Origin of the sequence: Enterococcus sp. CR-Ec1 (assembly GCF_002850555.1) — a bacterium.
In the GTDB taxonomy this organism is placed as follows: Bacteria; Bacillota; Bacilli; order Lactobacillales; family Enterococcaceae; genus Enterococcus_D; species Enterococcus_D entomosocium.
This window is the reverse complement of record NZ_CP025223.1, coordinates 2620265-2850950: the sequence shown is the minus strand read 5'-3', so window position 1 is coordinate 2850950 and position 230686 is coordinate 2620265. Positions and strand designations below refer to the sequence as shown.

The 230686-nt window shown below is 42.6% G+C and carries 200 protein-coding genes, 4 tRNA genes, 3 pseudogenes and 2 other annotated features (2 of these 209 cut by a window edge); of the genes and pseudogenes, 169 read left to right on the top strand and 38 right to left on the bottom strand.

The features are described from left to right. Positions 1–1000: the 3' portion of a family 43 glycosylhydrolase gene (locus CXM95_RS13610; protein ID WP_101699254.1), read on the top strand. It extends 761 nt beyond the left edge of the window; 1000 of the gene's 1761 nt are visible here — the last part of the coding sequence; its start codon lies off the left edge, out of view; its stop codon occupies positions 998–1000. Between the two features lie 44 nt (positions 1001–1044). Here the strand turns inward: CXM95_RS13610 and CXM95_RS13605 are convergent, their stop codons facing one another. Then, entirely contained in the window at positions 1045–1875 is an 831-nt protein-coding gene (locus CXM95_RS13605) for a helix-turn-helix transcriptional regulator (RefSeq protein ID WP_016612664.1), read from the bottom strand. A 170-nt stretch (positions 1876–2045) separates the two neighbouring features. On the opposite strand from CXM95_RS13605, the gene CXM95_RS13600 reads away from it, so the two are divergent. The 6 genes from CXM95_RS13600 (at position 2046) to CXM95_RS13575 (ending at position 9871) form a co-directional block, all read left to right on the top strand. Next, complete coding sequence (locus tag CXM95_RS13600) at positions 2046–4460, top strand: glycoside hydrolase family 2 TIM barrel-domain containing protein (RefSeq protein WP_101699253.1); 2415 nt, start codon at positions 2046–2048, stop codon at positions 4458–4460. Beyond that, positions 4457–5944 (top strand): glycoside hydrolase family 30 protein, encoded by a 1488-nt coding sequence (locus CXM95_RS13595; RefSeq protein WP_087665036.1) that lies wholly within the window; start codon positions 4457–4459, stop codon positions 5942–5944. The genes CXM95_RS13600 and CXM95_RS13595 overlap by 4 nt, the downstream gene beginning before the upstream one ends. A gap of 17 nt (positions 5945–5961) precedes the next feature. Continuing rightward, complete coding sequence (locus CXM95_RS13590; protein ID WP_233499057.1) at positions 5962–7248, top strand: ABC transporter substrate-binding protein; 1287 nt, start codon at positions 5962–5964, stop codon at positions 7246–7248. A gap of 71 nt (positions 7249–7319) precedes the next feature. Beyond that, the gene (locus tag CXM95_RS13585) at positions 7320–8237 is read left to right on the top strand and encodes a carbohydrate ABC transporter permease (protein ID WP_223347117.1); all 918 of its coding nucleotides are present in this window, start codon (positions 7320–7322) and stop codon (positions 8235–8237) included. After that, entirely contained in the window at positions 8238–9107 is an 870-nt protein-coding gene (locus CXM95_RS13580) for a carbohydrate ABC transporter permease (RefSeq protein WP_101699252.1), read from the top strand. A 65-nt stretch (positions 9108–9172) separates the two neighbouring features. After that, the gene (locus CXM95_RS13575) at positions 9173–9871 is read left to right on the top strand and encodes a DUF624 domain-containing protein (protein ID WP_016612657.1); all 699 of its coding nucleotides are present in this window, start codon (positions 9173–9175) and stop codon (positions 9869–9871) included. Positions 9872–9974: 103 nt separating this feature from the next. Here CXM95_RS13575 and CXM95_RS13570 read toward each other — a convergent pair whose 3' ends face one another. From CXM95_RS13570 to CXM95_RS13560, 3 genes are read right to left on the bottom strand one after another with little or no spacing between them, the layout of a single operon-like run. Continuing rightward, complete coding sequence (locus CXM95_RS13570; RefSeq protein ID WP_016612656.1) at positions 9975–10811, bottom strand: histidinol-phosphatase HisJ family protein; 837 nt, start codon at positions 10809–10811, stop codon at positions 9975–9977. Positions 10812–10830: 19 nt separating this feature from the next. Next, positions 10831–11472, bottom strand: a complete 642-nt coding sequence (locus CXM95_RS13565; protein WP_005234309.1) for a sugar O-acetyltransferase — start codon at positions 11470–11472, stop codon at positions 10831–10833. A 13-nt stretch (positions 11473–11485) separates the two neighbouring features. Beyond that, complete coding sequence (locus tag CXM95_RS13560; protein WP_008380837.1) at positions 11486–11878, bottom strand: VOC family protein; 393 nt, start codon at positions 11876–11878, stop codon at positions 11486–11488. Positions 11879–12048: 170 nt separating this feature from the next. On the opposite strand from CXM95_RS13560, the gene CXM95_RS13555 reads away from it, so the two are divergent. Beyond that, positions 12049–13029: an ROK family protein gene (locus CXM95_RS13555; RefSeq protein WP_086297807.1), complete on the top strand. Its 981-nt coding sequence runs from the start codon at positions 12049–12051 to the stop codon at positions 13027–13029. Between the two features lie 88 nt (positions 13030–13117). On the opposite strand, the gene rnhC is transcribed toward CXM95_RS13555, so the two are convergent. Further along, on the bottom strand, positions 13118–14044 hold the full coding sequence (gene rnhC / locus CXM95_RS13550; protein WP_086372302.1) for a ribonuclease HIII: 927 nt from the start codon (positions 14042–14044) through the stop codon (positions 13118–13120). Between the two features lie 216 nt (positions 14045–14260). Here rnhC and zapA point away from each other — a divergent pair, with 216 nt between their 5' ends. The 4 genes from zapA (at position 14261) to trxA (ending at position 18132) form a co-directional block, all read left to right on the top strand. After that, the gene (zapA, locus tag CXM95_RS13545) at positions 14261–14701 is read left to right on the top strand and encodes a cell division protein ZapA (protein WP_005228634.1); all 441 of its coding nucleotides are present in this window, start codon (positions 14261–14263) and stop codon (positions 14699–14701) included. A 23-nt stretch (positions 14702–14724) separates the two neighbouring features. Continuing rightward, a complete protein-coding gene (locus tag CXM95_RS13540) occupies positions 14725–15279 on the top strand; it encodes a CvpA family protein (RefSeq protein WP_101699251.1) in 555 nt (184 codons plus the stop codon). A gap of 78 nt (positions 15280–15357) precedes the next feature. Further along, positions 15358–17721: an endonuclease MutS2 gene (locus CXM95_RS13535; protein WP_016612651.1), complete on the top strand. Its 2364-nt coding sequence runs from the start codon at positions 15358–15360 to the stop codon at positions 17719–17721. A gap of 96 nt (positions 17722–17817) precedes the next feature. Then, the gene (gene trxA, locus CXM95_RS13530) at positions 17818–18132 is read left to right on the top strand and encodes a thioredoxin (protein ID WP_005228645.1); all 315 of its coding nucleotides are present in this window, start codon (positions 17818–17820) and stop codon (positions 18130–18132) included. A gap of 100 nt (positions 18133–18232) precedes the next feature. On the opposite strand, the gene CXM95_RS13525 is transcribed toward trxA, so the two are convergent. Further along, positions 18233–19528 carry an ISL3 family transposase gene (locus tag CXM95_RS13525; protein ID WP_086298954.1) on the bottom strand — a complete coding sequence of 432 codons (1296 nt, stop codon included), beginning with the start codon at positions 19526–19528 and terminating at the stop codon, positions 18233–18235. A gap of 304 nt (positions 19529–19832) precedes the next feature. Here CXM95_RS13525 and CXM95_RS13520 point away from each other — a divergent pair, with 304 nt between their 5' ends. From CXM95_RS13520 to CXM95_RS13500, 5 genes are all read left to right on the top strand, one after another. Next, positions 19833–22067, top strand: a complete 2235-nt coding sequence (locus CXM95_RS13520; protein ID WP_101699250.1) for a L,D-transpeptidase — start codon at positions 19833–19835, stop codon at positions 22065–22067. A gap of 123 nt (positions 22068–22190) precedes the next feature. Next, positions 22191–22517 carry a PadR family transcriptional regulator gene (locus CXM95_RS13515; protein WP_005234324.1) on the top strand — a complete coding sequence of 109 codons (327 nt, stop codon included), beginning with the start codon at positions 22191–22193 and terminating at the stop codon, positions 22515–22517. Next, positions 22504–23184 (top strand): DUF2812 domain-containing protein, encoded by a 681-nt coding sequence (locus CXM95_RS13510; protein ID WP_005234326.1) that lies wholly within the window; start codon positions 22504–22506, stop codon positions 23182–23184. Before CXM95_RS13515 ends, CXM95_RS13510 begins: the two co-directional genes overlap by 14 nt. A gap of 17 nt (positions 23185–23201) precedes the next feature. Then, positions 23202–24101, top strand: coding sequence for an ABC transporter ATP-binding protein (locus tag CXM95_RS13505; RefSeq protein WP_005234329.1), 900 nt, complete (start codon positions 23202–23204; stop codon positions 24099–24101). Continuing rightward, complete coding sequence (locus tag CXM95_RS13500; protein WP_008380850.1) at positions 24094–25347, top strand: ABC transporter permease; 1254 nt, start codon at positions 24094–24096, stop codon at positions 25345–25347. The genes CXM95_RS13505 and CXM95_RS13500 overlap by 8 nt, the downstream gene beginning before the upstream one ends. 72 nt (positions 25348–25419) lie before the next feature. Here CXM95_RS13500 and CXM95_RS13495 read toward each other — a convergent pair whose 3' ends face one another. After that, entirely contained in the window at positions 25420–26133 is a 714-nt protein-coding gene (locus tag CXM95_RS13495) for a gamma-glutamyl-gamma-aminobutyrate hydrolase family protein (protein ID WP_008380852.1), read from the bottom strand. Between the two features lie 76 nt (positions 26134–26209). Continuing rightward, a complete protein-coding gene (gene gloA / locus CXM95_RS13490; protein ID WP_005234340.1) occupies positions 26210–26584 on the bottom strand; it encodes a lactoylglutathione lyase in 375 nt (124 codons plus the stop codon). A gap of 147 nt (positions 26585–26731) precedes the next feature. On the opposite strand from gloA, the gene CXM95_RS13485 reads away from it, so the two are divergent. Further along, a complete protein-coding gene (locus tag CXM95_RS13485) occupies positions 26732–27175 on the top strand; it encodes an NUDIX hydrolase (RefSeq protein ID WP_005234342.1) in 444 nt (147 codons plus the stop codon). A 42-nt stretch (positions 27176–27217) separates the two neighbouring features. On the opposite strand, the gene yidA is transcribed toward CXM95_RS13485, so the two are convergent. From yidA to CXM95_RS13470, 3 genes are read right to left on the bottom strand one after another with little or no spacing between them, the layout of a single operon-like run. Beyond that, positions 27218–28036 (bottom strand): sugar-phosphatase, encoded by an 819-nt coding sequence (yidA, locus tag CXM95_RS13480; RefSeq protein WP_005234343.1) that lies wholly within the window; start codon positions 28034–28036, stop codon positions 27218–27220. Between the two features lie 9 nt (positions 28037–28045). Then, positions 28046–29416 carry an HD domain-containing protein gene (locus CXM95_RS13475; protein ID WP_008380856.1) on the bottom strand — a complete coding sequence of 457 codons (1371 nt, stop codon included), beginning with the start codon at positions 29414–29416 and terminating at the stop codon, positions 28046–28048. Continuing rightward, the gene (locus tag CXM95_RS13470; RefSeq protein ID WP_034878392.1) at positions 29400–30221 is read right to left on the bottom strand and encodes a lipoate--protein ligase family protein; all 822 of its coding nucleotides are present in this window, start codon (positions 30219–30221) and stop codon (positions 29400–29402) included. The genes CXM95_RS13475 and CXM95_RS13470 overlap by 17 nt, the downstream gene beginning before the upstream one ends. Positions 30222–30442: 221 nt before the next feature. On the opposite strand from CXM95_RS13470, the gene CXM95_RS13465 reads away from it, so the two are divergent. Then, positions 30443–30880, top strand: coding sequence for a DUF1934 domain-containing protein (locus tag CXM95_RS13465; protein ID WP_005234346.1), 438 nt, complete (start codon positions 30443–30445; stop codon positions 30878–30880). Positions 30881–30964: 84 nt separating this feature from the next. After that, entirely contained in the window at positions 30965–31573 is a 609-nt protein-coding gene (gene rpoE, locus CXM95_RS13460; protein WP_086297788.1) for a DNA-directed RNA polymerase subunit delta, read from the top strand. 164 nt (positions 31574–31737) lie between these two features. Here rpoE and CXM95_RS13455 read toward each other — a convergent pair. Beyond that, a tRNA-Arg gene (locus CXM95_RS13455) sits at positions 31738–31809 on the bottom strand. Positions 31810–31860: 51 nt separating this feature from the next. Here CXM95_RS13455 and rpoN point away from each other — a divergent pair. The 8 genes from rpoN (at position 31861) to CXM95_RS13415 (ending at position 52632) form a co-directional block, all read left to right on the top strand. After that, positions 31861–33180, top strand: coding sequence for an RNA polymerase factor sigma-54 (gene rpoN, locus CXM95_RS13450; RefSeq protein ID WP_176257008.1), 1320 nt, complete (start codon positions 31861–31863; stop codon positions 33178–33180). Positions 33181–33425: 245 nt separating this feature from the next. Next, positions 33426–34463 carry a sugar-binding transcriptional regulator gene (locus CXM95_RS13445; RefSeq protein ID WP_005228675.1) on the top strand — a complete coding sequence of 346 codons (1038 nt, stop codon included), beginning with the start codon at positions 33426–33428 and terminating at the stop codon, positions 34461–34463. 40 nt (positions 34464–34503) lie between these two features. Next, positions 34504–35505, top strand: a complete 1002-nt coding sequence (gene gap, locus CXM95_RS13440) for a type I glyceraldehyde-3-phosphate dehydrogenase (RefSeq protein WP_008380858.1) — start codon at positions 34504–34506, stop codon at positions 35503–35505. A gap of 99 nt (positions 35506–35604) precedes the next feature. Continuing rightward, positions 35605–36795 (top strand): phosphoglycerate kinase, encoded by a 1191-nt coding sequence (locus CXM95_RS13435; RefSeq protein WP_005234355.1) that lies wholly within the window; start codon positions 35605–35607, stop codon positions 36793–36795. A 63-nt stretch (positions 36796–36858) separates the two neighbouring features. Further along, complete coding sequence (gene tpiA / locus CXM95_RS13430) at positions 36859–37614, top strand: triose-phosphate isomerase (protein ID WP_101699249.1); 756 nt, start codon at positions 36859–36861, stop codon at positions 37612–37614. Positions 37615–37726: 112 nt separating this feature from the next. Next, positions 37727–39028 carry a surface-displayed alpha-enolase gene (gene eno, locus CXM95_RS13425; RefSeq protein WP_005234360.1) on the top strand — a complete coding sequence of 434 codons (1302 nt, stop codon included), beginning with the start codon at positions 37727–37729 and terminating at the stop codon, positions 39026–39028. Positions 39029–39258: 230 nt separating this feature from the next. Further along, entirely contained in the window at positions 39259–40371 is a 1113-nt protein-coding gene (gene glf, locus CXM95_RS13420) for a UDP-galactopyranose mutase (protein WP_101699248.1), read from the top strand. Positions 40372–40530: 159 nt separating this feature from the next. Next, positions 40531–52632 (top strand): KxYKxGKxW signal peptide domain-containing protein, encoded by a 12102-nt coding sequence (locus CXM95_RS13415; RefSeq protein ID WP_158297431.1) that lies wholly within the window; start codon positions 40531–40533, stop codon positions 52630–52632. Between the two features lie 135 nt (positions 52633–52767). Here the strand turns inward: CXM95_RS13415 and secA2 are convergent, their stop codons facing one another. Further along, positions 52768–55137, bottom strand: a complete 2370-nt coding sequence (secA2, locus tag CXM95_RS13405; RefSeq protein WP_086297782.1) for an accessory Sec system translocase SecA2 — start codon at positions 55135–55137, stop codon at positions 52768–52770. 46 nt (positions 55138–55183) lie between these two features. Further along, positions 55184–55579: a hypothetical protein gene (locus tag CXM95_RS13400; RefSeq protein WP_223347115.1), complete on the bottom strand. Its 396-nt coding sequence runs from the start codon at positions 55577–55579 to the stop codon at positions 55184–55186. A gap of 323 nt (positions 55580–55902) precedes the next feature. Between CXM95_RS13400 and CXM95_RS13395 the strand changes: the two genes are divergently transcribed. The 55 genes from CXM95_RS13395 (at position 55903) to CXM95_RS13125 (ending at position 111445) form a co-directional block, all read left to right on the top strand. Further along, complete coding sequence (locus CXM95_RS13395) at positions 55903–57120, top strand: preprotein translocase subunit SecY (protein ID WP_034872023.1); 1218 nt, start codon at positions 55903–55905, stop codon at positions 57118–57120. Between the two features lie 21 nt (positions 57121–57141). Then, positions 57142–58743 carry an accessory Sec system protein Asp1 gene (gene asp1, locus CXM95_RS13390; RefSeq protein WP_233499056.1) on the top strand — a complete coding sequence of 534 codons (1602 nt, stop codon included), beginning with the start codon at positions 57142–57144 and terminating at the stop codon, positions 58741–58743. After that, positions 58733–60316, top strand: a complete 1584-nt coding sequence (gene asp2 / locus CXM95_RS13385; protein WP_061053140.1) for an accessory Sec system protein Asp2 — start codon at positions 58733–58735, stop codon at positions 60314–60316. The genes asp1 and asp2 overlap by 11 nt, the downstream gene beginning before the upstream one ends. 15 nt (positions 60317–60331) lie before the next feature. Then, positions 60332–61237, top strand: coding sequence for an accessory Sec system protein Asp3 (asp3, locus tag CXM95_RS13380; protein ID WP_233499055.1), 906 nt, complete (start codon positions 60332–60334; stop codon positions 61235–61237). A 16-nt stretch (positions 61238–61253) separates the two neighbouring features. Then, entirely contained in the window at positions 61254–62693 is a 1440-nt protein-coding gene (locus CXM95_RS13375; protein ID WP_016612576.1) for a glycosyltransferase, read from the top strand. After that, entirely contained in the window at positions 62683–63531 is an 849-nt protein-coding gene (locus CXM95_RS13370; protein WP_086297770.1) for a hypothetical protein, read from the top strand. The genes CXM95_RS13375 and CXM95_RS13370 overlap by 11 nt, the downstream gene beginning before the upstream one ends. A 7-nt stretch (positions 63532–63538) precedes the next feature. Next, positions 63539–64096 (top strand): hypothetical protein, encoded by a 558-nt coding sequence (locus CXM95_RS13365; protein ID WP_061053136.1) that lies wholly within the window; start codon positions 63539–63541, stop codon positions 64094–64096. Between the two features lie 49 nt (positions 64097–64145). Further along, positions 64146–64337: a hypothetical protein gene (locus tag CXM95_RS13360; protein WP_077452924.1), complete on the top strand. Its 192-nt coding sequence runs from the start codon at positions 64146–64148 to the stop codon at positions 64335–64337. 45 nt (positions 64338–64382) lie between these two features. Beyond that, positions 64383–65369 carry a helix-turn-helix domain-containing protein gene (locus CXM95_RS13355; protein WP_086297767.1) on the top strand — a complete coding sequence of 329 codons (987 nt, stop codon included), beginning with the start codon at positions 64383–64385 and terminating at the stop codon, positions 65367–65369. Further along, positions 65366–66382 (top strand): sugar transferase, encoded by a 1017-nt coding sequence (locus CXM95_RS13350; protein ID WP_086297765.1) that lies wholly within the window; start codon positions 65366–65368, stop codon positions 66380–66382. Before CXM95_RS13355 ends, CXM95_RS13350 begins: the two co-directional genes overlap by 4 nt. Further along, the gene (locus CXM95_RS13345) at positions 66379–66762 is read left to right on the top strand and encodes a hypothetical protein (protein WP_086297762.1); all 384 of its coding nucleotides are present in this window, start codon (positions 66379–66381) and stop codon (positions 66760–66762) included. The genes CXM95_RS13350 and CXM95_RS13345 overlap by 4 nt, the downstream gene beginning before the upstream one ends. Before the next feature lie 71 nt (positions 66763–66833). Then, positions 66834–68171 (top strand): hypothetical protein, encoded by a 1338-nt coding sequence (locus CXM95_RS13340; RefSeq protein ID WP_225869307.1) that lies wholly within the window; start codon positions 66834–66836, stop codon positions 68169–68171. Between the two features lie 662 nt (positions 68172–68833). After that, positions 68834–72718, top strand: coding sequence for a Cna B-type domain-containing protein (locus CXM95_RS13335; protein ID WP_101699245.1), 3885 nt, complete (start codon positions 68834–68836; stop codon positions 72716–72718). A 144-nt stretch (positions 72719–72862) separates the two neighbouring features. Further along, positions 72863–73819 carry an alpha/beta hydrolase gene (locus CXM95_RS13330; protein ID WP_005234368.1) on the top strand — a complete coding sequence of 319 codons (957 nt, stop codon included), beginning with the start codon at positions 72863–72865 and terminating at the stop codon, positions 73817–73819. A gap of 17 nt (positions 73820–73836) precedes the next feature. Beyond that, entirely contained in the window at positions 73837–74109 is a 273-nt protein-coding gene (locus CXM95_RS13325) for a GNAT family N-acetyltransferase (RefSeq protein WP_005234370.1), read from the top strand. Positions 74110–74265: 156 nt separating this feature from the next. Next, positions 74266–74502 (top strand): preprotein translocase subunit SecG, encoded by a 237-nt coding sequence (gene secG / locus CXM95_RS13320; protein WP_005228700.1) that lies wholly within the window; start codon positions 74266–74268, stop codon positions 74500–74502. Positions 74503–74625: 123 nt separating this feature from the next. Beyond that, a complete protein-coding gene (locus CXM95_RS13315) occupies positions 74626–75378 on the top strand; it encodes an alpha/beta hydrolase (RefSeq protein ID WP_005234371.1) in 753 nt (250 codons plus the stop codon). Between the two features lie 3 nt (positions 75379–75381). Next, positions 75382–77742: a ribonuclease R gene (rnr, locus tag CXM95_RS13310; RefSeq protein ID WP_016619751.1), complete on the top strand. Its 2361-nt coding sequence runs from the start codon at positions 75382–75384 to the stop codon at positions 77740–77742. 15 nt (positions 77743–77757) lie between these two features. Continuing rightward, complete coding sequence (smpB, locus tag CXM95_RS13305) at positions 77758–78216, top strand: SsrA-binding protein SmpB (RefSeq protein WP_008380870.1); 459 nt, start codon at positions 77758–77760, stop codon at positions 78214–78216. A gap of 293 nt (positions 78217–78509) precedes the next feature. Beyond that, positions 78510–79229 carry a F0F1 ATP synthase subunit A gene (gene atpB, locus CXM95_RS13300; RefSeq protein ID WP_008380872.1) on the top strand — a complete coding sequence of 240 codons (720 nt, stop codon included), beginning with the start codon at positions 78510–78512 and terminating at the stop codon, positions 79227–79229. 32 nt (positions 79230–79261) lie between these two features. Next, positions 79262–79474, top strand: a complete 213-nt coding sequence (atpE, locus tag CXM95_RS13295) for an ATP synthase F0 subunit C (RefSeq protein WP_005228705.1) — start codon at positions 79262–79264, stop codon at positions 79472–79474. An 88-nt stretch (positions 79475–79562) separates the two neighbouring features. After that, positions 79563–80087, top strand: a complete 525-nt coding sequence (gene atpF, locus CXM95_RS13290) for a F0F1 ATP synthase subunit B (protein WP_016612589.1) — start codon at positions 79563–79565, stop codon at positions 80085–80087. After that, positions 80074–80616, top strand: coding sequence for a F0F1 ATP synthase subunit delta (locus CXM95_RS13285; protein ID WP_016619750.1), 543 nt, complete (start codon positions 80074–80076; stop codon positions 80614–80616). Before atpF ends, CXM95_RS13285 begins: the two co-directional genes overlap by 14 nt. A gap of 23 nt (positions 80617–80639) precedes the next feature. Continuing rightward, positions 80640–82196 (top strand): F0F1 ATP synthase subunit alpha, encoded by a 1557-nt coding sequence (gene atpA / locus CXM95_RS13280; RefSeq protein WP_086297759.1) that lies wholly within the window; start codon positions 80640–80642, stop codon positions 82194–82196. Between the two features lie 16 nt (positions 82197–82212). Beyond that, a complete protein-coding gene (locus CXM95_RS13275) occupies positions 82213–83115 on the top strand; it encodes a F0F1 ATP synthase subunit gamma (protein ID WP_005228710.1) in 903 nt (300 codons plus the stop codon). A gap of 26 nt (positions 83116–83141) precedes the next feature. Next, positions 83142–84548 carry a F0F1 ATP synthase subunit beta gene (atpD, locus tag CXM95_RS13270; protein ID WP_005234377.1) on the top strand — a complete coding sequence of 469 codons (1407 nt, stop codon included), beginning with the start codon at positions 83142–83144 and terminating at the stop codon, positions 84546–84548. Positions 84549–84579: 31 nt separating this feature from the next. After that, positions 84580–85002, top strand: a complete 423-nt coding sequence (locus tag CXM95_RS13265; protein WP_005228716.1) for a F0F1 ATP synthase subunit epsilon — start codon at positions 84580–84582, stop codon at positions 85000–85002. 158 nt (positions 85003–85160) lie between these two features. Continuing rightward, a complete protein-coding gene (locus CXM95_RS13260; protein WP_086297756.1) occupies positions 85161–85394 on the top strand; it encodes a DUF1146 family protein in 234 nt (77 codons plus the stop codon). 90 nt (positions 85395–85484) lie between these two features. After that, positions 85485–86777, top strand: a complete 1293-nt coding sequence (gene murA, locus CXM95_RS13255; protein WP_008380882.1) for a UDP-N-acetylglucosamine 1-carboxyvinyltransferase — start codon at positions 85485–85487, stop codon at positions 86775–86777. A 20-nt stretch (positions 86778–86797) separates the two neighbouring features. After that, positions 86798–86974, top strand: a complete 177-nt coding sequence (locus CXM95_RS13250) for a DNA-directed RNA polymerase subunit beta (protein WP_005228723.1) — start codon at positions 86798–86800, stop codon at positions 86972–86974. A gap of 92 nt (positions 86975–87066) precedes the next feature. Continuing rightward, the gene (yidD, locus tag CXM95_RS13245) at positions 87067–87342 is read left to right on the top strand and encodes a membrane protein insertion efficiency factor YidD (protein WP_008380886.1); all 276 of its coding nucleotides are present in this window, start codon (positions 87067–87069) and stop codon (positions 87340–87342) included. Positions 87343–87381: 39 nt separating this feature from the next. After that, positions 87382–87840 carry a GNAT family N-acetyltransferase gene (locus tag CXM95_RS13240; protein WP_008380888.1) on the top strand — a complete coding sequence of 153 codons (459 nt, stop codon included), beginning with the start codon at positions 87382–87384 and terminating at the stop codon, positions 87838–87840. Between the two features lie 126 nt (positions 87841–87966). Continuing rightward, the gene (locus CXM95_RS13235) at positions 87967–88848 is read left to right on the top strand and encodes an ROK family protein (protein WP_005234383.1); all 882 of its coding nucleotides are present in this window, start codon (positions 87967–87969) and stop codon (positions 88846–88848) included. 283 nt (positions 88849–89131) lie between these two features. Further along, complete coding sequence (locus tag CXM95_RS13230) at positions 89132–90319, top strand: ABC transporter substrate-binding protein (RefSeq protein ID WP_008380891.1); 1188 nt, start codon at positions 89132–89134, stop codon at positions 90317–90319. Positions 90320–90427: 108 nt separating this feature from the next. Continuing rightward, on the top strand, positions 90428–91306 hold the full coding sequence (locus tag CXM95_RS13225) for a branched-chain amino acid ABC transporter permease (RefSeq protein WP_008380893.1): 879 nt from the start codon (positions 90428–90430) through the stop codon (positions 91304–91306). A gap of 9 nt (positions 91307–91315) precedes the next feature. Then, positions 91316–92293 (top strand): branched-chain amino acid ABC transporter permease, encoded by a 978-nt coding sequence (locus CXM95_RS13220; protein ID WP_005228744.1) that lies wholly within the window; start codon positions 91316–91318, stop codon positions 92291–92293. After that, positions 92274–93050, top strand: a complete 777-nt coding sequence (locus tag CXM95_RS13215; RefSeq protein WP_008380898.1) for an ABC transporter ATP-binding protein — start codon at positions 92274–92276, stop codon at positions 93048–93050. Before CXM95_RS13220 ends, CXM95_RS13215 begins: the two co-directional genes overlap by 20 nt. Further along, positions 93050–93751: an ABC transporter ATP-binding protein gene (locus tag CXM95_RS13210; RefSeq protein WP_086297753.1), complete on the top strand. Its 702-nt coding sequence runs from the start codon at positions 93050–93052 to the stop codon at positions 93749–93751. Before CXM95_RS13215 ends, CXM95_RS13210 begins: the two co-directional genes overlap by 1 nt. 3 nt (positions 93752–93754) lie before the next feature. Beyond that, positions 93755–94402 carry a CBS and ACT domain-containing protein gene (locus tag CXM95_RS13205; RefSeq protein WP_086297750.1) on the top strand — a complete coding sequence of 216 codons (648 nt, stop codon included), beginning with the start codon at positions 93755–93757 and terminating at the stop codon, positions 94400–94402. A gap of 122 nt (positions 94403–94524) precedes the next feature. Then, positions 94525–94758 carry a DUF2969 domain-containing protein gene (locus CXM95_RS13200; protein ID WP_005228752.1) on the top strand — a complete coding sequence of 78 codons (234 nt, stop codon included), beginning with the start codon at positions 94525–94527 and terminating at the stop codon, positions 94756–94758. Positions 94759–94843: 85 nt separating this feature from the next. Further along, a tRNA-Tyr gene (locus CXM95_RS13195) sits at positions 94844–94927 on the top strand. Between the two features lie 4 nt (positions 94928–94931). Then, positions 94932–95003: transfer RNA gene (locus tag CXM95_RS13190), tRNA-Gln, on the top strand. A 104-nt stretch (positions 95004–95107) separates the two neighbouring features. After that, positions 95108–95290: a hypothetical protein gene (locus CXM95_RS13185; protein WP_086297747.1), complete on the top strand. Its 183-nt coding sequence runs from the start codon at positions 95108–95110 to the stop codon at positions 95288–95290. 110 nt (positions 95291–95400) lie between these two features. After that, positions 95401–96108, top strand: a complete 708-nt coding sequence (locus CXM95_RS13180) for an EAL domain-containing protein (RefSeq protein WP_086297744.1) — start codon at positions 95401–95403, stop codon at positions 96106–96108. Positions 96109–96112: 4 nt separating this feature from the next. Continuing rightward, positions 96113–97222: a GGDEF domain-containing protein gene (locus tag CXM95_RS13175; RefSeq protein WP_086297741.1), complete on the top strand. Its 1110-nt coding sequence runs from the start codon at positions 96113–96115 to the stop codon at positions 97220–97222. Between the two features lie 332 nt (positions 97223–97554). Next, on the top strand, positions 97555–98607 hold the full coding sequence (locus CXM95_RS13170) for a GGDEF domain-containing protein (RefSeq protein WP_086297738.1): 1053 nt from the start codon (positions 97555–97557) through the stop codon (positions 98605–98607). Positions 98608–98667: 60 nt separating this feature from the next. Then, positions 98668–99708, top strand: a complete 1041-nt coding sequence (locus tag CXM95_RS13165) for a bifunctional glycosyltransferase family 2/GtrA family protein (protein WP_086297735.1) — start codon at positions 98668–98670, stop codon at positions 99706–99708. Continuing rightward, positions 99705–101969 carry a glycosyltransferase family 2 protein gene (locus CXM95_RS13160; RefSeq protein WP_086297732.1) on the top strand — a complete coding sequence of 755 codons (2265 nt, stop codon included), beginning with the start codon at positions 99705–99707 and terminating at the stop codon, positions 101967–101969. Before CXM95_RS13165 ends, CXM95_RS13160 begins: the two co-directional genes overlap by 4 nt. Continuing rightward, positions 101944–103773, top strand: coding sequence for a lantibiotic ABC transporter permease (locus CXM95_RS13155; RefSeq protein WP_086316460.1), 1830 nt, complete (start codon positions 101944–101946; stop codon positions 103771–103773). The genes CXM95_RS13160 and CXM95_RS13155 overlap by 26 nt, the downstream gene beginning before the upstream one ends. Before the next feature lie 303 nt (positions 103774–104076). Beyond that, entirely contained in the window at positions 104077–105981 is a 1905-nt protein-coding gene (locus CXM95_RS13150; protein WP_086297727.1) for a BglG family transcription antiterminator, read from the top strand. Between the two features lies 1 nt (position 105982). Further along, positions 105983–106432 (top strand): PTS sugar transporter subunit IIA, encoded by a 450-nt coding sequence (locus tag CXM95_RS13145; RefSeq protein WP_086297724.1) that lies wholly within the window; start codon positions 105983–105985, stop codon positions 106430–106432. 23 nt (positions 106433–106455) lie between these two features. Further along, positions 106456–106773: a PTS fructose transporter subunit IIB gene (locus CXM95_RS13140; protein WP_008380922.1), complete on the top strand. Its 318-nt coding sequence runs from the start codon at positions 106456–106458 to the stop codon at positions 106771–106773. Then, positions 106763–107899, top strand: coding sequence for a PTS fructose transporter subunit IIC (locus CXM95_RS13135; protein WP_086297720.1), 1137 nt, complete (start codon positions 106763–106765; stop codon positions 107897–107899). Before CXM95_RS13140 ends, CXM95_RS13135 begins: the two co-directional genes overlap by 11 nt. 2 nt (positions 107900–107901) lie before the next feature. Continuing rightward, on the top strand, positions 107902–110487 hold the full coding sequence (locus tag CXM95_RS13130) for a glycoside hydrolase family 38 C-terminal domain-containing protein (protein ID WP_101699244.1): 2586 nt from the start codon (positions 107902–107904) through the stop codon (positions 110485–110487). Positions 110488–110590: 103 nt separating this feature from the next. Then, on the top strand, positions 110591–111445 hold the full coding sequence (locus CXM95_RS13125; RefSeq protein WP_086297714.1) for a GRP family sugar transporter: 855 nt from the start codon (positions 110591–110593) through the stop codon (positions 111443–111445). A gap of 107 nt (positions 111446–111552) precedes the next feature. Here CXM95_RS13125 and CXM95_RS13120 read toward each other — a convergent pair whose 3' ends face one another. Next, complete coding sequence (locus CXM95_RS13120) at positions 111553–112434, bottom strand: AraC family transcriptional regulator (protein WP_034872044.1); 882 nt, start codon at positions 112432–112434, stop codon at positions 111553–111555. A 151-nt stretch (positions 112435–112585) separates the two neighbouring features. Here CXM95_RS13120 and rhaB point away from each other — a divergent pair, with 151 nt between their 5' ends. The 11 genes from rhaB (at position 112586) to tkt (ending at position 124535) form a co-directional block, all read left to right on the top strand. Beyond that, positions 112586–114070: a rhamnulokinase gene (gene rhaB / locus CXM95_RS13115; RefSeq protein WP_101699243.1), complete on the top strand. Its 1485-nt coding sequence runs from the start codon at positions 112586–112588 to the stop codon at positions 114068–114070. Then, a complete protein-coding gene (rhaA, locus tag CXM95_RS13110) occupies positions 114045–115298 on the top strand; it encodes an L-rhamnose isomerase (RefSeq protein ID WP_016619735.1) in 1254 nt (417 codons plus the stop codon). Before rhaB ends, rhaA begins: the two co-directional genes overlap by 26 nt. Before the next feature lie 7 nt (positions 115299–115305). Continuing rightward, positions 115306–116130: a rhamnulose-1-phosphate aldolase gene (rhaD, locus tag CXM95_RS13105; RefSeq protein WP_016619734.1), complete on the top strand. Its 825-nt coding sequence runs from the start codon at positions 115306–115308 to the stop codon at positions 116128–116130. 84 nt (positions 116131–116214) lie between these two features. Beyond that, positions 116215–117366 carry a lactaldehyde reductase gene (gene fucO, locus CXM95_RS13100; protein WP_034878410.1) on the top strand — a complete coding sequence of 384 codons (1152 nt, stop codon included), beginning with the start codon at positions 116215–116217 and terminating at the stop codon, positions 117364–117366. A 345-nt stretch (positions 117367–117711) separates the two neighbouring features. Then, positions 117712–119190, top strand: coding sequence for a BglG family transcription antiterminator (locus CXM95_RS13090; RefSeq protein ID WP_101699242.1), 1479 nt, complete (start codon positions 117712–117714; stop codon positions 119188–119190). Next, on the top strand, positions 119183–119620 hold the full coding sequence (locus tag CXM95_RS13085) for a PTS sugar transporter subunit IIA (protein WP_086297702.1): 438 nt from the start codon (positions 119183–119185) through the stop codon (positions 119618–119620). Before CXM95_RS13090 ends, CXM95_RS13085 begins: the two co-directional genes overlap by 8 nt. Before the next feature lie 58 nt (positions 119621–119678). After that, positions 119679–120131 (top strand): PTS sugar transporter subunit IIA, encoded by a 453-nt coding sequence (locus CXM95_RS13080; protein WP_016612612.1) that lies wholly within the window; start codon positions 119679–119681, stop codon positions 120129–120131. A gap of 24 nt (positions 120132–120155) precedes the next feature. Then, positions 120156–120476 carry a PTS fructose transporter subunit IIB gene (locus CXM95_RS13075; RefSeq protein WP_008380953.1) on the top strand — a complete coding sequence of 107 codons (321 nt, stop codon included), beginning with the start codon at positions 120156–120158 and terminating at the stop codon, positions 120474–120476. 24 nt (positions 120477–120500) lie between these two features. Continuing rightward, positions 120501–121601, top strand: coding sequence for a PTS fructose transporter subunit IIC (locus CXM95_RS13070; protein ID WP_005234436.1), 1101 nt, complete (start codon positions 120501–120503; stop codon positions 121599–121601). Positions 121602–121672: 71 nt separating this feature from the next. Continuing rightward, entirely contained in the window at positions 121673–122365 is a 693-nt protein-coding gene (gene alsE, locus CXM95_RS13065; RefSeq protein ID WP_008380955.1) for a D-allulose 6-phosphate 3-epimerase, read from the top strand. Positions 122366–122531: 166 nt separating this feature from the next. Continuing rightward, the gene (gene tkt, locus CXM95_RS13060; RefSeq protein ID WP_101699241.1) at positions 122532–124535 is read left to right on the top strand and encodes a transketolase; all 2004 of its coding nucleotides are present in this window, start codon (positions 122532–122534) and stop codon (positions 124533–124535) included. Between the two features lie 85 nt (positions 124536–124620). Here the strand turns inward: tkt and CXM95_RS13055 are convergent, their stop codons facing one another. Continuing rightward, complete coding sequence (locus CXM95_RS13055) at positions 124621–125493, bottom strand: alpha/beta hydrolase (RefSeq protein ID WP_101699240.1); 873 nt, start codon at positions 125491–125493, stop codon at positions 124621–124623. Positions 125494–125662: 169 nt separating this feature from the next. On the opposite strand from CXM95_RS13055, the gene allC reads away from it, so the two are divergent. The 7 genes from allC to arcC (CXM95_RS13020) are packed head-to-tail and all read left to right on the top strand — an operon-like array spanning position 125663 to position 133630. Then, positions 125663–126892: an allantoate deiminase gene (gene allC / locus CXM95_RS13050; protein ID WP_016621464.1), complete on the top strand. Its 1230-nt coding sequence runs from the start codon at positions 125663–125665 to the stop codon at positions 126890–126892. Between the two features lie 15 nt (positions 126893–126907). Beyond that, positions 126908–127693: a (S)-ureidoglycine aminohydrolase gene (allE, locus tag CXM95_RS13045; RefSeq protein WP_077452872.1), complete on the top strand. Its 786-nt coding sequence runs from the start codon at positions 126908–126910 to the stop codon at positions 127691–127693. A 13-nt stretch (positions 127694–127706) separates the two neighbouring features. Further along, a complete protein-coding gene (gene allD, locus CXM95_RS13040) occupies positions 127707–128783 on the top strand; it encodes an ureidoglycolate dehydrogenase (protein ID WP_101699239.1) in 1077 nt (358 codons plus the stop codon). 8 nt (positions 128784–128791) lie between these two features. Next, positions 128792–130546 (top strand): acyl-CoA synthetase FdrA, encoded by a 1755-nt coding sequence (gene fdrA / locus CXM95_RS13035; protein WP_086297683.1) that lies wholly within the window; start codon positions 128792–128794, stop codon positions 130544–130546. 12 nt (positions 130547–130558) lie between these two features. Next, positions 130559–131821, top strand: coding sequence for a DUF1116 domain-containing protein (locus CXM95_RS13030; RefSeq protein ID WP_005234461.1), 1263 nt, complete (start codon positions 130559–130561; stop codon positions 131819–131821). A 37-nt stretch (positions 131822–131858) separates the two neighbouring features. Continuing rightward, entirely contained in the window at positions 131859–132722 is an 864-nt protein-coding gene (locus CXM95_RS13025) for a DUF2877 domain-containing protein (protein WP_086297680.1), read from the top strand. Further along, the gene (gene arcC, locus CXM95_RS13020; RefSeq protein WP_005234464.1) at positions 132695–133630 is read left to right on the top strand and encodes a carbamate kinase; all 936 of its coding nucleotides are present in this window, start codon (positions 132695–132697) and stop codon (positions 133628–133630) included. The genes CXM95_RS13025 and arcC (CXM95_RS13020) overlap by 28 nt, the downstream gene beginning before the upstream one ends. Before the next feature lie 30 nt (positions 133631–133660). On the opposite strand, the gene CXM95_RS13015 is transcribed toward arcC (CXM95_RS13020), so the two are convergent. Further along, positions 133661–135292, bottom strand: coding sequence for a PucR family transcriptional regulator (locus CXM95_RS13015; protein WP_016613699.1), 1632 nt, complete (start codon positions 135290–135292; stop codon positions 133661–133663). A gap of 130 nt (positions 135293–135422) precedes the next feature. Here CXM95_RS13015 and CXM95_RS13010 point away from each other — a divergent pair, with 130 nt between their 5' ends. From CXM95_RS13010 to abc-f, 4 genes are all read left to right on the top strand, one after another. Further along, positions 135423–136637 (top strand): pyridoxal-phosphate-dependent aminotransferase family protein, encoded by a 1215-nt coding sequence (locus CXM95_RS13010; protein WP_101699238.1) that lies wholly within the window; start codon positions 135423–135425, stop codon positions 136635–136637. A gap of 151 nt (positions 136638–136788) precedes the next feature. Next, positions 136789–138039, top strand: a complete 1251-nt coding sequence (locus CXM95_RS13005) for an MFS transporter (protein WP_016613697.1) — start codon at positions 136789–136791, stop codon at positions 138037–138039. Between the two features lie 18 nt (positions 138040–138057). After that, on the top strand, positions 138058–139326 hold the full coding sequence (locus CXM95_RS13000) for a dicarboxylate/amino acid:cation symporter (RefSeq protein ID WP_008379218.1): 1269 nt from the start codon (positions 138058–138060) through the stop codon (positions 139324–139326). A gap of 359 nt (positions 139327–139685) precedes the next feature. Next, a complete protein-coding gene (abc-f, locus tag CXM95_RS12995; protein WP_101699237.1) occupies positions 139686–141155 on the top strand; it encodes a ribosomal protection-like ABC-F family protein in 1470 nt (489 codons plus the stop codon). Positions 141156–141311: 156 nt separating this feature from the next. On the opposite strand, the gene CXM95_RS12990 is transcribed toward abc-f, so the two are convergent. From CXM95_RS12990 to CXM95_RS12980, 3 genes are all read right to left on the bottom strand, one after another. Further along, a complete protein-coding gene (locus tag CXM95_RS12990) occupies positions 141312–142457 on the bottom strand; it encodes a cation:proton antiporter (RefSeq protein ID WP_005234488.1) in 1146 nt (381 codons plus the stop codon). A 204-nt stretch (positions 142458–142661) separates the two neighbouring features. Continuing rightward, the gene (locus CXM95_RS12985) at positions 142662–143459 is read right to left on the bottom strand and encodes an alpha/beta hydrolase (RefSeq protein WP_016613692.1); all 798 of its coding nucleotides are present in this window, start codon (positions 143457–143459) and stop codon (positions 142662–142664) included. Continuing rightward, on the bottom strand, positions 143456–145033 hold the full coding sequence (locus tag CXM95_RS12980; protein ID WP_016613691.1) for a PucR family transcriptional regulator: 1578 nt from the start codon (positions 145031–145033) through the stop codon (positions 143456–143458). Before CXM95_RS12980 ends, CXM95_RS12985 begins: the two co-directional genes overlap by 4 nt. Positions 145034–145149: 116 nt before the next feature. On the opposite strand from CXM95_RS12980, the gene fdrA (CXM95_RS12975) reads away from it, so the two are divergent. The 11 genes from fdrA (CXM95_RS12975) (at position 145150) to CXM95_RS12920 (ending at position 160842) form a co-directional block, all read left to right on the top strand. Further along, positions 145150–148158: a DUF1116 domain-containing protein gene (fdrA, locus tag CXM95_RS12975; protein WP_016621459.1), complete on the top strand. Its 3009-nt coding sequence runs from the start codon at positions 145150–145152 to the stop codon at positions 148156–148158. Continuing rightward, positions 148148–148969, top strand: a complete 822-nt coding sequence (locus CXM95_RS12970) for a DUF2877 domain-containing protein (protein ID WP_086297672.1) — start codon at positions 148148–148150, stop codon at positions 148967–148969. Before fdrA (CXM95_RS12975) ends, CXM95_RS12970 begins: the two co-directional genes overlap by 11 nt. 15 nt (positions 148970–148984) lie before the next feature. After that, a complete protein-coding gene (locus tag CXM95_RS12965; protein WP_008379204.1) occupies positions 148985–150235 on the top strand; it encodes an MFS transporter in 1251 nt (416 codons plus the stop codon). Then, positions 150232–151164 carry a carbamate kinase gene (arcC, locus tag CXM95_RS12960; protein WP_008379201.1) on the top strand — a complete coding sequence of 311 codons (933 nt, stop codon included), beginning with the start codon at positions 150232–150234 and terminating at the stop codon, positions 151162–151164. Before CXM95_RS12965 ends, arcC (CXM95_RS12960) begins: the two co-directional genes overlap by 4 nt. A 13-nt stretch (positions 151165–151177) precedes the next feature. Continuing rightward, on the top strand, positions 151178–152395 hold the full coding sequence (locus CXM95_RS12955) for a dicarboxylate/amino acid:cation symporter (RefSeq protein WP_087665002.1): 1218 nt from the start codon (positions 151178–151180) through the stop codon (positions 152393–152395). Positions 152396–152443: 48 nt separating this feature from the next. Beyond that, on the top strand, positions 152444–153505 hold the full coding sequence (allD, locus tag CXM95_RS12950) for an ureidoglycolate dehydrogenase (RefSeq protein ID WP_101699236.1): 1062 nt from the start codon (positions 152444–152446) through the stop codon (positions 153503–153505). 228 nt (positions 153506–153733) lie between these two features. Further along, complete coding sequence (locus tag CXM95_RS12945; RefSeq protein ID WP_101699235.1) at positions 153734–154216, top strand: single-stranded DNA-binding protein; 483 nt, start codon at positions 153734–153736, stop codon at positions 154214–154216. Between the two features lie 293 nt (positions 154217–154509). Next, positions 154510–155220, top strand: coding sequence for a gamma-glutamyl-gamma-aminobutyrate hydrolase family protein (locus tag CXM95_RS12935; protein WP_008379192.1), 711 nt, complete (start codon positions 154510–154512; stop codon positions 155218–155220). 28 nt (positions 155221–155248) lie between these two features. Continuing rightward, entirely contained in the window at positions 155249–156892 is a 1644-nt protein-coding gene (locus tag CXM95_RS12930) for a peptide ABC transporter substrate-binding protein (protein ID WP_101699234.1), read from the top strand. Positions 156893–157355: 463 nt separating this feature from the next. Further along, entirely contained in the window at positions 157356–159110 is a 1755-nt protein-coding gene (locus tag CXM95_RS12925) for an ABC transporter ATP-binding protein (protein WP_005234510.1), read from the top strand. After that, complete coding sequence (locus CXM95_RS12920) at positions 159094–160842, top strand: ABC transporter ATP-binding protein (RefSeq protein ID WP_016621448.1); 1749 nt, start codon at positions 159094–159096, stop codon at positions 160840–160842. The genes CXM95_RS12925 and CXM95_RS12920 overlap by 17 nt, the downstream gene beginning before the upstream one ends. 137 nt (positions 160843–160979) lie before the next feature. On the opposite strand, the gene CXM95_RS12915 is transcribed toward CXM95_RS12920, so the two are convergent. Both CXM95_RS12915 and CXM95_RS12910 read right to left on the bottom strand, forming a co-directional pair. Then, positions 160980–161891, bottom strand: coding sequence for a LysR family transcriptional regulator (locus CXM95_RS12915; protein WP_008379185.1), 912 nt, complete (start codon positions 161889–161891; stop codon positions 160980–160982). A gap of 138 nt (positions 161892–162029) precedes the next feature. Next, on the bottom strand, positions 162030–162869 hold the full coding sequence (locus CXM95_RS12910) for a MetQ/NlpA family ABC transporter substrate-binding protein (protein WP_086297658.1): 840 nt from the start codon (positions 162867–162869) through the stop codon (positions 162030–162032). Between the two features lie 49 nt (positions 162870–162918). Then, positions 162919–163150, bottom strand: a binding site (T-box leader). Positions 163151–163351: 201 nt separating this feature from the next. On the opposite strand from CXM95_RS12910, the gene CXM95_RS12905 reads away from it, so the two are divergent. Then, positions 163352–163957 (top strand): short chain dehydrogenase, encoded by a 606-nt coding sequence (locus tag CXM95_RS12905; protein WP_008379180.1) that lies wholly within the window; start codon positions 163352–163354, stop codon positions 163955–163957. 82 nt (positions 163958–164039) lie between these two features. Here CXM95_RS12905 and CXM95_RS12900 read toward each other — a convergent pair whose 3' ends face one another. Together CXM95_RS12900 and CXM95_RS18870 are read right to left on the bottom strand one after the other, a co-directional pair. Beyond that, entirely contained in the window at positions 164040–164624 is a 585-nt protein-coding gene (locus CXM95_RS12900; protein ID WP_005234526.1) for an SOS response-associated peptidase, read from the bottom strand. A 219-nt stretch (positions 164625–164843) separates the two neighbouring features. Further along, positions 164844–164990 (bottom strand): hypothetical protein, encoded by a 147-nt coding sequence (locus CXM95_RS18870; RefSeq protein WP_005234527.1) that lies wholly within the window; start codon positions 164988–164990, stop codon positions 164844–164846. Between the two features lie 721 nt (positions 164991–165711). On the opposite strand from CXM95_RS18870, the gene CXM95_RS12895 reads away from it, so the two are divergent. Genes CXM95_RS12895 through CXM95_RS12885 form a run of 3 tightly spaced genes read left to right on the top strand, consistent with a single transcriptional unit; the run spans position 165712 to position 169889 of the window. Beyond that, positions 165712–166569, top strand: a complete 858-nt coding sequence (locus CXM95_RS12895) for a PRD domain-containing protein (RefSeq protein ID WP_034872360.1) — start codon at positions 165712–165714, stop codon at positions 166567–166569. Beyond that, positions 166559–168430 carry a beta-glucoside-specific PTS transporter subunit IIABC gene (locus CXM95_RS12890; protein ID WP_101699233.1) on the top strand — a complete coding sequence of 624 codons (1872 nt, stop codon included), beginning with the start codon at positions 166559–166561 and terminating at the stop codon, positions 168428–168430. The genes CXM95_RS12895 and CXM95_RS12890 overlap by 11 nt, the downstream gene beginning before the upstream one ends. 28 nt (positions 168431–168458) lie before the next feature. Continuing rightward, the gene (locus CXM95_RS12885; protein ID WP_086297652.1) at positions 168459–169889 is read left to right on the top strand and encodes a glycoside hydrolase family 1 protein; all 1431 of its coding nucleotides are present in this window, start codon (positions 168459–168461) and stop codon (positions 169887–169889) included. 117 nt (positions 169890–170006) lie between these two features. Here CXM95_RS12885 and CXM95_RS12880 read toward each other — a convergent pair whose 3' ends face one another. Together CXM95_RS12880 and CXM95_RS12875 are read right to left on the bottom strand one after the other, a co-directional pair. Continuing rightward, positions 170007–171611 (bottom strand): amidohydrolase, encoded by a 1605-nt coding sequence (locus tag CXM95_RS12880; protein WP_086297649.1) that lies wholly within the window; start codon positions 171609–171611, stop codon positions 170007–170009. Next, complete coding sequence (locus tag CXM95_RS12875; protein WP_086297646.1) at positions 171612–172691, bottom strand: ABC transporter substrate-binding protein; 1080 nt, start codon at positions 172689–172691, stop codon at positions 171612–171614. 267 nt (positions 172692–172958) lie between these two features. Between CXM95_RS12875 and CXM95_RS12870 the strand changes: the two genes are divergently transcribed. From CXM95_RS12870 to CXM95_RS12855, 4 genes are all read left to right on the top strand, one after another. Next, positions 172959–173927, top strand: coding sequence for an NADP-dependent oxidoreductase (locus CXM95_RS12870; protein ID WP_042890454.1), 969 nt, complete (start codon positions 172959–172961; stop codon positions 173925–173927). Between the two features lie 14 nt (positions 173928–173941). Next, on the top strand, positions 173942–174304 hold the full coding sequence (locus tag CXM95_RS12865; RefSeq protein WP_016621441.1) for a TIGR02328 family protein: 363 nt from the start codon (positions 173942–173944) through the stop codon (positions 174302–174304). A gap of 154 nt (positions 174305–174458) precedes the next feature. Continuing rightward, entirely contained in the window at positions 174459–175520 is a 1062-nt protein-coding gene (locus CXM95_RS12860; protein WP_015509212.1) for an LLM class flavin-dependent oxidoreductase, read from the top strand. Next, entirely contained in the window at positions 175513–176229 is a 717-nt protein-coding gene (locus tag CXM95_RS12855) for an NADPH-dependent F420 reductase (RefSeq protein WP_042890453.1), read from the top strand. The genes CXM95_RS12860 and CXM95_RS12855 overlap by 8 nt, the downstream gene beginning before the upstream one ends. Before the next feature lie 235 nt (positions 176230–176464). Here CXM95_RS12855 and CXM95_RS12850 read toward each other — a convergent pair whose 3' ends face one another. After that, positions 176465–176917, bottom strand: coding sequence for a DIP1984 family protein (locus CXM95_RS12850; protein WP_005234539.1), 453 nt, complete (start codon positions 176915–176917; stop codon positions 176465–176467). Positions 176918–177479: 562 nt separating this feature from the next. Between CXM95_RS12850 and CXM95_RS12845 the strand changes: the two genes are divergently transcribed. Continuing rightward, positions 177480–179132 (top strand): peptide ABC transporter substrate-binding protein, encoded by a 1653-nt coding sequence (locus tag CXM95_RS12845; RefSeq protein ID WP_101699232.1) that lies wholly within the window; start codon positions 177480–177482, stop codon positions 179130–179132. A gap of 93 nt (positions 179133–179225) precedes the next feature. Here CXM95_RS12845 and CXM95_RS12840 read toward each other — a convergent pair. After that, positions 179226–179307 (bottom strand) — tRNA-Leu (locus CXM95_RS12840). A gap of 631 nt (positions 179308–179938) precedes the next feature. Further along, positions 179939–180178 (top strand) — a binding site (T-box leader). 92 nt (positions 180179–180270) lie between these two features. Between CXM95_RS12840 and CXM95_RS12835 the strand changes: the two genes are divergently transcribed. The 6 genes from CXM95_RS12835 (at position 180271) to CXM95_RS12810 (ending at position 186368) form a co-directional block, all read left to right on the top strand. Further along, a complete protein-coding gene (locus tag CXM95_RS12835; RefSeq protein WP_042890452.1) occupies positions 180271–181119 on the top strand; it encodes an SAM hydrolase/SAM-dependent halogenase family protein in 849 nt (282 codons plus the stop codon). After that, entirely contained in the window at positions 181116–181670 is a 555-nt protein-coding gene (locus CXM95_RS12830) for an ECF-type riboflavin transporter substrate-binding protein (protein ID WP_101699231.1), read from the top strand. The genes CXM95_RS12835 and CXM95_RS12830 overlap by 4 nt, the downstream gene beginning before the upstream one ends. Before the next feature lie 26 nt (positions 181671–181696). Next, the gene (locus tag CXM95_RS12825) at positions 181697–183406 is read left to right on the top strand and encodes an ABC transporter ATP-binding protein (protein WP_086297640.1); all 1710 of its coding nucleotides are present in this window, start codon (positions 181697–181699) and stop codon (positions 183404–183406) included. Next, complete coding sequence (locus CXM95_RS12820; RefSeq protein ID WP_005234547.1) at positions 183396–184226, top strand: energy-coupling factor transporter transmembrane component T family protein; 831 nt, start codon at positions 183396–183398, stop codon at positions 184224–184226. The genes CXM95_RS12825 and CXM95_RS12820 overlap by 11 nt, the downstream gene beginning before the upstream one ends. Before the next feature lie 445 nt (positions 184227–184671). Further along, on the top strand, positions 184672–185556 hold the full coding sequence (locus tag CXM95_RS12815; RefSeq protein WP_016613660.1) for an ABC transporter ATP-binding protein: 885 nt from the start codon (positions 184672–184674) through the stop codon (positions 185554–185556). Next, a complete protein-coding gene (locus CXM95_RS12810; RefSeq protein WP_086297638.1) occupies positions 185553–186368 on the top strand; it encodes an ABC transporter permease subunit in 816 nt (271 codons plus the stop codon). Before CXM95_RS12815 ends, CXM95_RS12810 begins: the two co-directional genes overlap by 4 nt. 284 nt (positions 186369–186652) lie before the next feature. Here CXM95_RS12810 and ypfJ read toward each other — a convergent pair whose 3' ends face one another. Beyond that, positions 186653–187543, bottom strand: a complete 891-nt coding sequence (gene ypfJ, locus CXM95_RS12805; RefSeq protein WP_086297635.1) for a KPN_02809 family neutral zinc metallopeptidase — start codon at positions 187541–187543, stop codon at positions 186653–186655. A 201-nt stretch (positions 187544–187744) separates the two neighbouring features. Here ypfJ and CXM95_RS12800 point away from each other — a divergent pair, with 201 nt between their 5' ends. Genes CXM95_RS12800 through CXM95_RS12780 form a run of 5 tightly spaced genes read left to right on the top strand, consistent with a single transcriptional unit; the run spans position 187745 to position 192095 of the window. Next, the gene (locus CXM95_RS12800; protein ID WP_086297632.1) at positions 187745–189385 is read left to right on the top strand and encodes a BglG family transcription antiterminator; all 1641 of its coding nucleotides are present in this window, start codon (positions 187745–187747) and stop codon (positions 189383–189385) included. Further along, positions 189382–189810: a PTS sugar transporter subunit IIA gene (locus tag CXM95_RS12795; RefSeq protein WP_005234553.1), complete on the top strand. Its 429-nt coding sequence runs from the start codon at positions 189382–189384 to the stop codon at positions 189808–189810. The genes CXM95_RS12800 and CXM95_RS12795 overlap by 4 nt, the downstream gene beginning before the upstream one ends. Positions 189811–189822: 12 nt before the next feature. Beyond that, complete coding sequence (locus tag CXM95_RS12790) at positions 189823–190104, top strand: PTS sugar transporter subunit IIB (RefSeq protein WP_005225413.1); 282 nt, start codon at positions 189823–189825, stop codon at positions 190102–190104. Between the two features lie 2 nt (positions 190105–190106). Continuing rightward, positions 190107–191357 carry a PTS ascorbate transporter subunit IIC gene (locus tag CXM95_RS12785; protein WP_005234555.1) on the top strand — a complete coding sequence of 417 codons (1251 nt, stop codon included), beginning with the start codon at positions 190107–190109 and terminating at the stop codon, positions 191355–191357. Then, on the top strand, positions 191358–192095 hold the full coding sequence (locus CXM95_RS12780; RefSeq protein ID WP_005234557.1) for an SIS domain-containing protein: 738 nt from the start codon (positions 191358–191360) through the stop codon (positions 192093–192095). Between the two features lie 149 nt (positions 192096–192244). On the opposite strand, the gene CXM95_RS12775 is transcribed toward CXM95_RS12780, so the two are convergent. Then, positions 192245–194386, bottom strand: a complete 2142-nt coding sequence (locus CXM95_RS12775; RefSeq protein ID WP_008379142.1) for a helix-turn-helix transcriptional regulator — start codon at positions 194384–194386, stop codon at positions 192245–192247. Positions 194387–194606: 220 nt separating this feature from the next. Between CXM95_RS12775 and CXM95_RS12770 the strand changes: the two genes are divergently transcribed. The 4 genes from CXM95_RS12770 to CXM95_RS12755 all read left to right on the top strand — a co-directional run bounded on the left by CXM95_RS12770 (position 194607) and on the right by CXM95_RS12755 (position 200882). Then, positions 194607–195977, top strand: coding sequence for an extracellular solute-binding protein (locus CXM95_RS12770; RefSeq protein WP_101699230.1), 1371 nt, complete (start codon positions 194607–194609; stop codon positions 195975–195977). A gap of 85 nt (positions 195978–196062) precedes the next feature. Further along, the gene (locus CXM95_RS12765) at positions 196063–196956 is read left to right on the top strand and encodes a carbohydrate ABC transporter permease (RefSeq protein WP_008379138.1); all 894 of its coding nucleotides are present in this window, start codon (positions 196063–196065) and stop codon (positions 196954–196956) included. A 9-nt stretch (positions 196957–196965) separates the two neighbouring features. Continuing rightward, positions 196966–197796 carry a carbohydrate ABC transporter permease gene (locus CXM95_RS12760; RefSeq protein WP_008379135.1) on the top strand — a complete coding sequence of 277 codons (831 nt, stop codon included), beginning with the start codon at positions 196966–196968 and terminating at the stop codon, positions 197794–197796. Continuing rightward, positions 197793–200882, top strand: coding sequence for an alpha-mannosidase (locus tag CXM95_RS12755; protein ID WP_008379133.1), 3090 nt, complete (start codon positions 197793–197795; stop codon positions 200880–200882). The genes CXM95_RS12760 and CXM95_RS12755 overlap by 4 nt, the downstream gene beginning before the upstream one ends. Positions 200883–200932: 50 nt before the next feature. Here CXM95_RS12755 and CXM95_RS12750 read toward each other — a convergent pair whose 3' ends face one another. Both CXM95_RS12750 and CXM95_RS12745 read right to left on the bottom strand, forming a co-directional pair. Beyond that, complete coding sequence (locus CXM95_RS12750) at positions 200933–201772, bottom strand: aldo/keto reductase (protein WP_008379131.1); 840 nt, start codon at positions 201770–201772, stop codon at positions 200933–200935. A 128-nt stretch (positions 201773–201900) separates the two neighbouring features. Next, a complete protein-coding gene (locus CXM95_RS12745; protein WP_034872349.1) occupies positions 201901–202728 on the bottom strand; it encodes a manganese catalase family protein in 828 nt (275 codons plus the stop codon). A 186-nt stretch (positions 202729–202914) separates the two neighbouring features. Between CXM95_RS12745 and CXM95_RS12740 the strand changes: the two genes are divergently transcribed. Beyond that, on the top strand, positions 202915–203856 hold the full coding sequence (locus tag CXM95_RS12740; RefSeq protein ID WP_016621424.1) for a magnesium transporter CorA family protein: 942 nt from the start codon (positions 202915–202917) through the stop codon (positions 203854–203856). 71 nt (positions 203857–203927) lie between these two features. Here CXM95_RS12740 and CXM95_RS12735 read toward each other — a convergent pair whose 3' ends face one another. Both CXM95_RS12735 and CXM95_RS12730 read right to left on the bottom strand, forming a co-directional pair. Then, positions 203928–204116, bottom strand: coding sequence for a maltose ABC transporter permease (locus tag CXM95_RS12735; RefSeq protein ID WP_086297617.1), 189 nt, complete (start codon positions 204114–204116; stop codon positions 203928–203930). Further along, the gene (locus CXM95_RS12730; protein WP_233499054.1) at positions 204100–204321 is read right to left on the bottom strand and encodes a hypothetical protein; all 222 of its coding nucleotides are present in this window, start codon (positions 204319–204321) and stop codon (positions 204100–204102) included. Before CXM95_RS12730 ends, CXM95_RS12735 begins: the two co-directional genes overlap by 17 nt. Before the next feature lie 454 nt (positions 204322–204775). On the opposite strand from CXM95_RS12730, the gene CXM95_RS12725 reads away from it, so the two are divergent. From CXM95_RS12725 to CXM95_RS12715, 3 genes are all read left to right on the top strand, one after another. Then, complete coding sequence (locus CXM95_RS12725; RefSeq protein ID WP_005225422.1) at positions 204776–205024, top strand: GlsB/YeaQ/YmgE family stress response membrane protein; 249 nt, start codon at positions 204776–204778, stop codon at positions 205022–205024. 182 nt (positions 205025–205206) lie between these two features. Then, positions 205207–205608, top strand: a complete 402-nt coding sequence (locus CXM95_RS12720; RefSeq protein ID WP_005225423.1) for an Ohr family peroxiredoxin — start codon at positions 205207–205209, stop codon at positions 205606–205608. Between the two features lie 77 nt (positions 205609–205685). Continuing rightward, positions 205686–206720 carry a hypothetical protein gene (locus tag CXM95_RS12715; RefSeq protein ID WP_086297614.1) on the top strand — a complete coding sequence of 345 codons (1035 nt, stop codon included), beginning with the start codon at positions 205686–205688 and terminating at the stop codon, positions 206718–206720. 60 nt (positions 206721–206780) lie between these two features. On the opposite strand, the gene CXM95_RS12710 is transcribed toward CXM95_RS12715, so the two are convergent. Next, complete coding sequence (locus CXM95_RS12710) at positions 206781–207125, bottom strand: peptidase (protein WP_005234590.1); 345 nt, start codon at positions 207123–207125, stop codon at positions 206781–206783. A 292-nt stretch (positions 207126–207417) separates the two neighbouring features. Between CXM95_RS12710 and pepA the strand changes: the two genes are divergently transcribed. The 4 genes from pepA (at position 207418) to ytpR (ending at position 210310) form a co-directional block, all read left to right on the top strand. Then, positions 207418–208494 (top strand): glutamyl aminopeptidase, encoded by a 1077-nt coding sequence (pepA, locus tag CXM95_RS12700; protein WP_086299278.1) that lies wholly within the window; start codon positions 207418–207420, stop codon positions 208492–208494. A 134-nt stretch (positions 208495–208628) separates the two neighbouring features. Then, a complete protein-coding gene (locus CXM95_RS12695) occupies positions 208629–208949 on the top strand; it encodes a thioredoxin family protein (RefSeq protein WP_026008043.1) in 321 nt (106 codons plus the stop codon). Between the two features lie 12 nt (positions 208950–208961). Then, positions 208962–209423, top strand: a complete 462-nt coding sequence (locus tag CXM95_RS12690) for a universal stress protein (RefSeq protein WP_005225429.1) — start codon at positions 208962–208964, stop codon at positions 209421–209423. Between the two features lie 272 nt (positions 209424–209695). Further along, on the top strand, positions 209696–210310 hold the full coding sequence (gene ytpR, locus CXM95_RS12685) for a YtpR family tRNA-binding protein (RefSeq protein WP_101699228.1): 615 nt from the start codon (positions 209696–209698) through the stop codon (positions 210308–210310). A gap of 79 nt (positions 210311–210389) precedes the next feature. Here ytpR and CXM95_RS12680 read toward each other — a convergent pair whose 3' ends face one another. Then, the gene (locus CXM95_RS12680; protein WP_086297606.1) at positions 210390–211694 is read right to left on the bottom strand and encodes a S1C family serine protease; all 1305 of its coding nucleotides are present in this window, start codon (positions 211692–211694) and stop codon (positions 210390–210392) included. Positions 211695–212067: 373 nt separating this feature from the next. Here CXM95_RS12680 and rlmH point away from each other — a divergent pair, with 373 nt between their 5' ends. The 7 genes from rlmH (at position 212068) to CXM95_RS12645 (ending at position 215744) form a co-directional block, all read left to right on the top strand. Beyond that, on the top strand, positions 212068–212547 hold the full coding sequence (gene rlmH / locus CXM95_RS12675) for a 23S rRNA (pseudouridine(1915)-N(3))-methyltransferase RlmH (protein ID WP_008379108.1): 480 nt from the start codon (positions 212068–212070) through the stop codon (positions 212545–212547). Between the two features lie 65 nt (positions 212548–212612). Beyond that, on the top strand, positions 212613–213350 hold the full coding sequence (truA, locus tag CXM95_RS12670) for a tRNA pseudouridine(38-40) synthase TruA (RefSeq protein ID WP_005225435.1): 738 nt from the start codon (positions 212613–212615) through the stop codon (positions 213348–213350). Positions 213351–213392: 42 nt separating this feature from the next. After that, the gene (gene map, locus CXM95_RS12665; protein ID WP_086297604.1) at positions 213393–214151 is read left to right on the top strand and encodes a type I methionyl aminopeptidase; all 759 of its coding nucleotides are present in this window, start codon (positions 213393–213395) and stop codon (positions 214149–214151) included. A gap of 87 nt (positions 214152–214238) precedes the next feature. Next, the gene (locus CXM95_RS12660; protein ID WP_074534955.1) at positions 214239–214337 is read left to right on the top strand and encodes a type I toxin-antitoxin system Fst family toxin; all 99 of its coding nucleotides are present in this window, start codon (positions 214239–214241) and stop codon (positions 214335–214337) included. A gap of 345 nt (positions 214338–214682) precedes the next feature. Then, the gene (locus tag CXM95_RS12655; RefSeq protein WP_016621416.1) at positions 214683–214850 is read left to right on the top strand and encodes a PTS glucose transporter subunit IIA; all 168 of its coding nucleotides are present in this window, start codon (positions 214683–214685) and stop codon (positions 214848–214850) included. A gap of 286 nt (positions 214851–215136) precedes the next feature. After that, positions 215137–215400 carry an AbrB/MazE/SpoVT family DNA-binding domain-containing protein gene (locus CXM95_RS12650; RefSeq protein ID WP_086297597.1) on the top strand — a complete coding sequence of 88 codons (264 nt, stop codon included), beginning with the start codon at positions 215137–215139 and terminating at the stop codon, positions 215398–215400. Next, on the top strand, positions 215394–215744 hold the full coding sequence (locus CXM95_RS12645) for a type II toxin-antitoxin system PemK/MazF family toxin (protein WP_086297585.1): 351 nt from the start codon (positions 215394–215396) through the stop codon (positions 215742–215744). Before CXM95_RS12650 ends, CXM95_RS12645 begins: the two co-directional genes overlap by 7 nt. A 15-nt stretch (positions 215745–215759) precedes the next feature. Here CXM95_RS12645 and CXM95_RS19200 read toward each other — a convergent pair. Together CXM95_RS19200 and CXM95_RS12635 are read right to left on the bottom strand one after the other, a co-directional pair. Beyond that, positions 215760–216020: pseudogene (locus CXM95_RS19200) on the bottom strand (hypothetical protein); the annotation flags it as partial. 39 nt (positions 216021–216059) lie between these two features. Further along, entirely contained in the window at positions 216060–216467 is a 408-nt protein-coding gene (locus CXM95_RS12635) for an Lrp/AsnC family transcriptional regulator (protein WP_008379099.1), read from the bottom strand. 120 nt (positions 216468–216587) lie between these two features. Here CXM95_RS12635 and CXM95_RS12630 point away from each other — a divergent pair, with 120 nt between their 5' ends. From CXM95_RS12630 to CXM95_RS12550, 14 genes and pseudogenes are all read left to right on the top strand, one after another. Next, positions 216588–217133, top strand: coding sequence for a cysteine hydrolase family protein (locus CXM95_RS12630; protein ID WP_042890449.1), 546 nt, complete (start codon positions 216588–216590; stop codon positions 217131–217133). A gap of 316 nt (positions 217134–217449) precedes the next feature. Continuing rightward, a complete protein-coding gene (gene msrA, locus CXM95_RS12620) occupies positions 217450–218373 on the top strand; it encodes a peptide-methionine (S)-S-oxide reductase MsrA (RefSeq protein WP_086297582.1) in 924 nt (307 codons plus the stop codon). Positions 218374–218722: 349 nt separating this feature from the next. Next, positions 218723–220084 carry a hypothetical protein gene (locus CXM95_RS12615; protein WP_005225442.1) on the top strand — a complete coding sequence of 454 codons (1362 nt, stop codon included), beginning with the start codon at positions 218723–218725 and terminating at the stop codon, positions 220082–220084. Positions 220085–220100: 16 nt separating this feature from the next. Next, positions 220101–221324, top strand: coding sequence for an amidohydrolase family protein (locus tag CXM95_RS12610; protein WP_086297579.1), 1224 nt, complete (start codon positions 220101–220103; stop codon positions 221322–221324). A gap of 246 nt (positions 221325–221570) precedes the next feature. Continuing rightward, a complete protein-coding gene (locus CXM95_RS12605) occupies positions 221571–221978 on the top strand; it encodes a helix-turn-helix domain-containing protein (protein ID WP_008379091.1) in 408 nt (135 codons plus the stop codon). A gap of 323 nt (positions 221979–222301) precedes the next feature. Continuing rightward, entirely contained in the window at positions 222302–222880 is a 579-nt protein-coding gene (locus tag CXM95_RS12595; protein WP_101699226.1) for an LOG family protein, read from the top strand. A gap of 79 nt (positions 222881–222959) precedes the next feature. Next, positions 222960–223316: pseudogene (locus tag CXM95_RS12590) on the top strand (nucleoside 2-deoxyribosyltransferase); the annotation flags it as partial. 16 nt (positions 223317–223332) lie between these two features. Further along, positions 223333–224055, top strand: coding sequence for a deoxynucleoside kinase (locus CXM95_RS12585; RefSeq protein ID WP_005225447.1), 723 nt, complete (start codon positions 223333–223335; stop codon positions 224053–224055). 65 nt (positions 224056–224120) lie between these two features. Further along, a complete protein-coding gene (locus CXM95_RS12580) occupies positions 224121–224972 on the top strand; it encodes a helix-turn-helix domain-containing protein (RefSeq protein ID WP_142973744.1) in 852 nt (283 codons plus the stop codon). 201 nt (positions 224973–225173) lie between these two features. Continuing rightward, positions 225174–226112: an FAD:protein FMN transferase gene (locus CXM95_RS12575; RefSeq protein ID WP_101699225.1), complete on the top strand. Its 939-nt coding sequence runs from the start codon at positions 225174–225176 to the stop codon at positions 226110–226112. Positions 226113–226136: 24 nt separating this feature from the next. Continuing rightward, the gene (locus CXM95_RS12570; RefSeq protein WP_086297474.1) at positions 226137–226742 is read left to right on the top strand and encodes an NADPH-dependent FMN reductase; all 606 of its coding nucleotides are present in this window, start codon (positions 226137–226139) and stop codon (positions 226740–226742) included. 26 nt (positions 226743–226768) lie between these two features. Beyond that, the gene (locus CXM95_RS12565; RefSeq protein ID WP_042890446.1) at positions 226769–227989 is read left to right on the top strand and encodes an NAD(P)H-dependent oxidoreductase; all 1221 of its coding nucleotides are present in this window, start codon (positions 226769–226771) and stop codon (positions 227987–227989) included. 261 nt (positions 227990–228250) lie between these two features. Further along, positions 228251–229300, top strand: a complete 1050-nt coding sequence (locus CXM95_RS12555) for an FUSC family protein (protein WP_086297470.1) — start codon at positions 228251–228253, stop codon at positions 229298–229300. Between the two features lie 235 nt (positions 229301–229535). Beyond that, positions 229536–230686, top strand: a pseudogene (locus CXM95_RS12550) (BglG family transcription antiterminator) (it continues 918 nt past the right edge of the window).

Here is a 230686-nt window from a genome sequence, read left to right as displayed (position 1 = left end):
TTTCGAACCTGTTTCTGCCTTCGACTTCGGTCAATCTATCAAGCGCCATGGTGGGGTGATCACGATCACAGATGAGGAGTATCAACGACTACTGACCTATTATCAACAAAAAAACCCGGTTTTAGAGGGACTTTATGCTGACCCTGATTTGGTTTCATTTAATGGGAAATTTTACTTATATCCAACATCAGATGGTTTTACGGATTGGTCTGGGACAAGCTTTTCGGTATTTGAATCAGAAGATCTCACTCAGTGGACAAATAAAGGGACGATCCTTGATCTAGCATCCGCTCAGGTGAAGTGGACGATCGGTGGTGCGTGGGCACCCTGTATAGCAGAAAAAGAAGGAACGTTTTATTTTTACTTTACTGGAAAAATGGCGGATGGACGCTCAGGAATCGGTGTCGCTTATGCGGATCATCCAACAGGTCCCTTTATTGCAGATGAGAAACCGCTATTGAGTCCTGATCTTATCGATGACTATGGGTTAAACATGAGTCAAGTCATTGATCCATCTGTTTACGTAGAAGCTGGAAAGTATTATCTATTGTTTGGCAATTCTGCGGGAGGGACTGCTGCCATCGTAGCGTTGGGAGATGACATGCGGACTGTCAAACTTGATACGCTAACAGAATATCAAGGGCTGGAAGATTTTCGAGAAGCCATTACTGTTTTGAAAAAAGATGATTTGTATCACTTTACCTGGTCGGGAGAAGATACCCGCAGTGAAGACTATCATGTGAATTATGGTACCTCATCTTCATTGTATGGACCGATTCAGTATCATTATCCTATCTTACAAAAAAATGTTGAGAAAGGCATTTTAGGAACCGGTCATCACAGCATTTTGGAACATTTTGATCGATATTATATTGCTTATCACAGCTTTGCTGTTCCACTTAGTAAGTATCCAGAAGAAGCCCGCGGATTTCATCGACAGGTTCGCATTTCCCCATTAGATTTTGACAAAACAGGCTATATGAAGCAAGTAGTCGTATAAGAAAAAGGGTGCAGCGATGCATCCTTTTTTGTCTGCAAATTCAGTTAGTTTCTTTTACGAACATTAGAAGGAGCAAGATCATAATGCTTTTTAAATAGTTTACTAAAATAAAAAGGATCATGATAGCCTACTTTTTCTGCGATTTCTTTGACGGTCAAATTGGTATGAAGCAACAGCTCATAGGCATGTTTGAGACGAATCTCGATCAAATATTTAATCGGACTACGACCAGTGATTTTCCGAAAAACTTTTGAAAGTTGGGCAGGACTAATATAAAGCATGTCCGCTAGCATTTCCAAAGTGATGTCTTCTTGATGATGATTCTCCAAATAATAAATCGTATGGTTTACTAGCGTTTGTTTTTGTTTATCTTTTTCAGAAATTACTGACAGGCTATTGTTTGGATCGGAGGGCGTCAAACTTCTTAAAATCAAAGCTAGCATTTCGAGAATGATTCCTTTGCCCATCAAATCGTGATGAATATTATGGCTGTTAAACTCATGGGTCAGCTGCCATGCTTTTTTGAAGAACGCTTCTTGATAAATCCCCAAATTGAGCAGGGGATCTTCATTAGGGAAGGTATTAAAAGGAAGTCCTTCGATCAGAATATTAGAAAGGCCGATATGAAGTTCATGGGATTCCATCCCTGCTGGATGGATTTCGGTATGGGGAAGGCCAGGGTTAAAAAGGAGCGTGTCACCAGTATATAGCCTTGTGCGGGTTTCATTGAATTCGTAATCAACGGTTCCTTCTAATACGATGCTGATCTCAATGAAATCATGATGGTGGTAGCCCCGAAGATTTTTCTTTTTATTCCAAAAGTCAACGACATAAATAATTTCAGGATTAAATATATTCGAATGGATGTGGTACATAGTTCCCTCCTATTACCTACGAAAAAGTAGGCGCTTTTTTTTCTTCATATCATATAATACATGAAAATGAATCGGATAGACTATGTTCTTCATTAAATGTTTTAGTAAAATTAAGTGAAAGAAAGCGATTTCTTTATGTGAGTATTGGTAAAAGGGAGGTTAGGGGTTAAATGGAAAAACGTTTTTTGAATGAATGGCGATTCTCAAAACAAGAAGAAAAAGAAGCATGGAAAAAAGATTTTGATGATTCTATTTGGGAAAAGGTAACGATTCCTCATGATTGGGGTGTCTCTTATCCCTTTGAAAAACATTTTTCAAGCGGAACAGGGTATCTATCCGGAGGAATAGGTTGGTATCGAACCAAACAGCCGCTGCAAGAGTTGGGTGACCTTACGAATAAAGTCGTAAAAATTCATTTTGAAGGTGTTTATAAAAATGCACGGGTTTGGATCAATGGCTATCATATGGGGATTAGACCTTCAGGATATGCTTCATTTTATTATGATTTGACAGAGATTTTAACTTACAATTCGGATGATAGCTTGCTTATTAGTGTCCGTGTCGAGCACACAGATTTGGCAGATTCAAGATGGTATAACGGAAATGGACTCACACGTCCTGTTTCTCTTGAAATTCATGATTCTATTTATATCGACGAATACGGAACGAGTTTTTCAACGCCAAGTGTTACAGAGGGGCAAGCGGAGATCATGATCGAACATCGGCTAGTAAATACCTTAAAACAAGACCGTGTTGTTAGGATCGAACAAGTGCTGGAAAGTTTACAAACGGAAAAAGTGATGAACATAAGTGAGGAAATCCAACTTAACGCAGGGGAACGCCGCACGGTCACATTGAAAGCAAAAATTGAAAAGCCAGAGCTATGGTCACCTGAAGCGCCGAATCTTTATCAGCTACGAACAAAGGTGAGTTTTCAAGATGCGTCCTTAAATAGAATTGAGAGCGTATACAACGAGTATATCGGGATCAGATCCTTTCATTTTGATGCCAATGAGGGCTTTTCTTTAAATGGGCAAAAGCTGAAAATCAAAGGTGTTTGCTTGCACGAAGATGCGGGCTCTTTCGGTACAGCTGTTCCGAGCGAGGTATGGGTACGGCGTTTAATAAAGTTAAAAGAGATGGGGGCAAATGCTATACGAATGGCACACAATCCTCATTCGTTTGCTTTGTATCGTTTGTGCGACACCATGGGATTTTTAGTCTTTGATGAAGCATTTGATGAATGGGAAAATCCTAAAAATAAATGGTGGCAAGGTCATAATGTGTATCCACCCAAGTTAGAAGGAGCAGCAGAACATTTTCCAACTTGGTATGAAAAAGATTTGGAAAATATGATTTTACGCAATCGAAACCATCCATCGATCATTGCTTGGAGCATTGGCAATGAGATTGATTATCCCAATGATCCATATGCTAGTCCATTGTTTGCTGAAATGACAGGGAATAATGACAATAGCAAACCAGAAGCTGAGCGCATCTATAATCCACATCGACCTGATATGAGAAGGTTACGCACGATAGCCGAAAAGCTGGTCCATTTGAGCAAAACACTCGATCCGACTCGACCAGTTACCTTGGCAGCAGCTTTTCCAGAATTATCTACGAAAATTGGCTTGATCGATCACTTGGATGTCGTTGGCTATAACTACAAAGAACATCTATACGAAGAAGATCATCGCAAATTCCCAGATAAACCTTTTATTGGGAGTGAGAACAGTCACGGGTTTAAAGAATGGCAAACGGCAAACACTCTTCCGTATATCGCTGGACAATTTTTATGGACGGGCATTGATTATTTAGGGGAAGCCCATGGCTGGCCTATTCACGGATCTGGGGCAGGCTTATTGACATTGGCTGGTATTGAAAAGCCTAGTTATTACAAGAGAAAGAGCTGGTGGAGTCAAGAACCGACTGTTTATTTGACAACGATTCCTTACGAGAAAAACAAACGAAGAGCAGAATGGGAACCCACCTATCGAAAATGGTCTTACCCAGCTGAGCAAGAAATTGAAGTAAGGTGTTATACAAATGCAAAAGAGATTCGATTGAAGATTGGCGACTTGGAAGTACCCGATGTTCGTTATGATGATACCTTTGGTTATTATGTTGCACGGATCAACTATCAGCCAAAAAACTTGTCGGTCGAAGCAGTATTTGAAGAAACGATTCTGCATGATGAAATAAAACCCGAAGCAGCGCCAACTGCTTTGGCAGCTATGAATTACGAAATTCCTCAAAGATGGCGGGAGAAATTAGCTGCTACCGATTTAACGCTAGATAAGACCCTTCATCAAATCGAATGCCAAGTCTTGGATTATGCTGAAAATCTGATAGCAGCAGAAGTGATGGTCTATCTAGAAGTCGAAAATGGGACATTATTAGGTTTGGAGAATGGTGATCTAGCAGATACTACCGCTTATACAGAGTCATTCCGTAGAACGATGCAAGGAAAGTTGCTTTGCTTTGTAGCAGGAGAGCGCAAGAAAGAGACAGTTGTGACGCTGCGCTCACCTGGACTACCAGATACACGATTGATTCTAGAGAATAGAGAGGGAAGTACATGATAAAAAAGCGGACACTCCTTATTCCTTTGGTCTTATTGAGTATACTGACAGCGTGTGGAACGGTCGAGGAAAATACACAGAAAGAAAAAGAGCCAGAGACAGATGAAGTCATTGATACGGCGATGATCACCTTAAATACGGCAGAAACCTACCAGACAATTGAAAGCTTTGGCGCAAGTGGTGCTTGGTGGAGTCAAGATATTGGTGGCTGGATCGAAGAAGAAACAGCAGAACTTTCGAAGCGAGAATATATCGCAGAATTATTATTTGATCCGCTTGAAGGGATTGGCTTGACGTCTTATCGCTACAACTTAGGCGCCGGAAGTACGTTACAAAATAGTCCTCGCATTGAAGATCCCTGGCGACGAGCAGAAAACTTTGAAGAAGGACCCGAAGTCTATGATTGGTCGAAGGATGAAAATGCACGATGGATGCTGAAAACAGCGGTTGATTATGGAATTGATGATATCTATTTATTCGTCAATAGTCCATTGACGAGGCTAACGAAAAATGGTTCTGCGTATGGTGATCAGCTGGAAGAAAAACGCAGTAATCTAGCTCCTGAGAATTATCAAGCATTTGCCAACTACGTCTATGATGTAACGGAACACTTCTTAAAAGAAGACATTCCCGTCACGCATGTGTCGCCAATCAATGAACCACAATGGGATTGGACTGGTGGTCAGGAGGGAACCTACTACGATCCAGCTGAAGTAGTCGCACTCTTAGAGGTATTTATTGAAGAAAAACAAAAAAGACCAGAGCTGAAACAAATAGCGCTATCGATGCCTGAATTAGGAGAATGGGCAAACACCAGCAAGGAATATTTCGAAGCAATCATCGAAAATGATACATTGATGAATTACTTTGACACGTGGGAAGTCCATTCATATTGGACAACTTACGTCGAGAAAATGAATTTTAAAGAGTGGTTAGAAGAAAAGGAAATCGATGTTACCTTAAAAATGTCTGAGTGGACAGAAATGATCAATGGTCGCGACTACACTATGGATTCTGCCCTAAATTTAGCCAACGAGATACACGATGATTTAACGATCCTTGATGTGGTTGCTTGGCAATATTGGATCGCAGTCAGTAGTTACGATTATCGGGATGGTCTGATCTATGTAAACTTAGGTTCAAAAGAAATTATTCCGACAAAAAGACTTTGGGGAATGGGGAATTTCAGCAAGTTTATTCGACCAGGGTACACGAGAGTTTCCGCAATCAGCGACGACAAAGAGGTGAATGTCGTAAGCTTTTTGGGAAAAAATGAAGCAAACGAAGAAGAACTTATTACAGTGCTTATCAATAACAGTTTTCAGGAAAAAGAGATTGATCTTCAAGGAGTCGGATTTGGTGAAATCATCAGCTATACGACAGATGGTGAATCTGATTTAGAAGAGCAGAGCATCACTTCTCAGGAACTGACAATCCCTCGGCAATCGATCGTTACCTTGAAGAGCGTTACAACGAATGAATAAGAAAAGGGGAAATGGCTATGAACTTTGGGAAAATTGCTAAAACATCTTTATTGGCGTCTTCAGTAGTCTTATTTGTTGCTTGTGGGCAAGAAAACAACAATAATGATTCGGATGGAGAAATCACAACGATCCAGTTTTATACGTGGGGAGGTGAAGGTGACCTTCCCATCTATGAGCCACGCATCAAAGCCTTTGAGGAAGCGAATCCTGACATAAAAGTAGACTTCGTTCAAGTGCCAAGTGATTATGACACCAAACTGCAAACAATGTATGCCGGAAATGAAGCACCTGACGTTGTCCAAGTGGCAGAAAATGGGCAAAACTTTGCTTCTAAGGGATTGTTTATTGATCTTTCAGAATATATTGAGGAATCATCGATTGACGTAGAAAGCAATTGGGGGGAGGCAATAACCCAATATACCTATGATGGCCAACCATTTGGTTTGCCGGATAGAGGGGGCCCGGAAATTCTTTACTACAATAAAGACTTATTTGATGAAGCAGGGATCGAATACCCGACAAATGATTGGACGATTGAAGAATACACAGCTGCTGCCGAAAAATTAACAAAAATAGAAAACGGCGAAACGGTTCAGTATGGTGCTAGTGGAATGGATTGGGTGCCAAACTGGGGAGTATTTATCAAGTCCAATGGTGGTTCCCTTGTGGAAAATAATGAGGTTGTGATCAATTCTCCCGAAAACTTAGAAGTTCTTACTTGGTTTAATAATCTATACCAAGACGGTTATGTTGGCACATATGAATTTTATGAATCTGTTGCGCAGTCTGGTGCGGATTCAATGTTCTCACAAGGTAGAATTGGTATGTTGACGACAGGATTTTGGAATATTGGCAACTTCACACAACTGGATGATTTAAATTTTGATATTGCACCGATGCCTTTCTTCAATGAAAAAGTTACATGGCCTTTCGGAAGTGCCTTAGCGATTTCTAAGCAATCGACCAAACAAGATGCCGCCTTTCGATTCATTGAATATATGACGAGCGAAGAAGCACAAAAAATTCTTGGTGAAAGTTTAGTGGATTCTCCTGCCAATATCAAAGTATTGAACTCTGAAGAATTTACCAATAGACAAGTAAATGGGAAAGATCTTCGCTTGGACGTCGTAGGAATCTCGACAGAACGTGTTGTGATCGATGGTATTTTCGAAGGTCCTTACTATGGAGAACTGACCGGTGAGTTCAGTAATCAAGTAAAAGAAATGCTCCTTGGCCGTTTAACACCAGAAGAAGCGCTTGAGAAAATGCAAGAATCTGGCGAAAAAATCATGGAACAATATTAATTCAGAGAAAGGATAGCTTAGGGAAGAAAAAATTTTCTTCCTTAAGCACCTTAGTTAAGGAGGGTTTCCTATTGGACATTTCAGCGACACAACTTCAACTAAATCAAAAAAAGCGTAAGCGGACTCAGTCCCGCTGGTTTTTTGCCTTTGTTTCACCTTGGATCATTGGGTTTGTTTGTTTTACCATTGGACCAATGATTTTTTCGATCATCATGAGTTTTACTGATTGGGATATGTTTTCGGAATTTAATTTTATCGGATTTGATAACTATCTGCGTCTTTTTAAGGATGATATTTTTTTAAAAGCTTTAGCAAATACTTTTCAATATACCTTGATCAGTGTTCCAATCAATTTGTTACTTTCATTAGGTATGGCTTATTTATTGAGCTTTCATTTGAAAGGGATGCGTGTTTTTCGTACCATCTATTACTTACCTTCCATTGTACCAATCGTTGCGAGCACGATGCTGTTTACCCGTTTGCTTTCTTCCAAAGGACTAGTCAACCAGGCACTAGCCTTATTTGGTATCGACGGACCAGTTTGGCTGTTGAGTAAGGACCATGTGCTTTGGAGCTTCGTATTCCTTTCTCTATGGGGTGTCGGTGGAACAATGATTTTGATGTTGTCTGCTATCAATAGTGTGGGGGAAGAAATGTATGAATCGGCACTTCTTGATGGTGCATCCAGATTCAGGATGTTTATTAGTATAACCATTCCCCAAATTTCGCCGATTTTATTTTTCAACCTGATTACCGGAGTCATTGGCTCCCTTCAAACCTTTACTCAAGTATATATGATGACCGGTGGTGGGCCTGATTATGCCAGCGAAATGATTGTTCCGTACCTTTATCGAAATGCCTTTTCATTTTATCGGATGGGCTATGCTTCGGCAATGGCTTGGGTGTTGTTTATGATCGTGATGGTCTTATCCTTGATCGTGCTGAAGAGCTCAAGCTTATGGGTATTTTATGAAGAGGAGGTGAAGTAAGTGTTAGATAAAAATCTATCCAAAGTATCTAAATTATTGATCTATCTGACCTTGATTTTGTTTGCGGGAATTTTGATCATTCCATTCGTTTATATGATTTCGATTGCACTAGCTTCGCCGGAGTCAAATATCAAAGAACAGTTCACTTTACTGCCGATGGAATTCTATTTGTCCAATTTCACCAATTTGTTTAGAGATTCCTTTTCAGGAGAGCGACCAATCTTGTTGTGGTTTTTCAACACGATGCTGATCGTCGTTCTTAGCATTGTTGGACAAATTATTTCTTCGACACTGGTTGCTTTTGGCTTTGCCCGAATGAAGTATAAACATAAAAATAAATTGTTTCTATTGGTATTAGGAACAATGATGTTACCAGGTCAAATCACCTTGATTCCTGTGTTTTTGATTTTTAGAAACTTAGGTCTTTTTAACACTCTTTGGCCACTGATCATCCCGCAATTCTTTGGCTCTGCCTATAATATCTTTTTTACTCGCCAATTTATTACGGCGATTCCGGGAAACTTATTTGAAGCGGCAGAAATGGATGGTTTAGGACCATTTAGATCCTTTACCAAAATAGTCTTACCTTTGATCAAACCAGCGATGGCTGCCATTGCTATTTTTACCTTTAACTTTGCTTGGAGCGACATCATGGGTCCTTTGATCTATGTATCAGATACGAGCAAAATGACCTTAGCTTTAGGCGCACAATCTATGTCCGCCACCTCCAATCCAGCGGGTACCGTCAATATGTCGATGTTAATGGTAATGTCATTGCTGCTGACACTTCCACAGATCGTTATCTATTTCTTAGGACAAAAATATTTGTTCCAAATCAATTTGGGGATTGGCAATAGCGGGACAAAATAAGTTGAAGAGCTTATGAAAAAAACTGACGATCGCATATAGAAAAATAGAGTTACAAGGAGCGACAGATGGAAAAAAATATTCGACAACCGGAGATCAATCAAAAAGATAGCTACAAACTGTTTCATCATCTATCTTATTTAAATTATATTATCTATACTTTTCTAGGGACGCTGCTGTTTTGGTTGTTCAATTTACCCCTTCTTTTTTTATTGCTAACAATGGAAATCAAACTTAGCACCTTACCATTGTTTCTCCTGTCCTTCTTGCCAGTAGCCCCAGCTTTTACAGCGTTACTCATCTATTTGAAAGAAGCAAAGGAGAAAGATGGTACCCCAAAAGTATTTTTATTGGCCTATCGCAGGAAATTTAAGCATAGTCTTCTAGGGTGGCTTCCTGTTTTAGTCGTTATTGGGTTATGTAGTGCAAATTTATTGTTACTGAGGGTCACGATCCAAATCACTGAATTGAAATGGCTAAATCTGTTTCTGCTGATCGTCGCCTTGACGTTTGCGATCAATTATTTTTTAGTGGTCGCAACGGCACCGTCTCTTTCAATCAAGGAAGCTCTTTTGCTTAATCTCCAATTATTTATTTTGAAATCCAGCCGATATATGTTAAGTTTTATGATCATCATTAGTAGTTGGCTGCTGTTAGCCTTGGTTCCAATTTATCTGGCATTATTTGGCGTAGGGCTGATTGCCATCTTATTATTACTGAACTTTGCGCCAGTCATGGAGTTTGCGCGAAAGCATTCGGTTCGTTGAGCAACAAAAAATCACCTGATCATGGAGCAACCTCGAACAGTTAGACCAAAACTCTAACGAGTCGAGGTAGCTTCAGTATGCGTTTTATCAGGTGATTTTTAGGTTAAGCAAAACGATGAAAAATCGGCTGCATCTGTTCAAACGTACAGAGTTCAGTAAATCCTAATGATCGTAAAAGATCTTGTCCCTCTTTGATTTGAAACCTGAGCTGCTCTGGTTTATGACTGTCGCTGCCGATGGTTAGCACGCTTCCCCCCAAGTCACGATAAAGCTTGAGGATCTCGATCGATGGCGTATACCCATTGATTCCGTAACGGTGGGAAGAGGTATTCAGTTCAATGCCTTTGCCATCTTTGATCACGACTTTCAAGATCTCTGCGATTTGTTCTTTCGTTTGTTCAAAAGCATCCTTCTCTTTATCTAAATAACGACGAATCAAATCCATATGAGCTAAGACGGAATACTCTTTATATGTCGTGACCAGCTGATACATTTCATCATAATAGCGCTCGTAGCATTCCTGTTGGCTGCGTCCTTTTTGAAATTCTCCAGTCCAAAATTCTTGATCGTCTACCTGATGAACGGAAAGTAAAATGAAGTCAAAGGGATGCGAATGATAAAGACGGGTAAATTGTGGGATCGTGTGCATTTGCATCCCAAATTCCAGCCCAGTTTTTAGCTTGATTTGGTCACTGTATGTTTCCTTTAAGCGTGCCAGTTCGGTAAAATACAAGTCGTAGTAGACATTTTTTACGACTTTATTGGCTCCGACGAGGTACGCATCCGTCGCTTGCCAGTCTTCTTTGACCCCATAATCCACATGATCGGTAAAGCAGATTTCTGCTAAGCCTAGGTTAATGGCGTCTTTGACTACATCTTCCATCAAATACCAAGAATCATCGCTGTAATCACTATGAACGTGATAGTCTGTAAAAATCATGGCGTCTCCTTTTGTTTCGTTATTTTTGCTGCTTCTGCCAGTCTGCTCGTTTTTGATAATAAAGCTGGGCGGCCGTTTCCCAATGCTCTTTGTCAGTCGGCTGAATCTCACGGATCAGACGGGCTGGATTGCCGCCGACGATCGTATTCGGCGGCACATCTTTTGTGACGACGGAACCAGCAGCGACGATGGCATGTTTGCCGATCGTGACACCTGGTAAAATCGTACTATTGCCTCCGATCCAAACGTAATCTTCGACGGTGATCGGTAGGCCAAATTCCAAATCTTGACTGCGGATCACAGAATCGATCGGATGGCCGGCTGTATAGAAGCTGACCCGTGGTCCCACCATCACATGATCACCAATCAGAATCTTATTGACATCTAAAAAAATGCAATCCATATTGGCATAAAAGTGATCACCAATCTCAACATGGCGACCATAGTCGACAAAAAGGGGTGGTTGGACAAAGCAATGCTGCCCAAATTTGCCAAAGAGTGCTTTTTCTTTGGCGATGATTCCTTCTCGGTCATCGACTGGTAAAAGGTTGATTTCCTGGGCACGTTTTTTTCCCTCCACTGAGCCATTCTCAGGGAGAATACCGGCAGCTTGATACAGTTGACCAGCCAACATCGCTTGATAATCAAAATCTTCTTTCATTGCAAAATCCTTTCTAAGACGGTAAATCGTCGGTGGTTAATTCAATCAAATTGCCTTCGGGGTCTTGGACAACTGCTTCATAATAGCCATCGCCTGTCGTACGAGGACCATTTAAAAGAGGGTAGCCATCTTCAACAAACCGTTGAGCGTATCGATCAACGTCAGCTTGATCACCTACTGCAATCGCAAGGTGAGTGTAGCCTAAGCTCTCACTGACACGAGGGCTTAAAAATTTCTTGGTCGTTAATTCTAACCGACTTCCAGAATCAAAGGTCAAAAAATAGGACTGAAAGCCTGTTTTCGGATTATGATATTTTTGGTTGCTGACCGCCTGAAAGTAGGTTTCATAAAATGTTCTCATTTTTTCTAAATCATTGACATATAGTGCGATGTGTTCAATTTTCATTATTGACAACTCCTTTAATAAGCAACATGCGTCGTTCTTTCTTCGTTCCTTTTTGAACTTAGTAAACTTTGTTTAATAAGTTGCTTCTATTATACCTTTGTTAACAAAATTAATAAAGGTGTATTCCCAGCTTTTTATCTGTTAAAATAGGAGAGTTGAGGGGGAGAAAAATGAAAGCTTATCAGCCAACGACCATTAAATTACATAATCAGGCAGTATTGCTGGATTTGCTAAAACAGCAGCAAGCGCCTATGACCAAGCGCCAACTGGCAGATGCCTCTCAATTAAGCGTGGTAACGATCAACAAGCTGCTTCCTGAATTGATAGAAAAGCAGTTGCTTTTGACGACGGATCAACCGCAACGAACGGGAGGACGTCAAGCTGCGGCTTACCAGTACAATGCGCAACGGACACTGTTGTTGATCATTCAGTTTATCGAAGAAGACCAGCAGATCGTGATTCGTTTTTCAGTCGTCGATCTCGTCGGGAACATTTTGCATCATGAGCAGTCAGCAGAGGGCCGATTGCCGCAGTTCTTGCAAGTGATTCGTCAGATAAAACAGGAATACCCGAAAATCAGCTTGGCAGTCGTGGGAATTCCTGGTGTGGAAATTGCTGGAAGACTGAAGATCATGGATGCTCCAGCATTTAAGGACATGGCGCTAGGGGAATTGATTGAAAAGGAGATCGCGGTAAAAACGCTTATTGAGAATGACGTGAATGCAGCGGTATTCCATTTCAAAGAAGAGAAAAAAATCGTGGCTGGCATTTATTTTCCGAAAAATTATCCGCCAGGTGCGGGACTGGTCATCGACCAACAGCTCTTTAAAGGAGCCAACCATTTAAGTGGCGAAATCAAGCATTTGCCGCATCTTTACAAAGTTTCTTACCCTTTGGCAACAGAGGCGATCCAAGAGCAAGTGACTGCCACTCTTCAAGCGATCGTGGCAGTCACGGACCCGCATCAAGTCATTTTGTTTTTGCCCTCTGAGTGGCAGGCGCTTGTGCCGCGCTCTTTTTTGGAAAAGCAGCTGGCAGCAGTGTTTCATTATGGCGTCTTACCAAAGTTACACTTTTCAGATCGGTTTTCAGAAAACTATTTGGCTGGGTTGATCACGATGGGAATCGAAGCAGCGGGCTTAGGGCTTTGATTCGCAGCATTCAACTGGTACTGAGGACAAAAACTGCCACTGCTTCCTTTATCAGAAGCAGTGGCAGTTTTTTTGAAAATACGAGAACTCACAGTTTAGCGAGTTTCTGTGCTTTTTCGGTATTCGCAAAATGCAGTTTGGCATATTTGCCCAATAGTGCTATGCCACCTTGCTGCAGTAATTTTGCGGCAACTTGGTCAGCAGCTGCGTGGGCGCCAGAAGGCAAGCGCAAACCGACTTCTTTAGAGGCTGCATCTAATTCATCCAAAAAGACTGTACGACATAAAATAGAGGCTGCCGCTACTGCTAGATGATATTGTTCACCTTTCGTCGCAAAATAGAGCTTTTCGGTAACCGCTGCTTGTTCCGACTTTAAATAAGTGCGATAATTTTTTTCGCTTGTGAACTGATCGATCAAAATGGCATCTGGTGTCTCAGGAGCAATCTTTTGCAAAAGCAAACGAATGGCTTGATTATGCAAAGCAACTTTCATTCGGACCGTGTTGTATTTTGGTTGGATCTCGTTGTATTTGCTGGGTGTAACAGTGAGCAATTGGTAAGGAACCAATTCTTTGATTTTCGGCGCCATCTTACGGATCTCTGGATCTGTCAGCATTTTTGAGTCCTTGACACCTAAGGCTTTCAGCTGTGGCAATTGCTCTTTTTTGGCATAGACGGCACAGACCACCAAAGGACCGAAATAACTGCCGTTGCCGACCTCGTCACTGCCGACGACGCTTTTTTCGCTAAATCCTGCTGGCAACGCAGTGGTTGAAACAGTCGCTTTTTTCTTATCCGGTACAGCACTTGCCGAATCGCCCCATAAGGAAGCTTCTTTTTCGGCAGTCGCTCCTTGAAACATGACTTTTCCAGACGTATAAGCAGTGATCGTTGTTGGCCCTTTTTTGGCGACAAACACTGTATAAGGAACTTTCTTAGCCAGCAGTTCTCGTTGGTAAAATTGCTGCATCTTTTTGATAGTTGAAGTTGGTACTTTGATAACGATCGTACTCATTTGATTCCTCCTGTTTTTTTGTCTTTTCTTAGGTAGACAAAAGGATACTTTAAGATTTTACCATACTTCTTATTCTTTTTTACTAAGACGATCAGCAAACAAACGATTGGCATGGAAATTCATAAGAAAATCACGTATAATAGTTAAGAGTTTGCGACACATGTTCAATAAGTGATAGAATAGAGCAGAATGTAAGCAATGGGAGGAAATATTCCTATGACGGAGCAAAAGAAACGCTATAAAGCAGTTATCGCGAATCAAAGTTACACGATTATTGGACGCGAAAGCAAAGAACACATGGATATGGTGACAAGATTGGTCAATGACCAACTGCTTGAGATCATGCAATTATCGCCACAAACCGATCAAGAACAAGCGTCGATCTTGTTAGCGATCAACGCTGTTTCCGACCAGCTGAAAAAACAAGAACAGCTTTTGGTCCTACAAAAAAAAGTGGACGAGTTGCGGGGACAAGCCATTAAAGCAACGGAGCTTGAGAATCGCATCAAGCGGATCGAAGCAATCGAATCCGAAGCACGGAAAGTTCTCGATGAGACAGGTCGCAGTGATGTGGAGATCCATAATCATGTGGAAGCACAACAGATCTTAAATGAACAAAGGAAACGAAAAATTCAAGAAAAGACAGCCCATGGGTAGTGCGGCGTAGAAAGGATTCCTAAATGATTGGATTATTTGTCTTGGTTTTGTTGTTGGCAGCCTTTTACGGCGGCGCGCGGCGCGGAACCAGTTTACAATTGGTCTCAGTTTTGGGCTATTTGCTCTCTTTTTTCTTTGCAGTTGCGAATTACCAAGAAATTGCGAAAAAAATTGAGCTCTATGTTCCTTATATGTCAGTAACGGCGGATTCAAAGTTAAAATACTACGATATGGAACTGGCTTTAGATTTAGACAAAGCCTATTATGCGGCCATTGCTTTTGTGATGGTACTCTTTGCTGGTTGGCTGATCACCAAACTATTAGTGATTTTTGTAGACAGTTTGCGTTACAAACGCCTACGTTTTTTAGGCGGCTATGACTGGGCAGTTGCGGGTGTTTTGAATGTCATCTTGATGTATATCAATTTGTATATGTTTTTCATGATTCTCTCAATGATCCCGTTTGCCACGATTCAAAATCTGTTTGAAACGAGCGGAACTGCGAATTTCATCGTTGATCGGTCACCGATTCTCTCAGATTACTTCTATCGATTGTGGATCACAGATGTGATTGGGTAAAAAGCAGGCAGATGGTTGCAGAGCCATTCTGCCTTTTTCTTAGGAACAAAAAGTTAAAACAAAGCAGGTGAGAAAAGAATGAATACTAAGATCCTTGATGTTTTAGGATTTGAACAAGTAAAGAGTCAAATCGGTCAGTATATCGTAACAGCCCAAGGAAAAGAAGCCTTAGCAAAGCTTGTGCCATCAAGTGATGCGCAAGTCATTTCCTCTTGGCTAGCAGAAACAGAAGACGCGATCAAGATCCAGCGTTTAAGAGGCGGAATCCCTGTACCAAAAATTGAGAATATTCGTCCCCAAATGAAACGGATCGAAATCGGCGCAGATTTAAACGGCGTTGAATTGGCACAAGTTGCCCGCGTCTTATCAACTACGCAGGAATTGAAACGCTTTTTTGCTGATTTGTCTGAAAGTGAGATTGAATTTTCCCGCTTGTATCACTGGGAAGAACAGTTGGTTTCTTTACCAACCTTGAATCGTCGCTTGAAAGAAGCTATCGATGAGGATGGCCGAGTCACAGACGATGCCTCTCCAGCACTTCGGGGAATTCGTCAATCGATCCGACGAGCAGAACGGACGATCCGTGAGACATTGGATGGCATCGTCCGAGGTGGCAATGCAAAGTATCTAAGTGATACGATCGTAACCATGCGAAATGAGCGTTATGTGATTCCAGTCAAACAAGAATACCGAGGTGTTTTCGGCGGCGTGGTTCACGACCAAAGTTCATCTGGTCAAACCTTGTTTATCGAACCGAAACAAGTAGTGGAACAAAATAACCGCTTGCGTCAGCATCAAATTGCGGAACGGGACGAAATAACTCGTATTTTGGCGGAATTATCAGCAGAGTTAGCTCCGTACCAAAGAGAGATCCTCCATAATGCATATGTGATCGGAATCATGGATTTCATGAATGCCAAGGCTCGTTTTGGGAAAGAGATGAAGGCAATCGTACCAGCGATCAATCAAGATAACCATGTCTTTTTTAAACAAGCACGTCATCCATTGATCGATCAAGAAAAAGTCGTTCCTAACGATATTACGATTGGAAAAGACTATCAAGCTGTTGTCATTACTGGGCCGAATACCGGCGGAAAAACCATCACCTTAAAAACATTAGGGCTATTACAGATCATGGGCCAAGCCGGCTTACCAATCCTGGCAGAAGAAGAAAGCCAAATGGGGATCTTCAATGAGATTTTTGCGGACATTGGTGATGAACAATCCATTGAGCAAAGTCTATCGACCTTTTCTTCACATATGACAACGATCGTTGATGTGTTGAAAAAAGTCGACGAAACAAGTCTGGTGCTTTTTGATGAACTAGGTGCTGGGACCGATCCCCAAGAAGGGGCAGCACTAGCAATTGCGATTTTGGACGAACTTGGGGCTAAGTCGGCTTATGTCATGGCGACGACCCATTATCCAGAATTGAAAGTTTATGGCTATAACCGATCCAATACGATCAACGCCTCTATGGAGTTTGATGTCGATACCTTAAGTCCGACCTATCGCTTGTTGATCGGGGTTCCGGGACGAAGCAATGCGTTTGAGATTTCGAAAAGACTTGGCTTGCCAGAGACGATCATTGATCAAGCCAAAGAGATCATGGACGGAGAAAGCCAAGACCTGAATGAAATGATCGCTGATTTAGAAAATCGAAGAAAAATGACGGAAACCGAGTATCTGGAAGTTCGTCATCATGTAAAAGAAGCAGCCCGCTTGCACCAAGAATTAGAAGCAGCTTACAGTTATTTCTTTGAAGAACGCGAAAAAGAATTGGCAAAAGCCCGTCAAAAAGCCAATCAAATCGTAGAAGAGGCTAAAGAGGAATCTGAAAAAATCATTGCCGATATTCGTAAAATGCAGTTAGCCGGCGGTCAAACGAAGGTCAAAGAACACGAACTGATCGACGCGCGCACCAAGCTATCAGGACTGCAGCAAGAAGAACATCTGCAAAAAAACAAGGTTCTGCAAAAAGCCAAAGCAGCCAAGACGCTGAAAGAAGGAGACGAGGTACTCGTAACTTCTTATGGGCAGCGTGGGGTACTGTTGAAAAAAGCCGGTAAAAATCAGTGGCAAGTCCAAATCGGCATTCTGAAAATGAATTTGCCAGAAACAGATCTCCAACCAGCAGCGCCAGTGAAGGAGCCTACACAGCGTATCGTTAATACGATTCGTTCTGCTGACAGCAGTCCAGTGGTCAATCAGTTGGATTTACGCGGCAAGCGGTACGAAGAAGCCCTAAATGAAGTGGATCAGTATTTGGATGCAGCAATTTTGGCAGGCTATCCGCAGGTGACGATCGTTCACGGTAAAGGAACTGGCGCATTGCGTCAAGGGATCACTGACTACCTAAAAAATCATCGCTCGGTGAAAAGTTTTGAATTTGCGCCAGCAAACCAAGGGGGCAATGGAGCGACCATTGTGAAGTTTAACTAAACGTTAAGAACCCTTACCTTTTGTAAGCAGACGATTTTAAAAAACTTACGATACGTGGTATACTTTTTTTAGTTTTAAAAATGGAGGGGAAGTACGATGGCAAAAGAAATAACCGATAAAACTTTTTCAGAAGAAACCGATAAAGGCTTAGTCCTTATTGATTTTTGGGCAACTTGGTGTGGCCCTTGTCGTATGCAAGCACCGATCTTGGAACAATTAGCGAATGAATATGAGGAAGACGAATTGAAGATCGTGAAAATGGATGTGGATGAAAATCCTGAAACACCTGCTTCATTCGGGATCATGTCTATTCCTACTTTGTTGTTGAAAAAAGACGGGCAAGTCGTTGATAAAGCAATTGGGGTGCATACAAAAGATCAATTGAAAGCTTTAGTTGCGGAACATATGTAATAGAATAAGTGTTTTTGAGGCTCTTTGTCAATAAGGACTGATGAGTTGTGCAAAATCAAATCTGGGTCAGAATGAACCGCATTCTGGCTCAGATTTTTTGTTATCTTACATTGATTAATTGATTGATCAAAAAGATTCTAATTCTCATGTTCTCGAATGATTTAAATCCGTAGGATACTCGTTTCATTGTCTTTATGTGGGTATTCTTCGCTTCTATTTTTCCATTGGAATAAGGATAGATCATTGCGTTGGTGATGCCTTCTTCATAGGTCAGAAGGTTTTGAAGCTTCTCCCGAAAGCCGTCATCTAACGTTTCGGGAAGTTCTGCCAATATGCAGAAAAATAAGTCAGGGTCTTTGTCTCGAAAGGCTTCAACTAATTCATGAAAAAAGGGATACGCCTCCTTCAGGGGCGTAGAAAACTCAAGCAATCGATCAATCATCATTGCTTCAGTAAGAAATGGGTATTTTGGTGCTCGGAAACTTTTCCATGTTTTGTATTCATAATGGTTGATGTTTGCACGATTTTTTAGCAAAAAGCGCCAGTTCTTTTTCAGTTTTTCTGCCTGGCTTTTCTGTCCTACTTTACGAAGTTCATTCATTTCACGGATACGCAACTCATTGAACGCTTGATTCATGTGTTTGACAATATGAAACCGATCAATCACTATTTTCGCATTTGGCAGAACACGTTTGGTGAGCTGGAAGTAGGCAGCGTTCATGTCTGTAACCAAGAATTCTACTTCTTCTGGATTGGTACAACCTAAGAAATAGCTTGTTAATCGAGGTAATTTACGCGTAGGCAAAACATCTATTAATTTTCCTGTTTCGCCATCTGCGCAAATAAAGCTCATTTTATCTTCTATGGAAGCATGCGAACGAAATTCATCAACCATCAATACTCTGGGGAGAATCTTCTTAGATTGCTTTGGTAAATAGCTTTTAAACTCTTTCAATGTACGAATAACGGTGGTCAAAGATACCTGACAGCTTTTCGCAATAAAAGATAAAGATACTTTTTCAGTCAGTAAAGAAGCAATTTTATATCTAACATGATTTGCGATTGAATGTCTGGGTTGGACAAAATAACTTTGAGCAGTCCAATGGGTTCGGCAGTTTTTACAGGTATAGCGCTGTTTTTTTAGGCGCATAACCAAAGGCATATGATTGTATTGTTCAAAACGGACAATCGTTTCCTTCTTCCCATTTTTCACTATAATTGCTTTCCCGTTTCCATCTACCACAGTAGAACCACAACTTCTACAAGCACGAGGAGCAGGCGAGAGAACAGCATCGACGACCAACGTCTTTTTCTTCTGAAGGGTCTCGTAAGAGACCTCTATAATCATCAAATCTTTCTCTATTATTCTCAGCATTTTTTTGATAGAATCATTCATATAGCATATCGTCCTCTCAGTTGTTTATTTTGTGGTGATTTAATCATACTAGAGAACGATATGTTTTTTAATACCTAAAATGAAAATGGGACTGAAGAATCAATTCTGATTCATCAGTCCCATAAATTATAGAGCCGTTTTTGAAGCAATAGCCGAAAGAGGCTATTGCTTTTTTGTTTTTGGGAGGTTTTTTTTAGATATTTCTTTCGGCAGTGGTATACTTAAAGTGGGGAGTGGCACTAAAAAATATCTCGTTTATATAGTAAGAAAGTGATACCAAAATAGGATTAAAGGGGGAATAAAAATGAAAAAGTTGAAACGCGGGTTATTTCAAGGCGTTGCGATTGTTGGGGTACTGGTCGCACCCATCGTAGGAACGATCACACAAGTCTATGCAGCAAATGAAGGAGATTCGACAACAGCTTCTTTCGCTGCGCAAGAGACTACGTCAGAAAGTTTCTCAGAAGAAAGCGCAGCATCATCTCAAGAGGCCAGCACTGAAAGTATAGAGTCAAGTTCGACAACAGAGTCCTCATCAACGTCTACCTCTTCATCAGAAACAACGTCAAGTACTGGCACGGCTACGACTGAGACCAGTCAGACCGAGGCCACCCAAGACTCATCTACTCAATCGACGGAAGAAACTTCGGAAGAACCAGAACTTGGGAACATTGATGTTGAACCAGTTGCAGATAAAAACCAATATGTAAAAATCAAGCCGGTCGTAGCAACGGATCCAGAAACACAAAAAATCCTTTACCGTTTTGAGAAGGATCAATTGATCGAACAAGGAACGATCGATGAATTAGCTGGCAAGGTATACCGTAGTGTCAAACGGTATCAAGATACCGATAAGCAGACCTATCTTGAAATTCGCGACGATCAAAAGGTTATCGGTGTCGTAGCAGAAGCAGCAGTGAAAGTTGCCGGCGGAACCTTCAAAACCGAGAAGAAATATGCAACCATCACAAGTGCGAAAGAACCGCTTTGGCAAGATGTGTTTTTAGATAAAAAAACGAGCACCTCTTCAAGCATTAATGGTCAAACCTTTGAAATCAAAGAAGTATTCACGACGAATAATAACGTAGTCTATTACGCATTGTATTCAAATAAAAATGTTCTCATCGGTTGGATAAAAGCCGCCGGTGTTAAGTTAGCGACAACTCCTGGGGGTGCATGGCAGTCTGAATCAAAATATGCCACGATCATCAGCGGGAATTATACGCTATGGCAAAATTTTAATTGGACAGCGAAGAAAGGAACGACAGCCGCTTTAAATGGCAAAACAGTCAAAGTTACTGGTAAATATCGTCATTTGAATGGGTCGACGTACTATTCCCTTTATACAAATAACAATAAATGGCTAGGCTATATCAATGCCTCGGGTGTTAAGTTAACGACGGATGCACAAGGTGCCTATCAATCCTACGGAAAATATGTGACATTGACCAAGAAAAATTACACGATTTGGGGCAATTTTCGCTGGTCGAGTAAGAAAAATACTACAACGAAATTAGCGGGAAAAACCTATCTTGCAAAAGGAAGATATAACCATGTCAATGGCGGTGTCTACTTGTCCCTTTATGATGCTAACGGAAAATGGATCGGCTACTTAAATGCCGATGCAGCAACGGTTGCCAACAATCAAGGCGGTACTTGGCAAAGTGAAAAACGCACAGTCCGCCTAAAAAGTAAGAATTATACCTTATGGCAAGATTTAGCTTTTGCGAAGAAAAAAGGCAGCAGCGCTGATTATATGAACAAGAATATTCAAGTTACTGGGAAATATCAACATTTCAACGGCTCCACCTACTATTCACTTTATCTCAATAACAAGTGGCTGGGTTACATCAATGCAAGTGGGGTGACTAATGCCCATACGATCACCTCTCAAAGCAACATTAGCCGCTACGTGGTCGTCAAGAATGGGGATGGCAATTTCTTTGAAAAAGCTGATCCAAATAGTACGAAACTTGGGAAAAAGAGTGCCTACAAAGGGTATATGGCACAAGCGACCAAACTAGCAAAAACGAGTGATGGCAACTACCTGTATCTCGTTTCGCCAGCCGGTCGAATCGGTTGGGTCAAGGAAAATCAAACCACAAATGTAAATAGTAACTTTTGGATGTATACTACTGGAGGAAAATATCCTTCATTAAACGTTCAAAACTTAAATATTGAAGTATCCATCAGCAAACAGCGGGTTTATATCAAATCAGGGAATAAAGTGATTTATACGATGCTTTGCTCGACCGGTGCCTTCAATACACCAACACCTTTAGGGAATTTTCGCATCCAAGCAGAAAAAGGCTTAGCTTTTTCAGGAGCCGCCTACTACCGTTCCTTTAAAGACCATGGGGTCTATTTATTCCATACGATCCCAACGAGTATCGCTTGGTCCACCAATGCTTTTAGTTCCGTTGAAGGACGAAAATTAGGCACTCGGGCTTCTCATGGCTGTATTCGATTAGCAGTGCCGGATGCCAAATGGTTTTACTATAACATGCCTTATAATACGCCTGTCAAAATTGCTAATTAATGATCAAAAGTCGTTTCCGTCAACGGAGACGGCTTTTATTTTCCCTAAAAAAAAGATTGACGCTGGCTATATCATTCGATAATATATCATTAAGTGATATAGTTAGTGGGATGGAGGAATCAAATGGATGAGGCATTGACAGATTCAACCTATTTGATTTTATTAGCGCTTTTAAAGCCAAAACATGGGTATGTCATTATGAAACAAATCCATGAGCTAAGCCAAGGAACATTTGAGATTGGCCCCGCGACGATGTATACGATTTTGAAAAAGCTGACGAAAAAGGGGTGGATCGATTTAGAAGAAAGCGTCGATCGAAAAAAAATCTATCAGATTACACCAGAAGGAAGACAGGTTCTGGAGAAAGATATTCAGCGACGCAAACTATTTTATCAAATCGGAGAACAGGTCTTCGAAGCGTTAGGAGGGGAACAAGATGGGCATCAATAAGAAATATCTTCTTTCTCTTGGAGTCGCCTATTATCCGGAAAAGGAAATGGTTCGTTTACAAAAACAAGCGTCAATGGGCTGGCATTTTGTGAAGATGAATCGGTTAGGGTTTTTGAAGTTTATCAAAGGAAAATCGGAAACGACCAAATATGCAGTGGACTTTTTCGAAGGAGATCCTTCTGAGATCGTTGATTACCTAGCGATGTATCAAGCTGGGGGCTGGACCTATATCAGCAATTATAAAGATCGGTATTTTTATTTTAAAGCATCTCCGGATACACCAGCGATTTTCAGCGATCAAGAAAGCTATCAAGAACGAATCGATAATGAGACGCGCTATTTGATGAAAAAATCGATTCTGTTTTCAGTGGTCAGTTTAGCAATTTTAGCAGTGATTTATTTTTCCATTCGTTATTTCAATATTCGTACAAATCCCTTTTGGTCCTTTGGGCTAGGATTGATTACTGGGCTAGTATTTATTCCGATAGGGGTAGGATTGACCACGATTTTGATGAAATTTTTATACAAAAATCGAGCAAGTTATTACAATGAACCAGAGAAACTGGCGAAACGCCAACGGGTGATCCGCGACTCTATCATCTTGATGGTTGCAGGAGCAATCGTTGGTGCCATTATCGGTTTTTTCTTTAGTGACATATTTTATTAGACAGGGAAGGTGAGCATGTGTTAGAAGCAAAACAGCTAGTAAAAACATTTGGGGATTATACAGCAGTCGATCAATTGTCTTTTACCATCAATGATGGTCAGATTATGGGATTAATTGGTCAAAACGGAGCAGGAAAAACGACGACATTCCGATTGATCTTGGATTTTTTGAAAGCCGATCAAGGAGAAGTATTATGGGATGGTCACAAAATTAGTGAAAAAGAATACAATCTTATTGGCTATCTGCCAGAAGAACGCGGCTTGTATCCAAAAGTCACGATTGAAGATCAATTGATCTACTTCGCGCGTTTACGTGGTAAAAAGAAAGAAGACATCGTACCCAAAATCGACTATTGGATGGACAAGTTTAAAGTCAAAGGCAAGAAAACTGATAAAGTCAAATCTTTATCAAAAGGAAATCAGCAAAAAGTTCAGCTAATTTCAACGTTGATCCATGAACCAAAATTAGTGATTCTAGATGAACCGTTTAGTGGCTTAGATCCAGTCAACGCGGAACTGTTGAAAAACGGGATCATTGAACTGAAAAAAAATGGCTCTTGTGTCATCTTCTCCAGTCATAATATGGATAACGTAGAAAAAATCTGTGACCACTTGATTATGCTAAGGGATGGTCAAACTGTCTTAAACGGAAAGGTCCATGAAATTCGTGAATCCTTTGGACGAACGAAAGTTTATTTGGAGTCTAATTTGACGAAAGAACAGCTTTTGGCAGTGGCAGGTGTTGAGGAAGTCATTGCCAGAGAAGACGGCAGCTATGATATTACGATCGCTGATCCTGCAGTAGGAAAAACCTTATTTGATTTAGCGACGGCGGATGGTTATATCCCTATGTTCAATCAACAACCGCCAACGTTAGAAGAAATCTTTAAGCGGAAGGCAGGAAAAACAAATGAATAAGTTTTGGGTAATCGCATTAGATGTTTATAAGAAAAATATCAAATCAATTTCGTTTTTGATTATGATATTGGTTCCATTCATTGCAATGGGCGGATTTTATCTGATTAGTTACTTTGCCGATGGTATGAGCAGTGTGGATAAAATTGTCGTTTATGCGAATGAACCAGCCATTGCGCAGACCTTTGTGGAGCAAAGTAGCGATGATTATGAATTTGAAGTTGTGGAAAGCGAAGAACAAGGACAACAACAGTTGGCTGACAAAGATGCTGATGCCTTGTTAGTTATTACTGCTTCAGGGGATACGCTGCAAGGGGAATTATTAAGCGAGTCCTCGATGGGGCAAGCTTTAGAGCTGACGATCCAACAATTATTGACGGGCTTGCAGTCATCCTTTCGAGCTAGCGAGCTTGGTTTGACTGCTGAGCAAGTGGCAGTTCTTAGTGAAGTTGCACCACTTGACCGGCAAAAAGTTTCCTTCAGTGAAGGTGGCGAAATGACCTATGGAGAAGATAATACCGCGATGCAAGCAGCAGTTAGTACCATCGCAACAATCGTTCTCTTTTTCTTTATCATCACTTACGCACAAATCATTGCGCAAGAAATTGCTTCTGAAAAAGGAACGCGCATTATGGAAGTCATTTTGTCTAGTACGCGAGCACAAACCCATTACTACGCCAAATTAACTGGGGTGATCATGGTTGCAGCGACCCAGCTAGTTGCGTATGTTGCGATTTTTGGCGGGAGTTATTTCTGGATCAAGGACAACTCCATGGTAAAAGACTTATTGGCAAGTTTTTCATCAGATGGCATTTTTGGTCCTTTCCTCGTGTTTGCGATCGTTTTCGTCTTCTTAGGAATCTTGATCTATTCTGTCTTGTCAGCCCTTTGCGGGTCGTTAGTGAACAAAGCAGAAGATACGGCGAAAGCCATTATTCCAGTGACGTATCTTTCGTTGGGCGGGTATATGCTAGGAATCGTACTAGGCGGTATGGATCCGCATAACGTTGTTTTACGAGTAACTTCTTATATCCCATTCTTGTCCTCGTATATTATGCCAGTACGGCTTGCTAATGATACAGTGGGGATTGGCGGAGCGTTGATTTCAGTAGGGATCCTTGCTGTTACCACGATCGTCCTGATGCTGGTTTCTGCAAAAATGTACAAATCAAATGTCTTGATCTATAACGACAATGGCATCTTGGCAACGTTGAAACAATCACTGGTGTTAATGAAAAATGAGAAATAAACAAAACGCCCGATCCTTTTTGTGATCGGGCGTTTTTTATTGGCTAGCATCTAGAAAACAAGGTGCAGGCCTTTAGAATTCCTGCACAAAAAAGTCGAAGATCGATTGCTCAGAAGGCAGCTTGTGAGCGGCTAGCTCAGGATGCCACTGAATGCCTAAGATCGGTGCGCCATAGGCGGTGGATTCAATGGCTTCAACAACACCATCAGGAGCGGTGGCGGTCACATTGAAATCATCTGCAACTGTTTTGACTGCTTGGTGATGAAAAGAATTGACTTGATAGGTTGTGCCTAAAAGAGCAGCCAAACGACTGTCTGCCTTGATTTCCACCCGATGTGTAGGGAATTGAAAGAACGTTGGTAATTGCACGTGTTTGATCGTTGGGTGATCGATCAAAGAGAGATCTTGGTACAAACTCCCACCAAATGCGACATTTAGTAACTGCATGCCGCGGCAGATTCCAAAGATGGGTTTGTTTTGAGCCACTGCTTCTTTGATCAATGCCAATTCAAAGACATCACGATCAGGATGAATGCCTTGAATCAAAGGATGAGGATCTTCGCCATAATGATCAGGGGAGACATCATGACCACCGGCTAACAAGAGTTTATCGATTTTGCTGATGTAAGTCGCAGCATCTTCCACGACACCCATTGGTAATATTAGGGGAATGCCTTGGGCTTGTTGGATATGGGTGACAAAATTTTTGGGTGTATAGGACAACCAATGTTCTGCTTCTTCAATCATTGGCCGTTCATTAGCAGCGATGCCGATAATGGGTTTCATTTGATCAAACCTTTCTATAAGTAAATGGAACGAAAAGAAAAAAGGACACGAGGTCCTTTTTTCGAGCATCTTCGCTTTATTTTTCGCGAATAACTTCGATTTTATAACCATCAGGATCTTTCACAAAATAGTAAGATGGAGAAGTCCCTGGTAGTCCTTTCAAGTCAGTGACGTCAAATCCGGCAGCTTGGTGCTTCTCATGAAGCGCTTCTAGATCATCGGTACTGATGGCGATGTGGCCATAGCCGTCGCCTAACTCATAGCCAGGATGGTCATAGTTATATGTCAACTCTAGCTCGTAGTCATCTCCAGGCAATGTTAAGTAAACCAAAGTAAATTGATGTTCAGGAAAATCACGACGGCGAGATTCTTCAAAACCAAAGGCAGTTTGATAAAAATCTAGAGAAGCCGTTAAGTCTTTGACGCGGACACAAGTGTGAGCCATTTTCATGGGTAAATCATCCTTTCGATCTTGATAGTTGTATGATAACATATTTTATCATTTTATAACGAATAAAAGACAACAGAGCGTTATTTCCAGCTTGTCCAGACTATTGGCATAGGGTAAAATGGAAAGAAAGTGTTGGTGGAGGGAATCATGCCAGAAAAGGAAATTGTGTTCGGGGAAAAAGAAGCGGGGAAACCATACAAATCAAGATATGGCGCGTATGTCGTTCTTCCAAATGAAAAAAATGAAGTGATCTTGGTACAAGCACCCAATGGCGCCTATTTTTTACCAGGCGGTGAAATTGAACCAAATGAGACCAAAGAAGAAGCGATCCAGCGAGAATTAATAGAAGAACTTGGATTTGAAGGGGAGATCGCTGCCTATTTAGGGGAGGCAGTTGAATACTTCTATTCACGCCATCGCGATACATTTTACCATCATCCCGGCTATTTCTATTTAATGACCAAATGGAAAAAAGTCTGTGAACCGACAGAAGAAACCAATCAGTTGTCATGGCATACGCCAGAAGAAGCGATTCAGCGATTAAAACGCGGCAGCCATAAATGGGCAGTTGAACAATGGTTGGCAAAATAAAAAAGGCAGGCTTCCGATAAAAAGGAAACCTGCCTTTTACACTTAGTTATTTGCTAAAACATACTTGTTGATTACTTCTGCCACACCATCTTCTTCGTTTGATGCAGTTAGGACATCTGCGGCATTTTTCACGTTTTCAGTGGCATTGGCCATCGCCACACCGATACCAGCGTATTCCACCATGGTTAAATCATTTTCGTTATCGCCGATCGCCATGACTTCTTCTTGTTTGATGCCTAAGTGCTCCGCCAATTTTTTGACAGCAGCCCCTTTATGGGCTTGTTTATTTAGAACTTCCAAGAAGTAAGGAGCACTTTTGACCACATTGTAATTGTCCGTCAAACTGCTCGGCAATTGTGGGATGATCTGATTAAGTTTTTCGGGATCATCGATCATCATCATTTTGATGATATTCAAGTCAGCAGTCATTTCTTCTGGTGTCCGATATTTCAATGGCATGTTGACTAAGAAGGCTTCATAAATCGTATAAGGACTGATATCGCGGTTAGCGGTATACATGGTATCTTCGGTTTCTACATGAAGATGAACCCCTAATTTTCTCGCAGTCATCTCAACAAAGAGATAGTCATCTTGGGACAAGCCGAATTCAGAGATGATCTCTTGGTTTTTGGTTTTTTGAACCAAAGAGCCATTATAAGTAATAACGAAATCATTGTCCGTAAATAAGTCTAGTTCCTTTAATAAATCTTGGACACCAGTTAAAGGGCGTCCCGTACACAAAACGATGCGTACACCTTGCTTTTCAGCGTCTTTCAATGCCTTGTAAACGGCTGGGGTGATCTTGCGGTCGTTGTTCAACAGGGTACCATCGATATCGATGGCGATCAATTTGATACTCATAAGTTCCTCCTAGTGGCTTGGTTTGATCAAAGCACCATTGCGAATGTGCTTGGCAAACTCTTGATACGTCTCTCCAAATAAATCATAGTGATTTTGGATGTTGGGGTCAATCATTTCTTTTGGAAAATAAAAGCGTTGGTCACCTTGGGTTTGTCCCGCTAAAGCTGCAACTAGCTGACTGGCTTGGGATAATTCCACAAGGGAACCATCTTTTTCCTGTAATTCGATTTGTGTCCGATGTTTGCCTGAAGTCGGCCGATAAAAATCATAAGGCAGATCGAAGCTTGAATTGATGGCAGTATAATAGCGGGGATTGAAGCCGACTTTTTCCACCAGTCCCTGCATTTCTTCAATCATAGGCAACTGCGTCTCATCGTCAAAGCGGGCGGATTTCAACGGTTTACGATTTAAGAACCGCTTGGCCAAATCGCTGAGGATCGGATCATTTTCTTCCGTCCATTGGGTAAAGTAGGTATTCAGAACGCCATCGTCGAGTTTCAAGTATTCATCTAAGGTGAATTCTTGTTTTAAAAATGGGAGAAGCAGCTGCGAATGGCCTTGAAACAATTCTGAATCCACTTGATACAGTTCTGCAGCTCGATCCAGCAAATGGGCTAAGATCACTTCCATCCCTCGAGAACTCGCATGGAAATAAACTTGCACATACATCTGGTAACGACTGACGATGTAGTCCTCCACAGCGTGCATGCCATTCATAGAAAAAGCAATACCGCCTTCGTACGGACGAATCACTCGTAAAATTCGGGTCAGATCAAACGTGCCGTATTCAGTGCCGGTAAAATAAGCATCGCGCAGCAAGTAGTCCATCCGATCAGCATCGATTTGACTAGAAATCATTTGAACGACTTGAGGATTTGGATAAGTTTTAGTGATAACACTTGCGACTTTCTCAGGAAATCCAGCTTCCACTCGGTTCAATATCTGATGAACTTCCGTTTCAGGAGAAGTAATGATCGCCACTGTGATGGCTTCATGGTCTGTATGGAAAATGTGCTCAAAGGTGTGGGAGTATGGTCCGTGGCCCACATCATGAAGCAATGCTGCACACAAGGTCACTAAACGCTCTTTATCATCCCAGCCGTTTGGTCCGACTTTTTCAAGGGAATAATTGCGTTGGAAAATATCGCAAATGCGACGGCTGATTTCATAAACGCCCAAGGAGTGAGAAAAGCGGCTATGTTCTGCTCCGTGAAAGGTAAAGGAAGCAGTTCCCAGCTGTTTGATGCGCCGCAAACGCTGCACTTCTTTGGAATTGATCAAATCTAAAATCACTTGGTGCTGTACATGGACATAGTTATGAACAGGATCACGAAATACTTTTTCTATCGCTAAGGTTTGATATTTATATGGTAGGCTCATCGCTAAACTCCTTTATTGGTTGGTTTCGCTTTTCCATGCCAGCTAAGCGTTGCTGCATTTGTTCGCTAAGGTTATTTTCTGTCCGCCATTGATCCAGTGATTCAAGCGGATATAGGGATTGGTCTGTGATCAAGGAAAGCAGGGCTTTTTGCAAGCGGTCAGTCACCTCGTGTGTGGTAAACTTACGGCCGAGGGCCGCTTCTAAAGTGGTCATGCTCGCAGGATTGACGGCTGGATAGCCATCTGTACCAAAGCGCTCTTTCAAACCTGCTTGGTAAAAACGACGAACGAGAGAGCCGCGGGCTGGTTGGTCGCCGTTGACACTCAGATACATCATGACAGCCACGCCGTCTTTGATTCGTCGTTGTGCTGTACCAGCAATTTTTTTCCCATCAATACTCAGGTCATAGGTGCCTGGGCAATACGAGTCAGCAATTTCATAAGCCAAAATTGTCCGCTCAGGAAAGGCGGTTTGCAGCAATGTCGCCATCATTTCATAGGCTGCATCTGTGGTGGCAGCCAAATGTTTAGGGAAGATGAGGGAGACATTCAAAATACCGGCATCATTAATTACGCCAAGCCCCCCTGAGTTGCGGATGATCGAGGCATAGCCAGCTTCTTTCAAAACCTGCAGACCATCTGTCAAAAAAGGCAGCCGGGTATCTTTCATGCCTAAAATCATCGTATCGGACAACTGCCAAAAATGACAATAAACTTGTTCCTGTTTGCCAGCAACTTCGGTGGCAACATCGGTGAAGGCAAACGGCTCATAAGGATTGTGGATACGTGGTAAGGTTTGATCCATTACATAGATAGTCAAATCGGTTAAACTCCTTTAAAATACCTGTTATCCTTATTATATACGATTCTTGGAAAATTACTTGGAGAAAAGAATGAAAACTTGCTATTGTTTTCTTTTTTTATTTTCAATGAAGAAATAGACTAAGGAGAATCAACTGAAATGATTGACAAACGAATGAAAAAAAGCAAGAATGAAACTGAAATCTTCAAAGGAGGCACACGTACATGCAAGAATTATCAAAAGGAATCCCAATCTCGATTCATTTAACAACCAATGTACGTCAAGCAGGGGAAACAGAGAACTTTCTGTTTGATCTGCAAGGACAAGCAGTCAAGATCGGTGATACCTTATATCTCCGTTACAAAGAGATCCAGCCAGACGGCACCGACATTCCCGTTACGATGAAAATTATGCCAGACGGATTGATTCAATTGATTCGCTCAGGGGAAATGCGCATGCGCTTGAAATTTTCTTATAAGGAACGTTTAGAGACGAGTTATCAAACCCCGTATGGCTTGATGATGTTCCACACCTTCACCAATCACTTGCACGTTAGCTTGAAAGACCGTCCATACTCGGGAAAGATCGATATCGATTATGACTTGTTCATGGCTGCTGACAAAGTCGGCGAATACAAACTGTCTTTAGAATTTACCGCTTAATCAAAGGGAAATTGAAAGAAAAAATTGCAATTTGAGACGTAATTTTGTATGATTAGGAGTAGACTGTGAAAGGACGTGTCCCGTTTGGAAATTAATGTATTTGAAGGTGTAAATAAAAACGAATTGTCGATGATTGAAGTTGCCCATGCGATTTTAGAGCAGCGCGGTGACGTGATGGATTTTTCTGATTTGGTCAACCAAATTCAAAACTATCTTGAAACTTCAGACAGCGAGATTCGTGATTCATTGGCGCAGTTTTATACAGACTTGAATATCGACGGTAGTTTTATTTCTTTAGGCGACAATCGTTGGGGCTTACGTTCGTGGTACGCCATTGATTCGATCGATGAAGAAGTCAACCATGGCATCGAAGACGATGATGAAGATACACCACGTCGTCGCAAACGTAAAAAAGTCAATGCCTTTATCAACGATGATGAAGATGCAATCGATTATAACGATGATGATCCTGAGGATACTGATTTGTCAGATGACGAAGAAGATGATCTCTTTGATGATGATGATGACGAGGATGAAGAAATCTCGGCATACAATTCAGACTTGCAAGAAATCGGCGCCGACAATAGCACCGATGATGAAGAAGAATTACCTGACAGCATTGAGGAAGATCTCACCATTATCGATGACGATGATGAAGATGATTTTGCGGATGAAGAGGAAGAAGAGGAGTAATCCTCTTCTTTTTTTCGCCTTATGGCTGCAAGCAGCTTTTAATCGTTGAAGGACGAGTTCGCCTTCTTACATAGATACAAATAAAAAAGGAACCGCATCAGCGGTCCCTAAGTGCTTTTGAATTATTGATTTGAATCGAGTATACTTGTAACGAAAAGAAAAAACGCGCCTTGAGGGAATCGAACCCCCGTCTCAAGAACCGGAATCTTACGTGATATCCACTACACTAAAGGCGCGAAGCACAAATATTAGTTTAACCAATTTCAGTGAAAAAAACAAGAGGTAGAATGATGAAATTTCAACAGCAATTTTCACAACAACAAAAACAGACGCAAAAGCTTGCTATGACGCAGAAATTACAGCAATCGATCCAAGTGCTGCAATTTTCTGCAGATGAATTATTGTCCTTCATAGATAACCAGGCATTAGAAAATCCGTTGATTGATCTGGGGGAATATGATTCGCCCATCACACCAAGCAAGAGCAGCGGCTCGTCAGAACAAATAATGGATTACTTAAGCCAGATCCCTGATCAGCACACGTCTTTATTCGAACACCTCATTGATCAAGTTCATTTAAATTACCGCGACACCTTTTTGCGGACGATCGTTTTATTTTTAGTCGAGTACATTGATTTAAACGGCTTTTTGACGATTGATTTGGAAGAAGCTGGGAAGCTTGTCGGGGGGACGCCGATCCAAATGCTTGATGCTTTAACCTTGATCCAGCAACTGGATCCGGCAGGAGTCGGTGCTCGTGATCTAAGAGAGTGTTTGATGCTGCAAACGGAAAGAGATGACTATGCGCCGCCAATGGCTTATCTCATTTTAGAAGAATTCTTCACGGAAATGGCAGAGCGCAAGTGGGACAAAATCAGCAAAGCGCTGCAGATTCCATTAACTGAGATTCAAAAGGTCTTTGATTATGTTCAAACATTGACCCCCACACCAGGGGCGGCGTTTGGGTCGACCGATGGGCTTTACATCGTTCCTGACCTGCGAGTGACGGTTGAAAAAGGACAACCGATCGTGAAATCAAACAAACGCGCCTTACCAGAGGTTCGCTTTCAGCAGCAGTACTTTGACCAATTGAAGCAAAGCGGTGATCCAGAAGTCTTAAGTTATTTAGACAATAAAGCCCAAGAGTTCGAGTGGTTAAAGAAGACCTTGCTGCAACGAGGGGATACCATCTATCGTGTCGGGGTGCAGATCGTTGCGCGGCAAAAGGAGTTTTTCACTCAACCAGATCGACCATTAAAGCCATTGGTTTTAAGAGAAGTTGCCGAAGAATTAGGAATTCATGAATCAACGGTCAGCCGGGCAGTCAATGGGAAATACTTGGAGACCTCCTTTGGGGTGTTTGAATTAAAACTATTCTTTGGACAGAAAGTTTCGACGCAAGAAAGCGGTGATGACCTGACGACGGCATCGATCAAACAGCAGCTAAAAGCACTGATCAATGAAGAAAATAAAAACAAACCATTGTCAGACCAAAAGTTGACAGATGCCCTCAAAGCCCAAGGCATCGATATTTCTAGACGAACGGTGGCAAAGTATCGTGAAGCCATGAATATCCCTGGTTCTTCCAAGCGGAAACGATTCGAGTAAAGCAAAACTTACTATTAACGATGAGTAGGGAAGGCAGCAAAGCCTTTCCTTTTTTTATCGATCCTTTCCTCTTTTTCAAATTATGACGATTTTATGAAAAGCAAGATTTTGTGACTGAAATAGTTGCGTATCAAGGCGATAAGTGCTACTATTATTGGTGTAGGAAACAGATTAAATTTTTTTTGCAATCGATGGGTCATTTTAAGTCATTGTAGGACGAAAATTGTCCAACGGGAGGATATAAAATGCTCGATGAATTAAAATTGATTGAGGCAATCACCCCGGATATTCTCGCTGTACTCCAGGAACGTTACCGTATCTTAAGAAATATTTATTGGATGCAGCCCGTTGGCCGCCGGACACTTTCGGAAAGTTTATCAATGACGGAACGCGTGTTGAGGACGGAAACAGATATCCTTAAAAAGCTGAAACTGATCGACTCTTCAAAAAGCGGCATGCAATTGACCGCCTACGGAGAAGAAGTGTACACGAAGATTGGTGCACTGATGGATCAGCTGTTCGGAATGCACCAAATCGAGAAACGATTATCAGAGACCTTTGGCATCGAACGTTGTTTGATTGCGAGCGGCGATGGTGATCGACAACCGAAAGTTATTGCTGAATTTGGCCAGTTGCTGAATGAATCGTTGGATCTCTTATTGCCAGAAGGCAAAAACACCATCGCAGTAATGGGAGGGACGACAATGGCGAAAGTTGCCGAGGAATTGGGTAATTTGGAAACCGCCAAACGTCATAACTTGTTTGTTCCAGCCCGTGGTGGTATCGGAGAATCAGTCAACGTGCAAGCAAACTCTGTCAGCTCGGTGATGGCAATGCAGACAAATGGCGATTATCGCTCCTTGTTTGTACCAGAACAATTAAGCATGAACACCTACGAGTTTCTCTTGAAAGAACCCGCCATCGTTGATGTCTTAAACTTGATAAGTCAAGCAAATTGTGTTATTCATAGTATTGGACGGGCGTTGCATATGGCGGCTCGAAGAAAAATGTCAGAACAAGAAATTCTGATGTTGAAACAAAAAAATGCAGTTGCAGAATCCTTTGGGTATTTCTTTAACGAAGCAGGCGAGGTCGTTTACAAAGTTCCTCGAATCGGACTTCAATTAAAAGATTTACAAAAAGTCCCAATCATTTTTGCGGTCGCTGGCGGACAATCAAAAGCCAAAGCGGTCAATGCATACATGAAAAATGCACCAAAACAAACCTGGCTCATCACCGATGAAGCTTGCGCAAATGAGATTTTAAAAGGGGCAACCCTTTAAAATAAATATTTTTATGATTTTCATAAGGAGGAAATCTTAAATGACAGTTAAAGTAGGTATTAATGGATTTGGACGTATCGGACGCTTAGCATTTCGTCGTATCCAAGAAGTAGAAGGAATCGAAGTTGTGGCTATCAATGACTTAACAGACGCTAAAATGTTAGCTCACTTGTTAAAATATGATACAACACAAGGACGTTTCAACGGTACAGTTGAAGTTCACGAAGGTTCATTCAATGTGAACGGAAACGAAATCAAAGTTTTAGCTAACCGCAACCCTGAAGAATTGCCTTGGGGCGAACTAGGTGTTGAAATCGTGTTAGAATGTACTGGATTCTTCACTTCTAAAGCAGCTGCTGAAAAACATTTAACAGCTGGTGCAAAACGTGTAGTTATCTCAGCTCCTGGTGGAAACGATGTTCCAACAATCGTTTACAACACAAACCATGAAACTTTAACAGGTGAAGAAACAGTTATCTCTGGTGCTTCATGTACAACAAACTGTTTAGCTCCTATGGCGAAAACATTGAACGACAAATTTGGTGTGATTGAAGGATTAATGACTACAATCCATGCTTACACAGGTGACCAAATGACTCTAGACGGACCACACCCTAAAGGTGACTTCCGCCGTGCCCGTGCTGCTGCTGCAAACATCGTGCCTAACTCAACTGGTGCTGCTAAAGCGATCGGCTTAGTAATCCCAGAATTGAACGGCAAATTAGATGGTGCTGCTCAACGTGTTCCTGTTGCAACTGGTTCATTAACTGAATTAGTTACTGTTCTTGACAAAGAAGTAACTGTTGATGAAATCAATGCAGCAATGAAAGAAGCTTCAAACGAATCTTACGGTTACAACACAGACGAAATCGTTTCTTCTGATATCGTTGGTATGACTTACGGTTCATTATTTGATGCAACTCAAACAAAAGTTATGACTGTTGGCGACAAACAATTAGTTAAAACTGTTGCTTGGTACGACAATGAAATGTCATACACTGCACAATTAGTACGTACTTTAGAATACTTCGCTAACCTATAAGAGTTGCGAACGACTTTAATTTAAACCATCGCAAGAGAAAGCGGGGAAGCATCGCGCTTCTCCGCTTTTTTTAACAATTATGCTAGGAGGAATCTGTTCATGGCTAAAATGACAGTTCAAGATATCGATTTAAAAGATAAAAAAGTTCTTGTACGTGTGGACTTCAACGTTCCATTGAAAGATGGAGTGATCGGAGATGATACACGGATCAAAGCAGCATTACCAACAATCAATTATGTGATCGAAAACGGCGGAAAAGCAATTCTTTTCTCACACTTAGGTCGTGTGAAAGAAGAAGCAGATAAAGCTGGAAAATCTTTAGCGCCAGTTGCGAAACGTCTTGGCGAATTGTTAGGCAAAGAAGTAACATTCGTTGATGAAACCCGCGGCGAAAAATTAGAAGCAGCGATCAACAACATGCAAGATGGCGATGTCGTTGTTTTTGAAAACACTCGTTTCGAAGACATCGATGGCAAAAAAGAAAGCAAAAACGATCCTGAACTAGGCAAATACTGGGCTTCTTTAGGCGATGTTTTTGTAAATGATGCCTTTGGTACCGCACACCGCGCACACGCTTCAAACGTAGGGATCGCTTCAACAGGTATCCCAACAGTTGCTGGTTTCTTAATGGAAAAAGAAATCAAATTCATCGGGGAAGCAGTCGAAGAACCAAAACGTCCAATGATCGCGATTCTTGGTGGAGCAAAAGTATCTGATAAAATCGGCGTAATCGAAAACTTGATTCCTAAAGCAGACAAAATCTTGATCGGCGGCGGAATGACGTATACGTTCTACAAAGCAAAAGGCATGGAAATCGGTAATTCTCTTGTGGAAGCAGATAAAGTAGAATTAGCAAAAGAATTGATCGAAAAAGCTGGCGATAAATTAGTATTACCAGTTGATTCAATCACTGCTGCTGAATTTTCAAATGATGTCCCAACAGAAGAACATACTGGTGATGTTCCTGAAGGACAAATGGGCTTAGATATCGGACCTGAAACCATCGCTTTGTTTGCTGAAACATTAAAAGGCGCAAAAACAGTCGTTTGGAACGGACCTATGGGTGTGTTTGAAATGTCTAACTTCGCAAACGGTACGATTGGTGTTTGTGAAGCAATTGCCAACCTTGAAGATGCAACAACGATCATCGGTGGCGGTGACTCTGCAGCTGCAGCAGAACAATTAGGGTTTGCTGACAAATTTACCCACATCTCAACAGGTGGCGGTGCCAGCCTTGAATTGCTAGAAGGAAAAACACTTCCTGGCCTAGCTGCGATCAACGATAAATAATCAATGACAAGCCGTGCAAAGAACTTTCTTTGCACGCTTGATAACGAAAAGGAGTGCCAGAACATGCGCAAACCAATTATTGCCGGAAACTGGAAAATGAACAAAACTGCGAAAGAAGCAAAAGAATTTGCTGAAGCAGTCAAAACAAAAATTCCTAGCAACGAGACAGTTGACTCTGTGATCGGTTCGCCAGCTTTATTCTTAGAAACATTAGTGGATGCTGCTGAAGGAACAGAATTAAAAATTGCTGCTCAAAACAGCTACTGGGAAAATGAAGGTGCCTTTACTGGCGAAACTTCACCAGCAGCTTTAGCAGATCTAGGTGTTGACTATGTCATCATTGGTCATTCAGAACGTCGTGAATACTTCCATGAGACAGATGAAGACATCAACAAAAAAGCCAAAGCAATCTTTGCAAACGGCATGATCCCAATCCTATGCTGTGGTGAATCTTTAGAAACCTATGAAGCTGGCAAAACAGCGGAGTGGATCGAAGGACAAATCACTGCTGGCTTAGACGGTTTAACAGACGGTCAAGTAAGTAATCTTGTGATTGCTTACGAACCAATCTGGGCGATCGGTACTGGTAAATCAGCGGATGCAAACATCGCAGACGAAATTTGTGGCGTTGTCCGCAAAACCGTTGAAAAATTATACGGCAAAGAAGTTTCAGATAGCGTGCGTATCCAATACGGCGGTTCTGTAAAACCTGAAAACATTGCTGAATACATGGCAAAAGAAAATGTTGACGGAGCATTAGTTGGCGGCGCAAGCTTGCAAGCTGATTCATTCCTAGCATTATTAGATGCTGTAAAATAATTTCATTTTCATGAAAATAACATTTGCAGAATCGTGATTTTTTCACTACAATTAAGTTGTTCGCAAGGGGTATTCCCCTTAAGATAAAACAAACTCAAAGGAGAGACAAAACATGTCAATTATTACTGATGTTTACGCACGCGAAGTCTTAGACTCACGTGGTAACCCAACTATCGAAGTAGAAGTCTACACAGAATCAGGTGCTTTCGGCCGCGGAATGGTTCCTTCAGGAGCTTCAACAGGTGAACACGAAGCAGTTGAATTACGTGATGGCGACAAAGCTCGTTATGGCGGTAAAGGTGTAACGAAAGCAGTTGACAATGTAAATAACATCATTGCAGAAGCTATCATCGGCTACGATGTACGTGACCAAATGGCTATCGATAAAGCAATGATCGCTTTAGACGGAACTCCTAACAAAGGCAAATTAGGCGCAAACGCGATTCTTGGTGTTTCTATCGCTGTTGCTCGTGCAGCTGCTGATTACCTAGAAGTACCTTTATACCACTACTTAGGCGGATTCAATACAAAAGTATTGCCAACTCCTATGATGAACATCATCAACGGTGGTTCTCACTCTGACGCACCAATCGCTTTCCAAGAATTCATGATCTTGCCTGTAGGCGCACCTACATTCAAAGAAGGCTTACGTTGGGGTACTGAAGTATTCCACGCTTTGAAATCAATCTTGTCTAAACGTGGTTTAGAAACTTCAGTAGGTGACGAAGGTGGTTTCGCTCCTCGTTTTGAAGGAACTGAAGACGGTGTTGAAACAATCTTAGAAGCAATCAAAGCTGCTGGTTTAGAACCAGGTAAAGATGTATACCTAGGATTTGACTGTGCATCATCAGAATTCTACGAAAACGGTGTTTACGACTACTCTAAATTTGAAGGCGAAAACGGCGTAAAACGTACTGCTGCTGAACAAGTTGACTACTTAGAAGAATTAGTTAACAAATACCCAATCATCACTATCGAAGACGGTATGGATGAAAACGATTGGGATGGTTGGAAACTATTAACTGAACGCTTAGGCGACAAAGTTCAATTAGTAGGGGATGACTTGTTTGTTACAAATACTGAAATCCTTGAAAAAGGAATCAAAAACGGTATCGGTAACTCAATCCTTATCAAAGTTAACCAAATCGGTACATTGACTGAAACATTCAATGCAATCGAAATGGCGAAAGAAGCTGGTTACACTGCAGTAGTTTCTCACCGTTCAGGTGAAACAGAAGATTCAACAATCTCTGATATCGCTGTTGCAACAAACGCTGGCCAAATCAAAACTGGTTCTCTTTCACGTACTGACCGTATTGCAAAATACAACCAATTACTACGTATCGAAGACCAACTTGGTGAAGTTGCTGAATACAAAGGCTTGCAAGCTTTCTACAACTTAAAAAATAAATAATCTTTCGATTATTGCTTTGCTCTGAAAGAGTAGCGGTTGATTTAACAGTCAGCTGCTGCGATTTCAGAGCTTTTTTGTTGCCTCGATTCATTCAGTGCAGACAATGACCAATCATTTAAGATAACAGAAGGTAGTCATTTCTTCTTTATTTTCTTTTTCAAAAAAAAGAAATTATAGTTCTGACTTATCAAAATCCTATAATAAAAGAAAATAGTTTTTAGGAGAAAAAAATGGCTTATGATTATTTGATCGTTGGTACAGGTCTTTTTGGCTCAGTTTTTGCTCATGAAGCAGCGAAACGGGGACATACAGTGAAAATGTTGGAAAAACGGACACATATTGGCGGTAATTGTTATACAGAAAAACAAGCAGGAATCGACGTACATAAATATGGTGCGCATATTTTTCATACATCGAGTAAAAAAATTTGGGACTATATCAATCAGTTTACTGAATTCTATCCCTACATTCATGCTCCTATTGCAAACTATCAAGGCGAGCTATATAATCTTCCTTTTAATATGAACACATTTTACCAACTGTGGGGAACCCAAAATCCTGCTGAAGCTCGTACCAAAATAATGACTCAAATTGAAAAGACAAGAATAAAAAGACCACGAAATTTAGAAGAACAGGCTCTTTCTTTAGTCGGACCAGACATCTATCATAAGCTGATCAAAGGCTACACTGAAAAACAGTGGGGACGAGAATGTGATCTTCTTCCTTCTTTTATTATCAAAAGGCTGCCGATCCGGTATACCTTTAACAACAATTATTTTACGGATATTTTTCAAGGAATACCTAAATTGGGTTATACACAAATGATTCAAAAAATGCTTACACATCCACTGATTGATGTTTCTTTAGAGACTGATTTTTTTGCAGATCGCACACGACATGAAGCCTCTTCTAAGAACATTGTTTATACTGGAATGATTGATCAATATTTCGATTATTGTTATGGCGAGTTGGCCTATCGGTCTTTACATTTTGAAACTGAAGTCTATAACACGGATAATTACCAAGGAACAGCCGTCATGAACTTTACAGACAGTCAAACGCCCTATACGCGAATCATTGAGCATAAACATTTTTGTCCAGTGGTGTCAAAAAGAACAGTTATCACTAAAGAATACCCGAAAGAGTGGAAGAAAGGAGATATTCCTTACTACCCAATTAACGATCAAAGCAATAATGCATTGTATCGCAAGTATGAAAAATTAGCGCAACAGCAAAAAAATTGTTTGTTTGGTGGGCGCCTAGCCAGCTATCGCTATTATGATATGGACGATACGATCGCAGCTGCTTTAAAGCTTGTCCAACAGGAATTTCAAGTGGAGTAACCTCTTCTATTGGAGAGGTTGCTTTTTTTTGTCCCGATTCTGGGACAAAACGTAACTTTTTTACTAGCTATGAAATAATTAGTTATCCTATCTTCTAAATAAATAGGACTTGGGGAAGTTTATAAAACATTTTTACGAAAGGGGAGAAAAATAAACGTAATGAGTAAAAAGAATAATTATCGAAAGTTGTTACGCTCCAATAAAAGTGAACGCTACAAGATGTATAAAAGCGGAAAACATTGGGTCTATGCAACGATCACTTCTTTTACTGGCATTGCTGGATTGAGTATCGCGCCAATCGTGGCACATGCTTCAGAAATCACACCGCCATTAGATGCAAGTAAAGAAGCAAATGCCGAGAATGTCTTGGCAAATAAAACGACGACCAAAATACCGGCTTCATCGACACAAGAAAGTGAAGCTACTTCTCAATCTGAAAGCACACAGCCATCGGATAGTTTTTCTGAATCCGAAAGTATTACCCAGTCACAAAGTGCAACAGAGTCAACTAGTTTAACCGAATCACAGAGTGTGAGTGATTCAGAAATTGAAAACAATGTTACCACTATTGAAGAATCCCAAAGCACTTCTGAATCAATGAGCCTTTCCGAGGAGGAGAGTGTGTCTGAATCAGAGAGTTTGAGTATCTCAGAAAGTACCTCTATTTCAGAAAGTGGTTCGTTGTCGTCAAGTGCATCAGAATCGACTAGTCTATCGATGTCACGATCTACCAGCGTCTCTCATTCAACGTCAGTAAGTCAAAAGAACCCACCAAAACAAACAGTCACCGAAAAAAATAAAGTAGAATCACAAAAAGCACAAGAGCTCTTTGATCAATTAGTGCCTAAGAAAGTACAAGCTTCGGTTGACACTACAACGAATTCATTAGAAATAGTAGTCAAAGATGGCAATTCACCAAGTACATCTTTGATACGGGCAGCGCAGCAATATGCTAGTGCCAATAACTTGATTGCAAGTTTTGCAATCACCACTCAATCAGGGCAGATCATTAAAATCAACGTTTCTGCAGATCCGGATATGGGTCGAGAAGAATTTGAACAGGCAATCAATGATGGAAATAAAACCAATTCACCTTCTGGAGTAACAGTTGATGTGCCAGACCAAGTGAAGAATAAAGATTTATATAAGCAAACCGCTATTGCTAATGGCACTTATGCCGCAGTTACTGACTGGGCTACCTTAAAAGCAGCATATGGAAATTCTTCGATTACCTATATCGAGGTAACCGCCAATATTACAGCAGCTACCAATGTGGCAACTCGTGATTTGGGTTGGCGCGAAACGAGTGTGATTATTGACGGGAATGGTTTTACAGTCAATATGGCAGGAGCAGCGTTTAATGTAGGGGCAAGTTCTACGGTTCGCGGTTCTATTTTTACGATCACAAATATTAACTTGATTCATTGGCAGTCAGGCACCAACTCAGGAGACAGTGGGACAGGTACAGCGGACGCAGTGATTGATTCAAGGTCGGCAACAGGTGGTTATGGATACTGGTACTTCAATATCGATAATGTCACTCTCGAAGGACGAGATGGTGTTAGCGGAACAGATACTGCTTATCAACCACGACGACTACTGGATGCTGAGGATAGTCAAGTGACTTTATCAGGCAAAATCGTTGCCAATGTAAAACAAGAATTGATGCAAATTGGGGAAGTAGCTATCGCTAACGGATCCCATGTAGAGTTGAATCGAACAGCTGGTACCACTGGTTATTCCATGTTTTACTATATGGCCATCCGAGGGAACAATGCGAGTGATACAGGATTCAACCATACCTTTAAAGTAGGTGATGGAGCGACAATTATTGGGAACGAACTTAGTACCTATAATAGTAACAACTATCCCCTTGTCTATTATGGATTTAACTCAATCACTGTTGGAGATGACGTAACCTGGAAGCAAGACGGCTTCCAAATGCTCCTTGATTTTTCTCGTTATTCAGGAAGTCAATCAAATGACCGAACTGCAACTTTTGGACAAAATTTACAAATGACGGCTACGCGTACAGTAGGTTCTAACTCGCTGAATGTCACAAATAGAGCGGTTGTTACATTTAATGCAGGAACGGTACTTGATTTGCAACAATGGAATGCCAATACTGTTGTAAACGTTGATTCTGGCGCAACCATTCGCTTTATTTCACCGCGAGCATTGCACTTAGCACGTTTAACTTCTTCAGGAGCTGTTTCGGCTGGCCGATTGATTACAGGTTCGGGAACATTTGTCATGAATAATTCTCAGATTAGTACATGGCAAGGCAGCAGTAGCCAAACCGCTGCTCCAGAAGGAAACCGTAACTTAAAATTCGTAGAGATGACTATTTCAGGTACGACAACCACCATTAAAGATACGGCTGGAAATGTTACTACATCTAATATTGTAGATACTTCTACCCGTGAATTAGCGACTGTTGCTATTGCACCAGGAACTGTAACTGTAAACTATGTTGATCAGTATGGCAATATTATCAAAACTGTTGATATGCCAATTGATCCAGACGTTAATTACATTGGTGAGTATCTTGATTTGCAAACGTTGGAGTATGCCAATGATCTAATGCCTGATAATTATATGTGGGCGATTGGTACCCAAGTCGCTAGTTCTGCGAAAAATGATGGCCAAAGTGGTGGAGATAGTACGACTGATGCTGATAATGGGGATAGTTATGGACAAGCGACAGTTGCGATCGTTCCGATGGAAAACACCAATTATACCTATAATATTTATGTATACGGTGTTGCTAATAATTCGGTTCAGTACCAATATGTTGACGTTAAGACAGGTCAAGTGATTTCTTCTGAGTACATGAATGCTGGTACCGAAGCTTCAGGAACAGATAGAGTTCCTGCAAACTACGGGAATGTTATTGATTGGACCAATAGTTACTATACTTCGACGAATTTACCTCCTGGTTACTATTATGCAACAGGTGCAGTATTAAATGGTAATGTACAGCCTGGATCTACTACAGTCGGAACTGGAGCGAGTCTAACCACTATTTATGTTGTAGCAGATACACAAACAGTCAACGTAACATTTGTTAATTCAGATGGTCGTCCATTACAAAACCAAACTGGCACAGTTGCCATCAATGGGACGACCGGCCAAGAAATAAGTTATGAGGATTTAATTGCGGATTACCTCACTCAAACCGGTTATTATGCAGATCAAACAGGGACATTTGTTTTTGATAATACTAGCAATAATGGTAGTACGACAGATAGTGATCAACAGTTTATTACGATCACTCTCTATCCGTCTTATCAAGAAGTCGGTGTCGTTGGAAATAATCAACCGGAATCAGATCCTGCTACAGGGGAAGCATTTGAGCAAATCCCGGGAACAGTCACTGTTGGAAAATATGGTACTTCTGGCGTTTCAAACGAAAGTATCACTCTTGGTGTAACAGATGCAGATTTAGAGAGAAATGGATATATTTATACGGTTACAGGACCAGATGGAGTAGTCTACAATACATTAGCGGAAGCTATGGCTGCCAATCAAACTTTTGACACCACCAGTAATGGAGCATCTCAAATGGATTCTTCACCTCAGATGTTCACGGTCAATTATGAACAAGATCCGGTATCTTTGTCTACTTCAGAGTCTGTTTCGGGAAGTGAATCATTATCAGAATCCATTATTACTTCTACTTCAGAATCAGAAAGTGTTTCTCTTTCTCAATCGATTTCAGAAAGTGACTCTTTATCAGAATCGATCTCTGTTAGTGATTCAGAATCAATGTCTACATCAATGAGTGAGTCTGTTTCAGTTTCAGAATCAGAGAGTGACTCATTGTCATCGTCTATTTCAGAAAGTGAATCTGATATGAATGATTCGACATCTGAATCATTATCAACATCAATCTCTACTTCAACTTCTTTAAGTGATTCAGAATCGGTTTCGATCTCATTGAGTGACTCAGAATCAGCGTCTCTTTCAACAAGTGAATCTATTTCAGTGTCGGACTCAGAGAGTGGCTCGTCATCGACCTCTATCTCAGAAAGTGAATCAATGTCTCTTTCAATTTCGCTTAGTGATTCAGAATCTTTATCAGAATCCCTATCTGAAAGTATTTCAACATCGATTTCATTGTCGGATAGTGATTCAATGTCAGAAAGTCTTTCAGCATCAGAATCGTTATCCATATCAGCTAGTGTTTCTGAGTCAGATTCAGAAAGTGATAGTTCTAGCTTTAGTGCCTCTGTTTCTGGATCATTGAGCAACAGTACAAGTGATTCTGAAAGTTTATCTTTATCTGAGTCAGTATCAGTTTCACTCTCGCAATCACTCAGTGAATCCACTTCACTATCATTGTCAGAGAGTGATTCAGTATCAGAAAGTATTTCAGCATCAGAATCATTATCTGTCGCAATTAGTGAATCTGATTCTTCTTCGCTTAGTGAGAGCATTAGTTTCAGCGAATCTATTTCTGATTCATTGAGTGCTAGCATGAGTTTATCAGAAAGTTTATCGGAATCAGACTCGATCTCAAATTCAATTAGTATGTCGATGTCATTGAGCATTAGTGAAAGCAATAGTGAGTCTACTAGCGAATCAGCAAGCTTCAGTGGCAGCACAAGTGTAAGTAACAGTGATTCCACAAGTGTAAGTACGTCAGCTAGTGCTTCAACATCTGTAAGTATTAGCGAGTCAATCAGTACCAGCACATCAGTTAGCGATTCATTATCATTAAGTAACAGTGAGTCAATGAGTTTGAGTACCTCGCTTAGTGATTCATCCTCATTGAGCGCCAGCATTTCGACATCATTAAGTGCAAGTGACTCTGCAAGTTATAGCGGCAGTACGAGCGTAAGTAATAGCGATTCGGCAAGCGAAAGTATATCTGCAAGTAATTCACTTTCAGTAAGTATTAGTGAGTCAACAAGTGAAAGTACGTCAATCAGCGATTCTGCATCATTGAGTACAAGCATTTCGACATCCCTAAGTGCGAGTGATTCTGCAAGTTACAGTGGTAGTACAAGTGTAAGCAACAGTGATTCCACAAGCGCAAGTACGTCAAGTAGTGAATCAACATCTGCAAGCATTAGTGAGTCGACAAGCACCAGCACATCGATCAGCGATTCGTTATCAGTAAGTACAAGTATCAGTAACAGTGATTCGGCAAGTGCAAGTACATCAGTGAGTGAATCAACATCTGTAAGTATTAGTGAATCCACAAGCACAAGCACCTCGATCAGCGATTCATTATCATTGAGTACAAGTGTTTCATCTTCCCTAAGTGCGAGTGAATCAGCAAGCTTTAGCGGTAGCACAAGTGTAAGTAACAGTGATTCGACAAGTGCAAGTACGTCAAGTAGTGAATCAACATCTACAAGTATCAGTGAGTCGACAAGCTTGAGCACCTCGATCAGCGATTCATTATCATTGAGTACAAGTGTTTCATCTTCCTTAAGTGCGAGTGAATCAGCAAGCTTCAGTGGTAGTACAAGTGTAAGCAACAGTGATTCCACAAGCGCAAGTACGTCAAGCAGTGAATCAACATCTGCAAGCATTAGTGAGTCAACAAGCACCAGCACGTCGATCAGCGATTCGTTATCAGTAAGTACAAGTATCAGTAACAGCGAATCAGCAAGCCTGAGCACATCAGTCAGTGATTCATCATCATTGAGCACAAGTATTTCGACATCTCTAAGTGCGAGTGAATCAGCAAGCTTTAGCGGCAGTACAAGTGTAAGTAACAGTGAGTCGACAAGTACAAGTACGTTAAATAGTGAATCAACATCTACAAGTATTAGTGAGTCAACAAGCCTAAGCACATCGATCAGTGATTCATCATCATTGAGTACAAGTGTTTCTTCTTCCCTAAGTGCGAGTGATTCAGCAAGCTTTAGCGGTAGCACAAGTGTAAGTAACAGTGATTCGACAAGTGCAAGTACGTCAAGTAGTGAATCAACATCTACAAGTATTAGTGAGTCGACAAGCACCAGCACATCGATCAGCGATTCATTATCAGTAAGTACAAGCATCAGTAACAGTGAATCAGCAAGCCTGAGCACATCAGTCAGTGATTCATCATCATTGAGCACAAGTATTTCGACATCTCTAAGTGCGAGTGATTCAGCAAGCTTTAGTGGTAGCACAAGCGTAAGCAACAGTGAGTCGACAAGCGCAAGTACGTCAGTGAGCGAATCAACATCTACAAGCGTTAGTGAGTCAACAAGCTTGAGCACATCAATCAGTGATTCATTATCATTGAGTACAAGTGTTTCGACATCCCTAAGTGCGAGTGAATCAGCAAGCTTTAGTGGTAGCACAAGCGTAAGCAACAGTGAGTCGACAAGCGCAAGTACGTCAGTGAGCGAATCAACATCTACAAGCGTTAGTGAGTCAACAAGCTTGAGCACATCAATCAGTGATTCATTATCATTGAGTACAAGTGTTTCGACATCTCTAAGTGCGAGTGAATCAGCAAGCTTTAGTGGTAGCACAAGTGTAAGTAATAGTGAGTCCACAAGTACGAGCACGTCGATTAGCGATTCATTATCAGTAAGTACAAGCATCAGTAACAGCGAATCAGCAAGTACAAGCACATCAGTCAGTGATTCATCATCATTGAGCACAAGTGTTTCGACATCTCTAAGTGCGAGTGAATCAGCAAGCTTTAGTGGAAGCACAAGTGTAAGCAACAGTGATTCCACAAGTACAAGCACGTCGATCAGCGATTCATTGTCTGTAAGTACAAGCATTAGTAACAGTGAATCAGCAAGCCTGAGCACATCAGTCAGTGATTCATCATCATTGAGTACAAGTGTTTCGACATCTCTAAGCGCGAGTGATTCTGCAAGCTTCAGTGGTAGCACAAGTGTAAGCAACAGTGAGTCGACAAGTACAAGCACATCAATCAGTGATTCATCATCATTGAGTACAAGTATTTCAGCATCCCTAAGTGCGAGCGATTCTACAAGCTTTAGTGGAAGCACAAGTGTAAGCAACAGTGAGTCGACAAGTACAAGTACGTCGATCAGTGATTCACTATCATTGAGTACAAGTATTTCAGCATCCCTAAGTGCGAGTGATTCAGCAAGCTTTAGTGGTAGCACAAGTGTAAGTAATAGTGAGTCCACAAGTACAAGCACGTCGATTAGCGATTCATTATCAGTGAGTACAAGCATCAGTAACAGTGAATCAGCAAGTATAAGCACATCAATCAGTGATTCATCATCATTGAGTACAAGTGTTTCGACATCTCTAAGTGCGAGTGATTCAGCAAGCTTCAGTGGTAGTACAAGTGTAAGCAGCAGTGATTCCACAAGTACGAGCACGTCGATCAGCGATTCATCATCATTGAGCACAAGTATTTCGACATCTCTAAGTGCGAGTGATTCTGCAAGCTTCAGTGGCAGCACAAGTGTAAGTAATAGTGAGTCGACAAGCACCAGCACGTCGATTAGCGATTCAATGTCTGTAAGTACAAGTATCAGTAACAGTGAATCAGCAAGTGAAAGTACGTCAATCAGTGATTCATCATCATTGAGCACAAGTATTTCGACATCTCTAAGTGCGAGTGATTCAGCAAGCTTTAGCGGCAGTACAAGTGTAAGTAACAGTGATTCCACAAGCGCAAGTACGTCATCGAGCGAATCAACATCTACAAGCATTAGTGAATCAACAAGCAACAGCACATCGAACAGTGATTCATCATCATTGAGTACAAGTGTTTCGACATCTCTAAGTGCGAGTGATTCAGCAAGCTTTAGTGGTAGCACAAGTGTAAGTAATAGTGAGTCAACAAGTACAAGTACGTCGATCAGTGATTCACTATCATTGAGTACAAGTATTTCAGCATCCCTAAGTGCGAGTGATTCCGCAAGTTACAGTGGCAGCACAAGCGTAAGCAACAGTGAGTCCACAAGCTCAAGTACGTCAGTGAGCGAATCATCATCTACAAGCGTTAGTGAGTCGACAAGCTTGAGCACATCGATCAGTGACTCATCATCACAAAGTGCAAGCATTTCGACATCATTAAGTGCGAGCGATTCTACAAGCTTTAGTGGCAGCACAAGTCTAAGCAACAGTGATTCCACAAGTACGAGCACGTCGATCAGCGATTCATTATCTGTAAGTACAAGCATTAGTAACAGTGAATCAACAAGCCTGAGCACATCAATCAGTGATTCATCATCATTGAGTACAAGTGTTTCGACATCTCTAAGTGCGAGTGATTCTGCAAGCTTTAGTGGCAGCACAAGCGTAAGTAATAGTGAGTCGATAAGTACAAGCACGTCGATCAGCGATTCATTGTCTGTAAGTACAAGCATCAGTAACAGTGAGTCGATAAGTACAAGCACATCAATCAGTGATTCATCATCATTGAGCACAAGCATTTCGACATCTCTAAGTGCGAGTGATTCAGCAAGCTTTAGTGGCAGCACAAGTGTAAGCAACAGTGAGTCCATAAGTACGAGCACGTCGATCAGTGATTCATCATCATTGAGTACAAGTATTTCGGCATCCTTAAGTGCGAGTGATTCAGCAAGCTTTAGCGGAAGCACAAGTGTTAGCAGTAGCGATTCCACAAGTGTAAGTACGTCATTAAGTGATTCATCATCGCTAAGTACAAGTGTAAGCAACAGTGACTCGACAAGTACAAGCACGTCGATCAGCGATTCGTTATCAGTAAGTACAAGTATCAGTAACAGTGAATCAGCAATTACAAGCACATCAATCAGTGATTCATCATCATTGAGTACAAGTATTTCGGCATCCTTAAGTGCGAGTGATTCAGCAAGCTTTAGCGGCAGCACAAGTGTTAGCAGTAGCGATTCCACAAGTGTAAGTACGTCATTAAGTGATTCATCATCGCTAAGTACAAGTGTAAGCAACAGTGACTCGACAAGTGCAAGTACGTCGATCAGCGATTCATCATCGTTAAGTACCAGTGTGAGTGATAGTGATTCGACAAGTACAAGTGCCTCAATTAGCGATTCAATGTCTGTAAGTACAAGCATCAGTAACAGTGAATCAACAAGCTTGAGTACGTCCATCAGTGCCTCTTCGTCATTGAGCACAAGTATCTCAGTATCACAAAGTGCGAGCGATTCTACAAGCTTTAGTGGTAGCACAAGCGTAAGTACTAGTGAATCAACAAGTGCAAGTACGTCGATCAGTGACTCGTTATCTCTAAGCACAAGTACTTCGTTGTCATTAAGTGCGAGCGATTCTACAAGCTTTAGTGGCAGCACAAGTGTAAGCAACAGTGAGTCAACAAGTACGAGTACGTCATTGAGTGACTCATTATCAGTAAGTACAAGTATTAGTAACAGTGAGTCAGCAAGTATTAGTACTTCACTAAGTGATTCATCATCATTGAGTACTAGTGGTTTAATGTCACAAAGTGCAAGCGACTCTGCAAGCTACAGCGGTAGCACAAGTACAAGTAATAGTGAATCAACAAGCATTAGTACGTCTGTGAGCGATTCACGGACTAGTGAAAGTCAAAGCTATAGCAGCAGTACTTCAGCCAGCTTGAGCATGAGTACTAGTGTCAGTACTTCGGTTAGTGACTCTGCTTCAATTAGTACAAGTAGCAGTAATAGTGAATCGAATAGTTTGAGTACGTCAATTAGTGATTCACGTTCAAGTATGAGTGAAAGCTTTAGCAGCAGTACCTCAGCAAGTATTAGTCTAAGTACTAGTGACAGTACTAGCTACAGTAGCAGCACCTCAGCAAGCATAAGTACAAGTACTAGCGATAGTACAAGTATTAGTAATAGTGCTTCTGAAAGTATGAGTGAAAGCTTGAGTATCAGTACATCAATGAGCGACTCATCGTCAATCAGTGCTAGCTTGAGCAATAGCGATAGTCTTTCAGAAAGCAGATCACTAGCAAGTGAAAGTCAAAGCTACAGTAGTAGTACTTCTGCGAGTCTAAGTCTCAGCACAAGTACTAGCAGTTCATTAAGTGATTCATCGTCAACTAGTGCGAGCGACAGCTACAGTTTGAGTAATAGTTTGAGCCAATTGACAAGTGACTCACTTTCCGAAGGTATTAGTTTAAGTAATAGCCTAAGTAATAGTTTCAGTCAAAGTACTTCAGCTAGCACGAGTTTGAGTTCAAGTACAAGTCTAAGTGAACAATTATCTCAATCAGTCAGTGCCAGCGAGTCACGGAGTGATAGCCTAAGCTATAGTAGCAGCACATCAATTAGTACGAGTGAAAGTAGCAGTACTAGCTTGAGCGAATTACTATCTCGTTCAACCAGTGCCAGTGAATCACGGAGCAATAGCTTGAGCCAAAGCACAAGTACTTCGTTGAGTGGCAGCAACAGCTCTAGCTTAAGTTTAAGTGAAATGAACTCTCAATCTAGCAGTGCGAGCGAATCACGGAGTGATAGTGTAAGCAATAGCATGAGCACATCAACCAGTGACAGCTTAAGTTCTAGTACGAGTGTAAGTGATTTACTTTCTAGATCAGAGAGTGCAAGTGAATCTAGAAGTGATAGCCTAAGCTATAGCGGCAGCACGAGCGTAAGTAACAGCTTAAGTTTAAGCGCGAGTCTAAGTGATTTACTATCTAGATCTGAAAGTGCCAGCGAATCACGTAGTTTCAGTACGAGTGATAGTGCAAGCACATCACTCAGCAATAGCGATAGTGCAAGTGATAGCTTAAGCGATCTATATTCAAGATCGAACAGTTCTAGCCTTTCAACCAGTGACAGTACAAGTACAAATGATTCTGTCTCAGCAAGTGCTAGTGAGAGCACCAGCATTTCACAATCTACTAGTACAAGTCTAAGCGAATCGGCATCAATCAGCACATCGCTTAGCGAAAAACAAGAAGTGATTGAATCTCAAAGTGTGAGTGCTTCGACAAGTGATTCACAAAGCTCTAGCACCAGTGAATCAGTTAGCGTCAGCATCAGTACTAGCGAAAGCGAGCGGAATAGTACGGAAGTTACACCTAGCGAATCAACCTCCATTAGCGAAAGCATTAGTACAAGTGAAAGTGTACGAGATTCCGAATCGGTTAGTTCAAGTGACAGTACAAGTTTGAGTCAATCTATGAGTACGAGCGACCAAGCCTCCGCCTCTGAAAGCACAAGCAACAGTTCTAGCATTCGCGATTCTGAGTCTGAAAGCGCAAGTATTTCTACGGAAGAAAGCCGCAGCTTCAGTACAAGTGAGTCGATTTTTGCAAGTGAGAGCACATCAATCAGTCAAAGTGACAGTACAAGTATGAGCGAATCAGCTAGTGAAAGTACCAGCATTAGTGACAGTGAACGTGGTTCAATGTCTGATAGTGCAAGTGTAAGTGATTCGACTTCAACCAGTGACAGTACAAGTGTGAGTGAATCTGTTAGCGAAAGTACCAGCATTAGTGACAGTGAACGTGGTTCAATGTCTGATAGTGCAAGTGTAAGTGATTCGACTTCAGCAAGCGAAAGCCTAAGTGTGAGTGAATCAGCAAGCGAAAGCACCAGCATCAGCGACAGTGAACGTGGTTCAATGTCTGATAGTGCAAGTGTAAGTGATTCGACTTCAGCAAGCGAAAGCCTAAGTGTGAGTGAATCAGCAAGCGAAAGCACTAGCATCAGCGATAGTGAACGTGATTCAATGTCAAATAGTGCAAGTGTAAGTGATTCGACTTCTATCAGTGACAGTACAAGCGTAAGTGAATCTGCAAGCGAAAGCACCAGCATCAGTGATAGTGAACGTGATTCAGTATCACTTAGCGCCGAATCAAGTGATTCAGGGTCAACAAGCGACAGTCTGAGTGCTAGCAACTCGGCTAGTCAGAGTGAAAGCTTTAGTGCCTCTGATCGAGATTCAGTCTCCATGAGCGCTAGTGAATCAATCAGCGATAGTACCAGCGTGAGTGACTCTGCTTCGCTAAGCACAAGTACAAGTGATATCAACTCTGATATCGTCAGTGAATATCACAGTAATAGCTTGTCTGAGAGTCTATCAGAGCTGCAATCACAATCAACTAGCCAAGATCATTCACTTTCGGCAAGTGAGTCTAACAGCGGCTCTACTTCAACACCATCAAGTTCTGATCAGAACAATGGAGTAAATGGAAATACAATAACGCCAATTGGCAACACAGAAGTAGGGAGTCATACGACCGGTGCAACTGGTTCTACTCTTCCTAAGACTGGCGAATCTGATGCAAGTGGTATTCAAATGTCTCTTGCTGGAATTGCCACGCTGTTAGCTGCTATTGCTTTAATGAAAAAGAAAAAAGATGAAGCAAAGCGTGAAACAGAGTAACTCGTTAGTTTTGTTTTGTGAAGAGCTAGGATAAATTTCCTAGCTCTTCTAAAATGATAAAAGTACTTCTATTAAATAAAAAAGCATCACAGTTAGGCAAACTAACTGTGATGCTTTTTTATTGGCTATGGTTGGCTATGGAAATTCAACATCGAATGAACCATCTTCTGTTTTTACCAACTCGGATAATAATAAATTTCTGACTGCTTCTAGATAAATGGCTTCACGCATTTCAGTAAAAGAACGATGTGCTTCTACTTGAAATTCATAGATGGGGCGATGTTGTCCCCAGTTTCGCCCATTGATGACTGTTTTCAATTGTTGCAGGTTGTCTGATTGTTCGATCCAAAGAGTATCTAAGGCTTTTAAAAGAATGATTCGCTTGAAAAATAGCTGTTGGAAACTATCTGGCATAAATTGTTGAATGTGAATCAAACGCTCTGAAATCAGATCCAATAAAAATTTTTTGACCGTTCGCTTATTAAATTTATCTAGTTTCTCGATTTCAAAAACATCAAAATTATAGTCCAAATTATTAAAGATAAAATCAAGGATCGCTTGTTGATTTAGGTTCTCTTTTTTAGTGGTGAATTGATTGATTGTTTCTTCTATGCATTGATTAATGATGTTTTCTAACTCGACAGGGGTACCTTTCATAATGCTGTTTCTCATGCTGTACATTTTGTCTCTTTGAATGGTAATAATTGAGTCAAATTCTAGCGTCGTTTGACGTCCGGCAATTTCTTGATTTTTGCGATTGCTTTGAGACTGATTGATTAGTTTATTGTATTTTTTCTTTTTTAAGGGCGTGAGATCACTGGATAATTCTTCTTGTTCAGTTAATAATTCTCGTTCGTCGGCGGCCCATTTGGGTGCACTTTCAACCACGATTTTGTCTTCCATAGATACATAGAAAATACTGTCACCCGGATCTCCTTGACGTCCAGAGCGGCCCCGAAGCTGATTGTCAATTCGGTCACTGGTCATCCGCTCAGTTCCTACTACTAATAGACCACCATTTTCCCGTGCGTCTTCTTCCAGTTTAATATCTGTACCACGCCCAGCCATTGAAGTAGCCACAGTTACGGCACCTTGTTTACCAGCTTCTGAGATGATCCAGGATTCCTTGGTCGCTGTTGTAGCGTTTAAAAGATTATGAGGGATTCGATGCTTTAAGAGAATCAGGGAGTATAACGTCGACATTGAGACTGATCCTGTCTCAATCAATACGGGGCGTTCTTGCGTCAAAGCATTTCTTACTGCTTCTAAAGAAGCCATGATTTTCGACTGATTGGTCACATAGACCAGATCCTGATGATCTTTTCGGCGAATGGGTTTATTTGTCGGAATTTCGATTACGTCAATATCATACGTTTCTCGAAATTCGTCGGCGTCTGTTTTGGCAGTACCAGTCATTCCGGACAAAATTTTAAATTTTCGGAATAGGTTTTGGTAGGTAATGGAGCCCATGGAGCGGCTCTCTGTAGTAATCTCTACGCCTTCTTTCGCTTCGATTGCTTGATGAAGGCCAGCTTGTAGTTTTGTTCCAATCAGCTTACGTCCATTTGCTTCATCAAGCAAAAGAATCTCGTTGTCCTCCACAACATAGTCTTTGTTTAAGTGTAAGAGATAATTGGCCCGTAAGGCAATGACTAAATGACGGTAAAGACTTTTCCATTTTTCTGAAAGAATAGTTTCAATACCTAAGTAGTCTTCGGCTTTTTTTATGCCTGCTTCTGTAAACCAAGCGTGACGTTTGTTTTCACTTCTCATAAAGTCTTTACCTTCAATCAAGCTTTTCACAAACCAATCAGATAGCGTAAAAAAATTTGACTGAACTTTGGGTGCTCCTGAAATGATCAATGGGGTTTGCGCCATATCAAGTAATATTGCATCGATTTCATCTATCAGTACATAATTGAAGTGGGTGACATATTGTTCGTCTGGAGAAACAGCCAAGTTGTCAAATAAATAGTCAAAGCCCAGTGCGCTATGCGTCGTATAGACGATGTCTGCTGCATAGACCACCTCTTTATCGATTTCTTCTCCTTCATCTTCATGTTCAGGAACACCTGCAGCCACGGATAGTCCTAGAAAACGATAGACTTTTCCCGTTTCTTCAATATCTCGCAAGGCTAAATACGTATTAGAAGTAATCAAGAAATTGCCTTTGCCTCCCAGACCATGTAAATACATCGGCATGGTTGCGGTCAATGTTTTTCCTTCTCCGGTTTTCATTTCAGCAACATTGCCGTAAAAAAGAGCAATTGCGCCAAGAATTTGAACAAAATAAGGCTCCATTCCCAAGACACGACGGTCTGCTTCGACAACGACAGCATAGGCTTGCGGGAGTAAACTCTCCAGTTTTTTGCCCTGTTCGAGTTGTTGTCGAAAATGAATGGTTTGCATTTGCAATTCTTGATCTGATAATTGCCGATAGTTTTCTGCAAGACTTTGAACTTTTCTCGCCAACCGAATATACTTGCGAAACTTTTTATCTTTCATTTTTTTGTTCCTCCTTTCAAAAACTGATATTGCTTGTGGCTTAAGCTTAATCAGCAATGCTTTCTAATTTAGCACGAATCATGACGTCGTCTAGGTCAAAAAGATATTCCCTCATCAAATCATTGGCTTCTAAAAAAAAGACGATCTTTCCCTTCTGAGTAACTAGTTTCATCTTTCTTGATGCAATAAGTGGTTCTTCGTTTTGATCCAGCAGCGCTTCACCAGAACTTGTTACGAAGTGAAGTGAAAACGTATAGGTTTTGGTGCTATCCATATTATAGTAGGGAAATTCACCGTGATAGATGGACTCTTGATCAACTGCTTCCAAAGAGTCATCAGTCCGCAAAACGACAGCTTTTAGGTTTAACTTAGGCGTCGGTTCATTGTCAGGGACCCTAGATTCTGTAGTCGGTGTTTCGTTGACTGTTAAATTTTCTTTCAAAAAAAAGATACCTCCTAAGAGCAAAACGAGAGGTATGATGACTTCAATTAGTTTTTTCATAGTAAAGACCTTCTTTTGGGGGCTATTTCTCAGGAAATTCTCCCTTTTTTTCTTTTCCAATCCTTGTATTTCTCTGATGACCATTTAAAGTGAGTAGTTTTTACTTATTTGAATTTAAAACGATGATACCACAATGACCAACCTCACCTTTTCCTTTTTTTTTTTTATTTCAACAAAAAACAAGTACAAAAGGCAATTTTAAACCTGTTACTATTTTGTTAAACCTTGCAGATTAAAAAAAAGTAAGAAAATTGGAGATGAAAATGAAGAATCAAAAAGAACTCATTCGAAGAATAATCGCGAGCTTTTTCCTTTTGTTCATTGTTGAGATAGGTAAGCATATCCAGGTTCCTTTTTTTATTTCAGAAAAGATACCAGAGGAATCAACTAGTTTGATTCTGAAATTTTTAGCGACATCAACCGGTGGGAATTTTACTGTTCCAACGCTTTTTTCTTTAGGGATGGGCCCGTATATGACTGCCCTGATCATCTGGACAACGATCAGCATGATTGATACAGAAAGTATCGGAAATCTTTCCACCAAACGAATTGGGTATATTCAACGCAGTTTGACTCTTTTATTTGCTATCCTTCAAAGTTGCGCACTGGTTTTAAAATTTCGTTCCTCAATGATTGATCAAAAAGCAATTGGAGGCTCTATTGTCCTGTTGTTTTTAGGAGCAGTTCTTCTTTTGACGGCTGGGGGATTGTTCGTTGCATGGCTAGCTGATATCAACATTGATAAAGGAATTGGAGGTCAAAGTCTGTTTATTGTTCCAGGTTTACTGATGAATATCCCAGCTATGTTAATTTCGGGACAAACAGAATCCGTTCATTTAAGTCAAAACTTTATTATCGGGTTAGTTATGGTGACCTTAGTTTTTATTTATCTCACACTCTTCCTTTACAATGCAGAATACCGTATCAATATTGAACGGACAGGTATCGACAGTCGCTTTAACAATTCGTATATTCCTATTCGACTTTTACCTGCCGGGGCAATGCCTTTCATGTTTGCAGTAACCGTCTTTTCAATGCCACAGCTTTTACTATTGAACGAAAAGTGGGGAGACACAGGCTTTTCAAATTTTATTACGACTTACTTTTCCTTTAATAATGTGCGGGGTATTTTCACTTATGGTCTGATTCTCTATGTTTTAGGTTACGGATTTAGTTTTATAAATGTTCGACCATACGATATAGCCAAAAATCTAAAAGAGACGGGAGATTACATTTTAAATGTTGCTCCTGGCAAACAGACAGAGCGATATATATTGAAGCGTTTATCAACCGTTGCATTACTTGGCAACAGTTATCTTGTGATCGTTTCAATGATTCCCTTGTTGATTGGATTGCAAAATCAAATCATTTCCAACTTAGCTTTTTATTTCGGAAGTATTTTTATGTTGATCATCATTTTAGAAACTATCACAAATGAAATACGGTTCCTCTTTTCCAGACATACTTACCGGATTTTTTAGAGGATGTTAGGAGGCGATTTTTTGAATTATTTTATCCCTGATTGGACGACCAGTAGTGGCAATTTAGAAAGTGATTATATGATGAATATCATTCAGCTTTTCAAGAACAATCGAGAACCGTATCACTTATTGTTATTGGAGCATATACCGTTTTTACGTTATCAGATGCATGCATATGAATTAGAAGTAGCGCAAATGACTTCGCTTTATGATCGCTTGCAAGACATTCAAAAAACCAATGGATTTCCCTTAGATGTCGATGACTTGCCTCTTGCTCTGAATGTTGAGAAGGTCTATACACCTTTTGGAATCACGCTGATTAAGGAAAATCAACCATTTGGTGAAATTCGGTTCAATTCATTTGGTTTTGCAGAACAGATGTCTATAATGACGGAACCTTATCGACAAATCCTCTTTTTCGATGATCGGGGATTTATTTCTGCAAAATCGTTCCAGAATGACAAAGGGGAACAAGTAAAGAAGATTTATTATAACGAATCGGGAATGGAAAAATGTGTGGAATACTTTGGAGAAAATCCACACGTTGAGCTGGTAAATCCTCGGAAAAGTGGACTAAAGAAAAGTCAGTATCGAAGCATGGATGAACTTCTTTTAGAGATGATGAATCAATTTCAACTGAACCTTGAGCCAGAAGATCAAATCCTCTGTTTGACAAATGAGCGGAGTCTACGATTGGTCAAAACGAACGAGGAACGAAAAAGAGTGATCCAGATCGTTTCTGATGCCCACAGACTTTCAACTTGTGCATCAGATGAAAAAGCAGCATTATGGGCTGGCGAAAATAAAATCATTACGGATTCGACTAGTAATCAAACAGCGCTTTTCTCTTTAATGAAACAGTCCGGTGTCAATGACTTATCTCGGATACAACGCATCCCTATTTACACAACTTCTTTTCAGCTGGGCAATAGCAACTCCATTCCCCAGCTGGTTCTTTATTGGAACGCCGGTGAGCTTAACGAAGACGTTCGGAGAATCCATCATCTATTACTGCAAAAAGTTATTCAGAATGATCGTTATGACTTAATTATCGAAACGACGACATTCCAAAGCGAAGTCGTTTTACGAGAAGCACAAAAAGAACTGGTTGATACTCACTTCGGTGTCGATAGTGAATCTGAGGAGTATCAAAAGGTATTAAAGTATTTCGAAGCAAAAAAGGCGAAAAAGTTATTTAAAACGGATGAAGAGGCGATTGAAGAGATCCGAGAAAGCAAAAATTGGCGAAATCTAGTAGAGGCAGTTGATGTCAATTTTAGGATTCACTTTCGCTTGGATTCTCATCTCACCACGATTCGTCAGGATTTCAATGAGACACGATTGTATATTGATTTGTCTGCTGAAGTTGATGTCCAGAAACAAGCACTAGCTGTTAGTGCAGGGATTCCTCAGCTTGTTAGGAAGAAAACCGATTATGTGGATGACCAAAAGAATGGGCAAATCATTGGTCAAATTAGAGAATTAGATGCAGCAATCGCTTTTTACCTGGACGATTTAAATAATTGGAACCAAGCATTGGTGGAAAATATTAGTTATATTGAGCGTTTTAGTGAGGAAAATATTATTAAACAATGGAGGGAGTTGCTAGAGGGTGTCGTCTAAACAGATTCAGGTATTTCATGTTGCAGCTGTTTCTTCTGAGGGGCAAAAGCAGCTTTCTCCTTTGTTTGCCTATCAGTGGCTTCCGTTGGCCTATGATTTCAGAAAAGATGAGCAGGAGCTACAGCTGTTTAAGAAAGACAAATATAATACCAAATACCATCGGGCAATTTTTCTTCTAGAGGAAAATGCCGCGATTCTTGAAAATTTGGAATTTTTAAAACAATTACCAGCCTACCAAATATTTTACGAAGAAAATGGGCAGCTATCTCCAGAAGTTCAAGCGCTATTCACATTAAAAGCAGCGAATCCTTTTGATAAAAAGCAGCTAGAAAATGTTTTTCGTACGATCAATGAGCAATTCTCAGCAAAGCAACAAGGATATAAGCTATCTATGGATCACATGAAATTTAATAAAACTGTCCCGTTGCAGATCGTTAAAGAAGGACATGCAGCCTGTCAGGTAAAGGCACAACTGACATCAGACGATCAGCAAATAACTACTTGGAAAATGACTAACCTGATTCCTAAAAACGAACGCACCTGTTTTTATCCGGAGATCGCAGATGTTCAAGGAGAAGTGACATTAAAAATCAAACTCTTTTTCATTAAAGAAAACACGAATCAAGTCATCCAAGTGATTGAGGTCCTTCACGATCAAATCATAAATGGGGAGCCGGTTTACTTCAAATTAGATCAAAATTCATACATCAATGTTTCATTGTATGCCAAAGGAAATCGAGGGCAATTTACGATCGGGCAGATGCACCTGCGAAGAGCAATGGCAGATGAAAGTGTCATGATTCCAGGAGGTGGTCGGATTCGGGATGAAGAGAATCTGGGGGGAGAAGTGATCTATTACTTTAATCCGGGAGATTTAAAACCTCCATTAGCGGTTTATTTTTCTGGCTATCGTTCAGCGGAAGGATTTGAAGGCCGTGGGATGATGGGAAGTATGGGCTGTCCGTTTCTGCTGATTGGTGACCCTCGTTTAGAAGGTGGGAATTTCTATCTAGGCAGCCAGAAATTCGAACAAGAAATCGTAGCGATCATCTTAGGGAAACTAGCACTGCTAGGTTTTGAAAAGTCAGATCTCATTTTATCCGGATTGTCGATGGGCACGTTTGGCGCGCTATATTTTGCTAGCGATTTAAGCCCAAACAGTGTCATCGTGGGAAAACCGTTGACGAATCTTGGTTCCATTGCTCTAAATGAACGCATCAATCGACCAACTGGATTTCCAACCTCATTGGATATGCTGCTTTACAATATTGGGGTTGTTTCAAAAGAAGCGAGCAGTCAATTGAATGAACGGTTCTGGAGCAAATTCAAAAGTGGCGATTATCGGGAGACAACCTTTGCGATCGCCTATATGAAACAAGACGATTACGACATGGAGGCATTTCCAATGTTGTTTGAATTTTTAAAAAATAATTTCCCCATGACTCGTGTTCTGTATAAAGGCATGATCGGCCGACATAACGATAATAGTCCTGCCATCAATAATTGGTTTTTGAAACAATACAAAAATATTCTCGTGCATACATTTCACCGCGATATCAAGAAAATATTATAGGGAATGAGGGAGTCGATGAATAGTTTATATCGTATCAAGTGGGGGATCGACTTTAATGACAATTATAATTATGGCGCAAAAATAGCTTATATGCCCTCTGGGGATGTCTTGTACTCTTCTCCTTTGATGCCTCCAGGCGTCAGTATTAAATCTTGGTATTCGAAAACAGAATTTCATATTAGTCGGAAATCACCAATGCTACCAATGTTACTGCCTGGATACAAGTACGAGTTAACACTTCATGCTGCATTCGATCGTAAGGAAGCAGTACAGCTATTGGTGGAATTTTTTGATAAGGATGGTTTTCTCCTTGAAAAACTAGTCTTCGAAACAAACCAAGAATGTTTTCTCTTTCCGCAAGGTGCCACTGATTATCAGATTCATATGGTAAACAAAAAGCATCAAGAGATTCATTTTAAGGATTTGGTTTTATCCACTAAGGAGAATCAAGCATTTGAAGTGGTTCCTATAAATGCAACCACTGGAGCAAACCAAGGCTCAAACATAGCAACCAGCGTTGTTGCGGTTACACCGTTGATTGAGAAACATGCTGCATTATCGGTCGTATTTGAAAAACAGAACAGCTATGTCAAAGAATATTCACTTTCAGATTTTGAAGCAGGATTGTTTGTTGAACCGGATACTAAGGCTGCATCATCGTATTTGGAAGTATTGCTTGAACAAATCTATCAGCGAAGCGACAGTCCCGAAAAAATCAACCTTAAAATGGGACAAAATTTTTCTTTGCTGGAGTCTTGTTACCACGAAGATTTTTCTGTATTAGCTTTATTATTTGCAAAGCCAAATGAAGAAGCCGAAGCACCCGAGCTTATGGATCGTCTGCAAAAAAAGATCGCACTTAATCAAAGGGCACTAAAAGTTTTAGAGAATGTAAAAGAAAACAGGAAAAAATCAACCTAATAAAGAGGGGGACATCATGAATTTTTTTGTAAATAAAGCAATGGGGATTGGTAATTCTGGTGTGGAACATGCACAGTTCTATCGTGCTGCTTGTTTTGATAGAAAAAATATTCCCTATAAGTATATTTTTATGGAGCTAGTGAAGAATCTCCATGAAGCCATGGCGGCTTGGAAAATACCAGATGATAAAGTCATCTCCATGTGGGAATATTTTGCACTAGAAGGTGATTATTTAAGGCAAGGGGCTAAAGCAGTTTTTACTGCACAACAAGATCTCTTAGTAGATGCTACGAACACACATAGAATCAAAGAAACCATCACGTCATCAGGATTAAAAATCGTTGAGCATATGGAAAAATCTCCTAGTCCAAAAAAGGAAGGCTTACTGCTAGTTTCGGATTATCGGGTAGAGATTTTTGACTATCGAACGAATCAAAGAAAAATCATGTACAGTTATCGAAATGATTCGCATCGAGGAAGAGTAATGACGAATATTCATTTGTTTGCTTTCAAAGGCAAACATCGTTTCTTTAGAAATGAAGTCTTATTGCAGCGATTTTTCTTTAAACAACTGATAGAAGAATTCCCAGAAACCAAAAGTATCATCATTGATCGGGGGGAGGAAAGCGAGGCTGCTTTATATGATCATTGTCCTCCGGAAATCAAATTGATTGAGATCGTTCATGCCGATCATTTATCTGATCGTGACGTAGCTAGCGCACCTCTTTGGAACAATTACTATGAATTTGCTTTGACGCATTTGGAACAAGTCGCTCATATCGTTGTTGCGACAGAATTGCAAAGGCAAGATTTGTTGATCGATTTCCCAAACGAGTCCAAAAAAATTGTGACGATCCCGGTGGGAGGGATTCGCGATGTGACAGAAGATTCATTTGAATTAGGCAAACAACAGGCAGAAAAGTTTGTGACAGTCTCTCGTTTGGCATCCGAAAAGCACATTGATCTTGTGATGCGGGCAATTGCTGCAGCAAAAAAAGAACATCCAACGATCTCTTTAGACATCTATGGTCAAGGGGGAGAAGAAGGTAAGTTAAAAGCAGTGATCAAGGAGTTGAATGCAGAAGAGTACATTCGGTTAAAAGGGCATTCTCATGCAATCAATGAAGTATATCCTGATTATGATGCATTTATCTCTGGTTCTTTCTCAGAAGGTTTCGGATTGACTTATATTGAAGCTTTAAATGCAGGATTGCCAATTGTAACCTTCAAGGCTCGTTTTGGGGCCATGGAGTTGATCAAAGAAGGAGTCAATGGTTATTTGAAAGATTTTTCTAGAACTGATGAAGCTTATACTATTCAGCAACTAACAGATGGCATTCGTCAGTTGACTGCTTCTGATCTGAACCAACTTAAAGCCAATACCCGCAAGTCTGTACGAATGTTTCAAGACGCGATAATTGCAGAGAAATGGAGTGAGTTGATCGATGCATTATGAATTAGTCACCGTGATCCGACCAAATGACCGAATTTGGATGGCACAAAAATCACGAATCAAAGAAGGAAGTCAAGTGTTGTCCATCTCACCGAGTCCAAATTTTCAAGCGATGCTCCAAAAAGAAGCATTGCAGGGAATAAATATTTTAGATCAAGTGACACAGCGCAGTCACGATCCAGAAGCCTTTCTGTTTTTTAACCAAGTACCAACAGCTTACTCTACAGAAGTTTATATGAACGAGGACCGGACCATTTCCTTGATCACTGATGGAGATGAAGTAGGTAAAGTGAGCTTGTATCCTATGACTAGAAGACATGTCAAAGAAGTTCGCTACTTTTATCCTGATGGCACGACAGATTTCATTGAAGAATATGCCACAGATGGGAAATTATTCTCAACTATTTATTACTGCAATGACCAGGTTCAAGAGATTGCTTTTTTCAATGATCAGCAACAAAGTATTCTGAATTACTATTTTTATCAAGGCACCATCAATTTAGTCACGATTCGTGATACAGAAACATTCAAGGTAACTCAAAAATTTAACACAACACTTGATTTCATTCGTGATCAGTTAGCTTTTCGGTTAACAGAAAATGATACAGTTGGCATTTCATATATGGGGTTAGAATTATTTTCTCTAGCAAAATCCAACTCGACAAATACACTTTATCTGGAAGAATCGCCGCTTGATGGCAAAGGGAATATCAAAGGGAACTTAATGAGTATTTTAGATGACCGCGTTCCTTATATTCATAAGGTAGAAGTCGATCAAAAGAATTATCAGTTGTTGGCAAACAAAAATGTATGCTTGGACAAAGTTGTGTTGAAAGGATGAAGACAAAATGAAAAAAATGAAAACCACTGAATTGTATGAGCAAATTATGTTGTTAATAAAAGAGAACAGCGGGTCCATGCTCACTTTTGAGAAGGAACAAGAGGAAGCAAAGAAACTTTTTGCTCATCAAAACGCATTGATTGATCAGCTGATTCAAATCAATCAAGAAATGAAAGCAATGATGAACAAGTCAGAAAACGATATCGATCTAAATGTGATCCAAACATTAAAAAAACAATTCAATGCATCTTTTGAGCAGCAACAGGAGGAGCAAAATAAATTACAAATGATTTATGAGAAGCTCTTTTCTGCTTATGAGGTTGAAAAGCAAATGCTTCGAACCTATTTTTTGAATGAAACCGAGCAGATCATTGATCGGTTAACCTCAACCGTCGAAAGACAAGATAACGATGTGAATCAATTGAGTCAAGAGCTGATTGATGAGCTTCGGGCAGTGGAAGTAGCAGAGGTAGTGAATGAGATAGCTACAAACGAAAATGAACCAGTAGAAAATGTTTCAGAACTGAGTGAATCACTACAACTGGCAGACGATCAGAACCAGTAGATAAACCAGTTTTCTTCATAGTTGTTTGCCGAAAATAAACTGGGAAGAGGTGATTTCGTTGGCGAATAATCAGCTAGAAAAAACGATTCAAGCGGGATTTCAAGAAGAACGAGAAAACGTAAGAAATCACTCAGAAGAAAAGAAAAAGGGCAAAGCGATCACCATCGTGCTTTCCTTAGTTATGTCGATCGTGATCCTTGGATCGTTGGTTTATTCTTTATTGGAAGCATTACAGAAGTAAGAATAAAAATAGGTCCTGCATTTTAGAAAAAAGGATTTGAAAAATATGGAAACTAGATTACTAAGCGTTTGTCGATTAATTAGCACGATCAACCCAGACTTAAAGATACCTGATACATCAGTCGTTGCTGTCAATATTGATCGCGAGAAATTAGAAGAGATACGCAAATGTAAAGGACTATCTGTGAAATCTTTTGAAAGAAAGATTGGGTTATCTCGCTCACGGTACTATAGATGGGTACAATATGAGATCGATTTGCCCTTCGAATTGGTTGTTGGCATCAAGAAAATGTTGAGCATTTCAGATACCGAATTGCTAGACATGTTTGCAATGTCAACAGATGAACAACTTCATCTATTGAGTGTATTGATTTATAGCTCTTTATCAACGAAAGAGGACATGTTTGTTACCTTTATGAAAGTTAGAAAAGAGTTAGAAAAGTTTCGCCCCTCAACTGAGGATAATACGATATTTAAACTCATGTTGGCCTATTCTGACATCGTATTTGGTTGTATGAACCAGAAAGTCCCAGATGCAAGTTTAGAAATGCTTGAAACATTTTTTCTGGGAACTGATTTTTATACATTATTTGACAGCCTTTTATATTTAGCTACATTACGCATCAAACAGCGCTATGGCTTGCACGCTTCATCTTTAGAAAAACAAATTTTTTTGTTAGAGAGCTGCCTTTTAAAGAAAATAAATTCGACTGATTTTACGGAACTGCGGCCAGTCTTAGTAGGCGCCGTATTAGATTTATCAGAATGTTTGGTAGACATCCAACGCTGTGATGATGCGGTTCAATTACTTCAACATGCAAGTCGTTTAATGGAGGAACATTGGCATATTGATGTCTATAATCAGACAGTTCTAAAATTAGTCAAATATTTGCTGCTTACAAGGAATACTGCACAAGAAGATCCTGCTGTACAACTGTTTTCTAAAAATTTGAAGGGTGCAGAATGGTGCTTACCAAAAGATGAAGTGATGTTTGTGCGGGCAATGATGGAAAAGGAGATGGGACAAGCGTGAATCGGTGGGTGACGACGATCATTGAATCGAATGCAGCAGATTCAGTCAAAAAAGCGAAAGTAGATGTTTTTCACATTGCCAATGGGATGGATTATCAACCTTTATATATTTATCGTTATATCGATGAGAATGAAGATGATTATGCACTTATGTCAAGGATTGATGGCATTACAGCTGGTGTCGCTTATGAAGATATCGTGGTCTATCAATATCCAAGTTATAACGGAGCCCATTTTGACCGAATGTTCTTACAAAGAATGAAACAAAGAGGGATTTACACGAGTTTATTCATCCATGACGCTGAGATGTTACGTGGGAAAGTCGATTTTGATGAATCTGCTCTTTTCAATGAAGCAACAGTATTGATCGTTCATAGCCAAGCTATGCAGACAGCCTTAGTCGAAAGAGGCGTGACACGGAGAATGATCCAAAAACCATTTTTCGACTATCAGCATCAAGATGTTAGTGTCAGTCATGAAAGACCAGAAAAACGAGTTGTCTTTGCAGGAAATTTGGCAAAAACCCGTTTTCTTCAGCAGTGGCCCAATCGCACGGAAATTCTTGTATACGGTGATAAAAACGACAGTCATTTTGGTCCGAATGTTCATTATTGTGGTGTTTTTGAGCAAGAAGAATTGGTTCGTAGGATGGAGAAAAATGGTTTCGGACTTGCGTGGGATGATAAGTTGCCTGATGGTGGTGACTACCAACAATATACGAAGTATAATGCACCACACAAAATCTCGTTGTATCTCTCGTTAGGAATCCCTGTCATTGTATGGAAAGAAGCAGCTATAGCAGAGATGGTACAGAAACTGGAACTTGGCATTACTATCAACGCAATTGAAGACATTGATCATCAATTAAGTGAGTTAACAGATGAAGAGCTGCTGCGGATAAAAAATAATGTTCTTTCATTTAGTCGTTTACTGCAATCAGGAATATTTACTAGAACGGCACTGATGGATTCAGAAGTGAAAATACTCCTAGGCAAAGGAGCAAGTCAAGCATGAAACAATCAATGAGTACAAAGAAGTTATCCGCAATCATTCAAATCAGCGAACTAGACCAGATGTTGACTGATTTGAAACAAACGATCGAACAACGGGACAGTAAAATTGCGCGATTACAACAAATGATTTTAGAAAAACGACAGTCAGCCATTGGTTATCGCGATTTTATTGTCTTAAAGAATAGCCAAGAAGAATTGAGAGAGTTATGCAAAAAAATTGACTTGCAGATGGTCAAAACCAATGAACTTTTACGGCATATACGTAATACAAAAGTAATTTTCAGCGACTTGTTGCTTTTAGAAGCAGAAGTCAACGAACAAATGAGTAAAATTCAGGAACTGTCCAATGCATTCTTTATCCAAGAAGAGGCAGGAAAATAGAGGATGAAATAGCAATAGTGTTATTAGGGAAGCTGTAAGTCATGATAAATAGGGAAGTTAGGGGGATTAGTGTGAACAAAATCATTGCATTAGACATTGATGAATTTCGAGTAGGCGTTGTTGGCTACGGTTATCAAGATGTCAGAAGTTCTGTTTATTCAGAAGTCAAAAAAAATAATCTACAATATCTTTTAGGAAAGAATAATGAACCGATCTACCTAAAAAACAAAGTAGGGAAACGAATACTTCTCGGGGGCAGCGAGAAAGAAATCACTTGGGGGCTCGACAAGTTGTATAGTCGACGATCAGAAGCCTATCAAACATTTGGCAATCCGTTGGCAATCCTGGGAGACCAAAAATTTAAGACATATATCAAAACGATACTCTCTTATTTAGTAGCGAAAAGACCCTCACTTTTTACTGAAATTGCAGAGGATTACTTTAGCTGTTCATTATGCCTTGGCGTAGCAACAGAAAGTTTTGACCGGCTTGCTGACATTGAGAGACAACTGGCAGATGAATTCGAGACAGTTGTTGATGGCACGCACTATCAGATCCGCATCGAGCGAGTAAAGCTGATCCCGAAATCTCTGGGCGCAATTTTTGAAAGCAAACGAAATGATATTCATTTGATGTTAGGCGTGGAAGAAATTCTTGCTGGGTTGACCTATGTGATTGAAATCAATGATCATTCTCTCACTTGTGATAGCTACGAAAATGGGGAACTGATCAAAAGTTCAAAAGTCACAGACGGCTTGTTTGAATTGGCAGGCAACGTGGTACAAGCTTATCAAGAAAATGAGGGGGATCATCCCGCACCTATCTTTGCGCTAGATCATGGCGTCGTTTACGATATGCTTGTCACAGCTAAGAAAAACAATCCATTTGTCGTGACGATCAATGGAGGTCAGACAATAGATTTAACTGAGATCGTTAAAAAAGAGACGACTGCTTTGACAGATCAATTGATTGATTATGTAAACAGTGATCAAGATATTCAATATGCTGATACAATTCTAATCAGAGATATTCCTTCAGAAACGATCAACGAAAACACAGTAAATCAGGCACTCAACAAGATGGGGTTATCTTGTAAAGTGTTTAACAATAAAAATGCTCTTGGCGTGTATCTCTTCGGAGAGTTGTTTTGGAAAAGTCAACTGAATGCTTCGATAGATCACTTTGAGGATAACAGTCCATTTCCAATGAAGCCAGACGGTTTAGAGTCGAAAGTGAATGCAGAACCTTTACCAGTCGAGAAGTCCCTCGAATCTTCAACTAACCAAATTGATTCTGAGCTACCAGAAGCTACCAAGCAAAAGAGTCATCATAGAAGCTTATCAGTAGAAGCAATCTTTGCGGAACAGTCGGAATTGCTTGATTTCTTGATCAGCAACGACAAAGAGTAGTCAATTTGGAGAAGGAAACGTGAATTTCGAGCGGATTGCAATAACCATTCCCTTTTTTTCCATGGTTAGTCTTTTGTACTAGATCAGAACATCGGACTTTGCAATAAAGTCTTGTCGTCAATAAGGATTGATATGTTGTACAAAAAACACACTTGGGACTGAAGAATCAATTATGATTCATCAGTCCCAAAAACGATAAAGACGTTTCTTTGTACAGTAAAAGTTAAGAGAACTTATAAATAAAGGGAAAATAACAGTAAGATTTTAAAGAATCTGCTAAAATTTTTGTAACCGAAAATGAAAATAATATGATTGTTTATGAAAATTTCATTTTCAGTTTACAATTATTTTTTTTTGACAAGTGAAATTTTAGCGAGTAGCCAATCACTCCTGATGTTTAAGAGTTTTTAAGGAAAGAACTTTTATCACAAACAAAAGATTCTTTCTGGATTTTGAGTATTTATCATGAAAAAAATATTCTGTTGTTTTTCAAACAAAAGAAATCCTATTTCATTTTCACAAATTCCCTTGAGAGAAGGACCCATTTTTTGGCTTTTGCTCTCATTTTTCTCACAGAATCAAAATTTGGGTCATTTTGCATTTTCTCTTTTTTCCGATTAGGATAATCACCTGAGTAAAATTTGTTGTTTGGAGGAAGAGAAATGCGTACTTATGTGAAAAAAATAGCTTACCCAATGTTCATGCTGTCCTTACTTATTTTATCCTATTTGGCGCCTTTATTATCAGTCATCACAGCCAATGCGGACACCGAGGAGAATCCCAAAACAATCCTATTTCAAAACGAAAAGGGCATAGCGCAAGTGACATCATTACCAGATCCTACCACAGGGGAGATCACTTGGACGATCCAAGTAGAAAAGAATCAACAAGCAGCAAATCAACTGGCATTCAGCTTGAGTGAAGGGGAACAAAAGGTTCTGCCGAACTCGATTCAAAGCAGCGGCACGCCATTTACATATGATCCGCAAAGACAGCAGCTGATGGAAGAAACCGCTAGCAGTTCTTTTAGCCAAATGACGCTAACGTTTCAAACAAAAAGTCTTCAAACATTGACAATCAAATCCGCCTTTCTTCAAACAGATGAAAAAAATGGACAAGTGAAAGAAGACATCATCAACACAACAGATGTAGCAGTTGTTCTATCTGAAAATGAATCCACAGAAGCAACGAGTACAGAAGCCGTACTTTCTGATACTCAGGATCAAACAGAGGCTTCTGAAAAAAAGGTTGTAACAACAAGCAGCGAGTCACAACAACAAACGGCGTCAAATACTGCATCAAAAACCATAGAATCAACGCTTGATACCCAAGCAAGTGCGCCAGCAGCTTCACAACTTTCAAGTGGGGGCATTTTTAAAAATGATGTTCCTGAAGTTGATGACGCACTTCTAGGAGAAGCGCAATATTTTCATATTTTTGCTAACCATGCGACGCTAAATACACACACGAACGGAAATTTGGCCGTTGGTGAATTAAACGGAAATGTCAATTTTGGGACCAGTATTCAGGATGGTTCTTTGCCAACAGAAATCAATTATATTCAAAAGGTCAATTCCATCGCAAACTCTTCTTTTGTATCAGGAACTGATAGTAGAAAAAACAAAGTTGTTTTTGGCCCATCAGTCACAGTAGATTTAGCAGATCAAAATCAGCAACCTGCCGTTTTTGTAAATGGTCAGAGAATGGATCACTTGAAGACTTCCGAAGTTTTTCAAGATCAATCCGTGAGTGAGCCTTATATAGACTTTGAACAGGCATTTTCAACGTTACAGGCGACGTCAGAAAGACTGGGAGCTTATCCGCAGACACCCGGTGTAACCAAGGATTTCACCGATAATAATCAGCGGGTCATCAATACAGCCGATGCCGAAGATGAGACACAAGTGGTTGTTTTGACCTTGACAGACGAACAAGGAAATCCACTTGATGATGGTGTTTACGAACTTCAAAACAACAAGACGCATAAGGAAGTTGATGAAGAAGTCACAAATGATGATGGGCAGGTGATCGAAGCTGGTCTTCCAGAGGGAGAATATTCCTTTGTGGAAACGGAAGCGCCAGACGGCTATCTGATTGATAAAAAACCCATTTCTTTTTCAGAAGATACAATTGCGAAAGAAGATCAAAAGGTTGTTGTTTCTCTTTCAAAAACGGAATTAGAAAAAGATACGCCGATCACCATTAAAGGGCTAACAAGAGGAAATACGCCTGTAATCATCAATGTGGACACTGAGGGAGCCAGCACCGTTAATGTTAAGTCCCAAATCAAACTAGAATATACGGATGGTACGTCTCGTAATAGCCATGAAACAGAAGAGTTTGATGATGCTGTTATCTTATGGAATTTTGTTGGCCAATCAGAGGGCCAAACGATTTCGATTAATAGTCCATTCCAAGGAACCATCTTGGCTGTTGGTGATACAGTCGATGTCCATCAAAATGTTGACGGCAGTATCATTGCTGATACAGTGCTGGTCAACGCAGAAACCCATCGCTGGGATCTGCAAGCAAATGAAACAATCGTGCCGACTATTAAACTAGCTGCCATGAATCAATTACTTTCTTTTGATACAACGACAATCAGCGGGACCAAAACGTGGGATGATTATGACAACAAATTCAATACCCGTCCGACAAGCATTATGGTTCAATTATTGCAAAACGGTGAAGTATTCCAAACAAAAACGGTTACCCAAAGTAAAGAGGGGGACTGGCATTATGAATTTACTGATCTACCGAAAACTGACGAATCTGGTCAGACTTATGAATACACAATCCAAGAAACACATGTTGAAGGGTATTCTACTAAAGTAAACGGTTATGACCTGGTCAACACGTACCGCAATATTGAAACGACAGACGTAGCTGGAACAAAGACATGGAAAGACTACGATAACAAATTCGAAACAAGACCAGAAAGCATCACTGTCAAGCTGATGCAAAATGATAAAGAAATCGACAAGCAAGTCGTAAAAGCAGATAACCAAGGCGACTGGACTTATCACTTTGAGAATCTGCCTAAGTATGATGAAAAAGGTCAAGCATACACGTACACGATCCAAGAAGAAAAAGTTTCAGGTTACACCACTGAAATCAATGGTTATGACCTAGTCAACACCTATCGCAATACTGAAACGACAGACGTAGCTGGAACAAAGACATGGGATGACTATGGCAACAAGTTCAATACCCGCCCTGAAAACATCACTGTCGACTTAATGCAAAACGGTAAAGAGATTGACAAACAAACCGTAAAAGCTGATAAAGAAAACAACTGGACCTATCACTTCGAGAATCTGCCTAAGTATGATGAAAAAGGTCAAGTGTACACGTACACGATCCAAGAAGAAAAAGTGCCAGGTTACACCACTGAAATCAATGGTTATGATCTAGTCAACACCTACCGCAATACTGAAACGACAGACGTAGCCGGAACAAAGACATGGAATGACTACGATAACAAATTCGAAACAAGACCAGAAAGCATCACTGTCAAGCTGATGCAAAATGATAAAGAAATCGACAAGCAAGTCGTAAAAGCAGATAACCAAGGCGACTGGACTTATCACTTCGAGAATCTGCCAAAGTATGATGAAAAAGGTCAAGCTTACACCTACACGATCCAAGAAGAAAAAGTTTCAGGTTACACCACTGAAATCAATGGTTATGACCTATTCAACACCTATCGCAACACCGAAACAACGGTAGTATCGGGAACGAAGACGTGGAATGACTATGGCAACAAGTTCCACACCCGTCCAGAGAGTATCACTGTGAAGCTGATGCAAAATGATAAAAAAATTGACAAACAAACCGTAAAAGCAGATAACCAAGGGAACTGGACCTATCGCTTTGAAAATTTGCCTAAGTATGATGAAAAAGGTCAAGCATACACGTACACGATCCAAGAAGAAAAAGTGCCAGGTTACACTATTAAAGTCAACGGCTATGACCTGGTCAACACCTATCACAATACCGAAACAACGGTAGTATCGGGAACGAAGACGTGGAATGACTATGGCAACAAGTTCAATACCCGCCCTGAAAGCATCACTGTCGAATTAATGCAAAACGGTAAAGAAATCGACAAGCAAACCGTAAAAGCAGATAAAGAAGGCAACTGGACCTATCGTTTTGAAGATCTGCCAAAATATGATGAGAAAGGTCAAGCGTACACCTATAGCATTCAAGAAGTGGCTGTCAAAGGATACAGGTCAGAAGTCCATGATTATGATTTGATCAATACTTATGTCGAACCAAAAACGCCGAGAACGCCTAAGACACCGAATGATCCTAGCGGTCCCAAAGTACCAACACCTTCTGACAAGTCTGATAAACCGATAAAAATAGCCGGAAACGCCGAGCAAAAGCTGGATGACAAAAAGAACCAGACAGAGTCATCACAGACAGATAATGAAAAACGATTGCCAAAGACAAATGAGGAATCCTCTTATGAACTAAGTGTTCTTGGAAGTATTTTACTCACCATGATCGCCTTCCTATTCTATAAACAGAAACATATTTAACCAAACAAATCTTTGTACTGCTCCTTCGCTAGAAGTCAGTACAAAGATTTTTTCTTAAAAAAGTATAGGACTTATTTAAGACTTGCGACAAAACTTTGGCTGAAAACCGGTGTAAATGGTAAACTAAAATGAAGGGGGGATCCTATGGTTTGGCTATTGCTACTACTGCTAATTTTTATTTTTTTGGTGTACTATGTATATCGCACGTCTGTGATGAAAAAGGGCGTACGCTATTTTGTTTCGGCAATTATTATGCGTAACAATGAATGGTATGAAAAAGAAGGCAGAAAGAAACTGGGGATTCCATACAAAGAGCGGATCGCGAAAAGCAGTTCGGCTTTTTGGTCACAAGGTTCGGAATGTACGGTAACGACCACCGATGATCTGATCCTGAGAGCAGAAGTCTTTGATCAGTGTGCTAAAACGTGGGTGATCTGCTTGCATGGGTATCGCAGTGATGGGCAAGCAGACTGTCAAGATGCGGCCGAGAAATTCTGGGCTGCGGGTTACAATGTTTTAGTTCCTGATTTGCGTGGACATGGCCGTAGTGAAGGCAAAGAGATCGGCTTAGGGTGGCTAGATCGGATGGATCTGCTTTTGTGGATCGATAAGATTTTGGAAAAAGACCCACAAACCCAAATCTTCCTCTATGGTTTAGGGATGGGAGCGGCGACTTTGCTGCTGGCCAGTGGAGAAGTCATGCCGGTGCAAGTTGCGGGTTTGATCTCAGACAGCAGTTATACGTCCGTTTATAGTGCCATTCGGGCAAGTCTACCACAATTTTCTCGGTTACCCGTCAAGCGCTTTTTGCGATTAGCCAATCGTTACAGTAAACACTTAGTCGGCTACCCCTTCCTACAAATCTCAGTGACCCGACAAGTCGGCAGCAACCATTTACCTGTGCTGTTTTTACAAGGAGAAAAGGATACGTTTCTTTCTGAAAAAGAAATCAATACTTTAATGGAAGCAACGGCTGGTCCGAAACAAAAAGTCCTTTTTCCCAATATGGGACATTTACAGGCAGTTAAAGATGCCCCAGAATATTGGCCAACCGTTTTGCAATTTATTGAGAATATCAAACAAAAAACAGACATTGTCTGATAGAAAGGGCGAAAACAATGGAAATAAAAGAAGAAAACAAGCGTTTTGCTTTATATGATGGAGAAACAGAAATTGGTGAGATTACATGGCAAGAAACACCAGATGATGTACTTGAAGTTGATCACACCTTCGTCAACCCTGATTATCGTGGACAGCAATTGGCGCAAAAATTGCTCAAAGCAGTTGTTGAAAAAGCACGACGGGAAGAGAAAAAAATTATGCCTGTCTGCTCCTTTGCGGTCAAAGAGTTCAAAGAAAAACCAGAATATGATGACGTACTCGTTCGCTGATTTGAACGAAAGCGATCTATGAGAAAAAGGCTGTCAGAAAGGACAGTCTTTTTTTTAAACCGTCACGCAACGAGCAATGACAAAAAGGGAGTAGTAATTTCTAGCGGAAAATGCTAAAATAGAAAGGACGACTTTAGCAAGCAAGGAGGAGCTAACGTGTATAATATCTTATTAACTGCTGTAATTGTTATTTCGATTTTAATGGTCATTACGATCATGATGCAGCCTAGCAAGCAAAATAGTGCAGCTAGTGCCTTTACTGGCGGTGCGGATCAATTGTTTGGTAAGCAAAAAGCCCGTGGATTTGAAGCAGTGATGCAGCGCTCAACGGCCATTTTAGGGTTTGTTTGGATGGTCTTGCTCTTTATTTTGGCTTTTCTTTCATCAAACTAATCATTTTGCTAGCGAACCTCTCGTAAAGAGAGGTTTTTTTCTTTTTAAGGGGAAGATTTTGATCGCATTTGTCGAAGTATTCTTCTTAACTATGGTAGAATTGGACGTGAGGTGAAAGGAAACATGAAAACATTTAATCAACCAAAACCGGTTTTTGCTGAACACGGCAAGCGAGCAGTCATTTTGTTCCATGCCTATTCAGGTAGTCCTAACGATGTGCGTATGCTTTGTCGTTCGTTAGAACAAAAAGACTACACGGTTTATACGCCGATGTTTACTGGACATGGTACGCCCAATCCAGATGATATCTTAAATCAAGGGATGGCTGTTTGGCAGCAGGATGCTGCAGATGCAGTTACTTATGTAAGAGAAAAAGGCTATGAAGAAGTTGCCGTTCTTGGACTTTCGATGGGCGGGATTTTAGCGATGGATCGTTTGACACAAGATCCAACATTGATGGGGGGCGGACTGTTTTGTTCGCCATTATTTGAAACCAAGAATGAAGTGCCAGTCAATTTTGAAAAGTATGCTGAAATGGTCATACCCTATGCTGATTTAGACGAGGCGACCCAAAAAGAAATATTGGCAGAAGTCCCTCGTAAGGTCAGAGAGCAACTGCAAGGAATCGAAACAGTCGGACAAACCACAGCTGGGCATTTAGGGAAAATCGAGCGCCCAGTCTTTCTAGCACAAGCAGGAAAGGATCAAATGATCGATCCACAGACGGTTTTCAAAACAGCAGGGGCACTGTCCCATGTTCCCTATACGCTTCAATGGTATCCCGAAAGCGGTCATGTGGTGACCGTTGGACCAGAACGGAAAAAATTAGAGCAGGATGTGTTTGCTTTCTTAGAAACACTTGCTTGGAAAGAGTGAGTTATGACAGAAACGATTAAAACAAAAATCATTCAGTTTCTCGAAGAAAGCCGCAAAAAAAGTTTTTCAATGGAAGAAATTGCTGAAGGTCTAGGACTTCAAAAAAGTACAGACTTTAAGAATCTTGTTCAGACAGTAGCGGCGATGGAACGAGAAGGCAGCGTGATTTTTAACAAAAAAGGCAAAGTGAAATTACCCATGAAACGAGTGTTTGTGGAAGGAACCTTCCGTGCCAACGAGCGGGGCTTCGGCTTTGTCACTTTGGATGAAGAAGAAGACGATATTTATATCCCTAAAGAAGCAACAGGCTATGCCATGGACGGCGATACCGTTGCTGTGGACATCGTGCACGTTGCGGATCCTTTCTCAGATCGTGGTGCAGAGGGGAAAGTCGTTGAGATCAAACAACGGGCCATCAGTCAGTTGGTCGGCGAGTTTACATTATTTGATGAAAAAGAGATCGAAGAGTCGGATCTATATGGCGTTGTTCAGCCTAAAGATAAAAAACTAAGTGAATTAAAGGTGTTTATTGGTGCTCAAGGGATTCGACCTGTAGATGGGAGCATTGTGATCGTTGAAATCAGCCATTACCCAGAAAAAGGTTATTCGAAAAGCTTAGAGGGGTTGATCACGAAAGTTGTAGGACATAAAAACGATCCTGGAATGGATATATTATCGATCGTCGTGGCGAACGGGATTCCAACAAAATTCGAGGAAGAAACCTTAGCAGCGGCAGACGCAGTACCAGATACGATCGATCCTGCCGACTTTCCGGAACGGCGGGATTTACGAGATCAACAGATTGTAACAATCGATGGAGCGGATGCCAAAGATTTGGATGATGCGGTGACCGTAAAAGCATTGCCTGACGGTAGCTTCTATTTGGGCGTGCATATCGCCGATGTTTCTTATTATGTGACCGAAAACAGCGCATTGGATAAAGAAGCGTTTGATCGGGGAACGAGTGTCTATCTTACGGATCGTGTGATTCCGATGATCCCACAGCGTTTATCAAACGGGATCTGTTCGTTGAATCCGAATGTCCCAAGGTTGACTATGAGCTGTGAAATGTGGATCAACCAAGAGGGGATCGTCACGGATTACAATATTTTCCAAAGTATTATTCAAACAAGTGCCCGTATGACCTATCAGGCAGTCAATCAAATTATTGAAGAGAATGATCCGAAAACCACCAAAGAGTATGCGGAACTAGTACCGATGTTTCATGATATGGCCGCCTTGCATCACGTGTTAGAAGCGATGCGCATCAAACGTGGGGCAGTTTCTTTTGAAGACCGAGAAGCAAAAGTCTTGGTCGATGGAGAAGGACACCCGCAAGAAATCGTTCTACGAGCACGGGGCGTCGGCGAACGATTGATCGAATCATTCATGTTGGCAGCCAATGAAACCGTGGCGCGTCATTTCAATCAGAAGCATTTACCATTTATTTACCGGATCCATGAGGAACCAAAAGAAGAGAAAATGCGCCGCTTCTTTGATTTTGCATCTGCTTTAGGGATCGTAGTCAAGCAGACCAATGGCTCGATCTCACCAAAACAATTGCAAAAAGTTGTTGAAGATGTCGCAGATAAGCCAGAGGCAATGGTTGTCAATACGATGCTACTAAGAAGTATGCAACAAGCGAAGTATTCTGAAGAAAACGTCGGTCACTATGGTTTGGCAGCGGAAGATTATACCCACTTCACGTCACCGATCCGTCGTTATCCCGACTTGATCGTGCATCGTTTGATTCGATCTTACAGTGAAGATGTCTCAGAAGCCAACCAAAACAAATGGGCGGAAATCTTGCCGGACATCGCGCTGCACAGCTCCCAAATGGAACGACGAGCAGTCGATGCAGAAAGAGAAGTCGATGCGCTTAAAAAAGCTGAGTATATGGCCGATAAAGTAGGAGAAGAGTTTGACGGTATCATCAGTTCCGTCGTTAAGTTTGGCTTGTTTATTGAATTGCCTAACACGATTGAAGGGTTGATCCATATCAATAATCTGAAGCAAGATTACTTCCATTATTTGGAAAACCATCTGGCACTTGTGGGTGAACGGACAGGCCTGACCTTTAAAATTGGTCAGAAAGTTCGCATCAAAGTCGTAAAGGCTGATCCAGAAACAAGAGAGATCGATTTCGAACTGGTAGCAGCAGAAGAAGTTGAAAAACTGCAAGCACCAAAAGCCAACAAACGTAACAACAATCAAAAAAATGAAGCTAGCCGCCGTGGAAAAAAACAACGAAACCCTGAGAAAAACCAAGGGAAACGCTTTGAGCAATCAGGCAAAGGCAAGCCGAAAAAAGCTGGCAAAGTGAAAAAGAAAAAACCTTTTTACAAAGGAATCAAGAAAAAATAATTGGAGGGATGGCCCGTGCCTAAAGGAGAAGGGAAATTAATCGCCCAAAACAAAAAGGCCCGCCATGATTACACGATCCTCGATACGATCGAAGCGGGGATCGTCTTACAGGGAACCGAGATCAAGGCGATCCGTAACAGTCGGATCAATTTGAAAGACGGCTTTGTACGTATTCGTAACGGTGAGGCATTCTTAGTCAATGTGCATATCAGCCCTTACGAGCAAGGAAACATTTTTAATCATGATCCACTACGGACAAGAAAACTGTTACTGCATAAAAAGCAGATTGCTCGTCTGATTGGCGAAACAAAAAATACCGGCATGACGATCGTTCCGTTAAAGGTGTATATCAAGGATGGTTATGCCAAAGTTTTGATTGGTTTAGCGAAAGGAAAACGCGAATATGACAAGCGGGAATCCTTGAAACGCAAAGATCAAGAAAGACAAATTGACCGAGTTCTTAGAAATTTCTAATTTTCTAAGAACTTCTTTTAGAATCCGATAGAGGTTATTGCTTTGAAAATCACGCTAAATTTGGTAGCATTTAAGGGAAAGCTGTTGATATAACAGGCTTTTTCTTCCACATAGCGACACGGGGATTTTTCATTTAATTTAGGATTTTTGGCATTGTGAGTTTTTTGTCTAATTTTCTTGAAAATGCTTTGAAATTTTCCATTCGTGGTGGTATGATACCGATTGTTATGAGAGGAAACGCATTGTAACACCAGATTTTTTTCTGGAGATGACAGGAAAAGAGGTGAGAAAGATTGGAAGATAAATCGCTTATGTTTCATATCGGTCCTATATGGTTTGATGGAACTGTAGCTATGATGACAATCATTTCTTGTATTATTGTTTTTTTGGTGGTCTTTATTTGTACACGTAATCTGCAAATGAAACCGAAAGGGAAGCAGAACTTCATTGAATGGGTCATTGACTTTGTTCGTGGTATCGTAGCGGACAATCTACCAGGATCTCAAGTGAACAACTTTCATTTGCTCGGTGTAACAATGTTTCTTTTTGTGTTTGTGGCAAATGAGATCGGCTTAGTCACAAAAATTGTGACGACAGATGACATTACCTTGTGGAAAAGTCCGACAGCAGACCCGTTTGTTACATTGACACTTGCACTTATGGTTATTTCCTTGACACATTTCTTTGGGATCAAGTCGTTGGGCTTCAAAAATTACTTGATCAATTCGTACTTGAAACCGGTGGGGTTCTTATTGCCGCTAAAAATCATCGAAGAATTTACGAATGTCATCACGTTAGGCTTACGTTTATATGGGAATATATTCGCGGGAGAAGTGTTATTAGGATTGATTGCCAACATGTTTATTAGTCTTGGTTGGTGGTCATTGCCGATCGTGATGCCGCTAGAAATGATCTGGATTGGCTTCTCGCTCTTTATTGGAGCGATCCAAGCTTATGTATTTGTTACATTGACCATGGTATTTATGAGCCACAAAATCGTGGCAGAACATTAATCGAATCGACATACAATTAGGAGGAAAAAAGAATGAACTTTATTGGAGCAGGATTAGCAATTATCGGAGCAGCAATTGGTGCAGGGTATGGTAACGGACAAGTAATCGCAAAAACGATCGAATCAATGGCACGCCAACCTGAAATGTCAGGTCAACTACGTTCAACAATGTTTATCGGGGTAGCGTTAGTCGAAGCTGTACCGATTCTAGGGGTAGTTATCGCGCTGTTATTAGTCTTCCGATAAGACAAGCACGAAAAGGCAGAAACGAACAATTGCACTCGTTTTTGCTTTTTTCTAATGAAACAATGACTTTCAGAAAGGAAGAATCGTTATGCTAAATCAGTTGGTTATGGCGGAAGTTCAAAATCCAATGCTTGGCAATATTATCGTTGTCAGCGGGTCAATTCTTCTTTTGCTATTCTTATTGAAACATTTTGCATGGGATGCCATCAGCAGCATGATGCAAAAACGGGAAGATAAAATCGCCAATGATTTGGATTCAGCGGAACAATCACGCTTGAATGCAGCAAAATTAGAAAAAGAACGCCAAGAAAAATTGGCACGTTCTCATTCTGAAGCTGCGGAGATCATCAAGAGCGCCAAAGATAGCGGGGAATTGAGTCGACAAAATATTTTGAGCGAGACCAAAGAAGAAGTGGCTCGTTTGAAAGAAAAAGCAAACTCAGATATCACCCTTGAAAAAGAAACTGCGTTAAAAGAAGTGAAAGATGATGTTGCAGAACTTTCGCTTCAAATCGCAGAAAAAATCTTAGGACGCGAATTGACTCCCGAAAATCATGAATCCCTAATCAATCAATATATCGAAGGATTGGGTTCAGTTAATGAAACTCGATAAATTCACAGTGGGAAAACGCTATGGAAAAGCCTTGTTCGAATTGGCGATGGAAGAACAGCGCTTGACAGAAGTTTACCAAGAATTAATGACCTTGCGTCAGATTTATCAGGAGATTCCAACATTCGGTCAGATCGTGACGGATAACCGCTTGGATCTCCATGAAAAAAGACAATTAGTCGATCAATTGCTGAAGGGCTTTGAAGGCTTGGTCAGAAATTTCTTAGAGATCGTTTATGAATATGATCGCATGGATGATCTATTGCTGATCATTGATGAATACGAACGTCGTTACGATGAATATCAAGGTCTTGTTCTCGGAACGATCACAACGGCTGTTGCTTTGTCAGCAGAACAAAAAAGCAAAATCGAAAAGCAAATCGCCGATAAGCTTGGGTACAAGCAGGCACAATTGAAAGAAACGATCGATCCAACGATTTTAGGCGGTGTCATCGTTGAAGCAAATCATCAAGTGATCGACGGTAGTATTAAGAGCCAACTGGATTATCTGCGACAAAAAATCGGCAGATAAACAAGAGATAAGAGGTGAATCGGATGGCCATCAAAGCAGAAGAAATTAGTGCCTTGATCAAAGAGCAAATTAAAAATTATCAGAACGAACTTTCTGTAGAAGAAATCGGTACTGTCACATATGTTGGGGACGGGATCGCCCGCGCCCACGGTTTAGAAAATGCCATGAGTGGAGAACTGCTTGAGTTTTCAAACGGTTCTTATGGGATGGCACAAAACTTAGAGTCAAACGATGTCGGAATCATCATCCTAGGTGATTTTGAAACCATTCGTGAAGGGGACAAAGTAAAACGAACTGGTAAAATCATGGAAGTTCCTGTCGGCGATGCATTAATTGGCCGGGTAGTAAATCCATTAGGGCAACCAATCGATGGTTTAGGTCCGATCGAAACAAATAAATCACGCCCAGTCGAAGCAGCTGCACCAGGTGTTATGCAACGGAAATCCGTTTCGGAACCAATGCAAACAGGGTTGAAAGCTATTGATGCTTTAGTACCAATCGGTCGTGGCCAACGGGAATTAGTCATCGGTGACCGGAAAACCGGGAAAACAACGATCGCTATTGATGCGATCATCAACCAAAAAGGGCAAGACATGATCTGTATTTATGTCGCAATTGGCCAAAAAGATTCAACTGTTCGTGCACAAGTGGAAACATTGCGTCGTTACGGGGCCCTTGATTACACGATCGTGGTCTCAGCAGGTGCTTCACAACCAGCACCACTGCTTTATATCGCACCTTATGCGGGGGCTGCGATGGGGGAAGAATTCATGTATAACGGCAAACATGTTTTGATCGTCTTTGATGACTTATCAAAACAAGCGGTCGCTTATCGTGAACTTTCTCTACTTCTACGTCGTCCGCCAGGTCGTGAAGCATACCCAGGGGATGTCTTCTACTTGCATTCTCGTTTATTGGAACGTGCAGCGAAATTAAGTGATGAACTAGGTGGTGGATCGATGACGGCATTGCCGTTTGTTGAAACACAAGCAGGGGATATTTCAGCCTATATCCCAACCAACGTGATTTCTATCACAGATGGACAAATTTTCTTAGAAAACGACCTTTTCTATTCTGGTGTTCGTCCTGCCGTAGCGGCTGGATTATCCGTTTCACGGGTTGGTGGTTCTGCGCAGATCAAAGCAATGAAAAAAGTTGCCGGTACCTTGCGTTTGGACTTGGCTAGCTATCGCGAACTAGAGGCCTTTACGCAGTTTGGGTCTGATCTAGATGCTGCAACACAAGCCAAATTAAACCGCGGTCGTCGAACCGTTGAAATCTTGAAGCAAAAACTGCATGAACCACTGGCAGTAGAAAAACAAGTCGTGATTCTTTATGCCTTGACACATGGATTCATTGATAGTGTACCAGTCAATAAACTATTGGACTTTGAAGCAGAATTATTTGAATATATCGAAGCAAATGCAGCGACGATTTTTGAAACCATTCGGACAACGAAAGACTTGCCAGAAGAAAGCTTGTTAGATGACACCATTAAAGCATTCAAAGATATTTTCATGGCATCCAACGGTTCTCGGGTGACACCCCAAGATAAAATATCGACAATGCAAAACGCATAAAAAGAGGTGAGAGAAAATGGCTGCTTCATTAAATGAAATCAAGCAACGAATTGCCTCAACAAAAAAAACCAGCCAAATCACAAAGGCCATGCAAATGGTTTCAGCTGCAAAATTAACAAAATCTGAAGCTCATTCGAAACAGTTTCAAGTGTATGCCAACAAAGTACGTGAAATCGTTACGCATTTAACTGCGCAGCAGCTTTCCGATCTTGCAGGTTCTGGTCCAAAAGATGGTGTGAACTATAACAGTATGTTGGTTAGTCGTCCGGTCAAACGCACAGGCTACATCGTCATCACTTCTGATGGCGGTCTAGTGGGCGGCTACAATAGTTCCATCTTGAAGCAAATGATGACCATGCTGGATGAAGACCATGCAAAAGAAGAAGAGTATGTCATGATTGCCATTGGTGCAACTGGCGCTGACTTTTTCAAAGCACGGGGCATCAATTTGGCGTACGAGCTAAGAAACCTTTCGGATCAACCAAGCTTTGACGAGGTGCGTAAAATCGTAACATTGGCGACAACGATGTACCAAAACGAAGTCTTCGATGAATTATATGTGTGTTATAACCATCACATCAACTCATTGACTAGCCAATTTCGTGTGGAGAAAATGTTGCCGATTTCCGATCTAGATCCTGAAGAAGCCGAAAGTTATGAACAAGAATACTTGTTTGAACCTTCCAGAGAAGCAATTTTGAATCAATTACTGCCTCAATACGCTGAAAGCTTGATTTATGGTGCGATTGTTGACGCAAAAACAGCCGAGCATGCTGCCGGAATGACAGCGATGAAAACAGCAACAGATAATGCCAAAAATATTATTGGGGACTTGACGATCTCTTATAACCGAGCGCGCCAAGGAGCGATCACCCAAGAAATTACTGAAATTGTGGCGGGGGCATCCGCGTTAGAATAGTTTCAAGAACGAATGGAGGAATACGAATGAGTTCAGGCAAGATTGTTCAAGTCATTGGTCCCGTTGTTGACGTGGAATTCTCTCTAGACCAATCATTACCAGATATCAACAATGCGTTGATTGTTTACAAAAAAGATGAGCAGAAAACAAAAGTTGTGTTAGAAGCTGCCTTAGAACTTGGCGACGGCGTTATCCGTACGATTGCCATGGAATCAACAGATGGCTTACAACGAGGAATGGAAGTAATCGATACAGGCGCCTCCATTTCTGTTCCAGTTGGGACAGAAACCTTAGGACGGGTGTTTAATGTCTTAGGGGACACCATCGATTTAGAAGCACCGTTTCCTGAAGAAGCACCCCGCAGTGGGATCCACAAAAAAGCTCCTGACTTTGATGAATTGTCAACAAGTACCGAGATCCTTGAGACTGGGATCAAAGTTATCGACTTATTAGCCCCTTATTTAAAAGGGGGGAAAGTTGGTCTTTTCGGTGGTGCCGGTGTTGGTAAAACTGTCTTGATCCAAGAACTGATCCACAACATTGCCCAAGAGCATGGGGGGATCTCTGTCTTCACAGGTGTTGGTGAACGGACACGTGAAGGAAACGACCTTTATAATGAAATGAAAGAATCTGGCGTTATCGAAAAAACAGCCATGGTGTTTGGACAAATGAACGAACCACCAGGTGCCCGGATGCGGGTTGCCTTGACTGGGTTGACCTTAGCGGAGTACTTCCGCGATGTAGAAGGACAAGACGTGCTCTTGTTTATCGATAATATCTTCCGATTTACTCAAGCTGGTTCTGAAGTATCTGCCTTACTAGGTCGGATGCCTTCTGCCGTTGGATATCAACCGACACTAGCAACCGAAATGGGACAATTGCAAGAACGGATCACTTCAACAAAAAAAGGATCGGTTACTTCTATTCAAGCAATCTATGTTCCTGCCGATGACTACACGGACCCGGCACCAGCGACTGCTTTTGCCCATTTAGATGCAACAACCAACTTGGAACGTAAATTGACTGAACAAGGGATCTATCCAGCTGTTGATCCGCTAGCTTCTTCTTCTAGTGCGTTAGCACCTGAAATCGTTGGTGAAAAACACTATGAAGTAGCGACTGAAGTACAGCATGCGTTGCAACGTTATCGCGAACTACAAGACATCATCGCTATCTTAGGGATGGATGAGTTGTCTGATGAAGAAAAAACGTTAGTGGCTCGTGCGCGTCGGATCCAATTCTTCTTGTCGCAAAACTTCCACGTAGCGGAACAGTTTACTGGACAACCTGGTTCTTATGTACCAGTTGAAGAAACGATCAAAGGCTTTGCTGAGATTCTTGAAGGAAAATATGATGATCTTCCAGAAGAAGCCTTCCGTAGTGTAGGACGAATTGAAGACGTCATTGAAAAAGCGAAAAAAATTGGCTATTAATTAACCAGCCTTGAAGAAAGAGGGGAACCTCATGGATCAATTTTTAACAGTCAATGTGGTGACACCTGCTGGTTTGGTTTACGATCATCACGCGAAAATCGTGGTTGCACGTACGACAGATGGTGAGATCGGTATTTTGCCGCATCATGCCCCAATCATCGTTCCTTTGACGATTGATGAAGTCCGGGTCAAACGGATCGATTCAGATACTCACGTCGACTGGGTCGCCGTTAATGGCGGTATCCTTGAAGTGCGGGACAATGTTGTCTCCATCGTAGCCGATAGTGCGGAACGTGATCGTGATATCGACGTTTCACGGGCAGAAAGAGCAAAACAACGTGCAGAACGTCAAATCGAAGAGGCCAAACAAGTCGAAGATATCGACCAGCTTCGTCGCGCAACGGTTGCTTTGCACCGCGCCATTAATCGAATCAACGTGTCAAAACATTCCTAAAAAAACAAGGGCATCTTGCCTTTGTTTTTTTTTATTCGAGAAAACGTTTTAAAAACTTTTTAAAGTCTTTTCATGAAGGTTTCAAGAAAGATTATTTTTTATCTTGACATCTTTGTGGTATGATAGGAATGTTCAATTATGAAAAAGGAGCAGGAAGTATGCAAGTGTATGGAATTGATGCAATCATTCGAATCGTGAGTCATTTAGCGTTCATCTATTTAGCATTTTGGGCATTGCAATCTGTGCGGATCGATGCTTTTTTTAAAGTCTTACGAACGACTCAGATACGAATGATCATGGTGTTTCTTGCGATTGCATTAGGCTACACCGCCAGTACTTTTTTCCTTGAGTTGATTGCGTTATGTCGTAATTTATTTTTAACAGGTTTTTAAGAATTTCATTAATATATGCAAAAACACCGAATATTATGCTATAATTGGCAAGATTTGTGTGAGTCACTGCATTATTTGGAGGGAACATAAATGGAAGAGATGATCGTTCAAGGTGGTAATCGATTAACTGGAACAGTGAAGATCGAAGGGGCAAAAAATGCTGTTCTACCTATCTTAGCGGCAAGCTTATTAGCGGAAGAAGGAACAACGACATTAACAAATGTACCGATCCTTTCCGATGTATTAACAATGAAAGAAGTGATTCGGCATTTAAATGTCGCAATCGATTTTGAAGAAGAAAACAATACGATGACGATCGATGCATCACAAGAGTTAGCGATCGAAGCACCTTATGAGTATGTAAGCCAAATGCGCGCTTCAATCGTAGTCATGGGGCCTTTGTTAGCCCGTAATGGTCATGCCAAAGTGGCAATGCCTGGCGGCTGTGCAATCGGCAAACGACCAATTGATTTGCATTTGAAGGGATTTCAAGCACTAGGCGCTCAAATCATCCAAAAAGATGGATACATAGAAGCGATCGCCGATGAGTTAAAAGGCAATAGCATTTACTTGGATTTCCCAAGTGTCGGCGCAACGCAAAATATCATGATGGCTGCCGTAAAAGCTAAAGGTATCACCATCATTGAAAACGTCGCTCGTGAACCTGAAATCGTCGATTTAGCAAACATTTTAAACAAAATGGGTGCCAAAGTCTTTGGTGCAGGAACCGAAACGATGCGTATCGAAGGGGTCGATCACCTTCATGCGGTGGAACATTCGATCGTCCAAGACCGTATCGAAGCAGGAACCTTTATGGTTGCAGCAGCGATGACCCAAGGAGACGTCATTATTAAAGATGCGATCTCAGAACACAATCGTCCATTGATCTCAAAATTGATCGAAATGGGCGCAGAAGTGACTGAAGTAGCTGAAGGGATTCGTGTCGTTGGACCTGAACAATTGAAGGCAACAGATGTGAAAACAATGCCTCATCCAGGTTTTCCTACGGACATGCAAGCGCAAATGTCTGCTATTCAACTTTTAGCAGCTGGAACGAGTGTTGTGAACGAAACTGTATTTGAGAACCGTTTCCAACATTTAGAAGAAATGCGTCGGATGAATGCTCATGTCAAAATAGACGGCAACGTAGCAGTGATCGAAGGCGGCCATGAATTGCAAGGTGCGCTGGTCTATGCAACGGATTTACGTGCAGCAGCAGCGTTAATTTTATTAGGTCTACGTTCAACTGGTCGGACACGTGTCCGCAATCTAAAATATTTGGATCGTGGCTATTACAAATTCCATGAAAAATTGCAGCAATTAGGTGCTTCTGTGGAACGAGTTTCTGAAGCAGTTGAAGAAACCGTACCAGTAAACGCATAGTAGGAGTAGGAGAGAATAAAGTGAAGTTGAACCGTTACATTCTAACTAGCTTGATAAAAATTCTAATCGTCATATTATTAGCTATTTTATTGTTCTTAGCCGGAACGATGATTGGCTATGGGGTGATTGGCGACGGTAGTCCTTTTAAAGTCTTCTCTCCAAGTCTTTGGAATCATATCTTTGAGTTTATGAAGTAACCCCAAACTAGGACTTATGCCTCGTGCTGAGTCCTAGTTTTTTCTATCTGTCTTCACTGAATCGTGATCATAAAAAGAAAGGTTGGCAAGAAATGAGTAAACTTTTGATTGGCTTTGTTCGTTTCTATCAACGTTTTATTTCCCCATTATTTCCTCCTAGCTGTCGTTATTATCCGACTTGCTCAGGATACATGATCCAAGCGATCCAAGTACATGGCGCAGCCAAAGGAGGTTTGATGGGGGTAGCTCGTATCTTACGCTGCCATCCCTTTGTAAAAGGCGGTATAGATTACGTACCCCAGACGTTTACTTTAAAACGAAATACGCAAGACAAAGTCAAACCAACGTACCGTTATCGGAAAAGTTAAAAGGAATCTACAAAAATGTAAAAAAGGAGCCAAAAAGCCATGATTCGTCCAATCGACTCTAATGAAGCGTATCCTTGGGCGTTGCTGCTGGATGCAGATCCTGAAAAAGCAGTCGTAGAAAGCTATCTATATAATAGCCAAACACTTGTTTATGAAGAAGCTGGAGAAATGATTGGTGTGCTAGTTTATCAAAATCAAGGCAACAACTGGGAGATTATGAATGTGGCCGTTTCTCCAGAAAAGCAAGGAATGGGCATTGGTCGTCAATTGCTGCAAGCTGCCGAAGAAGCGATCCTCAGTCAACACCTTGGGGCAAAACGGCCGATTGTAGTGATCAAAACTGGTAGTCTGCCCTCTGCAGCCCTGACTTTGTACCAAACGCAAGACTATGTTGAAAAAGACCGGATGGAAAATTATTTCACCACTCACTATGCTGAACCGATTTTTGAAAATGGGCAGCAGTTGATCGATCAAGTTATTTTGGAAAAGCAGCTCTAATCCCATAGAGACAGTCTATGGCGATTTTAGGCTGTTTTTTTTATTGTTCTCGGAAATCGCTTTCTTCAAGTGGGGACTTACGGTAAAATAGATAGTATCAGAATAATAAAGGATTGAGGGAAAAAAATGGCGATTTTAGTCTTTGATATGGGTGGTTCAGCAGTAAAATATGGCGTCTGGGCACAGGATTCTTTGGTGAGTAAAGGCAAATTTACTACACCAAGCACGTGGCAAGAAATGAAAGCCCAGTTGCAGCAAGTAAGAGCAAGCGTAAACGAAGAGATCGAAGGGGTCGGGATCAGTGCTCCAGGTGCAGTCAATGCCCAAGAACGTCGAATCGACGGTATCAGTGCGATTCCTTATATCCATGGGTTTGACATCTACTCTGAACTCGAAGGAGTGTTTGGGGTACCAGTAACCATCGAAAATGATGCTAATTGCGCTGGGATGGCTGAATTCTATCAAGGAGCGGGCAAAGAGTATCAGCAAGCAGCTTTCGTTGTGATCGGAACAGGCGTTGGCGGTACCCTGTTTCAAAATGGTGAGCTAGTCCGTGGGGCACATTTATACGGCGGTGAATTTGGGTTGATGATTTTGGATCAAGGCAAAACATTTTCGCAACTAGGGACAGCGGTTCAGATGGCTTGGCGTTATTGTGATCGAATTGGTGTAGATCGAACCACAATTACCGGCGAAGAGGTCTTTCAACGTGCAGAAGATGGGGATGCCATTGCGATCGAGGAAGTCAATAAATTTTACCGCTATTTAGCGCAAGGACTATTCAGTATTCAATTTGCTTTTGATCCTGAAGTGATCATTATCGGTGGCGGTGTCAGTGCCAAAAATGGCTTGTTAGAAGAAGTGAATCAACGGTTGAAAAAAATGTTGGCAGATCAAGCTTTAAATGATTTTGTCCCACTGATCAAGCTATGTGACTATCGCAACGATGCCAATCTAGTTGGGGCGGCAGCCAATTTTCAAGCATTGTATCCACGAAATAGCCGCTAACATCTTGATGTAATGTTTTCAAACGTCCTTTTGACAAAAAATGAAGCAATTCGAAACGATCAAAAAGTAAGCAAAGGAAAAAAAACTTTGCTTGCTTTTCTTTTTGTTCAAAAAAATGAAAAGCGATTCCATTATTGATGGAACAGTGTTTTAAAAACACTATTTTTTCCTAGTAAAAAAATAAATTCTGAATAGGTGAAATATTCTGATAATTCGTTGACATTTTCCAGATTTTTCAGTATATTGGATAACATATTCAGGGGAAGTGAAGGAGAGGAAAATTATGAAAAAGAAATTTGCGTTTTTGTTTGCGAGTTTGTTTTTGTTGACAGCATGTAGCGCTGGACCAACAGGTGGATCAACGGATGGCAGCGGGGCTGCTGAAGGTGGCAATAAACAAGAGGGAGATACCATCAAGATCGGAACCAACTTAGAGTTGTCAGGAGCCGTAGCTGCTTATGGGACGGCTGAAAAAGAAGGAATCGACTTAGCAGTAGAAGAAATCAATGCTGCCGGCGGTATTCTTGGAAAACAAATTGAAATTATTTCGAAAGATAACAAATCAGATAACAATGAAGCTGCAACGGTAGCAGCCAACTTAGCTACAAATGATAAAGTTGTAGCCATCATTGGTCCAGCAACTTCTGGTGCTACGAAAGCGGCTTTGCCTAACGTGACCAGAGCACAAGTACCAATGGTTACACCTTCAGGTACTGACGATGCGATTACTTATACTAGTGGGAAAGTGCAAGAATTTGCCTTCCGTTCTTGTTTCCAAGATAGCTTCCAAGGAACGATCTTAGCGAAATATGCGGCTGAAAATTTGGATGCATCAAAAGCCGTGATCTTGGGAGACAACTCAAGTGATTACGCAATTGGATTGACGGAAGCATTTAAAGAAAGTTACCCAGGCGAAATTGTCTTAGAAGATAACTTTACTGAAGGCGACAAAGATTTCCAAGCAGTTCTTACAAGAATCAAAGATGTCGACTTCGATGTCTTGTTCATTCCAGGCTACTACACAGAAGCTGGTTTGATCATCAAGCAAGCGCGAGAATTAGGAATTGATCAAGCAATCATTGGTGCCGATGGATTCGGTGATGAAAAAATGGTTCAAACAGCTGGTGCAGAAAATGTCAGCAATGTTTACTATACCGGTCACTTCTCTACCAAAGCACCAGCAAACGACAAAGTTGAGCCCTTTGTGGCAGCGTTCAATGAAAAGTATGGCAAAGAACCTTCTGCTTTTAATGCGTTAGCCTATGATGCAGTTTACATGATCAAACAAGCAATCGAAGATCAAAACTCAGCAGATTCATTGGCAATTGCAGCTGGTTTGTCTGAACTGAAAGACTTTGTCGGCGTGACAGGTGAAATCACAATGGATGAAAATCATAACCCTGAGAAATCAGCAGTTGTTTTAGGATTGACTGACGGGAAGGAAACCTCAGCAGACACTGTGGAACCTTAAAAACCTGTAGTTGTTTGGCAGTGAAAACTGGGACAGACCTGATGTGTTTGTCTCAGTTTCTTTTCTCTAATGAGAAGAACCATAATAAATGATATTGGAAGTGAGTATATGGAAATGATGATCCAACAATTGATCAACGGCTTGTTTCTAGGCAGTATCTACGCCTTGTTAGCGTTGGGTTATACGATGGTGTATGGCATCATCAAGCTGATCAACTTCGCCCACGGAGAAGTTTATATGATTGGTAGTTTTATCGGTTACTTTTTGATCAATCAATGGCAATTGGGCTTTTTCCCAGCGTTATTCATTTCGATGATCGCCAGTGCAGCACTTGGGGTAACGATTGAATTTTTAGCCTATCGTCCTTTGAGAAATTCCACGCGAATTTCGGCATTGATTACGGCAATCGGGGTTTCTTATTTTTTGCAAAATGTCATGATTTTTTTCTTTTCTGCCAATGTGCGCCCGTTTCCGCAAGCAATCGAACGAAAAACCTATTCCATCGGGTTTGTTCAAGTAAGTAATGTCCAGTTATTGATTTTGGCTGTTTCGGTTACCTTAATGATTCTCTTGCAATTGATCGTGAAAAAGACCCGTATGGGAAAAGCGATGCGTGCAGTAAGTGTTGATGCAGATGCAGCGCGTTTGATGGGGATCAATGTTAATCGAACGATTTCCTTTACCTTTGCCTTAGGCTCGGCTTTAGCTGCAGCTGGCGGGATGCTGATCGGTTTGTATTATAATTCCATTGATCCATCAATGGGGGTCGTTCCTGGTCTGAAGTCTTTTGTTGCGGCGGTTCTCGGCGGGATCGGGATCATTCCTGGTGCAGCTTTAGGCGGCTTTGTGATCGGTTTAGTGGAGACAGCAGCGACAGCGCTTGGTTTTTCTGATTACAAGGATGCTTTAGTGTATGTCATTTTAATAATTATATTGTTGGTTCGTCCAGCTGGGATCCTCGGCAAAAATATCAAAGAGAAAGTGTAGGTGGCAGAAATGAAAAAGAATTTACGTTACAACTTAATCTGGCTCGCTCTGGCAGCTATTCTTTATTTTGGATTATTTGCAGCCTACAATGGCGGAATGATTAATTTGTTCTCTGATGCGATCATCGTCAATATCGGAATCAATATCATCTTGGCAGTCAGTTTGAATCTAATCATCGGCTTTTCAGGGCAATTCTCCTTAGGACATGCTGGGTTTATGGCAATCGGTGCTTATGCTGGCGCGATCCTGTCGGCAAGCAATCCAACCTTTGGCGGCTTTTTAACTGGTTTACTGGTGGGGATGCTGGTTTCAGGTGCAGTCGCATTAGTGGTTGGGATTCCGACCCTCCGTTTAAAAGGCGACTATCTAGCGATCGCTACCCTAGGTGTGGCAGAGATCATTCGGATCTTGTTGGTGAACCTACGAGGCTTGACCAATGGTCCTGCTGGAATTTTCGGATTGCCCCAATTCAGTAATTGGCAGATCGTCTTTCTCTTTGCCGTTCTATCGATTCTTGTCGTTTCAAACTTTATCCATAGCGGACCAGGCAGAGCGACTTTAGCGATTCGGGAAGATGAGATCGCTGCAGAATCGATGGGGGTCAACACAACGAAATACAAGGTAATTGCGTTTGTGATGGGGGCAGTGATGGCAAGCATTGCTGGTACCCTTTATGCCAGCTATCAGCAGTCGGTTTTCCCACGAGATTACGGTTTTATGAAATCGATCGATGTGTTGATCATCGTCGTTTTTGGAGGGCTTGGGAGTACCACAGGAGCGGTTGTTTCGGCAGTAGTGCTAGGAATCTTAAACATGTACTTGCAAGGCTTCTCTGATTTGCGCATGATCATTTATGCATTGGCTTTGATCATCATCATGATCTTTAAACCAAGCGGACTTTTAGGGACCTGGGAATTCTCCGTAAAAGGACTGTTGGACAAATTTAGAAAAAAGGGGGATGACAACGATGCCTCTATTAGAAGTTAAAAGCTTAACGAAAAACTTCGGTGGTTTAGCTGCTGTTTCTCATGTAGACCTCCATCTAGATACCAATGAGCTGGTCGGGTTGATTGGACCAAACGGTGCCGGCAAGACAACGCTCTTTAACCTCCTGACAGGTGTTTATGAGCCTAGTGAAGGCGAAGTGCTTTTTGAGACCCAAGGTAAGCCAAAACGTTTAAATGGCGTGAAGCCTTATAAAATCGCGGATTTAGGCCTTTCAAGAACCTTCCAAAATATTCGCTTGTTTAAAAACTTGACCGTAATGGATAACGTCTTGATCGCTATGAACAGTAAGCATAAAGAAGGACTACTGACGAGCATCTTGCGTTTGCCAAAGTATTACAAAAACGAAGAATCCATGAAGAAAAAAGCCTTAGAGCTGTTACGGATCTTTGATATGGATGGCAAAAGCCAAACGTTAGCGAAAAATTTGCCTTATGGCGAGCAACGCCGTTTAGAGATCGTACGCGCATTGGCTACAGAGCCAAAAATTTTGTTTCTTGACGAGCCGGCAGCGGGGATGAATCCTCAGGAAACAACAGAACTGACAAAGCTGATCTATAAGATCCAAAAAGATTTTCAATTGACGATCCTCTTGATCGAGCATGATATGAGTTTGGTCATGGAAGTGTGCGAACGGATCTATGTACTGGAATACGGGCAAGTCATCGCCCACGGTGAACCAGAAGAGATCAAAAACAATCCACGGGTAATCGAAGCCTATCTAGGAGGGGAAATCTGATGCTGGAAATTCAAAATTTAAGTGTTCACTACGGCATGATCCAAGCAGTTCATGATGTTTCCTTCCACGTCAATCAAGGAGAGATCGTTTCGCTGATTGGTGCCAATGGTGCCGGAAAAACCACGATTTTACGGACGATTTCTGGATTGATCCGTCCTTCAAAAGGCTCCGTCACTTTTGAAGGAAAGAAAATTGAGAAAGAAGCACCGCAAAAAATCGTCGCAAACGGCTTGTCGCAGGTGCCAGAAGGGCGGCACGTCTTTTCCGGTTTGACGGTTCAAGAAAACTTAGAGATGGGCGCCTTCTTGCGTAAAGACAGTGGTGTCAAAGAAGACTATGAACAAGTTTATCGCAAGTTTCCTGTATTGAAAGAACGCCTCTCGCAAGATGCGTCGACATTATCTGGCGGTGAGCAGCAGATGTTGGCAATGGGGCGGGCATTGATGTCAAAACCGCGCTTGCTTTTGCTGGATGAGCCATCGATGGGCTTGGCGCCAATTTTTATCAAAGAAATTTTTTCCATCATTCAAGAAATCAAGCAGCAAGGAACGACTGTGCTGCTGATCGAACAAAATGCGAAAATGGCTTTATCGATTGCCGATCGCGGCTATGTATTAGAAACCGGGAAAATCGTTTTAGAAGGTACCGGAGAAGAATTACTAGCAAGCGATGAAGTTAGAAAAGCGTATCTAGGAGGTTAAACAATGAGCGTAAGTGATTTTATGACGAAGACGGTCATCACCGTCGATTCACAAACACCGATCTTTGATGCAATAGATGTGATGAAGCAGCACGATATCCATCGTCTACCTGTCGTTGGTGATGGCAAATTAGTAGGGTTGATCACAGAAGGAACGATCGCTGAAGCAACTCCCTCAAAAGCGACCAGCTTAAGCGTTTATGAAATGAACTATCTCTTAAATAAAACGACGGTCGCTGATATCATGTTGAAAAAAGTGACCACGATTGAACCGGAAGCTTTATTAGAGGATGCGATTTCGGTGATGCGAAGTGAAAACGTTGGGGTTTTACCAGTCATGGATGATGATGCCTTAGTGGGAATCATTACCAACAATGATATTTTCGATGCCTTTTTGAAAATCACTGGGTACCACGATGGTGGAACACGAGTGTCCATTGAGATCACGGATGACCATGTGGGTGTTTTAGCAGACGTGACGAAACTCCTTGCGGATCATCAGATGAGTATTTTGACGATTGTGGTAAATCGGATGGCACTAAAAACAGTTGTTGAGATCCAAGTAGAATCACGGCAAGTCGCAGCAATCGAGAAAATTTTAAGCGATGCAGGCTATACCGTGACGAGTGCTGTCTTGACGAACCAGAAGTGATCTAAGAAAAAGTAGCTGATCGTAAAGATTGGCTACTTTTTTTATTTCCAGAAGAGATTTTCTTTTTCTTTTGTTGCTTTTCTGTTAAAATAGGAAGGTGCTGTAAAGAAAGAGGTGCAACCATGTCTAAGAAAAATAAAGATATCGAAGTACGTATTGAAGAAACAACAAAAGCCATTCATGGCAAAGACTATACCGTCAATGAATTATTCATCGGAAAAAAACGCATTGGTGAGATTTTAACAACTGGACCAAAAGAATTTCAAAGCTTTTTAGGGGATGAAGATCTAGGTTCGAGCAGAAGCTTAGAAGCTGCCATCGAGATGATTATTCGTCAATGGAATTTACATGAATAATTTCTAGAAAAATTTACTTTTTGCTCTTGCAATTTGTTATCTTTTTCGGTATTATAACTATTGTCAGGTTTGAGAAAAACCTTTTGGAGGAGTAGCGAAGTGGCTAAACGCGACGGACTGTAAATCCGTTCCTTAGGGTTCAGTGGTTCGAATCCACTCTCCTCCACCATTATTGGGGTATAGCCAAGCGGTAAGGCAACGGACTTTGACTCCGTCATGCGTTGGTTCGAATCCAGCTACCCCAGTCAAAGAGATACGTAGAAAAAAACAGCAAGCACTCTTGCTGTTTTTTTGTTATTTAAAAAGAATCGTGTTTTTTTATAAGTACTTAAAGAAACAGGAGGCTGATATGGAAGAAGCCACTTTCAACAAGCTAGTTTCTACGAAATTGAAAAAAGCAATGGTTGCTTTGGGGCATTTCTATGAAACAGGTATGGAGTGGAACGGAAAATCACAGTCGATTCTTTCACAGAAATTTCTTTCAGAGAATTTAAAATATTTGGGCATTTTTGGTTCTGTTTGGTATACTTAGGCAAATCAGTTCCTTTGAGAGAACCATTTTATAGCATGAGAAACGAGCGATGACAGGAATATTGCCGATTTTCGGAAGTGATAACTTTACTAGATGGGGGCTTAACGAAGATGGGAAATGAAACGACTTGGGAGAACACAGACCGCCTTTATCTGTTGTGTCAACCAATCATGCAGGTAAAATCGCTAAGTCAGCAAGAGTTGAATGGCTATGAAGTCTTGCTACGTAGCGAGAAGAACAACCGATTTCCACAGCAAGAATTCAGCACAATGATTCAAACTGAAAGTGGCAATCAGCAATTGATGAGATGGTATGCCAAGGAATTGCGGCGTCTATGCAAAAAAAAGCCGGAAACCCGCTTTAGTGTCAATATACATCCACAACAGCTGCTGTGGCAGTCTACGTGGTCCTTTTTTGAAACGATGGCTGTTTATAAGGCGCAGTTGCAGATTGAATTGACGGAACACCCCGTACGCATACAGCAAGAGTCATTTGATTTGTCTGTAGCCATTGCAAAAATTAAAGCTTATGGTTATGTGATTGCGGTCGATGATATCGGTTGCGGACAAAATACCCTCTCGTTGGTCTTTGCCAATCTTGCCAGCGTTGATTGTTTGAAATTTTCGTTGTTACCGTTTATTCAGCTTGATGAGGAGATTGGCTTCAGCTTTTTGGCTTGTTGGTTGAAGGTTGCCCAAAAATATCAGCTTGAGCTGATCGTTGAAGGGATCGAGAACCGCGAAAAAATGGTCCAGTTGCTTGAGATGGGGGTGCATTTGCAACAAGGATATTTATGGTCTAAAGGAGAGCGATTGTGATGGAATGTTAGAACGAGGCGTGCTTTTGGCGTTTGGTTTGCCGCTGATGATTGCCAGTTTACTGGTGACCGCAGATGTTTTTGTACGAAGTGTGCAAAAAATATCGGTTTCTCGTCCATTTAAGTATTTTATTATTGGTATTCTGACGTTTACGCATTTGTATTTTATTCTTTCTTTCTCAATGAATTCAGTTGGGTTTATCTGTTATCAATACACAACTGCTTTTATTGCGAGTCATTTTTTCTATGGTGATCGTGGCAAGATCTTGATTTTGATAACGCCGTGTATGGTCGTTTTCTATTTACTGTTTGTCGGTTTTTCTGACATTGGCAAAGCCTTTTATTTACCGCTATTAGGTGTCGGTGTCTTTGTCCTTGATTTTCTCTTATCAAAAATCAAGTCGCTGCGTCCGCAACAGCAATTTTATATGATGTATTTTTTGACCTGCCTGCTCTCACCGCGTTTTTCGATGCTAGTCCATCATACGACGACCTATGACTGGGAAGCGATGTTGGCAGTATTTGTTGGTTCTTTCGTGCTGCTAGGAAGTTTTATGTGGTTGCATCGATTGATTGAGGGGCAAGAATACCAAGTACTGGCAGAGTTAGCGAATAGTAAGATCGATGCGTTGACCGGCTGCTTCAACTATGGGACCTATAACCACGATCTGCTTCAAGCCGTTTCACAGAAAAAGACTGTGACGATCGCCATGATCGATCTCGATCACTTCAAAAAGGTCAACGACCGTTATGGTCATATCGCCGGAAATGAGCTATTGAGAACTTTCGCCTCACGGACGGCCACTTTTTTAGAGGCGCATTTTGCCGAGACCTTTTCCTTTTATCGTTATGGCGGAGAAGAGTTCTGTGTCGTGATCGAAGGGGATGTCAAAGAACAGACCGTAGCTGCGATGACGACACTGTGTCAAACCATTTCTAGTAGTATGTTTCCTGTCGCTAATTTTGAAAAAGGGACGATGTCTTTGTCTTGCGGCGTTGAAGCGAGCACCGTTTGTCATGGGGATATCTTGGCAGCCGTCGAAAGAGCCGATCAAGCACTCTATCTCGCAAAACAAAGTGGTCGAAACCGGGTGTGCACCTTACCTGAGACGTAAAAAAATAATGAAAAAATGATTTGCACAAATTCACAAAGAATTAAATCTTTATGCACAAATTGTTAGTAATAATAAAGAAATAATGTTATTTATTTACAAAATATACATTTTGATTATTTTATTTATCTTGAGAATCTTCGCATATCAACAAAAAGATTGAAACTATGTATAATTTCTGGTAAATTATTCTAAATCAAGAGTGATAAAAACTGTCAATAATTAATAGTGATTCTTACTTGATGCTTTGTCCGCTTTTCCAATGAAATGTTTCTGGAATTGTCCCGTCGAATCAGCAAGTAAGGGTTCTTTTTTTTAGAAAGGAAGCACAGGAAATGGCAAATACGCTGGTTGTCAATACACTCGCAAATTTAGGCGCAATTATCATCAATATTTATTTGTTATTCAAAATCAGTGACGGATTCGTTGGCCAAGGGACGTTCAAAGCGAAACAGATCGCAGCGGCGATTGCTTGTGAAACCGTGGTGGGGATGCTGATGATGAATTTCTCTTATGTCGTATACGAAACGCGATTTGACCTGCGCTTCTTGCTTTACGCTTTTTCCATGAAGTATCTGGGATGGAAGGTGACCGTACCGACGATGGTCAATCTAGCGTTAGGGCGTTTCTTGTTTGAAGTATCAAAATCTTCTTGGTTGAACTTATACCTTACGTGTTTTTTGATAGTGACACTGACATTTCTGCATGCCTGGGCCAAACGGCGATTTACTGACAAACAAGAGTTGTTCCTATCAATTACCTACTTGATCGCTATCTCCTTTCTTTTTGGTTTTTATTTGACGGGCGATATTCAAAAAACGACCCTAATTTATATAGTTTATGGCATTCTCGCCTATACGTTGGCGTTTTTCCTTTACTCGATAGTCAATGATATGCAGCGCATTTTGGCATTGGTCAAAATCGATGATCTTACGCAGTTGAACAACTTTCGTAAATTTCAAGATGACCGTCAACGCCTAGATACGACCGAGGTGGACTTATCGATCGCTTTGATCGATATCGATCATTTCAAAAATTACAATGACCGTTACGGACACCGTGCCGGGGATGTGATTTTGCAAGAAATCGCTCGTATTTTTTCGACCTACTGTACGGCGAGCAATCCGGTCTATCGCATCGGTGGGGAAGAGTTTGCGATCTTGATCCAAGGAGACGCACAGGCTGCTGCTTATCTCCTTGAAAAAATTCAAAAGCGCATCCGTTACCAAGAAATCATCTTGGATGCCGGTGATTCGGTCAGCATCACGTTGTCGATTGGGATCGCACAACGGCAAAGGGGTGAGTTGCTACAGCAAACGCAAGAACGTGCGGATCAAGCATTGTATCGAGCCAAACGCAGCGGTCGCGACCAACTCTGTCTTTACTGATGGGGGTGGCTTCTTTTCTTTTTTTGTTTTCAAAAATACTACCTTAAATGAGGAACGCATATGGAAAATAGTTTAATCATGATTCCTTCGCTAGAACCTGACCACAAACTGCTGGCTCTGGTGGAGAAAATTCGTTTGCATAATCAGCACCTGCCGATTTTGGTCGTGGATGATGGCAGTGGGGCAGCTTATCAGTCCGTCTTTTCGGCATTGGCACAGAAGTTTGGTTGTCAGGTTTTGACCCATCCAAAGAATCAGGGAAAAGGCGCAGCCATCAAAACCGCTCTCACTGAAGTGCTGACAAACCAGCCAGCTGTTGAATTTATGGTGACCATTGATTCGGACGGGCAGCATGAGTATACCGATATGATGGCTTGCTTAGCAAAGGCCCAAGCCCATCCGGACAGCATTATTTTAGGGACCCGATCCTTTGGCAAAGAAGTGCCCTTGCGGAGTAAGTTCGGCAACATTTTGACCCGAAATATCCTGCGTTTAGCGACTGGTCTTGCTATCGAGGATTCGCAGACGGGCTTAAGGGTTTTCCCTCGAAAATTCATGACAGATTTGTTGGCGATCTCAGGTGAGCGTTTTGAATATGAAACGCGGATGCTAATCGAAGCCCAGAAGCGGGGGTGGCCGATTCTTTCACAACCGATCGCCACCATCTATATTGAAGAAAATGCCTCTTCCCATTTTCGGGTCTTGGCAGATTCTGTCGCTATCTATAGCGTCTTTTTGAAGTATTTGTTTTCATCTGTGGTCTCCTTTTTTGTCGATGTGATCGCTTATGCGTTATTGATCCATTTCTTGTCTGTCATCAATCTGTCCTCCATCGTGATCGCTTCGTTGGGTGCCCGATTGATTTCGGCGATCGTCAATTACTACATCAATCGCGAGCTTGTTTTTGGTCAACGGACAAAGAACAGTATGCTGCAGTATTTTTTATTGGTGATCGTACAGATTTTGCTGTCCTCTTTTCTCGTCTACCTGATTTATTTGATCCTACCGATCGGAGATTCTGTGTTGTTAAAAATAGGCGTCGATTGCCTGCTCTTTTTCTTTAGTTACCATGTGCAAAAAAATGTCATCTTTAAGGAGTGATTGAGGTGGAACAAAAACGTTTGCCTTGGGCGAAAAAAGTCGTTTACTTTCTGGCGTTTGTCTTTTCGCTGATCTATTTATCATGGCGGGGGCTGTATACATTGCCATGGCACGAGTCTTGGTTTGCCTTGCTGTTTGGTTTGCTGCTTTGGGGCAGTGAGATCGTATCGAACTTTACGGGCTTGCTGTTGATTTGGAACAAAAACAAAGCAAAGCCCTTTGAAAAACCGGTCGTGCCAGAAGCCGACTATCCGGCGATCGATGTGTTGATTGCTACTCATAATGAAGAAGTGCCGCTTTTATTAAAAACGGTCAATGCGGCAGTTCATATGAAATACCCCGATCCCAAAAAAGTTCACATCTATTTGTCAGATGACACCAACCGTCCAGAGGTCAAAGCACTGGCAGATAAATTTGGCATCGGCTATATCGGATTGATCGGCAATCAGCATGCCAAGTCAGGCAATCTCAATCATGCATTATCAAAAACCAATTCGCCGCTAGTGGCGACCTTTGATGCAGATATGATTCCTTACTCAGATTTTTTGCTGGAAACAGTGCCATATTTTGTGGCAAATCAGCAGGAACGCCGCAATGACCAGACCATCAAACCGTTGGGCTTTGTTCAAACACCGCAAAGTTTTTACAACGCGGATCTTTTTCAGTACAATCTTTTTTCAGAAGCGGCGATCCCTAACGAGCAGGACTTCTTTTCCAGAGAAGTCAATGTTTTGAACAACGCCCATGATACCGCTATTTATACAGGTTCCAATACGGTGATTGCACGAGAAGCGATCGAAGCCGCTGGCGGATTTCCGACGGACACGATCACGGAAGATTTTGAATTAGGCGCCTTGATCAATTGCCAAGGTTATCGCAGTTTATCAACACTGCAGCCAATGGCCAGCGGTCTGTCTCCAATTGATATCCCAAGTGCCTTAAAGCAGCGAATTCGCTGGGGAAGAGGAGTGGTCCAAAGTGTCCACAATCTCCATCTTTTTAAGAATAAGACGTTGTCTTTGGCGCAAAAAATGGTTTTCTTAAACAGCTATTTGTATTGGTGGTCGTTTCTACGACGGCTACTATTTATTTTCGCGCCGATTTTGTACACCGTCTTTAATGTAAGGGTCGTAGAGACAAACTTTTGGGTCTTGCTGCTGTTTTGGCTGCCAAGCTATACGTTCTTGCATTTGGCGATGCAGGATTTGAGCAGTGATATTCGAACGCAGCGTTGGGGCGAGATCCAGGAAACGATTTTTGCACCTTACCTAGTGATTCCTGTCTTTTTGCAAGCCATTGGCATCAAAGAGACCCGCTTCAAGGTGACTAATAAAGCAGCAACTCAGTCTAAAAAAGACTTGTTGTTTGTGGTGCCGCATTTGTTGCTGTTGATTTTGACGATTATCGGCTTAGTGAAGTTTAATTACGGCAAATTCGGCTCAGAGATTTTCTACGGCAGTGTGTTGACCTTCTGGCTGCTGACCCATTTCTTTAACTTAACCTTTGCGGTCTTATTTTATCTCGGTCGCCCGATTTATCGAACGACGGAACGGTTCAGAGCCCATTATCCTGTTGAAGTTTCCGACCAAGACGCCAGCTATTCTTTGATGACAGAAAATATCTCAGAAAATGGCTTGTCCTTCGTTTCTGACGTTCCTCTTTATTTTCCGCCAGATGCGCCGCTGACTTTTAAAATCACCCGTAATGGCTACCAAGCAGAGATGACTGGAAATATTGTCCGCGTCTTTTCTGGAAAAGATCGATGGGTCTATGGCGTTGCTTTAAACCAGTTGACAGAAAAAGATTACTTAGCCTATCTGCAGATCATTTATGATGGCTTCAATCAAAGCCTGCCGGTTCTGCGGGATCCGTGGATGACCTTCTTTGACAGTCTTTTTGAAAATCTCGGTAAGCATCTGCTGCAAGCCAAACAAAAGCCATTGCCGCCTCAAAGAGTGCCCATACTGACCATTGATCAAAAATGGCACTTTGATGAAGGAACCTATGCGGTCACAACATTTGGTTTTGATCAGTTCACGTTGGCAAAAACAGAGGAGGTCGAGATGCCGGTCCATCTAAACTTACCGATCAGTAATCTTGTGCTTCACGCTGAAAAAGCGACGCTTCAGCCAAAAGAAAATCAAGTGATATATCAAGTAAGCAATCTTTCAGAGCTGCGTTCCACAGTAGCCCTCCAAGAATGGGTAGACAGCTTGCTGAGAAAGGAGGCAGACGATGATCGAGATCCTGCTGCGATTTAGTCTATTTGGTTTATCATTAGCTGGCTATGCCTATCTTTTTGTACGAGTTTGTCATTTTACCAAATACATTAGCTGGATCGCTGCCTGCTGTTTGCCGATCCTCGTTCTTTCCTTTGTCGCATATGGTCCCAAAGGATGGTTGATCTGGGGGGCCTGGTTTTTATTTGGTCTTGGCTTACTATTATGCGTTTGGCGTTTTTGGCAGGAGCGCCATCAGGTGCGCTGGGGTTTACAAGAGCCCATCATGCTGTGGTTTTATGGCTATTTTGCTTTGTTCGTTTTAACATTGCTTCACAGTCATTTGACCCACTATGACAACTTCTCTCATTGGGCGACGATCGTTAAATTCCTTTATACGCAGGGACAATTGCCAACGGCAACCGATGCCATCATCAGTTTTACTTCCTATCCTTTAGGCAGCTCACTGTTTGTTACTTATACAGCAATCATCGTTGGCTATCATGAGAATGTCTTGCTGATTGGTCAATTGATTTTGATTTTCTGTAGTCTGTATAGTTTTTTTGCGATTATTCGTGATCCGAAAAGAAAGCTGGCTTTTGTCTTGGTCTTCACCAGCATGGCCGTATTCAATTATTTTAATATTGCGATTCGAATGAATAATTTGCTGGTAGACTTCATTCTTCCCGTTTTAACTTTGGCAGGCATCTCCGGGTTATTTTCTTTAAAAGGCAAAGTGCTGCCTTCAATCAGCTACTTTCTTTTGATTGGCGCCTCTCTTGATTTGGTCAAAAATAGTGCCGTCTTTTTTCTGCTGATTTTAGGTGGCTATTTACTAGTCTGCTTATGGCAGGCATCAATTCGTTGGCGGCAACGGCTAGGCTTGATGATTGTAGGATTAGCTGCCATTGGGCTATCTGTCCTGCCGGCGATTCTTTGGAACCTGCATGTCAAAGCGAATTTTCCTAAATCGAAGCATGAAGTCAGCGTGACCGCTTATAAACAGATTTTTGGTGAAAAGGATTCTCAGATACTGCAGCAGATTACGGATGTTTTTGTCAAAACGATCACGGATGTTACGACGGTTTCCACGCAAGGGATTCTCTTGATCCAGGTCATCCTGTTGGGCAGTTGGCTATTTGTCCGATTTATTATAAAAAAACGCAATCCATTTCTAAAAGAACTGCTGTTGATCGATGGTATTATTGGTCTCTATTACTTGGGTATTTACGCCATGTTCTTGTTCTCGATGCCCACTGATGAAGCACTGTCTTTGGCAGGGTTCGATCGCTATGCTTCGAGTATTGTGATCTTGGCATTAGGTTTGATGACCTTTTTCATGGTCCGGGGCATTGATCATTTGTATCATGAACAAGCGATCGATCGGCGAAACTACCGTAGTTTTGCCAGCTTGACCACAAAAAAAATCTATCAATACAGTACCTTGATTCTGTTATTTTTTGCGACATTGCTGATCCTTTCAGAAAATAATGGCATGCGTTATACCAATCGTGAATATGCTGCTTCGATTCCAGCACAAGTTTCAGCCGTTACTGGCGATCGCTTTGACCTAAACCAGAAAAAATACTTGGTGGTCAGTACCAATAAAGAAGCAGTAGACAGCTACTTAGTTGGCTATGTCGGCAAATATTACTTGTTTTCACCCAATGTCGATGGTCGAGAGAATTTCCTCTTATCAGATGCAGATTTTCGCACGCTATTAAAGCAATACGATGAAGTCGTCGTCTTAGAAGAGCACTATACCTTTAATGCCATGACGAAGAAGCTAACAGGCAAAACCTTTGCCCCTGGTGTTTATTCGGTGGCGGAGGTGTTGGGGCAATAAATGAAGGAATTTCTCAAGCGCGTCTCCTTATTAGAGAATCAATAGTAAAAATACCAATGAAACAGACGTATCGTTTGTTCATTGGTATTTTTTTTCTGTTCCCACTGAGTAATATCCTCTATACTATGAAAATACCAAAGGATATGTAAATAATCTGTATTAAACGAAAGGGTACACATGAATAAAAAAACGGCGCAATATTTTCAGTGCCTATGATTTACTGTAATCAATGCAGTAAAAGTAAGTGTTTTCATTTTTTTGAGAAACAGCTACCATTAGAAATGTAGACGAGGTGAAAGTTTCATGATCAGTGAACGGGAAAAAGCAATTATTCGATATCTCTTAGAGAATGGACCAACAACGGTTGCTAAAATTGGGTTGCATATGTCGCTTTCGCAAAAGACAGTTTCGCAATCGCTAAAGAGAATGGATGAATTTTTGCAGGAAACAGCAATAAGGCTTGTTCGCAAACCTAGAGTAGGTGTATTTCTTGATGGCGATTCAGCTGAAATTCTAAAGTATCTTGATGGGCACGAGGAATCAAACTTACCGACGAGCAAAAAAGATCGTATTCAGTTTCTTTGCTTTGAAATACTGAAACAAAAAACGTATTTTACGCGTCAACAACTGCAAGATGCACTCTACATCAGTAAATCAACTTTAGAAAATGACATGGGGCAGGTAAGCGAGATCTTTCGTCATTTTAACGTTACGATTGAAGTTTTACCGGGGAAGGGTTCCTTTTTGAATTTGTCAGAACAAGAAAAACGTCGTTTAGCATTTGATTTGATCTACTATTTCTGGGGTGGAAATTGGAAAATAACACAAGAGCAGCAACGCTATTTGCATTCGATTCAAGGAATTCCTCAGTTTGTTAATGATTTTATTGACCTGACAAAGATTTCTTTAGTTGATACGCTCTTACAAGAGTATTTGAAAAAAGAACAAATTACGCTTAATGATGCTGCCTATCACTCACTATTGCTTCATCTTATCATCATGATTGATCGGGTCAAAGAGAAGAATTATCTGACTTTCGAAGAAAGAAGACATCCTTTGATGGAGAATAGAGCTTTTTATCGTTTTATTGCTTCAATAGAAGAAACGTTTTCTCTGTCGTTGCCAGTTTCGGAAGTTCATTATATTTCGCTTCATATCTATGGGGATTCGTTGATGAAGAAGAATGACTCCGATGATTTGCTTGATGAAACGATACGCAAATTGATTCATGAAACGATCTCCCTACGCAATGAAAGTCTCTTGTTAGGATTGGTATCACATATCAAAGAAGCTATTTATCGCATTCAAAAAGGATTAGTCATTCATAACCCTTTTCTAAATGATGTGAAGAAGAATTTCCCTTTGTCTTTTGAGGAAGCGCTTCGATTAGCTCATGCCTTAAATTGGCAGTTTTCGATTTCGATCCCCGAAGATGAGGTTGCCTTTCTGGCCGTACACATCCAAGTGATGAAAGAACAACGAGAAGAAAAACAACCGAAAAAAGTGAGTGTCTTATTAGTTTGTAGCAGTGGGAAAGGCACTTCACAGCTATTAGCTGCTCGTATTCGGAGGAATTATGAGCAAATCGATATTTCTAGGATTCTTTCAATTCAAGAGTTGATTCAGACCAATATTTATGAGGACTTGATTTTATCGACAGTGGATTTAAAAATCGATTCGATTCCAACAATCCATGTTTCTCCTGTACTGAATAAAGATGAGCAGCGAAAAATAGAAGCCTTTTTAAGAAAAGTCGAAGAAAAACAAAATGGTTCTTTCAGTCAGTTTGCGAAATTGATTCATGAGGACTTGATTTTTTTAGATCATCATTTTGAAGATTATCAAGAGGTGATTACATTTATTGGGGAGCAGTTGATTACTCGTGGGTATGTAAAAGAGGAAATGATTGACTCTTCGCTAAAAAGGGAACAGCTTTCCTTTACTTCTTTTGGACGATTCGCAACACCTCATGGTACACCAGAATACGTGAAAAAATCAGCGATTGTATTTTTACGTCTTAATAATGAGATCCACTGGGGAGAAACAAAGGTGAAATATGTCTTTTTCATCTGTATCAAAGATGAAACTGTACAAGAACTTGAGGAAATCTATGACACGATGCTTAATGTGATGGAATCAGATGAACGAACCTTCCTCCTTAAAGGGACGAAAGAGGAATTAAAAAAGTATTTACAAGGGGGAACATAAAATGAATATAGAAACACTACTACCTTTTGAACATATTGTTCTTGGTCTAGAGGCAACCACTAAAGAAGAAGTGGTCCGTCAGTTAGCAAAAATATTGGTAACTGAAGGAATTGTTCAATCCGAAAATGAGTATGTTCAATCAGTTATGGAAAGAGAAGATCACTCGACCACAGGAATAGGCAATAATATAGCAATCCCCCATGGAAAAAGTCGTGCAGTTTCTGAACCCGCAATCGTTTTTGCTCGGTTAAAGGCACCATTAGAATGGCAATCCTTAGATGATGAACCAGTAACGGTTGTGATTATGCTTGCTATTCCTGAAGAACATCAAGGAGACACCCATTTACGGATCTTATCAGAAATTGCCATGAAATTGATGGATGAAGACATCACAGAAGCGCTGAAAAGCGAAACAGATAAAGAGATTATCGCGAAACTATTAAGCGAATAAAACGGAGAAAAGGAGAAAGAAGAATGAAGAGAAAAATTATTGCAGTAACGGCGTGTGCCACAGGAGTTGCCCATACCTTTATGGCGGCACAGGCGCTAAAAAAAGCAGCAGCGAAACGTGGGGATTTAATCAAGGTTGAGACACAAGGAGCAACAGGTATCGAAAATGAATTGAACGAGCGGGATTGTCAAATTGGGGAAGTTGTGATTTTTGCCGTTGATACGAAAGTGAGAAATGAGGAGCGTTTCAATGGCAAGGAGATCCTTAAAGTCCCGGTAGCAGCCCCTATAAAAAATGCAGAAAAAGTAATTGAAGATGCATTAAAGCTGATTGATCAATAAAGAGGAGGAAAATCAGATGAAAAATTTGGCAAGTGAAATGAAAAATCATGTTTTAACAGGAATATCTTATATGATTCCTCTGGTGATTGCCGGAGCAGTTATCATGGCGATTTCTCGAGTAGGCGGATCAATATTTGGGATCGTCGATATTTGGGATGCCTCTCATGGAGAAAGTGCGAATACGATCATCCGATTACTCCATAGTTTAGATGGATTCGGTGGCATCGCTTTAGGATTGATGTTTCCCGTAATATCGGCATTTATTGCTTATTCGATTTCCGATAAGCTAGGGATAGCCCCTGGTCTTGTTGGAGGTATGTTAGTAAAAGACATTAACGCAGGCTTCTTAGGCGCAATTGTTTCAGGGCTGATCGCTGGGTACATCTGCTTGTGGATCAAAAACCATATAAAGCTGCCAAAATCGATGGCATCGGTAGTTCCAGTGTTCTTAGTTCCTGTTTTAGGTACTTTAGTCACTGTCCTACTTGTGAATTATGTGATCGGTACACCATTTGCAGCTATCAATGTGGGCTTAGAGTCATGGTTGAACGGATTGAGTGGCGGAAATGCGGTCGTGATGGCGGCAGTTGTAGGGGCAATGGTTGGATTTGATCTTGGAGGGCCAGTAAATAAGGCAGCTGTGACAACCGCGATGGCTTTATTGACAAGTAACGTTTATGCACCAAACACTGCAGCACAAGTGGCGATTATCATTCCGCCAATTGGTTTAGGATTAGCGACTGTTTTTGCAAAGAATAAATACAATAACGAACTAAAAGAAGCAGGAAAATCGTCGATCATTATGGGACTAGTAGGTATTTCAGAAGGAGCGATCCCATTTGCGGTGGAAAATCCACTAAAAGTGATCCCAGTGAATATGATTGGTTCAGCGATTGGTTCTGCAATGGCTGTAGGTCTAGGAGCTGTCAATACAGCGCCAATCTCTGGTTTTTATGGTTGGTTCACCGTAGAAAAATGGCCACTGTATGTTTTATCGATTGCTACTGGCTCATTATTTATTGCGATTTGTACAAGCTTGCTACGTTCAAAAGATGCGGGGAAAGAAACAGATGCCACGATGGAAGAGTTTGACGAAGCGGCTTGGGAAGAGCAGTGGGAAGCATAGCTATGACAAATGTACACATAGTAAACCACACCCATTGGGATCGTGAATGGTATTTTACTTCGATGGACTGTGTCGTTTTGAGTGACCAATTATTTAGTGATGTACTAAAAGAACTAAAGAGGCAACCGACTGCATCTTTCGTGCTAGATGGACAAATGTCTATTCTGGACGATTACTTAGAACTCTATCCTGAGCGCTTGACTGAGGTCAAAGAGTTGATCGCCAATGGTCAATTGTTCATCGGGCCTTGGTACACCCAAACAGATGCCTTTTTCGCTTCTGGTGAGTCCATCATTCGAAATGCCATGATTGGTATATTTGATAGCAAAAAATATGGCAGCTATATGCCGATCGGTTATTTGCCAGATACATTTGGTTTTAATGCTCAAATGCCAACCATATTGAACGAAGTTGGACTTGATAACATTATCTTTTGGCGAGGCATCGATTTAGGGGAACAGGTCAAATCCCCTTACTTTAAATGGACGAGTTTAAGTGGGCGAGGTTCACTGTATGCGGTGAATTTTCCTCAAGGATATGGTGCACAGCAGCAATTGGAGCCAACGAGCAGTTATGTAGATGGCAGACTCGATAGAGGTGTTGATTTTATTAAGAGCTACGCGAATGAACCTGAAATCTTGATTCCAACTGGAAATGATCAGTTAGGCATTGTTTCTGCCATAGAAGAAAAACTAACGAAAATCAATCAGCTTGGAAAATACAAGTATCAATTGAGCACCTATCCAGCATTTATGGAGATCGTCCGTCAAAAAGAACTGGAAGTTTATCAAGGAGAGTTTCGTGCACCGGTTTTTGCACGGGTTCACAAAACGATTGGTTCTGTACGAATGGATCTGAAACGTGAGATTTTTCGATTAGAAAACAAATTAGTTTTAGAAATTGAACCAATGTTAGTTATTGCGAAAGATTTAGGGATCGAATTAAGCAATCGCTTGCTAATGAAAGCTTGGAAAAAGTTATTTGAATGTCAAGCCCATGATAGTTTGGCAGGCTGTGTATCAGATAGTGTTGCACAAGATATCAGTCATCGGTTAAAAGAAATCAGTGAGATTTGTGAGAGCATTGAAAATTTGATTTTAAAAAGAATCAGTGAAGGACTCGCTTTACAAGCCAACCAATTTCTGATTCTTCATCCAACACCAGTGCCATTTCAAGGAGAGAAATTAGTTAAGATCGTATCCAGAACCAACAATATCAAGGTTATTGGAGCTGATTCATCTGTACTTGAAGCAGTGTATATCCCAAGCAGGAAAAATATTATGGAAGAAACTCCGGCTGGCAACCGTTTTATTGAAGAAGAGGGGTATTATCTGTTAACCGTTCAAGTGACCTGTGCCTTTTCAGGCCTTGGTTATCAAGTCCTTACATTTGAAGAGCAAGAGACAACTCCCGAATCGTCTTTAGATCAAAACACATGGATTAGAAATGGAAAATACATGCTTTCCTTTGAAGACGGCCACCTGATTTATTCAGATGGAAAACAACAGATCTTGGATTTCTTGTCGATCATCGATGATAGTAATGCCGGTGATACGTATGACTATTCGCCTATTTTGAATGATCAACCGATCACGCTTCGTTTTGCCAGCTGCAAAGGGAAGCAAGAAACATTGGCTTTGGAAGGAAGTTTACAGCTACCGTATACGATCGAAGAACGGATGAAAGGAATCGCCACCAAAACATTCGCTTATACATTGACCCTCCAACTGACAAAAAATGGTGAGGTAAACGCAAAGCTACGTTTTAAAAATACGCTTTTAAATCATCGGATTCGAGTGAAAGCTCGATTAAACAAGCCGATAGAAAGAGCGGTTGCGGCCATTCAATTTGGCTATCTTGAAAAAAGAAATCAAACACTGGAAAATTGGCAAGAAAAATATGCAGAAAAACCTGTCAATATTGAACCATTTGAAAAACAAGTGGTTGTTTATGATCAAGAGAACGCCCTCGTTTTTTATAGCGAGCAGAGCAAAGAGTATGAATATATCGATGACTCCTTATATGTAACGGTACTAGCTACAACCGACTCTCTAGGAAAACCAGATTTGTTGTATCGACCAGGTCGTGCTTCTGGCGATACAACCAAAAAGGGACATATTATGATGGAAACACCTCTTGCTCAAATGGAAAACTATGAGATGGTCTTCGATTTTTCCCTAAGGGTCGCATCAACAGCTATTTCTGAAGAGTTGTTGGTTACTTGGAAAACTGTTAAAGAACAGCCATCGATTTCTTATCAATTGCAAGATTTGAATTACTTTATTTATCGTATAGACAATAAAATTCAAAAGCGCATTGATCCATTATCTCTGACCGACATGTCTCTTTCTTTGTTGTCTTGCAGCTTAGAACCAGGTGTGGGAGTCAGTGCGCTCCATAATGCTTATTACTCTGAGGGAATCGTTGTCCGTTTCGTCAATTCAACGAACAAAGAACGTCCTCTTGAGCCCAAAAAATTATTTAATGGGTACGAATATCAGCGAATCAATTCCTTAGAAGAACCGCTTGAAGCGGATCATATCATCCACGCTTATGGAGTAGCAACCTATTTATTAACTAAAAACTAGGAATAAAGAACACAAAATTTGTCGAGAAGGAATTGCTTCTGTAACGTTTTCCTCTACAAGATTTTGTGTTCTCGCTTTTTTACAATATTTAGAAGGAGTTTTTATGTCCGTACAACTTTTATTGCTTGCCTCACTGCCTGCACTAGGATGGGGCTTAATGCCAATCGTCTCTAAATTGATGGGAGGAAAATCAGAGGAACAACTGCTAGGAACAACAATCGCAGCCTTGATTTTCGGTAGTGTATTTGGTTTCTTGAATCAAGTGAGTTATGCCATGGTGCCATTTTTCATCAGTTTATTATCTGGGGTTTTTTGGGCTTGCGGACAATACTTCCAATTTCTCGCTTTGGAGAAAGCGGAGGTTTCTAAAGTAATGCCCGTCTCCGTCGGGACCCAATTATTATTTGTTACATTAGCATCTGGCTTCTTTCTCAAAGAATGGACAGATTTAACGACTGTAATTTTCTCAATCATGGCATTAGGAGTCATTCTAACAGGTGTTTTCCTTGTAACTAAGACAACTCATCAGCAAACAGGCTTAACACAGCAAGTACTTCTTTATCTATGTTGTTCTTCAGCTTTTTTGATGCTATATGTGACAGTCACTGGTCTGTTTCAGATAAGTGGCGCACAGATTTTCTTGCCTCAGGCAGTAGGGATGTTTCTCGGGGGAAGCGTAATTTCCTTGAAAAGTAAGCAACAGTTGCATTTCCGCAAAATAATCCGCAATTTAGGTACTGGTAGCACATGGGTTATAGCGAATACTTCGTTATTCGCTGTATCGTCTTCTTTAGGTGTAGGCGTAACCTATTCATTTTCTCAAATGAGCTTACTTGTTGCTACTTATGGAAGTATTATCCTCTTAAAGGAACAAAAAGTTGGCAGAGAAAAGCAATTTGTAGCTCTTGGTAGCTTGCTCTATATTGTTGGTGTATTAGGGATGAGTTGGTTGAAATAACTTTGCACCTGAGCAATTTTAGTTAGTGATCAATAAAGTAGCAGATAACAGTTTAACCAATAGATGCAAAGAAACATGAAATCAGTGAATGATTTCATGTTTCTTTTTTACCGTCCATTCTCCGTTTGTCGATAATCACTAGGTGAAATGCCGACTTTTTTCTTGAATAAACGGCTGAAATAGGCGGTGTTTTCGATGCCGATCGCCAATGAGATCTCTTTGATGGAAAGACGAGAATAGCGCAAAAGGTCTTTCGAGTAAGAGATGCGTTTGCTGATCTGGTACTCGATGGGGGGCAAGCCCATGTATTTGGAAAACTCCTTGACGATTTGATACTTATTGATATGGTACCTTTCCTCCAAAGATTCCAAGGTGATCCCTTGACGGAAATCCTCTTCTAGCTGGTCACGAATCTGCAAAATATAAGGCGGGATCTCACTATCCGAAAAATCGAGATGATATTTTTGCAGGAGCAGTTCGTTGAGTAGCTGATGGATCAAAACAGAGCTTTGGAAGGCAGTTTTCGCATTTGGTTCTGGCTGTAACATTAATAAATCTTGTAAGACCAAATGGATCGGATTTTGGCGGCTGCTGGCAGGATTTGTGTGAAAAACTGGACTGCCATTTTTGAGAAATTCATCATAAAACGCTGCGACGTTGGCGCCATATAGATGGATCCAGTCCATTTCCCAGGGCTCTTGACTAACGGTGCGGTAGTACTGATAGTCTAGGCAGTCGATAAAAAACACATCACCTGCTTTTAATTGATAGCTTTTTCCTTTGTAGCGCAATTCACCGCAACCGGACAATGTATATTTGATCAAATAAGAAGGCAGGTTCTCTCGTTCTGTAAAGTAAGGTTTGCTGGCTTTGAAATAGCCGATTTCTTGAATGTAATAGAAAAGTTCACGCTGCTTTTGGGTTGAAGTATTGATGTAACGCAGTGAATCGGTTGACCATGAGTGGTTGGCTTTTTCCCAGTAATCCATCGGATCCTCCTTTTTACCAAGATTGTGCAAGTCTTTATCAAAATTGTGTGATGAAACTCGTTGATTGTCAAGCTAAAATTGAGGCAACAAGAATGAATCAGTAAATTGTAATCGATTTATTTTTAACCAAGATAATGAAAGGTGGAGACCAGTGAACACATTTATCGCAATCGATATCGGCGCATCAAGCGGTCGTCTGATGTTGAGCCGTTGGGAAAATGAGCAGATCACTTTAGAAGAGATCCATCGCTTTAAAAACGGCTTTCGTCCCCTTGAAGGCTTTGACCGCTGGGCGATCGATTATTTGATCCAAGAGATTTTAGTAGGACTGCAAAAAGTGAAACAAGCCGGTATCAATGACTGCTTCGTCGGAATCGACACCTGGGCAGTGGACTACTGTTTGATCGATCAAGCAGGCGAACGTTTAGGCGACCCAGTCGCTTATCGAGATAGTCGCACCAATGATGCGATCGCGGCTTTTGGCCAGCGCTATTCTTTGCAAAAACTGTATGAGAAAACAGGCATTCAGCTGCAGCCCTTCAACACGATTTTTCAATTAGCTACAGAAGAAGCGCAACTGTTGCAAAAAGCCGACAAACTGCTGTTGATTCCAGATTATTTGGGCTACGTTTTTACCGGCAAGATGGTCACGGAAAAAACCAATGCCTCGACGATGCAGCTTCTAAATGCTAATACCCAAACATGGGATGTAGAATTATTAGCTGAGATTGGCGTAACAGAAGGACTGTTCCCACCATTGGTTGATGCTGGAACGGTTTTAGGCACACTGCAAACTCAGAAGTTTCCAGCCTATGATTTGCCACAAGCGACCTTTGTCACTGTCGCTAGTCATGATACGGCGTCGGCGATCATCGGTACACCCGGAGAAGGGTCAGAGTGGGGCTACATCAGCAGCGGGACATGGTCATTGCTGGGGATCGAAACCAAAGTACCCAACGTTTCCCTTGCCGCCTTCGATGAAAATTATACGAACGAATGGGGTGCCCACAACACGATTCGCTTTTTAAAAAATATCATGGGCATGTGGCTGATCCAAGAAGTGGCTCGGCAGCAAGATTATCAGTATTCCTATGCAGAATTGGCGGAATTGGCGCAAGCAACGCCTGCTTTTCAACAGTTTGTCGATGTCAATGATCCTCGTTTTTTGAATCCAGAAAATATGATTACTGAACTGCAAGCGTATTGTCGAGAAACCCAGCAGAAAGTTCCAGAAACCGCAGGGGAACTGGCTCGCTGTGTGTATGATAACTTAGCGCTTTGTTATGCCAGCGAATTGCAAAAGCTGGAACAGCTGACAGGTACGACGAACAAGCTGCAAAAACTGCATATCGTGGGGGGCGGTTCCAACAATCGCTTTTTAAATCAACTGACGGCTGATGCTGCGCAGCTGACGATCGAAGCTGGCCCAAGTGAAGCAACGGCGATCGGCAATCTTTTAATGCAGATGATGAGTGCTGGCATCCTCACGTCGCTGGTTGAAGCACGCCGCGCGGTCAAACACTCATTTCCTTGCAGTGTTCATGAACCACAGCCTTTTGATCACAAGATTTTAAGCAACTATCAACGTTTTATAGAAGGAGAAGGAAAAAATGACAACGATTCAACAGCGTTATGAAGAAGCTAAGACAGCATATGCCAAATTAGGCGTCGACACGGATGCGGTTTTGAAAAAATTAGCCGATGTGAAAATCTCGATGCATGTTTGGCAAGGGGACGATGTCCAAGGATTTTTGAGTGATGAAGCATTATCTGGTGGGATCTCTGTAACGGGGAATTATCCTGGTGCTGCCCATACCCCAGAGGAGTTGCGCCAAGATTTAGAAAAAGCCTACTCTTTGATTCCTGGAAAACACAAATTGAACCTTCACGCCATCTATTTAGACACCGAGGAAGCAGTGGATCTAAATGAATTGGAGCCGAAGCATTTTGAAAAATGGGTTGCTTGGGCGAAGGAACAAGGCTTAGGTTTAGACTTCAATCCAACCTTTTTCTCACATCCCATGTTCAAAGATGGCTTTACCCTTGCTTCACCAGATGAAGAAGTTCGTCAGTTTTGGATCGAACACGGCAAACGTTCGCGTCAAATCGCTGCCTATATGGGGAAAGAAACTGGGCAAGTCTGTGTCAATAATTTCTGGGTGCCAGATGGCTACAAAGACAACCCGATCGATCGTTTTACACCACGGGAACGCTTGATGACAGCATTAGATGAGATTTTTGTTGAAGAATTGCCAGCGGAATACACAGTGGATGCCGTGGAAAGCAAGCTGTTTGGTCTTGGTGCCGAAGCCTACACCGTCGGCTCTCATGAATTTTATATGGGCTATGGCTTGACGCGCGATAAATTGATTTGTTTGGATGCTGGACATTTCCATCCAACCGAAGTGATCTCCAATAAATTGTCTTCATTGGCACTATTCAGCAAAGGCATTTTGCTGCATGTCAGCCGTCCTGTACGCTGGGATAGTGATCATGTCGTGATCATGGACGATGAATTGCAAGAGATTGGCCGCGAATTGGTTCGCAATGACTTATTGCCAAAAACCAACATTGGGTTAGATTTCTTTGATGCAACGATCAATCGGGTCGCTGCGTGGGTGATCGGGACGCGCAATACTCAAAAAGCGTTGCTAAAAGCGATGCTAGAACCGATCGAAGAACTAAAAGCAATCGAATTGTCAGGTGATTTCACCACTCGTTTAGCCATGACGGAAGAATTAAAAGACTATCCGTATGCAGATGTTTGGAATTACTTCTGTGAAAGCCAAGGGGTACCAGCAGGTCTGGATTGGCTATCAGAAGTGAAAGCCTATGAAGAAACCGTCTTAAAAGCCAGAAAGTAGGAGAACGATGAAAAAAATTGATATTTTACAAGCGAATTTTGTACAAGAAATGATGGAAACGACAGCAAATCTTTACCGTTTAGGGTGGGATGAGCGCAACGGTGGCAATATTTCTTACTTATTAACAGAAGAAGAGATCTTGCCTTTCATCGATCCGCAAAGCGTCTTGCGGGAAATTCCCATGATTTTTGATGCTACGGCACTAGCCGGCAAGTACTTTATTGTGACAGGTTCAGGAAAATACTTTAAAAATGTAGCCGCACATCCAGCGGAAAACCTTGGTGTGATTCGGGTCAAAGAAGATGGGCAAACATTGGAATTGCTTTGGGGCTTGGAAAATGGTGCGGTGCCAACGAGTGAATTGCCAAGTCATTTCATGAGTCATATCGCTCGCTTGTCGGTCGATCCAGAAAACCGAATCATCATGCATAACCACGCATCGCATCTTTTGGCCATGAGTTTTACCCATGAGTTGGATGAACGCAGTTTCACGATGACCCTGTGGCAGATGTGTACGGAGTGCTTGGTGGTCTTCCCAGAAGGTGTTTCCATCATTCCTTGGATGGTTCCAGGAACGAACGAGATCGGCGAAGCAACAGCTGCTAAAATGAAAGAAACCCGTTTGGTACTTTGGCCGCAACATGGCATCTACGGTGCTGGCAAAGATATGGATGAAGTCTTTGGCTTGATTGAAACGGCAGAGAAAGCTGCGGAAGTGTACACCTATGTTAAAGCGCAAGGCCCAATCTTACAAACCATTACAGATGAAAATCTGAAAAAATTGGCTGACGCTTTCAAAGTCACTCCCCGAGCAGGCTATCTTGAGGTATAAGTAATGGTAGAAGAATAGAAAAGGCTCTCAGTCTTTTCTATTTAAACTATATTGTGAATAAACAAACAAATGGAGGTAGGAAGAATGGCAAATAGAATGATTTTGAATGAAACATCGTATTTTGGAAAAGGAGCGATCGAGAACGTACCGACCGAATTCAAAGCACGAGGGTTCAAAAAAGCGGCTGTGATCACCGACAAAGATTTGGTGGAATTTGAAGTAGCAACCAAAGTGACGAAATTATTGGATGAAGCAGGTGTCGACTATGCGTTATATGATGGGATCGTGCCCAACCCAACGATCCAAAATGTCAAAGACGGCTTAGCCTTTGTCAAAGAAGCCCAAGCCGATTGTATCATTGCGATTGGCGGTGGTTCACCGATCGATACGGCAAAAGCGATCGCAATCATTGCTACGAATCCTGAATTTTCAGATGTGATTAGTTTGGAAGGCGTGGCAGACACGAAAAATCCATGCTTGCCGATTTTAGCGGTACCGACAACTTCTGGGACTGCAGCCGAAGTAACGATTAACTATGTGATTACAGATGAAGAAAATCATCGGAAATTTGTTTGTGTAGATCCTCACGATATTCCTCTAGTAGCCTTTGTGGACAGCGATATGATGATGGGGATGCCGAAGAGCCTGGCAGCTGCAACGGGGATGGATGCCATGACCCACGCCATCGAAGGCTTCATCACCAAAGGCGCTTGGGAAATGACTGACATGCTGCACATCAAAGCAATCGAGATCATCGGGCGCTCATTGAGAGATTCCGTGAATGGCGATCAAGCAGGACGAGAAGCGATGGCACTAGGGCAATACATTGCCGGTATGGGCTTTTCAAACGTCGGCTTGGGCTTAGTCCACGGCATGGCACATCCATTGTCCGCTTGGTACAACATTCCTCACGGAGTAGCGTGCGCGTCTTTGTTGCCAACCATCATGAAATACAACAAAGACTTTACGGGTGAAAAATACCGTGAGATCGCGATCGTTTTAGGCATTGAAGGGGCAGAAACGATGTCACTTGAAGACGTCCGAGATGCTGCTTGCCAAGCAATCGATCAGTTAAGCAAAGATGTGGGCATTCCAGCGACCATTTCTGAATTAGGCGTCAAAGAAGAAGATATCCCAGCCATCGCCAAAGATGCCTTGAACGATGTCTGCACACCAGGCAACCCGCGGGAAACGACTTTAGAAGAGATTATTGAGCTTTATCGTTCGTTGATGTAAAAGCTCAAATCGTTCCTTTCAATGAGCGTGCTTATTTCGCTTGCTGTATAGGCGCTCAAACCTGGATTGCTCCTTAACGACGGTTGAAGGGTTTCGATAAACGGCGTTTTCCTTCTCGTTTCATGGGAACTAGCAGCTTTTCTTATTCCAACAGTTGAATAATGAACATTGATGATAACACTGACTTTGTTACAGCCATTTTGAAAAATGGCTGTTTTTTTTGTCCTTAACGTTGTATTGTAATTCTTATTATTGATCATCTTTGTCCCATGAAGGGGACAAAGAATGATAGAACGCTTACATTTCCTGGTGCTATGATAAGTGTGTAGAAAGGAGAACGGTTACATGACTGTTATGGAACAACGAAAGAGAAAAATCATCCATATTCTTTCCAATACGAGAGAATTTGTCACAGCCGATGAACTATCCGCAGCGCTTCGACTTTCTACAAAGTCGATTTATCGCATCGTAAAAGCGATAAATGAGGATGCCGCGATTGACTATGTGATTCTCTCAGAAAAAGGGAAAGGCTACCGCTTAAGTTTCCATCATCAAGAAAAGCCCCAGAGTCAGAAAGCGGAAATGCCGAATGCGCTGACACCAGTGGAACGCCGTAACAAGGTGATGGAGGAGCTATTGCTTATTTCACCCAAAAGAAAGAATATTTTTTCCCTGTATCAGCCTTTTTATGTGAGTGAAACGGTCATCAACAGTGATGAGAAATTAATTTCTGAAGCTTTGCAGCGTTTTGAGCTGACGGTTTCCCGCAAAAATAAAATGATCGGGGTGAACGGTGCAGAAAAAAATATCCGTCGTGCATTGCAGGAGTATATCCAACAAACCCGCAATATCCGCTTGGATGATCTGCATGTGACGAATGAGGCGTTCAACCGTTATGATGCGGAGTTTGTTTTGCGACAGCTGAATTTGATTGAAAATCACCTAGGCTTAGTAATACCACATCCTTATAACATTAATCTTTTTTCTCACCTGTATATCTTATTGCGACGGTTTCGCAAAGTAGGGAATTCGTTTAACGAGGATATTTTAGATGAGAAAGAGAAACAGCAAATGCAAGAAAACCCAGAGTTAGCCACCATCGCCAAGGAGATCATTGGCAATAGCGAAGAGTACTTGCATACGAAATTACCAGAAAACGAAGGCTATTATATGTATCAATACCTCGTCTCCTCACGGATGCAAAAGGCCACGGATGAATTAGAGGATCTGTCAGAACAAGTAAAACTGATTTCCAATGCATTTATAGAAAAAATGAGCACTCAGCTGCAGCGCTCATTTGAAGACGAGGAGTTATTCGGTAAATTGGCTCGCCATATCAAACCAATGATCAATCGGTTGCGACATGGGATCGAAGTCAAAAACAATCTTTTGGAGCAAATCAAATTAGAATATACAGATTTGTTTTTTGCTACCGAAGAGACTGCAAGAGAAATCTGTCAAGTGTATGATTTGCCAGTGCTCACAGAAGATGAAATCGGCTTTGTCACCCTTTACTTTGCTCAAGCGATCGAAGAACATCCCCAACAACTCAAGGTCATGATCGTCTGTACTACGGGAATCGGGACCTCCGAATTATTAAAAGTAAAAGTGCATAAGAAGTTTCGTGAGTTGGCAATCACCGCTGTCCTACCTTCTCGTGATGTGGAAGCGGCTTTAAAGCAGCACCCGGATACGGAGATGATCATCTCAACCGTTCAATTAACGATCGATAGTCCGATTCCGGTCGTGATCGTGAGTGCCATGCTGACGATGGAAGACCAAAAACGCCTTGAAGCGATGATTGGGAGGGTGAGAAATGACTAAATTCCCTTTGTCCCTTACTTTAGTTTCAACAGAAGCTGGAGAGACGAAAGTCGATGTTTTAAGGAAGATTGCAGCAGTTAGCCAAACAATCGGGCTGACGGAGAGCAAAACCTTGCTATTTGAAGCTCTGCAAGCCCGAGAAGCGAGCGGCAATACGATGATTGCTGAAGATTTTGCGCTACCGCACATTGAAAGTGCTGTGGTGAAAAAAAGCGGAATCGTCCTCGTCAGAGGTGAAGAAGTCCTTTGGCAGGGAACGCTGCAAGCAAAAACGATTTTTGCGATCCTGATGAAGACTAACGAAACAACCGCGGTGAAACAAGCAGTCATCCGTTTAATGAAATGTTTCGCCTATGAAGAAAATCTGCAATTCATTGCAGAAAAATCAAAAGAAGAAATCGAAGCCTTCCTTCTCAACCAATGCGGCTGATAGGAATGAATGATCAATTCAGTAAGGCAAGAGGTACTCAACTAGAGGAGGAAAACGAATGGATATTTCAACAGTGATTGATCCAAAAATAATCAAAACCAACATGGAGGCAGCTTCTAAAGAAGAAGCCCTGCAGCAATTGAGTCAGCTTTTATATACCAATGAGTACTTGACGGATCAGGCAGCATTTTTAAAAGATGTCTATGAGCGGGAAGCAGTTGGTCAAACAGGGATTGGCAATTACATTGCCATTCCCCATGGAAAAAGTGCTCATGTGAAGGAGATCGGCGTAGCAATCGGGGTTTTAAAACAAGAGATCCCTTGGGAAACGTTGGATGGCAAGGGAGTGAAAGGAATTATCTTATTTGCCGTCGGTGATGACACGGAAGGGGCGCAAAAGCATTTGAAACTGCTCTCTTTGTTCGCTCGGAAATTAGGAAATGACGAGGTGACGGCTGCCTTGTTGAAAGCAAAAGAGCCGCAGCAAGTGATTGAAGCATTTCAAGGATAACAGAAAATTTAAGGAGGAATTATTATGAAAATCGTCGGAGTATGTGCATGTACAGTAGGGATCGCTCACACTTATATTGCGCAAGAAAAGTTAGAAAATGCGGCAAAAAAGGCAGGTTACGAGATCCATGTGGAAACACAAGGAACGATCGGCCGTGAAAATGAATTGTCACCTGAAGCGATTGCGGCTGCAGATGTCGTGATTTTAGCAGTTGACGTCAAAGTAGCAGGACGTGAACGATTTGAAGGGAAACGGATCATTCAAGTGCCGACCGAAGTTGCCATCAAGTCCCCAAGCAAATTGTTGGAAAAAGCCAAAGAGGTCGTTCAACAGCAGGCGGTCTAAGCAAACCGAAGGAGGAAGGAAACTATGGAAAAAATCAAAGCATTGAATTTAAAAGGACATTTGTTGACAGCCATCTCCTATTTGATTCCGATCGTCTGCGGTGCCGGATTCTTGATTGCCATTGGCATGGCTTTCGGCGGCACCAGTCAGGGACAACTGGTGCCAGGTGAATTTACGATTTGGGATGCTTTAGCTACGATGGGAGGCGCAGGACTCGGGTTGCTTCCGGTGGTCATTGCGACAGGAATTTCTTATGCGATTGCCGAAAAACCGGGGATCGCGCCAGGGTTTATTATTGGTTTGACAGCCAATGCCATTGGTGCAGGTTTTATTGGAGGAATCTTGGGCGGCTACTTAGCTGGATATCTAGTAATTGCTATTTTACGATTTATTAAAGTACCAAATTGGGCGAAAGGCTTGATGCCGACATTGATCATTCCCTTTTTGACCTCTTTGATCGGTGGTCTGATCATGGTCTATATTATCGGTACACCGATCACTGCCTTTACGAACTTACTAACGAACGCATTAAATAGCTTAGGCTCCTCTTCATTATTGGTTTTTGGTGCGGTCATCGGCTTGTTGAGTGGCGTTGATTATGGCGGACCAATCAATAAAACGGTCTTTGCTTTTGTTCTGACGATGCAAGCAGAAGGGATCAATGGACCGATCACTGCGTTGCAATTAGTCAATACTGCAACACCAATCGGTTTTGGTTTAGCATTCTTTATTGCAAAATTGTTCGGCAAAAACATCTATACGCCTGTAGAAGTGGAAACGTTAAAATCTGCCGTACCAATGGGTGTGATCAATATCGTTGAAGGGGTGATCCCAATCGTTATGAACGATATCGTCCGAGGGCTGATCGCAACAGCTATCGGTGGCGCTGCTGGAGGTGCTGTTTCAATGGTCTTAGGGGCAGATGCAACGGTACCGTTTGGTGGTGTGCTGATGCTGCCGACTATGACTCGTCCATGGGCTGGGGCAGTAGCTTTGTTGGTAAATATAGTAGTGACTGGGATCACCTTGGCTTTGATCAAGAAAAATGTCACTGAAGAACAAGTAGCCGCGCAAGCAGAAGTGGAAGAAGAAGAAATCGATTTAGATGATATTCAAATTTTCTAAGAAAAGCGATTCAATTGAAAGAAGAATCGTTCCTCTCAGTACAAGACTGATCGAGGAGAAAGGATAAGTCTATGAACAAAGTTGAATTTTCACCGTCACTGATGACGATGGATCTAGATAAATTTAAAGAGCAAATCACTTTTTTGAATGACCAAGTGGACTCCTATCATATTGATATTATGGATGGTCATTACGTACCCAATATTTCCCTATCCCCATGGTTTATTCAAGAGGTCCGCAAAATCAGTACTTTGCCTTTGTCCGCTCATTTGATGGTCACTGAACCTGCCTTTTGGGTGCAGCAGCTGATCGATATCAACTGTGAATGGATTTGCATGCACGCTGAAGTTTTGGATGGGTTAGCATTTCGTCTGATCGATCAAATCCATGATGCTGGATTAAAAGCCGGGATCGTCTTAAATCCTGAAACGCCAGTATCGGTCATTTTGCCTTATATCGATCGTTTGGATAAAGTCACGATCATGACGGTTGATCCAGGGTTTGCTGGCCAACGCTTTATTGAAGGGGCGTTAGATAAAATTGTTGAACTGCGGGAATTACGGGAAGAATACGACTATCACTATGTCATTGAAATGGATGGTTCCTCCAATCGGAAATCCTTCAAACGGATCGATGAAGCCAATCCAGACATCTATATTGTCGGACGCAGTGGATTGTTTGGTTTAGATGATGACATTGCCAAAGCATGGTCGATCATGGTCGCAGATTATCAAGAAATGACTGGAAAAGTTTTGAGTAGCTAAGCAAAGCCGAAAGCAAAAGAACCGGACGACTCAAGTTGCGGACTGTTAAAAAGAGGAGCATTAGATGCCTCCTAGCCTGTAAACTTTGGGTGTCTGGTTCTTTTCTATTGTGAAAAGGCAGTGAATAGAAACATGCTGGCTGAAGAAAGTGAAGGAGGCAATTTAATTGAAAAAATTATTTGATAAAATCGATCAATTAGGAGTGAACACCCTTCGTACATTAAGTATCGAAGCCGTACAAAAAGCCAATTCAGGACATCCAGGATTACCGATGGGGGCAGCACCCATGGCCTATGCCTTGTGGACCAAACACTTGAAAGTCAATCCAACGACTTCTCGCAACTGGGTGGATCGTGACCGCTTTGTTTTGTCTGTTGGACATGGTTCGGCTCTATTGTACAGCTTGTTGCACGTGTCTGGTTACGATGTGACCATTGAGGATCTAAAAAACTTCCGTCAATGGGATAGCCACACGCCAGGACATCCAGAAGTCGATCACACAGACGGCGTGGAAGCAACCACTGGACCTTTAGGACAAGGGATCGCTATGGCAGTCGGTATGGCGATGGCCGAAGCCCACTTGGCTGCAACCTACAATCGCGACAAGTATCAAGTCATCGATCACTATACCTATGCCTTATGTGGCGATGGGGATTTGATGGAAGGTGTTTCGCAAGAAGCTGCATCCATGGCGGGTCACATGAAATTAGATAAACTGATCGTCTTGTACGATTCAAACGACATTTCCCTAGATGGTCCGACCTCAAAAGCTTTTACAGAAAATGTCGGTGCGCGTTTTGAAGCGTATGGCTGGCAACACATTCTCGTTGAAGACGGCAATGATTTAGAAGCGATCTCGAAAGCGATCGACGAAGCAAAAGCTGAAAGCGACAAACCAACCTTGATCGAAATCAAGACTGTGATCGGATACGGTGCGCCAAATCAAGGCACCTCTGCTGTTCATGGTGCGCCGATCGGTGCCGAAGGCATTTCAGCAGCCAAAGCGATTTATGGCTGGGAATACCCAGAATTTACCGTACCCGAAGAAGTTGCCGCGCGCTTCAAAGAAACCATGATCGATGAAGGACAAAAAGCTGAAGCCGCTTGGAACGAAACTTTCCATGCCTATGAAGCAGCCTACCCAGAACTTGCGGCGCAATTCAAACAAGCCTTTGCGGGTGAATTGCCAGCAGATTGGGATGCAGCATTACCAAGCTACGAAGTTGGCAGCTCACAAGCTAGCCGGGTATCCAGCAAAGAGATGATCCAAGCCTTATCCAAAGCCGTCCCTAGTCTCTGGGGCGGATCGGCTGACCTTTCTGGTTCCAACAACACGATGGTGGCAGCAGAAAAAGACTTTGAACCTGGCCAATACGAAGGCCGTAACATTTGGTTTGGTGTCCGAGAATTTGCGATGGCGGCAGCCATGAACGGGATCCAATTGCATGGCGGTACGCGAATCTATGGTGGAACCTTCTTCGTCTTCGTTGATTACTTGCGTCCAGCGGTGCGCTTGTCTGCGATCCAGCATGCACCTGTGATCTATGTCTTGACGCATGACTCCGTGGCAGTTGGGGAAGATGGACCGACCCACGAGCCAATCGAGCAATTAGCTAGCGTCCGTTGCATGCCAAATGTCCAAGTGATTCGTCCAGCAGACGGCAATGAAACCCGTGCTGCTTGGAAACTGGCTATGACAACAACGGATAAACCAACGGTCTTAGTCTTAAGCCGACAAAACCTACCAGTGATCGAAGGCACGCAAACTGGTGCGGATGAAAATGTCGCAAAAGGTGGCTATGTGATTTCAAAACAAGCCGGTGAAACACCAGCGGGGATTTTGATCGCCACAGGTTCTGAAGTGAATCTTGCGGTCCATGCACAAGCTAAATTGGCAGAAGAAGGCATCGATGTATCGGTGGTCTCCTTACCAAGCTTTGATCTGTTTGAAGCACAAAGCTCAGAATACAAAGAAAGCGTCTTGCCAAAAGCAGTGAAGAAACGCGTAGCGATCGAAGCGGCTTCCCCATTTGGTTGGGAACGTTACACCAGTTGTCATGGAAAAGTGATCGCGATCGATCACTTCGGTGCATCAGCACCTGGCGACAAAGTATTAGCAGAATTCGGCTTTAGTGTTGAAAATGTTGTGAATACCTTCAACTCACTATAATCAAAAAACAGGCGATCTTTAGAGGGAACATTCCTTTGAAGATCGCCTGTTTTTGTTTACTAAAGAAGCATGGCCAAATCTGCGCTTAATTTTTCTCTATTGTTAAAAGGAGCCATGAAATCATCTCTCGATAGCACTCATCAGCGATCGCATTTGGTGTCCGATCAAAGTCATGCTGATCTAAATCGAGCCAAAGTGTTTTGGCACGGGGGACTTGTGCTGCGAAAGCTTCGGAGGCGCTGAAGGGAACGTCTGGATCTTTTTTGCAATGAACGACAAAGCAAGGAGGAAAGTCTTGGTAAGCGGCAGCAGGAATCGCCAAGGCTGCCAGCTGTTCCCGATTGCCTAAATAACGCTGCCAGTTGCCATATTGACGGGCGGAAAGGTACAAAGGGAATCGTTTTTCTAACGTGCCGTGGGTGATTGGTTGGCTTTCGATCATAGCTTCGGCGTCGAGTGGCGGGACTTTCGGAAATTGCGTGTAAAAGCGTGCCGGCTGCAAAAATTCTTTACAAAACAACTCTTGGTAACCGTAAAATCGGATCAAGCCCTTTTGCTCCGAGTGCTTTGTGCGTGCGGTCAGTAAGGTCGCTAAAAAACCGCCGGCGGAGCGACCGAACAAAACGTACTCATTTGTACCAACGCCGCTGAAGTGCCAGCCTTCTGTCAAAAACCACTCCACGGCCTTTTTTGCATGAAGGTAGATATCGTGTAGCGCTACTTCGGGAGCCAGTGGATAGTCGAACAGGTAAAGGCTAACACCGGCAGCCAGCAATTGGTGGACATAATCCTGCGGAAGGTCTTCCCGCTGACCATAGAGGAAGCCACCACCATGAAAATACAAAAGGCTGATCCGAGGCTGCGCTGCTTTTAGGATCGTCACTTCTAACGGCAAAGTGCCGTAGGTGTCAAATTGGATTTTTTCTGTTTGCGCAAAGGCATTTTTAGGATAAACCATTGTTTTCTTCCTTTCTCTTCTTCGATAGTATAAGGAAGAGTATAGGAGAAGGAAGCGGTTTAAAAAACAGCGTTATGACTAAAAATAGAAACGGTTTTGTCGAAAGTGAACAATGATGTCCTTCAGTAACACGCTTACAATAACCGTATAAATTAAAGGAGGCAGAACAATGGAGTTGAAAAAAGAAGTAGCGGCAATGATCGATGCATTATCTCAGATTGGGAGTGATCCAACTGGAGGAATGACTAGACTGCTTTATACCGATTCATGGAAAGAAGCGCAATCATTTGTAGAAAAACAATTAAAAGAAACTGGCTTAACGACGTCCTATGATGCAGTCGGCAATCTCTTCGGCAGAATGGAAGGCAGCCAGTATCCAGAAGAAACGATTCTTTCAGGGTCACATATCGATACCGTCGTCAACGGTGGCACATTAGACGGTCAATACGGGGTCGTTGCTGCTGCTTTAGCGATCAAGTATTTAAAAGAGACCTATGGACAACCTTTACGCTCCTTGGAAGTCATCTCAATGGCAGAAGAAGAAGGCAGTCGTTTTCCAACCGTTTTTTGGGGAAGCAAAAACTTTGTCGGAGAAGCCAAAAAAGCCGATGTTGAAGCGATCGCAGATTTTGAAGGCAACAGCTTCGTGGCAGAGATGCAACGCCAGGGCTTTGACTTTCGCGACCCACAAGAACCGGTTCGATCAGACATCAAAGCCTTCGTGGAAATCCATATCGAACAAGGCAGTGTTTTAGAAAAAGAAAATTTGCAGATCGGTGTCGTCAATAGTATCGCTGGTCAAAAGCGCTACACCTTTGTCTTAAAAGGACAAGCCAATCATGCAGGAACCACACCGATGGGCTATCGCCAAGATGCTGTGTATGGTTTTGCCAAAATGTGTGCCGCAGTGATCGACCGTGGCTTAGAGCTTGGGGATCCATTAGTAGTGACATTCGGTAAAGTTGAGCCAAAACCGAATACGGTCAACGTGGTTCCTGGTGAAGTGTTGTTTACGATGGATTGTCGCCATACTGATGGGCAGCTATTGGATGCCTTTACTGCTGAAGCAGAACAGATCATTCAAACGATCGCCCAAGAGCATGACTTGACAGTGGAGATGGATCTATGGATGGATGAACGCCCTGTGCCGATGGACGATACGATCGTTGCCACGGTGGAACACGCGGTGAAGCAAACTGGCAAACGCTACAAAGTCATGCATAGTGGGGCGGGGCATGATTCCCAAATCATTGCACCACATTTTCCAACGGCGATGCTGTTTGTACCAAGTATTGATGGGATTAGCCACAACCCAGCCGAAGCAACGACTATCGAAGATTTAACAGCTGGGGTAGAAGTTTTAGCAGCTTCCCTTTACGAGCTAGCATACAAAGAATAGAAAGCAGGGACACACATGGGATACAAAAATAATAATACGGGCTATTTAGATGGATTGCTGCAATCACGAGCAGTCATTAGAAAAAATAATTTTGCGATCTTGCCGCATGATGGGCTAGTGAATAATGTCATTCCAGGATTCGAAAACTGTGAATGTTCGATACTCGGCACACCAAAATTAGGGGCGTCTTTTGTCGATTACATCATTTCATTCAAAAAAGATGGCGCCAACCAATTGGGCTTCGGCGGTCCAGAGATCGAGAGTTTCTTGTATGTCATCTCGGGCAAACTGGAAGTAAGTGATGGCAAAGAAACCCATACATTGACGGACGGAGGCTATATCTATCTGCCTGCTGGAGAAAAACTGTATATGAAAAATCTCCAAGAAGAAGCGACAGAAGTGTTCTTGTATAAGAAGCGTTACCAACAGTTAGAAAATCACCAATCCTACAAAGTAGTGGGGAATCTTTCAGAGTTGACACCGATCCAATACGAAGGGATGGCAGACGTCTTGCTTTGGGATTTCTTACCGAAAGAGTTGGGCTTTGACATGAATATTCATATCCTTTCCTTTGAACCAGGGGCAAGTCATGGCTACATTGAGACCCACTATCAAGAACACGGGGCGTACTTACTGTCAGGTAAAGGGATGTATAACTTAGACAATGAGTGGTTCCCGGTGGAAAAAGGCGACTACATTTTCATGAGTGCCTATGTACAGCAAGCGGCCTATGGTGTTGGTCGTGACGAACCATTGACCTATATTTATTCCAAAGATTGCAACCGCGATCCGGAAATTTAAAGGAGTTTAGAAAATGGAAGAGACGGTTATTGTACAGTCACAAGAGTTACAGCAATTGATCCAAAAAAAATTAGCGGCTGCTGGTTTGTCTGAAGCGCACGCAGCAATCGTTGCAGAGCATTTGGTCTTTGCCGATGCCAGCGGGATCCACTCTCATGGGGCTGTACGGGTAGACTATTACGCAGAGCGGATCGCTAAAGGTGGAATGAATCGCACTCCACAGATCACGTTTGAAGAGACTGGGCCGAGCTGCGGGATCGTTCACGGTCAAAATGGCGCAGGGCAGGTCGTTGTATTAGAAGCGACAAAGCATGCCATTGAGATGGCTAAACGTTCTGGGATCGCGGCAGTTGGTGTACGGAAAACGAGTCATAGTGGGGCGCTATCCTATTATGTCAAAAAAGCTGCAGAAGCTGACTTGATTGCATTATCTATGTGCCAATCAGATTCAATGGTGGTTCCTTTTGGCGGCAAAGAAAATTATTTTGGTACCAATCCAATCGCATTTGCCGCACCACGAAAACAGGGGGCACCGGTGGTCTTTGATATGGCAACGACGGTCCAAGCGTGGGGCAAAATATTAGACGCTCGCTCCAAAAATAAAGAGATTCCTGCAACATGGGCCGTTGATGCCCATGGCAAGCCAACAACGAATCCGCATCATGTTCATGGGTTATTGCCAATCTCAGGACCAAAAGGCTTTGGGTTGATGATGATGGTGGATATCTTGTCTGGAATGCTCCTAGGGCTGCCTTTTGGCAAGCATGTTTCCTCTATGTACAACGATCTGACGAAAGGTCGCGACTTAGGGCAGTTTATTTTGCTGATCGATCCGCAACGCTTCACAGATTTAGACACATTTAAAGAGTCGGTGGAAACGATGATCGAAGAGCTGCACGCCATACCGGCTGCTGAACAGTTCCAGCAAGTCTATTATCCAGGCGAGATCAATCAACTAACCTATGAAAAATATATGGCAGAAGGCATTCCCATCGAGAAGAACATTTATCGCTATCTCATTAGCGACACGGTTCATTTTGACCAGTATTCTGGGTCAGATGCCTTTGCACAGACAGGAACAGGAGAGTGAGGAGACCCATGTTACACACTATTATTCAAAAAAACAATTACCAAGATTCCATTGTTTTAATGCTTTTGACCAATCGTCTACTGACGATCGAAGGGATCAACAACGCTTCGGTCATGATGGGCACACCTGCCAATAAGGACATTTTCAAGACGGGTGGTCTTTATACCGAGGAGATGAGCAATGCGACATCCAACGATATGGTGCTCGTTTTAGACATCGAAGAGGAAGAAATCATCGAAACAGTCCTGTCAGAAATCGATGCCTTCTTATCGGACCAAAGCAATAGCGCAGGAGAGGAAACCCAAAGCGTCAAAACTTGGGAAAAAGCCTTAGATCTTGGAAAAGATGCGAAGGTCGCTGTCTTATCGATTCCCGGTACTATGGCAGCACCAGAAATTGAAACCGCATTAGCAGCGGGCAAACATGTATTTTGTTTCAGTGATAACGTTTCATTGGAAGAGGAAGTTCGGCTAAAGAAACTGGCGCATGAAAAAGGACTTCTTTTAATGGGACCAGATTGTGGCACAGGGATTCTCAATGGGATACCAGTAGCCTTCACCAATGCCGTCCGTAAAGGGAAAATCGGTGTTGTCGGCGCTTCGGGTACTGGTATCCAAGAAGTCACCACTATTATTCATAAATTGGGTGCCGGTGTGACACAAGCCATCGGAACCGGTGGACGAGATCTCAAAGAAGCCGTCGGTGGGATCACCATGAAAGATAGCATTCTTGCCTTGGAACACGATCCTGATACGGAGGTGATCGTGGTGATCTCCAAACCACCTGCACCACGTGTCCGAGATGAAGTGTTGGCACTTTTAAGAAGAGGAACAAAACCTGCAGTCACGATTTTTCTTGGGGAAGAGCCAACGGACCACGAAGAAAATCTTTACCGAGCCTACACGCTGGAAGAAGCGGCTCAATTAGCCGTGCAGCTGCTACGTCAAGAACAGATTGGACTAGAGCCAGTGAAAGAGGAAACAGCAGCTGCCACTTTCGGACCTGAACAACAAAAAATCAAAGCTTACTATTCTGGCGGAACATTGGCGTACGAAGCAGCGATGCTTGTTAAAGCAGGATTAAATCTGGAACAAGAAGATACCTATCAGGAAGGGTACATCTTAAAAGCAGCTGGCCATGAGATCATCGATTTAGGTGATGACATTTATACTCAAGGCAAGCCCCATCCGATGATCGACCCAACAAAGCGGATCGAACTGTTGAAACAAGCGGGGGAAGATCCTGAAACGGCAGTGATTTTGTTAGATATCGTATTAGGGTACGGCTCTCATCAAGATATGGCGAGTGAATTGGCACCGACCATCAAATCATTGAAGGAAGAAGCACAAGCAGCTGGTCGGGAGTTAGCGGTGATCGCTACGATCGTTGGAACTGATTTAGACCCCCAAGATAGCAACGAGCAAGCAGAGATTTTAACCGCAGCTGGCGTGATTTTGTGTCAAAGCAATGCCCAAGCAGTCAAAAAAGCTTTAGCAATGCTCGGCCATCCCTTTTCCCAAATTAGTCGTAAGCTGTTGCCAAAAGCAGTGACAACTGCCGATGGGTTGCCAGAGCCATCTGAAAAGAGCCGCGAATTGTTGTCGAATGACGCGTTCATCAATGTAGGGTTGCGTAGCTTTGCAGAAGCGATCCAGACGCATCACGGTCAAGTCGTTCAATATGACTGGCAGCCAATTGCTGGTGGGAACGTAACGTTACAAAAAGCCTTACGTTTCTTAGCACAAGTGTCACTATCAGAGTAGGAGGAAGTTATCGTGTACGAAACTATTGAAGAAGCAAACCAAGCCGTTATTGCCAAGATCGTTGCCGGTTCGCCTTTTTTGTTGGATGTCGTTCCAGCAGTCAGTGTCATTCCAGAATTAGGTGAAGGAAAAGTCCTATTGCACGCAGGGCCACCGATCCGCTACGACCAGATGATCGATCCGATTCAAGGCGCTTGTGTTGGAGCGGGACTTTTTGAAGGCTGGGGCGAAACGGAAGAAGAGGTACGTCATTTATTAGCATCTGGGGAAGTTCAACTGATTCCTTGTCACCACGTGCAAGCGGTTGGCCCAATGGGGGGCATCACCTCTGCCAATATGCCGGTTCTCGTGGTGGAAAACAAAACAGACGGCAACCGAGCGTACTGTACGATGAACGAAGGGATTGGGGCAGTTTTACGTTTTGGCGCCTATTCTCAAGAAGTCATTGATCGCTTGCATTGGATGAAAAATACGTTAGCACCAGTTTTAAGTGCTGCACTACAAACAAAACCCGATGGCTTGAACATCAATGTCTTAGTCGCAAAAGCAATCGCCATGGGGGATGAGTTCCATCAACGGAATATCGCTGCTTCGTTGGCGTTCTTAAAAGAAGTAGCACCAGCGATCGTTACCCTTGAAGGATTTGAAAAAGAAAAACCAGAAGTCATTCAGTTTCTAGCAGACACGGATCAGTTTTTCTTGAATATCATGATGGCTTCTTCAAAAGCGGTGCTTGATGGCGCCCGGACGATTGAAGAAGGAACGGTTGTGACAGCAATGTGTCGCAACGGGCATGAATTCGGTATCCGTATTTCTGGTATGGGGGACGAGTGGTTTACCGGTCCTGTCAATACACCAAAAGGGTTGTATTTCTCAGGATTCAGTGAAGAAGATGCCTCTCCAGATATGGGCGACAGTGCCATTACGGAAACCTTTGGTGTTGGGGGAATGGCGATGATTGCTGCCCCAGCTGTGACACGCTTCGTTGGTTCTGGTGGATTTCACGATGCGTTGAAAACCAGCAATGAGATGTTAGAGATCTCCATTGATACCAATCCAAATTTTCCCGTTCCTACATGGGACTTCAAAGGGATCTGTTTAGGGATCGATGCTCGTAAAGTCGTGGAAACAGGGATCTTACCGGTGATCAATACAGGGATCGCCAACAAACAAGCTGGACGGGGACAAATTGGTGCCGGGACAGTGACACCACCAATGGATTGCTTTGAAAAAGCTGTCTTGGCTTATGCAAAAAAATTAGGATTTGAAGAATAACTCAGGGGCTGAAAACGTGAAAAGGAGCAACCTAGCGATGATACAGGCAAAATGGATCGACCAAGCTTTATTTGAACCCGCATTTATCAATGGCACCTGGCTCGTTCACAGTGTGTTTCAGCATAGTTTCAATCTGCAAGATCCTCGTCAGGATCAGCTGATCTGTGTCTCCAAACAAGCGGCTCGCGTGCCCAAAGGGATGATTTTAGCTGCCGACGATTATGCAGCGTTGGCGACAGGCTTAGTTGCTGGTACCACTCTTTTGGTTCAGCAACGGGTGATCCATTTTCCGCATCATCGTCTGTCTTTTCAAAAGGCAGCCAAATTTACAACCACCTTTCCAGCTGGCACAGTCCCATTTGATCGAGAACTGTTTTGGTCAATCCTGCAACATGTCACGGAAAAGACGGGGATTCAAGAAGCTGTTTCACAAACCATCAGCAGCAATCATCCGTTTTACGACGCAATCGATCAGCTATGCACGCCTTCATTTAAAGAACAACGGCAAGCAGTCGCTTATTTAGTCGGACGGGGTGTCGGATTGACCCCCACAGGCGATGATATGCTAGTTGGTCATTTACTGGCTCGCCGAGTGATGGGGCAAGAAGATACCCGCTTGGTGGCTTATCTACAAAGAAGGCTGTTGACAGTCAATGATTTAACGACTGACGTCAGTAAACACTATCTTCTGCATGCACTGACAGGCGCATTCAATCAATCGGCGTTATCCTTGACTAGGTGTACCGATTCAGCGGCTTTTTACCAAGTAATCAAAGAGATACTAGCGATCGGTCATACCTCGGGGGCTGACTTTTTGGCAGGGTTTGCTCGCAGTATCAATCAATTTCAAAACAATAGAAATGAGGAATTCATATGGCAAAACGAGTGGTCATCGCTCTAGGGGGCAATGCAATTTTAAAACCGAATCAACCAGCGACCGTAGAGACACAGCTTGCAAATATCCAGTTAAGTGCAGAACAGATCGCTAAAATCGAGAAACTTGACCATCAAATCGTTGTGACGCATGGCAATGGGCCACAAGTCGGCAATATTTTACGACAAAATGAAGAAGCCAAAGAAGTCGTGCCGCCTTTTCCACTGGATGTCTGCAATGCAGAGTCACAAGGCTTTATCGGTTATTTGATGGAGCAAAGCATCAAAAATAAAATCGAGCAAGAAGAACTGACCAGCAATGTCGTGACCTTATTGACTCAAGTGGAAGTGGCAGCGGATGATCCCGCGTTTGAAAAGCCAACGAAGCCGATCGGCTTGTTCTACTCAGAAGAAGAAGCAAAAACAATGGCTGAGGAAAAACATTGGGTGATGGAAGAAGATGCTGGACGTGGGTACCGTCGCGTCGTGCCATCCCCACAACCTGTGACGATCCACGGCGTGGAATCAATGGTTCATTTATTGAATCAAAATACCATCGTGATCGCTGGTGGCGGCGGTGGGATTCCAGTCGTAAAACAAGCGGAAGGCTTGAAAGGGATCGAAGCAGTCATCGATAAAGATCGAACTGGGAAAAAACTGGCAGAACAAGTGGATGCCGATGTATTTATGATGCTGACCGACGTCAGCAACGTTTATATCAATTACGGAACACCGGAGCAAGAAAAATTAACGGGTTTATCCGTAAGTGAAGCGCAAGCATATTTTGATGCGGGGCATTTTGCAGAAGGCAGTATGGGGCCGAAAATGGAAGCAGCGATTGCGTTTGCCAAGCAAGGAAAGACGGCAATCATCTGCTCATTGGAAGAAGCAGACTTAGCATTGTTAGGTGAAGCAGGCACAAGGATCGCTGGGTAACACCAGCGATCCAACTGCTTGATTCGCCTATTAGTCGCCTTCTTCGGACAGCTCAAGGGCTAAGCGCAGATCCAGGCTAATGCTAGGATCATGCACGTTTTTTCCTAGTAGCTTTTGGCACTGTTCGATGCGGTATTTGATCGTATTGCGATGAACGAACAAGGCTTTGGCGGTGCGGGTGATCTCACATTGATAATCCAAGTAAGCCCGTAAGGTTTTGCGCAATTCGATGGTGGCATCTTCTTGCGGAAACGCCAATTCTTTGAGGATCGTGCGGCAGAAATAATGGATATCTTCAGGGCTCATTTTTTCAAATAGACTCCGCATTCCCCGTTGATGGTAGAAAGAGACGATGGGAGAATCATGTTGGCCTCTTCGTTCTTCATAAGCAGTCTTTGCTTCAATGTAGGAGCTGGCTAAATCATTGATGCTTTCACAGACACTCCCTACACCAAAGGCCATTCGAAAAGGCAACCGATTGGTCAAAGCATTGGCGGTCTCAATCAAATGGTCTTCTAAGGCATCACACTTATGCTGCACGAAAATCGCAAAGTGATTGCTGCCCTTTAAGCGAAAGAGACAAACATCTTTGATGCGATAAGGCAGTTGTTCACTAAACCACTGATAGACCAAGTCACTTTCTTCTTTTAGGTATTTGTCTTTGTCTTTGGTTTCTTTGGTTGGTTCACAGGCACCATAGATGACACGATAATGGCGGGCTTTGACCAACCCGTAAGTCTTTCCGAGATCTAACCAATCTTTTTGTTCCTGTTTGGAAGATTGCTGGTATTCGATCATCCGTGTTAAAAAGTCACTTTTTAAATCTTCAAAAGATTCTTGCACTTTTTGGTTTTTGTAGAGCATAAACGACAAGACCAATGCTGCTTGTTCCAGCGCAAAATCCGAGACAGGATAAGGAATCGCCTCAGGATTCAAAATGACTAAATAATGGGGGAAATAAGTGGAGGTTTCAATGGCATAATAAGAAATTTGTGACGTTTTTTCATGGAGATCTTTGATAGGGATCGCCCCGCTTTTTTCACCAGTAAAAACCCCTTTCGTTTGTCCTAATTGATGGATGTAGTACTCCGCGGGTTTTGACATGCGGGTGAAATGCTTGGAATGGGCAATCACTTGTTTGAAAGGATTCAACAAAATGATCGGTGTATTGACCATTTGGCCAAAATCAGCGATAAAGCGAGCGATGCTGACATCCTTCATCAAGGAAGCAGAGAACCGTTTTTGGATATCTAAGGCATAACTCAGCTGCTCGGTTTTGGTGTTCCATAGTAAATTCAAAAGCTGGTGCATCAAACGGCCCAGCGGCATCGTGGCAGGTACTTCTACGATGGGGAAACCTAAACTATCGGCGTAGGCGATGACTTCAGGATCGATGACATCCAAAAAACGACCGATCTTGATGCCTAATCCAGCGGCATTTTTGGCTACGAGGGAATCGATCAGTTCAAGCAGTGCTCCTTGATTATCTTTATAAACCATCGCCGTGCTTAAGATAAAGGTATGCTCAGGAATATAGTGGGCGATATCGGGGGTCTCAGTGATTTCGATACTGTCGACGGGAATTTCCGCGGTAATGGGATCTGTCAACAAACGCAAATTGGAAAAGCGTGGTGTAGCAAGCAATTCAGCAACTAACTTCATAGAGAAACTCCTTTTAGAATTGAACAAAACAAACAAAAACATGTCCTTTTTTAGCTTTATTGTACAACAAACTTGGAAACGTTGACAAGGCGTTGGGCAGTGAAATCAAAAAGAGAAATGAGGGGAAAAGATGTATAAAGAGTTAACGATCGCACAACGTACGATCATGACACCTGGGCCTGCAGAAGTCCATCCAGCTGTCCTTCAAGCAATGACCAATCGTATTTTGGGACAGTTTGATCCGAATTTTTTGGCGATCATGGATGAGGTCAAAGAAATGATCAAACAACCGTTTGGAACCAAAAACAAAGAGGCATTTGCCATTGATGGGACTTCCCGAGCTGGTTTAGAAGCGGCGCTGATCGCTTTGATCGAACCAGGGGACAAAGTCTTGATCCCCGCCTATGGGCGCTTTGCTTTTTTACTTGGAGAAATCTGTGAACGTGCCCAAGCGCAAGTCAAATATGTAGAAAAAGAATGGACGGCTCCTTTTGCACCCGCAAAGGTCATCAAAGAAATCGACGCATTTCAACCCAAGATCGTGGCGATGGTCCACGGGGAAACTGCCAATGGGCAAATGCAGCCGTTAGCAGAAATCGGGCAGTATTGTCGCGCAAAAGATATTTTCTTTGTCGTTGACATGGTGGCGACTTATGGTGGCGTGGCCCTGTCAGTCGATGATTGGTGTGTCGATTTGGCAATTGCCGGTACACAGAAGTGTTTAAGTGTGCCGTCTGGTCTTTCATTAGTGACCTACAACGATCGAGTCGAAGCCGTCCTTAATGCCCGTTACCAAAAAGAATTAGGCTTGAGCAAAACGGATCGAAACAAGCGGCACATTATGAGTAATTACTTGGATTTGAGTCAATTGCAACGCTACTGGAACAAAGAGCGAATCAACCATCACACAGAAGCGACGAGTATGATCTATGCGCTTCATGAAGGATTACGGATGTTGCTAAACGAAGGCCTCGATGCAGCCTATCAACGTCATTTGACGAATGAAGGGGCGTTGGTCGCTGGACTGGAGGCAATGGGGCTTTCGATTTATGGCGAAAAAGCAACCAAAATGCCGACAGTTACCCCCATCTTTATTCCAGAAGGTGTTGATGGCGAAGCTGTCCGAGAAGTGATGCTTCACTCCTTTGGTGTAGAGATCGCTAGTTCATTTGGTGATCTAAAAGGAAAAATCTGGCGGATTGGAAATATGGGCTACAGCAGCCGCAAAGAAAATATTTTACATGTCCTAGCCGCGTTAGAAGGGGCACTATTGTACCAGCAAGCACCAATTTCTGCCGGCAAAGCGCTCATCGCTGCGTTAAATTACTACCAAAAAACGACTTAAAATTTTAGCACAAATGCACAACGACTGAAAGCGCTTTGTGAAAAATGACAAATGCAATAGTCGGCAAAAAAACGTACACTAAGACTATCTTAAAGCGCTTTCGTTGGCGTGCTTCACAAACTTTACTTGTGTAACTGATGGAGGGAAAAAAATGGAAATCAATAAAGAACGTGGTGGGCTTGCCTACTGGAAACAAATTATTATCTTAATGTGTTCAGGCTGGGTCACTATCTGGATTTATCGCGCTGCGTTATCACCGGTCTATCCGCAAATCAATGAGTCACTTGGCGGCAATATTTCTGATACAGCATTAGGATCGATCGCCAGCTTTTACTTTTTCGGCTATGTGATCATGCAGATCCCTGCCGGCTTTTTAGTGGATAAGATTGGGAAGAAAACAGTTCTGCTTCCGGGATTTGTGGTATTTGCACTGGCAGCTTTACTGATTTCACAAGCCTCTTCAATCTCCATGATCTATACCGGTAGCTTTTTAGCAGGGATCGGCTGTGGATCATTTTATGGTTCCGCGTATTCTTTGACCTCACAGAACATTCCGAAAGAAAAGAAGAGCTTCTCAACAGCGATCGTCAATAGTGGTTCTGCCGTTGGTTCAGGGTTTGGGATGATCTTATCAAGCTTTATCGTTATTCAGATGAATATGCCTTGGCAAACAATGATGTATTTATCCGCTTTCTTGATCGTATGTATGACGATCGCTTTCGCATTGGTGATCCGCAGCAACAAAGAAGACGTAGCTTTCTTGGAGAGTCAAGCAGCAGCTGAAGAAGAAACAACGGATCAGCCGAAAGAAAAAGTTTCCCTTTCGACCTTGTTCTCCCTGCGGATGCTCTTTACGTATGTGTTATATTTTGCGACGTGTTATGCCTACTATATGACGGTTACTTGGCTACCAAACTTCTTAGGAACAGAACGAGGCTTCCAAGGAGTCGCAATCGGATTCTCTTCTTCATTGGTGGCATTTGCTTCGATTCCTGGGGCCTTGTTCTTTAGCCGCTTGGCAGACAAATACATGCATAAAAAAGTTACCTTTATCGTTATTTTAGAAATATTAGCGGCGTTGATGTTATTAGTAACGGTGCAAGCAACAAATTCGACCTTCTTAATGATCGCGTTGATCTTGTACGGGTTCCTTGGAAAACTAGCGGTTGAACCAATCATCATTTCTTGGCTAGGGGAAAATGCACCAAAAGTTGGGGTCGGTACGACATTAGGGGTCTTCAACTTTTTCGGCATGATGTCTTCCGTTATCGCACCAACATTGACCGGATCGATCTCGGATGCAACAGGGTCAAAAGTAATGGGCTTTTATATCGCAATTATTTTGTTGATCGGTGGTACATTCTTATTCTTGACTGTAAACTCTAAGAAAACAGCAAAGTAGAAAAGTGAGGAACAACAGATGAAAAAACGATCCTTAAAAATCAGTTTGACCAACCAAATCATGATTGCAACGGTATTGGGGATTTTTTGGGGCGTTTCCTTTCCCGGTTTAGGTGATCAAATGCAGCTAGTCGGGGACTTCTTCTTGCGACTGATTCAAATGTCTGTGGTCGTGTTGGTCATGGGCTCGGTGATTGAAGCGGTGGGGGGACTTGATCCAAAAGAATTAGGTGGGATCGGCGGGAAAGTCTTCCTCTGGTTTACCGGTTCGACCCTCGTCGCCGCTATTTTCGGTCTCTTGTTCGCCTTGATCCTCAAGCCCGGCGCAGGCCTTGACCAGTCGCTGCTGCAAAGTACAGAAACTGCATTAAGTACCAGCAGTATAGAAGAAGTCATCTTGAACTTTGTTCCACTGAACATTATTCAAGCCATGGTGGAGCAGAATATGATCCAAGTGATTATTTTTTCGCTCTTCTTTGGCCTTGCCTTGAGCTTAATCAAGCATGAAAAAAAGAATCAGCTGTTTCTAGATATGATCAGTAGTTTTAATCATATTTTGTTAAAAATGGTCAGCATGATCATGAAGTTGGCGCCGATCGGGATTTTCGGCCTTGTTGCTTCCTTGGTAGAAGATACCGGCATTCGTGTGTTGGGAATGTTAGCCAGTTTTTTATTGACGTTAGCAGCGGCATCTTTGCTCTTTTTGTTTCTTTGGTTTCTCTTGACGTCGCTCTATTGCAAAGTTTCCTTGTTTCGTTTGATAAAGAATATGTGGCGTCTATCGGTGATTTCCTTTACGACCACCTCTTCTGCTGTTTCATTGCCGTTTCAAATCGAAGATGGCAAAGAACGATTTGGGATCAGTGATCGAATCAATAAGCTCGTGATGCCTCTAGGCATGACCTTAAATAGCAATGGGCTCTCCTTATTTTTAGCCCTGGCAATCGTAACCGTTGCTCAGGCGTACCAGATCCAATTGAGCTGGGGGGATCTTTTGCAAGTGGTCTTGTTGTCCTCGTTGGCATGCTTGGGAACGATCGTCGTTCCAGGCGGCGGATTAGTCACACTGGCTACGGTTTTACCTATGTTAGGACTGCCTAATGAAAGCATCGCCTTACTGGCAGGGATCGATTGGTTTTCTGGGATGTTTCGGACCCTCTTGAATGTTGACCCTGACGTCACGGTGGCGTTGATCGTTGCTCATGATGAAGGAGAACTGGATCGTGCAATCTTCAATGGTGAAAAAGCCCAGGTCAAATTAGCAGAAAAAATCACCGATGGCGTATAAGACCAATCATTCTTGTGATGAAACTTTACTCTTTTTTGGAAACGTGCTACGATTGATTCGTTGATAGACTAAAGAAGCTTCCTGAAATACCGTAAACGGTAAACAGTAGCGGCTGATTTTCCGCTTGTCATTCAACAGACAAATACGACAAAAAGAGGAGGAAAAAACATGACAGCATCGATGAAATTGTGGATTGACCTTTTGAATAGCTAATTTAAATCTATTTCAAAAGTCTAGGCAATCGTGATTTCAAGGGATGAGTGTCCTCTTTTTTCCAATTTCTTATTAAAATCAGGGTATAGCGGTAGGCTATGCCCTTTTTTTGTGCTTGCGTTTTCCTAGACGGGAAGGACAGACTGATGGAACAATTAAGTGTAAAAATAAACAATCTAATCAAAAATTATGGGGCCAAAGAAGTACTGAACATTGAAGAACTGAGTGCCTATCAAACGGATCGTATCGGGATCGTGGGCGCAAACGGGCAAGGCAAGTCTACCTTGCTGAAGTTGATTGCGGGAGTGGTCGATCCTGATTCAGGAACGATCCAAAAAGAAAATTCGTTTCACTATTTCCCGCAAATCGCTGAGGTGACTGAAAAGACAGAGGCCCTTGACTGGGCGCTGTTCGGTCGTTTTTCGATCCCAACAAATGAATTGGCGACACTAAGCAGCGGGGAGGAGACCAAATACCGGTTGGCACAAACGTTATCTTCCTATCAGTTAGGACTTTTGCTCGATGAGCCAACGACCCACTTGGACCAGCAAGGAATTCAAGTCTTGATTGATGAACTGCAGTATTATTATGGCACCCTGATCGTGGTCAGTCATGATCGGTATCTATTGAATCAGCTGGCAACGAAAATCTGGGAAGTCGATCAAGGAAAAGTCACCGAGTATTCTGGTAATTATGACAGTTATCGACAGCAAAAAGAGCAAGCGGCACAGCGTGTTGCCTGGGAGGCTGCGCAGTATCAGCAACAAAAACAGCAGTTGACCCAAGCGATCCAAAAGAAAAAAGAACAAGCGATCAAGAGCAGTCGCATTTCTGAAAAAAAGCGGCAGCAGAACATCCGACCAGACCGTTTGTCGTCATCAAAACAAAAAGACACGGTGCAAAAGTCATTGCAAAAAACAGTCAAAGCCATGGAAAGCCGCTTGGATCAGTTGGAAGAAGTGAAGGGTGTTGCCCGGCAGCAGGTGATTCGTTTTCCAGTAGTCCCTGCAGTGGAGCTGCATAATAAACGACCGATTCGTGGGGAGCAAGTAACCATTCAAAGAGGGGCGAAACGTTTGCTAGACAGCAGCAGTTTCCAGTTTGCTGCCGGGAAGAAAATCGCTATCGTGGGTCCGAACGGTTCGGGGAAGTCGACTTTACTAAAAGAAATCATCGCAGGTGGAGAGGGAATCTATGTATCACCGAAAATCGTCTTTGCGGTCTACGAGCAAATGGGCTATCGAAAAAACAGCACCACACCGCTTTTGACGGAATTGATGGCTCAAACAGACTATCAGGAACCACTGGTCCGAAGTATTTTACACAATCTGGGATTTAGCCAGATTGACGTGATGAAGCCAGTCAATGTGCTAAGCGGCGGGGAAGCGACACGGGTCGAGCTCGCACGCATCTTTACTCAATCTGCCAATGTCTTGATACTTGATGAACCGACGAACTTTATTGATCTACCGACAATCACCGTCTTGGAACAATTGATTCGCAGCTATCGAGGCATCGTTTTGTTCACATCTCACGATCAAGCGTTTATCGATGCCGTCGCGGATGACGTGTATCTAATCGATCATGGGAAATTAACATTGGTTTCTAGTAACTAGCAGCATAGTCGCTTTTATACCTGTATAGAGAAAAACAGCGCGGGAAAGGAAGCGACCGCCCAACGTTCGATCAACAATCGGCCGTTGAGCGGTCACTACAAAACCCGCGCTGTTTTTTTCGCAATCATCGGTATCGCCTAGCTGTTGCTACATCGCTTAATAAATCTTTTTCGTAAAGTATTTTAAGATCAGGGGAGAGATCAAGGTACTCAACAAGACAACGATCACCAAAGGGGAATACAATGCGGACGAAATCAATTGGTTTTGTTGACCAATCTGTAAAATGATCAATGCCATTTCACCTCGGGAAATCATTCCAGCTCCCACCATCCAAGCACTGTTGTTTGAGAATTTCGCGATTTTCGCCCCGACATAGCCGCCGACCAATTTGGTCATGATCGCGACCACGGTAAAGGCAAGAATAAAGAATAATTGCTCATTTAAGCGGGAAAAATCAACTTCTAAGCCAACGCTGACAAAGAACACCGGAATGAAGACGGCGTAACCTAATGCTTCGACACTGTGTTCCACTTCCTCACGAACCTTCGTTTGACTGACAGCGATCCCTGCGAAGAAGGCACCAATGACCGAGCTTAACCCAACGAGGTCAGCAAGATACGCCATTCCTAAGCAGATGATCAGTGACATGATGATCACCGCGGAATTTGCAAATAGCTTTTCTGCAAGTGCCAATAAGAACGGAGCAATCCATTTCACTAATAGAAAAATCAACACAAAATAAATCAATTCTACCAATAAGGTGACCGGCAGTGGTGTTGCTTGGCTGCTTTCGCCGCCTAAAAAGGAAAGGCTAAGACTCAAAACCAACACGACCAAAATATCATCCACGACGGAAGCACCAAGAATCGTCGACCCTTCTTTCGTATTCACCACATTCAACTCTTTCAATACTTCGACAGAAATACTGACTGAGGTGGCAGCTAATACGATCCCGAAAAAGAACGCTTCTGTGGGACTGCTTTGAAAACCGACCCCCGTGGCATACCCGAAGAGCATAGGGAACACGATCCCCAAAAGGGCAACGAGCATCCCTGGACGAAAATAGCGTTTCAATAAAGAAATATCACTTTCCAATCCCGCTAAAAACATCAGCAAAATAACACCAATCTCTGAAAAATCATGAACCAGAATATCTGGATGGACCCAATTGAGTCCTGCGCCTCCTAATAAAACCCCCGCTAACAACTGCCCGATAACAGCAGGAACGCCCATCCGTCTCGCCAGATGCGAGAAGAGGGTCGTCGTGATTAGGATCAAACACAAAATCCCGACAAAATGCATAAAACCTCATCCTTCTTTCCTATAACATACTCCCCTTTAGTATAGCATTCTCTCTTGAATTGAGCCTGTATCAAGCCTTTTTTTATTAAAAGAGTTTCATTAAACCACACGTTTTTTGAGATAAGGAGGAAGCGAAGGCAATCAGAGTTTTTCTGTGCACTCGTCGAAATAAAAAAACATTATTTTCACTTTACTTGTAACAAATTATTGTTCGAGCCAACGGGCAAGCCGTTGAAAAACCATTTGGACTTGCGGCTCCTCGACGTTTTTCAAAAAGTCGTGGGGCAAATCATAGACAGGGACAAATTTGCTTTTAGGCACTTTCTTCAAGCCTTTGCTGTAACGAAAAGGAACTTCCTCATCGGTACTGCTGGCACTGCTGAAAATTGGAGGAAATTGAGCAAGCAGCTCAGGATCAATGGCATAGTCAGAAAGAGCTTCAGCTGTTAGACCATAGATCGTTGTGAGTTCTTGCTGTTGAACCCAATAAACATAAGGCAAATAGCGCTGAAACTGCGGATCATCCCAAACGATCTCGGTTTGATCCAAAGAAGGGACTTGCTCTTTGCTTAAGAGCGGCTGCTGCAAGACTCGTTTGTTTTCAATAAAAGAAAGATCGGTATACCCATAAAAATTGACCAGTTTTTCAGGCAATCTCTGTTGTTCCTTCAGTAATTGCTGGGTAAGCGCCAGCATCAAATAACCGCCAGCTGAGCGTCCGCAGAAACAAAACGGGTTATCTTTAAGCACAGTTGCTTGCAATTCTTGAAAATTTTGCCAGTTCAGCGCCAAAATCTCCGCTAACGAGGAATTGGGCGCCAGTAAATAATCGACTGTGAGGACGCTGTATTGCTGCGCTTGAAATAGTGTGATCAGTGATGCGGGAATGTCTTGGCGGGTTCCATAAACAAAACCGCCGCCGTGAAAATAAATCAGGTATTTCTCCGAAGCAGGATAGAGGGTCACGGAAGCACCGGTGGTCAATTGCCATTCTTTTTTCATTTTGCTTGACTCCTTTTCTGAAGCTCTAATAAATAGGTGCCGATCTCGTAATTGACTAATTGGATCGGACTTGTCAGATCGATCTCTAGTAGCTGTTCGATTTTGCTTAGCCGATAACGAATCGTTTTGGCATGAAGAAACAAGGTTTCAGCCGTATTTTTGTAATTGCGATTCGTGATAAAAAAGGTATATAGCGTTTTGAACAGCTCTTCATTTTCTTCCGAGAGTTGATACAGCTTCGGGGGAATGCTTTGCTGCAGCTTTTCCAGTTGGTTCTCCTTGATAAAGGAACTAAAGATACCTAAGTCGCTATAGGCAATGATCGGCGCCAAATAAAACTGCCGATTGAAGCGAATCGCATCCAAACACTCTGGCAGGATCTCTTTGATCTGTTCCTTGCGCAAGACTTCGCTGACCACCAAGCAGCCATGTTCATCGGCTAGCAGGGCATCATCAAAATATGTCTGCAGCATCTGTTTCGTCACCTGATGGGCGATCGATTGGAAATTATAGAGGATCACCAAATAATTGTGGTGTTCAAAAAAGACGTGGGGTGTTTTCAACGCCCGTAGCTTGTGCAAAACGACGGACTTACGCTCCTTATCTTTAAAGCTGTTGGAAGCAAAGGCGATGCCTTGGTAGAAATCGTAGCGATCCAGTTGCGCTTCTTCTAACAAAAGATCCAGCTCAGCCAAATTGCTAGGAGTGTTTTGCAAGATCGCATCGGCAAGATTGTTCATGCGATTGTAGCGCTCTTTCTTCAACAAATACGCCATTTGGAGGCGTTCATAGATGACGTCGATCACATTTTCAATAATCATGACTTTTGCCTCAGGGATCTGCGAATCTTTCTGATAAACGATCAAGGTACATAAATCATTGTAAGGATTGATGATCTCTACTTTGATGGCAGTCACATATTGATTGTTCTCATGAGAAAATAATTCTAAATATTCGTAGTGGTTCTTGGTAAACTCGACGGTTTTCATGGGTTCTTGTTTGGTCACCACGAAATTCTTAAAGGATTGACCGACGGACACATGCACATCTAAATGGGGGATGCGCAAAGAACAAGGCTTTTCGATCAATTGATAGAACTCTTGCATGATCTGATCGAAAGAAGAGTGGTTGCGCTCGACTTTCATGAAGCGCTGACGAACTTCGTAATAGGTACGCAGCAGCTGGGTTTGGTGATTCAGCAATGGTTCGTAAACCGCTAGCATGATGGCTTCATAGCTGACTTCTTGCTGTACTTTGATCAAAGGGATCTGATAAGCAAAGCTAAGCTCAATCACCCAATCTGGAATCATAGGGATCAAGCGATCCACTTTGATCACTAAACCGCTGACACCGATTTGCTGCATTTTTTCAAAAAAAACACGCAGTTCCTCAGGCGATTGGTCTTTGAAGGCATAAAAAGAAGTCAAAATCAATTGATGGGCTTTGCTCCATTTTTCGATATCCATCGCTTCCAACACCATAACGGAACCAACGGAATTTGTTAAACCAATGGAGCCAGTCAGGACTTTACTTTTTTCAAAAAGCGGCAGTTCAACCAATTCTTTTAATTTCATAAAATGCTCCTTTTTTCTCTTTTGGATAAAAAGTATAGCATTTTTTTAGAACTTTATCCAATGAAAACGCAAACAAAGCTCGTTAGAATGAGAGTATAAGAAAAGGAGGAGAACAAATGCTGCACACAGTAATCTTAAAGAATAACTACCAAGATTCCATTAACTTAATGCTGCTGACGAATACGATCAATGATCTAGGCGATGTCGAAATGAGTCAAATCATGATGGGGACGGATGCAAACAAAGACATATTAAATAACACTGGATTGCTTTCTAAAGAGGCAGAAGGTGCTTCACCCAACGATATGATGATCGTGGTCGATAGCCAAAACGAACAGATCATGGATCAAGTAATGCCAGCGATCGATTCATTTTTAGCTGATCTTTCAGCAAAAGATCAAGGCAAAGAAACGCCAGCGGCGGCTTCATGGCAAGAAGCCTTGAGCGCAATGCCAGATGCCAATGTTGCATTATTTAGTATTCCTGGGGAATATGGCGCAGCCGAGATGGAAAAAGCGCTAAAAAATGACTTGCATGTTTTCTCGTTTACGGACAATGTCGCTATCGAAGATGAAGTGCGTTTGAAAAAGCTGGCTCATGAAAAAGGCTTATTGATGATGGGGCCTGACTGTGGGACTGGTATTATTTCTAGCATTCCGATTGCCTTCACGAATGTCGTGGCACCAGGAAACATCGGCGTCGTTGGTGCCTCTGGTACGGGGATTCAAGAAGTGACGACGATCATTGACCGATTAGGCGGTGGTGTCGTTCATGCCATCGGGACCGGCGGACGTGACTTAAGCGACAAAGTTGGGGCGATCACTGTCAAAGATGCCATCGTTGCTTTAGAAAATCATGAACCGACAGATGTGATTTGCGTGATCTCGAAACCACCTGCAAAAGAAGTGCGGGATGAAGTCGTTCAATTGCTGCAAAGTATCAGCAAACCTGTGGTAGCGATTTTCTTAGGAGAAAAACCAGAAGCCCATGAAGGAAAAGTCTATTTGGCACATACGCTGGAAGAAACAGCGCGTATCGCTGTTGATCTTGCCAATGAAGAACCCGTCAAAGCGAACTATTTTGAACGCGTGAAATCCCCAGATGTGCCCAAACTCGCTGAAGACAAAGTGGTCAAAGGTCTTTATTCTGGCGGTACATTAGCTGCCGAAGCAGGAATGCTGATCTCCGAAGCCTTGAATCTAGAAGGCCTTGTAAAACAAGAAGGCTATATCTTGCATTCCCACGGCTATGATGTGATCGACCTTGGTGATGATATCTATACCCAAGGCAAACCGCATCCAATGATCGATCCTGAAGTGCGCATCAAAAAAATCGAAGACTATGCGCAAGATGAGCAAACCGGGGTCATTTTATTTGATGTGGTGCTAGGTTACGGCGCGCATACAGATATGGTAGGAGCTTTGTTACCAGCTATCGAAGCTGCACAGCAAACAGCCCAAGCAGCTGATCGCGCGTTGTACTTTGTTGCTACCGTCTGCGGAACTGAAAAAGATCCGCAAAACTACCAAGAAGCAGTCAACCGTTTGAAAGCAGCTGGCGTCTATGTGGCACCGAGCAATGCTCAAGCAGTGCAATTAGCCCTAGCTTTAAAAGGGGCGACTCTTTCTGAAGCAGACAAAACAGTCAATGACTATACTGGTAGCAAGGTTGAGGTGCCGACAGTCAGCGAGAAAGTAATGGAGCTGTTGACCACCAAACCACGGATCATCAATGTTGGCTTGCAAAGCTTCAATGAATCGATCCTGCAATATGGCGGGAAAACAGAACAATTCAACTGGCGTCCTCGTGCCAACGGCAACAAGAAAATGATCCGTATTTTAGACGCGTTAGAAGAATTTGACGAAAAAATCACAGATGAAAACCAAGCAGTGACGGATAAAATCAAAAATGCCCAACCATTCTTGATCGATGTCGTTCCGGCTAAATCAGTGATCGCTGAATTAAACGAAAGTCAGAAAACCTTGCTGCATGCAGGACCGCCGATCCAATGGTCGGAAATGACGGGACCGATGCAAGGGTCTTGTATCGGCGCTGCCTTGTTTGAACGCTGGGCGAAAGATGAAGACGAAGCCCGCCGCTTACTCGAAAGTGGGGAAGTCCGCTTTATGCCATGTCACCATGTCCAGGCAGTTGGACCAATGGGGGGAATCACTTCTGGGAATATGCCTGTCTTTGTGGTTGAAAACCGCCTTGTCGGCAACAAAGCCTACTGTATTTTGAACGAAGGGATCGGTAAAGTCTTACGATTTGGTGCCTATTCACAAGAAGTCATCGATCGTTTGGATTGGATCAAAGACGTCTTAGGACCAACCATTGCCAAGGCATTAAAACTAACTGAAGAAGGCATCAATTTGAATGTATTGATTGCCCGGTCGATCACAATGGGGGATGAATTCCATCAACGAAATATTGCAGCATCATTGAACTTCTTGAAAGAGATCGCGCCGTTGATCATCCAAACAGAAATCGATGAAAAGCAAAAATATGAAGTGATCAAGTTCTTAGCAGATACCGATCAGTTCTTCTTGAATATCATGATGGCAACCGGCAAAGCCATCGTTGACGGTGCCCGTGTCGATGCCAAAGGAACGATCGTGACCACCATGACGAGAAACGGCGTCAATTTTGGGGTTCGTGTCGCCCAAACAGAAGACCAATGGCATACTGCACCAGTCAATACGCCGAAAGGTTTGTACTTTACTGGGTTTACCGAAGCAGATGGCAATCCTGATATTGGGGACAGTGCCATTACTGAAACCGTCGGTGTCGGAGCAATGGCGATGGTAGCCGCACCAGGTGTAACACGCTTTGTCGGCGCTGGTGGTTTTGAAGATGCGCTAGAAACTTCCAATGAAATGGCAAAAATCTGTTTCGGTCATAATCCGACCTTCTCGATCCCAACATGGGACTTCCAAGGGACTTGTTTGGGGATCGACATCCGTAAAGTCGTTGAAACAGGCATCACCCCAATCATCAATACCGGGATCGCCCATAAAGAAGCAGGTGTCGGCCAAGTGGGTGCAGGGACGGTGCGCGCACCGTTAGGCTGTTTTGAAAATGCCTTGACGGCTTATGCGAAGGATCTGGGGATCGATGTTGACTGAGAAAATCAAAATCAGTGATTATCTAGACCCATTGCAACGATTCGGTCGTACCGGTCGGGTGCATAGCGTGTTTGATCGTTCATTCAATGTGATGATCGGGCAGCAGCTGGTCAATATCAACAACTATCGCAACTATTTGACTGGCTTCGGAGTCTTTTTACCAGATGCATTGTTTGAGCAAGTCCTGCCTTTGATCGAGGTCGGCAATCGCGTGCAAGTCCGAGAGCATGGTCTGACCTTTTACAGCACAAAAGGAACATTTTCTCTTTCATTAGAGGAAAAAGAATTGGTTTCGCTGCAGGTGAAGGAGCTATCCTTCACCTCTGCGGAATTGCAGCTTTTGAAAGAAATCCTGATTCAACAAAAACTAGAAACCAAGATTGGGTTGCCCGAAGATGAGAAAACCCAAGCAGTATTTGCGGCATTGCGGCAGCCTGTCTCAGATTGGGAACCAATCATTGCTCACCTGATTGGTCGTGGCAAAGGATTGACGCCTAGCGGCGATGATCTTTTAGTTGCCTATCAAGCGATGCTCTATGCCTTGCAGCAGCCGGAAGCTGAAGTGTTAGCGCAAGCATTGGCAAAACCGCTGTCTACGACGGATGTCAGCTTTGCTTATATTCAAAGTGCCAGTCAAGGGTATGTCAATTCTCTGATGCTGCAATTATTCAAAGATTTAAAAAAGCAAAACCCACAGGTGATTGAAAAAGATGTGCAGCAGTTGATGTCCGTTGGTCATTCGTCAGGCAAAGATCTTAGTTTTGGGTTGTTGTTAGCGTTGGAGTCATTGTCACTTGAGGAAAAAGAATAGAAATGGGGAGAAATCATGGAAATCAGTAACCAGAAAGATGCGGTCAAAGTAAGCAATTCTTACTGGAAAAAAGTCGTTGCTATTTTCTTTGTCGGCTGGATTTTAATGTACGCCACACGGACGATCTTCAATCCAATCATGGGTGTGATCGGAGAAGAATTCAATTTAAGCAACACACAACTAGGACTTGCCAATAGTATTTTCTTTTTGACATATGCCGTTGCGCAAATTCCTTTTGGCATCATCGGCGACAAAATCGGTCGCAAATTGGTGATCGCCCTAGGTTTTGTTTTATTGGCGGTGACTACTTACTTCAGTGGGCTAGCCACAAGCTTCGTTTTGTTCTTAGTGATTCGTGCCATTGCAGGGATTGGTCAAGGTGCCTATTACGGTCCGCAATACGCATTGTCTACCGAAGCGATTCCCGACAACAAACGGACCGTCGGAAATGCCATTATCAACAGTGGGATGGCGTTTGGAACGTCTGGCGGGTACTTGCTTTCTAGTAAATTGGTCTTGGATAACGGGGGCCATTGGAGCCAACCCTTCTTCCTAATGGCGTTTCCGACCTTGATTGTCGGTGTCTTGTTCTATTTTGTTTTGAAAGAAAAAGTGATTCGTCCAGAAGATGAAGGACAAGAAATAAAAGAAGAGGGGCCAAAAGAAAAGATTTCCTTGAAGCAGATTTTTTCAAACCGCAATCTCGTGGCAGCCTTTGTTCTATGCTTTACCAGCATTTATGCAAACTTTGTGATTATAACTTGGCTGCCGCAATTCTTGATTGCCGAGCGTGGCTTTGAAGGGGCGAGTGTCGGCTTTATTGCTTCCTTAGTCCCATGGGCATCGATTCCAGGTGCGCTGATTTTTGCTCGATTGAATGATAAAACTGGCGCGACGAAAAAATTAGTCTATTTATTGGTCCCATTGGCGACCCTTTCCGTATTTGCCATTGCCTTTGTAACGGATCGTACCTTATTGATCACTGTTTTGATTTTGTATGGATTGACTGGCAAGCTGGCGCTTGATCCAATCGTCGTGACCTTTGTGACGAAAAACGCACCAAAAGGCGCCTTAGGAACGACCTTGAGTGCCTATAACTTTATCGGGATGTCGGGGTCGATCTTAGCACCTTATGTTACTGGCTTTTTAGCCGATTCTTTAGGATCGATGCAGGTCGGGTTTTACCTGTCTTGTCTATTACTGCTGATCGGATTAGGTGTTTTTGCCGTATTAGCAAAGGAAAATCAGAAGGAGAGCATAAAATGAGTTTGAATGTGATCGCGTTAGGCGGCAATGCTATTTTAGATAAAGACCCTAGTGATGAAGGACAAAAAGCAGTTGTTGCGCAAGCAGCACGTTATATTGCCGATTTTGTCGAAAAAGGGGAAAAAGTCATTGTTTGTCACGGCAATGGACCACAAGTCGGCAACTTACTGTTGCAGCAAAAAGCCGGGGAAAGTGAAAAAAATCCCCAATTGAAATTAGACAGCTGCGTGGCAATGACCCAAGGAAGTATCGGTTATTGGCTGCAAAATGCCTTGATCAATGAGTTTGCCACACGACAAGCACATCCATCGGTGATCTCATTAGTCACCCAAGTTCGTGTCGATCCAGCAGATCCATCGTTTGAGAAACCTTCCAAACCAGTCGGACCTTTTTATAGTGAAGAGGAAGCCAATGCTGCGATGGCAGCCAATGGCGGGGTGTATCAAGAAGACGCTGGGCGTGGTTACCGCAAAGTGGTTCCATCGCCGAAACCGCAAGAAATTGTTGAAAAAGAAGCCATCAAAACATTGGTCGATGCAGGTGTGATCACGATTTGTGCCGGTGGCGGTGGCGTACCTGTCGTTCGCAACGATAATGGGTTTACTGGCGTGGAAGCCGTCAACGACAAAGACTTTACCGCCAGTGTCTTAGCAAAAGATGTGCAGGCCGATCGCCTGATCATTTTGACCGGTGTCGACAATATCTACATCAATTACAATCAGCCGAATCAGCAAGCCTTAGGGGAAATCAGTGTGGCACAAGCCAAGGGCTACATCGAGGAAGGCCATTTTGCAGCGGGCAGTATGTTGCCAAAAATAGAAGCTGCGATTGATTTTGTTGAAGAAGATGCAGCCAGAACCGCGATTATTACCTCAATCGAAAAGTTAGCTGAACTGGATCAGCATACAGGAACCATACTTCGAAAATAAAGAGGGGATCAAAGTGAAAGCAAAAAAACTACCGATGGTGACGCAGATCGTTATTGCCGTTCTTCTAGGGATTCTTTGCGGTTTGTTCTTTGGGCAAGCCGCTTCATTCCTAAAAATCTTGGGCGATCTTTTCTTGCGTCTGATGCAAATGGCGATCCCGTTATTGATCGTTGGACAAATCATTCAAGCAGTTGGGGGCATTGCCCCGAAAGAACTCACACGTTTGGGTGGAAAAACGATCGCTGTCTTTGGGATTTCCTCCTTATTCGCAGCTGCATGGGGTGTGCTGATGGCGGTCTTCTTTGCTCCGGGCAAAGGGATCGACTTTTCACAAGCTGCCGGCGAACCTCTGCAAGCACAAGAAATTTCTATATCAGAGACTGTAATCAACTTTATTCCCACGAATATTTTCGATGCGTTGAGTAAAGGGTCAATTATTCAAATCATCGTTTTTGGGTTGTTCTTTGGTGTTGCTCTCAATCACTTTATGCAAAAGAAACCTGAGTCATCTCTTTATGGGCTGATCGTGGATCTGAATGAGGTCGTCATTGCCATCATTCGTTACGTGATGATCGTGGCACCAATCGGTATTTTTGCTTTGATCGCTTCAACGATCAGCTCCCTGGGCTTGCAGATCATTTTGCCATTAGGCAGCTATTTGCTCGTCTACGGTCTAGCCACCGTCACGTTCCTTGGGCTGTGGCTAGTCTTGTTGACCGTGTATTGTCGGATCAATCCGTTACGATTGATCAAAAATATGAAGAATATGTCGGTCATGGCATTGGCGACAACCTCCTCTGCCATCACGCTGCCGATCGCTATGGAAGAATCCCAGAACAAATTAGGACTCAGTAGCCGCATCACCAATTTGGTATTGCCATTGGGCATGTCTTTGAACAGCAATGGGTCAGCGATGCATATGGCGATTACCGTCATGACAATCGCCCAAATGTATCAAATCAACTTTGACGGGATCCAAATGGTGACGGTAGCTGTAACTGCGACTTTCGTTTCTTTAGCCAATGCAGTTGTTCCCGGAGCGGGGTTAGTTTCCTTGGCAATCATCGTTCCCCAGCTCGGTTTACCAATCGAAAGCATTGCGCTATTTGCTGGTGTCGAATGGTTTGTTGGCATGCTGCGGACAATTTTGAACGTGAACTCAGACGTCTATTCAGCGCTGCTGATCGCTAAGTCAGCCGATGAACTGGATTATCGCGTGTTTAATCAATAAGAGAAGCCGTTGCCAAGCGTGCTTCTCTTTTTCTAAGGAGGAGAAAAGATGGAAGAAATGAGCAGACGTTCTCTGCTGGAATTAGAAGCATTGATGAAAAAGAAACTATTGGCTGCTGGTTTGCCAGAAGCCGCTGCCAGTGAAACAGCGGCGCATTTGACCTTTGCGGATGCTTGCGGGATCCATTCTCATGGTGCCGTGCGGATGGACTACTATGCCGAGCGTTTAGTAAAAGGTGGCATCACGCTGGAACCAAACATGTCTTTTGAAAAAACAGGCGCCGCTACCGGAATTTTCCACGGAGATAACGGCATGGGGCATTATGTGTGCAATGAAGCGATGGCGATCGCCATTCATCTGGCAAAAGAAGCCGGGATCGCTGCAGTAGGAATCGAGCAGACCAGCCATAGCGGGACGATGGCGTATTACGTCAAACAGGCTGCTGAAGCCGACTTAGTAGCGATCGCCATGTGTCAATCGGATCCGATGGCGGTGCCTTTTGGTGGGACCGAAAACTATTTTGGCACCAATCCAATCGCGTTTGCTGCACCACGAGCCAATCATCCACCGGTGGTTTTTGATATGGCGACGACGGTTCAAGCGTGGGGCAAAATTTTGGATGCTCGCTCGAAGAAGCAGCAGATCCCCGATACTTGGGCAGTAGACGAGCATGGCTTGCCTACCACCGATCCCTATGCTGTCCAAGGATTATTGCCAATCGCTGGTGCTAAAGGATATGGCTTGATGATGATGGTGGATATTTTAGCTGGCTCGATGCTAGGCTTGGCTTTTGGTAAACAGGTCACCTCCATGTATGCGGACTTGACGGAAAAACGCCGCTTAGGACAAATCCTTCTTGTGATCGATCCATCTCGTTTTACCAACACCGAAACCTTCAAGCAAAGCATCGATCAGATGGTGACTGAGCTGCATGCAATCCCGCCAGTAGAAGGGCAATCACAAGTCTACTATCCTGGAGAGATCAGCCAAATACACTTTGAAAAAGCCCAGCAAGAAGGGGTCATGATCCCCAAAGCGATCATCGACTATCTCGAAAGCGAAACCCTCCATTTTGATCGCTATGGTAGTCAAGATTCCTTTGCTAAATAAAAATCCGCAAAAGGCAGTTGGTTCATAGGGGGATTGAACCAACTGTTTTTTTGCTGTGTGGAGCAAAGAGAAGTTTTCAGTCAGAAAATCGCACATTATTGGCAGGATCAGACGAATTCTTTGAGTTGGTTCATTTTGTTCAAAGCATTTCTTAAGCCATTCGACCTTTGATTGCTTGTTTTTTGGAATGTGGTAGAATAGGTCGCATAAGTTAAGATCACTCAAGAAATGAGAGAAAAGCGAGGATGCAACGTGGCAATGAATAAAGTGGTTCTTACTGGGAAAATCGCAGAGATGCCTAGTAAAGAAGCGTTTGATGCGGCGGACGATCAGGGCGTACGTTTTGATCTTGTCATTGTGTCTCAATGGCAAAACAGTGAAGAAGTGCACCATGAATGGTTTGCTTGCGTCATTCATGGAAAGCAGGCAGAGACCTTTTTACGGTATTCTCAAAAAGGGGCAAGTATCAAAATCAATGGACACTTGCAAGGCTGTCCTTATGAAACACCAGAAGGTCAGAGACTTTGTGCGGCAGAAGTGGTGGTGGATAGCTTCCAAATCTTAGAGTTGGCAGAAGAACCAGCGGCGCCTTTTCCTAAAAAGCGGCCATCGACACTTGATGAAACAACGCAAACAAAGTCGATCCGTAATGAAAAAGATCCCCTAAAAACACAGATGCTGGAGTTTTTAAAAGACAATCGATTATTTTAATGAAGAAACATGCGGAAAGCAACGGCTTCTCGCATGTTTTTTTACGTAGAGAAAGTATTGGTAAAATTCAACTATATCTGACTAGCGGTATTCTTTATTGCTTATCAAAGAGGGGGTTAAATAGAATGGTGATTGTAATAAATGATCGCGAAAGTGAAAATAGTGTTTCACAAAAAGTGCGGATTGGTTTAGAATAGTTGAAACATATCTTGAGAAAAAGAGCGGCGCTTGCCTTGTTCAACTGCTAGATACCGCTTTTTTCTGAAAAAATCGTTAATCAGGGAGGGATGTCGATGGGCAAATCAATTATAGGGATCGCTGCGAATGAAGTGCAAGATGCTGGCGATGTGCTGCATCATTTGCCGATCGCCTACACACCATTAGGGTATGTGCGAGCGATCCAGCAAGCGGGCGGACTGCCATTGCTCGTGCCAATCAGTGAGCCAGCTGCAGCCAAGGACTATGTTTCACAGATCGATAAACTGGTATTAGCTGGTGGACAAGATGTTTCACCCAAGTTTTATGGGCAGGAGGCCCATCAGGCAACTGGAAGCGGCTTGTTGGCACGGGATGAGTTTGAACTAGCGCTGATCGATGAAGCGCTGCTGCAAAAGAAACCAATTTTTGCGGTTTGTCGGGGAATGCAGCTGGTCAACGTGGCATTCGGTGGCACGCTGCAGCAAGACATCAGTACCTTCAGTGAGATCATTCATATGCAGGCGCCGATTCCGAAAGAAGTGCCGACCCATGCCATCGTGACGGCTGAAAAAAGCATGTTGGCTCGTGTTTACGGTCAAAAAACAAAGGTTAATTCCTTTCATCATCAAGCGGTGGATCGATTGGCTCGTCCATTGCAAAAGACAGCTTGGAGTCCTGATGGCATCATTGAAGGCATTGAACACGTGGGTCAGCGCTTGTTGGCGGTTCAATGGCATCCTGATTTTGCCTATGATGCGCTTATACAAGAACAAGCGGTTTTCAAGTATGTCGTTGACGTATTGTAAGAAAGAGGATCACGCAAGGAGGAGAAAAATGAAAAAGAAAATGATGGGTATCACTGCTTTCACAGTATTGGTTTTAAGTGCCTGCAGTACCACGAGCCCCACGACGGATTCTGGACAGCAAGAGGAGCAAGGAGCCGTTGCGCAAGAAATTCAAGTGTCAACCGCTGGCGCCTTATCAACCCTTGATAGCGGACAATACACGGATGTCAATAGCTCCGATATGATCGGACAAGTGGCAGAAGGGTTATACCGTCTGGATCAAGAGGGGGATCCTGAGCTTGCGATGGCCGCTGAAGAGCCTACGGTATCAGAAGATGGACTGGTTTATACCTTCACCATTCGTGATGCAAAATGGAGCAATGGCGATCCTGTTACTGCGGATGATTTTGTCTACGCCTTTCAATATGTTGCTAATCCAGAGAATGGTTCTAGTAGCAGTAATCAAATGGATGTGTTGAAAAATGGCAGTCAAGTGCGTCAAGGGGATGTTGAGGTGAGTGAGTTAGGTGCAAAAGCATTGGACCAGCAGACGTTAGAGCTGACATTGGCAAGTCCAATCTCGTATCTGGATCAAATTTTGGTCGGGACACCTTTTATGCCAAAAAACCAAGCGTTTGCTGAAGAAAAAGGTGCCGATTATGGGTTATCAGCGGAAAATTTTGTCGGCAATGGCCCATTCTTGATCGAAGGGTGGAACGGGACCAACGAATCATGGACGTTAACGAAAAATCCTGATTATTGGGATGCTGAGAATGTCCAATTGACCAAGATCGACGTGCAAGTAGTGAAGGAAACGGCGACTGGTGTCAGCCTTTTTGAAACAGGAGAACTGGACTACACCACCTTAACGGATACTTACGCGCAGCAATACCAAAACTCAGCTCAAGCCAACTATGTGCCAAAGGCGCTGGTGGGGTATTTAAGTGCCAACCAAAAACGAGAAGTCACAGGCAATGTCAAAGTACGTCAAGCAATTTTACAAGCCATCGACAAAGAGGCATTTGCCGAAAATATCTTAGGTGATGGGTCCACTGCATTGAACGGCTTTGTGCCAAGCAACTTTGCCAAAGATCCTGAAACAGACCAAGATTTTCGTGAAGAAAATGGCGATTTACTGCCGTACGATTTAACAGCCGCACAAGAGCTTTGGGCACAAGCCAAAGAAGAGTTGGGACAAGAGGAAATCACTTTGAAACTGTTGTCAGCAGATACAGCAGCAGCCAAGAAAACCATCGAGTTTGTCCAAGGGCAGTTAGAAACCAATTTGCCGGGATTAACCATTGATGCCAAGTCGATTCCTTTACAAAACCGTTTGGACTTGCAATCCCAAGGTGAATTTGATCTCGTTTTTGGGACTTGGACACCAGATTACGCGGACCCGATCAACTTCTTAGAATTTTATGATTCAACAGGTGGCTTGAATACGTCTGGGTATGCTAGTGAAAGTTACGATCAAGGGTTAGCAGAAGCACGGACGACTTTAGCAAACGACCCAGCTGCCCGTTGGGACTTATTGAAAGAACTGGAAAAACAATTGATCGTTGAAGATACAGCCGTTTTGCCGTTATATCAAGGGGCGGTGGCGTATTTGAAAACAGATCGTTTGCAAGGGGTGCAAGTGTTTCCTTTTGGACGAACAGTATCCTATCGCCTAGCATCTGTCACAGAATAAACAGGTAGTAAGAAAACAGAGGAACTTTTTTTCAACCAAGTGTGCTGATCAAACAGCGTTTGTTGAAGAGAAGGGCATCTGTTTTTTTATTTTAGCCAAAATCGTTGCAACTCTTGGGGTAAAACAGAAATTCGTTTTCAAAAAAAGGTTGTTAAAAAGGGCTGTTTTCACATCTGTGTTTTTAGAAAAGTCAATCTTTTTTAAAGAAAATTAATAAAAGTTGTTGCATTCTCAGAAACTTATCTGTAAAGTGTTAGGTGTAGTCAGCAAAATAAAAAGAGAAGGAGGGATTACGATGCAAAAAGTATTTGATAAAAAAACAACCAAATTGAATAAAGTGAATCCCTCATTCGGTAACCATTAGTGTACAGATAATGTCTATAATAACGACGTTTATGCTCTGTCCTTTTTCCGAAGGGACAGAGCTTTTTTGTGTACTTTTTTAGAATGTGAGGGATAAAACATGAAGTATGTATTAAAACAATTAACAACGTATTTTAAAGAACATAAGGTGCGCTATACCTTCGTATTCGTCTTTATGGTGATTGCTAGTGCGATGTATGTCGCACCAATCTATATCTTGCGCTTATTCATTGATGCGCTGATCCAAGATAATTTTGATTATTCGGTACTGGTCCAATACGTGACCCTCTTTGCCGGAGCTATCTTGTTAGGATATCTGGCCGAATTTGTTTGGACGTTTAATTTATTTATTGGTTCCTACGATTTGCAAAAACAATTGCGGGAACAATTGATGAGCCACTTTCTTAAAATGGGGGCGCCGTTTTACCATCGTTTCCGAACAGGCGATTTAATGACTCGTTCCAGTGACGATGTCCAAGTGATGGGGATGACCGTTGGGTATGGACTGATGGTTTTCTTAAATACTAGTTTGTATCTAAGTTTTATCGTGGCGATGATGGCTGGGACGGTTTCTTGGCTATTGACCTTGATTGCCTTGATTCCAATGCCGCTTTTAGCCTATTACATTTTCAAATGGGGCTCGCAAGTCGATAAGGCATTTACGGAAGCGCAGAATTCTGTTTCAGAGATGAACAGTGAAGTGTTGGAGATCATTGATGGCATTCGGGTCGTCCGAGCTTATGGACTAGAAGGAGCCACCACGGAACAGTTTCAAAAGAAAACACTGGAAACAAGAGCAAAAAACAATATCGTTTCTGAGATCGATTCCCGTTTCGGGCCGCTGATTACCATCATCTTAGCGATCAGTTTTGTGATGAGCTTTGGTGTCGGGGCGTTTCTTGTTGCCAACCAAACGATCACCATCGGTGCGATGGTTTCTTTCCAAGTGTACTTGACAATGGTCGTTTGGCCGATGATCTCAGCAGGAGATCTTGTGAATGTGATGCAACAAGGTGCCGCATCCTGGCGTCGGATCAATGAAGTGCTGCAGACGGGTGATGAATTAGAAACTCCTGGTGAAGCCGACCTGCAAGCCATCAATACGATCCGTTTTGAAGCATACCATTTCCAATACCCACAAGCAGCTCGTTATGTGTTAGAAGGACTGGATTTGACGATCACTCGTGGAGAAGTCTTAGGGATCGTTGGGAAGACCGGTAGCGGAAAAACGACGCTGCTAAGACAATTCGGTCACCGCTATCCATACTCTGATCAAGTACCCTTGATTAACGAGCAGCCGTTGACGACCTATCAAACAACAGCAGTGCGCAACCACTTTGCAGAAGTGCCGCAAGAACATACCTTGTTTTCACGAACAATTCGCGAGAACTTGCTATTCGGACAGCCAGATGCTTCAGAAGAAGTGTTGTGGGAAGCACTGGAAGCCGCTTGCTTTAGTGAAGACATCAAGCGGATGCCAGAAGGGCTCGAAACGGTCGTCGGTGAGAAAGGCGTTTCCCTGTCTGGTGGACAAAAACAACGCTTGTCCTTAGCACGGGCGTTTTTACGAAACAGTGAAGTCCTCTTACTGGATGATGCCCTTTCGGCAGTTGATGCCAAAACGGAACAAGCCATCATCACGAATTTGAAAACGATGAAGCAGGCACCGACCTCCATCATCGTGACCCATCGATTGTCCGCCATCACCGAAGCGGATCAAATCATCGTCTTAGAAGACGGACGGATCACACAGCGTGGTACCCATCAGGAGTTGATCGAAACGCCAGGCTGGTACCAAGAACAGTATTACCATCAACAGTTAAAGGAGGACGATACAAGTGTTCTCAACGATTAAGCGTTTGCTCACGTATTTGAGCTATTATAAAAAACAATTTACCGTGGGCGCAATCTTGCTGTTGTTGGCAGCAGCGCTCGAACTGACTTCACCACTGATTGCCAAACAGCTGATCGACCGAGTGATGACACCGGCGGTTGACAGCAGAAACCTAAACACGATGCTTTTGATCCAATTACTCGCTGGGTATTTGCTGGTCAATTTGATTGGTTCTCTCTTTCGTTATATCAGCTTGCTGCAATTGCGAAAAATGTCCAACAGTATTGTCAAAAAAATGCGGGATCAGCTTTTTGACCATATGCACAAATTACCGGTTTCTTACTTTGACCAGATCCCAGCTGGTAAAGTCGTCGCACGGATTACGAATGACACCGAAGTTTTGCGGTCTAATTTCTACGTGATCGTGATCAGTAATTTGTTAAGCAACATTATCCAAATCATTGGTGCGTTTATTGCATTATTTCTTTTGAACCGCACCTTAGGAGCAGCGATGCTGATCCTGATCCCGATTTTAGGAATCTGGCAGCATTTTTACACAAAATATGCCTCTCGTTACAATTTAGCAATGCGGGAATACATCTCACAAATCAGTGGGCAGTTAAATGAATTTGTCCAAGGAATGGCGATCATCCAAGCCTTCCAACGAGAAAATCAGTTGCAGAAAGAATTTAATGAGACAGTAGAGAAATGGTTCAAAACCGGACGTAAATACCTCTTACTCGATTCAAGTATCGCTTGGGGATTAGGCAATTTGTTGCGAAATTCAACGATCTTGATTTTGATCACGACCTTGGCTGCCTTTTTCCTTGATGGCCGCTTGGCGATCTCAGCAGGCTTGCTGTATGCCTTTATTGATTACATCAACCGCCTGTATGATCCCATCGAAGGGCTTGTCCAAACCATCACCAATGTGCAGCAATCATTGGCAGCCGGACAGCGGGTCTTTGAGTTTGCTGATCAGCCGGTTGAAAAACAACAAAGTGAGCAGCTGACTGTCACGAATGGCGATGTTTCTTTCCAACAAGTGACCTTTGGCTACGATCCTGAGCAAGCAATCTTGCACGATATCAACTTTGACGTTGCAGCAGGAGAGACCATTGCTCTAGTCGGTCATACTGGTTCTGGAAAATCGAGTATTTTGAACCTGTTGTTCCGTTTTTATGATCCGCAGCACGGAAAAATCGTTGTGGATGGACAAGTGATCGCTGATTTTGATCGTCATAGTTTAAGAGATTCAATGGCGATCGTCATGCAAGATCCCTATCTATTTACTGGAACGATCGCCAGCAACATCGGAATGAACGATCCAACGATCACCGAAGCGATGATTATCGATGCCTTGAAACAAGTCGGCGCTGACTACCTTTTGAGCCGCTACGAAAAAGGCATCCATCATCCAGTCGTTGAAAAAGGCAATGAGTTTTCTAGTGGAGAACGCCAGCTGATCAGTTTTGCCCGTGCATTGGTGTTTGATCCGAAAATCTTGATTCTGGATGAAGCGACGAGCCATGTGGACACTGAAACAGAATCCATCATTCAAAAGGCGATGACCATCTTGCAAAAAGGACGGACGACCTTTATGATCGCTCACCGTTTGTCAACGATCAAACAAGCAGATCAAATCTTGGTCTTGGATCAAGGGAAGATCGTGGAACGGGGAACCCATTCGAGTCTTGTCCAAGGGCAAGGAATCTATCAGCAAATGTATCAAATGCAGGCAGAGCAGCTGTAATCAGCGGTGATTGCCGACAATGTTAACCGTAAAAGAAAATCCTTGAGCCTCCTGCATGGGAAGTGGCTCAAGGATTTTTTATATAATGCGAAGGAGCAGCCAATCATCTATGGGGAGTTGGAAGAGGAGGCCTTCGCTTATATATCAATAGGAAAAGCTGTAAGATGATGCCGTAATTTTGCTAAGAAACGCTCGCCGATCACTGATAACGGGCGATCGTTCTTTTTAATGAGGATGATCTCACCCTCGGACGCGTCGATCAAAGGAAGAAAAGCCAAGTCTTGGCGTTCTGGTTGGGCAACGATCCCCGAGCCGGTTCCATAAAGATCCGTCTGTTGTAATAGCTGGACCATCGTGCCTCGATCGCTGACATGCACCACTTGAGGGCTTTGAGCGAAGTCGATCAAATCTTCTGAGAAGAACGAATAGCGTTCATCTTCTTGCAAAAAGCGTACTTGTGGATAAGGGGCGAGATCTCTTAAGGAAAGCTGCCTTTTTTCTGTCAAGGGATGAGCTGCTCGCAAAAAGACATGGGGGCGAAACCGTCCCAACGCCTCGAAGGACAATTGGGCGCCTTGCAGCAGTCGTTCCAATCCTGCTTGGTTTTGCTCATTCAAATAAAGGATCCCAAATTCACTTCGATATTGTTGCACGTCCGTGATCACCTTTAAGGTCGTGGTTTCTAATAAGCGAAACTGGCGGCAGTCGGGAAATTCCTGCAGCAGCTCACTGAAAATTCCAGCCGTGAAATCATAGTGCTGGCTTGCGATAGCGAAGGTTTGACTCGCTGCTTGCTTGCTGGAAAAACGCGTTTGCAGCTGCGCCACTTGACTCAAGATCGGCTGGGCATGGTCTAGAAATTCCGAGCCTTCGGCAGTCAAGCGGGCGCCTTGATTCGTACGCTCGAAAAGCTGGACCTCCAATTCTGTTTCCAACTCTTTCACGGCTTGGGAAAGACTTGGCTGCGAAAGATACAGCCGTTTGGCTGCTTCACGAAAACTTCCATGGTCAGCGATCGCTTGCACGATGCGCATTTGTTGAATATTCAATTTTTGACCTCCTTTACAAAGATTCAGACGGGGAATGGTCCACTAATCAATAGTAGTCATGTCTTTTCCTTCTATAGTAATAGAAGCTTCTTTAAAAAATACGACGACAGTTGCTGCTTATTGCTACTTGTGAAGCGGTCATTGCAATTCTTCAGGAATAAACCAATAACCCGTTTGATTCTCTTCTGCCAGCAGTTCTTTAAAGGCTTCAGAATGATAAGCTGCCACCACTGCCTGTGCCCAGTCACTATCTTTGTTGGCTTTTTTTACCGTTGCCACCAGTTCATACTCTTGCAAAATGTCTTCACTTAATAAGCTTTCCTCTGCAGCGATTCCAGCACTGTAAACGATGCTGCCGGGAATCACCGCATAGTCTAAATCTGCTAAGCTGCGGGGGATTTGGGCAGAATCCATCTCAACGATATCCAAGTCATAAGGATTGTCAGTAATGGTTCTTAACGTCGCGTCAATGGGCGCCACTTCCGGGTCAAGTTCGATCCAGCCGGCTTTTTGCAGCAGCAACAGGGCCCGGGCACTATTTGACGGATCATTGGGGATCCCGATGGTATCGTTTGCTTCAATCGCTGTTAAACTGTCCTTTCTGCCAGGATACAAGCCGGCTGGAACGGTAGGAATCGGTGTGATACCCACTAAATCGGCATCCGTGTTTTCATTGAAGTTTTCTAAATAGGCGGTGTGCTGATCGACGTTTAAGTCGATCTCGCCATCGTTCAATGCAATGTCCGCTTCCAAGACCCCAGTAAAGCCAATATCCGTCACAGTATAGCCAGCTTCTTCTAAAATCGGTTTGATTCCTTTGAGAAACAGTTCGCTGTAAGGCCCTGGTGTCGTCCCCAATCTGATTTCTGTCTGCTGTTCCTCGGCATTTCCCGTTACTTCTTCTTGATTGCCACAACCGGCAAATAAAACTAAGGACAATAAACCAATGCCCACACCCAATCGAATCTTTCGTTTCATAACTTTTCCTCCTTTTTTATAAAAAAAGCCTTCCCAAAGAATAGTCTTTGGGAAGGACGATCATTTCGCGGTACCACCTTCGTTTGTTTTTTGCTGAAACAAAAAACCTCAGTCAGTTCATCAAATAAACTGCATTGCGCTATCGGGCTTTCTCCGTCGGGGATTGTTCGTCCACGAATGCTCAAAGGTCATTTTCGGATCGTCTTCCTTACTCGTTTCCACCAGTTCCGAGTTCTCTTGAAAGAAAGGGGGGATCGTACTCTTCTTCTCACTGCATGTGTATGAAATTAGTAGTATCTTAGAACAAGATGAGAAAGTTGTCAATTGCTTTCGTGATAGGTGATTCCAATCACTACGCAGGTAGTAGGGGAACAAATGGACAAGGGCAAGAATAGACCTAAAAAGCAGGAAAAGCAGATGAATGGTCGAAATCGCTTGGTTGGGTTAGAATCGAAACACAAAACAAAAAAAGAGGCGAGCAAATGAAATTACTTTTGATTGGACATACCGGCACACTTGGGCAGCTTTTAGTTGAAGGCTTTCAGCAGGTACCAGAGGTGGAGCTGATCACGGCTAGCCGTAGCAATGGCGATCATCAGGTCGAAATTGCGGATGCAGACAGTGTCAGCCAGCTATTTACAGCCACTGGGAAAGTGGATGCCATTGTTTCCGCTGCGGGAAGCACAGTGTTTAAACCCTTTGAGGAATTGACGCCAGCAGATATTCAACAGTCGGTGGCTTCGAAGCTGCAAGGACAAGTCAACCTTGCGTTGATTGGCCAGCATTTTCTCAATGAAGGTGGCAGTATCACGCTGACTTCTGGAATTATCAAAGACGAATTTATCCCAATGGGCACGCCTTCAGCACTGGTCAACGGCGGTTTAGAAGCCTTCGTGGCATCGGCAGCTTTTGAGATCGGTCAGGGGATACGAATCAATGCAGTCAGTCCCAATGCGCTTGTGGGCTCTTGGGAAACCTTCGCCGATTCTTTCAAAGGCTTTATTCCCGTTGGTGACGCACCCGTTTTTGCAGCGTATCAAAAAGCAGTCTTTGGAATCATGACTGGCAAGACCTTCACCGTTTATTAAGGAAAAGCAGAAGTAGAAAAAAACCGCCAAATCAAAGCTGACTTGGCGGTTTTTGTTCTGCTGAAAAAGAAGTAGCAAGCAGTTAAGAAGAGAGCAATTGGGTTTTCAGCTTGGGCATTTCTGCTTTGAGTTGTTGGCGAGCAAAAGCCAAGTCATTGATCCAAGAAGCAATCGCTTCTTTTTCTAAGAACAGAGGCATTCGATCGTGGACTGGTTCAACAGAATCGTTCGCGGCAGTCGTTAGAATGATTGATTCGGTTTCGATCTGATCCTCTTTTTGAAGGATGCGATAAAAACCAGCAGCATAAATCACGTGATCTTGCGAAAAGAGGAACTTTTCCTTTTCATGATTCCATTCATAGAAACCAGACATCGGAAAGACACAGCGATGCTCTTGGAAAGGCTGGCGAAAAGTCGGTTTCTCTTCAACGGTCTCAGAACGCGCATTGATCATCAAATGCCCTTTTTTAAAGCCGGTAAAGCCCCATCTTGTCACACCAGCTACAACTTGTTGTTGTTGATTTGCACCGATGGTTACGACGTGATTGGAGGGGAAAACATCATTGATAGCGACAGTCTGTTGGCGCTTGCGGGCTTTCGCCGCGGCTTCTTGATAATATTCTGACAATTCGCCAGTTGATGGATCAAATAAGTATCGGCCGCACATGGACAGGTCACTCCTTTTTTTGGATTGGCTGGTGCCTTTGTTTCAGTATAAAGACTCAAGGCGTCAAAACCAACTAACTTGCTTCACAGCGTGATTCGACAACGAAAGGATAGGGGCGGTTATGTAAAAAGTTAGTACCGCGAAAAGAGTTAAAAGAAATCAGATAACAAAAAAAGGCAGTCACCTACTGAGGTTGACAGCCTTTTTTATTCTAGTTGGTTAGCCAATTTTTTTAACTCTCCCGCCGATTTTATTTGCGAAACGTTCAGCATCTTCTCTGCAAGTATAGGTCAATGCAATTGTTTTGTCCCGTGTTCTTTTTCCTTCGGCGGTTAGATAACCATGAAAGATTTTAATCGCATACAATCGATAAACACCTCCTTATCCTTCGTAATAATAACAAATTTACCGCTTACATTCAAGAGATATAGTAAAACTTTATTTTTTGTTAGTTATTTTATTAAGAAATTGTTCAAACGCTTAAGAAAAGATTGAGGGATAAAGGGAGGAGGTGTGGAATAGACCAATGCGCATTTGAAAGGAAAGACGAAGGAACCTAGATGTATAAAGTTTCTGCTACTTGCTTTCCATCATAGAAGGACAAAGAATGAAAGCGATTTTGTTTTGAAATTTAAACAAATAGACCAATCGAGGAATAGCTAAGATAGGTGTCAAAAGTAGAGAAGAGAATCTATTTTTGTATTTGCGTGTTATTGAGACATTTTCCCCTCAAAAAATGGTTTGTAGAAAGAAACGATGATTCAAGCGCTGCATAAGCACGAAGATTGTTGTTTATTGTGCCGGCAAGTTGCTGGTTTGGGGATTAAAAAAAGCAAAAGTTGTTCTTAAAACACCAGTCTGACAAAAATAGCTTTTGTGAGAAGCTCAACGGGGGCTTAACGATCGTGTGAAAAAATTTAAGGAAGCGATTGACAAGTTTTTTTTGAAGTGCTATGATACCGATGTAATTAGATAACGGTTACAGAAGTGCTGTGACCAAGAGGCGTGTTACTGTAAGAAGGCAAACCTCATATTCCACCAAGGGTGGAGTATGAGGTTTTTTAGTGTTTTTAAGGTGGAGGAAATCATGAAAATAAAGAAGTTTTTAAATAATAATGTTGTCTTACTAAAGAAAGGCAGCAATGAAATTATCGGATTTTCTACAGGCATCAGCTTCAATAAGAAGGTAGGAGATGATGTAGAAGAACAAGATTTTGAAAAGATTTTTGTATTGGATACTCACGCAATGTTGGAACATTTTAGCTATCAATTAGGAAAGTGCGATCCGAAATACGTAGCGATCGTTGCTAAAATCGTGGCTTATGCCAAACAGAATTATCGCTTAGCAGTCAGCGACTATATTTATTTGACTTTGCTGGATCATATTGATTTCACTGTTCATCGTATCAAGCAGCAAATGACTTTTCATAGTCCTTTGCAATGGGATATTCGGCGATTTTATCCCGATGAATATGCCATTGGGGTGTATGCTGTCCAACTTATGGAGCAAGAACTAACGATCGATGTACCAACAGAAGAAGCGATCTCCATCGCATTGCATTTTGTAAATGTCCAATCACAAAAGAAGGATATGGCGGTTACCAATCAAATCGCGAAATTTATAGAAGACGTACTGACGATCGTAAAGTATGAGTACAAACAAAATTTTGATGAGAATAGTTTCCATTATTCTCGCTTTGTCACGCATCTGCACTATTTTGCACAAAATGTGATCAATCATACACTTCCCAGCTATGAAGCGTCGACGCTCTATGCACAAATTGAGAAGATGTATCCGCAAGCGTTTCACTGTGTGGAAAAAATCAAGGTTTATATCAAAAATACGTATGATATCAACATCTCAGAAAATGAAGAAATTTATCTATCACTCCATATCCAGAAATTGACGGAACAAGGAGAAAGGGAGAAAAACAATGGACTATAAACAACTAGCCAATGAAATTTATGAAAATGTCGGCGGTGGTAAAAATATCCAGCACGTGACCCATTGTGCAACAAGACTGCGTTTCACGCTGGCCGACGACAAAAAAGCTGACAGTGAAGCAATCAAACAGTTAAAAGGAGTGACTGGACTCGTTCAGGGAAATGGTCAATACCAAGTGATTATTGGGCCAGATGTATCGAGTGTATACGCTCAACTACCGACGACAGAAACGACGGCTGATCAAAGCAGTAGCGATCAATCGATCATCTCACGACTCCTTGACTTTATCGCAGGCTGTTTTACACCGATGATTGCAATCATAGCAGCTGGAGGAATGCTGCAAGTGGTCCTTTCACTATTGGAGTTATCAGGAATTTTAGCTGCAACTGACGATACGTATCTCGTATTGTATCAAGTATCGCAAGCAGCCTTCTTTTTCATTCCCGTTTATTTAGGAAATTCTGTGGCCAAACGATTGAAAATTGATCCTTTCTTAGGAAGCTACGTCGGAGCGATTTTTGTGATGCCAGGATTGACGGCCCTTCTTAGCCAAGAAGGAGGAATCACATTATTTGGATTGCTCGTACCGAATGTGAGCTACAATGCCTCCGTTTTGCCAGTTTTATTAAGTGTCTGGGTTATGTCTTATGTCTATCGGTTCGCCGATCGGATTTTACCGAACAGTGTCAAATTTATTCTACGTCCATTGATCGCCATCATCGTGATCACACCGCTGGCTCTATTGCTAATCGGACCATTAGGTGTGACGATCGGCAACTATGTGTCACAGTTTTTGAACTACTTAACAAACAATTTTGGTCCGTTAGCCGTCTTGTTTATGGGTGCCTTTGCTCAATTGCTAGTAATGACGGGCATGCACACGACGCTGACCCCTATTTTATTAACTTCTTTGGCAACGTACGGGTATGATGATTTGATCGTCCCTGGTATGCTGCTTGGATTGGCTGCCGAAGCAGCGATTTGTTTAGCGGCTGGAATCAAAGCTAAGGATACGGAATTTAAACAAGTGAGTTTTTCATCGGCAATTACTGCCTTGATGGGTGTGTCTGAACCTGCTTTGTACGGAGTAACCTTACGTCTGAAAAAACCGATTGTCGGAATGATCCTTGGGGGTGCTGCTGGGGGACTTTATTTTGGTTTGATGAAAATCAATACGCCAGTAGTCATTGCTTCATTTGTGGCGCTTCCATCATACAGCAGTGTGTTTCATGCGCTGATCGGCTCGTTGATTACTTTTGTGATTGCCTTTGCTTACACCTGGGTCATGGTCAAAGATGCAGATTTTCCTAATAATAATCAGCCGCAAGCAGTCAAATCTGGAGCGCAAGATGTGACAGCCAAAGCAACTGATGTTTCTTCTGAAACGAAGAAAGAACAATCAGCGATTGAAAAAATTGTATTATCACCTTTAAAAGGAACTGCCGTTCCATTGACAGAAACCAATGATCAGGCGTTTGCTTCATTGGCATTAGGCAAAGGAATTGCTGTTAAGCCACAAGATCAACAGGTGATTGCCCCATTTACGGGACAGGTTTCTGCCGTTTTTCCAGGAAATCATGCGATTGGACTTACCAGTACCGAGGGGATTGAACTTCTGATCCACATCGGTATTGATACGGTGAATATGCAAGGAAGTGCCTTTGAACGACTAGTCAATGAAGGTGATCAAATCACTATGGGAGAAACATTATTGCACTTTGATGCAGAAAAAATCGCTCAGGCAGGGTATGAAGATACCGTTATGATCACTGTTACCAATACGGCAGACTTCTTAGATGTTGTGGCACTTGCCCAAAATCAAGAAATTAAAGCTGGCGATCAGTTATTAGCCATTTTTTAACCATTAGAAAGAAGAAAGGATGACAGCAATGAGTTTCCCAAAACATTTTTTATGGGGCGGCGCTTCGGCGGCAAACCAATATGAAGGCGGCTATAATGAGGGCGGAAAAGGGCTCGCTTGTGCTGACTTGATCAGCGGTGGCAGCCATACGACTTCTCGGAAAATCACAGCAAAAATTGAAGAAGAGTTGTTGTATCCAAGCCACGAAGCAACTGATTTTTATCATCATTATCAAGAAGATATTGCATTGTTTGCAGAAGCTGGATTTAAAGCTTTCCGCATGTCTATCAACTGGACCCGGATTTTTCCCAAGGGCAACGACACTGAACCGAATGAAGAAGGCCTGGCCTTTTATGATCGTGTGTTTGACGAGTGTCGGAAGTACGGGATTGAACCAATTGTAACCATTGCTCATTTTGATGTTCCCGCATATTTGAGCCAAGAATACAATGGTTGGGCGAGTCGTGAAGTGATCGACTTTTATGCGAGATATGCGGCGGTGTTGTTTGAACGCTATCACGAAAAAGTAAACTATTGGATCACTTTTAATGAAATCAACACGGCCACCTTAAGTATCGGAAACTTTTTATCACTGGGACTGCAAGTTGGTGAATCTGAATTTATCAATCAGCCGGATAATCTACAGCAACGCTACCAAGCCCTGCATCATCAATTTGTTGCCAGTGCAAAGGTTGTCGCTTACGGACATAAACACTATCCAGATTTGAAAATCGGCTGTATGATTTCTTATATGCCACGCTATCCTTATACTAGCCATCCAAATGATGTATTACTAGCCAAACAAGAAGAAAATATGCATTCGAAATTTTGTGGCGATGTGCAGGTCAAAGGGAAATATCCTTATTATGCAAAGAAATATTTTGCTGATCATGGCTTTGCAATCGAGTTTGCACCAGAAGATCAAGCGATCCTAGCTAAGGGAACAGTGGATTACTACACGTTTAGTTACTATCTAACACTTTGTGTCTCTGCAGATGAGAAAGTTACCAAAAATGGACACAGTATGATTGGCGGCTCTGGCGTAAATAATCCTTATCTAGAGCAGACGGAATGGAATGCGATGATTGATCCAGTAGGATTGAGAATTGCGTTGAATGATATTTATGATCGCTACCAGCTGCCATTGATGATCGTGGAAAATGGGATCGGAATTTCAGAAACTGTTGCTGAAGATGGACAGATTCATGATGATTACCGTATCGATTATTTAGAAAAGCATATTGCTGAAATGGAGAAAGCCATCGATGATGGTGTCGAGTTGATTGGTTACACGATTTGGAGTGCCGTTGATATTGTCAGTGCTTCTACAGGAGAAATGAAAAAAAGGTATGGCATCATTTTTGTGGATAAATATGACGACGGGACAGGGACTTTAGATAGAAAGAAAAAAGACAGTTTCTATTGGTATCAAAAAGTGATTGAACGAAACGGCTTATGATTAAATACTCCAGTACTTGCGGTGTACAAGTGCTGGAGTTTTTTTGCGTATCAATTTCAGCGCGTACAAAACAAAAACCACGCGTAAAACACGCGTGGTCCATATCAGGGGTTCATGTTAGTTGCCCCAATAAACAAATCGTCCATCAAATACGGTGGCTTCAACGGTCGTTTGAAGCAATTCTTCGGCAGTTAAAGGCAAGATGTTTTGTGACAAAATACAAAGATCGGCTAAACAGCCAACTTCTAATTGACCGATATCTTGCCGACTCAAGGCTTTGGCGGCGCCTGCGGTGTGGGCATAGAGGGCATCGGCGATGGTGATTTTTTCCTGTGGCATCAATCCGCCTGCTGGCTGGCCATTTTTTTCTTGCCGAGCAACCGCATAATACAGCGAGTCTAAAGGGGTCACGTCGATCACGACCGGCGTATCAGTCCCAAAAGCCAAGGTGGCACCTTGCTCTAGAAAGGATTGAAAAGGAAACATTTGACTGGCACGCTGAGGTCCTACTTCTTCATCGAGGGTCTCATAACCGACTAATAGATGGCTAGGCTGTACGGAGAGTACTAGTTGTTCTTGGCGAACTAGTGGCAAATCGGCGGCATCCATCACTTCCAAGTGTTCCAAGGTATTGGCTTTGCCTTTAGAAAGCGGGTGAGCAGCAGCACTTTCTTGATAAAAGAGGAGTGCTTGTCGAATCGCTTCATCACCGATGGTATGGATGCGCATCGGCCAGTCTTGCTGGTTAGCTTGTAATATAAAGCGGCGCATCCGTTGAACATCGATCAACGGCATCCCGACATCACCGGCAAAATACGGTGTTTCATATTCCGCTTTTAAAAAAGCCGTGTGCGTACTCGTCACGCCGTCAAAAAATTGTTTGACGCCGCCCATCTGTACTTTTTCGGAGCGATACGTACGGTAAGTTTCTTTTAGTTGCGTGATGTCTTCTCGCATGGCTGGATAAAAGACAGCGCGCAGGGTCGCTTCTGCTTCCGTTTGTCGATAAAGAGTGGGATAGACTAGATCGTCCCAGCTTTCTCCTGTCAAGGCAACATCGCCGATCGTCGTGATGCCGTATTGATTGAGCTGTTTCATATAGGTCAGAAAAGCAGCAGGGCTTTGCGCTTGGAATGACTGTAAGACCTTTGCTAAATAATGAATGGCGATCGCTTCTAAAAAGCAGCCGCTTAATTGTCCGCTGTTTTCGTCAAGCAATGCCTCCCCGCTGATCCCCGTTGGCAAGTTCTCAGGTGTGATCCCTAAAGCAGCGATCCCTTGGCTATTCAACCAAATGCTGTGGGCATCACCGGAAATCAGCATGACAGGCGTGTCGGCACAATAGTTGTCGATCGAATCTTTCGTTGGGTAGACTTGCTGACCGAAATCACTGCTGAACCAGCCGATGCCGATTTTCCATCCATGGGTGATGGGCAGCGCGGGCACTTGCTGGGCAACGGCTTCTTCTGTCACTCCCGTAAGATGGGTCAGTGCCCCTTGATGGAGTAATGCGGAAAGATAAAAATGAACATGAGCATCAATAAAGCCCGGGATGATCATTTGTTCTTTGAGATCAATGACCTGGGTGTCTTCAGCAAGTGTTGGCAGCGCTGAAAGAGGACCCACAGCCGTGATTTTCTGGTCTTCTATCAGGAGAAAGCCCGCAAAAGTCGTTTTCGTTTTGGTATCAAAGATGTGTTCAGATTTTAGTAATAGTGACAATTATAATCCCAACTTCCATTCAAGGAAAAGGTCGTTGTAAAGCTCAACCGCTTCTTTTCCTAAGTATTCATAATGTTCCATTTGTTCCATCGCACTTGGCTCAGGGTAGAAAGCTTTGTCAGCAGTCAGTTCAGCCGGCAGCATGGCTTTGGCCGTTTCACTCGGCGTGGCATAGCCTACGTATTCGGCATTTTGTGCGGCATTTTCTGGGCGGAGCATAAAATTGATGAAGGCGTAGGCTCCTTCAAGATTACCAACGGTTTTCGGAATCGCAAAATTGTCCGTCCAAATCGCACCGCCGTCATTGGGAACGATATAGGTGACGGCAGGATTTTCCGCCATCACATAAGCGGCATCGCCCGAATACCCGATTCCTAAAGGGGCATCGTTGTTGATCATCAAGGTTTTGATCTCGTCGGTCAAAACTGCTTTGACATTGGGACGGATACTTTCCAGCTTCTTCAAGGCTTTGGCGACTTTGGTCGGGTCTTTTTCATTTTGGGAAAGACCGAGCGTCTGTAACGCGATTCCTAAGGTTTCACGAGCACCATCCACCATCAATACATCATTTTTAAATGCAGGGTTCCATAAATCCCCCCAGCCATGGATCGAAGAAACATCGACTTCTTCAGTATTTGCCATGATCCCGATCGTGCCCCAAAAATAGGGGATCGAGTAGGTATTGTCCGGATCAAAGGTTTGGTCCATCAAAAAAGGCGACAGATCTTCCGTTCCCGTCAATTTCTGATGATCTAAAGGCACTAACAGTCCTTCTTCGATCATTTTCGGAATGATCGATTCGCTAGGGAAAACCAAATCATAGCGTGAGCCGCCTTGTTTGATTTTTGTTTCCATCGCTTCGTTGGAGTCAAATGTATTATAAATCACTGAGTAACCAGTCTCAGTTTCGAATGTTTTGATCAATTCGGGGTCAATATATTCGCCCCAATTGTAAATAATCACTGTATTTTTGTCGGACGACGTTGCTGCCCCCGATTCTTTCGTTAACACCGAAGCACCGAAAAACAGCAATGCGGTGATGCCGATCACACCGCCAAAAAATACCCACAACCTTTTCAATTCATCAATTCCTTCTTTCTTTACAATTTCGTATTTCTTGAGTAGCGTAATTGATTTTTAAAGAAAAGGCAATAAAAAAATGAAGAAAAAATAAACCCGTTTCTTTCAAGGCTTAGCAGGAGGAATGGCCAGGTGGCTGCGGCAGTTTCCAAACATATCATTTGTCAAATTTCTTCCTTTTGCCTAAGCTAGGGAAGTGAGAAATCAAGGGATGGAAAAACAGGAACCTCTCTTTGATGAAGAATGAATGTAAGGAGTGAAGCATCAATGGAAACACGTGCTGTCGTTATTGAAGCCTATGGTGGAAAAGACCAATTAAAAGAAGCAACGGTCCAATTACCAGAATTAAAAGCAAATCAATTATTAGTCAAAGTTGCCGCAACATCCATCAACCCAATCGATTGGAAATTAAGAGAAGGCTATTTGAAACAAATGTTTCCATGGGACTTCCCAATTATTTTAGGCTGGGATGTCGCAGGGGATATCGTAGAAATAGGCGCTGACGTGACAGAATTCAAAGTTGGTGATGCAATCTATGCCCGCCCTGAAACGACTCGTTTTGGGACGTATGCTGATTATACCATCGTGGATGCTGAGTTAGCAGCGATTAAACCAGAAAACCAAAACTACGCAGAAGCAGCTGCAGTGCCATTAGCTGGTTTGACTGCTTACCAAGCGTTGTTTGAACACGGTCATTTAAAAGAAGGGGAAAAAGTCTTGATCCATGCCGGAGCAGGCGGAGTTGGTACCTATGCGATCCAACTGGCCAAAGCAGTTGGCGCTTACGTCATCACGACGGCTAGTCCACGTAACCATGAGTTATTGCAAAAACTTGGTGCCGATGAGATCATCGATTACCACACGACAGATTTTGAAGAAGTCTTGCAAGACATCGATTTGGTCTTTGATACGATGGGGGGCGACACCCAGAAGAAAAGTTTCACTGTCTTAAAACCTAAGGGCCGTCTGATCTCGATTTTGAGTATTGAAGACGAAGACTTGGCAAAAGAAAAAGACATCTTCGCCAAAGCAGTTTGGTTACGAACCAACGGCAAACAATTGGCAGAATTGACAGAGCTGATCGAAGCAGAAAAAGTCAACAGTGTCATCGGTGCAACCTTCCCATTGACGGCACAAGGAATTTACGATGCCCACACATTGAGTGAGACACATCATGCGGTCGGCAAGATCGTTATTGAAAATCAAGACAATTTCATCAGCCAAGACGCAGAATAAAGGAGGCTGAACCGATGCGCTTATGGCATGAAGCACTGATACCTGCTTTGCCTCGGCAGCAGCTGTTAGGCCAGCATCGTGAAGCAGCAGCCTTACGAGGGTTAGGCTGGGGCAAGAAGCATGCAACCGTCGATTACGTTTTTACTCATCCACCCTATAAATTGTTTCAATACCATCAGTTAGTGCTGGATGAAATGACCTATCGAGGCTATCGGCCAGCACCTGAATGGTACGATCCAGCGTATCGTGGCAAAAATCTGCCGCTGGAACCCTCCGTTCAAGCTGTTCCTTTGACTACGCCGATCTATCCAGAACATGATGAAGCATACTTGGAAGAATGCTTAGTGAATCTCCATCATAAGGGGATCTATCTTTAAAGACCAAACACTTTCCTGAATTTTTGTTCGGGAAAGTGTTTTTTTTCGCTTTAAAATCGTTAACTTACAAAAAGTAAGCATATTGTTCGCAACTTTTTTTGTTCCTTGTTATAGTGAGAAAAGAGAATCAGTAATGAGAAATGAGGAAAAGAAAATGACCATCAATCATAGAAATCTTGAATTTGGGTTAGATACTTTTGGCGATCTAGCCTTTGATGATACAACGAAAGAACGGATCAGTTACAGCGAATCGTTGCGCAATATCGTAGCGGAAGGAAAATTAGCCGATGAAGTCGGCATCGATGTCATTGCCTTAGGGGAGCACCATCGGGAAGAATATTCGATCTCAAGTCCTGATACGGTACTAGCGGCTTTAGCAATGGTTACCAAAACCATCAAATTAGGTACCGGTGTAACTGTCTTGAGTTCGGATGATCCCGTGCGGGTCTACGAACGGTTCGCGACCGTTGATGCGTTGTCGAACGGTCGCGCACAAATCATGCTGGGACGAGGATCTTTTACTGAATCATTCCCTCTATTCGGCTATGACTTGCAAGATTATGAAGAACTATTTGAAGAAAAAACAGCGATGTTCAGTGAATTGAGAAAAGGCAAACCATTAACTTGGGAAGGCAAGTTCACGCAATCCTTAAAAAATGCCGACGTTTTTCCAAAAATCGAGGGACACCAATTAGATACCTATGTGGGTGTCGGTGGAACCCCTGAATCGATCATTCGTGCCGTCCGTTATGGGTTTCCCGTTATGTTAGCGATCATCGGTGGCGAACCTGCTCGTTTTGCGCCCTATGTTGATCTGTATAAGAAGGCAGCGCAGCAATTGGGGCAACCGATTCTGCCAATCGGCATGCACTCCCATGGTGTGATCGCCGACACCGACGAAGAAGCCTATGAAATCGGCTGGAACTACATCAAAAAGAGCATGGACAAAATCGGTCTTGATCGCGGCTGGCCAGCCATGAGCAAAGAGCGCTTTGACTTTGAAGTCGAACATGGATCTTACTATGTAGGCAGTCCAGAAACCGTGGCGCAAAAAATCGCCCGTATGATGCCGCAAGTCGGTGTAGAACGCTTTGATCTGGTTTACGGTACTGGCGGACAGCTGCAAAAAGACCGTTTCAAAACGATTGAATTGTATGGAACCAAAGTGATTCCACGGGTGAAAGAATTGTTGGCAGCAGGTGATGGCAATGCCTAAAACCATCGGTATTTTAGGCGCAGGCAAGTTAGGCTTAGCGCTCGCAAATCTTGGTGCCCAGGCGGGCTATCGGGTCTTGATTGCTAGTACGAAGCCAGCAGAAAAAATCGCCTTGTCCGTTTCTGTGTTGGCTCCGGGAGCAATCGCAAAAAATGCCGCTGAAGTGATGGCGGAAGCTCAAACGATCATTTTGGCCATTCCGTTGAGTAAGTACCAACAGCTGCCGGCAGAAGCTTTGGCTGGTAAGCTAGTGATCGATGCCATGAATTATTGGTGGGAAGTCGATGGCAAAGAAACAGAATACTCATCGATCGAGCAGACTTCTTCGGAACGTGTGCAACGCTATTTTTCCCAAAGTAAAGTAGTCAAAGGATTCAATCATATGGGGTACCACGACATCCAAGAGGAATCCTTGCTGACGAGAACGGCTGCTCAAGGAACTGCCAAAAAAGCCATCGCCATTGCTGGTGATGACCAAACCGCCCTCGATCAGACAGACGAAATCGTTGACGCTTTCGGCTTTGATCCCTTTCCTATCGGTGCTTTAGCTAATGGCATCATGTTGGAACCCGGCAGTCCTTTCTTTGGTGCCAATCAAACCAAAGAGGGATTGACGGCATTGATGAAGGAGTTTTGGAGCAGTGAGAAAGGGCAAGCGTTTCTGGCGCGTCCTTCCGCTGTGAGTAACAAGCAGCAGGCTTCGCAGTAAAAGAGCCGCCTCCATGTACGACTGGATACGATAAAAACAACCCTCTTCTCAAAAAAGAAGAGGGTTTTTCCCATCCAGTCAAATCAGCACGTGGTCGCTAAAAAATACAATGTGATTGTTACGATTGTGATTCGTAAGCAGTGGTTGTTACGTTTACGTCTCTGCCAGACGTTCCATAGTGTACATATCAGCCTGTACCTGCTTTGTGCTCGCCTTTGACACCCACCCATATTGATTAAAGATCGACCAGCCAGTTGGTTTGTTGGATCTTTCCATCTAATTCTCGCAGCTGCTTGGCGGTCGCATTCAATTGCTCCGTTAGCGTTTTTGTATCGATCGTACGCACCAGTCGAATTTCGTTGCGACCTATTCGGGGAGCTGCTTTGGTTTCATCCAGTGCTTGCGTTAGCAGTGCATGCTTGCGGCGCAGCTGTTCTCGCTGTTCTAGTGCTTCCATCAGCAATAACGCACTATCTGCTAAAGAGGCAGTCGCATTTTTCCGATTGATGGCAACGACTAATTCTGAATATTGTTGATTGATCTCATCGTATTCCTTGAACAATTCTGTGATACTACGATCCAAGGTATCGCCTTCTTGGACTAACACACTGCTAGAGATCTCGTTACGTAATTGAAACAGACGATTGTTCAAATCCCGTCTTAAAAGTAACGCTTCTGCTAATTTCATTTTGGCACACTCCTTTTTACAAATGAGAACAGCTTATCTAGTTCTTATCCTAGAGAAGAACGTGATGAAAGGCAAGCAAGATGCAAAAAAAGGTCTGCCAGAAAAATCATAAAAAACTGAATATTCGCAATTCTTGTTGACTTCCAAAAACACCAATAGTATACTTTATAACAATCATGAAATAGACAAAAAAACGTCATTTACCTGTTTTTTAGATAAAAAGAAAGACGATGAAGAGAAGAGTAGCTTTGGAATCTGTTAGAAGAGAACCCGGATGGTGAGAAAGGGCAGCAGAAAAAAAGTGAAGATGAGCTCTGAGTGATCTGATTTGTTCACGCAAATCAGACGGAAAGCAGCCGTTATCGTGCCAAGTATCTTAGCGTACTGTTGAGGTGCCATTTGTGAGGATGGTGCGAAAAAGGGTGGTAACACGAAAATCTCGTCCCTTTGTTTGTCAAAATTGATAAGCAAAGGGATGAGGTTTTTTCTTTTTATCGATGAATGCGTTTTTTGCCGTCATGAAAAACACTTGCGTTGGTTGCGCAATCACATAGGAGGAAGAATGGAAATGATCTGGAAGAAGCGTTTATTGGTTGCAGCAGGAGTGATTGGGTTGACCCTTTCCGGCTGCACGACAACAGGAAATACCGAGGGATCAGAGGCTGAAACTAACGGAGCGCCGAATCAAGCGATTGCGGTGAGTCTACCGGCTGAGCTGACGACTCTCGATACGACTCAAACGACGGATAAAGCAACATTTACCATCGTTCAACATTTATTCGAAGGGCTTTACCGTTTCGATGAAAACAGTGAACCAGTTCCGGGCTTGGCAGAAGGAGTCGAAATCAGTGAAGATGGCAAAACCTATACCTTTACCTTGCGAGAGGATGCGAAGTGGAGCAATGGCGAAGCGATCACTTCAGCTGACTTTGCTTATTCGTGGAAAAAGTTAGTCGATCCAGCAACGATGGGACCTAACGCCTATTTGTTAGATAATGTAGTTAATAGTAAAGACATTCGTGAAGGCAATGCTGATATAGAAACGATTGGTCTGGAGACCCCAGATGACGCGACCTTTATCGTGCAGTTGGAGCAGCCACAGCCATCCTTTTTATCCTTGATTTCCATCGGCTGGTTGGCACCGCAAAACCAAGCCTTTGTTGAAGAAAAAGGTGATACCTATGCTCGTACAAGTGAAGATTTGCTGTATTCTGGTCCCTTTACCTTGACCGATTGGCAACAGACTGGGGATGAGTGGACATTGGTGAAAAATGACCAATACTATGATGCTGATGTCGTTCAATTGGAGGAGATCAAAGGCTCCACCATCAAAGAAGAAAATACTGGGATCCAATTGTTTGAAAGCGGCGACCTGGATTTGCAAAAAATCAGTGGGATCTACGTTCAACAATATGGAGACAATGAAGAGCTAGTTACGCAAAATGATGTTGCGAACTTTTTCTTAGACTTTAACAAAACGGCCAACGATGCCTTGTCAAATGTTCATGTGCGTAAAGCGATCGCGTTGGCGATCGACAAAGAAAGTCTCGTGGATAATGTGTTGAACGATGGAGCGAAAGTTTTAAACGGGCTGGTCCCCACCGGCTTAGCTACGAATCCAAATACTGGCGAAGATTTTCGAGCATATAGCGGTGATTACAACTTGTATGATTTAGAGGCGGCCAAGGAAGAGTGGGAAAAAGCCCAAGCGGAAATTGGCGAAAGTACGACGTTGCGTTTATTAGTGACAGATGATGACAATGGTCAAAAAATCGGGGAGTACTTGCAAAGCCAACTGCAAGAAAACTTGCCAGGCTTGTCGATCTCCATCAACAAACAGCCACGTGCCAGCTTGAATCAATCAAGAGCAAATAGTGATTACGAGCTTTCCGTTTCTGGCTGGATCGCTGGAAGTAGTGACATGGATATGTTCTTTATCTTATACAAAAATGGCGCTTCCTTTAACTACGGCGGCTATGTCAACGAAGAATATACGGCATTGACGGAAGATGCTCGCACCCTTCATGCCAATGACCCCGATCAATATTTTGAAGATTACAAAGCGGCAGAAGAAATATTGTTGGAACAAGATGCTGCGCAAGTCCCTTTATACCAGAGTGCTTCAAATTATCTGATCAAATCAAATGTAAAAGACATCCAATTCCCAGCCTATGGCGCGCATTTCTTTTTCCGCACCGCCTATGTCAGTGAATAAGGAGAAAGATAGCTGAATGAAGAGCGCATGTTTATTCGATGAACATGCGCTTTTTGCAACAAAAAAAGCAGTTCAGAAAGCTGAACTGCTAAATGCGGAAGATGGGAGTTGAACCCACACGAGATAAACTCACACGCGCCTGAAGCGTGCGCGTCTGCCATTCCGCCACTTCCGCATAAGATAAAGATAATCCTTTCTAGGAAGAAATGCAAGTCCAATCTCACAAAAAGGAGCCCGCCAGCGGGGACTGGCGGGATAGGAGTAAAAATGAAAAAGTGTTAGGGTTGTTTGTTGGTATGCATTTATAATAGCGTGTAAATGTGAAAAAAAATTGACGAATCAAACAGAATTCTGAGAAGAAATCGCCAAGAAAAAGTGAAACTAGATAAAACAATCAGAAGACAAAAAGGAGCCCGCCAGCGGGGACTGACGGGATAGGAGTAAAAATGAAAAAGTGTTAGGGTTGTTTGTTGGTATGCATTTATAATAGCGTGAAAATGTGAAAAAAAGTTGACGAATCAAACAGAATTCTGAGAAGAAATCGCCAAGAAAAAGTGAAACCATGTAAAACAGTCAGAAGACAAAAAGGAGCCCGCCAGCGGGGACTGGCGGGAAGGAGTAAAAATGAAAAAGTGTTAGGGTTGTTTGTTGGTATACAAGTATCATACCGAGAAAATATGAAGAATTTTCGAGCGAAATTTAGGAATTGCGTGAATCTTTTGACAAATTATGCCTTCTGTTTGAATTTTTTCTTAAAAGAGAATTGACAAAAGGCACAAGCTTTGATAATTTAAATGAAACAAAATGCAAACGCGATGAAAAAGAAAGTAGAATCAAGGAAGTTGTCTAGCAGAGAGTTCCGGTAGGTGGGAAGGAACGACAACGAATGATTTGAAAATGACTTTGGAGCGGATTTTCTGACTAATTAGGAAAATACGGTTGCCCCGTTAACAAGCGACAGTCTCCGAGTGTTTTCGGGTACTGAATGAGGTGAAGCCTGTGAAGGTTTTGCAGATTAAGGTGGTACCGCAGGTGATGCCCTTAGCTTTGGCTAAGGGCTTTTTTTGTGTCTGCACGGTCAGCTGTTTCAAGCGCAGGTTTTGTTAAAAAGGAGAAAGGTTGTTGGGAGGAGAGAAAAATGCACAAATTAGTGGTTCAAACCGATTTTGGTTTGCAAGATGGAGCGGTTAATGCGATGTACGGGGTAGCTTATCAAGTGGCACCAGAGCTGGTCATTGCTGATTTGACTCATGAGATCGAGCCATACAACATTCATGATGCCAGCTATCGTCTGCTGCAAAGCGTCACCTATTGGCCGGCAGGAACGGTCTTTGTTTCAGTGGTCGATCCTGGCGTAGGGTCTGATCGACGAAGTGTGGTTGCCAAGTTGGCGACCGGACAGTTGGTTTTGACACCAGATAATGGCACACTGACCTATTTAGCGACTTATATCGGAATCACTGAACTACGGGTGATCAATGAGGCAACTGAGCGGTTGGCAGGATCAGCCGAAAGCCATACATTTCATGGTCGGGATGTTTATATGTATAACGCCGCGCGTCTCGCCAGTGGCGCCATCAGCTTTGATGAGCTAGGAACACCCGAACCTAAAGAAGCGATCCAAGTCTTTGCCATTGAAAAGCCAAGCCAAACAGCAGAAACGATCACTGGCACGATCGATATTCTTGATATTCGTTTTGGTTCGTTGTGGACGAATATTCCCCATACGTTCTTTAAGCAATGGCAGGTACAGTACAATGAGCCGCTGCTCGTCAGTATTTATTACCAAGATACGCTGCGTTATCAAGAAGAAGTGCGTTTCGGACGCTCTTTTGCGCAAGTGTCGGAAAATGAACCTGTCTTATATGTCAATTCCCTATTGAATATTGGTTTAGGGCTCAACTTGGCTTCATTTGCTGAAACCTATAAAATCGGGACTGGCACGAATTGGAAAATTACCCTCAAAAAAAGGAGAAATGAAAAATGAATCAATCAAAATTTACAGTAAAACACATTGTTGCTATCGGAATCGGTGCTGCCGTCTTTTTCGTCTTAAAACGTTTCGTCACGATTCCGACTGGTTTTCCAAATACAGATATCGCCACAGCCTATCCTTTCTTGGCATTAGTAGGCGTTGTCTACGGTCCAATCGTTGCTGGTTTAGCGGGCTTTATCGGCCATGCCCTAGGAGATTTGACGACTTATGGTCCGTGGTGGTCTTGGATCGCCGCCTCTGGGATCTTAGGGGTGTTCTTCGGACTTTTGACTCGTTGGATTCCAATCCAGCAAGGAACCTTTGGCGCTAAAGAAATTCGGACCTTCTTGATTGGTGAATCGATCGCAAATTTGGTCGTCTGGGTGATCATTGCCCCAATCGGTGATATTTTGATCTATGGCGAACCAGCGAACAAAGTCTTTGCGCAAGGAGTCATTGCGGGATTGACCAACACAGTCGTAACTGGGATAATCGGAGTGATCCTGCTAAAAGCCTATGCCCAAACCAAAACCAAAAAAGGCAGCTTGAGCAAGGAATCCTAAACAAAGAAATGTGTGAAGGCTAAAAAATGAAACAAAAAATCATTCAATTTACGAATTTTTCTTTCCAATATGATGCACAAGCGGAACCGACCTTGAAAAACATCGATCTAACGATCTATGAAGGAGAAAAAGTCCTGATCGTCGGTGCTAGCGGTTCTGGCAAAAGTACATTAGGAAAATGTTTGAACGGTTTGATCCCGCAAAATGACGAAGGTAGTAGTACCGGAGCATTGACGATCGGTACCAATGCCTTTGGGCAAGCTTCCATCTACGAGCTGTCTTTGACCGTCGGCACGGTGCTGCAAGACACCGATAGCCAATTTGTAGGCTTGACCGTAGCAGAAGATATCGTGTTTTCCTTGGAAAACGATCAGCGTAGTCAAGCTGTGATGCAGGAGGCGCTGCGCGTTTGGGCAGAAAAGACCGACTTAATGGATCATTTGGCAAAAAAACCGCAGGAATTATCGGGTGGCCAAAAGCAGCGTGTTTCAATGGCAGGTGTTTTGATCGATGAAACACCGATTCTACTGTTTGATGAGCCGCTAGCCAACTTAGATCCGCAAACAGGTGTGGAAGCCATCAAAATGATCGACCAGCTGTATCAAGAGAAGCGTTTTACTACCATCATCATCGAACATCGCTTAGAAGAAGTGTTAGCCGCCGCTGTCGATCGCATCATCGTGATGGAAGAAGGCCGCATCATTGCCGACAGTACACCGAATGAACTATTAAAAACGGAAATGCTGCAGCAAGTCGGCATTCGTGAACCACTGTATTTAGCCGCCTTAAAAAAAGCGGGGGTTCCTGTGACCGATGCTGCTGATTTGGTCGCGGTAGAAGCATTTGCATCACCTGAGATTGCCGAAAAACTGACTAGGTTTCAAAAGGAATATCCGAAATCGGCACTTCCTAGCCAACAGCCGCCGTTGTTGGAAGCGAAGAATTTATCGTTTTCTTACCAAGTGGGCAAACCAATCTTGCAGGCACTGGATTTTACCATCCATCAAGGAGAAATGATTAGTTTGGTTGGGCATAATGGCGCAGGAAAATCGACCTTGTCCCATTTGATTACCGGCTTTTTGACACCGACTTCTGGCAAGTTGCTTTGGCAAGGAACAGACATGGGCAATGATTCCATCAAAGAACGAGCGCAAAAAATCGGGTATGTTTTGCAAAACAGCAATCAAATGCTGTCAAAAAACTTCCTGTTTGACGAAGTTGCCTTAGGCTTGCGCAACCGAAATGTCCCAGAGGCTGAAATCACAGAAAAAGTTCATCAGACCTTGAAAATTTGTGGTCTTTATCCGTTTCGCTCATGGCCATTGTCGGCACTAAGTCATGGGCAAAAACGCCGAGCCGCCATTGCAGCGATCCTCGTCTTAGATCCTGAACTCATTTTATTGGATGAGCCGACAGCGGGACAAGACTATCGCCATTACACCGAAATGATGCAATTTTTACAGGAGTTGAACCAGCGGGGATTAACGATTGTTATGATCACCCACGATATGCACCTGATGTTGGAGTATACACAGCGGACGATCGTTTTGACGCAAGGAACGATTTTGCTGGACGCACCGCCAGAAGTTGTTTTAGCAGACAAACAAGTGGTGAGTGCCGCGAACCTTAAAGAAACCAGCTTGTATACACTGGCGACCCTTAACCAGTTGACAGATCCCGCCGCTTTTACTGCCGCCTTCATTGCCAGCGAGAAGGAGGGACACGATGGAGAGTAATCTAATCGGCTATCTTGACCGCAAAACGTGGATCCACCAATTAAGCGGTGCCGCAAAACTGATTTGTTTTTTGCTGCTATCCGTTATCGGGATGATCTCTTATGATACGCGTTTTCTTATTGGACTGGCATTGTTTTCGGTCTTTCTATTTGCCAGTGCTGGAATTCGCTACCGAGATATCGCTTTTGTATTAAAATTTATCATCTTCTTTTCGATTTTGAATTTGGTGGCGGTCTATCTTTTCGCTCCAGAATACGGGGTGGAGATCTATGGGACGCGCCACGTGATTTTCGAAGGGATCGGTCGGTATACATTGACCCAAGAGCAAGTGTTTTATGAGTTGAATCTGTTGATCAAATATTTTGTCACGATTCCGCCAGGGTTGATTTTCCTGTTTACCACTAATCCAAGCGAGTTGGCGTCCAGTATCAACCGCATCGGGATTTCCTACAAGATCGCCTATGCAGTCGCACTGGCTTTGCGTTACATCCCTGATATTCAAGAGGATTTTCGAACCATTGCCAAAGCGCAGCAAGCACGTGGCGTGGAGCTTTCTAAAAAAGCACCTTTGCGCAAACGAGTGGCAGGCAATGTCGCGATCGCGATTCCTTTGATTTTTTCCAGCTTGGAACGGATCGACCATATTTCTGCTGCCATGGAGCTAAGAAGGTTTGGCAAGCATAAGCAGCGTACCTGGCTGAAAGCTAAGCCGATCCAAGGCAAAGATCTCTTGGCGATTGCTGTCGTTTGCTTGATCGTGGCGCTTGGATTGTTCTTGATGGTCCTTAATGGCGGACGCTTCTACAATCCGTTTCGTTAACAAATCAACACATGAAAACTTAAAAAAACGGACTCATTGTCAATAATGAAAGTGGGACGGATGAATCAACTCTGATTCATCCGGTCCCATAAATGATCGAGACAAAAAACGCAGGACAGTCAGTCAATTGACTTTAGCGAGTGCTACATTTGCTAAAGCCAGTTGCTGCTAGGTCTGCGTTTTTTTGCCGATAAAAAAAAGGAGCCCGCCAGCGGGGACTGGCGGGATAGGAGTAAAAATGAAAAAGTGTTAGGGTTGTTTGTTGGTATGTATTGATAATAGCGGGAAAATGTGAAAAATATCGGAAGAGAAAGTAATAGAAGTGTGTCAATCTTTTGATGATTTTCGTAAAACATTCCAGCGGAACCCTTTTAGGTCTTTGATTGACGGAAACACGAAATAAGGCTACACTGATGGCATCAAAGCAGTACAAGGAGGGGACAGGATGGATGCCATTACGATCAACGGATTAAGCAAACAATACAACAAGAAGTACGCCATCGAGAATGTATCATTGCAAGTGGCAGAAGGAGAGATTTTTGGCTTTATCGGACCAAATGGTGCGGGAAAATCAACGACCATCAAAGTATTGTTGAATTTTATTAAACCGGATGCAGGGCATGCGGCGATTTTTGGACGAGATTGCCAACAAGCAGCCAAAGAAATCAAGACGTTTACTGGATATGTTTCCAGTGATGTACGGTTTTATTCAAAAATGACGACAGCAGAATTGCTGGCATTTACGGCAGATTTTCATCAAGTCAAGCAGCCAAAAAAAGAGATTCAGAATTTGATGGAGCTTTTTCAAATTGATCCAAACAAATCGATCGCAGAACTTTCTTTGGGCAACAAGAAAAAAGTCGGGCTTGCGAGCGCCTTGATTGCACAACCGAGAATGTTGATTTTAGATGAACCGACCAATGGCTTAGATCCCTTGATTCAAAAACGGCTGTTTGAAGAGCTCCTTAGAAGAAACAAACAGGGGATGACGATTTTTCTATCTAGCCATGATTTGCATGAAATTCAGACCTATGCCCATCGGACCGCCTTTATTCGTGAAGGACAGATCATCACCGTGAAAGAACTGAGTGAGGAAGAAAATTTCGGCAAAGTTGTAACGCTCACGAATGAGGGGAGTCTCTCATTAGCCGGCTTGGAAAACGTGCAAGTTCTTGCTCAGGAATCACACAGCTTGCGTTTTTTCTATCAAGGGGACATGAATCAGCTGGCACATTTTTTAACCAATCCTGCCATTAAAGAGTTCACGATCGAACACCCAACCCTTGAACAGCAATTTATGCTGCTCTATGAAGGAGGTTCTCAAAAATGACTTTAATGAAAATCGACCTTAAAAATACCTTCAAAGGCTGGCTGGTCTGGACGATCCTTTTTGCAGCAATCATTTTTGCATTTACGGCTATCTATCCTCAAATGATCACGCCAGAAATGAAAACGTCCTTAGACCAGATGTTGGGCTCTTTCAGCCCAGAATTACTAGGCATCTTTAACATCCAACTGACAGGACCCTCAAGCTTGGTTTCACCGACAGGCTTTTTCGGGTACTACTTTCAATACTTATTTATCGCCGCGTGTATTTATGGGATGCTTTTAGGCTTGAACAGTCTGATCACTGAAGAATCAGAAGGAACGATCGAGTATTTATATGCTCAGCCTATTAGCCGCAGAGAAATCGCTGGGTGGAAGTTCCTCGCCCGATTGTTGCTGCTGACTGGCTTTTGGCTGATTGCCTATGGCAGTAGTCTGGCCTCGTTTGCTCTATTCAAACTACCAGGAGACGACCTGTCCTCTTTTATAGAAGAAATCAGCAAAATCTTCGTTGCCGAGTATGGTGTCTTAGTCTTCTTCCTCTGTCTAGGTTTCTTTTTATCCACGATCTTGCGTTCCAGCAAACAAACCGCAAGTGTCGGCTTAGGCTGCGTGTTTGGTCTGTATTTGCTCGGCATCGTGGGGGAACTCTACGATAAATTGGAATGGCTGGCAGGACTTTCGCCTGTGCGGATGGCATTACCCGTCCAACTCATGGATAACGGCGCCACATCAATCCTATGGGTACTGCTGATCGGTGTATTGTGTTTCTTTGGCACCTTTTACCGTTACGAGCGCAAAGACTTGCAGGTCTGAGCACTACAATCAAAAGACGAAAAAGAGCCTGTCAGCGGGGACTGACAGGCAAAGGAGTAAAAATGAAAAAGTGTTAGGGTTGTTTGTTGGTATGCTTATATAATAGTCTCGAAATGTGAAAAAAGTATGACGAAGCAGGCACGTTTTTGCGAAAAAATCGTTGCGAAAGTTAAGAAAGCCTAAAGTGTCCCTTCACCAAAAGGCTTGAAGGGACACCCAGAACCTAAAAACACTCCGAAGCAGCAGGCGGTTCATGCTGTTACGGAGTGTTTTTTTAGTTGAAGCTACTTGCTCAAATCAAGGCTATCGACATTAAAGGTGTCGCCATGTGCTAAGTCACTATAACGATAGCCACGGTTAAACCAGTCCACGCGCTGCTGCGATGTGCCGTGCGTAAAACTATCTGGAACAACATAGCCTTGGTATTCTTTTTGCAGCGTATCATCCCCGATGGCATTGGCAGCCGTGATCGCTTCTTGAATATCGCCAGCTTCTAAAATCGGCTGTCCTTGATAGGTTTCGCCTTGCAAATATTTCGCAAAGGTACCAGCTAAGTAGTCAGCTTGCAACTCCAAGCGAACGCTGTACTGGTTGTACTCCTTCTCTGAAACTTGCTGGCGGATTTTTTCCAATTGTTGGGTGATCCCCAGCTCATTTTGCACATGATGACCGACTTCATGGGCGATGACATAGGCCATTGCAAAGTCGCCGCTTGCGCCATATTTATCAGAAAGCTCATTGGCAAAACTCAGATCAAGGTACACATTCTCATCTGCTGGGCAATAAAACGGACCAACCTGTGACGTGGCATAGCCGCATGCCGACTGGACACTTCCCGTAAATAATACGAGTGTTGGGTCTTGATAGGTTTCTTGCCGCTCTTGAAAAACGTCTTGCCAGTAATCTTCTAAATAGCCGAACACGACTGCGGAAAACTCTTTTTCTTCCGTGTACTCACTGGTGCCCACATTTTCTGTCTGGTAATTGGCTGCTTGTCCGCTGCCACCCAAGACATCCGGCAGCGAATTTAAATCACCACCGCTAAACAGGAAAAATAAAACAGCGATGATCACCGTACCGATCCCGCCACCAGCAGCCAACATCCCACCTGAGCCAGATGATCGCCCCGTTCGATCATCGACATTGCTGCTTTGTCTACCCCCACGCCATTTCATGTTATCTCCTCCTATAGAAATCCTAGCTTAATTATAAGAGAAAGGCGGCAGATTGTGAAAAAAAGCGCCTTGAAATTGTTATAAAATGCCTTCAGGAGCCTTAAAAATCAAAGTGTACACTCCTTTTAATCATTCTTTAATCTAACAATTAGCCTTCTAATTTGGTACAGTAGCAATAAAATAGATGTAGAGGGTGAGCGTATGAAAATGAATTATTCGGGGACATCGGAACGAAGGATTTTGATTTTTAAACGGTTGATTGCTGGCGAGCACCTCAGCTATCAGCAGTTAGCAGAGGATTATTTCGTTTCCCGCAGCAGTATTGCAAAAGATATTTCTTATTTAAAAGAGCTGTTTCAAAAAGAAAGCTTACGTCTGAGATTTGATAATTCAGGTACATTTTTTGAAGGAAGTGAATCCCAGATCCATCGAGTGCTCAAACGCTTTTGCTTAATGATGCTGGATCAACCAGCGGCGTTTTCCTTGTTGGTGGAACCTGCGAAATACCAGGAAGTAAATCAGGCCTTTCGTCGAGCGTTAATGGAAAAACAAGTGGAAATGCCCGACAGCTATATCCAAAGTATTGTCCTTTCCATCGTGCTGCTGATCGAGCGGGCGAGTCATGCGGAAAGCTTAGTGATTGAAGAAAACCGCCAAGTGGGGAAGCTGTTTTTGGAGTTCGACAAATATCCGTTAGTCTATGAGCTACTGAAAGAAATCGAAGAACAACACATTTATCAATTTTCACCAAAAGAAGTGCAATATCTAACCTACCTAATTGTAGGTAGCGGCTTGAAATTTTTTATGAAAAGTGAAAAAGTTCCTTTCGTCTTTCGGGGGAAAGTGCGTAACTTGATTCAAAAGATCAGCGAAGGCTTAGGCACCGACTTGACCCAAGACAATCGTTTGGAAGAAGATGTGACGATCCATCTGTATCAACTACTGCTGCGGATCGAAGCGCAAACCACAGTCATCAACCCTTTGTTAGAAGAAATCAAACAAAACTATCCTGCCTTGTATGGCGTGGTCTGGTTCTCGCTTCATGATTTCTTGAAAGCGTATCAAGTGGGGATCTCTGATGATGAGATCGGATTTGTCACGATCCATTTTCAAGCAGCAATCGAGCGAATGCGCCGCATGAACAAAATCATTTTTGTCTGCCCCAATGGCGTCGGCACTAGCTCATTTGTCTCTGCGAAAATCCGTCGCATTCTGCCAGAGATCGACAGTATCGAAACCGTTTCAGTAGAAAAATTAAAGCAGATGGACATTTCGGCGATCGATTTTATTATTTCAACTATCGATCTCGTAGGGATTCAAAAACCTGTGGTGCGGATCTCGCCTATGGTGACCAATCGCGACATGAAGCGGATCATGAATCACTACATCGATTTAGTCATCGATAATGAGGCGGTGGTCGATCAAAATGGTTTACTTCTTCAAGCCCAATCGATGATCCAGCCAACCGTCTTTTTCGAGCGATTTGCCAGCAAAACAGAAGCCATCAATTTTTTGATCGAACAAACCCCTTTTAGTGATGAAAAACGAAAAGCGCAGTTTCGGCAATCCGTCATTGAAAGAGAGCAGCTACAATCAACCTATTTAGATAATGGCTTTGCCATCCCTCATGGCAATCCGAATTATGTCGAAAAAACAGCGATCTCGATCCTGCTTTTGGATCAGCCAGTAGAATGGGGCAACCAAAAAGCGGACATCATTATTTTATTGATGATCCGAGAGGATGAGACGCAAAAGGTGGAACCAATGATGAAATTGATCATGCAAGGAATCGAAAACAAAGAATGGTTCCTATCAAAAATGTTGGAGGTTAAATCAGAATGAAAGTGAAGGATTATTTGCCTGAGAAGCATATACAGACGGATGAGACAGTGGCAGATTGGCGCTCAGCCGTAAAATTAGCCAGTCAGCCCTTGCTCGATGAAGCGCTGATCACGTCAGAATACATCGAAGCGATGATTCAAAGCGTGGAAGAAAATGGTCCTTACATGGTGTTGGCGGATTACTTTGCGCTGATGCATGCCCGTCCTGGAGAAGGGGTTTTGGAGCAAAGTATGAGCCTTTTAGTAACGAAACAGCCCATCGATCTTGAGGGCAAACCGGTGCGGATATTTCTTGTCTTAGCCGCCGCAGATAGTGAAAGCCATCTAGAAAGCTTGAAAGAGATCATGGCGATCTTTATGGATGAAGAAAAATACAACGTGATATTAAACGGCGATCGGGAACAAATTTGTCAATTATTCCATTAGGAGGAAAAGAATATGAAAATTTTGGCAGTATGTGGATTTGGTGTAGGAAGCTCAATGGTATTGAAGATGACGATCGATAAGGTGATCAAAGAGTTAGGGTTGACGGCAACTGCCGAGAATACTGATTTATCAACGGCAAAAGCGACACCAGCAGATGTCTATTTTACGAGTAATGAATTATTGAATGAGTTAAAAGCATCCGTGAAAGCACCCGTTTATCCAATCAAAAAGTATATGGATAAAGAAGAAGTCAAACAGCAAATGGAAAAATTTTTAGCTGAAAGAGAGGGATAATCATGAATTTTGTCACGGATTATATTTTAAAAAATCCGCCAGTCCTATTGGGGATTATTGCCATGATTGGGTTATTGGTACAAAGAAAACCTTTTGCAGAAGTTGTTAAAGGAACCTTAACAGCTTCCTTCGGGATGGTGGCATTGACGGCTGGGGTAAACATGTTGGTGGGAACGATCGCACCGATCAATGCTGCGGTTCAAACCCAATTAGGCGTTGCTGTGTCAGATGGACTCTCTGACATCACCTTTACGGCAGAATACGGCGGAACAGTTGGTTTAGCGATGTTTTTCGGCCTGATCATTCATTTATTGATTGCTCGCTTTACACCTGTGAAGACGATTTTCCTCACCGGTCACATGTTGTGGTGGTTCCCATTCGTCATCGTCGCTGGGGGCGTTGAAGGCGGACTTACCGGAATCCCACTGTTGATCTTAGGGGCGGTTCTATCTGCTTGTTACTGGTCCTTCATGCCATGGATCATGCGTAAATATGTGTGGGATGCCACAGGCGATGATTCATTCTTGATCGGTCATCCAACGGGGATCTTGTCATTGGTTTCAGGCTTTGTTGCAAAACGGGTCGGAAACAAAGAAAAATCGACGGAAGATTTGAAAGTGCCAGAAAATCTATCGTTTTTCCGTGAAATATCGATTACTGGCGCGTTAGTGATGTTTTTGATGAATATCGTTATCGGTCTGATTGCGCCCGTATTAGTTCCTGAAGGGGGCAACTTGGTGATGTTTGCGGTTGATGCTGGCTTGAACTTCGGTGCAGGATTATTGATCATGTTGTATGGGGTACGTCTATTGATCAACCAAATCATTCCCGCCTTTCAAGGGATCGCAGAAAAAGTCGTTCCTGGAGCAAAACCAGCTTTTGATGTGCCAATCTTGTTCAACTACCGTCCAAATGCTGTAATCATCGGCTTTATCGTGGCGATGATCACCTCAACGATTTTAGTGGTGATTGCCAATACCACCAACGTCTTTGGCATTTTGATCGTTCCTTTAGTCATCACCAGCTTCTTTGAATGTGGCGGTGCTGCGGTGATCGGTGAAGGACAAGGGGGCTTGCGAGGGGCCATTATTGGTACGATCACAGCTTCTGTCGTTATGGTAGCACTCGTTGGGATCTCTGCAGCGTTATTCTCAACGACGATTCAAAACTGGATCTTGATTTTCGGTGGGAACGATTTATCTCTATGGGGCATCCTTGGTGAATTGATCGGCAAGCTGTTTGGAGGGTTTTAAATGTTTCAATACTTTGAAAAAGCAAAAGAACTATTGTCTATTGTAGAAGAAAAAGAAGCACCAGCGATTGAGCAAGCCATTGAATTGCTGACGCAAGCCAACTTGACCAAAAAAGCCATCTACATTTTTGGCGCTAGTCACGCTGGGATCTTAGCCGAAGAGATGTATTATCGAGCAGGCGGCATGATGACGATCAACGCGATCTTTGGAAGAGAACTGATGCTTGATCGCAGCCCAATCACCTTCACTAGTAAAATGGAGCGCTTAGAAGGCTACGGTAGTGCCTTGGCGGCGACCCAGCCCTTTACAGCAGGCGATGTGCTGATCTTGCATTCGGTGTCTGGGCGAAATCCAGTTATCATCGATATGGCGCTTCATGCCAAAGAAAAAGGGGTCAAGATCATCGCATTAACGAACCTTACCTATTCGAAAACAGTCAGCAGCCGTCATACATCAGGCTTGCGTTTGTTTGAAACGGCGGATATCGTCATCGACAATCATGGGGAGATTGGCGATGCTGCGTGTACGATTCCAGACGTAGAACAAAAAGTCGGACCTACATCCACCGTAGTCGGCGCAACGATCTTAAATGCGATTATCGTTGAAGTTTGCCAAAAACTAAAAGAAGCCGGTGTCGACTATCCGCCGATTTTTTACTCAGCGAACCTAGACGGCGGGGATGAATTGAACCAGTCCCTGTTTGAAAAGTACCAAGAAGCGATCCATTATCAGCTGTGACTGTATAAGTAACTTATCTTTTTATTAGAACGATCAGAACGAAAAATTTGAAAACTACTAATAGAACGAATTTTCTTGGGGGAATCAATTCGTAAATGTAGTGGTCAAATCTCGTTCAGATCGTTTTTTTTGTATTAGAATTTTAGAGCTTAATGAATTTTATTGGTACGATAAGTACCAGGTGTCGACCCTTCAAATTGTTTGAATACCCGAATAAAGGAATTGGTATTTTTAAAGCCGACTTTACTAGCAATTTCATTGATTGAACTTTCTTGTTCGCTCATCAGACGTTTGGCTTTTTCGACACGTAGTTGATTGACGTATGGTTTGAAGGACATGGACAGTCGTTCTTTAATCAACCGGCTTAAATAGGCTTCACTTAGATGAAACTGCTGGGCAATATCTGTTAAACTGAGGTCGCTGCAATAGTTGCTATTAATATATTGAATGATTTCATCTATTTTGGATCCATTATTTTTTTCCATGGTTTCGATCTGAGTGATCAGCGTGTCAAAAAGGGAAAAAATCGTTTTTTTCACATCGGGATCTGAAAACCCTTTTCTTAAATAAAGAAATTGTTTCTTATTTTGATTGTAGAATTCAGGATAGGAAATCTCTTTGATCACAGCAATTCGTTTTATTGTTAAGATCAGAGCGGTTGAAAATTCCTGAAGGAAGCCTAGGGAATGGTTGCTGGAAATATTGATCTCCACGATTTGTTGCAATAATTCTCTGGCATGGACAAAATCATCTACTTTGAAATATTGGATCAATAACTGTTCCTCATCAACGGTATAATTGATTTTATGAAGAGCATTGGATGTTGGAACCGGTATTTGATGGAACTGATCTTCGCCATTGCATTCATCTGACCACTGACAGGTTTCATGAAAGACTTCGATAAAATGTTCAAGAGAATGAAAAGGTTTTGATAGCAAGTAAGTCATTCTTAAGTTCAAACTGTCTTCGATTGTTAGTTTCAATTGATCGATCTCTTTCATGATTTGTGAAAATTCCTGATCATAAAAAAGAATGGCAAGGTGTTTTTCGGAAAAACTGATGATATCATAACACTTGATATGAAGATTTTTCTTGATCAACTGTTTTCGCACATGAATGATCTCTGTTTCATTAAAAGTGGCTTCTTCCGCCATCTCGCCTGAGAAGGTCAGAAAAGCAAAACTCCCACGTTTTTCTATGCCTTCAAGATGGAAAGTGGGCAGTAAACTCTTGCTCATATTGTACGTATATTTTCCGTAAAGCAGATTCTTCAAGAATAGTTCCTTTACTTCTTCTGAGACAGGGGATTGGAGCTGGTTGATCGAACTAGACGACTCGATTATCTGGTGCAAAGCTAAGTTGATATCATCAACTGTTAAAATATCAACATTACTCTTTTTGATTTCATCTAATATTTCTAGATAAGGTTTGTACATCCGCTTACTCAAGAAAATGACGATCAAAGCACCCAGTACGATCAAAACCATTAATGGAAGGAGAAAGGACGAAATTGTAGAGAGTGGAAAACTGCTTTGAATCGCGGTTGTCAATTCATAATTGGCAAAAGGGAGCACCTCTGAATTTTTTATAAAAACGATAGTATCTGATTGGGTCTCATGCTGAATGGTATTTTGTGTAAAATCAGTAAGTATCGGTGAACTAGTCTTACTAGAAGGATATTGTTGATCGATAACTTGTAGTCCTTGATTCATTGGAGACAGTAGTTCATTTTTTTTCCAGTAGGCAAAGAAGTAGAGGGTCTGATTCTCTACTTGCTCTTTATGAAGCATGATCAGCCGTTGATCAAGGGTTTCGAAGATGGAGGAACTGAAGCTGGCATCTGCCAGCATTTCGGAAAGAAGCCCGGATTTTGTTTCTATATTCAAGAAGGAAAAGAAATCATTGTAAACAAAATAGCCGTCAGAACTTACGATGATATGATTTTCTGGATTCAAGATTCCGATAGAGTATTCAAACTGATTCATTAATAAATAGTTTTCACGAATTTCATCATACATCGCTGAAAACAGCGCATAATCAGATTCAGTACTTTGGGAAAACAGTATAATACTTTCTTTTGTTGCTAAAGATTTCATTGAATTGAGGGCAAATCGAAGTTGCTGATCAATGCGAAAAGCACTGTTTTCTAGCGTCATAATACTTTGGGTAGTTTGTTCAGTTTTCCGCTGATTAACTTCATTATTGATGACAATCACCATAATAAAAATAGTATATGCAATGATTACCGTTAAAAAGGTTAAGAATATTTTTCGATATGTTTTTGATTTCATAAGTGCTCCTTTCTTTTTTTGGTAACGTTTACATTGATTATAGAGATAAATTAGCTTGAGTCAAATCATCATTATTTGTAGTTGTCTACAAAACTTGATATTAAGAGTAAAAAGTGTATATTTCAACGAATAATAATGATATTCAACAATGGCTAAACAGGCTATATTTAAAGCGCTTACTTTAAGCAAGAGAAAATGAAAAAATTTAGGAGGAACGATTATGTCGATGAAAAGAAAAGCTGTATCATTACTGTCTCTAATGACACTACCAATGGTTTTAGCTGCTTGTGGGAACAGCGACGGCTCGTCAAATGGGGACGGGGCAGAGGGGAAAACCGAGATAAAGGTTACTTGGCGCAATACCGGGGAAAACGATAAAATGACCCAATATTTGGAAGAAACATTTATTCCACAATTTGAGAAAGAAAATGAGGACATTAAAATCGTACTTTCTCCGATTACCGCAAGTGAGGGAGACTATTTTTCAAAAGTTGCTCTTTCTATGCAATCGGAGAGCACAGCACCTGATGTAGTGGCAGAGGATTCGTTTATGTTGAATTCTGATGCAAATGCCGGTTACTTAACCAATCTTGATGAATATGTTGCTGACTGGGATCAATGGGATAAATATACAGAAAACTTAAAAGCTGGTGTCATTGCTGAAGATGGTAGTACGTATGCCATTCCAGGAACTTCTGATTCTCGCGGGATTTGGTACAACAAAAATGTCTTTAAGAAAGCCGGTCTGCCTGAAGACTGGCAGCCAGCAACTTGGGGGGAGATTATTGAGGCAGCTGAAGCAATCAAAGCTTCCGATGAGAATGTGATCCCCTTAGGATTAGGTGTGGCTAAAGCCAATGGTGAGTCGGTTTCCATGCAGACTTTCCAGATGCTCTTATATGGTACTCAAGATACATTATTTGATAGTGAAACGCGTAAATGGCAAGTAAATACACAAGGAATCATTGATTCATTGGCTTTCATTGATGAAGTGTATAACCAAAAACAATTAGGACCATCATTATCCGTTGCGATCAACAGCAATTACGGATCTGTGATGTTCCAAGATAAATTTCCTAATGACGAAGTTGGTATGCTTCTAGATGGCTTTTGGAGTGCCGGTAACTGGGCCGAAAATGGGGCAACTCCTGTTGAGAATATGACAGAACGCTTTGGTTTTGCAGCCATGCCTACACAAAATGGTGGTGAACCGCCATTTACGACCATGTCCGGAGGTTGGACATGGGCCATTCCTGAAAAAGCACAAAATAAAGAAGCTTCATGGCGAGTAGTTCAAGCACTCGGTGGAAAAGAACAGCAAGCTGCACGAGCAATCGCTGAAGGGAATTTAACCGTCCGAGACGATTCAGCAGAAATAGCTGAATATAAGGAGCAACCTTTTATTGAGCAAGCAACCTCTTTCTTACAATATGCTCATTTCCGTCCGGCAGATGACAAATATCCTAATGTTTCAGTAGAAATCCAAACAATGGTTGAATCAGTTGCCACTGGCAGCAAGACACCGGAAGAAGCAGCTAGTGATTATGCCGCCAATGTAACAAGGATCGTTGGAGACGATGCCGTTAACTAAATCATTAATAAAGAGAAGGAATTGCAGCAAACAATCCGAATGGAGGCTAACGTTTCTTCTCTTTAAAAAAAGAAAGGAGAAAAGAATGGAAAATTCGCTAAAACGAGAGCAGCAAATGTCCAATAGTAAAAAAGCGTTGATTTTTTTATTTCCCAGTTGGCTCTTGCTGCTGATATTTTTTGTTGGTCCAGTTATCTTAACTTTTATCTTTTCCTTCACGAACTTGGCTCTGACCGGTGCTGAAGCAAGTCAATTGCGGTTCATCGGCTTTGAAAATTTTGTGCGCATGTTCAATGATCCGGCTTTTCAAACTAGTGTCGTACGAACCTTGATTTTTGTCATTTTTTCTGCAGTGATCGGTCAATGTTTCTTAGGTTTTTTGATTGCATTTATGATGCGGGAGAAAAATCGAGCCTTTCGGCGAGTCGTTGGTCTGATCATCATTGCTGCATGGGTTACGCCGGAAGTCGTTGTTTCCTTTTGCTGGGTCGCTTTTTTAGGAGATAGCGGAACAGCTAATTGGTTGATGGGACTGATGGGATTTGAGCCGGTTGCTTGGCTGTTTGCTTTTCCTATGATAAGCGTTGTGGTTGCCAATATTTGGCGAGGAACCGCTTTTTCAATGATGGTGTTTCAATCCGCTTTAGATGAGATCCCTAAGGAAGTAGAGGAAGCTGCAGTTATGGATGGCGCCAGCCGCTGGCAAGTGATTCGAAAAATTACGATACCGATGGTCAAAGGTACCATTGCAACGAATTTGATGCTCGTCACTTTGCAGACATTGGGTGTCTTTACGTTGATTTATACTATGACTGGTGGTGGTCCCGGCAATCAGACTGCAACCCTGCCGGTCTTCATGTACAAACAAGCTTTTGTGAGCTATCAGCTAGGATACGGAACAGCGATTTCGCTGGTCTTGCTACTGATTGGTGCTGCCGCAAGCTTGATTTATATGAAAATGCTGAAAGTGAAAGTGTAGGTGAAAAAAATGGTAAAACGCAGTGAAAAATTGGAGACCATGATTCATTATCTGCTTTTGGCAGTATTAGCCTTATTGTTTTTGCTCCCATTGTTGTGGATGCTGATCGCCTCTATTGATCCGGGCGCTATTCAAACTTTGAAATTACCTGAAGCAGTATCATTTGAAAATTTTGCTTCGATCCTTTCTGATCAAACTATCATTCGGTCATTCGGAATCGGCTTGCTTTTGTCCGGCTGTCAATCGATTTTAGTTGTTGTCTTATGTGTTTTGGCAGCATATCCCTTGTCGAGGTATCAGCTAAGATATAAAAAAAGTTTTTTGATGGCGGTGCTGTTCATGACCTCATTACCGATGACTGCTGTCATCGTGCCGGTCTATCAACTGTTTATCTTTTTGAAGTTTCAAGATTCGTTACTGGCGGTGACGTTTTTCTTGACGGCGTCCTCACTGCCTTATGGGATTTGGATGATGAAGAACTTTATGGATTCGGTACCAATCGACTTAGAAGAGTCCGCTTGGGTCGATGGGGCTTCAACATGGCAAGGGGTGCGAAAAGTCGTAGCGCCGCTGATGGTTCCAGGTATTTGTACGGTTGGTATTTTTACTTTTACTGGAAGCTGGGGCAACTTCTTTGTTCCTTATATTTTGATTCAGTCACCCGAAAAAATGCCGGCATCAGTCTCGATCTTTCAGTTTTTCGGCAACTTTGGTATGGTCAATTATGGCCGTTTAGCCGCTTTTTCGGTGCTATATACCTTACCAGTCGTCATTTTATATGCTTTGTCACAAACGTATATGTCTAAAGGATTTAGCATGGGAGGAGCGACGAAAGGATGAAAGATCCATTTCATACGACAAAAAAATTAACGAAACGAATCGCTGAACTAAAAGCGTATCGTTTTCAAAAAGTACAAGACCTTACAATGTGGTCGGCAAAAGAAGATAAGTCAAAAACGGAAAAACACCCACCAGAAGAGTGGGACTTTACACTTTCAGTTAGCGATTTCTGGCAAGGGAGAGACCGTTATATTTGGGCTCATCATGAATTGACAGTTCCAGAGGAGGAAGACTTATGGTTACTGATCGATTTTGGTCGTACAGGTGGTGGCTATAATTCAGGCTTTGAGTCCTTGCTGTTGATCGATGGTGAACCTTATCAGGGTGTCGATTCGAATCATACAGAGATTTTTCTGGCGGATCATTACCGAGGGAAAACCATCCGACTTGATTTAAAACTATGGTCGGGCTTGGAAGGCGGTGGGTCTGAAGTCATTCAACGGCATGAGTTTCGGCAAGCTTGTTTGGCAAAACGACACTTAGCTGCTGATGACTGTTTCTTTCTCGCTGATATGATGGCGAAAACTATCGATGGGTTACCGGAAAATGAACCGATACGATACAAGCTGTTGAGTCTTTTAGATGATGCCTTTCGTTTGATTCAGTGGCAGGTACCCGGATCTATCTCTTTTTACCATAGCGTTGAGGAAGCTGATCATTATTTAAATCAAGAACTGCAAAAAATACCTAAACTTTCGGAGATCACTGTGACGGCTATCGGCCATACACATATCGATGTTGCTTGGTTGTGGCGGCTGAAGCATACAGGGGAAAAAGCTGTCCGCAGTTTTTCAACGGTTTTACGTTTGATGGAACAATACCCAGAATATATTTTCTTACAAACCCAACCTCAGCTATACAAATATGTCAAAGAAAGCTATCCAGCACTTTATGAGAAAATCAAAAAGAGGATCAAAGAAGGCCGTTGGGAAGTGGACGGAGCCATGTGGCTGGAAGCCGATTGCAATATACCGTCAGGCGAATCATTGGTCCGTCAGATACTCCATGGGAAAAAATTTGTGAAGGAAGAATTTGACAAAGAAATGCATTTCTTGTGGCTTCCGGATGTGTTCGGTTATTCATGGGCACTGCCCCAAATCTTGAAAAAATCCGGTATTGAGACGTTTATGACGACCAAAATCAGCTGGAATCAATATAACCGGATGCCTCATGATACCTTTTATTGGCGGGGAATCGATGGGACAGATATTTTGACGCATTTTATCACCACGCCAGTTGATGGTAAAACGGATGAATGGGCAGAAGAATGGTTTTATACCTACAATGGAACGCTCTCTCCGGGGACCGTTCAAGGAATTTACGACGGATATCAAGACAAGCGTTTGAATCAAGAATTTCTGCTGTCTTACGGTCATGGGGACGGCGGAGGCGGTGTCACTAGAGAGATGCTGGAAAATCGACGACGCCTTGACCAGATTCCAGGATTGCCGCAAGTCAAAACAGGAATAGCGAAAGCCTTTTTTGAACGACTGCATCAGACAGTAGAACGAAATAAGTCGCTGGTCTCTCGTTGGGATGGCGAATTGTACTTGGAATATCATCGAGGAACCTATACCTCGCAAGCGTTTGTCAAAAAAATGAATCGAAAAGCTGAAATTGCTCTACGGGAACTTGAGATTCTCTATACATGTTTAGCAGCCAGCAAAGAAGACGAGTATCCTAAGGATCCGCTTTTTGAAACATGGGAGACGGTTCTTCGTAATCAATTCCACGATATTATTCCTGGTTCTTCGATCAAAGAAGTCTATCAAGACCATAGAGCAGAGTTTGCCGTCGTGACTCAGACCATTCAACAGTTATTTGAACAATTAGATGGACCTGCTAATCAAAAGTATACAGTCAACAATACAGCTAGCTGGTCAAGGAATGAACTGATTGAACTTCCACTTTTACAAGAAGGTCGCTTTATTGATTCACAAGGAAAAGAACTTCCGGCTTATTTTGATGGAGAAAAACAGTCTGTTCTTGTGACAAATGTTCCGCCAATGAGTCAGGTGATGATAGAGTTTCAACCGATAGCAGAAAATAAAGACATCAAACCGCTCGCTGAGTTCACAGAGGGAGCGCTTGAGACCGATCGTTTGCGAATTTTATGGGAAACATCGGGAAATTTGATCAGCATTTTTGATAAGAAACTAGGTAGAGAAATGTTGGAAGGAAAAGGGAATGTTTTTCAGCTATTTGAAGACAAACCTTTAAATTACGATGCATGGGATATCGATAGTTTTTATCAAGAAAAACCAACAGTGCTTCAAGCCGATCAAATACGATTACGCTCAAATAATGCGCTTTACGCTTCCGTAGTATTTGAGTATACGTTTGGTAATTCGCAGATACATCAGGAAATGCGGGTCTATGCTCATACACAACGAATCGATTTTTTTACAAACGTGTCATGGCATGAACGCCAACAACTGTTGAAGGTAAACTTTGATGCAGCAATTCGATCAACTGAAGCAGTATTTGATATTCAGTACGGAAATGTAAAACGAGCTACCCATGCTAATACCAGTTGGCAATTGGCTCAGTTTGAAACAGTAGGCCACCAATGGGCAGATCTTTCAGAAAAATATTGTGGGGTAAGTTTATTGAATGACTGTAAATATGGTTATGCTGTTAAGGAAAATCAATTAAGCTTGACCTTGCTTAAAGGCGCTATCTATCCTGATCCACTGGCTGACGATGGCGATCACAAATTTACTTACAGTTTTTATGCCCACGAGCACGATGCCATCGATGGAGGAACAATGGAAGAAGCATGGTCCCTCAACTCGCCATTAACGGTTATTAACGGAGAACATTCTTGGTTGCTTCCGTTGCAAATAGACTGTGAAACCTCAGTTACCATCGACGCCATCAAGCAAGCAGAAACCGGCAAAGGGTGGATTTTACGCTTACATGATCACACGGGAGGAACTAGAAAGGTTACATTGCAGTTGCCAAGCAGTTTTTGGCAAGAAACAGATTTAATGGAGATACCTTTAAATAATGAGCAGTGGAAAGATGAAGTCTCATTTACCTTGTCACCCTTCGAAATAAAAACATTTCATTTTGAGTTGAGATAAACTAAAACCAGCAGATTCTCCATTTATAGCGGAGAATCTGCTGGTTGTGTTTATTCAAATTCTTCATACTCATTTGGGTCTTGACCATCGATACGGCCGTCTGCTTTGTTTAACTGATTGAATTGATTGATTTCATCTTCAGTCAGTTCAAAGTCGAAGATCGCAAGATTTTCTCGTTGATGGGCGAGGTTTCTTGATTTTGGCAGGGGCAAAATGCCACGTTCCACATGCCAGCGTAAGATGATTTGACCAGCTGATTTTTGGTATTTCTCAGCTAATTCAGTGATCAGTGGTTCTTTCAGGGCATCGCTGCCACGACCTAATGGGCTCCAAGCTTCCGTTACGATGCCGCGTTTTTTGTTTTCTGCGACCATTCGTTCTTGGACCCAGTAAGGATGGATCTCAATTTGATTTAGTGCAGGGGTCACACCAGTTGCTTCAATAATGGCATCCAAATGTTCTGGTTCAAAATTGGAAACGCCGATGGAACGGATCAAGCCTAATTTTTGGGCGGTCACTAAGGCTTGCCAAGCTTCGACATATTTGCCGCGTTTTGGTAATGGCCAGTGGATCAAAAAGGCATCGAAGTAGTCGAGCCCCATGCGAGCAAGGGATTCTTGAATGCTGGTTAAGGCATCATCATAGCCATGGTATTTTCCTGGTAATTTTGAGGTGATATAAAATTCTGAACGTGGGATACCAGAGCGACGGATCGCTTTGCCGACAATGCCTTCATTGTCATAATTGGTTGAAGAATCGATCAAGCGATACCCGTCGGCGATCGCTGCTTGCAGCTGGCTCAATCCTTCGCCACCGCGGATCTGATAGGTACCGATGCCCACGGCGGGGCGTAAATTGCCGTCGTTTAATGTCAGTAAAGGTGCTTTCATAAAATGATTCCTCCTTTTCTTTACATTCTACTCTAACGCTTTTTTGCCAGGAACGTAACCAACTTGCTCAAACAAAGAAAAAAGAGCAACGGTTTCTGTTTCAGAAACAATTGCTCTTTTTGATTAAATTATTTTTCAGGCGGTGTGCCATACATTTTTGGTGTGACTTGATCGAGTTTTGGCGCTTTTCCTTCGATCTTTGGTTCGTCTAGCCATTGGTATTCGCCTTCACCATCAAGGGCTTTGCCTTTCGCCCAAGAGCCTTCTTTACTTTGGTCGCCTTCTGAGAAGTTATAGAAATCATAAGCGATATCTAAGCGTTCGTTTTTGCGGTCAAAGGTAGTCGGCACTAAAATCGAGCCTTCGTTTTCTTCCAATTCTTTCACGGCAGCTGCCCAAAGATTTTGGTGGTAGCTATCACGCGCTAATAAGACCGAAAGTAAGTCTTTGACCCCACGGTCATCGATCATTTCATAGATGCGTGCTACTTGCAGACGACCTTGTGATTCTGCATTTAAGTTGGCACGGAAATCAGCAAGCAAGTTGCCACTAGCAATGATATACGCACCTGACCATGGATTGCCGACGCTATCAGCAGGACGTGGTCCTAAGCCGGCAACGATGGCATGTTGCGGATTCATTCCGGAAATGATCGCACCGATCGTTGGGTCTTTTTTCATGGCAGCTTCCTGATCTTCCACAGGTGCACCTTCCAGCAGACGTGCAACCATCGTTGCCAACATTTCAACGTGTCCAAGCTCTTCAGTAGCGATATCCATCAACATATCTTTGTATTTTTCTTCCCCACGGCAGCTCCATCCTTGGAATAAGTATTGCATGGCAACACTCATCTCTCCATATTGTCCACCGATTAATTCTTGAAGGTATTTCGCAACTAACGGATTTGGTTTTTCTGGTTTAGCTTCAAACTGTAGTTCTTTTTGATGACGAAACATACTATTCCTCCTAAAATTTTTTATTGGGCCCATAAAAAGTTTCTCATGAATCGAAAGGTTCGTCTAATAAAATGCACTTAGTTCAAAATAAAAAAAGCTCCAAAAAGAAAAGCCATTTGCTTTGACAAAAAGCGAGAAGCGTTAGATAGTTAAATTAAGAGAGAATTAGAAAAGGAGCGAGTCACCATGTTTCAGTATTACAAAATGGACGACCGAAAAATAAGGGAATCCTCGGAGGAAGATTACAATTGGCTGGTGGTTTCTGGGACAGATCCAGAGGAACAACGCCACTTGTTAGATAAGTATCAACTGCCCGAAGATATTTTTATTGGCGCCAATGAACCGGAAGAAGTCTCACGTTTGGAATACTTACGTAACACTAAGTTAAATCATCCGATTCTTTATACCTTGATCGATTTGTCAGAAGTGACACAAGACCGCATCGAAGATCGTTTAGAACCGGTGACGTTTATTTATACCAAAGATCTTTTGATCACTTATGTCTCTCATCAATCTACACTGATTAAACGCCTGATTGAAAAGCATGAGCAAGATATTCAACGCTATGAAGATATTGTTGCCTACTCGACGCTGATGATCTACACCCATTACATCAAAGGTCTGCAGGAAATGAAGAAACAGATCGATGCACTAGATGAAGCAGCCCGTAAAACGACGGAAAACAACGAATTGTTTAATTTAGCCGATACCGAACGAGACATGGTCTATCTGGATCACACCTTACGGGATCAGAACCATACCGTCGATCGTTTGATGGATCGCAAAGAATTTTTGGATCGTTTGGATAATGAAGCACTCGTTTATGACATCAAGCTGCGGCAGAAATTTGCCATGAAAATGGTCACCATCTATCGCGACTTGCTAGAAACCATCGGTGGCTTGTTCTCTGATATGATGGACAACAATCTAAACCATCTGATGAAATACTTAGATTCTGCGGCATTAGTGGTGGCTGTGCCGTCCTTGATCGCGGGGCTATGGGGGATCAACACCGGGGGACTGCCAGGAAAAGACAATGCCATCGGCACGATCATTGTCTTTGGTTTGGCTATTTTAGTTGGGATATTAACCGCCATTTACTTGTCACGGAAAGACTTTTCAAAATAAAAAGCGCCGCTGCTCTGTGGCACCGTTCATCCATAAAAGGAGAATGGTGTGACGAAGCAGTTGGCATTTTTTTATTTTAACCCGCTGTCTAAATTGCTGTCGAGAATCCAGCGCTGAAAGGCGAGGAAGACCAGCAGCAAAGGCAAGATGTAAATTACCAAGGCAGCAATCAAAATCGTCCAATGGATATTTTCAGTGCCCACCAAGCTGCGGTTCGCCACTTGCAAGGTGTATTTTTTCGGATCATTCAAGACGATCAAGGGCTAGATCTTCTCCTTCCACCGCCACTGGAAGGAGAAGATCCCCAGTGTCATAATGATTGGTCGGGCAATCGGCAGCATGGTGATGGCGATGATAGAGGAAGAAAAAAATGGCATCGTATTTTGTAAGCGCATAGCTGCAGTCGGCACTGACTAGAATCCTCAATAAATCCGCGTAAGGCAAATCAGGAACTTCTACAGTCATACCGTTTTTTCTGTGTATTTTCCCGCCATTTTCAAATAAGTACCGCCTTCGCTGGGAGCTCTGGAAGTAAACACGGGAATCTGCGAAGACATTTCCAATTTAAAACGATCGAAACGTCCTCTAATGAAAAATAGCTGAAGTGCTGAAAAGATAGCTGTCCTAAAACGCACTGAGGAGTAAAAAGTGCCAATTATCTGACAAAATGAGAGTGGCTCTCCCTCAGTTTAGCGAAGAAGATGCAAAATAAAAAATAAAACGATTTCAAAAAAAGCACCAATACTAAAAAAAACGAATTAAAGCTCTTACAACGATAATTAAGAAGTACTGATAAACGTTAATATAACAAGGTTTGAAATTTTTTTTTGCAAATTGAGTGCAAATCTTTTGTCTAAAACGGGGATTAAGCGTAACATAATATGTGTAATAACTACTTAAAAGAAAGAAGGAGAAAAATATGCATTGGTTATGGGTATTAATCGTAGGAGCTATTATCGGTTTGATCGCCGGAGCTATCACAAATAAAGGTGGATCAATGGGTTGGATCGCCAACATCGTTGCAGGTTTAGTAGGTTCAGCTATTGGACAAGCAATCTTAGGTTCTTGGGGTCCATCACTTGCTGGAATGGCAATCGTCCCATCAATTATTGGTGCGGTTATTGTAGTTGCTGTTGTTTCATTCTTCTTAGGACGTTCAAACGGCTAGTCCATTCAGCAATTGTTTCCATTCATTTATTTCGGGTAGTAATTACCTCGAATAGACAGGCAAATCCAGATTTTTCTGGGTTTGCCTTTTTTGTTTTTAAGGAAGCATAAGCAATCCTTTTGTCATATCGGGAAATTGTCGTTACACTTGAAGTAGGTCAAAAAAAGAAAGGAAGAGGTTCAATGAAAAAGCAATATGAAACAGCGATGATCAATCGAGGCGGACGTGTCGGAGAGGTCGAAGCACCAAATGGCAGTTTTCACCTGAAAATCGACAAACCGGGTCTTCACAGTGAGGGCACAAACCCAGAACAATTATTTGCCGCTGGCTATGCTTCTTGTTTCAACGGTGCCGTACAGCATATGCTGAAAGAGCATAACATCGAATCCGAATCCGAAGTTAAAGCAAGAGTGTCTTTGTATCAGCATGAGGACGGCAGTTACCAAATCGGCGTGATTTTAGAAGTGTCGTTACCAGGCGTTGAAAAAGCCGAGGCAGAGAAAATCGCAGAAGAAGCCCATGATTTTTGTCCGTATTCTCGGGCAACTCGTGGCAACATTGATGTCGAAGTACAAGTAGTCTAAGCATTATTGCAGCTAGACAAAAAATAAGCGGCTGATGAATCAGCCGACAAGAGGGAATTCATCAAGGAGGCCAATCAATGAGACAAACAGAGATCTTGCTGCTTTTGGGCGTGTTTGTGGTTGGCCTTTTTGTGGTGTACTGGCTGAAAAAGCACCGACATGCGCGCCACAATCAAGCACTGGCAGCTCAGCTGAAGCGTTATCCCAGCGTGCGGAAAGCGTGGCTGGCAGCCGGGGTAAAAAGGGAAGCAGTCCTTTTGGTTCCCGGTTTAAAAAAAGCCACTGCCGCAGTTGCAACGACGGCAACGGCGAAAGCAGAAACGAGGCTGTACAAGCATGCGGATCAGTGTCAGGCAATGACTCCACAAGGGTTGGCCGTTTCGGAGGACTATTTGTTCCTCTCTGCGTACTGTTCGCAGCAGGAACATCACTCACAGCTTTATATAATAGAAAGAACGAGCGGACGGCATCTGAAAACGGTGGTTCTGCCAAAACGCCCCCATGTCGGCGGATTAGTCTTTGATCGAGCAACGCAAGTGCTGTGGCTAACCATCACTGGGAAAGGAATGGGACGAGTGGCGTGTGTTTCTTTGCAGACACTGCTGGAAGATGATTCCTTGGCAACCAGTCAGCCGATCGCTTATCAGCAAGTCATCGAATTGGCAGGCATCACTCACAGCTCCTATTTGGCAGCCGATAGCGGTGAACTTGTCTCAGGGACCTTTGCCTTGAAAAACGGTGGCGTGGTGGCGAATTATCCGCTGCCTGTTCTTTCAGACAGCGGTCGCAAAGCATCTCCTCGCATCAAGCCGCGAAAGAGAAGGGTCACCACCACGAAAGTCCAAAGTATCGCTTTTACCACTGAATACTTGTTGTTGGCACGTTCCTTTGGACCAGGGTCGGCTGAGTTATGGGTCTTTTCAAAGGATGCAACGGTGCTGACCCGCAAACATGCGTTGCGGCGCATCAAGTTTCCCCATTACCTTGAACAGATCGTGGTAGAAAAAGGGCAGCTGTACTGCTTGTTTGAAAGTGGGGCATGGGCGTATCGGCAAAAAGGCGGCAGCATCGATGAAGTCGTGGTATTGGACCTTGCGACCTTACTTCAGTAAGATAACTGCTTAAAAAGAAAAAAGACCAGCCTCTTAAGAAGCTGGTCGTAAGTGCAGTAATTATTCCACGATTGCTCGTTGGATATCTAAGACGGTGCCGGTATGAGCATCTGCCAAAAATTCATAGGTGACAAGCTGTCCGTCTTCGGTGCGGGTGATGCCGCCAGTATATCCTTGGGAAGTGATCGCAAATTTGCGCAAAGGTTGTTTTTCGAAATTGATCCAAGAACCTTCGATCGGTCCTTCTTTGATAAACGCCGCTTTTATATTGTCTAAGACATCATCGGCATTCATGGCTTGCCTTTTCTTCAACCAGATCGTTGAAAAAATCCCTCCTGCAAAGCCAAGACCTAAACCGATGGTCAGTCCATTTTTAAAATAATGCAATGGATGCTCATTCTCCATCTAATGTCCCTCCTAAAGTAAGTTTTCCCGAATGTTTTGATCTCGGTGAAAGCACAGGTCCTCTTAACAATAGTTTACCATAGTTTAGAAATATTCTATAAGAAAAATAACCAACAATAGAAATTTGCGCTATAATAAAGAATATCAGTAGGAATAAGGAGGAAGAGAGCACATCCGTTGTTTCACCCAAAAATTGCTGAAAAACACAGCAACAGCAAGCGTTGCTTTTTCAAAAAAAGCAGCTTTGTTTCTTTGGGGCAGCAAACAACTGATACGTGTTTCTCGAATGATCATGGAAGAAAAAACATTTCAACGTATCAAAGAACTAACGGAGCTACAAGGAACCAGCGGGTTTGAACACGACGTGCGAGCGTATATGCGTGAAGCGATGACTCCATTGGTAGATGAAATCCAACAAGATGGCTTAGGCGGCATCTTCGGTTTGCGTCACCACCAAGAAGCAGATGCACCACGAGTGATGTTAGCTGCTCACATGGACGAAGTTGGTTTCTTATTGACGACGATCACCGATCGCGGCTTATTCAAAGTCACTCCTTTAGGCGGATGGAACCCTTATGTGGTATCTGCTCAACGGTTTACATTGAAAACAGCGAAGGGCGATTACCCATGCGTTTCTTCTTCAGTACCGCCACATTTATTGCGAGGAAGCAGCGGTCAAAAAAATGTCGAAGTGACAGATATTTTGTTTGATGCTGGGTTTGAATCAAAAGAAGAAGCAGAAAGCTTTGGCGTACGTCCTGGCGATACGATCGTCCCACAAGTGGAAACCATCAAAACAGTCAATGGGAAAAACATCATCTCGAAAGCTTGGGACAACCGTTACGGCTGTGCTGTCGTATTAGAAGCACTTGAAGCCTTGAAAGAGGAAACATTAGGCCATACGTTGATTGCTGGTGCCAACGTTCAGGAAGAAGTCGGCTTACGGGGTTCTCGTCCGTCTGTGACGAAATTCAAACCAGACTTGTTCTTTGCGGTCGATTGCTCGCCAGCGGATGACACAGTCACGAAAAATGGCACCTTTGGTCATCTAGGAGCCGGGACTTTGATGCGAATCTATGATCCAGGCATGATCATGTTGCCACGGATGAAAGAATTCTTGTTGGATACAGCAGAAAGCAACAACATTCCTTACCAATACTTTGTTTCAAAAGGTGGTACCGATGCTGGTGCAGCACACATGGCAAATGAAGGGATCCCAAGTTCTGTCATCGGTGTTCCTGGACGGTACATCCATACTCACCAAACCTTATTCAGTATCGCTGATTTTGAAGCGGCACGGGAAATGGTGATTCAAGTCTTGAAAGGTTTGGATCGTTCAACCGTTGATACGATTTTGGCAGGACAATAAGCGAGAACGAACGAAAGCAAAGAGACAGCCACCCGTTGTCTCTTTTTTTTCTGCAGGGCTTTGCAAGATCAGCATGTCAGTTGGTAGTCCCTGAAAGAAAGGTGTATACTTAAAGAAAAGAAAGTGGTGAGTATTTGATTATTCCAAAAGATTTAGCAGAGTTAGCAACATATGTGGAGAAAGGCAAAAATGTCTTCTTTTTCACCGCCGATTGGTGTGGCGATTGCCGATATATCAAACCGCAATTGCCTGAGATCGAAGCGGACTTTCCAGATCTTCAATTTATCGAAGTCGACCGTGACGAATACATGGATGTAGCGGTTGAATGGAACATTTTTGGTATTCCTAGCCTCGTCGTTATCGAAGACGGCAAGGAGCTGGGACGGTTAGTCAACAAGGATCGCAAAACCAAAGAAGAGATCGAAGCCTTTTTAACCAGCGTACAATCAGCATAGGAGGGGAAAAAGATGGAAGCACAAAGATATCAAAACATTTTAGTAGGGATCGACGGTTCAGATCAAGCGATGTCAGCCTTCAAAAAAGCAGTGGAAGTCGCTCGTCGAAATCAAGGGAAGGTCTATGCCGCAACGATCATCGATCAGCAAGTGCCGACCATGATGGGCTATGCACCTTTGGATAGTTCCATCTTAGAACAAGAAAAAGACACGGCGAAAAATCTGATCGACGACTGCAAAGCCTACGCAAAATCAGTAGATTTTGATCTAGTAGAAGGCATCGTCGCTTACGGCTCCATCAAAGACGCCCTTGCCACCCAATTACCGGATCAATACGACATCGATTTGATCATGGTGGGGCAATCCGGGCTGAACGCCGTGGAACGTTTCATGATGGGGAGTGTCGCCAGCTTCGTTATTCGTGAAGCCCGGTGCGACGTGCTGATCGTATCACCTGAAGAAACCAAAGCGTAAGGTCATTTTGGAAAAAATAAGCTTGTCGTTGCCGTGTTCTTTTCCTTAGTTCGCATGGTAATAACAAGTGACAAAAGGAAGTTCCTGAGAACCAGCGGTTTTGCTCGCTAGTGAAGCATTATCTTTAGCAAATGAGCAGTAGCTGGTTTTCAGGCTTTTTTGTCTTTGAAAATAACTAGAATTTCAAGGAAAACAAAGAAATTCCATGACGGATGCCGAAAAATTTGTTAAGATTATGGGCGGAATGTGTAAGTACCTAAGGAGGAAAAAACGTGATTTTTGCTTATAACAAAGAATATGTCAGTGATACACTGCTTGCGATCACAGCAGATGATAAAGGATTAGAACAAACCGTCGAACGCAAAGGCAATGTTGCCCAAATCAAAAATGAAGAAGGCACGATCGTCGGCTGGAACTTTTTTGCGATTTCAGAAGTGATGACGATCGAAGGCCGTGGTCAAGTGACGTTGACGAAAGAACAAATCCAACAATTGAACACCATGATCAAAGAAGCCGGATTCAGGGAAGAACTGCCTGCAGAAACAGAACCAAAAATCGTCGTTGGCTATGTGAAGTCTTGTGTGGAACATCCAGACAGCGACCATCTGTCTATCACGGAAACAGAAGTTGGAGATGGGGAAGTCTTGCAAATCGTCTGTGGCGCTGCCAATATCCGTAAAGGATTGAAAGTCGTTGTCGCTAAACCTGGCGCAATGATGCCGGATGGCTTGATGATTTGGCCGGGGACGCTTCGTGGCGTAGAAAGCTTCGGAATGATCTGTTCTGCTAAAGAACTGCATTTAGAAGGTGCACCAATAAAAAAAGGCATCCTTGAGCTGCCTCAAGATGCCGTTTTAGGTGAAGCTTTTCCAGTCGGTAAAGCCTAAAAAAATGAACTGCCGCTTCCTGTTTTTGCGGCAGTTCATTTTTTGATTATTGTTTCGATTAGTTTTGGTGATTGGCTGCTTAGTTGCTGCTGTCTGTTGATTGTTCGTTGATCGATGTATCAACGGAAAGTTTTACTTCTGCTGTTTTTTCTTCATCGCCACGATAGAAGGTTACAGTGATCGTGTCACCGACTTTGTGTTTGTACAACGCAGATTGTAGATCCGTTGTTGTGCTGACTTCTGTATCATCAATCTTCGTGATAACGTCATATTGTTGCAATCCTGCTTGTTCTGCTGGTGTTGCATTGTTGACTGAGTAGATCACAACGCCTGAAGTTACGGATGAAGGAACTTTCAAGATTTGTTCTTGTTGTTGTGATGTGATGGAACCTAAATCGATCGTTTGGATCCCTAGTGCAGGGCGGACCACTTTGCCGTCTGCTTCTAGTTGATTGATGATTTCAACGACATCGTTACTTGGAATCGCAAAGCCCATTCCTTCGACACTAACGCCTGACGCAGAACCAGAGGTGCTGGCGATTTTACTTGAGTTGATCCCAATCACTTGACCATCAACGTTGATCAGTGGACCACCAGAGTTTCCTGGGTTGATTGCAGCATCCGTTTGGATCGCGTTGATACTGATCGTACCACCAGATTCGTTTTGGCTTGTTACTTGACGATTCAAGGAAGACACGATCCCTTGTGTCACAGAGTTTGCGTAGTCAGAGCCTAGAGGAGAACCAATCGCGATTGCTGGTTCGCCGACTTTCAAGGCACTTGAATCGCCAAATGTTGCGGCAGTTGTAACTTTTTCAGAAGAGATTTTTAAGACGGCTAAGTCTGTGTAAGAATCGGTACCTACCAATTCAGCTTTGACTTTTGTACCATCTGCTAAGACAACTTCCAAACCATCTTGACCTTCAACTACGTGGTTGTTGGTTACGACATAGGCATCGTCGCCATCGATTTTGTAAATGACACCACTCCCTTCAGAAGAAGCTTCTAAAGCACTGTCGTCTTCGCTTTGGCTATCGCCTTCACTTTGTCCACCTTGCTGACCAAAGAGGCTGTTCCAATCGTTGCTTTGACTTTGTTGTAAATTAATGATGGAAACGACGGAATCTTGTACTTTTTCAACTGCTTCAGTGACATCGCTGGTCACATCAAGTTTGACATTAGATACTTGTGTTTGCCCGTTAGAATCTTGGACCCCACTGTTGGTCGTGGTTTCTGGTGTTGAAGTCAAGGATGAACCCATTGCCAGATATAGACCGCCGAAGGTCAATAAACCGCCGACCATACCGCCTAAAATCCCAATACCTAATCGTTTTAATAAACCAGGAGAAGTTTTCTTACCTGGTGTGACATATTTTCTTGACATTACTATTTCCCCCTTAATGAATAATTCGTTATAATCAGTATATTCCTTCTATCTGAGATTAGTCTACTAAGAGATTTTGAAAAAAATATGAAGAAGTTGCGTAAGAATCTGTTTCAAACGATGAAATTTTCTTCGTAAAGCCCGTTCATTTTTGAATAAAAATAGCAGGCTAAACTGGGGAGAAGCAAAGGTCTTTTTATCCACACTGTGTGGACAAACTTGAGAGCTTTGATTGGATGGATGAAGAAACCCTTGAAGTGTCGCAGTTTTATAGATAAGATAGAAGGATTTCAAAGAAAGTCAAAGTGTGTAAAAGGCTGTGGATAGCATTGTCCACATTTTCATAAAATAAGGGGATAACGAGGAGGAACCTATGAAAATCAAAATCGTCACAGTAGGAAAACTAAAAGAAAAGTACCTCGTTCAAGGAATCAACGAGTACGCCAAACGATTGGGGGCATACGCAAAGCTTGAGTTTGTCGAAGTACCAGATGAAAAAGCGCCAGAAACCTTGAGTGAAGCCCAAATGCTGCAAATCAAAGAAAAAGAAGGCCAGCGCATTTTAGCCAAAATCAAAGACACCGAATATGTCTTTGCCTTAGCAATCGAAGGCACCAATCCCACCAGTGAAGCCTTCGCCAAACAAATCGATCAACTCGGCATCCAAGGAAAAAGCCAACTGACCTTCGTCATCGGCGGCTCCCTAGGCTTAAGCCAAGAAGTCATGACTCGCAGTGATGCCAAAATCTCCTTTGGCAAAATGACCTACCCCCACCAACTCATGAAACTGATCTTATTGGAGCAGATTTATCGCGCGTATCGAATCAATACGGGAGCGCCGTATCATAAGTAAATATCTTAAGCAGTATAATAGAAAAAATTATCCACCGGTACTACCGGTAAAAAGGAGCAACAACCATGCGAAATATCAAACTAACGATTGAATACGACGGCAAGCGCTACTTAGGGTGGCAACGACTAGGAGATTCTGAAAAAACGATCCAAGAAAAAGTTGAAGGGGTCATCAAATTATTGACGGGAGAAGAAATTGAGATCGTGGGTTCTGGTAGAACCGATGCGGGCACGCATGCTCGAGGACAAGTGGCAAATTTCAAGACGACCCATCAAATGAGTTTGCCAGAGATGCAGCAGTTCTTTAACCGCTATTTGCCGCAAGACATCGTTGTCAACAAGATTGAAGAAGTGCCTGAACGATTCCATGCACGCTATCACGCCAAAGGCAAGCAATACAGCTATTATGTTTGGAACAACGCGATCCCATCGGTCTTTGCTCGCAATACCAGTTTTCATTGCCCGCAGCCCCTTGATTTGGAAAAAATGCAGCAAGCAGCTGAGAAGTTGATCGGCACCCATGATTTTATCGGCTTTTCTGCATTGAAAAAATCAAAAAAATCAACGGTGCGCACGATCGATGAAATCACCATCACACCAGAAGGCGACCTACTGCGGTTTACCTTCAAAGGCAACGGTTTTTTGCATAAAATGGTCCGAATCTTGACAGGCACACTGATTGCCATTGGCGATGGCACACTGCCGCCAGAAGTGATCGATCAAGTGTTAGCCGATAAAGTACGACAAGCAGCTGGTGAAACAGTGCCTTCTCATGGCTTATTTCTAGATGAGGTGTATTATTAAAAGAAACATGGTAATGGCTATTTAAGGAAAGGAGATCATCTATTGATCACATTAAAATCCCCACGAGAAATCGAACAAATGAAAACTTCCGGTCGTATCTTGGCAAGTATTCACGAGCAACTACGGGAAAAAATCGTTCCCGGTATCACCACGAACCAAATCAACGCCTTTGTCCATCAACAGATAGAAGCTGCAGGGGCAACAGCCGCGCAAATTGGGTTTGAAGGCTATGAATTTGCGACGTGTATCAGTGTCAATGAAGAGATTTGTCATGGTTTCCCTTCAGAATATGTTTTAAAATCAGGCGATGTCGTCAAAGTCGATTTTTGTGTCGATTACAAAGGAGCAATCTCTGACAGCTGTTGGACATATGCTGTAGGAGAGATTTCGCCAGAACATCAAGCGCTGATGGAAGTAACGAAAGAAGCCTTAATGAAAGGCATCGAGCAAGCACAAGTCGGCAACCGCGTCGGCGATATTGGCTATGCGATCCAAAGCTTTGCTGAAGAAAAAGGGTATGGTGTCGTGCGGGACTTTATTGCTCACGGCATTGGCCCAACCATTCATGAAGAACCCTTCTTTCCTCATTTCGGGTTACCTGGCAAAGGAATTCGTTTGAAAGAGGGCATGACGATCACCATCGAACCGATGATCACGACCGGCACTTGGCGCATGAAGATGGACCCAAACGGCTGGACAGCACGCACGATTGACGGCAGTTATTGTGCCCAATATGAACATTCGATCGCCATCACCAAAGAAGGTCCAGTCATCATGACGTTGCAAAAGGAAGAAACGTGAACATCACTTAATGTCTTTGAAAAATAACTGTGTGTAATTTCCGTAACATGAATACTTTCTACTCCCCCTGTGGAGGATATAGTGTATATGATTTATCTATCGCTGGTTGTCGCACCAATTGTTGTTGGTATAGTCATCGAACTATTTTCTCACTGGTTGGATGAGAAAGACAAAGACGATAACTAAGCAAGTTGCTATCCAACTCACATGCTAGCAGTCGCAACTAGCATAAACAAGGCGCTCCCTTTCGTCGCGGTTAGGGAGCGCCTTTGTGCTGTAGTGCTATAAACTTTCTATCGTTTCGCAAGGTTATTATATCACAGGGAAAATAAAAAACTACCCGTGATATCCACTCGAATAGATAAAGAAAACCTAATAAATTTGAAATTTAATTACCTCTACTTCTATTTTCCGAAATATGGATGGTAACCCCCACTTGAGGTATTACCGTGAAAAAAATAGTCTATAGTGGGAGTTATTGTTTTCTCTTTTTTTTAAATAGAGAAAAATTTAAATTAGGTGTACATGTAAGTGATAAATTCGGATAAAGTAAACGACCCAGTATTTTCTGATAAAGCCATGGGTGACGGTTTTGCAGGTATTCCTATTGAAGAAATTGTTGGCTCCCTGATTAGTGGGAAAGTTAACTATTTTTTCGAACTAGCTATGCTATCGAATATAGAACACATGAAGGAATAAGTAGGGGAGGGACAGCAATCCCTGTTGTTTACTACTTACTTGCATCCAAATATTGTTAATACCTAAAGAGCGTATCAACGTGGTTATAATCAAATCGTTTATGTCAGTCATTGTCCTGCAATTTGACATTTTGGTATACTACAAATTTTTATTAGCACAGCAGTGTAAACTTGTAAGAACAATTCTTTTTAAATGAATTTAGGTGAATCGACCAAAAAGGATAATTATGTATATACTCCATCGTGATATATGTTATACTATGTATATACAGAAAGAGGTGTCGCGCATGGAAATGTTACCTATAAAAAAATGGGGCAATAGTAACGGTCTGAGATTGCCGAAGTACATTATGGAGTATCTTGGCATTCATACAGATGACAAAGTGAAGATAATACAAGAAGAAGTAAACGGCCATAAACGGCTAATCATCGAAGCAGCAAATTTAGAAAACGAGTTAACGATTGAAGAGTTATTTGAAAATTACACTGCTGAGAAAAATCATGTGGAAATTCAAAATTTAGGTGAAGCAGTAGGGAATGAAAAATGGTAAGAAAACCTAGACAAGGTGATATTTTGTTATTGGATACAGCTCCTCGTTCTGGACATGAACAAACGGGAAAAAGGCCCTATATTGTTTTAAGTCATGACATGATTGCAGATTATAGTAACGTTGCCACCGTTGCTCCGATTTCGAGTACAAGTAGAAACTATCCGTTATATGTAAGTATTGATCCAGATTATGGCATGAAGACAACAGGAAAAGTATTGTTGGATCAATTAACGACAATTGATTATGAAGCCAGAGCATGTGTTTTTTTGGAAAAAGCGCATGAGCACTTGGTTGATGAGTTATTGATAAAAGTTAGAACAGTATTTCAAAAAGTAAGTAGATAAAAACAGCATGATCATCTAATCGATGTTGACCATGCTGTTTTCTTTTATTCTATAAACGCTTTGTCTCGTAACATTATACTCCATTGCAATCTTTAAGATACTAGCTCTATTCCCGTGATCCTGAACGATACTTTTATAAACAAGGCAATGGGGGCGCTTTTGTGTTTGCACTAGCAGTCTTAATACTTTATGCTTGGCGATGTTTGAATTCGGCACGCTGCTGCTAGGCATCATTGCCAAAATTTCGACGATTGAGTCTTCGATAAATTTATCAAGGAATCTAATGAATGGAGGACTAGCCCACAGCCGCTAACATCAAACATCCCCATGATTGAGTTTGTCAGCCACAAAGGTTTCTACACTATACCTGCCCCATTTTGAGAGACTCTCTATAAATAAAGGGAAGGTTACATCTGTAAAATGACTGACCAAGAGATAACAAGCTTGACCCGAAACTTTATGAAAGACCTCAATTTCTTTGTATTGATTCACGAAGGCTTCAAAAGCTGTATAGCGATTTGAATCCATAAAAAACCGGATGTATTGCGTACTTGGGTAGTTTACTACAATACTAAATCGCTGAATGATTCCCTCATCTTGCAATTTCAAGATCCGATTGCCCACGGCTTGTCCCGTCAGGTGGACCATTTCGCCGATTTCTTTGTTCGATAATTTGCTGTTGTGTTTCAGGATAGCTAGGATTTGTTCATCGATGATGTCCATAAGGGTTCCTCCTTTCATAATGAAAGTAAATTGACTTTATCTTTTTCAAGAGACACTTTGTTGTAGGTTCATATGTATTTATACTGGATTATAACAAATAAGAAAAGAAATGGTGATTCTATGAAAAAAGCTTTAGTAATTATTGATGTCCAAAATGATTATTTTAAAGAAGGAAGAATGGCCCTTCATTCCCCTGAACAGGCGCTTGCAAACATAAATAAACTAGAAGCGTCTTTTATCGAAAAGCAACTCCCGATCATCTATATCCAACACATCAACGATCAAGAAGCAGCTGATTTTTTTGAACGAGGGACCGAAGGTGTACTGCTGCATGAACAGTTAAAAACAACGCATTCTTCTATTATTATCGAAAAGCACTTTCCTAACTCCTTCATTGAAACAAATTTAAAAGAGACGTTAGACTCTTTAGGTGTTCAACAAGTTATCATCACTGGGATGATGACGCATATGTGCATCGATTCAACCACAAGAGCTAGTAAAGAACTCGGTTATCAGCCCATACTGATTTCTGATGCCACGGCAACGAAAGCATTAACATTTGAAGCACACGAAATTCCTGCGGAAGCTGTTCAACGAGCGTTTTTATCGGCGTTGGAAACCTTCTCTACGGTGATGAAAACCGATGACTATTTAAACGGATTGTAGAAAAATTGCGTATTTACCAACAAAGGCAAAGGTTCATTTGCATTGAGTGGTTCTTGATCACTCTTTGAAATTGGCAATCCTATCTCATTCCGCTTCAATGTTTCTAAAAAAAAATGAATGCCCAATTGCGTACCCACCAATGATACTGAGCTGATCCCTCAGAGGATGAATAAGAACTAACCCATACAAAAGCCAAAAACGTTCGAGGATTTCTCTCGAACGTTTTTTGGGCATCAAATTGGGCGAATCGGCGAAACTATGGTACAGTGCAACCAAACAAGGAGTGAATTCGGCTCCTTCATGAGGCAAAGGGGCAATGGTGATGAAGCAAACAACGATGGCGTGGCTGTCAGAAATCTATAATTTGATCTTGTATCCTGGCACGAGACAGTGGGAACGAGAACAACTGGTGCAAGCAAAAAATACACTGGAAACTCAGCTGGCGACCAAACAAAAAGCAGGCAAACACGAAAAGGAATCGTTAAATAGCCTTGAAGACCAACAGACCAGACGGGTTTTGGAAAAACTAGAAGCGTCGTTGCGTCCTTTGGCACTGAGAAACAATCTGACCCCGAATGTCGCCGAGTTTTATCAAACAATCAGCCAGCCAGCACCGAAAAAGGCAATGAATGAAGAAACAAGCAAAGCCCAACCAGCAGAAGTTTCCGTGGAGCCGACCGAAACAGGTGGAAAAGCACAAGAAGTGGCTATTTTTGCTGGCGGCTGCTTTTGGTGTATGGTAGAGCCTTTTGAAGACCAGCCGGGCATTCTTTCCGTTTTGTCGGGGTATACTGGGGGAACAGTCCCGAATCCGACGTATGATCAAGTACTAAGTGGAACAACAGGGCATGTCGAAGCAGTAGAGATCATTTTTGATCCCAAAATCATCACCTATCAGGACTTGTTACAGTTGTATTGGCAAGTGACAGACCCGACAGATGCTTTCGGACAATTTCAAGATCGCGGCAATTTTTATCGTCCAATCATTTTCTATACGACTGCTGAGCAAGAAGTGCTTGCGCAACGAGCCAAAAAGGAACTAGCACAATCTGGTTATTATCAGCAACCCATCGTGACCGAGATCCGCATGGCTGCACCCTTTTGGCCAGCGGAAAAATACCATCAAGCATTTTACAAGAAGCAGCCCAAGCGCTACCAGCGGATCAAGCGAGCGCGCAAGCAACTGATGCTTTTTTATAAACTGAAACGCTGGACAAACCGAGGGGAAAAACGATCATAAACAGAAGATCACTAAAAAAAGCGGGGCTCCGAGAAAAGGGGAAAAGAATCAAATGAAGGCTCTTTTCTCCACAAGCCGCGCTTTTTTCTGCGCTTTTAGCCAATTGGATAAAAAACGTAGATTTATTTTAGAATAATGTCCAAAGAAAGCGTTAACAACAAGAATTATAATAGAGAAAGAAAAAGTGGCGAAAAAGGTCGAAAAAGCAGGTGTCTTTTGCTTGATTCCTTTCTTCGAGGAAAGAAGGTGGGAAACACCAGAGAATAATCAGCGGAAAAATCAATCAGCAACACCCCATAGCAACACAACATTTATTATATGAAGATTCATATAAGTTAGGAGAAATGTGATGAAAAAAAAGGGAACGTTCGTCTCACTGTTTATGGCTCTCATTCTTTTTATCTTTTCAGAAAGAACAGTGTTTGCGGCAGAAGCGATCAATGAGATCGTTGCACCAACTGGAGTCAAAGCATTTTTAGTACTGATTCCGTTAGTGTTAGTACTGGTTTTACTCTTTAAAAAAGTAGATATGATCATTGCTGGCTTGATTGCTGGGATATTGGCGATGATTATTGGCGGGATCAGTTTAGCTGAAGCCAATTCGCAACTGTTGGAAGCTATTCCGACGATGTTAAGTATTACGGTGCCAATCATCAATTCCGCTGTAGCGATGGCGGTCTTCAAAGCCGGTAGTTATACGGCAGCCTTAACCTTAGCCAAAAGGGGGACCAAAGGAAAAGTGGAATATGTGGCTGGTTTTATTGTCATCTTATTGGCAGCAGCGACTTATATGTCTGGGATCGGCGGCGGGAGTGCCATGGTGATCGCACCGTTAGCATTTGCGGCAGTTGGAGTGGTACCCGAATTGATCGCAGCGATGTCGTTGGCAGCAGCGGTCTCCTTTACGACTTCTCCTGCCTCTTTGGAATCTAGTATCGTGTCTGAACTAGGCGGCTTTAGTGTCGCTTCTTATGTCGATCAAATGCGCCCATTCTGGTTGTTATTCGTTGGTTTGGCGATTTTATTGGCATTCTTCGGGACCAAGCGTCGTCATCTGGGCTTCAAAGAATCAGCCAACCAAGAGTACGAAAACAAAAGCAATGGCGAGTTATTTAAAACGACACTGCCTGCGATCTTCTTGCTTTTTGCGGTCATCTTTGGTCCGTTGATCAATGACCTGATCGGCTTTGTCCTCTTTACGCCGCTAGTTTATATGGTGGTCACGTTGGCGTTGATTTTTGTTTGTACCGACTTTTCGATGAATCAATCGGTGGAAGCGATGGTGGACGGATCCACGTATATTTTGACCCGCTTGTTCCAAGTGGGGATCTTTTTAGCCTTCATCAACGTGATCGCTGAAACTGGGACGTTTGCTGTTATTGCCGGTGCGGCACAAAATGCCCCCGCAGCGATCGTCGTTCCCGTGGCGATCTTGACGGGTGTCTTGATTGGGATTCCCGCAGGTGCCTATGTCGGCTCCGTATTAACATTAGTGTTACCAGTTGCCGTTTCATTAGGCTTCCCAGTGTTAGCTCTTGGTTTTGTAACGATGGGGGTTGGACTCGGCAGTCAAATGAGTTTCGTCAACATTACGATGCAAGCTTTATCTTCTGGTTTCCAAATTCCGATTCTGGATGTAGTCAAAGGAAACGTGAAGTGGTTGAGTTTAGCAGCCGTATTATTATTAGTCATCGGCTTAGTGTTTGGCTGATGGATAGGAGGAAAACATGGATATATTGATCAAACAAGCACGTCTTGAAGACGATGCAGAATTAGTAGACATTGCAATTTCAAAAGGAAAAATTACCGCAGTTGCACCCAACATTGAAGAATCAGCAGCAAAAACGATTGAGGCGAAAGGCAAAGTGGTGATCCCTGGATTGATCGAAAGTCATATCCACTTAGACAAAGCCTTGATTGCCGATCGTGAACCTAATAATTCAGGTACATTACAAGAAGCGATCCAAGTTACGGCAAAGCTCAAACCGACTTTTACCGAAGAAGATATTTATGATCGAGCGAAACGTGCATTAGAAATGCTGATCATACATGGCACCACTGCTGTTCGCACCCATGCCGAATTTGATCCGGCGCAAGGCTTCACTGGGTTTGACACCATCATGCGCTTAAAAGAAGAATACCGAGACCTGATCGACATTCAGGTCGTTGCCTTTCCGCAAGAAGGAATTTTTAAAGCACCCGGAACGGATAAAATGATGATTGAAGCGATGGAGAAAGGCGCCGATGTCGTTGGCGGCATTCCTTACAATGATGCGCCAGCCAATGAACACATCGACTTGATCTTTGAGATCGCCAAACAATTTGACAAAGACATTGACTTGCATCAGGATTTTGCTGACGAAGCAGACGATACATCGATCGTCTACCTGTGTGAAAAAACCATCGCAGAAGGCTACCAAGGTCGGGTATCTGTAGGACACTTGACTGCGCTGCACGCCATGGAACCGGATCAGCTGGCAGAAGTTATCGATTTGATGGTCAAAGCCCAAATCAATGTGATGCCGTTGCCTGCGACCGACTTACACTTAGGTGCTAGAAACGATGCCTACAACGTTCGTCGTGCCGTGACGCCGATTCGCAAATTACGTGATGCCGGTGTGAATATTTGCTTAGGCAGCAACAATATTCGTAACGCCTTTACGCCATATGGCAACGGTGATTTGATTCAAATCGCTATGTTGGCTGTGCCAGTGGCGCATTTAGGCGGCGCCGATGACCTGCCGACAGTCTTGCCAATGATTACGACCAATACCGCCAAAGCATTAAATATCAAAGACTATGGGATTGCTGTTGGCAACCGCGCAGATTTGATTCTTTTAGATACCCAGAGAAAAGCCGATGTGCTGATCGATATTCCTGAACGTTTAGTGGTCATCAAAAATGGCCGCATCATCGTGGAAGTCAAAAAAGAAGTGACGATCCACCGTTAGCAACAGGTCATGTTTTCTTAAGTAGTACGATTTATTCGTGCTACTTTTTTTATCGTAATATAGTTGAAGTAACAAGATCATTTTCTAGTCATTTGTTCTTTTTTCATCTATGATAGAAAGAAAACCGCTATCACGGAGAGTTCGTTTAAGAAAAACCTGTCAAAACTGTTTGACAATGCCGTAATATCAATGGATTTGAGCAGCAATCACAGCAGGTCTGCGTTAAGGTAGAAGAAGGAGGCCAAGATGACGATTGGGGAAGCACTAAAGAACCATCGAGTCACACAACAAATGAGCCAAGAAGAAGTAGCAACAAAAATTTTAGTGACCCGCACATCGATCTCAAATTGGGAAACCGGCAAGACGGTCCCAGACAGTTTGAATTTATTAAAACTGAGTACCCTTTATGGGTGCAGTGTCGATGAGCTATTAAAAAAGGAGCGAGCAGGAATGAAAAAGAACTTTCGTACGATGACCTATGGTGCTGGATTGAAAGATGGAACGATGCGTTTGAAAATCGAGACCGATGCCAGCAAGTTTTTCCCACGAGGGGTTGAAGTCAAAGCATCCGTCGATTTAGAAACAGGAGAAGTGACCTTTTTTGTCGAGCAAGAGGATTTGGAAAAACTGAAAGCAGCTACTGAAGAAAAATAATTTTTTTTATACAGTTTTTTGCTAAATTTTGCTTGGACAAGAGAAAAAAAGTGATGGACAAAAAAACACGAGCCTACCTGCATCGTGTTTTTTTATGTGGGATGAAAGAGGACTGAGGCAATCGATGGAAGCTGATTCTGTTTTTTCTTATCTGCTATTTTCAAAGTTTGTAACGTTTAAGGGAAAGCGAAAAGATGTAAACGGATATATACAATATATAGTGAATGGATCGATTTTTATCTAAATAAAGCACAATATGTAGTATTTACTTTTTTAATAGATTGTGTAAAATAGCAGGTGTAGTGAAGAAGGAGCTGTTGTTTTTGAGAGTAACTGTATTTTGCGGTACCCGTTTAGAAAATGAGGAAAAGTTGGCAAAGACCGCTCGTGCCATCGGCAATGCCTTAGCAAAAAATCACATCGAGTTGATTTATTGCGCCCCTTTGGCTGGCTTGATGAGGGAGATCGTTAATGGGGTCTTTGAAAAAGAAGGCGCAGTGACGGGGATCTATCCATCAGGTTCCTTTGCAGAAGATTTGCCGTCAATCGTCACTGGATCAAGCACATACACCGAGTTCTATACGGATACGAGGGAGGAGCAAACACAACAATTGCTGGAAATGAGCGATGCCTACCTTGTATTACCTGGTGGATTTGGTACACTAGAGGAGTTGTCATCAATATGCTCTTTTATGACTCTTGGGAAATTGCCAGTCAAGCCAATCGGTGTGTTGATGAACGAAGTCTTGAAGGATGGACTGAAGCCACTGCTAAAAATGTTTGAAGCTTCCAGCTTTGCTTGGGCTGAACTGCCGGAAACGCTCTTTTTCCTATCTGACGTTGAGTCGTTGATCCAACGATTGGCGGCGAAGGGGTCAGGAAAGGAGTGCTTGGCAGGATGAAGCATGTCTATTTAGCTGGACCGTTTTTTCAAACGAACAAGTCGCACGACTCAAACAGGTAGAACGCAGTTTAGCTGAAAACCCACAGCCTTTGGCGGTCTATTCGCCGCGCCTGTATCAAGAAGGTTCATCTGAACCCAATACACCGGAATGGGCGAGAGAAATTTTTGAAAAAGACGTGCTGGAATTGACACGAGCCGACGTCGTCGTTGCCGTTTTGGATTACCATGAAGGAATCACTGATCCGGGAACAGCCTTTGAAATCGGCGCAGCACACGTACTAAATAAACCAGTGATCGCTTTTCAGGAAAAAGCCGCGGCGGTCAATCTGATGTTGACGGAGTCGGTACAAGCGTATTTGACTGATTTGACGGCACTAAGAGCGTACGATTTTGAAGAGATGGCGCACCGAGCATTTGTCGGTGACTATATTTAATAAAGGATGGATGAATGTGTTATTAATCGCAGGTACGATCGGGGCAGGAAAAAGCAGTTTGACTGATTTTTTATCGAAGGAAATGGCGTCGAAGCCTTTTTATGAAAACGTGGAGGACAACGATGTTCTGCCATTGTTTTATTCCAATCCAGAACGATACGCCTTTTTATTGCAGATTTTTTTCTTAAACAAAAGTTTTTTAGGGATGCGAGAAGCTTTGTCGAATGATGACAATGTCATTGATCGCTCCATCTATGAGGACAGTTTGATGTTTCATCTAAATGCGGATCTAGGTCGAATCGCACCGATGGAGGTCGAACAATACGATAACCTGTTGAATACGATGTTGCGGGAATTGGAAGAATCAGCGCCATTGAAACATCCAGATCTAATGGTTCATATTAAGGTTTCCTTGGATACAATGATTGAACGGATCAACAAACGTGGTCGTTCCTATGAACAAATTGCCAACGATCCGACATTGTACGACTATTACAAAGAGTTGAATCAGCGATACGATGAATGGTATGAAAACTTTGACGTTTGTCCGAAAATGCAAATTGATGGGGATCAATTGGACTTTGTTGCCAATGAAGACAACCTCATGGTGATCCTCGAGATGATCCAAGAAAAATTGGCGGAAGTCCGTCAGACCCATGGCAAAGGCCACTATTGTACGGACAAAGCCATCGCAAAAGGTGATTTTTCTAAGAAAAACGCAGCATCTGTGACAAGCTGACCCAGCAGTTGAGACAGCTTACGAAAAAAACAAGTGTCTTATCGACAATGGGAGGGAGCAAGGCGATGAATGTTGAACGATTTATTGAAGCGAGGAAACAGGCGGGCTTCTCGCAGCAAGAACTTTCGGAAGGAATCTGTACGCAAGCCACTTTGAGTAAATTTGAAAACAACGGTCAAGCACCGTCCCTCAAAATTTTGATCAAATTGTGTAATCGGATCGGCTTGCCATTGGTCGACTTGTTTTCTTCCATGAATGTCGCAACGACCAAAATCAAGGAAGAATTGGCAAAAGCCGAATTCTACTTGATCACGAGCGAGTATGAACAGTTGGCTGCATTGTTAAGTCAAATCGAAGTGAAGTTGATCGATGAACCAGCATTAAAAGCGCAATATGATTATTTAAAAGGCTTTGAAATGATTTTTAATGAAGCTGCGATTACCGATGTCTTGTTTCAATTCGATCAGTTATTGATGAATGAAACGGCGGAGGAATTGTTTGATCTCTTAGCTTATACTGGGATCGGTTTGGTGTATGCCAGAGAAGAGGAATGGGCAAAGGCTGAGTTTTATGTGACGAAGGTCTTTGAGAAAATTTATACCTATCCGATCAAAACGATCGAAGACACGTGGCGGGTGTTGAACATCGTTTTTCATTGCGGCGTCTTTTATGCCAAAGTCGATGATTTGGAAACTAGTGATACCTTGTTGAATTATGTGTTGGCGATTTGTTCCGACAATCATTTGACCTACTACTTGGCTCGCGCGGCAGCCCAACTGACCGAAAATGCCATTCGTGAACAACAGCCGAAAGAAACAATTTTGGAAATGTTACACGATGCACGAGCGTATGCCAAAATCAATAAAAATGTAAAATTATTGGCGCATTTAAAAGCGGTCGAAGAAACGATTGATTAAAAATATATTTTCGACAAAAAAGTTTTGTTGCGCAAATGCTTGATAACTAGCAGTCCTTTCGACGAAGGGACTGCTTTTTTGAATTTTCTTTATATAAAAAAATATATAATCGTGTTGACAAAAAAATATATCGGGAGTATTCTTTAATTGTGAAAAAACTAACATAATTTGAGGTATATCGTTTTTAGGAGAAGGGATTTTATGAAGACAGCAGTGAGAGAAGCCGCTCGCACGATTCAGCGGATGGGCACGTCCATTGAGTTAAAAGTCGCTCATACAAAACCAGAAAGTGTACTGGACGAGCTGGAGACCCAACTGAAAGTATACGACCATCGCTTTAGTGCCAATGATCCGCGATCGGAATTGAATCAGCTGAATCAGTTAGCAGGACAAAAGGGGCTTGTGCTTGATCCAGAATTGTACCAGCTGATCGAAATCGGCAAACATCATAGCTGTGCTCCCCACAGTCAGCTGAATATTGCCATCGGTCCACTGGTCCAAGCATGGCGCATCGGGTTTGAAGATGCCCGCATCGTATCAAAGACGCAGGTCAAAGAATTGCTTGCGCTAACAGACCCGCAACAGATCCAATTGGCAGCAGGCAAGGTTTTTTTGAAAAAAGCTGGAATGAGGATCGACCTCGGAGCATTAGCAAAAGGCTACATCGCTGATAAGTTACGCACCCATTGCCAAGCCCGTGGAGCAGCGTATGGATTGATCAACTTAGGCGGAAATATTGTCTGTTTCGGCGCTGCACCAAATCATTCGGACGGGCATTGGCGGATCGGGATCCGAGATCCCAAAGGCGGTCGGGCAGACACCTTGGGCATTCTGCCAATCAAGGACCAAACCGTCGTCACTTCGGGGATCTATGAGCGGGTCTTGACCACCGCTGAAGGAACGTATCATCATTTGATTGATCCTCAGAGTGGCTTTCCCATCGAATGTGGGTATTTGAGCATCACGATCGTTGCAGCGACATCGTTACTGGGGGAAATCTGGACTTCGCGCTTGTTTGGCAAGCCCATTCCAGTTGTTTTGCAAGAGATTCAGCAGCAGCCAGAAATCGAAGGAATCATCGTAACCAAAGAAAATGAAGTCATTGCCTCTAAAGGCATTCAGGCAAGACTTTTAAGATAGCCCAACCAGAAAGGAAGAGACAGGATGAAATTTATCGGATTCGTGGGAACCAATACCACTCGTTCCACCAATCGTACGTTGTTGCAGTTTATGAAAAAAATGTTTGCCAATGAGGCAGAGATCGAACTAGTCGAGATCAAAGATCTTCCAATGTTCAACAAACCAGAATCAAAGGAGTTGCCCGTACAAGTAACCCAGCTTGCCGAAAAAATCGCAGCAGCAGACGGTGTGATTATCAGTACACCAGAATACGATCATGCCGTACCCGCAGCGTTGATCAATGCCCTGAACTGGTTGTCCTATGGAATTTTCCCTTTTGTTGACAAGCCAGTGATGATCACTGGTGCTTCTTATGGGACGTTAGGTTCTTCTCGTGCCCAAGCCCATCTAAGACAGATTCTGGACTCTCCAGAGTTAAAAGCACGGATCATGCCTAGCTCTGAATTTCTATTAGGTCATTCGCTGCAAGCGTTTGACGAGCAAGGCAACTTGATCGATGAAGAGCAGACCCAAAAACTGCAAGGACTGTTCAACGATTTTCTATTATTTGTAAAAATTACCAGCCAGTTGCAGCACGCCCATGCCGCTAATCAAAAAGAAGCTGCTGAATTTTCATGGGAAACCATCTAATCGCAAAAGATAGGAGCGTAAAGACAATGAAATTGATCGGAATCGTCGGATCAGCCGCTGAAGTCTCCACCAATCGTCAGCTGCTGAACTTTATCAAAAAGCAATACAAAAAGGAATTCACGTTAGAACTTGTAGAGATCAAAGACTTTCCTCTCTTTAATCAAGAGGAAGATCAAACCCAAAGCCCAGCCATCCAGCGTTTGAATCGGCAATTGCTGATGGCAGACGGTGTGATCATTGCTACACCAGAGCACAACCATACCGTGACGGCAGGACTGAAAAGCTTGCTAGAATGGCTTTCATTCAAGATCCATCCTCTGGAAAACAAACCAGTGATGATCGTGGGTGCCTCTTACTACGATCAAGGAACTTCAAGGGCTCAGCTGCATCTGCGCCAGATTTTGGACGCACCGGGAGTCAATGCTTTAGTGATGCCAGGGAATGAGTTTTTGTTGGGCAAAGCCAAAGAAGCTTTCGATGAAGCGGGTGATTTGATCGATGCCCGAACGGTTGCTTTTTTAGATGCGACGATCAACAGCTTCTTGCAATTTATCAAAGTCGTTTCTGCCTTAGCGGGTCCCAAACAATTGCCGCCCGAAGACCTCTACGCCACAGGGAAAATCGCAACCACCGTGGAAGGGGTGGATATGTATGATGATCAATGGCTGGAAAAAGCCGCTGAAGCAGTCGGTGCTGTTTCTGGCAATACCTACGTCAAACTAAATCGCGGCTTGCTGACAGTCGATCAGATCAATTACTTCTTAGATTCGATGCCGATGGAATTGACATTTGCCGATAGCAACAACCAATTCTTGTATTACAATCTGCGCGAAGAAGCCCAAAATATGCTAGCAGCACGTGTGCCAGGACAAGTCGGCAATCCATTAGCAAAATGCCATCCTGAAAAATCCTTCAAAAATGTTGAGTGGGTGATCCAACAGCTGCGCAGTGGGGCAACCGACGCGGTTCGGGTCCATGTGCCGAAACAGGTGCCAGAAAAATACATCGTCCACAATTATCAAGCGATGCACGATGAAAACGGCGAATATGCGGGGATCAACGAATACATCCTTGATTTCAAGCCAATCATCGAATGGTATTTGCAACAAACCGGTCAAAAACTTGTCGGCAATGAAGACGCCATTTCCAGTGCTTCTGTGCACCAAGAACCGACCGATGCGGTCACTAGTGCCAGTACTCATGACGCACCTGCAGCAGATGCGGTCACCAGCGCTTCAGTGAAATAAGGGTTGTATAAAGGGAGAGAAGGAATCGCTAGAAGCATTCGCTTGCAATCAGTTGCCAAGCGAATGCTTCTCTTTTTGCTGCTTTTTCATGAATAAACGGTTTTCTATGAGCGATTGAGTTGATCAAGGACATCATTGCGAGGATTTCACAAAGTTTCTAAAAAAAATTTGCATATTCATCTTTTGCTTCGTATACTAGTTTAGGACGTTGCTTATAAAACGGCTGTATCATCGTACATATTTTTTGATAGGAGGAATTGCATGAAAGACAAACGAAAAGTCTTGCGTCCGTTAGGATCAGGGTTTGCGATGGCGGTTCCTTTGTTTATAGGGATCCTCGTTCAGGACCCTTTGATAAGTTCTGTGGGGGCGATGGGGGCTTTTTCCTACTTGGCTTTTCAACATCGGTCCCTTTTTTATAATCTGCGCGCCATTTTGACCCACGGCGCTGCGCTGCTGCTGGCATTTATTTTAGGCGCTGGGACAGCACTGATTCCCTGGAGCGCACCTTTTATCATCGGTGCGTTATCGTTTTCTGCGTTTTTGTTGTCAAAAGTGATGCGGATCCCCAAGCCCGATTATTTCTTCGTGTTGATGCTTTATGCCACCGGCTTTAATTTTCACGCAGCGCACCTTGGAGAGATCTTGCACCACAGTTCCTATTTGCTTTATGGCATCGCAGGCTCACTGCTTGCTGGACTGGTGATTTCGTTGGCTGAACAGCTGCCGTTGAAAGAAGAAAAAACGGCCTTTCAACAACTGAGCTTGCACGAGAAATATTCGCTAGCATTATCTCAGCAACCAGAAATGGTCATCAAGGCGCTGCACTTTTCTTTGATATTGTTCATTGCGACCTACATTGCCTATCTGTTGCGGGACAGCAACGGGTATTGGATCTTGATTTCCGCTGCTGCCGTATTGGCAGGGGAACATATGGAAAAAATCAAAAATCGCACGATCGGCAGGGTACTGGGAGGAATCGTAGGGCTGCTGCTGGGTTTCTTATTGATGTCCTTGCATATGCCCCTTGAAGCGATCGCAGTTGTCTTGATCATTCTAAACATATTGACGGAGTTTTTTATGCCAGTCAATTATACCGTTGCTAATTTCTTTACCAACCCACAAGTCCTGCTGTTAATGACGATCGGTACTAGTTTTACGCCACTGAAATTGATCCCATTGCGTTTTTCAGGGGCATTGATTGGCAGCGTGCTGGCAATGCTGTTGATCTTTCTAATGGATTGGGCAGTAAAGCAAATGGAGCAAGCGCTGGGAAATAAGCAAGAAGACACGACGGATCAAACACAATAGAATGCACCATCATCGATAAGCAAGAGCAGCTGCTCTTGCTTTTTTTGCATCTGATTCTCTAGCTAAACGTTTTCTCCATCGGATAGGAAAAATAAGGAAAATATGAAATAATCGAGCAAAGATTCCTAATTCGAAATAGAAGCGTTTACATTTTTGCAAACTAAAGTGGCAGAAACATCTACTTTTTTTGTTGTAAGCGAAATCATATACTCAAATCAGAGAAGGAGAGAAAGTTGTGAAAAAACGAATCGTAGATGTTTTGCATCGCCTGTTGGTGACTGATTATCCACTATCCATCGAGCAACTGGCAGAAGAGACCGCAGCGAGTGGGCGGACGATCCGCAATGATTTGAATGAGATCAACACGTTTCTCGCTGACTTACACATCGGACCGGTCCAAACCCTTCGAGGAAAGGGCATCCTTTTGAAAATGCCCTCAAAGCAGCAAGCCATCGTTTGGCAGGCATTACAGGCACAACAGTCGGAATATATGACCCGTGAAGAGCGTAGTTTTGATCTGCTACTGCATCTGACATTTTCAAAAGAGATCCTGGTGTTGAATAAAAAAGAAGAAGCGTACCAGATATCGAAAAGCAGCATGGATGAAGACATGCGCCGTTTGCGGGCGGACATCAATAAATATGGCATTGAGATCATTAGTCTAGGAAAAAAGGACTGCGGTTGAATGGATCGGAACGAGCGATTCGGACGATGATTTTTGACATCATCAATCAGCGGATCGGTAGGCTGCCACTTGATAAACAGACCCCAGATTTAGTCTTTACAAAATTGCTTTATCGCTATTTGCCGCAAAAAGAAATCAAACAGATCCAACAAGTGATGCAAGCAGTGTTGCCGCCAAATCAAAATGAGTTGTACAGCAGCCAAATCTTATTGTTTACCGCCATTTGGCTGATGCGCATCAGAATGAAGGAATTTATCACTCGCATGAACTGGTCTACTTCCAGCAATCCGCTCCAAGGGTCAGCCTATATCCAGGCGATCGCTGAAACCTTTTCGATCGAGCCACCAGAAATCGAAGTCAACTATCTTTCTTTCATCATCGAATCACTGAATTTTAAAGATTTGTCCAATTCCATCGAATGGGCGCATGCGCAACTCTTGTCGCTGCAGCTGATCCAATTTGTGGAATGCCAAACCAAGATCCCTTTTAGTAAAAAGGAAGAAGAGTTGTTAGAGGGATTGTATAAACATATGGCAGCGCTGATCGTTCGAGCCAAGAGCGGCATTCAAGTACCCAATCCGATCAAAGAGACCGTTCGCAAAAATTATGGACAAATCTACCAAGCCGTCAAGGGATTCGCCCCCACGATCGAAGAGATCGTCGGTCAACCACTATCAGAAGATGAACTGACATTTCTCGTG

What these genes read in the sequence shown, in the direction of transcription:
- CXM95_RS13605 (WP_016612664.1), bottom strand. Translation starts at nt 1,875, where the DNA reads ATGTACCACATCCATTCGAATATATTTAATCCTGAAATTATTTATGTC.
- CXM95_RS13600 (WP_101699253.1), top strand. Translation starts at nt 2,046, where the DNA reads ATGGAAAAACGTTTTTTGAATGAATGGCGATTCTCAAAACAAGAAGAA.
- CXM95_RS13595 (WP_087665036.1), top strand. Translation starts at nt 4,457, where the DNA reads ATGATAAAAAAGCGGACACTCCTTATTCCTTTGGTCTTATTGAGTATA.
- CXM95_RS13590 (WP_233499057.1), top strand. Translation starts at nt 5,962, where the DNA reads ATGAACTTTGGGAAAATTGCTAAAACATCTTTATTGGCGTCTTCAGTA.
- CXM95_RS13575 (WP_016612657.1), top strand. Translation starts at nt 9,173, where the DNA reads ATGGAAAAAAATATTCGACAACCGGAGATCAATCAAAAAGATAGCTAC.
- CXM95_RS13570 (WP_016612656.1), bottom strand. Translation starts at nt 10,811, where the DNA reads ATGATTTTTACAGACTATCACGTTCATAGTGATTACAGCGATGATTCT.
- CXM95_RS13565 (WP_005234309.1), bottom strand. Translation starts at nt 11,472, where the DNA reads ATGAAAGAAGATTTTGATTATCAAGCGATGTTGGCTGGTCAACTGTAT.
- CXM95_RS13560 (WP_008380837.1), bottom strand. Translation starts at nt 11,878, where the DNA reads ATGAAAATTGAACACATCGCACTATATGTCAATGATTTAGAAAAAATG.
- CXM95_RS13555 (WP_086297807.1), top strand. Translation starts at nt 12,049, where the DNA reads ATGAAAGCTTATCAGCCAACGACCATTAAATTACATAATCAGGCAGTA.
- rnhC (WP_086372302.1), bottom strand. Translation starts at nt 14,044, where the DNA reads ATGAGTACGATCGTTATCAAAGTACCAACTTCAACTATCAAAAAGATG.
- zapA (WP_005228634.1), top strand. Translation starts at nt 14,261, where the DNA reads ATGACGGAGCAAAAGAAACGCTATAAAGCAGTTATCGCGAATCAAAGT.
- CXM95_RS13540 (WP_101699251.1), top strand. Translation starts at nt 14,725, where the DNA reads ATGATTGGATTATTTGTCTTGGTTTTGTTGTTGGCAGCCTTTTACGGC.
- CXM95_RS13535 (WP_016612651.1), top strand. Translation starts at nt 15,358, where the DNA reads ATGAATACTAAGATCCTTGATGTTTTAGGATTTGAACAAGTAAAGAGT.
- trxA (WP_005228645.1), top strand. Translation starts at nt 17,818, where the DNA reads ATGGCAAAAGAAATAACCGATAAAACTTTTTCAGAAGAAACCGATAAA.
- CXM95_RS13525 (WP_086298954.1), bottom strand. Translation starts at nt 19,528, where the DNA reads ATGAATGATTCTATCAAAAAAATGCTGAGAATAATAGAGAAAGATTTG.
- CXM95_RS13520 (WP_101699250.1), top strand. Translation starts at nt 19,833, where the DNA reads ATGAAAAAGTTGAAACGCGGGTTATTTCAAGGCGTTGCGATTGTTGGG.
- CXM95_RS13515 (WP_005234324.1), top strand. Translation starts at nt 22,191, where the DNA reads ATGGATGAGGCATTGACAGATTCAACCTATTTGATTTTATTAGCGCTT.
- CXM95_RS13510 (WP_005234326.1), top strand. Translation starts at nt 22,504, where the DNA reads ATGGGCATCAATAAGAAATATCTTCTTTCTCTTGGAGTCGCCTATTAT.
- CXM95_RS13500 (WP_008380850.1), top strand. Translation starts at nt 24,094, where the DNA reads ATGAATAAGTTTTGGGTAATCGCATTAGATGTTTATAAGAAAAATATC.
- CXM95_RS13495 (WP_008380852.1), bottom strand. Translation starts at nt 26,133, where the DNA reads ATGAAACCCATTATCGGCATCGCTGCTAATGAACGGCCAATGATTGAA.
- gloA (WP_005234340.1), bottom strand. Translation starts at nt 26,584, where the DNA reads ATGAAAATGGCTCACACTTGTGTCCGCGTCAAAGACTTAACGGCTTCT.
- CXM95_RS13485 (WP_005234342.1), top strand. Translation starts at nt 26,732, where the DNA reads ATGCCAGAAAAGGAAATTGTGTTCGGGGAAAAAGAAGCGGGGAAACCA.
- yidA (WP_005234343.1), bottom strand. Translation starts at nt 28,036, where the DNA reads ATGAGTATCAAATTGATCGCCATCGATATCGATGGTACCCTGTTGAAC.
- CXM95_RS13475 (WP_008380856.1), bottom strand. Translation starts at nt 29,416, where the DNA reads ATGAGCCTACCATATAAATATCAAACCTTAGCGATAGAAAAAGTATTT.
- CXM95_RS13470 (WP_034878392.1), bottom strand. Translation starts at nt 30,221, where the DNA reads ATGGATCAAACCTTACCACGTATCCACAATCCTTATGAGCCGTTTGCC.
- CXM95_RS13465 (WP_005234346.1), top strand. Translation starts at nt 30,443, where the DNA reads ATGCAAGAATTATCAAAAGGAATCCCAATCTCGATTCATTTAACAACC.
- rpoN (WP_176257008.1), top strand. Translation starts at nt 31,861, where the DNA reads ATGATGAAATTTCAACAGCAATTTTCACAACAACAAAAACAGACGCAA.
- CXM95_RS13445 (WP_005228675.1), top strand. Translation starts at nt 33,426, where the DNA reads ATGCTCGATGAATTAAAATTGATTGAGGCAATCACCCCGGATATTCTC.
- gap (WP_008380858.1), top strand. Translation starts at nt 34,504, where the DNA reads ATGACAGTTAAAGTAGGTATTAATGGATTTGGACGTATCGGACGCTTA.
- CXM95_RS13435 (WP_005234355.1), top strand. Translation starts at nt 35,605, where the DNA reads ATGGCTAAAATGACAGTTCAAGATATCGATTTAAAAGATAAAAAAGTT.
- tpiA (WP_101699249.1), top strand. Translation starts at nt 36,859, where the DNA reads ATGCGCAAACCAATTATTGCCGGAAACTGGAAAATGAACAAAACTGCG.
- eno (WP_005234360.1), top strand. Translation starts at nt 37,727, where the DNA reads ATGTCAATTATTACTGATGTTTACGCACGCGAAGTCTTAGACTCACGT.
- glf (WP_101699248.1), top strand. Translation starts at nt 39,259, where the DNA reads ATGGCTTATGATTATTTGATCGTTGGTACAGGTCTTTTTGGCTCAGTT.
- CXM95_RS13415 (WP_158297431.1), top strand. Translation starts at nt 40,531, where the DNA reads ATGAGTAAAAAGAATAATTATCGAAAGTTGTTACGCTCCAATAAAAGT.
- secA2 (WP_086297782.1), bottom strand. Translation starts at nt 55,137, where the DNA reads ATGAAAGATAAAAAGTTTCGCAAGTATATTCGGTTGGCGAGAAAAGTT.
- CXM95_RS13395 (WP_034872023.1), top strand. Translation starts at nt 55,903, where the DNA reads ATGAAGAATCAAAAAGAACTCATTCGAAGAATAATCGCGAGCTTTTTC.
- asp3 (WP_233499055.1), top strand. Translation starts at nt 60,332, where the DNA reads ATGAATAGTTTATATCGTATCAAGTGGGGGATCGACTTTAATGACAAT.
- CXM95_RS13375 (WP_016612576.1), top strand. Translation starts at nt 61,254, where the DNA reads ATGAATTTTTTTGTAAATAAAGCAATGGGGATTGGTAATTCTGGTGTG.
- CXM95_RS13370 (WP_086297770.1), top strand. Translation starts at nt 62,683, where the DNA reads ATGCATTATGAATTAGTCACCGTGATCCGACCAAATGACCGAATTTGG.
- CXM95_RS13365 (WP_061053136.1), top strand. Translation starts at nt 63,539, where the DNA reads ATGAAAAAAATGAAAACCACTGAATTGTATGAGCAAATTATGTTGTTA.
- CXM95_RS13355 (WP_086297767.1), top strand. Translation starts at nt 64,383, where the DNA reads ATGGAAACTAGATTACTAAGCGTTTGTCGATTAATTAGCACGATCAAC.
- CXM95_RS13345 (WP_086297762.1), top strand. Translation starts at nt 66,379, where the DNA reads ATGAAACAATCAATGAGTACAAAGAAGTTATCCGCAATCATTCAAATC.
- CXM95_RS13335 (WP_101699245.1), top strand. Translation starts at nt 68,834, where the DNA reads ATGCGTACTTATGTGAAAAAAATAGCTTACCCAATGTTCATGCTGTCC.
- CXM95_RS13330 (WP_005234368.1), top strand. Translation starts at nt 72,863, where the DNA reads ATGGTTTGGCTATTGCTACTACTGCTAATTTTTATTTTTTTGGTGTAC.
- CXM95_RS13325 (WP_005234370.1), top strand. Translation starts at nt 73,837, where the DNA reads ATGGAAATAAAAGAAGAAAACAAGCGTTTTGCTTTATATGATGGAGAA.
- CXM95_RS13315 (WP_005234371.1), top strand. Translation starts at nt 74,626, where the DNA reads ATGAAAACATTTAATCAACCAAAACCGGTTTTTGCTGAACACGGCAAG.
- rnr (WP_016619751.1), top strand. Translation starts at nt 75,382, where the DNA reads ATGACAGAAACGATTAAAACAAAAATCATTCAGTTTCTCGAAGAAAGC.
- atpE (WP_005228705.1), top strand. Translation starts at nt 79,262, where the DNA reads ATGAACTTTATTGGAGCAGGATTAGCAATTATCGGAGCAGCAATTGGT.
- atpF (WP_016612589.1), top strand. Translation starts at nt 79,563, where the DNA reads ATGCTAAATCAGTTGGTTATGGCGGAAGTTCAAAATCCAATGCTTGGC.
- CXM95_RS13285 (WP_016619750.1), top strand. Translation starts at nt 80,074, where the DNA reads ATGAAACTCGATAAATTCACAGTGGGAAAACGCTATGGAAAAGCCTTG.
- atpA (WP_086297759.1), top strand. Translation starts at nt 80,640, where the DNA reads ATGGCCATCAAAGCAGAAGAAATTAGTGCCTTGATCAAAGAGCAAATT.
- CXM95_RS13275 (WP_005228710.1), top strand. Translation starts at nt 82,213, where the DNA reads ATGGCTGCTTCATTAAATGAAATCAAGCAACGAATTGCCTCAACAAAA.
- atpD (WP_005234377.1), top strand. Translation starts at nt 83,142, where the DNA reads ATGAGTTCAGGCAAGATTGTTCAAGTCATTGGTCCCGTTGTTGACGTG.
- CXM95_RS13265 (WP_005228716.1), top strand. Translation starts at nt 84,580, where the DNA reads ATGGATCAATTTTTAACAGTCAATGTGGTGACACCTGCTGGTTTGGTT.
- CXM95_RS13260 (WP_086297756.1), top strand. Translation starts at nt 85,161, where the DNA reads ATGCAAGTGTATGGAATTGATGCAATCATTCGAATCGTGAGTCATTTA.
- murA (WP_008380882.1), top strand. Translation starts at nt 85,485, where the DNA reads ATGGAAGAGATGATCGTTCAAGGTGGTAATCGATTAACTGGAACAGTG.
- yidD (WP_008380886.1), top strand. Translation starts at nt 87,067, where the DNA reads ATGAGTAAACTTTTGATTGGCTTTGTTCGTTTCTATCAACGTTTTATT.
- CXM95_RS13240 (WP_008380888.1), top strand. Translation starts at nt 87,382, where the DNA reads ATGATTCGTCCAATCGACTCTAATGAAGCGTATCCTTGGGCGTTGCTG.
- CXM95_RS13235 (WP_005234383.1), top strand. Translation starts at nt 87,967, where the DNA reads ATGGCGATTTTAGTCTTTGATATGGGTGGTTCAGCAGTAAAATATGGC.
- CXM95_RS13230 (WP_008380891.1), top strand. Translation starts at nt 89,132, where the DNA reads ATGAAAAAGAAATTTGCGTTTTTGTTTGCGAGTTTGTTTTTGTTGACA.
- CXM95_RS13225 (WP_008380893.1), top strand. Translation starts at nt 90,428, where the DNA reads ATGGAAATGATGATCCAACAATTGATCAACGGCTTGTTTCTAGGCAGT.
- CXM95_RS13220 (WP_005228744.1), top strand. Translation starts at nt 91,316, where the DNA reads ATGAAAAAGAATTTACGTTACAACTTAATCTGGCTCGCTCTGGCAGCT.
- CXM95_RS13215 (WP_008380898.1), top strand. Translation starts at nt 92,274, where the DNA reads ATGCCTCTATTAGAAGTTAAAAGCTTAACGAAAAACTTCGGTGGTTTA.
- CXM95_RS13210 (WP_086297753.1), top strand. Translation starts at nt 93,050, where the DNA reads ATGCTGGAAATTCAAAATTTAAGTGTTCACTACGGCATGATCCAAGCA.
- CXM95_RS13205 (WP_086297750.1), top strand. Translation starts at nt 93,755, where the DNA reads ATGAGCGTAAGTGATTTTATGACGAAGACGGTCATCACCGTCGATTCA.
- CXM95_RS13200 (WP_005228752.1), top strand. Translation starts at nt 94,525, where the DNA reads ATGTCTAAGAAAAATAAAGATATCGAAGTACGTATTGAAGAAACAACA.
- CXM95_RS13185 (WP_086297747.1), top strand. Translation starts at nt 95,108, where the DNA reads ATGGAAGAAGCCACTTTCAACAAGCTAGTTTCTACGAAATTGAAAAAA.
- CXM95_RS13180 (WP_086297744.1), top strand. Translation starts at nt 95,401, where the DNA reads ATGGGAAATGAAACGACTTGGGAGAACACAGACCGCCTTTATCTGTTG.
- CXM95_RS13175 (WP_086297741.1), top strand. Translation starts at nt 96,113, where the DNA reads ATGTTAGAACGAGGCGTGCTTTTGGCGTTTGGTTTGCCGCTGATGATT.
- CXM95_RS13170 (WP_086297738.1), top strand. Translation starts at nt 97,555, where the DNA reads ATGGCAAATACGCTGGTTGTCAATACACTCGCAAATTTAGGCGCAATT.
- CXM95_RS13165 (WP_086297735.1), top strand. Translation starts at nt 98,668, where the DNA reads ATGGAAAATAGTTTAATCATGATTCCTTCGCTAGAACCTGACCACAAA.
- CXM95_RS13155 (WP_086316460.1), top strand. Translation starts at nt 101,944, where the DNA reads ATGATCGAGATCCTGCTGCGATTTAGTCTATTTGGTTTATCATTAGCT.
- CXM95_RS13150 (WP_086297727.1), top strand. Translation starts at nt 104,077, where the DNA reads ATGATCAGTGAACGGGAAAAAGCAATTATTCGATATCTCTTAGAGAAT.
- CXM95_RS13145 (WP_086297724.1), top strand. Translation starts at nt 105,983, where the DNA reads ATGAATATAGAAACACTACTACCTTTTGAACATATTGTTCTTGGTCTA.
- CXM95_RS13140 (WP_008380922.1), top strand. Translation starts at nt 106,456, where the DNA reads ATGAAGAGAAAAATTATTGCAGTAACGGCGTGTGCCACAGGAGTTGCC.
- CXM95_RS13130 (WP_101699244.1), top strand. Translation starts at nt 107,902, where the DNA reads ATGACAAATGTACACATAGTAAACCACACCCATTGGGATCGTGAATGG.
- CXM95_RS13125 (WP_086297714.1), top strand. Translation starts at nt 110,591, where the DNA reads ATGTCCGTACAACTTTTATTGCTTGCCTCACTGCCTGCACTAGGATGG.
- CXM95_RS13120 (WP_034872044.1), bottom strand. Translation starts at nt 112,434, where the DNA reads ATGGATTACTGGGAAAAAGCCAACCACTCATGGTCAACCGATTCACTG.
- rhaA (WP_016619735.1), top strand. Translation starts at nt 114,045, where the DNA reads ATGACAACGATTCAACAGCGTTATGAAGAAGCTAAGACAGCATATGCC.
- rhaD (WP_016619734.1), top strand. Translation starts at nt 115,306, where the DNA reads ATGAAAAAAATTGATATTTTACAAGCGAATTTTGTACAAGAAATGATG.
- fucO (WP_034878410.1), top strand. Translation starts at nt 116,215, where the DNA reads ATGGCAAATAGAATGATTTTGAATGAAACATCGTATTTTGGAAAAGGA.
- CXM95_RS13090 (WP_101699242.1), top strand. Translation starts at nt 117,712, where the DNA reads ATGACTGTTATGGAACAACGAAAGAGAAAAATCATCCATATTCTTTCC.
- CXM95_RS13085 (WP_086297702.1), top strand. Translation starts at nt 119,183, where the DNA reads ATGACTAAATTCCCTTTGTCCCTTACTTTAGTTTCAACAGAAGCTGGA.
- CXM95_RS13080 (WP_016612612.1), top strand. Translation starts at nt 119,679, where the DNA reads ATGGATATTTCAACAGTGATTGATCCAAAAATAATCAAAACCAACATG.
- CXM95_RS13075 (WP_008380953.1), top strand. Translation starts at nt 120,156, where the DNA reads ATGAAAATCGTCGGAGTATGTGCATGTACAGTAGGGATCGCTCACACT.
- CXM95_RS13070 (WP_005234436.1), top strand. Translation starts at nt 120,501, where the DNA reads ATGGAAAAAATCAAAGCATTGAATTTAAAAGGACATTTGTTGACAGCC.
- alsE (WP_008380955.1), top strand. Translation starts at nt 121,673, where the DNA reads ATGAACAAAGTTGAATTTTCACCGTCACTGATGACGATGGATCTAGAT.
- CXM95_RS13055 (WP_101699240.1), bottom strand. Translation starts at nt 125,493, where the DNA reads ATGGTTTATCCTAAAAATGCCTTTGCGCAAACAGAAAAAATCCAATTT.
- allC (WP_016621464.1), top strand. Translation starts at nt 125,663, where the DNA reads ATGGAGTTGAAAAAAGAAGTAGCGGCAATGATCGATGCATTATCTCAG.
- allE (WP_077452872.1), top strand. Translation starts at nt 126,908, where the DNA reads ATGGGATACAAAAATAATAATACGGGCTATTTAGATGGATTGCTGCAA.
- allD (WP_101699239.1), top strand. Translation starts at nt 127,707, where the DNA reads ATGGAAGAGACGGTTATTGTACAGTCACAAGAGTTACAGCAATTGATC.
- fdrA (WP_086297683.1), top strand. Translation starts at nt 128,792, where the DNA reads ATGTTACACACTATTATTCAAAAAAACAATTACCAAGATTCCATTGTT.
- CXM95_RS13025 (WP_086297680.1), top strand. Translation starts at nt 131,859, where the DNA reads ATGATACAGGCAAAATGGATCGACCAAGCTTTATTTGAACCCGCATTT.
- arcC (WP_005234464.1), top strand. Translation starts at nt 132,695, where the DNA reads ATGGCAAAACGAGTGGTCATCGCTCTAGGGGGCAATGCAATTTTAAAA.
- CXM95_RS13015 (WP_016613699.1), bottom strand. Translation starts at nt 135,292, where the DNA reads ATGAAGTTAGTTGCTGAATTGCTTGCTACACCACGCTTTTCCAATTTG.
- CXM95_RS13010 (WP_101699238.1), top strand. Translation starts at nt 135,423, where the DNA reads ATGTATAAAGAGTTAACGATCGCACAACGTACGATCATGACACCTGGG.
- CXM95_RS13005 (WP_016613697.1), top strand. Translation starts at nt 136,789, where the DNA reads ATGGAAATCAATAAAGAACGTGGTGGGCTTGCCTACTGGAAACAAATT.
- CXM95_RS13000 (WP_008379218.1), top strand. Translation starts at nt 138,058, where the DNA reads ATGAAAAAACGATCCTTAAAAATCAGTTTGACCAACCAAATCATGATT.
- abc-f (WP_101699237.1), top strand. Translation starts at nt 139,686, where the DNA reads ATGGAACAATTAAGTGTAAAAATAAACAATCTAATCAAAAATTATGGG.
- CXM95_RS12990 (WP_005234488.1), bottom strand. Translation starts at nt 142,457, where the DNA reads ATGCATTTTGTCGGGATTTTGTGTTTGATCCTAATCACGACGACCCTC.
- CXM95_RS12985 (WP_016613692.1), bottom strand. Translation starts at nt 143,459, where the DNA reads ATGAAAAAAGAATGGCAATTGACCACCGGTGCTTCCGTGACCCTCTAT.
- CXM95_RS12980 (WP_016613691.1), bottom strand. Translation starts at nt 145,033, where the DNA reads ATGAAATTAAAAGAATTGGTTGAACTGCCGCTTTTTGAAAAAAGTAAA.
- fdrA (WP_016621459.1), top strand. Translation starts at nt 145,150, where the DNA reads ATGCTGCACACAGTAATCTTAAAGAATAACTACCAAGATTCCATTAAC.
- CXM95_RS12970 (WP_086297672.1), top strand. Translation starts at nt 148,148, where the DNA reads ATGTTGACTGAGAAAATCAAAATCAGTGATTATCTAGACCCATTGCAA.
- CXM95_RS12965 (WP_008379204.1), top strand. Translation starts at nt 148,985, where the DNA reads ATGGAAATCAGTAACCAGAAAGATGCGGTCAAAGTAAGCAATTCTTAC.
- arcC (WP_008379201.1), top strand. Translation starts at nt 150,232, where the DNA reads ATGAGTTTGAATGTGATCGCGTTAGGCGGCAATGCTATTTTAGATAAA.
- allD (WP_101699236.1), top strand. Translation starts at nt 152,444, where the DNA reads ATGGAAGAAATGAGCAGACGTTCTCTGCTGGAATTAGAAGCATTGATG.
- CXM95_RS12945 (WP_101699235.1), top strand. Translation starts at nt 153,734, where the DNA reads ATGAGAGAAAAGCGAGGATGCAACGTGGCAATGAATAAAGTGGTTCTT.
- CXM95_RS12935 (WP_008379192.1), top strand. Translation starts at nt 154,510, where the DNA reads ATGGGCAAATCAATTATAGGGATCGCTGCGAATGAAGTGCAAGATGCT.
- CXM95_RS12930 (WP_101699234.1), top strand. Translation starts at nt 155,249, where the DNA reads ATGAAAAAGAAAATGATGGGTATCACTGCTTTCACAGTATTGGTTTTA.
- CXM95_RS12925 (WP_005234510.1), top strand. Translation starts at nt 157,356, where the DNA reads ATGAAGTATGTATTAAAACAATTAACAACGTATTTTAAAGAACATAAG.
- CXM95_RS12910 (WP_086297658.1), bottom strand. Translation starts at nt 162,869, where the DNA reads ATGAAACGAAAGATTCGATTGGGTGTGGGCATTGGTTTATTGTCCTTA.
- CXM95_RS12905 (WP_008379180.1), top strand. Translation starts at nt 163,352, where the DNA reads ATGAAATTACTTTTGATTGGACATACCGGCACACTTGGGCAGCTTTTA.
- CXM95_RS12900 (WP_005234526.1), bottom strand. Translation starts at nt 164,624, where the DNA reads ATGTGCGGCCGATACTTATTTGATCCATCAACTGGCGAATTGTCAGAA.
- CXM95_RS12895 (WP_034872360.1), top strand. Translation starts at nt 165,712, where the DNA reads ATGAAAATAAAGAAGTTTTTAAATAATAATGTTGTCTTACTAAAGAAA.
- CXM95_RS12890 (WP_101699233.1), top strand. Translation starts at nt 166,559, where the DNA reads ATGGACTATAAACAACTAGCCAATGAAATTTATGAAAATGTCGGCGGT.
- CXM95_RS12885 (WP_086297652.1), top strand. Translation starts at nt 168,459, where the DNA reads ATGAGTTTCCCAAAACATTTTTTATGGGGCGGCGCTTCGGCGGCAAAC.
- CXM95_RS12870 (WP_042890454.1), top strand. Translation starts at nt 172,959, where the DNA reads ATGGAAACACGTGCTGTCGTTATTGAAGCCTATGGTGGAAAAGACCAA.
- CXM95_RS12865 (WP_016621441.1), top strand. Translation starts at nt 173,942, where the DNA reads ATGCGCTTATGGCATGAAGCACTGATACCTGCTTTGCCTCGGCAGCAG.
- CXM95_RS12860 (WP_015509212.1), top strand. Translation starts at nt 174,459, where the DNA reads ATGACCATCAATCATAGAAATCTTGAATTTGGGTTAGATACTTTTGGC.
- CXM95_RS12855 (WP_042890453.1), top strand. Translation starts at nt 175,513, where the DNA reads ATGCCTAAAACCATCGGTATTTTAGGCGCAGGCAAGTTAGGCTTAGCG.
- CXM95_RS12850 (WP_005234539.1), bottom strand. Translation starts at nt 176,917, where the DNA reads ATGAAATTAGCAGAAGCGTTACTTTTAAGACGGGATTTGAACAATCGT.
- CXM95_RS12845 (WP_101699232.1), top strand. Translation starts at nt 177,480, where the DNA reads ATGGAAATGATCTGGAAGAAGCGTTTATTGGTTGCAGCAGGAGTGATT.
- CXM95_RS12835 (WP_042890452.1), top strand. Translation starts at nt 180,271, where the DNA reads ATGCACAAATTAGTGGTTCAAACCGATTTTGGTTTGCAAGATGGAGCG.
- CXM95_RS12830 (WP_101699231.1), top strand. Translation starts at nt 181,116, where the DNA reads ATGAATCAATCAAAATTTACAGTAAAACACATTGTTGCTATCGGAATC.
- CXM95_RS12825 (WP_086297640.1), top strand. Translation starts at nt 181,697, where the DNA reads ATGAAACAAAAAATCATTCAATTTACGAATTTTTCTTTCCAATATGAT.
- CXM95_RS12820 (WP_005234547.1), top strand. Translation starts at nt 183,396, where the DNA reads ATGGAGAGTAATCTAATCGGCTATCTTGACCGCAAAACGTGGATCCAC.
- CXM95_RS12815 (WP_016613660.1), top strand. Translation starts at nt 184,672, where the DNA reads ATGGATGCCATTACGATCAACGGATTAAGCAAACAATACAACAAGAAG.
- CXM95_RS12810 (WP_086297638.1), top strand. Translation starts at nt 185,553, where the DNA reads ATGACTTTAATGAAAATCGACCTTAAAAATACCTTCAAAGGCTGGCTG.
- ypfJ (WP_086297635.1), bottom strand. Translation starts at nt 187,543, where the DNA reads ATGAAATGGCGTGGGGGTAGACAAAGCAGCAATGTCGATGATCGAACG.
- CXM95_RS12800 (WP_086297632.1), top strand. Translation starts at nt 187,745, where the DNA reads ATGAAAATGAATTATTCGGGGACATCGGAACGAAGGATTTTGATTTTT.
- CXM95_RS12795 (WP_005234553.1), top strand. Translation starts at nt 189,382, where the DNA reads ATGAAAGTGAAGGATTATTTGCCTGAGAAGCATATACAGACGGATGAG.
- CXM95_RS12790 (WP_005225413.1), top strand. Translation starts at nt 189,823, where the DNA reads ATGAAAATTTTGGCAGTATGTGGATTTGGTGTAGGAAGCTCAATGGTA.
- CXM95_RS12785 (WP_005234555.1), top strand. Translation starts at nt 190,107, where the DNA reads ATGAATTTTGTCACGGATTATATTTTAAAAAATCCGCCAGTCCTATTG.
- CXM95_RS12780 (WP_005234557.1), top strand. Translation starts at nt 191,358, where the DNA reads ATGTTTCAATACTTTGAAAAAGCAAAAGAACTATTGTCTATTGTAGAA.
- CXM95_RS12775 (WP_008379142.1), bottom strand. Translation starts at nt 194,386, where the DNA reads ATGAAATCAAAAACATATCGAAAAATATTCTTAACCTTTTTAACGGTA.
- CXM95_RS12770 (WP_101699230.1), top strand. Translation starts at nt 194,607, where the DNA reads ATGTCGATGAAAAGAAAAGCTGTATCATTACTGTCTCTAATGACACTA.
- CXM95_RS12765 (WP_008379138.1), top strand. Translation starts at nt 196,063, where the DNA reads ATGGAAAATTCGCTAAAACGAGAGCAGCAAATGTCCAATAGTAAAAAA.
- CXM95_RS12760 (WP_008379135.1), top strand. Translation starts at nt 196,966, where the DNA reads ATGGTAAAACGCAGTGAAAAATTGGAGACCATGATTCATTATCTGCTT.
- CXM95_RS12755 (WP_008379133.1), top strand. Translation starts at nt 197,793, where the DNA reads ATGAAAGATCCATTTCATACGACAAAAAAATTAACGAAACGAATCGCT.
- CXM95_RS12750 (WP_008379131.1), bottom strand. Translation starts at nt 201,772, where the DNA reads ATGAAAGCACCTTTACTGACATTAAACGACGGCAATTTACGCCCCGCC.
- CXM95_RS12745 (WP_034872349.1), bottom strand. Translation starts at nt 202,728, where the DNA reads ATGTTTCGTCATCAAAAAGAACTACAGTTTGAAGCTAAACCAGAAAAA.
- CXM95_RS12740 (WP_016621424.1), top strand. Translation starts at nt 202,915, where the DNA reads ATGTTTCAGTATTACAAAATGGACGACCGAAAAATAAGGGAATCCTCG.
- CXM95_RS12730 (WP_233499054.1), bottom strand. Translation starts at nt 204,321, where the DNA reads ATGACTGTAGAAGTTCCTGATTTGCCTTACGCGGATTTATTGAGGATT.
- CXM95_RS12725 (WP_005225422.1), top strand. Translation starts at nt 204,776, where the DNA reads ATGCATTGGTTATGGGTATTAATCGTAGGAGCTATTATCGGTTTGATC.
- CXM95_RS12720 (WP_005225423.1), top strand. Translation starts at nt 205,207, where the DNA reads ATGAAAAAGCAATATGAAACAGCGATGATCAATCGAGGCGGACGTGTC.
- CXM95_RS12715 (WP_086297614.1), top strand. Translation starts at nt 205,686, where the DNA reads ATGAGACAAACAGAGATCTTGCTGCTTTTGGGCGTGTTTGTGGTTGGC.
- CXM95_RS12710 (WP_005234590.1), bottom strand. Translation starts at nt 207,125, where the DNA reads ATGGAGAATGAGCATCCATTGCATTATTTTAAAAATGGACTGACCATC.
- pepA (WP_086299278.1), top strand. Translation starts at nt 207,418, where the DNA reads ATGGAAGAAAAAACATTTCAACGTATCAAAGAACTAACGGAGCTACAA.
- CXM95_RS12690 (WP_005225429.1), top strand. Translation starts at nt 208,962, where the DNA reads ATGGAAGCACAAAGATATCAAAACATTTTAGTAGGGATCGACGGTTCA.
- CXM95_RS12680 (WP_086297606.1), bottom strand. Translation starts at nt 211,694, where the DNA reads ATGTCAAGAAAATATGTCACACCAGGTAAGAAAACTTCTCCTGGTTTA.
- rlmH (WP_008379108.1), top strand. Translation starts at nt 212,068, where the DNA reads ATGAAAATCAAAATCGTCACAGTAGGAAAACTAAAAGAAAAGTACCTC.
- truA (WP_005225435.1), top strand. Translation starts at nt 212,613, where the DNA reads ATGCGAAATATCAAACTAACGATTGAATACGACGGCAAGCGCTACTTA.
- CXM95_RS12660 (WP_074534955.1), top strand. Translation starts at nt 214,239, where the DNA reads ATGATTTATCTATCGCTGGTTGTCGCACCAATTGTTGTTGGTATAGTC.
- CXM95_RS12650 (WP_086297597.1), top strand. Translation starts at nt 215,137, where the DNA reads ATGGAAATGTTACCTATAAAAAAATGGGGCAATAGTAACGGTCTGAGA.
- CXM95_RS12645 (WP_086297585.1), top strand. Translation starts at nt 215,394, where the DNA reads ATGGTAAGAAAACCTAGACAAGGTGATATTTTGTTATTGGATACAGCT.
- CXM95_RS12635 (WP_008379099.1), bottom strand. Translation starts at nt 216,467, where the DNA reads ATGGACATCATCGATGAACAAATCCTAGCTATCCTGAAACACAACAGC.
- CXM95_RS12630 (WP_042890449.1), top strand. Translation starts at nt 216,588, where the DNA reads ATGAAAAAAGCTTTAGTAATTATTGATGTCCAAAATGATTATTTTAAA.
- msrA (WP_086297582.1), top strand. Translation starts at nt 217,450, where the DNA reads ATGGTGATGAAGCAAACAACGATGGCGTGGCTGTCAGAAATCTATAAT.
- CXM95_RS12615 (WP_005225442.1), top strand. Translation starts at nt 218,723, where the DNA reads ATGAAAAAAAAGGGAACGTTCGTCTCACTGTTTATGGCTCTCATTCTT.
- CXM95_RS12610 (WP_086297579.1), top strand. Translation starts at nt 220,101, where the DNA reads ATGGATATATTGATCAAACAAGCACGTCTTGAAGACGATGCAGAATTA.
- CXM95_RS12605 (WP_008379091.1), top strand. Translation starts at nt 221,571, where the DNA reads ATGACGATTGGGGAAGCACTAAAGAACCATCGAGTCACACAACAAATG.
- CXM95_RS12580 (WP_142973744.1), top strand. Translation starts at nt 224,121, where the DNA reads ATGAATGTTGAACGATTTATTGAAGCGAGGAAACAGGCGGGCTTCTCG.
- CXM95_RS12575 (WP_101699225.1), top strand. Translation starts at nt 225,174, where the DNA reads ATGAAGACAGCAGTGAGAGAAGCCGCTCGCACGATTCAGCGGATGGGC.
- CXM95_RS12570 (WP_086297474.1), top strand. Translation starts at nt 226,137, where the DNA reads ATGAAATTTATCGGATTCGTGGGAACCAATACCACTCGTTCCACCAAT.
- CXM95_RS12565 (WP_042890446.1), top strand. Translation starts at nt 226,769, where the DNA reads ATGAAATTGATCGGAATCGTCGGATCAGCCGCTGAAGTCTCCACCAAT.
- CXM95_RS12555 (WP_086297470.1), top strand. Translation starts at nt 228,251, where the DNA reads ATGAAAGACAAACGAAAAGTCTTGCGTCCGTTAGGATCAGGGTTTGCG.